At 70.8% G+C, this 201,285-nt stretch carries 173 protein-coding genes and 1 pseudogene (1 of these 174 only partly in view); 73 read left to right on the top strand and 101 right to left on the bottom strand.

The window, feature by feature from the left end:
• Positions 1-89 precede the first annotated feature (89 nt).
• Both ACLQ21_RS06330 and ACLQ21_RS06325 read right to left on the bottom strand, forming a co-directional pair.
• On the bottom strand, positions 90-632 hold the full coding sequence (locus tag ACLQ21_RS06330) for a tripartite tricarboxylate transporter TctB family protein (RefSeq protein WP_425662402.1): 543 nt from the start codon (positions 630-632) through the stop codon (positions 90-92).
• 65 nt (positions 633-697) lie between these two features.
• Positions 698-1,741: a Bug family tripartite tricarboxylate transporter substrate binding protein gene (locus tag ACLQ21_RS06325; protein ID WP_425662401.1), complete on the bottom strand. Its 1,044-nt coding sequence runs from the start codon at positions 1,739-1,741 to the stop codon at positions 698-700.
• Between the two features lie 93 nt (positions 1,742-1,834).
• On the opposite strand from ACLQ21_RS06325, the gene ACLQ21_RS06320 reads away from it, so the two are divergent.
• From ACLQ21_RS06320 to ACLQ21_RS06300, 5 genes are all read left to right on the top strand, one after another.
• Positions 1,835-2,524, top strand: coding sequence for a FadR/GntR family transcriptional regulator (locus ACLQ21_RS06320; RefSeq protein ID WP_425662400.1), 690 nt, complete (start codon positions 1,835-1,837; stop codon positions 2,522-2,524).
• Between the two features lie 161 nt (positions 2,525-2,685).
• Positions 2,686-3,990, top strand: coding sequence for an MFS transporter (locus tag ACLQ21_RS06315; RefSeq protein ID WP_425662399.1), 1,305 nt, complete (start codon positions 2,686-2,688; stop codon positions 3,988-3,990).
• A 56-nt stretch (positions 3,991-4,046) separates the two neighbouring features.
• Complete coding sequence (locus tag ACLQ21_RS06310; protein WP_425662398.1) at positions 4,047-5,297, top strand: alpha-hydroxy acid oxidase; 1,251 nt, start codon at positions 4,047-4,049, stop codon at positions 5,295-5,297.
• A gap of 192 nt (positions 5,298-5,489) precedes the next feature.
• Positions 5,490-6,086, top strand: a complete 597-nt coding sequence (locus ACLQ21_RS06305) for a TetR/AcrR family transcriptional regulator (protein WP_425662397.1) — start codon at positions 5,490-5,492, stop codon at positions 6,084-6,086.
• A 75-nt stretch (positions 6,087-6,161) separates the two neighbouring features.
• Positions 6,162-7,076: an alpha/beta fold hydrolase gene (locus ACLQ21_RS06300; protein ID WP_425662396.1), complete on the top strand. Its 915-nt coding sequence runs from the start codon at positions 6,162-6,164 to the stop codon at positions 7,074-7,076.
• Positions 7,077-7,379: 303 nt separating this feature from the next.
• Here the strand turns inward: ACLQ21_RS06300 and ACLQ21_RS06295 are convergent, their stop codons facing one another.
• From ACLQ21_RS06295 to ACLQ21_RS06285, 3 genes are all read right to left on the bottom strand, one after another.
• Complete coding sequence (locus tag ACLQ21_RS06295) at positions 7,380-8,174, bottom strand: IclR family transcriptional regulator (RefSeq protein WP_425662395.1); 795 nt, start codon at positions 8,172-8,174, stop codon at positions 7,380-7,382.
• Between the two features lie 139 nt (positions 8,175-8,313).
• Complete coding sequence (locus ACLQ21_RS06290) at positions 8,314-9,762, bottom strand: MFS transporter (protein WP_425662394.1); 1,449 nt, start codon at positions 9,760-9,762, stop codon at positions 8,314-8,316.
• On the bottom strand, positions 9,759-10,172 hold the full coding sequence (locus ACLQ21_RS06285; protein ID WP_425662393.1) for a cupin domain-containing protein: 414 nt from the start codon (positions 10,170-10,172) through the stop codon (positions 9,759-9,761). Before ACLQ21_RS06285 ends, ACLQ21_RS06290 begins: the two co-directional genes overlap by 4 nt.
• 180 nt (positions 10,173-10,352) lie before the next feature.
• Here ACLQ21_RS06285 and ACLQ21_RS06280 point away from each other — a divergent pair, with 180 nt between their 5' ends.
• From ACLQ21_RS06280 to ACLQ21_RS06270, 3 genes are all read left to right on the top strand, one after another.
• Positions 10,353-11,288: a DUF6282 family protein gene (locus tag ACLQ21_RS06280; protein WP_425662392.1), complete on the top strand. Its 936-nt coding sequence runs from the start codon at positions 10,353-10,355 to the stop codon at positions 11,286-11,288.
• The gene (locus ACLQ21_RS06275; RefSeq protein ID WP_425662391.1) at positions 11,288-12,040 is read left to right on the top strand and encodes an HpcH/HpaI aldolase family protein; all 753 of its coding nucleotides are present in this window, start codon (positions 11,288-11,290) and stop codon (positions 12,038-12,040) included. Before ACLQ21_RS06280 ends, ACLQ21_RS06275 begins: the two co-directional genes overlap by 1 nt.
• A 163-nt stretch (positions 12,041-12,203) precedes the next feature.
• Complete coding sequence (locus ACLQ21_RS06270) at positions 12,204-12,836, top strand: hypothetical protein (RefSeq protein ID WP_425662390.1); 633 nt, start codon at positions 12,204-12,206, stop codon at positions 12,834-12,836.
• A gap of 126 nt (positions 12,837-12,962) precedes the next feature.
• Here ACLQ21_RS06270 and ACLQ21_RS06265 read toward each other — a convergent pair whose 3' ends face one another.
• From ACLQ21_RS06265 to ACLQ21_RS06250, 4 genes are all read right to left on the bottom strand, one after another.
• Entirely contained in the window at positions 12,963-13,931 is a 969-nt protein-coding gene (locus ACLQ21_RS06265) for an NAD-dependent epimerase/dehydratase family protein (RefSeq protein WP_425662389.1), read from the bottom strand.
• Positions 13,928-16,672 (bottom strand): alpha/beta fold hydrolase, encoded by a 2,745-nt coding sequence (locus ACLQ21_RS06260; RefSeq protein ID WP_425662421.1) that lies wholly within the window; start codon positions 16,670-16,672, stop codon positions 13,928-13,930. Before ACLQ21_RS06260 ends, ACLQ21_RS06265 begins: the two co-directional genes overlap by 4 nt.
• A 5-nt stretch (positions 16,673-16,677) precedes the next feature.
• Positions 16,678-17,736, bottom strand: a complete 1,059-nt coding sequence (locus tag ACLQ21_RS06255; RefSeq protein WP_425662388.1) for a 3-oxoacyl-ACP synthase III — start codon at positions 17,734-17,736, stop codon at positions 16,678-16,680.
• 195 nt (positions 17,737-17,931) lie between these two features.
• On the bottom strand, positions 17,932-18,261 hold the full coding sequence (locus ACLQ21_RS06250; protein WP_425662387.1) for a cupin domain-containing protein: 330 nt from the start codon (positions 18,259-18,261) through the stop codon (positions 17,932-17,934).
• Positions 18,262-18,360: 99 nt separating this feature from the next.
• Between ACLQ21_RS06250 and ACLQ21_RS06245 the strand changes: the two genes are divergently transcribed.
• Positions 18,361-18,711 (top strand): cytoplasmic protein, encoded by a 351-nt coding sequence (locus tag ACLQ21_RS06245; protein WP_425662386.1) that lies wholly within the window; start codon positions 18,361-18,363, stop codon positions 18,709-18,711.
• A gap of 26 nt (positions 18,712-18,737) precedes the next feature.
• On the opposite strand, the gene ACLQ21_RS06240 is transcribed toward ACLQ21_RS06245, so the two are convergent.
• Positions 18,738-19,673, bottom strand: a complete 936-nt coding sequence (locus ACLQ21_RS06240; protein WP_425662385.1) for an SDR family oxidoreductase — start codon at positions 19,671-19,673, stop codon at positions 18,738-18,740.
• A 130-nt stretch (positions 19,674-19,803) separates the two neighbouring features.
• On the opposite strand from ACLQ21_RS06240, the gene ACLQ21_RS06235 reads away from it, so the two are divergent.
• Positions 19,804-20,094, top strand: coding sequence for a hypothetical protein (locus ACLQ21_RS06235; RefSeq protein ID WP_425662384.1), 291 nt, complete (start codon positions 19,804-19,806; stop codon positions 20,092-20,094).
• A 32-nt stretch (positions 20,095-20,126) separates the two neighbouring features.
• On the opposite strand, the gene ACLQ21_RS06230 is transcribed toward ACLQ21_RS06235, so the two are convergent.
• Positions 20,127-21,023, bottom strand: a complete 897-nt coding sequence (locus tag ACLQ21_RS06230) for a LysR family transcriptional regulator (RefSeq protein WP_425662383.1) — start codon at positions 21,021-21,023, stop codon at positions 20,127-20,129.
• 116 nt (positions 21,024-21,139) lie between these two features.
• On the opposite strand from ACLQ21_RS06230, the gene ACLQ21_RS06225 reads away from it, so the two are divergent.
• The 7 genes from ACLQ21_RS06225 (at position 21,140) to ACLQ21_RS06195 (ending at position 27,795) form a co-directional block, all read left to right on the top strand.
• Positions 21,140-22,300, top strand: coding sequence for an iron-containing alcohol dehydrogenase (locus tag ACLQ21_RS06225; protein ID WP_425662382.1), 1,161 nt, complete (start codon positions 21,140-21,142; stop codon positions 22,298-22,300).
• Positions 22,301-22,386: 86 nt separating this feature from the next.
• Positions 22,387-23,901: a CoA-acylating methylmalonate-semialdehyde dehydrogenase gene (locus tag ACLQ21_RS06220; protein WP_425662381.1), complete on the top strand. Its 1,515-nt coding sequence runs from the start codon at positions 22,387-22,389 to the stop codon at positions 23,899-23,901.
• 182 nt (positions 23,902-24,083) lie between these two features.
• Positions 24,084-24,374, top strand: coding sequence for a hypothetical protein (locus ACLQ21_RS06215; protein ID WP_425662380.1), 291 nt, complete (start codon positions 24,084-24,086; stop codon positions 24,372-24,374).
• Between the two features lie 154 nt (positions 24,375-24,528).
• Positions 24,529-24,870 carry a hypothetical protein gene (locus ACLQ21_RS06210; RefSeq protein ID WP_425662379.1) on the top strand — a complete coding sequence of 114 codons (342 nt, stop codon included), beginning with the start codon at positions 24,529-24,531 and terminating at the stop codon, positions 24,868-24,870.
• A gap of 69 nt (positions 24,871-24,939) precedes the next feature.
• Complete coding sequence (locus ACLQ21_RS06205) at positions 24,940-25,485, top strand: NYN domain-containing protein (RefSeq protein ID WP_425662378.1); 546 nt, start codon at positions 24,940-24,942, stop codon at positions 25,483-25,485.
• Between the two features lie 256 nt (positions 25,486-25,741).
• Positions 25,742-26,515, top strand: coding sequence for a hypothetical protein (locus ACLQ21_RS06200; RefSeq protein ID WP_425662377.1), 774 nt, complete (start codon positions 25,742-25,744; stop codon positions 26,513-26,515).
• Between the two features lie 86 nt (positions 26,516-26,601).
• The gene (locus tag ACLQ21_RS06195) at positions 26,602-27,795 is read left to right on the top strand and encodes a cytochrome P450 (protein ID WP_425662376.1); all 1,194 of its coding nucleotides are present in this window, start codon (positions 26,602-26,604) and stop codon (positions 27,793-27,795) included.
• 87 nt (positions 27,796-27,882) lie between these two features.
• Here ACLQ21_RS06195 and ACLQ21_RS06190 read toward each other — a convergent pair whose 3' ends face one another.
• From ACLQ21_RS06190 to ACLQ21_RS06180, 3 genes are read right to left on the bottom strand one after another with little or no spacing between them, the layout of a single operon-like run.
• Positions 27,883-28,503, bottom strand: coding sequence for a cysteine hydrolase family protein (locus ACLQ21_RS06190; RefSeq protein ID WP_425662375.1), 621 nt, complete (start codon positions 28,501-28,503; stop codon positions 27,883-27,885).
• Positions 28,500-29,939: a purine-cytosine permease family protein gene (locus tag ACLQ21_RS06185; protein ID WP_425662374.1), complete on the bottom strand. Its 1,440-nt coding sequence runs from the start codon at positions 29,937-29,939 to the stop codon at positions 28,500-28,502. The genes ACLQ21_RS06190 and ACLQ21_RS06185 overlap by 4 nt, the downstream gene beginning before the upstream one ends.
• 51 nt (positions 29,940-29,990) lie before the next feature.
• Positions 29,991-30,938: a flavin reductase gene (locus ACLQ21_RS06180; protein WP_425662373.1), complete on the bottom strand. Its 948-nt coding sequence runs from the start codon at positions 30,936-30,938 to the stop codon at positions 29,991-29,993.
• Positions 30,939-31,068: 130 nt separating this feature from the next.
• Here ACLQ21_RS06180 and ACLQ21_RS06175 point away from each other — a divergent pair, with 130 nt between their 5' ends.
• The 8 genes from ACLQ21_RS06175 to ACLQ21_RS06140 all read left to right on the top strand — a co-directional run bounded on the left by ACLQ21_RS06175 (position 31,069) and on the right by ACLQ21_RS06140 (position 37,181).
• Complete coding sequence (locus ACLQ21_RS06175) at positions 31,069-31,803, top strand: GntR family transcriptional regulator (protein WP_425662372.1); 735 nt, start codon at positions 31,069-31,071, stop codon at positions 31,801-31,803.
• Positions 31,800-32,480, top strand: coding sequence for an amino acid synthesis family protein (locus ACLQ21_RS06170; RefSeq protein ID WP_425662371.1), 681 nt, complete (start codon positions 31,800-31,802; stop codon positions 32,478-32,480). The genes ACLQ21_RS06175 and ACLQ21_RS06170 overlap by 4 nt, the downstream gene beginning before the upstream one ends.
• Complete coding sequence (locus ACLQ21_RS06165; protein WP_425662370.1) at positions 32,477-33,100, top strand: amino acid synthesis family protein; 624 nt, start codon at positions 32,477-32,479, stop codon at positions 33,098-33,100. Before ACLQ21_RS06170 ends, ACLQ21_RS06165 begins: the two co-directional genes overlap by 4 nt.
• Before the next feature lie 10 nt (positions 33,101-33,110).
• Positions 33,111-33,899 carry an alpha/beta fold hydrolase gene (locus ACLQ21_RS06160; protein WP_425662369.1) on the top strand — a complete coding sequence of 263 codons (789 nt, stop codon included), beginning with the start codon at positions 33,111-33,113 and terminating at the stop codon, positions 33,897-33,899.
• On the top strand, positions 33,896-35,380 hold the full coding sequence (locus tag ACLQ21_RS06155; RefSeq protein ID WP_425662368.1) for an aldehyde dehydrogenase: 1,485 nt from the start codon (positions 33,896-33,898) through the stop codon (positions 35,378-35,380). Before ACLQ21_RS06160 ends, ACLQ21_RS06155 begins: the two co-directional genes overlap by 4 nt.
• Positions 35,381-35,390: 10 nt before the next feature.
• Positions 35,391-35,594, top strand: a complete 204-nt coding sequence (locus ACLQ21_RS06150) for a tautomerase family protein (RefSeq protein WP_425662367.1) — start codon at positions 35,391-35,393, stop codon at positions 35,592-35,594.
• 18 nt (positions 35,595-35,612) lie between these two features.
• Complete coding sequence (locus ACLQ21_RS06145) at positions 35,613-36,662, top strand: LLM class flavin-dependent oxidoreductase (protein WP_425662366.1); 1,050 nt, start codon at positions 35,613-35,615, stop codon at positions 36,660-36,662.
• A gap of 195 nt (positions 36,663-36,857) precedes the next feature.
• A complete protein-coding gene (locus ACLQ21_RS06140) occupies positions 36,858-37,181 on the top strand; it encodes a hypothetical protein (RefSeq protein ID WP_425662365.1) in 324 nt (107 codons plus the stop codon).
• 137 nt (positions 37,182-37,318) lie between these two features.
• On the opposite strand, the gene ACLQ21_RS06135 is transcribed toward ACLQ21_RS06140, so the two are convergent.
• From ACLQ21_RS06135 to ACLQ21_RS06115, 5 genes are all read right to left on the bottom strand, one after another.
• Positions 37,319-38,593, bottom strand: coding sequence for a hypothetical protein (locus ACLQ21_RS06135; RefSeq protein WP_425662364.1), 1,275 nt, complete (start codon positions 38,591-38,593; stop codon positions 37,319-37,321).
• A gap of 232 nt (positions 38,594-38,825) precedes the next feature.
• Positions 38,826-40,667, bottom strand: a complete 1,842-nt coding sequence (locus ACLQ21_RS06130) for a GmrSD restriction endonuclease domain-containing protein (protein WP_425662363.1) — start codon at positions 40,665-40,667, stop codon at positions 38,826-38,828.
• Between the two features lie 259 nt (positions 40,668-40,926).
• Positions 40,927-41,583 (bottom strand): cyclase family protein, encoded by a 657-nt coding sequence (locus ACLQ21_RS06125; RefSeq protein ID WP_425662362.1) that lies wholly within the window; start codon positions 41,581-41,583, stop codon positions 40,927-40,929.
• Entirely contained in the window at positions 41,580-42,983 is a 1,404-nt protein-coding gene (locus ACLQ21_RS06120) for a purine-cytosine permease family protein (protein ID WP_425662361.1), read from the bottom strand. The genes ACLQ21_RS06125 and ACLQ21_RS06120 overlap by 4 nt, the downstream gene beginning before the upstream one ends.
• A gap of 63 nt (positions 42,984-43,046) precedes the next feature.
• Positions 43,047-43,481: a nuclear transport factor 2 family protein gene (locus ACLQ21_RS06115; RefSeq protein ID WP_425662360.1), complete on the bottom strand. Its 435-nt coding sequence runs from the start codon at positions 43,479-43,481 to the stop codon at positions 43,047-43,049.
• 312 nt (positions 43,482-43,793) lie between these two features.
• Between ACLQ21_RS06115 and ACLQ21_RS06110 the strand changes: the two genes are divergently transcribed.
• Positions 43,794-44,741: an HNH endonuclease gene (locus ACLQ21_RS06110; RefSeq protein ID WP_425662359.1), complete on the top strand. Its 948-nt coding sequence runs from the start codon at positions 43,794-43,796 to the stop codon at positions 44,739-44,741.
• A gap of 170 nt (positions 44,742-44,911) precedes the next feature.
• On the opposite strand, the gene ACLQ21_RS06105 is transcribed toward ACLQ21_RS06110, so the two are convergent.
• The 13 genes from ACLQ21_RS06105 to ACLQ21_RS06045 form a co-directional block, all read right to left on the bottom strand.
• Entirely contained in the window at positions 44,912-46,363 is a 1,452-nt protein-coding gene (locus ACLQ21_RS06105) for a 5-methylcytosine restriction system specificity protein McrC (RefSeq protein ID WP_425662358.1), read from the bottom strand.
• A 23-nt stretch (positions 46,364-46,386) separates the two neighbouring features.
• Positions 46,387-48,027, bottom strand: a complete 1,641-nt coding sequence (locus ACLQ21_RS06100; protein WP_425662357.1) for an McrB family protein — start codon at positions 48,025-48,027, stop codon at positions 46,387-46,389.
• 14 nt (positions 48,028-48,041) lie between these two features.
• Complete coding sequence (locus ACLQ21_RS06095; protein WP_425662356.1) at positions 48,042-51,242, bottom strand: Eco57I restriction-modification methylase domain-containing protein; 3,201 nt, start codon at positions 51,240-51,242, stop codon at positions 48,042-48,044.
• Positions 51,243-51,268: 26 nt separating this feature from the next.
• Complete coding sequence (locus ACLQ21_RS06090; protein WP_425662355.1) at positions 51,269-54,595, bottom strand: helicase-related protein; 3,327 nt, start codon at positions 54,593-54,595, stop codon at positions 51,269-51,271.
• A 509-nt stretch (positions 54,596-55,104) separates the two neighbouring features.
• Entirely contained in the window at positions 55,105-55,680 is a 576-nt protein-coding gene (locus ACLQ21_RS06085) for a hypothetical protein (RefSeq protein ID WP_425662354.1), read from the bottom strand.
• Between the two features lie 59 nt (positions 55,681-55,739).
• On the bottom strand, positions 55,740-56,954 hold the full coding sequence (locus ACLQ21_RS06080; RefSeq protein ID WP_425662353.1) for a PLP-dependent aminotransferase family protein: 1,215 nt from the start codon (positions 56,952-56,954) through the stop codon (positions 55,740-55,742).
• 123 nt (positions 56,955-57,077) lie between these two features.
• Positions 57,078-58,637, bottom strand: a complete 1,560-nt coding sequence (locus ACLQ21_RS06075; protein ID WP_425662352.1) for an amidohydrolase — start codon at positions 58,635-58,637, stop codon at positions 57,078-57,080.
• 2 nt (positions 58,638-58,639) lie between these two features.
• Positions 58,640-60,256, bottom strand: coding sequence for a thiamine pyrophosphate-dependent enzyme (locus tag ACLQ21_RS06070; RefSeq protein ID WP_425662351.1), 1,617 nt, complete (start codon positions 60,254-60,256; stop codon positions 58,640-58,642).
• Positions 60,253-62,031 (bottom strand): amidohydrolase, encoded by a 1,779-nt coding sequence (locus ACLQ21_RS06065; RefSeq protein ID WP_425662350.1) that lies wholly within the window; start codon positions 62,029-62,031, stop codon positions 60,253-60,255. The genes ACLQ21_RS06070 and ACLQ21_RS06065 overlap by 4 nt, the downstream gene beginning before the upstream one ends.
• On the bottom strand, positions 62,009-63,070 hold the full coding sequence (locus tag ACLQ21_RS06060; protein ID WP_425662349.1) for a C-terminal binding protein: 1,062 nt from the start codon (positions 63,068-63,070) through the stop codon (positions 62,009-62,011). Before ACLQ21_RS06060 ends, ACLQ21_RS06065 begins: the two co-directional genes overlap by 23 nt.
• Positions 63,060-63,863: an amino acid ABC transporter ATP-binding protein gene (locus tag ACLQ21_RS06055; protein WP_425662348.1), complete on the bottom strand. Its 804-nt coding sequence runs from the start codon at positions 63,861-63,863 to the stop codon at positions 63,060-63,062. Before ACLQ21_RS06055 ends, ACLQ21_RS06060 begins: the two co-directional genes overlap by 11 nt.
• Positions 63,860-64,588: an amino acid ABC transporter permease gene (locus tag ACLQ21_RS06050; protein WP_425662347.1), complete on the bottom strand. Its 729-nt coding sequence runs from the start codon at positions 64,586-64,588 to the stop codon at positions 63,860-63,862. The genes ACLQ21_RS06055 and ACLQ21_RS06050 overlap by 4 nt, the downstream gene beginning before the upstream one ends.
• Before the next feature lie 74 nt (positions 64,589-64,662).
• Positions 64,663-65,514 carry a transporter substrate-binding domain-containing protein gene (locus tag ACLQ21_RS06045; RefSeq protein WP_425662346.1) on the bottom strand — a complete coding sequence of 284 codons (852 nt, stop codon included), beginning with the start codon at positions 65,512-65,514 and terminating at the stop codon, positions 64,663-64,665.
• Between the two features lie 215 nt (positions 65,515-65,729).
• On the opposite strand from ACLQ21_RS06045, the gene ACLQ21_RS06040 reads away from it, so the two are divergent.
• Positions 65,730-66,641, top strand: a complete 912-nt coding sequence (locus ACLQ21_RS06040; protein ID WP_425662345.1) for an Lrp/AsnC family transcriptional regulator — start codon at positions 65,730-65,732, stop codon at positions 66,639-66,641.
• A 19-nt stretch (positions 66,642-66,660) separates the two neighbouring features.
• Here ACLQ21_RS06040 and ACLQ21_RS06035 read toward each other — a convergent pair whose 3' ends face one another.
• The 6 genes from ACLQ21_RS06035 to ACLQ21_RS06010 are packed head-to-tail and all read right to left on the bottom strand — an operon-like array spanning position 66,661 to position 72,774.
• The gene (locus ACLQ21_RS06035; protein ID WP_425662344.1) at positions 66,661-67,518 is read right to left on the bottom strand and encodes a carbohydrate kinase family protein; all 858 of its coding nucleotides are present in this window, start codon (positions 67,516-67,518) and stop codon (positions 66,661-66,663) included.
• Entirely contained in the window at positions 67,515-68,444 is a 930-nt protein-coding gene (locus ACLQ21_RS06030; protein ID WP_425662343.1) for an agmatinase family protein, read from the bottom strand. The genes ACLQ21_RS06035 and ACLQ21_RS06030 overlap by 4 nt, the downstream gene beginning before the upstream one ends.
• A gap of 22 nt (positions 68,445-68,466) precedes the next feature.
• Positions 68,467-69,303 (bottom strand): carbohydrate ABC transporter permease, encoded by an 837-nt coding sequence (locus ACLQ21_RS06025; protein WP_425662342.1) that lies wholly within the window; start codon positions 69,301-69,303, stop codon positions 68,467-68,469.
• A 2-nt stretch (positions 69,304-69,305) separates the two neighbouring features.
• Positions 69,306-70,208 (bottom strand): carbohydrate ABC transporter permease, encoded by a 903-nt coding sequence (locus tag ACLQ21_RS06020; protein ID WP_425662341.1) that lies wholly within the window; start codon positions 70,206-70,208, stop codon positions 69,306-69,308.
• Between the two features lie 58 nt (positions 70,209-70,266).
• Entirely contained in the window at positions 70,267-71,658 is a 1,392-nt protein-coding gene (locus tag ACLQ21_RS06015) for an ABC transporter substrate-binding protein (protein WP_425662340.1), read from the bottom strand.
• Between the two features lie 36 nt (positions 71,659-71,694).
• Positions 71,695-72,774 (bottom strand): ADP-ribosylglycohydrolase family protein, encoded by a 1,080-nt coding sequence (locus ACLQ21_RS06010; RefSeq protein WP_425662339.1) that lies wholly within the window; start codon positions 72,772-72,774, stop codon positions 71,695-71,697.
• A gap of 61 nt (positions 72,775-72,835) precedes the next feature.
• On the opposite strand from ACLQ21_RS06010, the gene ACLQ21_RS06005 reads away from it, so the two are divergent.
• Entirely contained in the window at positions 72,836-73,588 is a 753-nt protein-coding gene (locus ACLQ21_RS06005) for a GntR family transcriptional regulator (RefSeq protein WP_425662338.1), read from the top strand.
• A gap of 12 nt (positions 73,589-73,600) precedes the next feature.
• Here the strand turns inward: ACLQ21_RS06005 and speB are convergent, their stop codons facing one another.
• Both speB and ACLQ21_RS05995 read right to left on the bottom strand, forming a co-directional pair.
• Positions 73,601-74,545: an agmatinase gene (speB, locus tag ACLQ21_RS06000; protein WP_425662337.1), complete on the bottom strand. Its 945-nt coding sequence runs from the start codon at positions 74,543-74,545 to the stop codon at positions 73,601-73,603.
• 34 nt (positions 74,546-74,579) lie between these two features.
• Positions 74,580-75,386: a nitrilase-related carbon-nitrogen hydrolase gene (locus ACLQ21_RS05995; protein WP_425662336.1), complete on the bottom strand. Its 807-nt coding sequence runs from the start codon at positions 75,384-75,386 to the stop codon at positions 74,580-74,582.
• Positions 75,387-75,544: 158 nt separating this feature from the next.
• On the opposite strand from ACLQ21_RS05995, the gene ACLQ21_RS05990 reads away from it, so the two are divergent.
• The 5 genes from ACLQ21_RS05990 (at position 75,545) to ACLQ21_RS05970 (ending at position 80,862) form a co-directional block, all read left to right on the top strand.
• Positions 75,545-75,784, top strand: a complete 240-nt coding sequence (locus ACLQ21_RS05990; protein ID WP_425662335.1) for a hypothetical protein — start codon at positions 75,545-75,547, stop codon at positions 75,782-75,784.
• A complete protein-coding gene (locus tag ACLQ21_RS05985; RefSeq protein WP_425662334.1) occupies positions 75,781-77,208 on the top strand; it encodes a purine-cytosine permease family protein in 1,428 nt (475 codons plus the stop codon). Before ACLQ21_RS05990 ends, ACLQ21_RS05985 begins: the two co-directional genes overlap by 4 nt.
• 1 nt (position 77,209) lies before the next feature.
• Positions 77,210-78,301 (top strand): alcohol dehydrogenase catalytic domain-containing protein, encoded by a 1,092-nt coding sequence (locus tag ACLQ21_RS05980; RefSeq protein ID WP_425662333.1) that lies wholly within the window; start codon positions 77,210-77,212, stop codon positions 78,299-78,301.
• A gap of 25 nt (positions 78,302-78,326) precedes the next feature.
• A complete protein-coding gene (locus ACLQ21_RS05975) occupies positions 78,327-78,962 on the top strand; it encodes a TetR/AcrR family transcriptional regulator (RefSeq protein WP_425662332.1) in 636 nt (211 codons plus the stop codon).
• 376 nt (positions 78,963-79,338) lie between these two features.
• Complete coding sequence (locus ACLQ21_RS05970) at positions 79,339-80,862, top strand: exonuclease domain-containing protein (protein ID WP_425662331.1); 1,524 nt, start codon at positions 79,339-79,341, stop codon at positions 80,860-80,862.
• A 51-nt stretch (positions 80,863-80,913) separates the two neighbouring features.
• Here the strand turns inward: ACLQ21_RS05970 and ACLQ21_RS05965 are convergent, their stop codons facing one another.
• On the bottom strand, positions 80,914-81,225 hold the full coding sequence (locus ACLQ21_RS05965; protein WP_425662330.1) for a putative quinol monooxygenase: 312 nt from the start codon (positions 81,223-81,225) through the stop codon (positions 80,914-80,916).
• Positions 81,226-81,308: 83 nt separating this feature from the next.
• On the opposite strand from ACLQ21_RS05965, the gene ACLQ21_RS05960 reads away from it, so the two are divergent.
• Positions 81,309-84,728, top strand: a complete 3,420-nt coding sequence (locus ACLQ21_RS05960; RefSeq protein WP_425662329.1) for a TM0106 family RecB-like putative nuclease — start codon at positions 81,309-81,311, stop codon at positions 84,726-84,728.
• 43 nt (positions 84,729-84,771) lie between these two features.
• Here ACLQ21_RS05960 and ACLQ21_RS05955 read toward each other — a convergent pair whose 3' ends face one another.
• Positions 84,772-85,845: a LacI family DNA-binding transcriptional regulator gene (locus ACLQ21_RS05955; protein WP_425662328.1), complete on the bottom strand. Its 1,074-nt coding sequence runs from the start codon at positions 85,843-85,845 to the stop codon at positions 84,772-84,774.
• 158 nt (positions 85,846-86,003) lie between these two features.
• On the opposite strand from ACLQ21_RS05955, the gene ACLQ21_RS05950 reads away from it, so the two are divergent.
• The 6 genes from ACLQ21_RS05950 (at position 86,004) to ACLQ21_RS05925 (ending at position 91,331) form a co-directional block, all read left to right on the top strand.
• Entirely contained in the window at positions 86,004-86,855 is an 852-nt protein-coding gene (locus ACLQ21_RS05950; RefSeq protein ID WP_425662327.1) for an ABC transporter substrate-binding protein, read from the top strand.
• A gap of 69 nt (positions 86,856-86,924) precedes the next feature.
• Positions 86,925-87,713, top strand: a complete 789-nt coding sequence (locus ACLQ21_RS05945) for an amino acid ABC transporter permease (protein ID WP_425662326.1) — start codon at positions 86,925-86,927, stop codon at positions 87,711-87,713.
• On the top strand, positions 87,710-88,480 hold the full coding sequence (locus tag ACLQ21_RS05940) for an amino acid ABC transporter ATP-binding protein (protein WP_425662325.1): 771 nt from the start codon (positions 87,710-87,712) through the stop codon (positions 88,478-88,480). The genes ACLQ21_RS05945 and ACLQ21_RS05940 overlap by 4 nt, the downstream gene beginning before the upstream one ends.
• On the top strand, positions 88,480-89,532 hold the full coding sequence (locus ACLQ21_RS05935; RefSeq protein ID WP_425662324.1) for a Gfo/Idh/MocA family protein: 1,053 nt from the start codon (positions 88,480-88,482) through the stop codon (positions 89,530-89,532). Before ACLQ21_RS05940 ends, ACLQ21_RS05935 begins: the two co-directional genes overlap by 1 nt.
• Before the next feature lie 30 nt (positions 89,533-89,562).
• Positions 89,563-90,732, top strand: coding sequence for an NAD(P)/FAD-dependent oxidoreductase (locus tag ACLQ21_RS05930; protein ID WP_425662323.1), 1,170 nt, complete (start codon positions 89,563-89,565; stop codon positions 90,730-90,732).
• Positions 90,733-90,932: 200 nt separating this feature from the next.
• Entirely contained in the window at positions 90,933-91,331 is a 399-nt protein-coding gene (locus ACLQ21_RS05925) for a GlcG/HbpS family heme-binding protein (protein ID WP_425662322.1), read from the top strand.
• A 99-nt stretch (positions 91,332-91,430) separates the two neighbouring features.
• On the opposite strand, the gene ACLQ21_RS05920 is transcribed toward ACLQ21_RS05925, so the two are convergent.
• Both ACLQ21_RS05920 and ACLQ21_RS05915 read right to left on the bottom strand, forming a co-directional pair.
• The gene (locus tag ACLQ21_RS05920) at positions 91,431-92,174 is read right to left on the bottom strand and encodes a pyrimidine reductase family protein (RefSeq protein WP_425662321.1); all 744 of its coding nucleotides are present in this window, start codon (positions 92,172-92,174) and stop codon (positions 91,431-91,433) included.
• Positions 92,175-92,201: 27 nt separating this feature from the next.
• Positions 92,202-93,392, bottom strand: a complete 1,191-nt coding sequence (locus ACLQ21_RS05915; RefSeq protein ID WP_425662320.1) for an NAD(P)/FAD-dependent oxidoreductase — start codon at positions 93,390-93,392, stop codon at positions 92,202-92,204.
• A 150-nt stretch (positions 93,393-93,542) separates the two neighbouring features.
• Here ACLQ21_RS05915 and ACLQ21_RS05910 point away from each other — a divergent pair, with 150 nt between their 5' ends.
• Both ACLQ21_RS05910 and ACLQ21_RS05905 read left to right on the top strand, forming a co-directional pair.
• The gene (locus ACLQ21_RS05910; RefSeq protein WP_425662319.1) at positions 93,543-94,043 is read left to right on the top strand and encodes a hypothetical protein; all 501 of its coding nucleotides are present in this window, start codon (positions 93,543-93,545) and stop codon (positions 94,041-94,043) included.
• Positions 94,044-94,100: 57 nt separating this feature from the next.
• A complete protein-coding gene (locus ACLQ21_RS05905; RefSeq protein ID WP_425662318.1) occupies positions 94,101-94,829 on the top strand; it encodes an HNH endonuclease family protein in 729 nt (242 codons plus the stop codon).
• 43 nt (positions 94,830-94,872) lie between these two features.
• On the opposite strand, the gene ACLQ21_RS05900 is transcribed toward ACLQ21_RS05905, so the two are convergent.
• A complete protein-coding gene (locus tag ACLQ21_RS05900; protein WP_425662317.1) occupies positions 94,873-95,241 on the bottom strand; it encodes a hypothetical protein in 369 nt (122 codons plus the stop codon).
• A gap of 258 nt (positions 95,242-95,499) precedes the next feature.
• On the opposite strand from ACLQ21_RS05900, the gene ACLQ21_RS05895 reads away from it, so the two are divergent.
• From ACLQ21_RS05895 to ACLQ21_RS05885, 3 genes are all read left to right on the top strand, one after another.
• Entirely contained in the window at positions 95,500-95,934 is a 435-nt protein-coding gene (locus tag ACLQ21_RS05895) for a hypothetical protein (protein WP_425662316.1), read from the top strand.
• Between the two features lie 175 nt (positions 95,935-96,109).
• Positions 96,110-97,069, top strand: coding sequence for a hypothetical protein (locus ACLQ21_RS05890; protein ID WP_425662315.1), 960 nt, complete (start codon positions 96,110-96,112; stop codon positions 97,067-97,069).
• Between the two features lie 204 nt (positions 97,070-97,273).
• Complete coding sequence (locus ACLQ21_RS05885; RefSeq protein WP_425662314.1) at positions 97,274-98,704, top strand: phytoene desaturase family protein; 1,431 nt, start codon at positions 97,274-97,276, stop codon at positions 98,702-98,704.
• 499 nt (positions 98,705-99,203) lie between these two features.
• Here ACLQ21_RS05885 and ACLQ21_RS05880 read toward each other — a convergent pair whose 3' ends face one another.
• From ACLQ21_RS05880 to ACLQ21_RS05865, 4 genes are read right to left on the bottom strand one after another with little or no spacing between them, the layout of a single operon-like run.
• Positions 99,204-99,554, bottom strand: a complete 351-nt coding sequence (locus ACLQ21_RS05880; protein WP_425662313.1) for a hypothetical protein — start codon at positions 99,552-99,554, stop codon at positions 99,204-99,206.
• A gap of 15 nt (positions 99,555-99,569) precedes the next feature.
• Positions 99,570-107,432 (bottom strand): SpvB/TcaC N-terminal domain-containing protein, encoded by a 7,863-nt coding sequence (locus ACLQ21_RS05875; RefSeq protein WP_425662312.1) that lies wholly within the window; start codon positions 107,430-107,432, stop codon positions 99,570-99,572.
• Positions 107,429-110,743 (bottom strand): hypothetical protein, encoded by a 3,315-nt coding sequence (locus tag ACLQ21_RS05870; protein ID WP_425662311.1) that lies wholly within the window; start codon positions 110,741-110,743, stop codon positions 107,429-107,431. The genes ACLQ21_RS05875 and ACLQ21_RS05870 overlap by 4 nt, the downstream gene beginning before the upstream one ends.
• Complete coding sequence (locus ACLQ21_RS05865; RefSeq protein WP_425662310.1) at positions 110,740-117,015, bottom strand: neuraminidase-like domain-containing protein; 6,276 nt, start codon at positions 117,013-117,015, stop codon at positions 110,740-110,742. The genes ACLQ21_RS05870 and ACLQ21_RS05865 overlap by 4 nt, the downstream gene beginning before the upstream one ends.
• 326 nt (positions 117,016-117,341) lie before the next feature.
• Here ACLQ21_RS05865 and ACLQ21_RS05860 point away from each other — a divergent pair, with 326 nt between their 5' ends.
• On the top strand, positions 117,342-118,841 hold the full coding sequence (locus ACLQ21_RS05860; protein ID WP_425662309.1) for a lipase maturation factor family protein: 1,500 nt from the start codon (positions 117,342-117,344) through the stop codon (positions 118,839-118,841).
• A gap of 322 nt (positions 118,842-119,163) precedes the next feature.
• A complete protein-coding gene (locus ACLQ21_RS05855; RefSeq protein ID WP_425662308.1) occupies positions 119,164-120,330 on the top strand; it encodes an NINE protein in 1,167 nt (388 codons plus the stop codon).
• A 303-nt stretch (positions 120,331-120,633) separates the two neighbouring features.
• Here the strand turns inward: ACLQ21_RS05855 and ACLQ21_RS05850 are convergent, their stop codons facing one another.
• The 13 genes from ACLQ21_RS05850 to ACLQ21_RS05790 form a co-directional block, all read right to left on the bottom strand.
• Positions 120,634-121,848 carry an FUSC family protein gene (locus tag ACLQ21_RS05850; RefSeq protein WP_425662307.1) on the bottom strand — a complete coding sequence of 405 codons (1,215 nt, stop codon included), beginning with the start codon at positions 121,846-121,848 and terminating at the stop codon, positions 120,634-120,636.
• Positions 121,849-121,948: 100 nt separating this feature from the next.
• Positions 121,949-122,140: a hypothetical protein gene (locus ACLQ21_RS05845; RefSeq protein ID WP_425662306.1), complete on the bottom strand. Its 192-nt coding sequence runs from the start codon at positions 122,138-122,140 to the stop codon at positions 121,949-121,951.
• 469 nt (positions 122,141-122,609) lie between these two features.
• Positions 122,610-123,476, bottom strand: coding sequence for an NAD(P)-dependent oxidoreductase (locus ACLQ21_RS05840; protein WP_425662305.1), 867 nt, complete (start codon positions 123,474-123,476; stop codon positions 122,610-122,612).
• Between the two features lie 40 nt (positions 123,477-123,516).
• Positions 123,517-124,206: a GntR family transcriptional regulator gene (locus ACLQ21_RS05835; RefSeq protein WP_425662304.1), complete on the bottom strand. Its 690-nt coding sequence runs from the start codon at positions 124,204-124,206 to the stop codon at positions 123,517-123,519.
• A gap of 70 nt (positions 124,207-124,276) precedes the next feature.
• Positions 124,277-125,050 (bottom strand): SDR family NAD(P)-dependent oxidoreductase, encoded by a 774-nt coding sequence (locus ACLQ21_RS05830; protein WP_425662303.1) that lies wholly within the window; start codon positions 125,048-125,050, stop codon positions 124,277-124,279.
• Positions 125,047-125,991: a sugar phosphate isomerase/epimerase family protein gene (locus tag ACLQ21_RS05825; RefSeq protein WP_425662302.1), complete on the bottom strand. Its 945-nt coding sequence runs from the start codon at positions 125,989-125,991 to the stop codon at positions 125,047-125,049. The genes ACLQ21_RS05830 and ACLQ21_RS05825 overlap by 4 nt, the downstream gene beginning before the upstream one ends.
• Positions 125,988-126,341 (bottom strand): putative quinol monooxygenase, encoded by a 354-nt coding sequence (locus tag ACLQ21_RS05820; protein WP_425662301.1) that lies wholly within the window; start codon positions 126,339-126,341, stop codon positions 125,988-125,990. The genes ACLQ21_RS05825 and ACLQ21_RS05820 overlap by 4 nt, the downstream gene beginning before the upstream one ends.
• On the bottom strand, positions 126,338-127,243 hold the full coding sequence (locus ACLQ21_RS05815) for an NAD(P)-dependent oxidoreductase (protein ID WP_425662300.1): 906 nt from the start codon (positions 127,241-127,243) through the stop codon (positions 126,338-126,340). Before ACLQ21_RS05815 ends, ACLQ21_RS05820 begins: the two co-directional genes overlap by 4 nt.
• Positions 127,244-127,253: 10 nt before the next feature.
• Positions 127,254-128,597, bottom strand: coding sequence for an NAD(P)H-dependent oxidoreductase (locus ACLQ21_RS05810; RefSeq protein ID WP_425662299.1), 1,344 nt, complete (start codon positions 128,595-128,597; stop codon positions 127,254-127,256).
• 139 nt (positions 128,598-128,736) lie between these two features.
• Positions 128,737-129,765: a TRAP transporter substrate-binding protein gene (locus tag ACLQ21_RS05805; RefSeq protein WP_425662298.1), complete on the bottom strand. Its 1,029-nt coding sequence runs from the start codon at positions 129,763-129,765 to the stop codon at positions 128,737-128,739.
• A gap of 50 nt (positions 129,766-129,815) precedes the next feature.
• Complete coding sequence (locus tag ACLQ21_RS05800; RefSeq protein WP_425662297.1) at positions 129,816-131,138, bottom strand: TRAP transporter large permease; 1,323 nt, start codon at positions 131,136-131,138, stop codon at positions 129,816-129,818.
• Entirely contained in the window at positions 131,138-131,689 is a 552-nt protein-coding gene (locus ACLQ21_RS05795; RefSeq protein WP_425662296.1) for a TRAP transporter small permease, read from the bottom strand. The genes ACLQ21_RS05800 and ACLQ21_RS05795 overlap by 1 nt, the downstream gene beginning before the upstream one ends.
• A gap of 92 nt (positions 131,690-131,781) precedes the next feature.
• Positions 131,782-133,143, bottom strand: coding sequence for an NAD(P)H-dependent oxidoreductase (locus ACLQ21_RS05790; protein ID WP_425662295.1), 1,362 nt, complete (start codon positions 133,141-133,143; stop codon positions 131,782-131,784).
• Between the two features lie 145 nt (positions 133,144-133,288).
• On the opposite strand from ACLQ21_RS05790, the gene ACLQ21_RS05785 reads away from it, so the two are divergent.
• Both ACLQ21_RS05785 and ACLQ21_RS05780 read left to right on the top strand, forming a co-directional pair.
• A complete protein-coding gene (locus tag ACLQ21_RS05785; protein WP_425662294.1) occupies positions 133,289-133,858 on the top strand; it encodes a hypothetical protein in 570 nt (189 codons plus the stop codon).
• Between the two features lie 296 nt (positions 133,859-134,154).
• Positions 134,155-134,640 carry a PKD domain-containing protein gene (locus ACLQ21_RS05780; RefSeq protein WP_425662293.1) on the top strand — a complete coding sequence of 162 codons (486 nt, stop codon included), beginning with the start codon at positions 134,155-134,157 and terminating at the stop codon, positions 134,638-134,640.
• Here the strand turns inward: ACLQ21_RS05780 and ACLQ21_RS05775 are convergent, their stop codons facing one another.
• A complete protein-coding gene (locus ACLQ21_RS05775; protein WP_425662292.1) occupies positions 134,641-134,826 on the bottom strand; it encodes a hypothetical protein in 186 nt (61 codons plus the stop codon).
• Positions 134,827-134,899: 73 nt separating this feature from the next.
• Here ACLQ21_RS05775 and ACLQ21_RS05770 point away from each other — a divergent pair, with 73 nt between their 5' ends.
• Together ACLQ21_RS05770 and ACLQ21_RS05765 are read left to right on the top strand one after the other, a co-directional pair.
• Positions 134,900-135,874 carry a Gfo/Idh/MocA family protein gene (locus ACLQ21_RS05770; RefSeq protein WP_425662291.1) on the top strand — a complete coding sequence of 325 codons (975 nt, stop codon included), beginning with the start codon at positions 134,900-134,902 and terminating at the stop codon, positions 135,872-135,874.
• Between the two features lie 160 nt (positions 135,875-136,034).
• Positions 136,035-136,319 (top strand): DUF2277 domain-containing protein, encoded by a 285-nt coding sequence (locus ACLQ21_RS05765; protein WP_425662290.1) that lies wholly within the window; start codon positions 136,035-136,037, stop codon positions 136,317-136,319.
• Positions 136,320-136,492: 173 nt separating this feature from the next.
• Here the strand turns inward: ACLQ21_RS05765 and ACLQ21_RS05760 are convergent, their stop codons facing one another.
• From ACLQ21_RS05760 to ACLQ21_RS05750, 3 genes are read right to left on the bottom strand one after another with little or no spacing between them, the layout of a single operon-like run.
• A complete protein-coding gene (locus ACLQ21_RS05760; RefSeq protein WP_425662289.1) occupies positions 136,493-137,338 on the bottom strand; it encodes a transglutaminase family protein in 846 nt (281 codons plus the stop codon).
• Positions 137,335-138,264, bottom strand: a complete 930-nt coding sequence (locus tag ACLQ21_RS05755; protein WP_425662420.1) for an alpha-E domain-containing protein — start codon at positions 138,262-138,264, stop codon at positions 137,335-137,337. Before ACLQ21_RS05755 ends, ACLQ21_RS05760 begins: the two co-directional genes overlap by 4 nt.
• Positions 138,264-140,060 (bottom strand): circularly permuted type 2 ATP-grasp protein, encoded by a 1,797-nt coding sequence (locus ACLQ21_RS05750; protein ID WP_425662288.1) that lies wholly within the window; start codon positions 140,058-140,060, stop codon positions 138,264-138,266. The genes ACLQ21_RS05755 and ACLQ21_RS05750 overlap by 1 nt, the downstream gene beginning before the upstream one ends.
• 100 nt (positions 140,061-140,160) lie before the next feature.
• On the opposite strand from ACLQ21_RS05750, the gene ACLQ21_RS05745 reads away from it, so the two are divergent.
• Positions 140,161-140,565 carry a RidA family protein gene (locus ACLQ21_RS05745; protein WP_425662287.1) on the top strand — a complete coding sequence of 135 codons (405 nt, stop codon included), beginning with the start codon at positions 140,161-140,163 and terminating at the stop codon, positions 140,563-140,565.
• A gap of 67 nt (positions 140,566-140,632) precedes the next feature.
• On the opposite strand, the gene ACLQ21_RS05740 is transcribed toward ACLQ21_RS05745, so the two are convergent.
• Complete coding sequence (locus tag ACLQ21_RS05740; protein WP_425662286.1) at positions 140,633-141,349, bottom strand: DUF2652 domain-containing protein; 717 nt, start codon at positions 141,347-141,349, stop codon at positions 140,633-140,635.
• 55 nt (positions 141,350-141,404) lie between these two features.
• Entirely contained in the window at positions 141,405-143,093 is a 1,689-nt protein-coding gene (locus tag ACLQ21_RS05735; protein ID WP_425662285.1) for an MFS transporter, read from the bottom strand.
• A gap of 72 nt (positions 143,094-143,165) precedes the next feature.
• Here ACLQ21_RS05735 and ACLQ21_RS05730 point away from each other — a divergent pair, with 72 nt between their 5' ends.
• Positions 143,166-143,690, top strand: coding sequence for an adenine phosphoribosyltransferase (locus tag ACLQ21_RS05730; protein WP_425662284.1), 525 nt, complete (start codon positions 143,166-143,168; stop codon positions 143,688-143,690).
• A gap of 15 nt (positions 143,691-143,705) precedes the next feature.
• On the opposite strand, the gene ACLQ21_RS05725 is transcribed toward ACLQ21_RS05730, so the two are convergent.
• A complete protein-coding gene (locus ACLQ21_RS05725) occupies positions 143,706-144,176 on the bottom strand; it encodes a DUF4188 domain-containing protein (protein WP_425662283.1) in 471 nt (156 codons plus the stop codon).
• A gap of 78 nt (positions 144,177-144,254) precedes the next feature.
• Between ACLQ21_RS05725 and ACLQ21_RS05720 the strand changes: the two genes are divergently transcribed.
• The gene (locus ACLQ21_RS05720) at positions 144,255-144,854 is read left to right on the top strand and encodes a MerR family transcriptional regulator (protein ID WP_425662282.1); all 600 of its coding nucleotides are present in this window, start codon (positions 144,255-144,257) and stop codon (positions 144,852-144,854) included.
• 76 nt (positions 144,855-144,930) lie between these two features.
• On the opposite strand, the gene ACLQ21_RS05715 is transcribed toward ACLQ21_RS05720, so the two are convergent.
• The 7 genes from ACLQ21_RS05715 to ACLQ21_RS05685 all read right to left on the bottom strand — a co-directional run bounded on the left by ACLQ21_RS05715 (position 144,931) and on the right by ACLQ21_RS05685 (position 152,524).
• On the bottom strand, positions 144,931-145,800 hold the full coding sequence (locus tag ACLQ21_RS05715; RefSeq protein WP_425662281.1) for a sugar phosphate isomerase/epimerase family protein: 870 nt from the start codon (positions 145,798-145,800) through the stop codon (positions 144,931-144,933).
• A 40-nt stretch (positions 145,801-145,840) separates the two neighbouring features.
• Positions 145,841-146,611: a class II aldolase/adducin family protein gene (locus tag ACLQ21_RS05710; protein ID WP_425662280.1), complete on the bottom strand. Its 771-nt coding sequence runs from the start codon at positions 146,609-146,611 to the stop codon at positions 145,841-145,843.
• A 7-nt stretch (positions 146,612-146,618) separates the two neighbouring features.
• Positions 146,619-147,761 carry an ABC transporter permease gene (locus ACLQ21_RS05705; RefSeq protein ID WP_425662279.1) on the bottom strand — a complete coding sequence of 381 codons (1,143 nt, stop codon included), beginning with the start codon at positions 147,759-147,761 and terminating at the stop codon, positions 146,619-146,621.
• Positions 147,758-148,774, bottom strand: a complete 1,017-nt coding sequence (locus ACLQ21_RS05700) for an ABC transporter permease (RefSeq protein ID WP_425662278.1) — start codon at positions 148,772-148,774, stop codon at positions 147,758-147,760. Before ACLQ21_RS05700 ends, ACLQ21_RS05705 begins: the two co-directional genes overlap by 4 nt.
• A complete protein-coding gene (locus ACLQ21_RS05695) occupies positions 148,771-150,417 on the bottom strand; it encodes a sugar ABC transporter ATP-binding protein (RefSeq protein ID WP_425662277.1) in 1,647 nt (548 codons plus the stop codon). The genes ACLQ21_RS05700 and ACLQ21_RS05695 overlap by 4 nt, the downstream gene beginning before the upstream one ends.
• Positions 150,418-150,587: 170 nt before the next feature.
• Positions 150,588-151,649: an autoinducer 2 ABC transporter substrate-binding protein gene (locus ACLQ21_RS05690; RefSeq protein ID WP_425662276.1), complete on the bottom strand. Its 1,062-nt coding sequence runs from the start codon at positions 151,647-151,649 to the stop codon at positions 150,588-150,590.
• Positions 151,646-152,524: a DeoR/GlpR family DNA-binding transcription regulator gene (locus ACLQ21_RS05685; protein WP_425662275.1), complete on the bottom strand. Its 879-nt coding sequence runs from the start codon at positions 152,522-152,524 to the stop codon at positions 151,646-151,648. The genes ACLQ21_RS05690 and ACLQ21_RS05685 overlap by 4 nt, the downstream gene beginning before the upstream one ends.
• 149 nt (positions 152,525-152,673) lie before the next feature.
• Between ACLQ21_RS05685 and ACLQ21_RS05680 the strand changes: the two genes are divergently transcribed.
• From ACLQ21_RS05680 to ACLQ21_RS05665, 4 genes are read left to right on the top strand one after another with little or no spacing between them, the layout of a single operon-like run.
• The gene (locus ACLQ21_RS05680; protein ID WP_425662274.1) at positions 152,674-153,057 is read left to right on the top strand and encodes an L-rhamnose mutarotase; all 384 of its coding nucleotides are present in this window, start codon (positions 152,674-152,676) and stop codon (positions 153,055-153,057) included.
• A 1-nt stretch (position 153,058) separates the two neighbouring features.
• The gene (rhaI, locus tag ACLQ21_RS05675) at positions 153,059-154,219 is read left to right on the top strand and encodes an L-rhamnose isomerase (protein WP_425662273.1); all 1,161 of its coding nucleotides are present in this window, start codon (positions 153,059-153,061) and stop codon (positions 154,217-154,219) included.
• Positions 154,220-154,245: 26 nt separating this feature from the next.
• A complete protein-coding gene (locus ACLQ21_RS05670; RefSeq protein WP_425662419.1) occupies positions 154,246-156,279 on the top strand; it encodes a bifunctional aldolase/short-chain dehydrogenase in 2,034 nt (677 codons plus the stop codon).
• A complete protein-coding gene (locus ACLQ21_RS05665; protein ID WP_425662272.1) occupies positions 156,276-157,682 on the top strand; it encodes a rhamnulokinase in 1,407 nt (468 codons plus the stop codon). The genes ACLQ21_RS05670 and ACLQ21_RS05665 overlap by 4 nt, the downstream gene beginning before the upstream one ends.
• A gap of 75 nt (positions 157,683-157,757) precedes the next feature.
• Here the strand turns inward: ACLQ21_RS05665 and ACLQ21_RS05660 are convergent, their stop codons facing one another.
• Positions 157,758-159,329 (bottom strand): stealth family protein, encoded by a 1,572-nt coding sequence (locus tag ACLQ21_RS05660; RefSeq protein ID WP_425662418.1) that lies wholly within the window; start codon positions 159,327-159,329, stop codon positions 157,758-157,760.
• 304 nt (positions 159,330-159,633) lie between these two features.
• Between ACLQ21_RS05660 and ACLQ21_RS05655 the strand changes: the two genes are divergently transcribed.
• The gene (locus ACLQ21_RS05655; RefSeq protein WP_425662271.1) at positions 159,634-160,542 is read left to right on the top strand and encodes a phosphodiesterase; all 909 of its coding nucleotides are present in this window, start codon (positions 159,634-159,636) and stop codon (positions 160,540-160,542) included.
• Between the two features lie 37 nt (positions 160,543-160,579).
• On the opposite strand, the gene ACLQ21_RS05650 is transcribed toward ACLQ21_RS05655, so the two are convergent.
• Together ACLQ21_RS05650 and ACLQ21_RS05645 are read right to left on the bottom strand one after the other, a co-directional pair.
• Positions 160,580-161,419: a hypothetical protein gene (locus ACLQ21_RS05650; RefSeq protein ID WP_425662270.1), complete on the bottom strand. Its 840-nt coding sequence runs from the start codon at positions 161,417-161,419 to the stop codon at positions 160,580-160,582.
• Between the two features lie 42 nt (positions 161,420-161,461).
• Positions 161,462-161,899: an SRPBCC family protein gene (locus ACLQ21_RS05645; RefSeq protein ID WP_425662269.1), complete on the bottom strand. Its 438-nt coding sequence runs from the start codon at positions 161,897-161,899 to the stop codon at positions 161,462-161,464.
• A gap of 98 nt (positions 161,900-161,997) precedes the next feature.
• Here ACLQ21_RS05645 and ACLQ21_RS05640 point away from each other — a divergent pair, with 98 nt between their 5' ends.
• Positions 161,998-162,462, top strand: a complete 465-nt coding sequence (locus ACLQ21_RS05640; RefSeq protein WP_425662268.1) for a VOC family protein — start codon at positions 161,998-162,000, stop codon at positions 162,460-162,462.
• A gap of 151 nt (positions 162,463-162,613) precedes the next feature.
• On the opposite strand, the gene rocD is transcribed toward ACLQ21_RS05640, so the two are convergent.
• Positions 162,614-163,861: an ornithine--oxo-acid transaminase gene (rocD, locus tag ACLQ21_RS05635; protein ID WP_425662267.1), complete on the bottom strand. Its 1,248-nt coding sequence runs from the start codon at positions 163,859-163,861 to the stop codon at positions 162,614-162,616.
• Complete coding sequence (gene ddaH, locus ACLQ21_RS05630; protein WP_425662266.1) at positions 163,858-164,712, bottom strand: dimethylargininase; 855 nt, start codon at positions 164,710-164,712, stop codon at positions 163,858-163,860. Before ddaH ends, rocD begins: the two co-directional genes overlap by 4 nt.
• A 91-nt stretch (positions 164,713-164,803) precedes the next feature.
• Between ddaH and ACLQ21_RS05625 the strand changes: the two genes are divergently transcribed.
• Both ACLQ21_RS05625 and ACLQ21_RS05620 read left to right on the top strand, forming a co-directional pair.
• A complete protein-coding gene (locus ACLQ21_RS05625) occupies positions 164,804-165,241 on the top strand; it encodes an Lrp/AsnC family transcriptional regulator (protein WP_425662265.1) in 438 nt (145 codons plus the stop codon).
• Positions 165,242-165,267: 26 nt separating this feature from the next.
• Complete coding sequence (locus ACLQ21_RS05620) at positions 165,268-165,687, top strand: NUDIX hydrolase (protein ID WP_425662264.1); 420 nt, start codon at positions 165,268-165,270, stop codon at positions 165,685-165,687.
• Between the two features lie 259 nt (positions 165,688-165,946).
• Here ACLQ21_RS05620 and ACLQ21_RS05615 read toward each other — a convergent pair whose 3' ends face one another.
• Positions 165,947-166,699 (bottom strand): hypothetical protein, encoded by a 753-nt coding sequence (locus ACLQ21_RS05615; protein ID WP_425662263.1) that lies wholly within the window; start codon positions 166,697-166,699, stop codon positions 165,947-165,949.
• A 76-nt stretch (positions 166,700-166,775) separates the two neighbouring features.
• Positions 166,776-168,092: an FAD-dependent monooxygenase gene (locus tag ACLQ21_RS05610; RefSeq protein WP_425662262.1), complete on the bottom strand. Its 1,317-nt coding sequence runs from the start codon at positions 168,090-168,092 to the stop codon at positions 166,776-166,778.
• Between the two features lie 153 nt (positions 168,093-168,245).
• Between ACLQ21_RS05610 and ACLQ21_RS05605 the strand changes: the two genes are divergently transcribed.
• A complete protein-coding gene (locus ACLQ21_RS05605) occupies positions 168,246-169,550 on the top strand; it encodes a hypothetical protein (RefSeq protein ID WP_425662261.1) in 1,305 nt (434 codons plus the stop codon).
• Between the two features lie 8 nt (positions 169,551-169,558).
• Here ACLQ21_RS05605 and ACLQ21_RS05600 read toward each other — a convergent pair whose 3' ends face one another.
• A complete protein-coding gene (locus ACLQ21_RS05600; protein ID WP_425662260.1) occupies positions 169,559-169,909 on the bottom strand; it encodes a pyrophosphatase in 351 nt (116 codons plus the stop codon).
• A 36-nt stretch (positions 169,910-169,945) separates the two neighbouring features.
• On the opposite strand from ACLQ21_RS05600, the gene ACLQ21_RS05595 reads away from it, so the two are divergent.
• The 3 genes from ACLQ21_RS05595 to ACLQ21_RS05585 all read left to right on the top strand — a co-directional run bounded on the left by ACLQ21_RS05595 (position 169,946) and on the right by ACLQ21_RS05585 (position 172,159).
• Complete coding sequence (locus tag ACLQ21_RS05595) at positions 169,946-170,443, top strand: beta-class carbonic anhydrase (protein WP_425662259.1); 498 nt, start codon at positions 169,946-169,948, stop codon at positions 170,441-170,443.
• An 82-nt stretch (positions 170,444-170,525) separates the two neighbouring features.
• Complete coding sequence (locus ACLQ21_RS05590; RefSeq protein WP_425662258.1) at positions 170,526-171,692, top strand: MalY/PatB family protein; 1,167 nt, start codon at positions 170,526-170,528, stop codon at positions 171,690-171,692.
• Entirely contained in the window at positions 171,689-172,159 is a 471-nt protein-coding gene (locus ACLQ21_RS05585; protein ID WP_425662257.1) for a GNAT family N-acetyltransferase, read from the top strand. The genes ACLQ21_RS05590 and ACLQ21_RS05585 overlap by 4 nt, the downstream gene beginning before the upstream one ends.
• 20 nt (positions 172,160-172,179) lie before the next feature.
• Here ACLQ21_RS05585 and ACLQ21_RS05580 read toward each other — a convergent pair whose 3' ends face one another.
• On the bottom strand, positions 172,180-173,124 hold the full coding sequence (locus tag ACLQ21_RS05580; RefSeq protein WP_425662256.1) for a nucleoside hydrolase: 945 nt from the start codon (positions 173,122-173,124) through the stop codon (positions 172,180-172,182).
• Between the two features lie 76 nt (positions 173,125-173,200).
• On the opposite strand from ACLQ21_RS05580, the gene ACLQ21_RS05575 reads away from it, so the two are divergent.
• Entirely contained in the window at positions 173,201-173,899 is a 699-nt protein-coding gene (locus ACLQ21_RS05575; protein ID WP_425662255.1) for a GNAT family N-acetyltransferase, read from the top strand.
• A gap of 4 nt (positions 173,900-173,903) precedes the next feature.
• On the opposite strand, the gene ACLQ21_RS05570 is transcribed toward ACLQ21_RS05575, so the two are convergent.
• Together ACLQ21_RS05570 and ACLQ21_RS05565 are read right to left on the bottom strand one after the other, a co-directional pair.
• A complete protein-coding gene (locus ACLQ21_RS05570) occupies positions 173,904-174,263 on the bottom strand; it encodes a VOC family protein (protein WP_425662254.1) in 360 nt (119 codons plus the stop codon).
• An 82-nt stretch (positions 174,264-174,345) separates the two neighbouring features.
• On the bottom strand, positions 174,346-175,182 hold the full coding sequence (locus ACLQ21_RS05565; RefSeq protein WP_425662417.1) for a CPBP family glutamic-type intramembrane protease: 837 nt from the start codon (positions 175,180-175,182) through the stop codon (positions 174,346-174,348).
• 128 nt (positions 175,183-175,310) lie between these two features.
• On the opposite strand from ACLQ21_RS05565, the gene ACLQ21_RS05560 reads away from it, so the two are divergent.
• Together ACLQ21_RS05560 and ACLQ21_RS05555 are read left to right on the top strand one after the other, a co-directional pair.
• Positions 175,311-176,156 carry an ABC transporter ATP-binding protein gene (locus ACLQ21_RS05560; RefSeq protein ID WP_425662253.1) on the top strand — a complete coding sequence of 282 codons (846 nt, stop codon included), beginning with the start codon at positions 175,311-175,313 and terminating at the stop codon, positions 176,154-176,156.
• Positions 176,153-177,460 carry an FtsX-like permease family protein gene (locus ACLQ21_RS05555; protein WP_425662252.1) on the top strand — a complete coding sequence of 436 codons (1,308 nt, stop codon included), beginning with the start codon at positions 176,153-176,155 and terminating at the stop codon, positions 177,458-177,460. The genes ACLQ21_RS05560 and ACLQ21_RS05555 overlap by 4 nt, the downstream gene beginning before the upstream one ends.
• A gap of 112 nt (positions 177,461-177,572) precedes the next feature.
• Here ACLQ21_RS05555 and fgd read toward each other — a convergent pair whose 3' ends face one another.
• A complete protein-coding gene (gene fgd, locus ACLQ21_RS05550) occupies positions 177,573-178,565 on the bottom strand; it encodes a glucose-6-phosphate dehydrogenase (coenzyme-F420) (protein WP_425662251.1) in 993 nt (330 codons plus the stop codon).
• Between the two features lie 248 nt (positions 178,566-178,813).
• Positions 178,814-183,289, bottom strand: coding sequence for a proline dehydrogenase family protein (locus ACLQ21_RS05545; RefSeq protein ID WP_425662250.1), 4,476 nt, complete (start codon positions 183,287-183,289; stop codon positions 178,814-178,816).
• An 82-nt stretch (positions 183,290-183,371) separates the two neighbouring features.
• Between ACLQ21_RS05545 and ACLQ21_RS05540 the strand changes: the two are divergent.
• Positions 183,372-184,967, top strand: a pseudogene (locus tag ACLQ21_RS05540) (phytoene desaturase family protein); the annotation flags it as partial.
• 51 nt (positions 184,968-185,018) lie between these two features.
• Here the strand turns inward: ACLQ21_RS05540 and ACLQ21_RS05535 are convergent.
• Together ACLQ21_RS05535 and ACLQ21_RS05530 are read right to left on the bottom strand one after the other, a co-directional pair.
• Positions 185,019-186,065, bottom strand: coding sequence for an IS110 family transposase (locus ACLQ21_RS05535; RefSeq protein ID WP_425662249.1), 1,047 nt, complete (start codon positions 186,063-186,065; stop codon positions 185,019-185,021).
• Positions 186,066-186,401: 336 nt separating this feature from the next.
• Positions 186,402-186,971 carry an acyl-CoA thioesterase gene (locus ACLQ21_RS05530; RefSeq protein ID WP_425662416.1) on the bottom strand — a complete coding sequence of 190 codons (570 nt, stop codon included), beginning with the start codon at positions 186,969-186,971 and terminating at the stop codon, positions 186,402-186,404.
• A 111-nt stretch (positions 186,972-187,082) separates the two neighbouring features.
• On the opposite strand from ACLQ21_RS05530, the gene ACLQ21_RS05525 reads away from it, so the two are divergent.
• Positions 187,083-187,946: a rhodanese-related sulfurtransferase gene (locus ACLQ21_RS05525; protein ID WP_425662248.1), complete on the top strand. Its 864-nt coding sequence runs from the start codon at positions 187,083-187,085 to the stop codon at positions 187,944-187,946.
• 33 nt (positions 187,947-187,979) lie between these two features.
• On the top strand, positions 187,980-188,480 hold the full coding sequence (locus ACLQ21_RS05520) for a GNAT family N-acetyltransferase (protein WP_425662247.1): 501 nt from the start codon (positions 187,980-187,982) through the stop codon (positions 188,478-188,480).
• Between the two features lie 9 nt (positions 188,481-188,489).
• On the opposite strand, the gene ACLQ21_RS05515 is transcribed toward ACLQ21_RS05520, so the two are convergent.
• The 10 genes from ACLQ21_RS05515 to ACLQ21_RS05470 all read right to left on the bottom strand — a co-directional run bounded on the left by ACLQ21_RS05515 (position 188,490) and on the right by ACLQ21_RS05470 (position 199,873).
• The gene (locus ACLQ21_RS05515; RefSeq protein ID WP_425662415.1) at positions 188,490-189,179 is read right to left on the bottom strand and encodes a sirohydrochlorin chelatase; all 690 of its coding nucleotides are present in this window, start codon (positions 189,177-189,179) and stop codon (positions 188,490-188,492) included.
• Positions 189,179-190,414, bottom strand: coding sequence for a uroporphyrinogen-III C-methyltransferase (gene cobA, locus ACLQ21_RS05510; protein WP_425662246.1), 1,236 nt, complete (start codon positions 190,412-190,414; stop codon positions 189,179-189,181). Before cobA ends, ACLQ21_RS05515 begins: the two co-directional genes overlap by 1 nt.
• A complete protein-coding gene (nirD, locus tag ACLQ21_RS05505; protein WP_425662245.1) occupies positions 190,411-190,782 on the bottom strand; it encodes a nitrite reductase small subunit NirD in 372 nt (123 codons plus the stop codon). The genes cobA and nirD overlap by 4 nt, the downstream gene beginning before the upstream one ends.
• Positions 190,779-193,373, bottom strand: coding sequence for a nitrite reductase large subunit NirB (nirB, locus tag ACLQ21_RS05500; RefSeq protein ID WP_425662244.1), 2,595 nt, complete (start codon positions 193,371-193,373; stop codon positions 190,779-190,781). Before nirB ends, nirD begins: the two co-directional genes overlap by 4 nt.
• Before the next feature lie 120 nt (positions 193,374-193,493).
• Positions 193,494-194,627 carry a uroporphyrinogen-III synthase gene (locus tag ACLQ21_RS05495; RefSeq protein ID WP_425662243.1) on the bottom strand — a complete coding sequence of 378 codons (1,134 nt, stop codon included), beginning with the start codon at positions 194,625-194,627 and terminating at the stop codon, positions 193,494-193,496.
• A gap of 110 nt (positions 194,628-194,737) precedes the next feature.
• Positions 194,738-195,589, bottom strand: a complete 852-nt coding sequence (locus ACLQ21_RS05490) for a formate/nitrite transporter family protein (RefSeq protein WP_425662242.1) — start codon at positions 195,587-195,589, stop codon at positions 194,738-194,740.
• A gap of 171 nt (positions 195,590-195,760) precedes the next feature.
• Entirely contained in the window at positions 195,761-196,543 is a 783-nt protein-coding gene (locus ACLQ21_RS05485; RefSeq protein WP_425662241.1) for a histidine phosphatase family protein, read from the bottom strand.
• Positions 196,540-198,549: a cytochrome c oxidase assembly protein gene (locus ACLQ21_RS05480; RefSeq protein ID WP_425662240.1), complete on the bottom strand. Its 2,010-nt coding sequence runs from the start codon at positions 198,547-198,549 to the stop codon at positions 196,540-196,542. Before ACLQ21_RS05480 ends, ACLQ21_RS05485 begins: the two co-directional genes overlap by 4 nt.
• A 124-nt stretch (positions 198,550-198,673) precedes the next feature.
• On the bottom strand, positions 198,674-198,958 hold the full coding sequence (locus tag ACLQ21_RS05475; protein ID WP_425662239.1) for an HU family DNA-binding protein: 285 nt from the start codon (positions 198,956-198,958) through the stop codon (positions 198,674-198,676).
• Between the two features lie 174 nt (positions 198,959-199,132).
• Complete coding sequence (locus ACLQ21_RS05470; RefSeq protein WP_425662238.1) at positions 199,133-199,873, bottom strand: YczE/YyaS/YitT family protein; 741 nt, start codon at positions 199,871-199,873, stop codon at positions 199,133-199,135.
• 76 nt (positions 199,874-199,949) lie between these two features.
• Here ACLQ21_RS05470 and ACLQ21_RS05465 point away from each other — a divergent pair, with 76 nt between their 5' ends.
• Positions 199,950-201,285 carry the 5' portion of a PLP-dependent aminotransferase family protein gene (locus ACLQ21_RS05465; RefSeq protein ID WP_425662237.1) on the top strand. The gene runs 71 nt beyond the window's last position, so the window shows 1,336 of its 1,407 coding nt (coding positions 1-1,336); its start codon is at positions 199,950-199,952; its stop codon lies off the right edge, out of view.

The raw sequence follows: 201,285 nt of genomic DNA, 5'->3' as shown, positions 1-201,285 counted from the left end.
TGCCCCGAGAACCCCGGACGAGCCAACGCAACCACCACCCCTCAACCAGGCGTTGCACTAACCCCCTGAAGCCAAGGAAGGCTTCCATGTCAGAATCCCCAGGGTCCGGCGGGCAGCGTGAGCCCGATGATGCGGTCGAAGAGCAGCACGATGGTGCCGGCCAGCAGCGCGGCGGTGATCGCCAGGTGCCAGCCCCGGGGCGCTCCGAGCAGCAGCGCGACCGCGATGTAGAGCAGCGCCGCGGCGAGGAAGAAGCCGACGAGCGGGAGCAGTGCGGCGAAGCCGAGCAGGGCCACGAGCACCAGCACGGTGCTGAGGCCCTTGCCGCGTCGCACGACGCCGCCGCGGCGGACGCGCAGGAGCACGAGCGCGTAGCGGTGGTTCATGACGACGAGCGCGAGCCCGACGATGCCGAGCAGCGAGCCGATGAGGAGCGGGAAGGCCGCCGGGCCGAGCGGGTCGGATGCGGCGGGAAGCCGGGCTGCGTCGACCAGCACGAAGGTGGCGACGATCGCCATGATCGCGCCGACGATCCCGGTCGTGGCACCCGAGAGCACCGCGGGGTAGGCGCCGGCGGCGAAGGCGTCGGGAGGGGGCGGGGCTTGGAACTCCGCCTTCTCCAGCACGCTCATCTCTGTCGTCTGGAGTCCGGGGCGGTTGCGACGCTCCCGGCCGTCTCGCGTGCGTCCGAGCATGATCACTCCACCAATCCGATCGAGCGGAGGACCTGCTCCGTCGTCTGCTGCTCCTCGTCGATGAACTCCTCGAGCTCCGGCCCGGTGAGGTATGCGTCGCCCCAGCCCCGGTCCTCAAGGATCTGGTTCCAGGTCTCCGACGCGTGCATCTCGTCGAGCATCGCGACGAGCGCCTCGCGCTCGTCGGGCTCGAGGCCGCGAGGGCCGGCGATGCCGCGCCAGTTCTGCAGCTCGACGTCGATGCCGGCGTCGCGCAGCGATGGCACACCGGGGAGCGTCGCGAGCTCCTCTGCGCTCGACACCGCGAGCGCCCGCATCGAGCCGTCCGCGATGTACGGCGCGAGCTCGGAGATGCCGGAGATGCCGGCCGTGGAGCTGCCCGAGAGCATCGTCGTGAGCGCCTCACCGCCACCGGAGTGGGCGACGTACGAGACCTGCGCCGGATCGGCGCCGACCGCCTGCGCGATGAGGCCGGCGAGCACCTGCTCGACGCCGCCGGCGGAGCCGCCGGCGATCGAGACCGACCCCACGTCCTCCGCCATCGCCGCGCCCAGCTCCTCCATCGTCTGGATCGGCGAGCTCGCGGGCACCGCCACCACGAGGTACTCGGTGGTGAGGCGGGCGAGCATGTCGACGTCCTCGAGCGTGGCGTCCGACTCGTTCGTGAGGATGGCGCCGACCATGATCGCGCCGGTCACCATGAGCTCGTTCGCCTCGCCCGAGTGGCGGACGAACTGCGGCAGGCCGATCGTGCCGCCCGCGCCGCCGACGTTGTAGACCTCGCTCCGACCGACGATGTCGGCGAGCGACGCCTGCACGGCGCGGGACGTCTGGTCCCAGCCGCCGCCCGGGTTCGCGGGAGCCATGATGCTGAGCTGGCGGCCGCCGAGGGCAGCCTCGTAGGCGTGGGCTGCAGTCGAGCGCTGCTCGAGGCCGGTCACGACGAGCGTGGCGATCATCGCGACGCTGGCGAGCCCGCCGATCGCGAGTCCGACGCCGCGCGGCAAGCGCCGGCGCCGTCCTGGGGGCTGATCTTCGGTCACCATCGATGGTCCTTCGGTCGCGACGTCTCTGTCGGAATGCAACGGTATACATATGAGCGCAATGCGTCAAGCGAGACCGCTGGGATACTCGTCGCGATGAAGGTGCACGAGACGGTCATGGACTGGGTCACGGCGGAGCTGCGCAGCGGCCGGCTCGCGATCGGCGACCACCTGCCGGGCGAGCGCGCGCTGGCCGAGACGCTGCACGTGTCGCGCGGATCGCTTCGCGAGGCCCTGCGGGTGCTCGAGGCGCTGGGCACCATCCGCACGTCGACGGGCTCCGGTCCGCGCTCGGGCACGATCATCACCGCCGCGCCCGAGCAGGCGCTCGCCCTCGCCCTCGACATGCAGCTCGCCACCCGACACGTCGAGCACGAGCACATCTACGAGGTGCGGCTGCTGCTCGAGACCTGGGCGGCAGAGCACGCGGATCGCGAGCGCGGTGACCTCGCCGCGGCCGAGCACCTGCTCGAGCGCATGGATGCGCCCGACCTGCCGGTCGCGGAATTCCTCCAGCTCGACGCCGCGTTCCATGTCGCGCTCTCGCGCTCCGCCGGCAACCCGCTCATCAGCACGCTGATGGATGCGCTTCGCACGTCGATCACCGACCACACACTGACGCGCGCCGAGGCACTGCCCGACTGGCCAGCGACGGCCGCGCGGCTGCGCGCAGAGCACCGAGGCATCTACAAGTGCGTGCAGGCCGAGGACCGCGCTGCCGCTGCCCATCTGCTCCGGCAGCACATCGAGGGCTACTACCTCGAGACCGCTCGCGCCCGCCCCTGAGCCGCTACAGCCGCCGTTGCCGCGACGGGAGGCAGCGCAACTGCCCCGTCGCGACTTGACCGCTAGAGCCGCCTGCCATATCGTCGTGTGGTCCAACCACATGGTTCGACCACACGGTCCAGCATCTGCTCGACGATGACCGATTCTCGAAGGAGAGAACCTTGGCCAGCACGACTCTGAGCGCCGATCCGCAGCAGCAGCAGCGCCTCAACTTCCGCGTCCTCTTCGGCAGCCTGAGCGGCAGCGTCATCGAGTGGTTCGACTTCCTCGTCTACGGCACGGTGGCGGCGCTGGTCTTCAACAAGATCTTCTTCCCCACCGACGACCCGTTCATCTCGACGCTCCTCGCCTACGCGTCGTTCTCGCTCACCTTCTTCTTCCGGCCGATCGGCGGCATCATCTTCGCCCACATCGGCGACCGCATCGGCCGCAAGAAGACGCTCTTCCTCACGCTCATGCTCATGGGCGGCGGCACCGTCGCGATCGGCCTGCTGCCCGACTTCAACGCGATCGGCATGTGGGCGCCGATCCTGCTCCTGCTCTTCCGCGTGCTCCAGGGCATCGGCATCGGCGGCGAGTGGGGCGGCGCGCTGCTGCTCGCCTACGAGTACGCACCCAAGCACCAGCGCGGCCTCTACGGCGCCGTCCCGCAGATGGGCATCAGCCTCGGCCTGCTGCTCGCCTCCGCCGTCGTCGCGCTCCTCACGCTGCTCCCGGAGGACCAGTTCCTCACCTGGGGCTGGCGCGTGCCGTTCGTCGGCAGCATCGTGCTGGTCTTCATCGGCCTGTGGATCCGCAACGGGCTCGACGAGACGCCCGAGTTCAAGCGCATCCGCGACACCGGCGCCCGGCTGCGGCTGCCCATCAAGGAGGTCGTGACCAAGCACTGGGGCGCCGTCCTCGTCGCGATCGGCGCGAAGGCCGCTGAGACCGGCCCGTTCTACATCTTCGGCACCTACGTCATCGCCTACGCCACGAACATCCTGGGCGCCCGCCAGAACACCGTGCTGCTCGCGGTCGCCGCGGCCGCGCTCGTCGCGACTGTCTGGATGCCGTTCTTCGGCCACCTGTCCGACCGCGTCGGGCGCGCCCCGCTCTACCGCTGGTCGGCGATCGCGACCATCGTGCTCGTCGTGCCCTACTACCTCGTGCTCAACACCGGCGAGACGTGGGCGATCTTCGCTGCCACCATCGGCGCCTTCGGCCTGCTGTGGGGCAGCGTCAACGCCATCCTCGGCACCCTCATCGCCGAGAGCTTCAGCCCGGAGGTGCGCTACACGGGCGCCACCCTCGGCTACCAGGTGGGCGCCGCGATCTTCGGCGGCACCGCACCGCTCATCGCCGCGTGGCTGCTCGAGATGAGCGGCGGCCAGTGGTGGCCGATCGCGGTCTACGTCGCCATCTGCGCCGGGATCTCGGTGGTGGCATCCTTCTTCATCAAGCGCGTTGCCCACGTCGAGTCCTGACGCGACCCTCGCTCCGCCACCACCCGCATCCGCACCCATCTGAGAGAGGACCGACCATGAAGCGTCAGCTGCCCAAGGTCCGCGAGCTCGCCGAGCTCATGCAGTTCAAGAAGCCCGAGCTCGATGCCCGGAAGCGGCGTCTTGACGCCGCCCTCACGGTCGGCGACCTGCGCGCGATCGCCAAGCGCCGCACACCGGCCGCGGCCTTCGACTACACCGACGGCGCGGCCGAGGGCGAGCTGTCGCTCACCCGTGCACGGCAGGCGTTCGAGGACGTGGAGTTCCACCCCGACATCCTGCGTCCGGCGACGCACGTCGACACGTCGACCACCGTGCTGGGCGGCCCGAGCGCGATGCCGTTCGGCATCGCCCCCACCGGCTTCACCCGCCTGATGCAGACCGAGGGCGAGACGGCGGGCGCCAGTGCGGCCGCCGCGGCCGGCATCCCCTTCACCCTGTCGACCCTCGGCACCACGACGATCGAGGACGTCAAGGCGACCAACCCGAACGGTCGCAACTGGTTCCAGCTCTACGTGATGCGCGACCGCTCGATCTCGTACGGGCTCGTGGAGCGCGCCGCGGCCGCCGGCTTCGACACCCTCATGTTCACGGTCGACACCCCCGTCGCCGGCGCGCGCCTGCGCGACAAGCGCAACGGCTTCTCGATCCCGCCGGCGCTGACGCTCAAGACCGTCGCCAACGCCATCCCCCGCCCGTGGTGGTGGTTCGACTTCATCACCACCCCGAAGCTCGAGTTCGCATCGCTGTCGACGACCGGCGGCACCGTCGGCGAGCTCATCAACTCGGCGATGGACCCGACCATCTCGTACGACGACCTCGACGTCATCCGCGGCATGTGGCCGGGCAAGCTCGTCGTGAAGGGCGTGCAGAACGTGCCGGATGCGGTGCGGCTCATCGGCCGAGGCGTCGACGGCATCGTGCTCTCGAACCACGGCGGACGTCAGCTCGACCGCGCGCCCGTGCCCTTCCACCTGCTCCCGCACGTCGTGCGCGAGGTGGGCAAGGACGCGACGGTGATGATCGACACGGGCATCATGAACGGCGCCGACATCGTCGCCTCGGTCGCGCTCGGCGCCAAGTTCACGCTCGTCGGCCGCGCCTACCTCTACGGACTGATGGCCGGCGGTCGACAGGGCGTCGACAAGACGATCGCGATCCTGCGCGACGAGATCGTGCGCACCATGGCGCTGCTGGGCGTCTCGTCGCTCGAGGAGCTCGAGCCGCGCCACGTGACGCAGCTGACGCGGCTGCAGCCGGTCGCGCGCAGCCTCTCGATCGTCGAGTAGCAGCGCCGCAGGCGCCGCGTATCGAGGCGACACGCGCCGCCAAGCGGTCGTGGTCTCGATGCGCGGCCGGGCTGCGCCCGGCAGCTACTCGACCAGCGGACGGGACGCGCTCCTCCCCGGTGGTCGAGTAGCTGACGAAGTCCGCGTATCGAGACCATTGACGTTTCCGCACGACCGTGCTTTTCTTGCGTCATGCGGAAGGGCGAGGCGACCAACCAGTCGATCCTGCGCGGCGGCCTGCGCGAGGCGAGCCGCACCGGCCTCTCGCAGGTCACCATCGGCGGCTTGGCCACGTCGATGGACATGTCGAAGAGCGGCCTCTACGCCCACTTCGGCTCGAAGGAGCGGCTGCAGCTCGACATCCTCGACTTCGCCGCCGACTACTTCCGCGACGTCGTCGTGCTGCCCGCCCTGCGCGAACCGGCGGGCCTGCCGCGCATCCGGCGCATCGTCGAGCGATGGATGGGTTGGGACAGCGAGAGCGAGGACGCCCTGCCCGGCGGCTGCATCTTCGTCGCCGCCGCGACCGAGCTCGACGACGCGCCCGACGGGCCGGTGCGTGACCGGCTCGCGGAGCACCACGCCGCCTTCCAGGACGTGCTGCAGCGCATCCATCGCTCCGCCGTGGTGGTCGGCGACCTCCGCGACAACGACAGCGTCGACTTCAGCCACACGCTCTACGCCCTGATGCTCGGCTTCCACTTCTCGCGCCGCATGATGCGCGATCCCCTAGCGCGCGAGCGCACGGAGCGCGCCATCGACCGCCTGCTCGACGACCAGCGAGCCTGAACTCCCCCCTCACCGAAAGGACCATCCGTGTCGACTCAAAAAAGCACGATCGTGCTGAATGTCCGACGAAGCAGCATGCGAGCCGCGTTCTCGGTCCTCGAGCGGGGCGCCCCCGCTGCCGGCGCCGCGCTCGCCGAGCGGCTCTGGTTCACCGTCGGGGCGCGTCCCGCCCGCGAAGTGCGGGAGCGTCGCGGGGTCGCGGGGGGCACGGTGTTCGCCGTGCCCGTCGGCGGCTCGGAGGTGCGCGGCGTCAGCTTCGGCGATCCGAGCGGGCCGACCGCCTATCTCGTGCACGGGTGGGGCGGCTGGTGGCAGCAGCTGAGCTCGTTCGTCCCGGGCCTGCTGGCGCGCGGCTACCGTGTCGTCGCCTTCGATGCCCTCGCCCACGGCGACTCTGGCCCCGGCGCGATCGGCCGGCGCTCGAGCAGCGTCCCCGAGATGGCGGATGCCTACCGCGCGGTCGTCGATCGCTTCGGGGAGCCGGCGCTGACCGTGGCGCACTCGATGGGGAGCCTGTCGGTGCTGTGGGCGCAGCGGCACCACGACGTGGTGCCGGCGCGGCAGGTGCTCGTCGCTCCCGCGACGACGGTCGGGGGCATGCTCGACCTCTTCTCGAGCGAGCTGGCGCTCGGGCCGGCCGTCCGCGCGGGACTGCCGGACCGGTTCCGGCGGCGCATCGGCCGCGAGCTGGAGGACTTCGAGCTGCTGCAGCTGGTCGAGACGGAGCTGCGCCAGGGCCCACTGCCTCCCGCGCTGATCGTGCACGACAGCGACGACGCGGTGACGTCGGCCCAAGACTCGGCGCGGCTCGCGGAGGCGTGGCCCGGCTCGCGACTCCTCGTGACACAGGGCCTCGGCCACTCCCGAGTCCTGCGCGACCCCGCGGTGCTGGCCGAAGCAGAGCGCTTCCTCGACGCGACGGAGCGCGTCTCCCCCTCCACGCTCGTCGAGCCTCGCCCGCTCGTCGAGCCTCTCCCGCTCGTCGAGTAGCACGCCGAAGGCGCGCGTATCGAGACGAGACCCTCTCCGGCGCAGCCCGATCTCGATACGCGGCCGGGCTCCGCCCGGCAGCTACTCGATCAACGGAAGGGGCCCCCGCTCGTCGAGTAGCACGCCGGAGGCGCGCGTATCGAGACGAGATCCGCTCTCCAGCAGCCCGATCTCGATACGCGGCCGGGCTCCGCCCGGCAGCTACTCGATCAACGGAAGGGTCCCCGCTCGTCGAGTAGCACGCGGCCGCGCTTCGCCCGGCAGCTGCTCGATCAACGGACGGGCGGGTGCGGTGCGGCCGGCTCAGCCCGCGACAAAGCCCAGCTGCAGCGACAGGTCGTCCGCCGTCGCCTTCAGCGCCTCGGCGAGGTCGTCGAGCCTGGAGCCTTGGAGCACCTCACTCGCGGCGATGATCGCGATGGTCGCGGCGATCTCGCCCGACCCCTCGTGCACCGGCGCGGCGATCGCGGCCACCCCGGGCAGCACCGTGCCGGAGGTCGCGTAGCCGCGCTGCCGGGCATCCTCGATCAGGCCCGGCAGTCGCATCCGCTCTTCATCGGTTGCGCGCGACATGGCGCGCTGCACGGCGCGCTCGTCGCGCAGGTTGGCGAGGAACGCGACGCCCTGCGCCGAGTCGGCTCGCAGCGGCGCGCCGATGCGCACGGTCATGTTCACGGCCTTGCCGCGCGGCTCCTCGCAGAGCATCGCGACGGCACTCGTGCCCGTCCAGATGCCCAGCACGGTGGTCTCGCCGGTGGACTCCGCGAGCTCCTGCAGCAGCGGCCGGCCCAGGTCGACGACCCGGTTGCTGGCGAGCATCGCCGCACCGAGGCCGGCGAGCAGCGGGCCGAGCCGGTAGGCGCCCGCGTCATCGCCGGAGCGCTGCAGGAAGCCCTCCGCGGCGAGCGACTGCAGGTAGCGGTGGGCGGAGGTGCGGCCGATCGCGAGCTCCTCTGCCACCTCGTTGATGCGCACCTCCGCGTGGTCGGCGTCGAGCATCCGCAGGATCTGCGCGGCGCGCGAGACGACCTGCAGCCCGCCGGCGTCTGGCCGGCCTGCCTCGGAGCGGCCGTTTCCCGGCCTGTCGGTGTCGGTCACACGCCTCACCCTAGTTGCGGTGCGCACGGCACTCCCTGTCTTGTATGGCCCTGTCTCGTGGTGCCCGTCCGAGCGAAGCGTGGTCACGTGCGGCCGCCGGAGCGGGCTCCGCGCAGCCGCACGTGACCGATCGGCGGATTCAGGCGGTCGCGGGCGAGCCGGCGAGCGGCGCCGCCGGCACCCCGGCAGCGGATGCGGCCGCCCCGCCGACGACGTCGTCCGCCGCGACGCCGAGGTCGACATCCTTCGTCTCCGGACCCCACAGCGCGCCGATGATGAGGCAGATGCCGCCGATCGCGAGCAGCACCGTCGGGGCGAGCTCCATCGGCATGATCGCCGACAGCGCGGTCGTGTAGAAGGCGTAGAACGACGGGATGATGAGCGCGAGCGAGTAGCCGACGCCGTAGCCGGTGGCGCGGATCGACACCGGGAAGCGCTCCGACATGTAGGCGCCGATCGCGCCGAACGCGGGCACACCCAGCAGGGCGATGAGCGCGACGACGCCCGTGACCGCCCAGAACGATGTGACGGCGCCGGAGGCGAAGAGCACGTAGAGCGGGATGGCGAGGAACGACGTGACCCCGCACCAGGCGAAGAACGCGCGGCGGCCGATGCGCTGCGAGAGCATGCCGAACAGCGGGTAGGCGACGCAGACGACGAGGAACGCGAGGATCATCGCGAGCGACGTCTCGATGGGCGTGAGCCCCGTGGTGCCCGAGATCGTCGGCGGCAGGATGACGATCGCCGCGTTCGACGAGAACCAGACGCCCGTCATGAGCAGGAACGCCTGCAGCAGCGGCTTGCGGTGCGTGCCGCTCAGCAGCTCCTTGAGCGGGTTGGGCCGCTTCGCCTTCGACTGCTTCGCGAGCGCCGCCGTCTTCTCCCACTCGGGGCTCTCGTGCACGGTGCGCGAGTAGTAGATGGCGAAGGCGATCGAGATGACCGCGCCGATGACGAAGGGGATGCGCCAGCCCCACTGCGAGTAGGGCGCGGACGGGTCACCGGCGGGCGCGAACTGCAGCACCACGAGCGTGAGCGCCGAGATGGCGACGTAGGAGGCGGGGAAGCCGAACGCGATGAGGCCGGCGTTGCGGCCGCGGTGCGCACGGTTCGAGTGCTCCATAGCGAGCGGCACGGCGCCGGTGTACTCGCCGCCGAGGAAGATGCCGTCGATGAAGCGCAGCGCGATGAGCAGCACCACGCCGAGCACGCCCACCTGCTCGTAGCCGGGCAGCAGCGCGATGAGGCCGGTGCCGACGCCCGCGCCCGCCACGGCGATGACGGTCGCCTTCTTGCGGCCGATGCGGTCGCCGAGCCAGCCGAAGATGATCGAGCCGATCGGGCGGGCGATGAGGGTGGATGCGAAGATCAGGCCGGCGAGGATCGCGCGCGTGCCCGCATCCATGTCAGCGGGCATGAAGAACACCATCGCCGGAGCGAGCGCGATCACCGGCAGGTAGATGTCGAACATGTCGATGAAGAAGCCGACGCTCGCGCCGGTGACGGAGCGGCGCTCCTCCTTCGAGGCCTTCTCGTACCGCACGGGACCGGTGTTGCCCGGAGCGCGCGTGACGGCGGCGGCGGTCATGCCGTGACGCCGATCGAGAGCGGCCGTCCGGCCGCGAGGTCGTGCACCCATGTCGTGAGGTGAGCGTAGTCCTCGCGCGGCGGCACGAAGATGTCGATGTTGATGCACGGGCCCTTCGTGACCTCGATGTAGTGCTCCTCGGTGCGGCGCACCAGCAGCAGGTCGCGGGGGCCGACCTTGTGGGCCACGCCGTCGACCCAGTAGTCCGCCTCGCCCTCGAGGATGAAGACCAGCTGGTCGAAGTCGTCGTGCGAGTGCGGGCGCACCTCGAGGCCCTGCTCGACGGTGTTCCAGACGATCATCACCTCGTCGCTCGAGTAAGCCTTGCGCGTGATGCCGCGGCGGGCCACCTCGTCGGGGATGTCGTCGAAGTTCACCACCCGCGAGTAGAGCTGCTCGTTGAGCGCCATGGGATCTCCTTTGATCTGCGATCGGGGGTTCCGGCTATCGGAACGGGTTGTGCGTATTGCGGGATGAGCGTACCATTGTGCGGACAGGGCCTGTCAAGGGCGGATGCGTCCCGCGGCACCGGCACCGCATCCGACCGAGACGCCCCAGACCCGGACCCCGAGAGAGAAGGAGCAGCGACGATGCTGCAGCCCGCCGACCACCAGACCATCGCGATCGACGACCCCGAGGTGGCCGAGCTGCTGCAGGGCGCCGTCGACCTGCACGTGCACCCGAGCCCCTCGCCCTTCCCGCGCCGGCTGCCGATCGCCGAGGCCGCCTGGCAGGCGCACGAGGCCGGCTTCCGCGCGATCCTCACGAAGAGCCACCACCACTCGATGGTCACCGACATCCGCGCGGCCTCGGAGGCGCTCGGCGGCCTGCCCATCCCGGTCTTCTCCGGCGTCGCCCTCAACAACTACGTCGGCGGGCTCAACCCCTACGCGGCCGAGCTCGCACTCGCGCAGGGCGGCCGGATGGTGTGGTTCCCGACCATCTCCTCCCGCGCGCACATCTGCGTGCACGAGGAGGAGGGCGAGAACCTGAAGTTCCCGACCAACAACCTGGGCCTCCGGCACACGACCGAGCTGGGCATCCTCGACGCCGAGGGCAACGTCAAGCCCGAGGTCGACGACATCCTCGAGGTCATCGCGACCCACGACGCGATCATGTCGTGCGGGCACCTCGAGCCCGAGCAGATCGACATCCTCGTGCCGCGCGCCGCCGCCGCGGGCGTCACGCGCATCCTCGTGAACCACCCGAACTTCGTCATCCAGGCCGACCCGGAACGGGCGCGCCGCTGGGTCGAGGCGGGTGCCGTGATCGAGCACTCCATCTGCCAGTACGACGAGCGGTCGTCGTTCTTCCAGCCCGATTGGGGCATCCCGACGCTGCTCCGCTTCATCGAGGCGGCCGGCATCGACAACACGCTGCTGGGCTCCGACCTCGGCCAGAAGAACAACCCCTACCCCGTCGAGGCCTACGCGACCCTCGTGCGTGGCCTGCTCGACGCCGGGCTGCCGGCCGGCGACGTGCGCAAGCTCGTGAACGACAACCCCGCCAACCTGCTGGGGCTGTGATGGCTGCCACTGCCGCACCGTCGCTGCGCTCGATGCTCGAGGCCGGACCGGTCGTCGGCACGTTCCTGAAGATCCCCCGGTTCGAGATCGTCGACCTGCTCTCGCTCGCCGGCTTCGACTTCGTCGTGTGCGACTACGAGCACGCGCAGATGTCGCTCCTCGATGCCACCGACATCGTGCGCGCCGGCGTCGGCCGCGGTCTGCCCGTCGTCGTGCGGGTGCCGGCGCTCGACCGCGGCGAGATCAACCGGCTGCTCGAGGCGGGCGCCGCCGGGATCCAGCTGGCGCGCGGCTCTGGGGATGCCGCGACTGGCCTGCGCACGCTCGTCTCGTACCCGCCGCTCGGCTCGCGCTCGGTGTCGCTCGCGCAGCCGGCCGCCTCGTACGGCATCGGCGTGACGCTCGGCGAGCACTTCGAGCGCTCGAACCGCGAGACGCTCGCCGTCGGGCAGTTCGAGACCGCCGACTACGCCGACGGGATCGACGCGGCGATGGCAGCGCTCGACGTCGCCTTCATCGGGCCGGTCGACCTCTCGGTCGACCTCGGCACGCCGGGCGAGCTGTCGTCCGCGCCGATGCAGGATGCGACCGCCGTGATCGAGGCGGCCGCCGCTCGCGCGGGAGTGCCGATGGGCATCTTCGCCGGCTCGGCGGATGCGGTCGCCTCGGCTCGCGAGAAGGGCTACGGCTACATCGTGGCCGGCAGCGACCTCCCGATGCTGATGGCGGGGGCGCGGGCGATGCTCGGCTGACCCCGCCCGTTGGTCGAGTAGCTGACGAAGTCCGCGTATCGAGACCAACACCGCGCTCGCGCCGCACTATCCACAGGCGCCCCTCCCGTCGCCCACACGTTCCGGCCCGCCGTCGCATCCTCTCCACATGAGAGCGGATGCGACCCACCGGTTCGAATTCGAGGTGGACGGCGGCAAGCGGCCACCCTTCGTGTGCCTGGCGCGGACACGCACCGAGGCCGAGCAGATCGCGCGCAACGCGGGGGCGCCGGTCCGGCTCCGCAGCAAGACTTCGGTGCCGCCCGCGGACGGCGATGCGGCCGCACGGGCCGATCTCGTTCAGCAAGGCCTGCTGCGGCACCCGTGGCGCGACGACGTGCTCGAGATCGTCAGCGTGCTGGATCACGTGCGCTTCAACGGCGGTGCCATGTCGGTCGTGCCGGTCGTCTTCCTCCCTCCGTCGGAGATCCTGGCGCGTGGCCTGAGGTCGTGCGAATGCGGCAGGCACGCGCGGGAGCGGCGGGGCGACGGTCTCCGCGCGGTCGAGGCACCCGCAGCGGTGTCGGCGGAGATGGTCGATGACGGCGGCTGGGAGCTGCATCTGTGGCAGCGCGCCGGGCGGACGCGAGTGATGGCGCTGCCGGACTGGCGCCGCTGCTCGAGCGACCCCGGCGCGCTGGTTCTCGACTTCAAGCCCGCCTGCCCGGTGTGGGTGGTCGCGCACCGGGTGCTCATCACCCTGATGACGGTCGCCGACCTCGGCCCGGGCGAGCTCTCGGCGGTGCCCGTCGGTCGTGGCGAGGCGGCTCCGGCGTGACGCGACGCTCGCGGGCGGCCACCGGCGTTCACCGGAAGCGGTTGAGTCCACCGGATTCGGGGAGGATCGCCTCGCGTGGTGCACGCGGCCCGGAATCGCCGCTATGCGTGAGCCGCGGCGCCCCGCCTAGCGGCCGTAGTGCGCTGCGAGGCGGCGGAGGCCTTCGTCGATGGAGACGGTCGGCTGCCACGCGAGGTCGCGGCGGGTGTCGCGCTGGTCGAACCAGTGGGCGGTGGAGAGCTGCTCCGCGAGGAAGCGCGTCATCGGCGGCTCGTCCGCGCCGGGCCGGATCGCCCACACCCGCTCGACGAGGGAGCCGGCGGCGCGGCCGAGGGCCGCCGGCACGCTGAACCGGGGCGGTGGGACGCCTGCCGCAACGCAGATGCCCGCGAGCAGGTCGCCGACCGGCCGCGGCTCGCCGTTCGTGATGACGTAGGCGTTGCCGTGCGCGACATCCGCCCGGTGCAGCGCCGCGACGATGCCGGTCGCCGCGTTGTCGACGTAGGTCGTGTCGATGAGCGCCGTGCCGCCATCGAGCAGCGGGAGGCGGCCACGACGGGCCCGGTCGACGACGCGCTCGATCAGTTGCGTGTCGCCCGGACCCCAGACGATGTGGGGGCGGACGGCGATGACGCGCATGCGGGCGGAGTCCCGGGCGAGGGCGAGCAGCTCGGCCTCCGCCTTCGTGCGCGCGTAGTCGCCGCGGGCATGCTCGGGCGACGCCGGCTCCGCGCCGACGCCGGTGAGCGAAGCGCCCACGTGCGCGACCGACGGGGACGACACCTGCACGAAGCGCGAGACGCCCGCCTGTTCCGCCGCCTCCAGCAGCGACCGCGTGCCCTCGACGTTCACGGTCCGGAACTCGGCCGGGTCGCCGGCGAGCGAGACCTTCGCGGCGAGGTGGACCACGCCCTCCACCCCGGCGACCGCGTGTGCGACGGCGGCCGGGTCGGTGAGCGAGCCGAGCGCATCCGTGACGCCGGGCACCTGCGACGGGCGGCGCTGCAGCGTGCGCACCTCGTGACCGGCGGCGACCAGCTCTGCGGCGACGGCGCGCCCCAGGAATCCCGAGGCGCCGGTGACGAGCACTTTCACGGCGCGCTCGGCTTCGCGCCGGCGAGGGTGCGCTCGGCCCAGTCCGACAGCCGAGAGCGGTCGATCTTGGAGTTGTGGCGCACGTCGGTCGGCAGCTGCGGCACGACGAGCACGGCGGCGAGGAGCTGCGCGGTGCTCGCGCGCACGGCGGCCGTCAGCTGCGGGTCGGCGAGCGCGGATCGTGCGCTGGCCGGCACGGTCTCGACGACCGCGACCGCCTGCCGCAGCCGGTGCGGGCCGACGCCGACGACGGCGGCGCGGCGCACCGCATCCACCGCCTCGACGGCCTGCTCGGCCTCGACTGGCGCGATCGGCCCGTCGGCGGTGACGATGACGTGCTGGGTGCGTCCCTCGATCCAGACGCGGCCCTGCGCGTCGAGGTGGCCGAGGTCGCCGGTGCGGTGCCACCGGGTGCCAGGGGTGGCGGCTGCGAGCGGCTCCGTCTCGCGCGTCGCCATGCGGTCGGTGACCCACAGGCGGTCGTAGTGGCTCTTGAGGTGCGGCGCCGAGATGACGATCTCGCCGAGCACGCCCGGCTCCGCGCTCGGGGCGCCGGTCGCGCGGCCGTCCGCGTCGAGCGCGCTCACGAGCACGCGGTTCCGGCCGATGGGCGAGCCGACGCAGACGCCGGCGTCGGGCGCATCCGCTGCCGCGAGCACGCCCTCGAGCGTCACGTCGGTGACGAGCAGGCACTCGGTCATGCCGTACGGCGTGTGCGGGGTCGCGTTGGGCATGAGCTTGGCGATCGCGGTGAGCAGGCTCGCGCCGATCGGGGCGCCGGCGGAAAGGAACGCTCGCACGCGCATGAGCGCGGCCTGGTCGGCGGCGGTGAGCGCGTCCGCGGTCGCGACGACGTTGAGGATCGCCGCCGGCGAGAGGAAGACGATCCCGGCGTCGGATGCGCGCACGGCCGCCGCGACGGCGCTGGCCGTGAGGGTGCGCGGCGAGGAGACGTCCATGTCGGGCGTCGCGGAGCGGGTGCCGAGCGCCGGGCCGAGCAGCGCGAAGGGCGCGAAGCCGGTGACGAGGCCGCTGTCGGGCGTGATCTCCAGGTGGGCGGCGAGCACGTCGCGGAGGGCGCTCAGCTGTCCGTGCGTGTAGACGACGCCCTTCGCGGGGCCGGTGGACCCGGAGGTGAAGAGGATCGCGGCCTCGTCGCCGGGGCCCGGTGCAGCGGGGACCGGCTTGCCGGCGCCGAGCGCGGCGACCTCGCTGAGGCTGTGGGAGACGCCGAGGGCTGCGGAGGCCGCGCGCGGGAGGCGCTCGGCCGAGATCCGCACGCCGGGCCAGCGCAGGGCGCGGGCGGCTGCGAGGCCGAGCCGCTCGCCGATGATGAAGTCGGGCCACGAGCCGCGCACGGCGCGGGTGAGCCCCTTGACGCCGAGGCCGGCGTCGGCGACGACGACGATCGCCCCGACGCGCAGGCAGGCGTAGAGGGCCGCGGTGAGGGTGGGGCCGGGCTTGACGAGCAGCGAGACGCGGTCGCCCTTGCGGACCCCGATATCGTGCAGGCCGGCGGCGATGTTGCGCGTCTGCGCTTCGAGCTGCCGCCAGCTGACGCGGCGCTCGCGGCCGGCAGCCATGTCGATGACGGCGACGCCGTCGTCGCCGGCGCGCTGGTCGAGCCCGTGCCAGAGCGGTACGAAGTCCCCATTTCCGCTGGTTGAGCCGGTCCGCGCGCGCAGCGCGCTGACCGTGTCGAAACCATCGCTCGACTCAGGGTCGGTTTCGACACGCTCAGCGCCTTTGGCGCGGAGCGGCTCAACCATCGGAAGGGCATCGCGCCCAGGCGAGTGGCCGTCCAGCCACTCCAGCACCGTCGCGGCGTACGGCCGCTCCTCCGCGACGAGATGGCTCGCGCCCTCGTAGCGGTGCACGGCGGCGTGCGGCAGACGGTCGACGAGATCGTCGAGGTAGCGGTCGGTGAAGACCGGGTCCTCGGGACCCCACTGCAGCAGCGCCGGCACCTCGAGCCGGGCGACGCCCCGACTGATGCGCTGCAGCTCCGCGAAGCTCTCGTGCCGCTCGTCGACCGGGATGTCGGCGACGAACCCGCCGATGCCATGCCGCCGGTCGGCCGACCGGTAGGGAGCGCGGAACGCGTCCTTCACCTCGGGCGAGAGCGCAGGGGTGGCGAGCGTCAGCGTCGTCTCGAGGAAGCCGGTGGTGGCGACCGTCGCGGCCGAGAGCACGCCGCGGGCGCGCGCGAGCCGCAGCGGCGCAGGGATGGGCACGCCCGCCGGGTGGTGCACCGCGGTGTTGAGCAGTGCGACGGCGGCGAGCTGCTCGGGGTGGTCGACCGCCCAGCCGAGCGAGATGACGCCGCCCCAGTCGTGCCCGAGTGTGACGACCGGGCCTTCCAGGCCGAGCGCATCCGTGAACGCGGCGAGGTCGAGCACGCGCTGCGGCAGCGGCCGGTGCAGTCCGGTGCGCTCCGAGAAGCCCATCTCGAGCTGGTCGACCGCGACCACGCGCCACGCGGGCTGCCCCGCCCGAGCGGCGGCGACCGACTCCGCGGCGATCGACCGCCAGAGGTACGACCACGTCGGGTTGCCGTGCACGGCCAGGATCGTGCCCGCCACCGGCGCGCCCACACGGGCGAGCGCATCCGCCGTGTCGAGGCAGTGCCACTCGCGCGTGGTGCCCTCGTCGAGCCCGCGACCGGGCACGGCGACGAGGCGGCTCCAGTGTGGGTCGAGTCCGGGCAGGCCCTCGGGCGGCAGCGACGCGGGCTGCGACACCGCAGTCACCAGGCGAGCTCCATCATGGCCGTGTTCAGGCCAGAGCCGACGCCCATGAGCAGCACGCGGTCGCCGCGGTTGAGCGTCGCCTGCTCCTCGGCGAGGGTGATCGGGATGGATGCCGGCCCGACGTTGCCGTAGCGCGGGAACGTCGTCGGCACGCGCGTCGGGTCGAGCTTCGCGGCCTTGACGATCGCATTGGTGTGCACGGCGGAGACCTGATGGGTGATGTAGCGGTCCATCTGCGACCACTTCCAGTCGGGCGCCGCCTCCTTCCAGGCGGAGACGACCAGCTCGAGGCCGCCCTTGAGCAGTGCCTTCGCGTTCGTGTACATGCCCTCGGCGCTGCCGACGCACAGGTCGTGCCACTGCGTCGCGGCGCGGGTGACGCCGCCCAGGATGCGGTGGCCCTCGGGGTGCTCGTCGGCGCGGCCGAGCACGGCGGCGGCGGAGCCGGAGCCGAGCGTGAGGGTGGCGAACTCGCTGAGGAAATCGTCGCGGTCGATGTCGCTGCCGAGCAGCCGGTCGATGGTGTTGATCTGGATGTCGTCGGCGTCCTCGCCGTTGACGACGATCGCGTAGCGGATCTGACCCGACTCGATCATGCCCGCGGCGAGGCTCATGCCGTTGACGAAGCCGAGGCAGGCGTTGGCGACGTCGAAGTTGATGGCCGAGCTCGGCAGGCCGAGCTCGTGGTGCAGCCGCACGGCGACCGACGGCTCGAGGTGCTTGCGGGTGACGCTCGTGTTGATGAGCAGGCCGACGTCGCGCGGGTCGACCCCGGCTTCCGCGAGCGCACGCTCCCCCGCCTGCACGGTGGCCGTGTCGGCGGACTCCCCGTCGGCCCAGTTGCGGCGCTCCAGCACCCCGGCGACGCGCTTCAGCAGCCCGCCGCGCAGCTTCAGGCGGCGGAGCGCGGACTCGAGCCGCTCCTCGATGTCGACGGAGGTGGTGACCCGGCTCGGCAGTGTGCTCGCGACCGACAGCAGCGCAACGTTGCTGAAGCGCGTGGTGGCATTGCCCGTCGAGGGAACTTCATCGAGAGCCGAGAGCGTTTGACGCATTGCTAGAGCGTAGCGAGGCGACCTATGTCGAGTCTGCTAGTCGGGGTACAACCTTCTGCCCGTTGGTCGAGTGGCTGCCGGCGCAGCCGGCCGCCCACCCCGGTGGTCGAGTAGCTGCCGGTGCAGCCGGCCGCCCCACCCGCTGGTCGAGTAGCTGCCGACGAAGTCGGCCGCGTATCGAGACCCGAGACCCAGCTACCGCATCGCCACCGTCAGCAGCACCGCCGCATCCGTCAACGCATCCACCGCGTGCCGCGCGTTCGGGATGTCGATCACGTCTCCAGCCTGGAGCTCGACCGCCTCGCTCCCCCACCGCAGCCGCACGCGGCCGACGAGCACTTGCAGCGTCGCCTCACCGTTCGCCTCGTGCTCGTCCATGCCGTTGTCCTGCGTGAGCGCGAGCACGGTCTGCCGCAGCGACAGGTCGCGACCGGAGCGGGTCGAGCGCCCGGCGCGCCCGCTGGTGGCTTCGCGGGCGATGCCGAGCAGCTCATCGGCGAGGGCGGGAAGGTGCGCGGTCTCCATGCCCTCAGCATGGCGTGCACCTCTCAGCACGTCGAGAGCCGGAGCGCCGACGAAGTCCGACCTCGCCCCCTCGCGGGTCGCGGGTGTAGGTTCCCGCGCATGGATGACGACGCCGTCTCGACCGATCCTGACTTCTACTCCGTCGTGTTCGAGAACGAGCGCGTGCGCGTGCTCGAGTACCGCGACACCCCTGGCGCGAAGACGAACCGGCACCACCACCCGGACAGCGTGATGATCCCGCTGAGCGCGTTCGAGCGCCGGCTCGAGCATGGCTCGCGAGAGGCCGACATCTCGTTCGAGCCTGGTGCGGTGCGCTGGGTGCCGGAGGAATCGCACGTCGGCGAGAACATCGGCTCGACCGACAGCCACGCGATCCTCGTCGAGCTCAAGGAGCCGAGCCCGGGTGGCCCCTCCCAGGATGCGAGCCCGGGCCCGGCGGTCGGCGGCTGACGCCTTCGGCGTCTGGCACGCCGAGATCACGGCGTCGGCATGCCGCCGTTCACGTTGAGCGTCTCGCCGATCACGTAGCTCGACTCGGGCGAGGCGAGGAACACGTAGGCCGGCGCGAGCTCGGTCGGCTGGCCCGCGCGGCCGAGCGGCGTCGACTGGCCGAACTCGGGCAGCCCCTCCGTCGGCTGCCCGCCGCTCGGCTGCAGCGGGGTCCAGATCGGGCCGGGCGCGACCGCGTTCACGCGGATGCCCTTCGGCGCGAGCTGCTGCCCGAGCCCCTTCGTGAAGTTGTTGATCGCCGCCTTCGTCGACGCGTAGTCGAGCAGCACCGGCGGCGCCATGTAGGCGACGACCGATGTGGTGTTGATGATCGTCGATCCGGGCTTCAGGTGCGCGAGCGCCGCCTTCGTGATGCGGAACATCGCGAGGATGTTGACGTTGAAGGTGTCCACGAGCTGCTCGTCGGGGAGCTCCTCGAGGCTCTCCCGCGCGATCTGCTTGCCGGCGTTGTTCACGAGGATGTCGAGCCCGCCGAGGCCCTCGACCGCATCCGCCACGAGGGTCTCGCAGAAGGATGCGTCGGTGAGGTCGCCCGGAAGCAGCACCGCAGTGCGGCCCTCGCCCTCGATGATGCCCTTGACCCACTGCGCGTCGGACTCCTCTGCGGGCAGGTAGTTGATGGCGACGTCGGCGCCCTCGCGCGCGAAGGCGATGGCGACTGCCGCGCCGATGCCGGAGTCGGCGCCGGTGATGAGCGCCTTGCGGCCCTGCAGGCGGCCGGTGCCGCGGTAGGAGTGCTCGCCGCGGTCGCTCTTCGGCGTCATCTCGGAGTCGAGGCCCGGCTCCTCCTGCTGCTGCTCGGGCGGCTCGATCGCCGGGTAGCGGTCGACCGGGTTCTGGAACGTCAGCTGGTCGGTGGTCTCGCGGTGCGCGTCGTCGGCGTGCGTGCTCTGGTCGGTCATGACAGTGCTCCTTTCGCGTCGGGGTTCAGCACCGTAGACCCGGCGGCTGAGCGCCGCGGTCGGCGCGTGCACAGCGCGCGTGGAGGTCGGCGCTGCCCGCGGTGTCAGCGGTGGCGGCGATGCTCGCTCCATGAGCTTCGATCCCGCCACCACGCTCGCGTTCCAGCAGCGCTCCCGCCTCGCCGAGTTCTTCGGCGGCCCGCTCGACGGCACGGTCTCCGCCGACTGGGAGCCGATGCCCGGCACGGTCGAGGCCGGCGTGCCGTGCGCGCGCATGCCACTCCCCTATCCAATGGGCGACGCGGTCGCGATCATGTACGTCTGCGTCGGCCGCACCGACGACGACGAGCGGTGGCGGATGCACTACGTCGCCCTCGAGGGACCGGACGGCGACCCGCTGGACGTGCGCAGCACGGAGTAGTCTCCGACCGGCTCGATGCCGCCCGGCCGCGGTCAGCGTGGCCGGGCCATCAGGTGCGGGTGCTCCGCGACAAGCTCCCCGATCGCGTCGGTGATGACACGCACGCGCAGCAGCTCCGTCAAGTCGCGCGGCACGACGAGCCAGTAGGTGCGGCTGATGCGCAGCTCCTCGGGCAGCACGCCGACGAGCTGCGGATCGGCCGCTCCGATGTAGGTGGGCAGCAGCGCCACACCCAAGCCGGCGCGTGCCGCGCTGTGCTGGCCGGTGATGTTGTTGGTCTGCAGGCGCGCACTGGCGCGCGGCAGCAGCTCCTCGAGCACGCGCAGCGGTTGCACGTCGAGCAGCGCGTCGACGTACCAGATGAGGTCGTGGTCGCGGCGGAGCTCGTCGACCGAGCGAGGGACGCCGTGGCGGTCGAGGTATTCGCGCGAGGCGTAGCACCGCAGCTCGTAGTCGGTGAGGTGCTGCACGGCCGCCGAGCGCGGTGAGGGCCGCTCGAGCGTCACCGCCACGTCGAAGTCGCGCGCCGTGATCAGGTCGTGGGTCGTTGCAGTGATCACCTCGAGCGAGAGGGCCGGGTGGGCGTCGAGCAGCGGCCGCAGACCGGGCACGAGCACGTTCGCGCCGAAGCCGTCTGGCGCGAGGATGCGGGCGGTGCCGCTCAGGTCGCCGGCGCGCGACACGACCGCCTCCATCGCGCGCGAGACGCTCGACTCGATCGCCTCGGCGTGCGGGATGACGAGCCGCCCCGGCTCCGTGATGCGCCACCCCTGCGGCGTGCGGTCGAACATCCGCACCCCGAGCTCCTGCTCCAGGCGGCTGATGCGGCGGGAGACCGTCGTCTCGTCGACTTGCAGGCGGGCCGCAGCCTCGCGCAGCCGGCCGGTGCGCGCCACCTCCAGCAGGAAGCGCAGGTTCTCGGTGTCCACGCATCCATTCTGCACTTCTGCAGTCATCCCTGCGCGACTGGCCATTGACGACTGCATCCCTGCAACGCAGGCTGGAGCGGTCCAGTCCCCTTCGGACCCGATCACAAAGGCGTGCGGTGAGCATCGATATCAACACCCCTCCCATCCTCCGAATCGGCGCGGGCAGCGTCGACAGCATCGGCGAGCTGCTTGCGAACCTCGGCGCCACCCGGCCGGTCGTCGTCACCGACGGCTTCCTGGTCTCGGTCGGCGTCGCGGCGCGCGTGGCGGATGCGCTGCGCGCTGCCGGCGCGGACGCCGCGGTGTTCGACGGCACCATCCCCGACCCCACGACCGACTCGCTCGAGGCGGGCCTCGACGCCATCCGCGCGCACCGCGCCGACAGCCTCGTCGGCCTCGGCGGTGGCAGCCCCATCGACACCGCCAAGGCGCTCTCGGTGCTCGCCGTGCGTGGCGGCCACATGCGAGAGCTCAAGGCGCCCTTCCAGTTCGTCGGCAAGGCGCTCCCGGTCATCGCTGTGCCGACGACCGCCGGCACCGGCTCGGAGGTGACGCAGTTCACGATCATCACCGACAGCGCGACGAACGAGAAGATGCTCTGCGCCGGCCCCGGCTACCTGCCGAAGGCAGCGGTCATCGACTACGAGCTCACGCTCTCGATGCCGCCGCGCCTCACCGCCGACACCGGGATCGACGCGCTGACGCACGCGATCGAGGCGTACGTGAGCCGCAAGGCGAACCCGATCTCCGATACCTACGCGATCGCCGCCATCACGCGCATCGGCCGGTTCCTGCGCCGCGCCTACCGCGACGGCGACGACCTCGTGGCGCGCGAGGAGATGATGACCGCGGCCACCCTCGCGGGCATGGCGTTCTCCAACGCGAGCGTCGCGCTCGTGCACGGCATGAGCCGGCCCCTCGGGGCGCACTTCCAGATCGCGCACGGCATGGCGAACGCGATGCTGTTCGCCGAGATCACCGCGTTCTCGGTGGGCGACGCCGTCGAGCGCTACGCCGAGTGCGCCCGCGCGCTCGGCGTCGCCGACCGGGCCGACACCGACGCGGCTGCCGCCGATCTGCTCGTCGCCGAGCTGCGCGCGCTCGCCGTCGAGCTCGAGGTGCCCACGCCCGCGACTCGGGGCATCGGCCGCGACACGTGGGACGAGCTCGTGCCCGTCATGGCCCAGCAGGCGCTCGCGTCCGGCTCCCCCAACAACAACCCCCGCGTGCCGACCGCCGAGCAGGTCGAGCAGCTCTACCACGCCGTCTACGCGTGATCCCACCCGCTGGCTGAGCCGCTCCGCGCGCGAAGCGCACCGAGCGTGTCGAAGCCTCACAGACCTCAACGCAACCAGGAGCATCCATGACCATCACCGAGCAGGCCACCGCGACCGCCGTCGTGCACCACTGGATCGACGGCGTCGCCCACGAGAGCGGCAGCGGACGCACCGCGCCCGTCTACGACCCGGCGCTCGGCGTCGTGACGAAGCACGTCTCCCTCGCCGACGAGGCGGATGTGCGGGCTGCGGTCGAGTCCGCGCAGGCGGCCTTCCCCGCCTGGCGCGACCTGTCGATCGCGAAGCGGCAGGCGATCATGTTCCGCTTCCGCGAGCTGCTCAACGAGCGTCGCGGCGAGCTGGCCGAGATCATCACGAGCGAGCACGGCAAGGTGCTCTCGGATGCGGGCGGCGAGATCGCGCGCGGACTCGAGGTCGTCGAGCTCGCGACTGCGTTCCCGAACCTGCTGAAGGGCGCGTACTCCGAGAACGCCTCGACCGGCGTCGACGTCTTCTCCATCAAGCAGGCCCTCGGCGTGGTCGGCATCATCAGTCCGTTCAACTTCCCCGCCATGGTGCCGCTGTGGTTCTTCCCGGTCGCGCTCGCGGCAGGGAACACGGTCATCCTCAAGCCTTCCGAGAAGGACCCCTCCGCCGCCATGTGGATGGCCGAGCTGTGGAAGGAGGCCGGCCTCCCCGACGGCGTCTTCACCGTGCTGCACGGCGACAAGGTCGCGGTCGACGGGCTGCTCACGGCGCCCGAGGTGCAGGCCATCTCGTTCGTCGGCTCGACGCCCATCGCGCAGTACATCTACGAGACCGCCGCCAAGCACGGCAAGCGCGTCCAGGCGCTCGGCGGCGCGAAGAACCACATGCTCGTGCTGCCCGACGCCGACCTCGACCTGGTCGCCGATGCGGCCGTCAACGCGGGGTTCGGCTCCGCGGGCGAGCGGTGCATGGCGATCTCGGTCGTCCTCGCGGTCGACTCGGTGGCGGATGCGCTCATCGAGAAGGTGCGCGAGCGCGTCTCGACCCTGAAGATCGGCGACGGCCGCCGCGGCACCGACATGGGCCCGCTGATCACCGAGCAGCACCGCGACAAGGTGGCCGGCTACATCGCCATCGCCGAGGAGGACGGCGCCGAGGTGGCGATCGACGGCCGCGGCATCGAGGTCGACGGCGAGGCGGACGGGTTCTGGCTCGGCCCGACGCTGCTCGACCGGGTGCCGCTGAGCTCGCGCGCCTACACCGAGGAGATCTTCGGGCCGGTGCTCTCGGTCGTCCGCGTCGAGTCGTACGCCGAGGGCGTCGACATCATCAACTCGGGCGTCTTCGGCAACGGCACCGCGATCTTCACGAACGACGGCGGCGCGGCGCGCAAGTTCCAGAACGAGATCCAGGTCGGCATGGTCGGCATCAACGTGCCCATCCCCGTGCCGGTCGCGTACCACTCGTTCGGCGGCTGGAAGCAGTCGCTGTTCGGCTCCTCGAAGGCCTACGGCGCCGCGGGCTTCGACTTCTTCACCCGCGAGAAGGCCATCACGCAGCGCTGGCTCGACCCGAGCCACGGCGGCCTCAACCTCGGCTTCCCCGAGAACTGAGCGCGCTCGAGGGCCGTCCCGCTGCGGGACGGCCCTTTCGCGTGCTGCGAACCGAGCTCGGCTCATTCGCGTCGGAGCGAGCACGGTAACGAGAGCGGCTGAGCGCGGCGTTCGGCGCGTCCGCAGCGGGCGTGGAGGTCGGCGCCGGGCGCGGTGTCAGCGGTCGCCACGATGCTCGCTCCATGAGCTTCGACCCCGCCACCACGCTTGCCTTCCAGCAGCGCTCGCGCCTCGCCGAGTTCTTCGGCGGCCCGCTCGACGGTACGGTCACCGCCGACTGGGAGCCAATGCCTGGCACGGTCGAGGTCGGCGTGCCGTGCGCGCGCATGCCGCTCCCCCACCCGATGGAGGACGCGGTCGCCATCATGTACGTCTGCGTCGGCCGTACGGACGACGACGAGCGCTGGCGAATGCACTACGTCGCGCTCGAAGGGCCGGACGGTGACCCGCTGGACGTGCGCGGCACGGAGTAGCGGCTGCCGGCCGCGGGCGCTGGCAACAGCGTCGTGATTCTTATCGAATTTCTGCAGCATGAGTGGTCGCTGATTGCGCTCGCGACGCAGATAATGGAATTCCCCAGCTTCGAGGACGCGCGCCCGCGCAGCCATCTCATGCAAGGACGCACCGATGTCGAATCACCAGCAGTACCCGAACGGCTACCCACAGCAACCGCAGCCGCACTACGTCCAGCCGGTTTATGCCCAGCCAGTCGCCTTCGTTCCCGCAGCGGAGCCCAAGGGGCACTCCATCACCTCGATGATCTTCGGGCTCTCGAGCATCCTGCTCGGGTGGACGCTGATCGTCCCAATCCTCGCCATCGTCTTTGGCGTGGTCGGACTGCGCAAGGAGCCCTCAGGCCGCGCATTCGCGATTACCGGCATCGTGTCGGGAACGATCACTGGCTTCTTCTCGTTCGGGTTTGCCGCACTATTCTGGATCGGGATGCTCGGCTCTTCCGCTTCCGCCTAACGCCTAATCGCCCGGCGTCCGCTCAGCGTTGCCAGCCGTGAGGCCGGGTGCGCGCTATAGGCTCGCCTCATGGCCGAGCGCACCACCTACCTCCTCGTCGATGGCGAGAACATCGATGCGACGCTCGGGATCTCGCTGCTCGGCCGGCGACCGGAGCCGCAGGAGCGCCCGCGCTGGAACAAGGTGCTCGCCTTCGCCGAGCAGACCTGGCAGCAGCCGGTCAAGGGCCTGTTCTTCCTCGCCGTCCCGGGTGAGCTGCCCGCCGCCTTCGTGCAGGCGCTCATCGCGATCGGCTACCGGCCGGTGCCGCTTCGCGGTGAGGGCAAGGTCGTCGACATCGCCATCCAGCGCACCGCGCAGGCGCTCGTGGAGCGCGACGCCGACGTCATGCTCGTCAGCCACGACCGCGACTTCGCGCCCGAGATGGAGCGGCTCGCGGCCGGCGATGCCCGCGTCGGCATCCTCGGCTTCGGCGAGTTCATGGCCGGCGGCCTGCGCGACGTCGATGGCATGGAGTTCTTCGACCTCGAGTACGACGTCGCCGCCTTCACGAGCCGGCTGCCGCGCGTGCGCGTCATCCCGATCGACGAGTTCGACCCGCTGGAGTTCATCTAGGCGCACCGACGACGGATCGTCGTCGACGAGAGCAGGCGGATGCTTCCGGCTCGGTCACGTCGTCGGCGAGCGCGACGGGCGCGAGATAGGCCTGGACTCGTGCCCGCAGGACCGCCCGCCGGGGCATTGCCTGCCTTCCAGCCGAGGCATACGCTTTCGACGATCGCGGACAGTGTTTCGCGAGCAGGGGCGGCAGCCGACCTGACTGGCGCAGACACAGACGCCGAGTCAATGCGTCCCACGCCAGGAGCCGAAGATGCTCAAGAGTTCCGTCATCGGCTTGGCCGTCGCACTCGTGCTCGTGGGCTGCGCGCCGGCGGAGGTTTCCGGGCCCGCCTCGTCCGCGCCCGAGCCACAAGCCGCGACGGTGACGCCGGCACCGACGCCTTCAGCGGAGGAGGCTGCAGGGTGCCCCAATCCGCACGGCGGCGCGTGCCTCGGAGCCCTCGAGGCCGGAGAGCACCAGACGAGGGTCTTCCAACCGGCGATCACGTACACGGTGCCCGCCGGCTGGACGAACTACGAGGATCTGCCCGGCAACTTCTGGCTCTTCCAGACTGACGATCTCGCGTCGCAGGACTCGGCGGTCGGCGGCAGCTACCTCGGCATCTACCAGGACGCCGCGGCTGCCGCTCTCGACTGCGCAGAGGCTCCGGAGCAGGGCGTCAACAGGACCCCGGAGGCGCTCGTCGCTTGGTACCAATCGGTGCCGACACTGACGGTCACGCCGCCCGTGCCCGTGACCGTCGGCGGACTCGAAGGCCTGCAGATCGATCTCGTGCTGGTCGACGGAGCTGAAGCCGACATGTGCTCGTACGGCCCCTACGCCGGCGTGCCGCTGATCATCGGCAGCGGCGTCTCGCAACTGCATCACGTGCTCCTCGATGCGCTCGAGGTCCGACTCGTGCTCCTCCGGCGGGGGGAGGGCAACGTGACCCTCGAGATCACGAACGTCGAAGAGCAGCACTCCTCCGAGGAGTTCCGCGCGTCGCTCCAGCCCATCCTGGATTCGCTCGTCTTCGCGGGCTGAAGCGGGCGCGGGCGGAGCCCGACCAGTTCGACCCGCTGGAGTTCATCTGGCGCCTGAGAATGCGGTTGTCTGGCTAGGCTCCGGGCATGAGTGCCCCTCGCTTCCTCGACCTCGCCGATCCGAGCTTCGACGTCACGTCTGACGCCGTCCATGAGGCGCAGGACGAGAGCTGGTTCGCCGAGACCCCCTACGGCTGGGCGATCCTCCGCTACGAGGAAGGCACGGCGCTCCTCAAGGACCGCCGATTCCGTCAGGGCAACGACAAGTGGCCCGACCAGAACGGCATCCACGACGGGCCCTGGCGCGAGTGGTGGCAGGAGACGCTGCTGAGTCTCGACGGCGACGACCACCTTCGGCTGCGGCGGCTGCTCGGTCCGGCGTTCCGCAGCAAGACGATCGAGGCGATGCGCCCGCAGTTCCAGTCGCTCGCGAACGATCTCATCGACGACTTCGCCCAGCGCGGCACGGTCGAGTTCGTGAGCGAGTTCGCCGAGCCCTACTCCTCGCGCATCCTCTGCCTGCTGCTGGGCCTCCCCGACGAGGAGTGGCCGCAGGTCGCGCACCTCGCCGACGACCTCGGCAAGTCCTTCGGCATCAACGTGCGCCGCGACCTGCCGCGCATCGAGGCCGCGCTCGAGGAGCTGACCGCCTACATCGAGCGCGTCATCGTCGACCGGCAGGCGCAGCCGCGCGACGACCTCGTCAGCACCCTCATCGCCGCGCACGAGGCGGGCGACGCGCTCAGCCGCCGCGAACTGAGCGTCGCCCTCGTCTTCCTGGCGTTCGCCGGCATGGAGACAACCCGCAACCAGCTGGGCCTCGCGGTCCAGACGTTCCTCGCGCATCCGGATCAGTGGGCGCTCCTCGCCGAGCGCCCGGAGCTCGGCGCCCGGGCTGTCGAGGAGGTCATGCGCGTCAACCCGACCGTCACCTGGGTCACTCGCGAGGCGATCGAGGACGTCGACCTCCACGGCCTGCGGATCCCCAAGGGCGGCATCGTGCAGGTCCTGTCGCACGCGATCGGCACCGACCCCCGCGCCATGGCCGAGCACGCGCCCTTCGACATCGCCTACGACGACCGGCCGCTCCACAGCGGCTTCGGCGGCGGCGTGCACCACTGCCTCGGCCACTTCGTCGCCCGCACCGACATGAGCGTCGCGCTGCCGCTGCTGGCGCAGCGGATGCCGAATGTCGCTACCGACGGCCCGGGCGAGTGGCTGCCGGTCTCCGGGAACACGGGTCCCGTGCGCTTCCCGCTGCGGTTCACCCCGGAAGGCTGACCGGGCGGGCGCCCGAGCGGCGATCCGGTGCCGACCACGGCCGGGCGACCGACGGAGCGACGCGCCCAGCCGACGCGGAGGTCGACCTCAGGAGCGGGCAGCCGGCTCGCTCTTCCGTGCCGCGGCGCGCGCGACGACGTCGGCGGTTCCCGCCAGCTGCACCATGGGCGACAGCATGCCCATCAGGGCGCACGCCTGCTCATGCGCCTCGTCGGTCGCGCCCGCACATGCATCGGTGACGACCGTGACGAACTTGCCCGCGTCCACGGCGCCGAGGACCGTCGAGAGCACGCAGCAGTCGGTGGCGACGCCGCAGACGACCAGCTCAGGGTGCTCCGCGGTGAGGGCGGCGAGCTCGTCGCCCCACTTCGAGAACGTCGGCAGCGACAGGATCGCGTGCTCGTCGCCCACCGGCATGGTGAGGTCCCACGCGGCCGAGTCAGGCTCCTCGCGGCACTCGTCCCAGCGCTCGTAGTACGCCTGCCAGGCGCCGGATTCGCTCGGATCGCGCACGAAGCGGGTCCAGATGACGGGGCCGTCAGCGGCGTCGACGAGCAGACGAATGCACTCGGCCGCGGCGTCGTAGCCAGGCGTCGCCCACTGGCTCGCAGGGTCACGGAAGACCTGCTGCATGTCGATCACGACGAGGGTGGGCAGCGCCGCCGACGGCCGGGCCTCAGCCCGGCCGCCGTTCGAGGCTTGCGTCACGCCGACACCGTATCGGCCGACGTCGCGTCGATGGCACGCTCCGGCTCGGAGGCGGCCCGACGCGACAGCGGGGGCAGGCGGCGCAGCAGCAGGTACGCGACCGTCGCGCCGATCGCGCCGGCCAGGTACGAGACGTCGCCGAAGGCGCCGAAGACCGCCGCCAGCGGGCCGGTGAACAGGGTCGACTGCCAGAACAGTGCCGAGAAGGCGCAGCCGATGATCCAGGCGACGAAGCCCCACTCGAACGCCCGCCTCTTGTCGAACAGCTCCCTGGTGCCCAGCGCTCCGAGCGGCCGCATGCGCAGGTAGTAGTCGAGCAGCAGGATGGTGCTGAACGGCACCACCAAGTAGGCCAGCACGAGCAGGAAGTCGTAGAAGCTGCCGTAGGGGTTCGTCTGCATGAGCAGCGTGACGCTGAGGCTGATCGCTGCGATCACGATGACGCCGACGATGCGGTTGACGGGGATGTGGATGGTCAGCAGCGACAGCGAGCCGCCGTAGAGGTTCATGGCGCTGACGGGCAGCGTCGAGAGCACGACCGTCGCCATCGCCACGGGGGCCCAGTCGCCGGTCAGCTCCGCCAATGCCGCTATCGCGTCGAGCTCTCCCGCGAAGCTGGAGACCAGCACGCCGATGCCGCCCAGCCACATCATCGCGACGAAGGAGCCGCCGGCGGTGAACAGGGTGACCTTCGTGTGGGAGGTGCTGCGCGGCAGGTAGCGCGAGAAGTCGGAGGCGAAGGGCGTCCAGGTCATCACGTAGGCGAAGAAGAAGCCGGCGAAGGTGAGCCAGCCGGCGAACTCGCCCATGAAGTAGGGAGCGTCGGTGCTGACGACCTGCGAGAACTCGGCGCGCTGCAGCGACAGCACCGTGATGACGGCGAAGAGGATCGCCAGCACGACGGTGGCGATCTTGTTGATCAGGTGGATGAGGTTGTGGCCCCAGATCGCGAACACCGCCTGCACCGCGAAGATCGCGATCGCGGCGCCCCAGAAGGGCACGTCGACCAGCTGCTGGAGCGCGAGCACCGCGAAGACCGTGTTGACGGCCGTCCAGCCGATCGCAGAGACGATCGTCAGCAGCGCGATCGGCAGGAAGTTGCCGAAGTAGCCCATCGGTCCGCGCCCCTGCACCTGCTGCGGCACGCCGAGCTTGGTGCCGATGCCGGCCAGCACGCCCATGACGACGGCGCCGAGCAGCGTGCCGACCGCGACCGCGCTCAGCCCCTGCAGCACGTTCAGGCCGAAGAGCGACGAGAAGAAGCCCGACACGAGCACGGCGAGCACCATATTCGCGGCGAACCACAAGGTGAACTGGTTCCGCGGGTTCCCGTGGCGTTCGGCGACGGGGATCTCCTCGGTCGCGAACGGCTCGGTCCGCGTGAGGGAGCTGCCGTAGGTGGGAGCCGAGTCGGCTCCCGGAGTGTTGTGGGTCATGGCGACGCTGCCTGTTCCTTGAGGTGGGGATGGATCGGTGTCGTGCGGAGTTCAGAGCTCGGCGAGCGAGGCGCCGTCGAAGAACCTGCCGGCCTTGTAGACGATCGGCACGTCGTCGGCGATCTCGGCGTGGATCACGCGCGCGATGAAGACCGTGTGCGTCTTCGCCTGGAAGCGCTCCTTGATCTCGGCCTCGATGGAGGCCGACGAGCCGTCGAGCAGCGGGCTGCCCTTCGGCCCCTCGTGCCACTGCACACTGGCGAACTTGTCGGGATCGCGAGACGAGAACGTCGCGAGCGTGTCGCGCTGCCCGGTGCTGAGGATGTTGATCCCCAGGTGCTGCGAGTGGAACAGCGCCGGGTAGGTCGACGAGGTCTTCTGCACGCAGATGAGCACGAGCGGCGGATCGAGCGAGACCGACGCGTAGGAGTTCGCGGCGAGCCCGCGAGGCTTCCCCTCCGCATCCGTCGTGGTCACGACCGTGACGCCGGTGATGAACTGCCGGTTGAAGCCCTTCAGGGCCTCACGGCTGTAGTCGCCGGAGAGGTCGTCGACCACGAGGTCGTCGGGGAGGGATTCGAACGCCGCGCGCAGCGACGGCACCCCGAGGTCTGCGAGGAGCGACCGCTGATCCCAGGTGACGCGCTCGAAGGCGATGCGTCCGTCGCGGAAGACGCCCTGATTCGATCCGCGGGTGTGCACGGTCGTGCCGGTGGCGGGCACTTCCCCCAGATCGTTGGTGAACGTGCCCGTGGTGCTCCAGAAGATGGCGAAGTCATCGCCGTCGACGATGAGCTTCTCGATCGTGGTGCTGAGGTCGGGGAACGCTGCGCGGATCTCGAGGATCTCGCGCTTGTGGCCGGCGAGGTCGGTGCGGTTGCCGGAGTCGGCGCTCTCGCGGACGAAGTCGACGGTCATCAGTTCGTCGAGCCGGTCGACCTCACCGCGGTCCCACGCCGCCTCCCACGCGGAGAGCACCGCGCTCCTGATGTCTATCATGACAACTCCCTCGACGTCTTGCATGCCAGTGAGCGTAGATGTCCACCAGAGATTCGTCAAGCATGGCCCGCAAAAGCCGAACTAGCCCGCTTTGCTTGCGTCCATGTGGCATGCAAGGTACGTTGCTTGCATGCAAGAGACATCCGAGCGATCCGGCACTGGAGCGGGCGGGGCAGAGACGCCGCTGCTCGACCGGCTGCGCACTCTCGTGCTCAGCGGCGACTACCCGCCGGGCGCCCCGCTGCCCGAGCTCTTCCTCGCGCAGGAGTTCCAGGTGAGCCGCACGCCCATCCGCGAGGCGCTCAAGCAGCTCGAGAACGAGGGGCTGGTCGAGATCCGCCCGCGCGTCGGCACCTTCGTGCGCCAGCCCACCCACCGCGAGATCGTCGAGCTGTTCGAGCTCAAGAGCGGGCTCGAGGCTCTCGCCGCCGGGCTCTTCGCCCGCCGCGGCAGCGTGCCGGAGCTCGACGCGCTGCGCCGCAACCTCGTCGCCTCCGCCGACGCTGTGCGTCGTGGCGACGGCGCCGCCTACGCCGCGCTCGTGCACGAGTTCCACCACGGCCTCATCCACGGCGCCGACAACAGCAAGCTCACCGAGCACTACGAGCGGCTGATGAACCAGCTCGCCTACCACCGCCTGGTGCGCAAGTCCGTCGGTCAGCCCGGCCGTCTGCGCGACTCGCAGCACGAGCACGAGAGCATCGTGCTCGCCATCGAGGCGCGCGACCACATCGGCGCCGAGCTCGCCACGCGCAGGCATGTCGACGCCTCGAGCGAGGCGACCATGCGGGCGCTCGCGACCGAGGAGCATGCGGCCGAGAAGGGGTCCGACGGCACCGACAGCGCGACGGGTGCACGAGCATGACGACGACCACGACCGCGCCCGCGCACGCCTTCGACCTCTCCAGCGTCTCCACGCTGCACGGCTACGAGCCGATCGCCGCGGCCATCGGCCTCCGCAGCATCCGCACCGTCATCGAAGAGCTGCCTGCCGCGGAGGCACAGACTCACGGCGCGCCCATCCTGCGCGCGGCCGCGATCGCCGTGGTCGCGAACCCGTGGGCGGGCACCGCGGTCACGTACGGCCTCGAGCCCGAGACCCAGCGCATCGCGCCAGTGCTCGCGAAGCTGCTCACCGACCGCCTCAACGACGCCCTCGGCGGGCCGGATGCGGTGCAGGCGTTCGGGAAGGCCGCGGTCGTGGGGCTCGACGGTGAGATCGAGCACGCGGGCGCACTGATCCATACCCCCTACTTCGGCAACCTCATGCGGGAGGCGCTCGAGGGTACGTCGATCCTGTGCTTCTCGGACGCGCGCTCCGCCGCCGGCGCGAGCCACCGCGTCCCCCTCTGGCACAAGACGGCGCCCGCGACGCGCGACTTCTACCAATCGCTCGAGGTGCACCTGGCTGATGCGCCGCATCCGGGCGAGATCGCCATCATCGCCGCAGCCGCCACCGGCCCGCGCCCGCACGCCCGCATCGGCGACCGCGCGACCGATCGCGCCATCACATCCGACATCCTGAAGGAGCTCTCACTGTGACCGAGATCAGCACCGTGACCGAGACCAGCACTGCGACCGAGACCACTGGCCCCACCACCGGCGCCGCGCTGCGCGTGCGGAAGATCACCACCCTTGTCGAGGAGATCGCCATCGAGGGCGGCCGCCCGGTCGAGCCGGTCGCTCGCATCGCCGTCGTCGCCGCCGTGATCGACAACCCGTGGCACGGGCAGGGCTTCGTCGACGACCTCAGCGCCGGCATCGACGCCGTCGCGTCCGATCTCGGTGCGCTGCTCGCGCCCCGAGTCGTCGCCGCACTCGGCGCCCCCATCGAGGCCTACGGCAAGGCCGCCATCGTCGGTCTCGAGGGCGAGGTGGAGCACGGGTCGGCGCTCATCCACACCCTGAAGTTCGGCGACCACTTCCGCAACGCCGCGAGCGCCACCACGCTGCTGCCGGCCGTCGAGAAGCGCGCACCCGCGGGTACGACCTTCGACATCCCGCTCAAGCACATCACCGACGCCACCATCCGCTCGCACCACCAGAGCGTGGAGGTGCAGATCGCCGACGCCCCGCATGCCGGCGAGATCCTCGTCGCGCTCGCCGGTGCCGCCCAGGGCCGGCCCCAGCAGCGCCTCGCGGCGCTGGCGACCGAGCAGTAGGCCGCGCGGCATGGACGACCTCGGCACTGCAGCGACGCAGCCGACCGACCCGATGCCCATCGTGCTGCTGCACGGCGTCGGGCTCGACCGGACGATGTGGGATGCGGTGCGCGGCGTCCTCGGTCCCGGCACGGTCGCGCTCGACCTGCCTGGTCACGGCGGGCAGCCGCCGCTGCGCGCGCCGCAGTCGCTCGCCAACCTCGCCGACGACGTGCTCGCGCGGCTGCCCGGCGGCCCCGTGCACCTCGTCGGCTTCTCCCTCGGCGCGCTCATTGCCCAGCACCTCGCGCGCTTCCACCCGGACCGCGTCGCCACGCTCACGTGCGTGAGCTCGGTGTGCAACCGCACGGCCCAAGAGGCCGCCGCCGTCGCGACGAGGCTCGAGGCGGCGCGCCGCGACTTCCGCGGGAGCGTCGCCGCCTCGCTGCAGCGCTGGTTCCCGAAGGGCAGCCGTGTCGGCGCCGAGGCGGTCACCGCGACCGAGCGGGCGCTGCTCGCGAACGACGTCGGCTCCTATTTGCACGCCTACGCGGTCTTCGCGCGCGGCGACCGGGAGATCGCGCCGGAGCTCGGCCGCATCCGCGTGCCGACGCTCGCGATGACGGGCGAGCTCGATCCGGGCTCGACGCCTGCGATGTCGCGCCGGCTGGCCGCCGCCGTACCGGGCGCCCGCGTGCAGATCGTGCCGGGCGTCCGCCACATGCTGCCCGTCGAGGACGCCCCCGCCGTCGCCGCGGCGATCACCGCCTTCACCGAGGAAGCCATGACAGCCGAGAGAGCCGAGGCATTGCGACCATGACGGAACGACTGCACCACTGGATCGGCGGCGCTCACCTCGCCCCCAGCAGCGGCGAGCACTTCACGAGCACGAACCCCGCGACGCTCGAGCCGCTGTACGAGGCCGCGCGCGGCAACGAGGAGGACGTACGCCGAGCGGTCGCTGCCGCGAAGGCGGCCTTCGAGAACCCCAGCTGGAGCCGCCTCAGCGCCACGAAGCGCGGCCGGCTGCTGCGCAACCTGGGTGACCTGATCACCGAGCACGCCGACGAGCTCGCCCGACTCGAGAGCCTCGACAACGGCAAGCTGCTGCGCGAGATGCGCGGGCAGCTCGCGACCCTCCCGGAGTACTACTACTACTACGCCGGGCTCGCCGACAAGGTGCAGGGCGCCCAGATCCCGACCTCGAGCTACGAGATCCTCAACTACACGCAGCGCGAGCCGCTCGGCGTGGTCGGCGCGATCACGCCGTGGAACTCGCCGCTCACGCTCACGACGTCGAAGATTGCGCCCGCGCTCGCAGCCGGCAACACGGTTGTCATCAAGCCCAGCGAGTACACCTCGCGCACGATCCTGCGGGTGGCGGAGCTCGCCACCGAGGCGGGCTTCCCCGACGGCGTCGTGAACGCCGTGACCGGCTACGGCGCGGAGGCTGGCGCGGCCCTGGTCGCTCATCCCGATCTCGCGAAGATCTCGTTCACCGGCTCGACCACCACCGGTGCGCGCATCGCCGCGCAGGCTGCGACCCGCTTCATCGGCTGCACGCTCGAGCTGGGCGGCAAGAGCCCCAACATCGTCTTCGACGACGCGAACGTCGCGAACGCGGCGATGGGCGTGATCGCCGGCATCTACGCCGCCGCTGGCCAGACGTGCATCGCCGGCAGCCGCGTGTTCGCCCAGAGGGCGGTCTACGACGAGCTGCTCGAGCGGGTCTCTGAGCGTGCCCGCTCCATCCGCATCGGCGACCCGCTCGCCGATGCGACGGAGCTCGGCCCGCTGGCGTTCGAGGATCAGCTCAACAAGGTGGCCTCGTACGTCGACCTCGGAGTCACCGAGGGCGCCTCGCTGCACGTCGGCGGCGGCCGCCCGGAGGGCCTGGAGCTGCCCGGCTACTTCTACCAGCCGACCGTGCTCACCGACGTCGACAATTCCATGCGGGTGGTGCGGGAGGAGATCTTCGGACCGGTCGCGGCCATCATGCCGTTCGAGTCCGAGGACGAGCTGGTCGGGCTCGCCAACGACACCGAGTACGGGCTGGCCGCGGGCGTGTGGACCCAGAACCTCGCTCGCGCGCACCGGATGGCCCGACGGCTCGACGCCGGCACCATCTGGGTGAACACCTACCGGGCGATGTCGCCGATGTCTCCGCGGCAGGGCTTCAAGAGCTCGGGCGTCGGCATCGAGCACGGCCTCGAGTCGATCCACGAGTACACGCGGCTGAAGAGCGTCTGGATCAACACCGACGAGGGGCCGGTCGCCGACCCCTTCGTGATGCGGGGCTAGGGCCACTGCCATGCCGCTCATCGACGTCTCCATCGCCCGCGGGCGCTCCCCCGGGCAACTGCGCGCGCTCATGAACGCGCTCCACGACGCCGCCGAGACCACGGTCGGCGCGGCATCCGAGAACATCACGGTCATCGTGCGCGAGGTCGAGCGGGAGCACTGGTCGCGCACCGACACCACCATCGCCGAGCGCGACTCGGCCACCGACAACTAGCACGAGAGAGGAACCGGCATGCGCTTTTCGCTGTTCGTTCACATGGAGCGGTGGGACGACGCCGTCCCGCACCAGGAGTCCTGGGAGGACCTGACCGAGTTGGTGCTGGCCGCCGAGGCCGGCGGCTTCGACAAGGTCTGGATCGGCGAGCACCACGCGATGGAGTACACGGTCTCGCCCAACCCGATGCTGCAACTGGCCTACCTCGCCGCCCGCACCGAGCGCATCCGCCTGGGTGCGGGCACGATCATCGCCCCCTTCTGGAACCCCATCCGGGCGGCGGGCGAGGCGGCCCTGCTCGACGTCATCAGCGGCGGCCGCACCGAGATCGGTCTGGCCCGGGGCGCCTACCAGTTCGAGTTCGACCGCCTGGTGCCCGGTCTCGCCGCGACCGACGGCGGCGCGCACCTGCGCGAGATCGTGCCGGCCATTCGCAAGCTGTGGGCGGGCGACTACGCGCACGACGGCGAGATCTGGCAGTTCCCCACCTCGACGAGCGTGCCCAAGCCAGTGCAAGCCGACCACCCGCCGATGTGGATCGCGGCTCGCGACCCCTCCTCGCACGACTTCGCGGTCGCGAACGGCTGCAACGTGATGGTGACGCCACTCGCGAAGGGCGACGAGGAGGTGGAGAACCTGGTGGACAAGTTCGAGACGGCGATCGCCGCCCACCCCGAGATCGAGCGCCGGCCCGAGATCATGGTGCTGCGCCACACGCACGTGCACGCCGAGAGCGACCCCGAGGGCTGGCGCGCACCCGCCGAGGCGATCAACCGCTACTACCGCACCTTCGACGCCGTGTTCGGCAACAAGGTGCCGGCGGTGAACGGCTTCATCGAGCCCAGCCCCGAGTCGAAGTTCGCGGAGCGGCCGGAGTTCTCTCCCGAGAGCCTCCACCGCACCGCGATGATCGGCACGCCCGCCGAGGTCATCGAGCGGCTGCGGCACTACGAGGCGCTCGGCGTCGACGAGTACAGCTTCTGGATCGACAACAGCATGTCGCACGACGAGAAGGCCGCGTCGCTCAAGCTCTTCATCGAGGAGGTCGTGCCCGCGTTCAGTGCGTAGCTGGCTCGGGTGCGAGCGGCTGTTACTGCATCGGCGGCTCGTCGCCGGAGGGCCGGCAACGAGCGCCTTGGATGAGCGGGATAATGGGCGGTTGGCGCGCCCCACCTGTAGGTGCGCCAACCCTTCACGAATCCAACGGCGGATGCGCCGTGGTCTGCCGCGCGCGCATTCGTCAGCACACGAGAGAGCAGCACCATGAGCGCTACGACCACGACGCCGGTCCACGAGACCGCACCCGCCACAGAGACCGCCGACACGAAGCAGCGGAAGCCTGCGCGCACTACGCGCCGCTGGCCGTGGATCGTCGCGCTCGTCGTGGTCGCCGCCGCTGGCGCGACCGGCACCGGCATCGCGGCCTCCTCGGCCGCCGACGCCCAGGCCGAGCTCGCAGCCGTGCAGGAGGACTACGCCGACCTCGAGACGCGCGAGGGCATTGCGCAGAGCAGCCTCGAGCTCATCCGCGACCACCGCGACCGTCTCGAGCTGCAGCTCGAGGAGATGCAGGCGTCGCAGGGCTAGGCAGTTCCGGCGCGCAGCTGACTTCGCGAACCCGCTGCCCCGTGATCGGAGTTCCCCTCCGACCACGGGGCAGTCGCGTCGGAACCGCCGCACGACCCGTCTCTAGCCTTCGCGGCAAGTACGCCCGAGGAGCCCCGCTACTCCGAGACTTCCCCGGCGTCCAGCGCCCGACGCTCGTCTTGAGACTGTCGCGCCCTCCGGCGCTGCTGTGCGCGCTCAGCGAGGCGGAGGACCGCGTCGTCGCCCCGCTCTTGGATGCCCGTTCCGAGCTCCCTGGCGCGCGTAGCGACGTCATTGCTCGTCGAGTTGACTTGATCAGCGGCCTCACCGATGAGTGCCTTTGCGGCACGCCCCCAGGTCTTCCGGTCGACCTTTTCGACCTGAAGCAAGGTCAGGTCCGCGTGCCGCGCGAACACCGTGATGCTCTCGTTGACACCATTGGCGCGCTCGGTCACCCGCTGGGCGCTGAACGGGTTGGCCACTCTGTCACGATTGGTCAGATTCGAGGATGCGCGAACCGACGCGTTGATCGCCTCGAGACTCTGAGCGATCCGGTCAGTGCGGGAGCGGCGAGCGAGCTTGAGCCCCGCGCGGTGCGCGTCAAGCTGTTCTGGCTCCGTTGCGGCGATGCGAGCAAGTTCGAGCACGTACTGCTTGTCCTGCAGAGCTATCGTGCGAGCGAGGACGCCAAGCCAGAACGAGACCTCGCCGTCCACCTCGGCCAGCACCGCGGCGGACCTATCGGTGTCGAGGGCCCGCTCCCGGACCAGATCCGCGAGGGCTGTCAGCTGCGCGATCGACTCAGCCTGCATCGTCTGAAGAGCGAGCGAATTGGCCTGCACCTTCGACCAGGTCACCCCCGACACCGTGCCAGTGTGCGCGTAGATCGTGTCGGCCTCTTCGATGGCGAGCATCACGCCGCCGAGCTGCCCGAGCGCCTCGATCTTGCGCTGCTTGAGCAGCCGGTCGAGCTTCGCGTCGATCACCTCCAGGTACTCCTGGATGTCGTCGAGCGCCGCCTCCAGCGAGGCCTGCGTCATCATCGACGCAAGCATCATCGGCGCAGCCGGGGTCAGCAATGCCGCGTTCTCGAACCTCAAGTGCTTGACGATCTTGCCAGCCTCACCGCGGACCACTCCGGTCATGAGCTTGTCCGCCTTGCTCAGTGACGGCCCGTGCTCCTTGATGAGCTTCGCCGACTCCTCCGTCAGCTTGACCCAGCGACCGCTGTTCGCCTGCACATGCGCGACGGCTCCGAGCGCCTTGCTAGCGAGCGACAACGATTGCTGCTTGACGCGCCGCGAATCGAGGCTGGCATGCGTTTCGAACTGCGTCAGCGCATCGTCGTCGCCTAGCAGCAGGAAGCCGTCATCGCTCTCGATCACCGCGAGTGACCACTGATCATTGTTCATTGTTCAATTGTGCCTCCGGCGGTGGACATAAGCCGCTTTCGCTAAGTCAACACGCAGGAGCGGCCCATAGCGCGACCATTCCGCTGAGTCTTTGCGGGCGGCTTCCGGATCCTTCGTGAGGCCTTCCTGCTAAGGGTCACAAGGCCCGAAGCAGGGGGCAAGCGCGTTCGACTAGACCCCATGGACGCGCGCCGCGTCCGCGCGCGGCGCCCCAGGCAGCCACTGACGTCACCTAGTCGCCCTGCTCCTCTACTGGCTCGCTCAGCGCAGCCGGTTCGAAGTGCGCCGAGTCCTCGTCAGCGAACCCCTGGTCGATGTCACGCTGCACCGACTTACCGATGGCAGCCTCGACGAGCAAGCAGAGGAGCTCCCTCCTGCGGACGAAGTAGTCGTCGAAGTCGTCACTCCGAAGCGAAGCCGCGGGGATCAGATGGGAGGCAAGCAGCTGGTCGAGGTCTGAGCCGTCGATATCGGCCTTGGCCTCGATGACGTCCAGGTAGATGGACGGAGCCGCTCCACCGATGACGCGGTTCGTTCGAGCGCTGATCGAGGTTTTGTTGACGATGCTCTCCTGCCGCTCCGCCTCAATACCGTGGTCCTCGCACCACTTCTTCGGGAAGACGTGGTGCACGTCCACTTCGGCTGTGACGTACTGGACCTTGTCGAGCGCCTTGTCCTCCATCCAATCGCGAGCACCCTTTGCGAGCACAAGTGCGGCAATGCCCTTGTAGGCAGCTGCGTTCCTCGTGCGAAGAGAGTGGAGCCGAGACTCGGTGAAGGAGGCATCCTGTACGGTGCGCGGCACCGGCCTCGTCTCATCGAGCGCCCATTCGGGGACGCCCTCGATATCACGTGCGAAGCGCGTCTCAATCGTGGATCCATACAGCTCGCCTAACACTCCGCACCAGTACCAGCGGACGAGTCGCTGGCGAACGCCGATCAGGTCTGCATGCTTTCCGAGCGCTACCTTGATCGCCGCAAGTGGTACGAGCTGCTTCGAGTACGGCACATCTCTCGGCGCGAAGATGTGCTGATCAGCCAGGAAGGTCGAACACCAGATGAAGGCCTCCCTCAGCGGGTCGCGCCACTCGAGATAGTCCGCGAGCGTCAGCTTGAGGACGTCTTCGCGCCGCGCTGTGATCGCGGGCGGCCGCCCAGACACGTCTTGCATGGCCCGCTGTCGGCTCACCAGCATGGTGACCGCCTGCAAGAAGTCGGTGTTCTCCACCCGCGCGAGCACCGGATACGCCGACCAGTGCTCCTGCGTCGCGTGCCAGTCGTCGTTCAGCCTGAAGTCCTCGCCGGTCGCGCGATAGTAGTTGGCGTCGCCAGCGAAGACCGCAGTGAGCAGCTCGAACACGTTCAGCGGCAAGCCACCGATATTGACCTTCTCGAAAACCGTGGCAACGGCTGCCTTGTCGGTCTCCTCGTCGAGCACTATAGCCGGGATGTCGTACGTCGCGGCCGGCTTCAAAAAGCGCTCGTGGAATCGCTTGCCCAGGTCGCGATCATCAAGTTCGAGAATCCAGCTCATGTAGTCGCCGTAGATGAGGTGCAGGGGGAAGTAGCCCTGGGAGCGCTGCTTGTCGGCATCACTCAGGTCTAGGGTGATGTCCTTGCCGAAGTTGGTCCGAACCATGCCGTCCACGGGGATGCTGATCACCGCGTCCTCGACGCGGTTCATGTCGCTCAACGCAGTCTCCATGTGCACTAGATATCGGCGATCCAGCAGCTTCCCACGGCTGTCCTTAGTCGCGACGCTGCCATCACCACTGAGCGCCTGTGTCAGCGAGGTCAGTCGCTGTTGGCCGTCCAGCAGCAGGAACTTGGCCTCCTTGTTCGGCGGGAGGGTTACGCCTTCCAGAGCCCGCGGCTTGAAGCGAACTTGCGCGTTGCCACCCTTCAGCAGCATGACGGCACCCATCGGATGTCCGCGGAGCACTGTGACGAGCAGCTGTCGAATGCGCTCGTCTTCCCATTTGTAGCCCCGCTGGAAATCTGGCAGCTGGACGTCGCCGGAACGGGCCCAATCAAGATATTCAGCCAGCTCGTACATCGGCGTAAGGAAGCCCATCGGTCCACTCCTCTGCTTGCTGCGGTGCACCGCTTGACACAATCAATCCTCACGTTAGGTGCTCGCGCGTCGGATGACGGTAGCCACTGACGTGTCGTCGGGAGAAGGCGCCGCCGCCCACGTGGGGTGCGCGCCAGCTAACAGCGGGCCATATCTCGATCGCGGCTCGAGTACGTCGGGGCCGGCACGTCAGCCGTAGGATGCATCCCGGCAGATCCCGACCTGCGCGACCTCTGCCCCGTCACCTCGGTCGAACCAGTCAGCACCGAGCGACTGCGCGGACCGGCGACCCGTCGAGCCCAGCCAGCCGCAACGGCAGCGCGATCAGCTCGCACGCCTCCCCCGGCATGTCGCCGAGCCCGCGCAGGTTCTCGATGATCAGCCCGCCAGCGCCGAGCCACCGCTCGTGCACAGGCAGCGAAGCCGGCTCGTCCCGAGCATCGCCTGAAGCGGTGTCCGAGAGGTCCGGGCTGAGGGTGTCGACGCCGAGGACGTCCACGCCCAGGGCGAGCAGCGCATCCGCCAGCTCGACCGACACCGCCGGGTGCTGCAGCATGCGCACAGTGCCCCAGTGCGCATCCCAGCCGGTGTGCACGAGGGCGATGCGCTCGCCGTCCCAGGCGCGCAGTTGGTCCTCGAGCGCGGCGACGCCGATCATCTCGTCGTCGCCCGCCGAGACCCGAAGGATCCGCGCGCGCCCGATCAGCCGCGCCGGGTCGATCTCGTCGATCGCCGCACCGCCCTCGATCGAGTGGGACGGCGCATCCACGTGCGTGCCCGAGTGCGTGCCGAGCTCGAGCGCCGTGACAGCGAAGCCGTCAGTGGCGATGCTCGTCGCCGGTGCCGTCGCGACCTCCGGGTCGCCCGGGTAGACCGGCATGCCGGTGGCGATGGGATGCGACAGGTCGACGATCACGCGGCATCCGTCGGCCGGTGCGCGTCGACCTCCGCAAGGTGGCGCTGCTCGACCTTGTCACCCGCACCGACCCGGGTCGCGCGCGCCCACACCCAGTAGAGGAGGAACGCGATCGCGAAGGTCGGCAGCGCCGCCCCCACCGGCGAGCCCCACCAGAAGGCGAGCGCCAGATAGGTGAGCGCGCCGATCGCCCAGGAGACGATCGCCGCCCAGTGCACGCCGCCGGTGAACCAGTAGCGGCCGCCGGTGCGGGCGAGGATGTCGGGCGTGTAGGCGCGGCCGCGCACCAGGTAGTAGTCGACGACCATGATGGCGAACACCGGGATGAACAGAGCGCCGATCGTCGACAGGAAGACGGTGAACTGCTCGAGCAGTCCCAGGAACGTCGAGCCGATGATCGCGACGGCACCGACGGCGAGCGCGGTCGGCAGGAACCGGAGCGGCTTGCGGGTGGGCAGCGCGTTCGTGAGCGACAGCGTCATCCCGTACATGACCATCGTGTTGGTCGCCATGACCGACAGGAAGATCGCGATCGCGAGCGGGGCGCCGAACGCCTCGATGATCGTCACCGGGTCGAAGGGGATCGCCTCGCCGCCGGAGAGCAGCACGAAGGCGATCGCGACCGCGCCCAGGGTCATCGTGAGCGTCGTGGAGAGCGTGTAGCCAACGAACGCGCCGACGCCTCCGGCCCGCTGCGTGCGGGCGACGCGGGTGAGGTCGGCGGAGAGCACCGTCCACGAGATTGCGGTGGCGAAGACGATGTCGAACACGAGCGCGCTCGTCATGCCGGCCTCGGGGTCGGGCTCGATGGCGGCGAACTCGGCGGGCGCGTAGGTGGTGAGCGCGACGACGAAGATGTAGGCCATGATCGCGAGGATCACGAGCGCGAAGTAGGGCTCGATGCGCGCGATGCCTTCGTGGCCGAAGATCGCGAGCGCCACCACGATCGCCTGGCAGATCGCCGCCCACATCGCCGGGTTCGAGTAGCCGGTCGCCTGCGCGACGAGCCAATCTATGGAGATGCCGGCGAGCATCGCCTGCACCCACGACCAGCCCATCAGCACGATGACGTTGGCGATCGCGGGGACGATCGAGCCGCGCAGACCGAACGAGCCGCGAGTGAGGGACATCGTCGGCAGTCCGGTGCGCACGCCCATCATGCCGATGAGCGTCAGCACGATCGCGCCGAGCAGCGTACCGGCGATGATCCAGCCGATCGCCTCGCCGATGCTCACGCCGGGCACGAAGAGCGTGCCGGTGAGGAGCGTCGTGACGACGAGGTTGGCGGCGAGCCAGATCAGCAGCACACGCCCGGTGCCGCGGTCGCCGCGGATGGCGCCGAAGCCGCCTGAGCCCTCCTCGATCCGGTCGATGAAGCGGCGGCGGGTGGTGTCGGTCATGGTCGCTCCTCGGTCCTGCGCCGGCGATCGAACGGCAGGCGGAGCCCGCGTACCGAGACCACGTCAGTCCTGGCGCTCGTCGGATGCGTCCGCCTGCGCATCATCGTCGTCCTGCGTGGGGATCGGCGAAAGGTGCTCGTGCACGGCGACGAGCTGCCCGTGCAGGCGGGCGAAGACGATCGACTCTCGCTCGCGGTAGGTCTCGATCGCCCCAGGAGTGCCCGCGGTCGTCTCGACCTCGTGCAGGTAGACGCCGCCGTCGCCGACCGCTTGCACGTGGTCCCACAGCGTGCGGCACTCGATCACGCGCCAGCCGCTCGCCTGCAGTTCCCGCCAGGCGGCGCGCCAGGCGTCGGTGCCGAGCAATGGCTCCGGATCGGTGTGGAAGGCGAAGGAGCAGTCGGCGACGAAGCCGGCGAAGTACGCCTCCTCGTCGTTCTCGCGGAAGGCGCGGACGATCGCCTGCGCGGCGTCGCGGATCTCGTCGTCGAGAGTCATGGCATAGGTCTAGTGCACAACGCTGCCCTTTCGGTAGGACGCGTGGCACCTCCCTCGAGCGAGTCGTCTCACCGAGTGAGGGTTGCCCGTCGACCGGCTCAGGGCCGGTCGCTCACACGGCGAATAAAGCGGTCGCGCATGAACACGGGTGACGTGAGCTGCCAGCGACCTGGTGGCCGGCAAACCGCCGGTTGTGTGCCTGCGTCCCGTTGATGGTGCCGGCCATGCGGTCGACCCCACCCGAGCCGTGGCCGCCGTTCACCTCCATCGCGATCGCTGACAGACCGCTGAGTCGCGGATAGCCTGCGCCATATGACATGGCGCGATGACGTGACAGTTTGGCTTGTGGCCTCCAGAGGTCGAACCTTTGACTCAGACGGCGCCTTCGCCGTACGTGACGAGATCGACTGGAGCGAGACAGGAACTGCCCGAATTGGCGTCGGCGACGTGGTCCTGTTGTACGGCACGCGGCCGGTCAGTGCCCTGACGCATATGTGCCGAGTCGTGGCGACGGGAATCCCGTTCTCAAGTGTCATAGACGACCGTGAGTTCTGGCTTGATCCGGAAGCGCTACGGGCTCGCGAGACGCGGTCGTGGATGCGGCTACGTCTTGAGCGGACCTTCACCGTCGCCGAGCGGCAGGCGCTCTCCCTGCACTCGTTGAGGGAGCACGGCCTCAATGCGGCAGTTCAGGGTCGACGCCGAGCGCCGGCGGGCGTCCTGCAGATCGTCCGCGGCGTCATCGACGCCGCAGCCTCTCGCGTAAACGACGCGCTGGCCGAGACCTCTGACATCGACTTGGCACAAGTCGACGAGTTCCGAAGCGCCATTGCTCGCGGTGACTTTCGAGTGGCCGACAAAGTTGCGCTGTGGAAGACGCGAGGAAGTGCTCAGCGCGCCTTCTCAGAAGCGGTCAAACGCAACTACGGCTATCAATGCGCGTTAACCGGCATCCGCACTCGGGAATTCCTCGTCGCGTCGCACATTGTGCCCTGGGCTGAAGACTGGTCGATCCGGCTTGACCCAAGCAACGGCATCTGCCTGTCGACGCTTGTCGACCGTGCGTTCGATACCGGCTACCTGTCGATCGACCAGAGCAGGCGAGCAATCGTCCACCATGATCGCCTCCGCCATGACCCGCAGTTGTTGAGATCACTAGAAGCGTTCGATGGACAACAGCTGGCCAGTCCGACGACAGATACACCGCGCGTCGAGTACATCGTGCGGCGGCTAGCCTCTCGCGGCGGAACGAGACCATGAGCCGCACTTGATACGACTCTTCCCCGTTGTATGTGCGCGGCGCGCGACGCGCCGGTAGTCGCGCAGGCCTCCGGCGAGCAGGGAAGGCGGTAGCACCGGCGCGAGACGAACGATTGGCCGACATCTGACGGCGAACCACCCCGGTGAGGATTGGGCTGCACCTACAGTCGCTAGCACCGAACCCCCGCGGAGACTTCTCGGCTGCCGCGTATCTTCTCCTCAATCTCCGACCGAAGTCGAACAAGGTAGTCAGCGAACGCCGCCCGGGAGCGCGTCTCACTGCGTCCGGCAAAAGGCAGGCCAACCCTCCAGAGGGGAAATGTTGAGCCAAACGCCCGCCACAAGATCCCGGCCTCATCCTTTGAATCGTCACTCAGCAACGGGTAGAAGATCGCCGCTGCCTGCGGCAAATCGCCGTTGAGTCTCGCCAGGTGACTGTAGGCAAAGAGTTGATACCCGTCGCTCGAGCTGATGTATCCCGTGTCGATCTTGTACTTGGCGTCGACCACTACCACCGCGCCGTCATCAGTACGAACCAAAAAGTCGGCATTGCTCGACAGGCGGGGAATGTTCGGGTCCTTCGCCCAAGGAGCGCTTGTCGGCGCCTGAGGCAACACCTCCCACCCGGCCGGGAACGCCAGCTCGAGCCACTCCTCCCAAACCTTCTCCATTCGGAGAGTGATCGCGAGCGCGCTGTGCGAAACATGGCCGCCGCCCTGCGGGTTCAAGCCAAGTCTTCGAAGCACCGGCTGCGCGAGCCGCAAGACTGGCGACCACGGTTGGTCGAGACTGCTCACCACGATGCTCTCGAGGAGACGCAGCGCGGCGCCAGCGTCGAGCACTGAGGTTCCCTGCAGCAGCTGCAACAGCCGGGCCGCTCGGTGTCTCACATCGCCCACTAGCGCAGCGAAAGCCGCGTCGTGACGATCGGAAGCCGTCAGTCGGAGCGTTGCCGCAACTACCTGGAGGATCGGCGTATTGAGCGTTAGCTCATCGAAGGTGGACGTCACCCTCGGCACCTTGCTCCACTCAGAGAGCAGCAGTCCCCGTTCGTGAATCCGACCTCGGGGGACCGCAAGTTCTTCGGTCCGCTCTTCGTATCGGGGTCGCGCCGTCAAGATTGCCTGCTCGACGGCTAGGACGAACTGACGCTGCTCCAGGATCCGCAATACCGATGATGAATAGCGGCCAACAATCGCTTGATCAAGTCGCGAAGCACGAACGTGTTGGGTCAAGTTCAGGAGGCTGAGTACGGACTCGAAGCTCGGATCAAGGCTAGCCCGACGGGCGGTAGCGCCGGTCACACGCCGCCCCACCTCGAGCAGTCGGCGCTGCACCGGTCCTTCTTCTTCGACGTCGTCAGCCAGCTCGGCGACCGCGAAAGCGAGCGCTTGAGCAGCCCCTGGATCCGTCACGATCTCGAGCACATCCAGTTCGTGCACCACAACGTGGGTCACTCCTCCCGGCTGGTGCTCAACGCAGCGCGCCACACTCGATTCACCCTTTGTCGCCCAAGGCTTAGGAAGCACCGTCACGGTAAGAACGCCGGTGTCGCTGCCGTCGCGAAGCAGCGCGAAGCCAGCGCGCGATCCGTTCGGGCTCGCCTTGACCGCGAGCGTCACGAGGCCCCCGCTCGATGCCATCGCTAGTGGGCTTGCGAGTCTGGTGCGGGCTTGGCATTTGCGGCATCTGCGGTCGCGGCGGAGCCTGCGTCACTTTCGTTGGTCGTGCCCGCCGTCGAACGCGACGGAGTGGCGACGATGTCAGCCGTCGCGTTCGTGACCGATACGCCCCGCGTGAGTCCGCGGCCGTCTTCAACAATCCGCAGACCGAGATCGTTCGCAAAGAAGTTGTCGAGGGTCGCCCAATCGGCCTCGAGCCGGGCCCGTTCCTCCGCAACGAAGGCTGCGTCCGCCAGCCACTTGCTCCGCTTGGCGTCTCCGATGAGCAAGTCAAGTGCATACGCCTGCGTCGTGGTCTCGACCAGCTGCGGGATGATCCCGTAGCGCCACACACGCCAGAGCAGGTCTCGAGGCTTCTCCCGCCCCCGAATCACGCCCCACTCTGCGCCCGCCGACCGCAATGCAGGATCAGACGCCTGCCACATGGCAGCAGCCTGGTCCAGGGGACGCACCGATACGACCACGTGCTTGTTAGCGATCGGTCGGAACACCGCGACACCGTCCTCGAGCTGCCTCACGGGGAGAGCAGTGCCCGCCGATCCGTTCTGCGACAAGCGCACCATTGATGCATTGCGCGTCACAGCCGGTCGGTAGGTGACGCCTTTGAACGTCGCGGCGAGCTCGCTGGCTGCGTTCTGGCTCGTCGGGACGTCGCGGAGGTCTGCGAATCCCAACTCCGGCAGAAGTGCCGATTTCCAAGCCTCGGCCGGAAACTGGAACTGGGTGCCCGTCGAAGCTCGACCCGTTCCGACGGTCCAGAATGTCGATCCAAAGTCGTCGGTGTCGAGGCTGTCAACGAGCTCTCTCGGGTCGACGAACAAGTAGCTGTGACCGAGCCTGGAGTCGGGTCCGAGGCAGGCCACGAGCACGGCATTCAGCGCATCAAGTGCGCGGACGGAGGCACCCCAGATCGTCTCAGCAGCTTCCGCGTCGGTCTTGAATTCTGCCGCGATCGCTGCTTGAAGTAAATCTCCGCTTAACGGGTTCACCCGAACGAACGCGAACCGCCTGCGGAGCGCCGCGTCAAGCGGGGCAATGGACCGGTCCGAAGAGTTCATCGTGCCGAGAAGGTACACGTTGCTCGGCATGTCGAAGCTCGTTCCGGAGTAGGGCAACACTACGGGCGTCCCCCCCTCCCAGTTACCGCTGCGGTACTGCGAACGCTTGCTCGCCTCGACCGTAAGTAGAAGATCACCGAAGACCTTCGGGACGTTGGCACGATTGAGCTCATCGACGAGAACGAGATAGTCGCGATTGGGATCCGCTTTCGCGTGGTCGACGATGAGCCGCATGAAGCCCGGTCGCAGGACGAACCTCTCCACGTCTGGCGAATCGTCGTATCGCAGGCCTTCGACGAACTCCTCGTAGGTGGTCGACGGGTGCAGCGTGATCGAGTACGGGAAAGCTCGCACAGCGCCACCAATGGATACGGTGCCGGCAGTCACAACCTCGCGCCCGGTTCGCCCCTGCCATGCTTCCGCAATGCGATCTCGGCAGTAGGTCTTTCCCGTCCCGGGCGGCCCCTCAAGAACCACGTTCTTGAACAAGAGCAGCGCTTCTGTCGCCTCTGCCGCCACCATGTCATTTTCATCCGATGTGCGCACGCTTGATTCCCTCATCACCACTGCAGCAAGGATGTCAGTTCGGCATCCGTGACGTAGCGCCCCTTCGCGCTATCACCCGATGATCGCATAACTTGCCGGTACAATATGTGGAGATTGCGCCAGTCCTGGTCGTTGCCGCCAAGTGCCTCAATCGCAATCCGATCGAGCTGGTCGGTCACGGGACGCACATTGTTCCAACGTACATTAAAGTACCACTGCTTGTTCAAGCTCACGTATGCAACTCGACGTCCCGCCCGCCGAACATCAGTGACTGCGTTGTCCCAGCCTTCGCTTTCCCGGGCCACGAGCGCCAACGATCGCGGGCCGAGCGTCTCACGGACGTACACGTCGAAGTCATCGCTTATCGCCGTCCACCAGAGGTAGGTCAAGCGCCCACCAAGGATCGCGGTGACGTCGTCTGACCGTTCCTCCGCACTCAGTGGGACAACTCGCAAACGGCTGTCGATGTCCTCGATGACCCTGCCGTCCGCGTCCAAGACCGGTGCTGGACCCAACAATACGGGGAACCAGTACGAGGCCGTGGGACGGAGATACACCACCTCGCCAGAGCGAGTCGTCGGAGGAGCACCGATGTCGCGAAGTTGCTCCAGTACGCTCGTCGCTACACCACCACGGACGGGCCACTCGTCGCCTTGACGCGAACTCGCCGCGTACTCAATCGTAGGAAAGAGCCAATCCCGCTGCTTCGCGGTGTGAATGTGGTGCCGCGTCACGAAGTTCCCTTCGCCTGGCCCAAGAACCACGATCGTGTTTCGGACGCGCACCCCACGGAAAAGCGCTGCCGGAATCTTGCCGTAGGTACTCCACCATTCCGCGCCACCCCGGTTGCTAATCACCTCACGCAAAGGTGCGAACGCGTCCCAGACGCTCAGCGAAGCCATGACGATGAAGGCGTGCCGGCCATGGGGGTGCGTCAGCGTCAGGCTTCGTTCATAGCATGGCGCGTAAAGGTCGGCGCAAGCAGACGTCTTGTAGCCCGCGACTGAGTAGCCCTCAACCTCGTTTCTCTTGACGTAGGGAGGGTTGCCGACGACGACGTCGAACCCGCCCCGGCGGATGATCTCGGGGAACTCGCAAAACCAGTGAAACGGTCGCGCGGTCTCCACCCAGCTGTCGTAGTCATCGGGCGGGATCAACGCGACCTCTGCATAGGTCCGGTTGCAGTCCGGCCGAAGCACGGCTTCACTCTGCCGCAATGCGAGCTTCAGTACATGCTGCTCCGGCGAGTCAGAGAGGACCGCCGATCGAAACCGGTTGTAGAGCGCGATGTGCTCGTCGATCCGCGGCTTAAGCCCGTCGAGGAATGCCGCAGCGACGAAGTCGCTTCCTATACGATTGACATCCTCGGCATCCTTCAAGCCCACGACTAGGTTGCCAACCTTAAGGTTGAAGTCCAGATCTGGAAGAGGCTTGAAGTCGTCGTAGGAGTCTACACAGGCAGCAAGAGCAAGGAAGATACGGAGCTTTGCAGTCTCGATCGCACCGGGCATCAGGTCGGTTCCGTACAGATTGCGGATCGCGATGTGCTTACGGATGAAGTAGCGCTTTCCGCTCGGTCGCAATGCCCACTTTGAGTAGTCGCCGAGCTGACTTGCGATGCCCATCGTGACTGCGAGGTCAATGACATGCGCGTAGATGTCTTCGAGAACTTCGAGCGCGGCGAATAGGAATGCGCCGGATCCGCATGTGGGGTCGAACACGGACAAGTTCGAGAGCCGTGCATGGAGCGCGAGTAGCGTGTCCGCATCCGAGATCTGATCTATGGCGTCAGTCAGTAGCAACTGGCTGTTGAGGTTGTCCGTCACCAGGTCGTTTACGCTTGAGATCTCACCGGCCCGGGCTCTGCTCCGAAGATCGTCGACGCGGTCCCGCCTGTGCAGCACCTCGACCCAGGTCTCCGCGGGCAAGTGCAGGTCACTGGACTCCGCGGCCGCATCAAGGACTCCCCAGTCACCGGGCCCTGAGGCCCAGGCATCAAGAAGCTCCGAGGGAACCGAACGCCATTCGCCCGCCTCGCTGTTCCAACCCTTGAGCATGGAAGGCTGGATGTACCGATCTGGATCTACTCGGAGGAGCTCGAATAACTTGTCGCGGTCCTCGAAATCGTCGAGGATCCTCGGTACGAGCGCCTGCGCAACCATATACGCGGTCACGTCATGCGGCGTGTAGTAAGCACCGTTCTCTTTCTTCCCCGAGGAGGCTGTGTTGATGAACTGCTCGAAGATGTAGCCAATGACCTCTGGATTGATCTCGGTCGAGTTCTGTGTCGGTCGAGTGTCCAGATGCCACTGGAACTCACGGAAGAAGGCGAAAATATCCTCGAAAGCAGTGTCTGGCACGAGCAACGTGTCCGCGTGCGCGAGCTCGATCGGACTCTGCCCGAAGATTCCACCGTTCACATATGGCACCGTTCCCAGGATTCTTCTGATCTCCGGGTCAGCAATATGCCCTTCGCGGTCATTCAGCTTGTCAAAAAAGAGCGGTAAGAGTGCGTCTCGATAGAACGTGTAGTATCGGTCGCTTCCCTGAAACTCACGAACCGCGTAGAGTGTGCTCTCGAGATAGTTCGGGTCACTGTTGAGAAACTCCTTTTTCTGAAGGAAGTAGAGGAACATCAGCCTGTTGAGCAGCGTCGTTGCATACTCGAGCTGGAGACGCTTAGGTAGTCCTTCGATAGCATTCGCCAGGTTGGCCTGCTCATGCGCGAAGCGGTCATAGAAGCGCTTCGTCACCTTGCTCACATCGAAGTTGCCATGCACCCGATCGCGGACTTCTACAAGAGTGACGCCCTTCCGGAGTTCCGCGATGCTGAACTCGAGCCCTACGAGCCGCTGGGCGAGGAACGTAGGCAACGTGTGGGGGAGGGTCTCCTCCGTGTCGAAAGTGGTGGTGCCCGCGTTCGTTCGACGTGGCCAATGCCACACCCACATGTCCGGTGCCTGGAAGATCTCGAGTCGCTCGGGCGCAAGTTCCCCGAGCTTCTGGTCTACTCGGCTCATGGCCGCCCGAGAGGGCCGGCGGTCACAAACGACGGCGTAGATGACGTAGCCTTTCATGCTGGCTATCGCCGATGCGCTGAACTGGTCGTTATCAACTTCGACCGTGACGGTGCCACCAATAGCTAGCGGAGCTTCCCAACCTAGTTCGTTGACGAAGACGCCTCGGAGCCCCTCCTTCCCGAACGACTGAAGCACCGCCTGTACGCGAGTCAACTCGCCCATTACACTTCCCCAGCCGAAGAGGTAGTCGGGTGTAGACCCATCGAGGTCACCAACTGCACTCGGTCCGCACCGAGATCTCGAACGTCAACGAGGAGGTGGTCGCCATGGAGCGCCAGCAGTCTTTCCATTTGTCCGCCGTCATAACCCAGCACACGGACTGAACGCAAGATCGCATTCACCTCGCTCTTTGCGCTCTCACGTAGCGGATTCGACGTGATGGCTTCAATGAGTTGCGCTATCTGCGCGTGCATCAATACCGTCAAGTCGATTCTGCCACTCTGCTTTGCGAGGAAGTCGTACAAGCGCTTCCGAAGCCCGTGGTTAAGCAAGACTGTGTTCTGCCTCACCTGCTCTGTCATCGCGCCGGCCGCTCGATCGACGTGCTCAAGGTGGTCAGGCAGCACTTTCGCCGGTGATTCAGTCGGGTGGCTGGTGCACAACGCAAGCGCCTCCATCGGAGTGAGGAATACGACTTCGTCGCCTGTTGAACGGACGAGCAAGTCGGTTCCCGCGTCCGTGAGGCCATGGGTCACCACGCCCGCTTCGTGGTCCGTTGCCTTGGTGGAGTACACAACCTTCTGCAAATCGAGGGCGATGCGCCGGTCTCGATCGGTTGCTCCTTCCCAGATGCCCAACGCATAGCTCGACGAGTCGACCTCTCCCTCGTCTTCGCTCAGGCGTGCAGTCCCGTCGAAGAGGCCAGCAAGGTCCGATGTGAAGTCGTCGTCGTCAAAGAACCGCTCACCACCCCCAAGGATCTGTTCGGAGTTCTTCAGGCGCTCGAGCAGTCGTGCTCGGAGCTGGATGACGCCTTCCACGCCGGCCTGAGGCAGGAACGACATCACGCGGATCGACTTTGACCTCTGGCCAACCCGGTCGACGCGCCCAGCACGCTGGATGACCTTGATGATCGTCCACGGCAAGTCCCAGTTTACGACGATGGCTGCGTCCTGGAGATTCTGGCCTTCACTCAACACGTCGGTGGTCAGCAGGACGTCCACCTCTGTCTCGCCTTCGGGCAAGCCCCCGAGATGTTCATTCGCCCGAGGCGCGAATCGCCGAGCGACTCGTAGCGCGTCACTGGACTGACCGCTCGCTGTGGCGAGAGAGCGATTGGTCCATCGCGGGAGGTGCTCGGCGAGGTAATCGACCGTGTCCTTATACTCGCTGAAAACAAGAATCTTCTCACCCGTGGGCAGCCCGTCGACGAGTTTTCCGAGTGCCGCGAGCTTCGAGTCGTCCTCAGGACGCCACACTCCAAACGTGTCCAGCAGTTCCTGCAGAACGGTGGAGTCCCGCTGCAAGTCCTCGAGCAATCGCTCAGAATCGAAGAGAAGCGACCGTGCCCAGCGGATGGCCTTGGGTCGCTTCTGCTCCACCTGCTCGTATGCACCCTCCGCGTAGTCGAGCCACTGCTCGCTTGTCCAGCCGACGCCCCACAAGCGCGACGCATGGTCGTTCACCCCGTCGGGCTCGTCGAGGTCACCGTCGTGTTCTTCAAGTGCAAAGTACTGATCTGAAAGGTTTCCAAGCGGAACCGGTCGGCCCTGCGAGACTGCGTATGTCAGCACTGCGTTTCGGGCGATCATGCGCTTGATCGTGAGGAGGAAAGCGTGGGCGGAGGACGAGAGCCGTTTGAGCGCGGTAGTGCGGATGAAACCCGCAGCAGCCGAGATGGCGGTTCGGAGATCGTCAATTAGCTCGGCTTCTTCTTCGTTCGCAGCGATGACGTCCTCGCTGAGGTACAAGCCGAGCTGATACCGGGCGTATGTGAGTCCCGCGACGGCCTGGAACGTCTCAACAGTCGCGAGTCGATCGTTGGGGTCGCTCGGACCACCCGAATACCGCAGTGGCTCCGGAATGCGCTTTGGAAACCGAAATTCGGCGCCATCGGGAAAAGCGAGCGTCGTTTCTCCGGACTCGGGATTGGTAGTGCCGTACGTCGTTTCAAGGAACTTGCGTGTGCGTCGGACGAGGAACTCACTCAAGAGCCGCTGCCAGTCCTCATTGTGCTCAGACCGGTCAAATGCCGAGAGCGTGTCAAGACGACCTCCGGTCTTTCGTGCAACCTCGACGGCACCGACCTCCGAGATCAGTCGTTCAGGGCGAACGCCCAGCGGCTCGTCGGGCTGGAGTTTCAGGCCAAGTTGTCCGCCGATGTCGCGGTGGCGCGCGTTGAACATGGTGGCCGTGAGCAGCACGACCTTGCAGTCGTTGTCGTCAATGTACGTACGAATCGCGTTCCAAGCTTTCCGCTGACGGTTGCGGAGGTTGTGCGACTCGTCGATTAGTACAAGACGAAATCTCCTGAGGTCCGGCAGATCGCGCCGCACCGTGCTGAGGCTGATGACGCGACCGGGAATGTGGAATCGCTCCAGATGCTCCTGCCACATCCTGGTGAGGTTTTTCGGGGCGATGACAAGCACGCTCTCGCCCACCGTTGCAGCGATCGCCGTACCAGTGAGCGTTTTTCCAAGACCCACGACGTCACCGATGATCGCGATCCCTTTCCGCTCAAGCAGCCGGGTGGCCACGCGGACCGCGCTCTCTTGATGAGGCAGGAGAACCCGTCGTACCTCGTTCGGGATATCGAGAGTCAGCCCTGCCCGCGCGTCCCGGGACAGTTCGTACGCCAGGCGGAGGTAAACGTGATAGGGACTCGGCTGTTCGTCCCGGATCCAAGAACTGGCAAGGACGTCGACCAGATCGTCGGTGACGTCGATCGCGAAAGTGTCACCCCAACGGTCTTCGAACCAGCCTGCGAGTTCAGTCGTGAGCTGCTGGTCCGTCTCCTCCAGGCTGAGCTCGCCTTGCTTACTCATGCCAGCCGAAGTGAAGTTGGATGACCCGACTACTGCTTGCGTGAAGCCGGTGGGACCTGAGGGAAGGTGGGCGACATAGAGCTTGGCGTGAAGCGGCTCACGAGCGGCGAACTTCACCCGCACGAGTCCATCTTCCAGGTCCTTCCGAAGCTGCCGCAGGCCCGTCTCGTCGGCTTTCGTCGGCGCGCCCCAGACCAGCTGTTGGGCGAATCCGAGTACCGCTTGCTCAGCACGCCTGACAGCCGTGGGACGATCGACTGTCTGCACGCCACCTTCGAGCATCTGGCGAAGTGCATCATCAGCCGACATTGCCATGCCGACGAGCAGACGAACGGGAGGGCGACTCGCTTCGCTCGGTTGCATCGCACCAATAGCATTGCGAAGAAGCCTCCAGCCGCGCAGGTTGAAATAGCCAACGCAGGCGTCAAAGGCAACGGCGTGCGGAAGCACCTCATTGAGCGCTGCCGACAGCGTCACTGCGCCGTTGTCCACAATCCTGCTCAACACAGTCTCCTACTCACGAACGATCTCAACCACGGCGCCTGCCTTCGACTTCGAGAAATCGCCTACTGCAGGACTCATCCATCCCTATTGTGGCGGTCCGGGCCGACATGCAGGACCACCGCAGGGTCCGGCGAGTCCGCCCGGCTACGCTTCAAGCGCTTCGAGTAGCCGATGCTGACGCCATCGTCGACGGCGGCGTCGGCGAGAAGTCGCGGCTGCTGGTCTCTTTGAATGCGCCGGCCGCGGCCATAGTCCCTCGGGCGAGAAAGTTCTTCCAAATACTCCAGCCGGCTCAGAAGCGACCGCGATCGGGTGTGCACCACTGGAACGTCATGCGCCGACCCGGCCGGGACGGTTGTCGGCCGTCGCCTGGCCGTCGATGACGCTCAACGCCGCAGGATCGTATCCTGCGTCGCCTACGACGCCGAAGACATCTGCCGGAGGCATCCGCCCCTCGGTCGATCCCGGGCGTGCCGCGAAGCATCGGCAGAGTTACTCTGCCGTCAATTTCAGGCCGCGAGCGTGCCGCCGCAGTCTCGGCAAGTCGTCGCGACGGGCACGACCATGAAGCAGTGCGGGCAGGTCCTCTCGCGCATTGCCGCGGCAGGCGCGGCAGGGGCGGGTGCCACGCGGCTGCGGGCCGGCCGGTCGGGACGAGCGGACGCTGGCGCGAGCACCGTCGGAGTGCCGCCGTCAGTCGGCATCGTCGCACCGAAGAAGCGGTAGCACTCAAGGCGGTCCTCCGCGGCAACCCGCTCTCTCGTGCGGGCGTCGGTGCCGGCCGGCACGCCGGGATAGCCCTCGCCGATGAGACGGTCGGGCGTGACGCACACCGACGTGAGCCGAGGTTCGCCGCGTTGCTCCGAACCCGCCGCCACCGCGCCGAGCACGCGGCCGATCCAGTGAGCCACGATTTGATCCGTGGTGATGCCGGTGCTCGCCTGGATGCGATCGCTGAGCTGCTGGCATGTGATCCAGCCGCCGTACTTGCGCGCGGACTCGATGAGCACCTCGCGGGCAGCAGGCGCCCACTGACGGATGGCGTCGGCCTGCGAGACGTACTTGCCGTTCGCGAGATGCGGCACGGATCCTCCTCGAGTGTTGAGATGCCACCGTATCGAGCCGTCGGCCCAGGGAACGCGGGTCAGGCGGCGATGGAAGCCGCCGTCCGCTCGAAGGCGAGGCCAAGGCGGCGCGCGCCCTCTGTGAGCCTGTCGGGCGACTCGAACGAGAACGCCAAGCGCAGCTCGCGCTGCCCTTCACCGGGGGCGCAGAACGAGGCGCCCGGCACGAAGACGACCTTCTCGTAGATGGCCGCATCCAGCAGCTCGGCGGTCGTCCAGCCCTCGGGCAGCGTCACCCAAGAGAAGAAGCCTCCCTGCGGGTGCGTCAGGGTCGACCCCTCAGGCAGCCGGCCCTCGAGGGCGCCGATGAGCGCTGCGGCGCGCTTCGCGTAGACGGCTGTGGCACGGCTGATGATGCTGCGGAAGTCGTGGTGCGCGATGTAGTCGGCCGCGAGCGCCTGGCTCAGCGGCGAAGCGCAGATCACCGTCGACTCCGAGGCGAGCTGCAGCGGGCGGCGCATCCACTCGGGCGCCGTTGCCCAGCCGACCCGTAGCCCGGGCGCGAGCACCTTTGAGAACGAGCCGAGGTAGACGACGTTTTCGGGGTCGAGCTCGTGCAGCGACGTCAGCTGGCGCGGCTCGAACGCGAGCATGCCGTAGGGGTTGTCCTCGACGATCGGGATGCCGGCCGCGCGGCAGATCTCGACGATCTCGGGGCGCCGCGACTCCGCGAGCGTCACGCCGCGCGGGTTCTGAAAGTTCGGGATCGTGTAGAGCATGCGCGGGCGGCGGCCCTGGGCGGCCAGGTGGCGGATGCGCTCGCGCAGCGCCTCGGGAACCAGGCCGTCGGCGTCCATCGGCACGTGCTCCACGCGCAGGCCCGCGCCGCCGAAGATGCCCAGCGCGCCGACGTAGGTCGGGTCCTCGACGAGGATTGTGTCGCCCTGCTCGCAGAGCAGCTTCGTGACGACGTCGAGCGCCATCTGGGAGCCGGCGGTGACCTGGATGCCGGCGACGTCGGCATGGATGTGCTCGGCGGCCATGAGCTCGACGATCGACTCGCGCAGCTCGGTGGTGCCCGTGCCGGAGCTGTACTGGAGGACCTCGTGGCCGCGGTCGCGGATCAGGCGGGACGAGGCGTCGGCGAGCCAGTCGAGCGGGGCGAGGGAGAGGTCGGGGTTTCCGCCTGCCAAGGAGATGACGCCGGGTTGCATCGAGGCCTCCCAGACGTCGCGGACCGGGGAGGGGAGGAAGCCGTGGGAGCGGGTTGTCAGGTAAGGGTGGGGGTGCTGCACCGGGGGCTCCTTTGCCTAAGTCGAGGTCTTCGGTCTCGATACGCGGGCGGCTGCGCCGCCTGCTACTCGACCAACGGAGATTGGGAAGGGGGGCGTCCTCGGCACCGCCCCCTCTTCCGCTCTCTAGGAGTACTCCGGCCAGGGGAGGTCGACGGGGGCTTTGAAGTCGGCGGGGAGCAAGGGGGGCATCGGGTCGGCCGCGACACGCTCGTCGAACTCCGCCTTCGCCGCCGCGAGCTCGTCAGACGAGGTGAGGAGGCGGAGGAAAGTGGCTGCGATCGTCTTGCCTGCCGTGGAGATCGTGGGGTCGATCGTTGCGGGGATGCCGCCCATCGCGTTCATCGTCCACGCCGGGTACGGGGTCGACGCATCCGGCTTCAGGGCCGGGCGCGAGACGTAGAAGCGGACCGTCGGGGCGTAGTGCGTCATCTCGACGTAGTCGTCGCTCGTCCAGTTGCGCTGCCACGCAGGCATCATCTCGCGCAGCTTCGCCTCGGCGTCCTGCGGGGTGATGAGCTGCTCGCACTCGTCGAGGAACGGTCGCTCCATCGGCTTGATGCCGATGCTCCGCTGGATCTCCTGCGCGACCTGCACCGCATCCGCCCCGTATGACGGCGCGCCGACGGCCGACAGCTCCTCGAACAGCGCGGTCGAGAGCACGTGGTTCGTGCGGCCAGGCCGCGAGCGCGCCACCCAGGTCTCCTCCACGGTGCAGTGCGCCATCGTCGCGACGGCCGCAGCGTTGCGATCGAGCGCGGCGAGGATGTGCTCGGCCATCGCGATGTCGGGCGTGCGCCACGAGAACTGGATGCGGGCCGAGCGCGCCGGCAGGTTGTCGGCGGTCGCCTGCCCGTCGGTGAGGATCGCGTCGGTCAGCGACCAGCCGCCCGAGGCGGGAAGGATCGCATCCTGCATCGCCCGCGACGCGGAGTACATCTGGGTCAGCGCGAGGTTCGCGCCGGGCGCCCGCGCGGCCGAGTGCGAGGCGGGGATGGGCGAGTCGCCGTGCCCGAGCTGCCAGGTCTCCGGCTCCTCGCAGAGGAACGTGTAGACCTTCGAGTAGTAGGCGCCGCACTGCGTGTCCCACCGCGCCGTGTTGCAGAGCGGCAGCATGTAGAAGGGGTGGAACGAGACGATCGCGTCGACGCCGTCGTAGTAGCCGCGCAGCCCGTGCACGACCTTCGAGCCGTGCATCTTCTCGGCCGGCTCGCCCGTGTAGCGCAGGGTGCCGGCGATGCCGTGCTGCTCCATCGCGTGCTTCGTGGCGAGCACACCGGCGAGCGTCGAGATGCCGAGCGCCGAGTGCGGGTCGGTGTGGCCGCCGGCGAAGCGGCTGGAGCCGTCCCGCGGCTGCTGGTGCGTGACGGGCGCCTGCGAGTTGCCAGGCACGGCGTCGTACTCGGCGTACGTCAGCAAAGCCGGGCCATCGCCGTTCGACCAGGTGGCCGAGAACGCGGTCGGCATGCCGGCGGACCCCTCCTCCACCTCGAAGCCGTGCTCGCGCAGCTTCGCGACGTACCAGGCGACCGAGCGGTACTCGCGCCAGGCGGGCTCGCCGTAGCCGAAGATCTCGCTGTGCCAGGCGGAGAGCTGGGCCATGTGCTGGTCGATCCAGGCACGGGCGGTGGCCTTCGCCGCCTCCGAGAGCTCGGCGGATGCCTGCTGGGTCGTCGTGTCGGTCATGATCATGCTCCGAAGATGCTCAGGGGGATGTGGAGGAGGCTGACGCCCGGTTCGGCGACCGCGGCCGCGACCGCGCCGGGTACGGCGGATGCGTCGGCCACGCTCGTGCCGGACGCCCCGAACGCGCGCGCCAGCGCGGGCCAGTCCGGCTGGTGCAGGCGCACCCCGATGGGGTCGATGCCGCGGTCGGCCTCGTTCTGCTCGATCTCGCCGTAGCCGCCGTTGTCGACGACGACCACGGCCATGTCGAGGCGCTGCTCGACCGCGGTCGCGAGCTCCTGCACGCTGAACATCAGCGCGCCGTCGCCCGTCACGACGAGCACGGGCGACGCGGGCGTCGCGATCTTCGCGCCGATCGCGGCGGGCAGGCCGTAGCCGAGCGTCGCGTAGGCGGGCATGTACGGCATCGAGGCGGGCGCGTTCTGCCGCACGGCGCTCGTCATGCCGTAGTAGGTGATCTGCGACGAGTCGCCCGTGACGACCGCGGCACCGGGGATGCCCGCCGCGATCGCCTCGGCCGCCGCCATCTCGCGCGGGGCGAACGCGCGGGCCGCGTCGACGAGCGAGGCGCGCACGTCGTCGAGGCCCTGCGGGTCGGCCGGCTCGCGGTGGACGCGGGAGGCGAGTGCCTTGATCACCGTGCGGGCATCGCCCTGCAGCCGGATCGTCGACGCGAGGTTCTTGTCGAGCTGCGCCGCGTCGATGTCGACGCGGATGACGGCACCTGCGGGCGTCAGCTCGTTGCCCCAGAGCTCCGCCTCGCCGAGCTTCGAGCCGACGACGAGCAGCGCATCCGCCGCGTTCACGACCTCGGCGGCCGGCGCGAGCCGCAGCTCGCTGCCGAGCGACAGCGGGTGGGACTCGGGCACGGCGCCCTTGCCGTTGAGCGTCGTGAGCACGACGGCACCGAGCCGCTCGGCCAGCGCGGTGAGCGCCGCCGACGCGCGCACCGCTCCCCCGCCGGCGATGATCACCGGATGCGTCGCGCCCTCGAGCGCGGCCGCAGCAGCGTCGAGCGCAGCCTCGTCGAGCGCCGCGGCCTCGGCGATCTCGCGAGGCGCCAGCAGCGCGTCGTCGATGTCGGTCTCGGCCTCGAGCACGTCGAGCGGCACCTCGATGTGCACCGGGCGGGGCCGGCCAGCGCGGAAGAGCGCGAACGCGTCGTGCACCGCCTCGACGGCCTCCTCGGCCGAGCGCACGCGTCGGCTCCAGAGCAGGATCGCCGCGGCGGCCGCCGACTGGTCCTTCGTCTCGTGCAGCGCGCCGCGGTCGGCGAACTCGTCGCCGATGGCGACGCCCGGCGAGAGCACGATCATGGGCCGCGACTCGGCGAAGGCGGTGCCGCCGGCCGAGAGCGCGTTGAGCAGGCCAGGGCCGCTCGTGGTGATGACGACGCCGGGGAGGACGGGCCCGCGCGCCGAGCGGCGCTGCGCCCACGCATCCGCCGCGTAGCCCGCGCCCTGCTCGTGCCGGGTGGTGACGGCCCGGATGCCGAGCGCGGGCAGGTGCCGGTACAGCTCGAGGTTGTGGGTGCCGGGGATGCCGAAGACGGTGTCGACGCCGTAGCCGGCGATGGTCTGCAGGACGGCCCAGCCGGCGTTCCTGCGGTGCTCGGTCATCGTGCCGTCTCCGGGTTCTGCGGCGCTGCGTCGAGCGCGGATGCCTCGGCCGATGCGCCGCCCGATGCGGCGGATGCGGATGCTGCGGCGCGGTGCGCCTCGACCCCGCCGACCCAGGTTGCGACCACGTCGATGTCGGCGATCTCGCCGACCGGCGTCTCGACCGGGTCGGCGGCGAGCACGGCGAAGTCGGCGGCCTTGCCGACCTCGAGCGAGCCGAGGTCGCGCTCGCGGCCGAGCGCGCGGGCGGCGTTGATCGTGTGCGCGCGGAGCGCCAGCTCGACGTCGATCGCGAGCTCGTCGCCGCCCAGCTGCACGCCGCGCCGCGTGATGCGCGACGCGGCCGCCTGCACCGCCTCGAGCGGCTTCGGGTCGGCGACCGGCGCATCCGACGAGATCACGAGCGGCAGACCCGCCCGCTCGAACTCGCCGAGCGGGTTGAACCGCTCCCCTGGCGTGCCGATGGCGCGCGTGACGCCCTCGCCCCAGTTGAAGTGGTGCTGCGGCTGGTTGACGGGGATGATCCCGGCGACCGCCATGCGCTCGATCTGCCCGGCGGTGGGCAGGCCGCAGTGCTCGATGCGGTGGCGCGCGTCGGCGTCGGGGCGCTCCGCGAGCGCCGCCTCGAGACCGCTGAGCACCATCTCGATCGCGTCGGGCGATTGCGAGTGCGTGGCCGTCTGCAGGCCGACCGCGTGCGCGCGGGAGACGAGCGAGCGGTACTCCTCGGGCTGGTGGTACAGCTGCCCGGTGCGGCAGGGGTCATCGAGGTAGCCCTGCGGGAACCAGGCCGTCTCGCCGCCGAGCGTGCCGTCGGCGTAGAGCTTGATGCCCTGGATGGAGAGCCGCTGATCGCCGAGCGGGCCGTGCAGGCCCAGCTCGAGCGCCGCGTCGAGCAGGTGCGAGAGCAGGTAGGCCGAGACGCGCATCGTGAGGCCGCCGGTCTCGGCGAGCCGCAGGTAGGTGTCGAGCTCGCGCTTGGTGACCTGCGCGTCGCCGATCGCGGTGACGCCGCCGGCGTGGAACTGCGCCTGCGCGCTCTCGAGCTGCCGCACGAGCTCTGCCGGCTCGTCGCCGAGGTGGAAGTTGGGGCCGTGGTGGCCGATCTTCACGCCGTGGAGCCCGGTGAGCACGTTGCACGCGGCATCGGAGAGCTCGCCGGTGAGCTCGCCGTCGGCATCGCGGAAGAACTCGCCGCCCTCGGGGTTCGGAGTGTCGCGGGTGACGCCGTTGCGCTCGAGCGTCCAGGAGTTGACGACCCCGCCGTGGCCGGACGCGTTCATGAGGTAGACCTCGCGGTCGGTCGCCACCTCGTCGAGCTCGAAGCGCGTCGGGTGCCGCAGCTCGGCGAGGTTGCGCTGCTCGTAGCCGTAGCCGCGCACGGGCGCACCGGCGGGCAGCCGCTCGGCGGCGGCGCGCAGCAGCGCGACGATGCCGGGGATGTCGGTCGCGGCGGCGGGACCGCAGTCCACCCACGTGTTCAGCTGGCCGAGCATGAGCGGATGCGCGTGCGCGTCGACGAAGCCGGGCACCACGGTCGCGTCGCCCAGGTCGATGCGCTCGACGTGCTGGTGCTCGAGGGCGGCGCGCTCGACCTCGGCCGTGCCGCCGATCGCGGCGATGCGGCCGTCGACGACGAGCATCGAGGTGGCGACGGCAGCGGCGCCATTGCCGGTGTCGTCGCCGGTCTGGTCGGTCGACATCGTGCGGATGCGCTGGGCGGTGATGAGCAGCGGGTGCTCGTTGCGAGCCTCAAGCGGTGGCAGCGTGCGCATCGGCGGTCTTCCTCGATCTTGTGTGGGTCTGGGCGTTGATCGGGCTTGCGTGCTTCGGTGAGTTCACGGGGGTGGCGGGGCGGCCGGTGGCGAGCCAGGCGAGCGCGTTCTCGGCCTGGAGCCGAACGTAGTCCGCCATCGACGCATCCGAAAGGAACGCCGAGTGCGGGGTGACGATGACCTTCGGATGCGTCACCAGCGGGTCGTCGGGGCCCGGCGGCTCGGTCTCGAGCACGTCGAGCGCGGCGCCGGCGAGGTGGCCGGAATCGAGCGCGTCGACGAGCGCCGCGGCGTCGATGAGGCCGCCGCGGCTGACGTTGACGACGGTCGCACCGCGCGGCATGCGCGCGATGCGCTCGGCGTTCAGGTAGCCGGCCGTCTCGTCGGTGAGCGGCAGGTGCAGCGAGAGCACGTCGGCGGCGGCGAGCACCTCGTCGGCGCTCATCCGCTCGATGCCGGGGGTCTCTGGGGCGTACGGGTCGTAACCGACGACGCGGCCGAAGGTGGCGGATGCGCGCTCGGCGAGCGTGAGTCCGATGCGGCCGAGGCCGACGAGGCCGAGCGTCTGCTGGCTGAGACGCCGCGGCGTCGGCGCCGCTCCAAGGTCCCAGCCGCCGGCGCGGACGGCGGTCGCGTGCGCGACGATGCCGCGGGTGCTTGCGAGCGCGAGGCCGAGCGCGTGCGTCGCGACCTCCTCGGTCGCCGCACCCAGCACGTTCGCGATCCAGATGCCGCGAGCCGTCGCCGCGTCGACGTCGACCATGTCGAAGCCCATCGAGGCCGTCGCGATGACGCCGAGCCGCGGCAGCCGGTCGAGCAGGTCGGCATCGACCCGGCCATAGCCGATCAGCAGCGCCTCCGCCTCGGCGGCCTCGCGGGCGATCGTGTCGGCGTCGTCGGCGCTCAGCCGCACGACGCGGCACCCGGCCGCCTCGAGCATCCGCACGCCCGCCTCGATGTCGAGCTCGTCGAGGTCGCGGCAGACCGCCACGACGCGGCCGGCTGCGGAGCCTGCCCCGGCGTGGAGGTCAGTGGACATGGCTCAGGAACTTCTTCGTGCGCTCGTGCTGCGGGTTGTCGAAGAACTGGTCCGGCGGTGCCTGCTCGACGATCACGCCGCCGTCGAAGAGGGTCACCTCGTCGGCCGCGCGGCGCGCGAAGCGCACCTCGTGCGTGACGACGATCATCGTCATGCCGTCGCGCGCGAGCTGCTCCATCACCTCGAGCACCTCGCCGACGAGCTCCGGGTCGAGCGCGCTGGTGGGCTCGTCGAAGAGCATCACCTTGGGGTTGAGCACGAGCGCACGGGCGATCGCGACGCGCTGCTGCTGCCCGCCCGAAAGCTGGGACGGGTGGTGGTCCGCGCGGTCGGAGAGGCCGACGCGATCGAGCATGGCGTGCGCCCGCTCGAGCGCATCGGCGCGGCCGACCTTCTGCACGGCAGTGAGCGCGAGCGCGACGTTCTTGACGGCGGTGAGGTGCGGGAAGAGGTTGAACTTCTGGAAGACCATGCCCACCTCGCGGCGCTGCACGGCGAGCTGCGCCTCGGGCAGCGCGCGGCCGCTCGCCGTGACACCGATGCGGTCGCCCTCGAGCAGGATCTCGCCCTTGTCGGCGGGCTCGAGCAGCGCCATCAGGCGCAGCATCGTCGACTTGCCCGAGCCCGACGGGCCGAGCACGGCCTTCACCTGGCCCTGCCGCACCTTGAACTCGACGCCCTTGAGCACCTCGTTGCCGTGGTACGCCTTGTGGAGGTTCCGCACCTCGAGGGTGGGGACATCCGTCACCAGCGCACCGGTCGGCGTGAAGTCGGGCTTGGTCTGCTCGTTCATCGTGCGGCTCCCACCAGCTTGAGTGCGCGGCGCTTCTTCGTGGGCAGCGAGGAGGCCCAGTGGAAGCGCTTCTCGATCTGCATCTGGATGACCGTGATGATGCTCACGATCACGAGGTAGTAGATGATCGCCACGGTGTAGTACTCGGCGTAGCGGAAGGTGATGTTGACGCCCACCTGCGCGGTGGTGAGCAGCTCGCGGAGCGAGATGACCGAGGCGAGCGACGAGTACTTGATCAGGCCGATGAACTCGTTGGTCGTCGGCGGCAGGGCGATGCGGATGGCCTGGGGCACGAGGATCTTCGACATCACGGTGCCGGGCTTCATGCCCAGGGCGCGGCCGGCGAGGCCTTGGCCCTCGTCGACCGACGACAGCGCCGAGCGGATGATCTCAGCCATGAACGCCGCCTCGACGAGGCCGAGCCCCACGGATGCGGCGATGAAGGGGTTGTAGCCCCACTCACGCAGGCCCGGGATGAGCTGCGGCACCGCGTTCCACATGATGAGGAGCACGAGCAGCGCCGGGATCGCGCGGAAGAACCAGGTGTAGGTCAGCGCGAGCCACTGCGCGACGCGGTTCTTCGAGCCGCGGCCCATCGCGACGATGAAGCCGATGACGGTCGCGATGATGAGCGACACGACCGCGACGCCGAGCGACAGCATCGCGCCCTGCAGGTAGACCGGGCTGAACAGCTGCCCGATGAAGATCTGGAAGTCGAATCCCACGAAGGGCTCCTCTCGCGTGCCCGGCGGCTCAGCCGCCGGGCACGCTCACTGGTGGAGGGGTCGGACGGTCGGGCTCAGTAGACGTCGACGATGGTCGCGTCGAGGTTGTACTCCTCGGCGATCCCGGCGAGGGTGCCGTCGTCGTGGAGCGCGCGCAGGCCCTCGGCGACCGCCGGGCTCAGCGGGTCGCCCTTGCGGGTGAAGACGCCGAAGGTCGTGTCGGTCGGGAAGACGTCGGCGGCGACCGCGAGGCGGCCCTCGTTCTGCGTCTCCATGTAGGCGGCTGCGACGTTCGTCTCGATCAGCGCGTCGGCGAGGCCGTTGATGACCGCGAGCACGGTCTCGGCCGTCTTCGGGTAGCTCTGGATCGTCATCGGGTTGTCGGAGCAGTCGCCCTCGTTGAGCGCCTGGAGGCTCGCCTCGTTCGAGCTGGCTGCCTGCGCGGCCACGGTGAGGCCGCAGAGGTCGGTCTGCTCGCTGATCGAGTCGACGTTCTCGGGGGTCGTGAGAATCGCCGGACCGGCGTTCATGACGGGGGCTGCGTCGGCGATCGCGAGGCGCTCCTCGCTCATGTACAGGCCGCCGAAGATCATGTCGCACGTGCTCGACTGCAGGCCCGGCATGAGCCCGTCGAAGCTCGTCACGACGAAGTTGGCCTCGACGCCCCAGTGCTCGGCGAGGGCGGTGATGGCGTCGGCGTCGAAGCCGACGATCTTGCCGTCGCTGCCGTTCTCGTAGTACTCGAGCGGCGGGTACTCGGGGTCGATGCACGCCGAGAGCTTGCCCTCGCTGACGAGGCCCTCGGGGGCGGTGCTGGATGCGTCGCCGGCGGCGGGAGCCGACGGGCTGGGCGAGCCCGCGGAGCAGCCCGCGAGCAGGACGACCGCGGCTGCGGCTGCGGCAAGGGCGCCGAGTCGATTGTTCATGCTTCTCTCCATCGGGAAGGGGCACCCGCTACGGCTGCCGTTGCCCCATGGTGACGCCAAACGGGCGGGCTGTCAAACAACTTTGCGGTTCCAGCCCGCTAGGAGGTCAAATCTGACACGTATGGACCGCGACCAGCGTGCCTGACTGCGCTGAAACATCCGTGAAACGGAAAACCTGTAGGAGCATTCAGGTCGTGCCCCATAGGCTGGACTCCATGGACGAGCTCACCGAGGCGGCAGTGCAGCTGCTGCGGCGCGACGGTCGCCTGTCGTTCAGCGAGATCGCGCGGCAGCTGGGCACGACGCGCGCAGCGGTCAGCGCGCGTGTCAGCCCCATGCTCGAGTCGGGCGGGCTGCGCATCCTCGCGGCCGTCCACCCGCGCGTGCTGGGCCTGCACTCCCTCGCCCACCTGTCGTTCCGCGTCGCCGGCCCGACAGGGCCGCTGCTCGAGCGCATGGCGCAGCTCGACTCCCCCGTCTTCATCTCCGAGACGGTCGGCCCGTTCGAGGTCGCCGCCGAGGTGCACACGCGCGACAAGCTCGAGCTGCAGGCGGCCATGCGCACCCTGCGCGGCGCGGAGGGCGTGACGGACATGCAGCTGACCGTCTACCAGCACGTGCTCAACAGCTTCTTCCTCGGCGCGGAGCCCGACACCGAGCAGCACCTCGACGACGCCGACCTCGCGCTGGTCGCGCAGCTGCAGCGCGACGGGCGGATCGGCTACGCCGAGCTCGCGGCCGCGAGCGGCCTGTCGATCAACGGCGCGCGCGGCCGCGTGCAGCGGATGCTCGACCAGGGGATCATGCGCATCGGCGCCGTCCGGCAGCGATCCGACTCGACGCGCAACTTCCTGTTCGGGCTCGGCATCACCCTGCACGACGCTGGCGACCGGGCGATCGAGCTGATCGGCGCCCGACCGGGGCTCGAGTTCTTCGCCCGCACCTACGGCCGCTTCGACCTCGTCGCGACCGTGCCGTTCTCATCCTTCGACGACTTCCACGAGCTGCTCGACACGCTGCGCTCGATGGAGGGCGTGCGCTCGGTCGACGCGTGGCTGCACGCGCGAATCCGGCAGGAGCGCTACCAGTTCGCGCCGCAGTTGCCGCTCGCCGACACTCGGCGCTGACGGCTGCGCGACGTCGGCGTCACGCGCTCGGCAGCGCCGCCGCCTCGGCTTGGCCTGCCTGAGCGCCGATCCGCGTCGTCGCCAGCGCCCCTGCGGTGGACGCCCGGCGGAGCGCGAGGTGCAGGGGGGTGCGGGCCGCGAGCGCGTGGGCGAGCGTGCCGGCGAACGCGTCTCCCGCGCCCGTCGGATCCACGGCCACGACGCGCGGCGGCTCGACCGCCGCGACCTCCTCTCCGCCGCTGAAGGCACGGACCAGTCGGGCGCCGTCCGTCGCGACGACGGTCGCGCGAATACGCGGCAGGTCTCCTGCTGCCTGCAGAGCCCGACGCCCTTCAGCGTTCGTCACGATCCACCGCACGTGAAGCAGTGCCGCGCGGAGCGCGACGTCGCCGACCATCCAGTGCTCCACCCCGACCATGAGGCGATCACCGAGGCCCGCAGCCACCAACCGCGGCACGAGTGCCGGCGCATAGCTCACGACGATCAGGTCGGCCTGCCCGAGATCCGCAGGCCCGACGTCGACCGCGCCCGCCACACCGGGCTCGACGTACACCCGCCGCGGATCATCCAGCACGATCGTCGCCCGCGTCGACGCGCCAGGCAGCGAGCGCACGAGGCGGACACCTACGCCCGCCGCGCGCAGGTGCTGCACGATGATCGATCCCTCGTCGTCGTCGCCGACCGTGCTGGCCAGCTCGACCGCAGCGCCGAGGCGACGCGCCTGCGTTGCGATGTTCGCGCCCGTGCCACCGAGCTCGACACGACTGTTCGTGACGGTCCGCTTCTCGTCTGCCGCCGACGCCGGGTCGATCTCGATCGTTCGGTCGAGCGCCGCATCGCCAATCACGACGATGGCGGGGGCATCCCCCTGCCTCACTTCCCTGCCAGCCCCGACAGCATCTCCATCGCGACGCCGCACGCGAGCCGCTGGCTTATGCCAGAGAGGTCATAGACCGGCGCGATCTCCACGAGGTCCATCGCGATCGGCTTCGCCCGCCCGAGCGCGCGAGCGATCGCGAAGATCTCCCGCGGCAGGAAGCCGCCCGGCTCAGGCGTGCCGGTGCCCGGCATCGCGGATGCGTCCACGGCGTCGAGATCCACGCTCACATACAGCCCGTCCACACCGTCGAGCGCACGCTCGATCGCCTGATCGATGGCGCGCTGCACCCCGAGCTCCTCGATCTCGGTCATGCCGTACCAGCGGATGCCCTTCTCGGTCGCCGCATCCACCTGGTCTTTCGGGTTGAGCCAGCCATGGATGCCGAACACGACGACGTTCGACGGATCCACGTTCTCGATCTCAGCGGCACGCATGGTCGGGCAGCCGCTCGTCAAGGTCTCACCGGCCCAGTCGTAGGCGGTGTCGAGGTGCGCATCGATGCTGAGGTACCCCATGCGCGGAACGTGCTTCGCGGCCCCGCGCGCGGCGCCGATCGCGAGCGAGTGGTTGCCGCCGATCGAGAGCGGGACGACGCCCTGGCCGCAGATCGTCGAGATGCGCTCCTGGATGAGCGCCATGGTCTGCTCGGCGTTCGGCGGCATGACCGGCACGTCACCGACATCGGCGCTGGGGAGTTCCTCCCAGAGGTCGAAGCCGCGCTGCGCGTCGTAGCCGAGGAACCAGCTCGAGGCATCCCGCACGGCGCGCGGACCCATGTTCGCTCCGTTGCGTCCCGCGTTGCCCTCGTCCCAAGGGATGCCGGTCAGTGCGGCGCGGAACCCGCTCAGATCCCCCGCGTCGCGCATGGGCCGGCCGAAGAAGGTGGCCACGCCCGACTGCAGCACTCGCAGCTCGTCGCTCATCGACTGCTCCTCTCTCTTGGGCTCACTTGCCCACACCCATCGTCAGCCCAGCCACGAGGTAGCGCTGGAGGTACACCGCGATGATCATGCCCGGCACCGCCGCGATCATTGCAGCCGCCGCCATCCAGCCCCACCGCACCTGGTCGAATCCGATCGCCTGCAGGATGCCGACTGTGACGGGCCGCGTCATCGGCCCGGAGAGCACGAGGCCCATCAGCAGGTTGTTCCAGCTGAAGACGAAGGCGATGATCGCGGCGCTCGCGATGCCGGGCTTGATGATCGGCACGACGACGGTCGTGAGCGTGCGCCACGGTCCGCAGCCGTCCAGCTGCGCCGCCTCTTCGATCTCGAGCGGGACATCCGCTAGGAACGTGCGCACGATCCAGATCACGAGCGGGATGGTGATGAGTTGGTGCGAGAGGACCAGCCCGATGTAGGAGTCGTACAGACGCAGCTGCTGGAAGATGCCATAGAGCGGCACGATCACGGCGAGCTCCGGCGCGAAGCGAAGCGACAGGAAGGTGAAAGCGAGGTTGTCGCTGCCGGGCACGCGGTTGCGGCTGAGAGCATAGGCGGCCGGCACGCCGACAAACAGCGACAGCAGCACCGCCCCGCACGAGACGACGATCGAGTTCATCAAGTACCCGCGGAACTCGCCCGCGCCGCCCTCGCCCGCTCCGAAGAGCACTTCGGTGTAGTTGTCGAGCGTGGGCTCGAAGATGAAGGTCGGCGGGAACGCGATGACGTCGTCGTAGCTCTTGAAGGACATCAGCAGGATCCACACGATGGGGAACAGGATGTAGACGAGCAGGACGGTGAACGCGATTGCGTAGCCCGTCCGCTTGAGGATCGTGGGCATGCTCACTCCACCGCGTTCACGGATCGGCGCCAGAGCTTCAACAGCAGGAAGCTGGCGATGTAGACGATGAGCCACAGGACGACGATGATCGCCATCGCCATCGCTGGGTTGGAAAACCGGAAGGCCTCCTCGTAGCCCTGAACGTGCAGCAGCCGGGTCGAGTTGAGCGGGCCGCCTCGCGTGACGGGCCAGATGAGGTCGAACTGCTTCAGGGAGTCCGCGACGCGGAATAGCGCGACAAGCACAAGGTACGGCGCCAGCCACGGCAGGCTGATGTGCCGGAACGTGCCCCAGCCGCCGGCGCCGTCCATCATCGCGGCCTCGCGCAGCGACGGCGGCAACGACTGCAGGCCCGCGAGCAGGATCAGCGCGCTGAACGAGGTGAACGCCCAGGTGTCGATCAGCACGATCGACAGCAGTGAGGTTCCCGGGTCGGTCAGCCAGCTGCCGCCCGGGAGGCCGACGAGGCCGAGCAGATAGTTGAGCACACCGGCGCTCGGCTGCATCATCGTCTTCCACATGAGGCCCGCGACGATGGGGGGGATGAGCAGGGGCAGCACGATCACGCCGCGCCCGAGTCGCTGCAGCACGCCCGCCCGCTCCAGTAGCAGTGCGATGCCCAGCGCCAGCGGCAGTTGGATCGCTAGGACGAGCACGACGTAGAGGATCGTGATGCCCATGCCCTGGACGAACGTCGGCGTCTGGAACAGCGCGATGTAGTTGTCGAGCCCCACGAACGACGGGTTCGGCGTGTAAGCGCGCTCGTCGGTGAAGCTCTGCGCGACACCACGGAAGAAGGGGATCATGATGCCGATGACCAGCAGCAGCGCCGGCAGCAGCATGAAGAGATAGGCGCGCGATTGTGCGGCCTTGAGGGGTGAGTGACGCCGCTTCGTTGCGGGCATGGATGTCCTCTCGAGTCTGGATGCGTGGCGGGGGCCGCAGGGCCCCCGCCACGCAGGATCAGGGCTGCAGCATCCGTTCGATCTCAGCGGCGGCCGACTCGAGGTTCGCGCGAGTGTTGCCGTCGAAGTAGCTCTGCTGCAGCGCCTCCGCCCAGCGGTCGAGCGCGCGGGTGAGCTCCGGGTGAGGCGGGAAACCGATGGCGGCGATCTCCGCCGTCTCTTCAAGCACCTCTCGGTATTGACCCGGCTCGGCGCCCCAGGCGTCGACCATTGCAGACAGCTCCTCGTCCTCCCATGCGGATTGACGCACCGGGTTCATGTTGCCAGCGAGGTGCGTCTCGAGCAGCACGTCGGGGCTCGTGAGCCACTGCAGGAACGTCCACGCCGCACCCTTGTTCTGCGAGGTAGCGCTCATGCCCACCTGCCAGATCCAAGCACCGGCGGCTCGCCCCTCGGGGCCTTCGGGGATCATGGCGTACCCGATGTCGTCTGCGATCGCCGACTCGTCCGGGTTCTCATACGTGGCGGCGAAGAGGTCGGCCTCGTTGAAGGCCATGGCGAAGCGGCCGCCCGCCATGCCCTGGAGCACCTCGTACCAGGTGAAGGCGCTCGCATCCTCGGGCGAACCGGCCTTCACGATCTCGAGGAAGAGCTCGGTCGCCTCGACCGACGCGTCGGACGCGATGTCGACGTTGCCCTGCTCATCGATGAGGTTCACGCCGTAGGCCTGCGCCATGCTGCCGTACGTCAGGTACGTGAGATCCCAGTAGCGGTCGAAGCGCGTGACGATCGGGAAGGTTTCGCCCTCGGCTTCTGCCAGCGCCTCGGTGGCCGTCAGTACCTCCTCGTACGTCGTCGGTACTTCGACGCCGGCGGCCTCGAACACGCTGGGTCGATAGGTGAGGTTGTACGCCTCGAAGTTCACCGGGAGTCCCCACAGCGGCCCCTCACCGAGACCTGTCAGCAGCTCCTGGTTCCAGCGGCCCGCCGCGAGCACGCCGGGCGCGAAGTCGTCGACGGCGTAGTCAGGCATCGTGATCGCATCGTTCTCGATGTAGCCGTCGAGCGGCTCTACCCACTGCGCGGCCGAGTACTGCCAGTTGTGCAGCGGGTCGGTCATGAAGACGTCGTAGTTGCCGACCCCGGCCGACAGGTCGGCCTGCAGCTTGTCGAAGCCCTGCTGCTCGTTAAGCACCTCGAGCTCGACGGAGATGCCGGTCTCGTCCTCGAAGCGAGGCAGGAGCGGCCGCAGCGAGTCGACGAAGGGGTGCTCGATCATCAGGAAGCGAAGCGTCGCCCCCTCGAACGCCCGGGGGTCGTAGGCCTCACCGGCGCGCAGATCGCCTCCGGCTCCGCCTTCGGGTGCTGCGGGACCGGCGGTTCCGCAGCCGGCGAGCAGCAGAGTGCTCGCTATTGCTGCCGCCACCAGGCGGCGAGACTTGCTCTGCATCAGTTCCTCCTTGAATGTGCAGGCGTTGCTTACTGGCTAGATGCGCTCGCGCGCCACTCGGGCCACGCGCGCTGCGAGGCCTTCAATGTCGAGATCGTTCTCTTCCACGATCCGGTCGTATGCCCACGCGGGAACGCGGGACATCCCGCTGAACGCGCCGGCGATCGCGCCCGCCATGCAGGCCACGGTGTCGGAGTCGTCGCCAATGTTGGCGGCGGCGACCACGGTGAGCCACGGATCCCCGCCGGCGGCCACGAAGCATCCGATCGCGGCAGGCACGGCTTCGGCCGCATGCAGGCCCGAGCCCACGGTGTCGGCGATCTCGGCGACTGCGCTGTCAAGGCCGTCGCTCGCGATGGCGATGGCGACTGCAGTGCCGATTCGAGCGTAGACGCTCGCTCCGGCGGAGTCACGGCCATCCCTGCCACCGATCTCGGCGCCCCGCAGCGCCCCTTCGCGTGCGGCGCGCACGACGTCGATGATCGTCGCGTCATCGCGAAGCGCGATCGCCACCGCGGCAGCGATCGCGCCGGCGCCGGCGACGCCGACGTTGGTGAAGTGACTCGGGCGGCAGGTGGTGGCCGCGGCCTCGACCGCCTGCTCGATGGATCCGGGGTTCACGAGGCCGGCCGGAGCAACGCGCATCGCGCCTCCGTTGCTCGTGCCCATCGTCGTCTCGCGACCCTCGGCGCCGATCGTCTCCGGGTCCGCGCCTGCGCGAAGCGCTTCGACGGCTCGACGGGTGCTCGGTCCCGCGAAGTGCGGGAAGAACGCCGGGTCGCTGGCCCACGTCACGACCATGTCCGCGACGGCCGCCGCGGTGACCTCGCCCCCGCCCTCGACGAAGCGCTCGGCCAGCATCATCATCTGGCTCGAGTCGTCGGTGATCTGGCCCGCGCGGCGGCCCTTGGCGTAGGGCGAGTCCTGCGGCGGCTCGAAGAAGGTCTCGACGCGCCCGCCGAAGAGCTCCTGTATCTCTCGAATGCTGCGTTGCTCGGTCGGTGCGCCGAGCGCATCGCCGATCGCAGCGGTCGCCAGGGACGCGTGGATGCGATCCTCCAGTGACGCGAATCTCTGCGGCTCTCCGTCGAGCCGCTCAGCAACGGGCTGCTGCATCGTCGCTACCTTTCCCTTGAGCGGTGCCGGGTACATCCCCGCAGTTCGGAAGAGTACATACTTGTACCAACAAGAGCAACACTTGTTGGCACAACCTGGAGGTGGCAGCATGAGCACGGCGTATCAGCGAGTTGCCGACTCCCTGCGTGAACGCATCCGATCCGGCGAGCTCGCGCCAGGGAGCAGGCTTCCGAGCGAGCACGCACTGATGGCGGCGCACGGAGTGTCGCGCAACACGGTGCGTCAAGCGCTCGCCGACCTGCAGCACAGCAACCTTGTCGACCGACAGCAGGGCCGCGGCACGTTCGTCGCGGTCCAGGGGGTCTCGCACGTGCTCGGGGACCTGCGCAGCTTCACGGAAACGCTGCTCGATCTGGGTGTGCGGCCCGGCATCACCGGCATCCGCATCGACGTCGACGAGGAGCCGCCCGCGGAGGCTGCAGAGTTCCTGCCCGGGAGTCGCATCTGGCTGGTCGAACGCATCAGGACGGCCGACGGGCAGCCCTTCTGCCGCATGCAGTCGTGGGTGCCGGACGCGCTGGCGGCCGCCATCACGCCGGCCGCTCTGCAGAAGACGCAGTCCCTCTACGCCGTCATGCGCGAGAGCCTCGGCGCGACGCCCCGGGAGGCGACCGAGATCATCCGAGCAGAGGCAGCCAGCGCCGAGGATGCCCGCCTACTCAACGTCTCGCGCGGCACGCCGCTGCTGTCGATGTACCGCTGGACCCGCGACGCCAGCGGTCGCGCGGTGGAGTACGTGCGAAGCTCGTCACCCGGAGACCGCTACCAGTACGTGATCAAGCTCCAGCAGTAGCGACCGCGCCCGTCAGCTGCCGCGCGGTGCCATCGCCGAGATGAGCTCGTAGATCGCGTGGCTCGCGGCGACCGCCGTCATCTGCGCGTGGTCGTACGCCGGCGCGACCTCGACGACGTCGGCGCCGACGATGTCGAGGTGCGCCATCGCGCGCAGGATGCGCAGCAGCTCGCGGCTCGTGAGGCCGCCGGCCTCGGGCGTCCCCGTGCCGGGCGCGTGCGAGGGGTCGAGCACGTCGATGTCGATCGAGATGTAGACCTTGGCATCGCCGACCCGCTCGAGCAGCCGGTCGATGGCCACCTGGACGCCATGCTCCTCGATCTCGACGGAGGTGATGGGCGTGAACCCGAGGCGCGCGTCGTCGACCAGGTCCTGCTGGTCGTAGAGCGGCCCGCGGATGCCGACGTGCGCGCTCGCGGTGAGGTCGATGAGGCCCTCCTCGCTCGCGCGGCGGAAGGGTGTGCCGTGCGTGATCGGCGCGCCGAAGTAGGTGTCCCAGGTGTCGAGGTGGGCGTCGAAGTGCACGACGGCGACGGGACCGTGGATGGCGTGGGTCGCGCGCAGCAGCGGGAGCGCGATCGTGTGGTCGCCGCCGATCGTGACGAGTCGCGTGCCGCTCTGGGTGAGCGCGCGGGCGTGCGCCTCGATGTCGGCGATGGCCTCGTCGATCGAGAACGGGTTGACGGCCATGTCGCCCGCGTCGACGACCTGCTGGCTGCCGAACGGCGCGACCTGCTGCGCCGGGTTCCAGGGGCGGAGGAGTCGGCTGATCTCGCGCACGTGGCTCGGGCCGAAACGGGCACCCGGTCGGAAGCTGACGCCGCTGTCGAACGGCACGCCCACGATCGCGATGTCGGCGTGCTCGACCTCGTCGATGCGGGGCAGCCGGGCGAAGGTGGCGATGCCCGCGAAGCGGGGCACGCGGCTGGCGTCGACGGGTCCGATGGGATCGGTCATGGGTGGCTCCTTGCCTCGGTCGGATACCTGGTCATCAGCCGCGGGGAAGGTCGGCGACGTAGGTGTTGATCGAGCGCGCTCGCTCGATCGCGGTGACGGGCACGCGCACCACGGCCACGCCGGGCTCGTCCCCGAGCAGCACGGCGTTGTGCCCGAACGGCGTCGCGATGCAGCTGCGGCCCGTGAAGCCCTCGCCGCACTGGTTGGCGTAGGCGATCACCACGCCGTTCTCCAACGCCCGGGCGGGCACCTGCAGCGTCGAGATCTGGGTCGCGGAGTAGTGCCACGCGTCACCGAGCGCCTCGATGCCCTCCTCCGCCGTCGGCACGGCTGTCGGCACCAGCAGGATGTCGGCGCCTGCGATCGAGAGGGAGCGCGCGAACTCAGGGAACTCGACGTCGTAGCAGACGCCCACGCCCCAGCTCGTCTCGCGCCACTCGACCGGCTCGCCGTAGGCCTCGGCCGGCGTCATCCACTGCTGCTCCACGCCGCCGAAGAGGTGGCGCTTGTGGACGCGCGAGAGCTCCTCGCCGTCGGGTGAGAAGAGCGACGCGGCGATGTGATGCGCGTCGCCCACGGAGTCGACAGAGGATGCCGCGAGCGCGATCCGGTGCTCCCGGGCCAGCGCCGCGAGCGCCGCGCGGATCGCCTCGCCATCGTGTCGCCACGCACGGTCCGGCGCGTAGCCGGTCGCGAACAGCTCTGGCGTCACCACGACGTCGGCGCCCTGCTGCGCGGCCTCCGCGACCAGCCCGGTGAGGGTCGCGAGGTTCTGGTCGACGTCGTCGACGACGGCCGCCGCCTGGGCGACCGCGATCGCATGCGTCAGGTCATCGCTCATGCATCCATCCTCATCCACGATCGTGCGACTCGGGCCGCCGGACCTGCTCGATGTTGACGAGCGGGCCCGCTATGCCTCAGTATGACGCTAAACCAAATCCGATTGGGTTTAGCGTCGCGACGTCGGCGCGGTCCCGCTGTACGGCGAAGGAGCCGACGATGACCCCCACTCCCCAGACGCAGACCGGCGGGGCTCCCGCCTCGTCGTTCGAGAGCGAGCTGATCGCCGCCGGCAAGGACCCGGTCGTGGCGGCGGAGCTCGAGCGCCGCATCCAGATCATCGAGCGCGACGAGCTGCACGACGAGTCGCGCCAGCCCTTCTCCGCCCGCGAGATGACCGTCTACGTGGCGGTCTCGGTCGTCGCCGTCGTCATCGGCGCCCTGGTCGTGGTGCTGTGAGCGCCCGTCCGCCCGCCGCGGAGCCGGTGCTCGCCAACGAGCATGTCTTCGGCACCCTCCCGCTGCTGAAGCAGGAGCGCAGCTGGAGCGCCCTCGACTTCACCTGGGTCAACACCGCCCTCGCGATCGCGACCTGGGCCTTCCTCGTCGGAGGGTCGACGGCGCTGCTCGTCGGGTTCGAGGCCGGCGTCGCCGCGATGCTCATCGGCAACGCGATCGGCCTGTGCTTCATGGTGCTCGCCTCAGTCGTCGCCTCCCAGCGCTGGGGCTCGGAGCAGTACATGCTGCTGCGTGGCGCGTTCGGCGTCGTCGGCGTCGGCGCGATCGTCTTCACGGTCATCCTCATCACCGAGATGGGCTGGTCGTCGCTGCTCGCCGTCATGGCCGGCCGCGCGACGAGCCAGGTGGCCTCCACCATGGCGGGCGTCGACCTCGGCCAGTACGGGCCGGTCGTCACGATCGGCGGCCTCGTCGCGATCGCGATCGCCTGGTGGGTGCTCTCGCGCGGTCCCGTCACCATCGGCCGCTTCAACGCGATCATCGCGCCGGGGCTCGCCGTCATCACCGTCGTGATGATGGTGTTCCTCGTGGTGAACACGACGTGGGATGCCCTGCTTACCGCCTCGCCGATCGCGCCCTTCGAGGACGAGACGCTCAACTTCATGGTCGCCGTCGAGTTCAACGTGGGCGTCGGCGTCTCCTGGTACCCGGTGATGGGCTCGCTGGCCCGCATGACCCGCACCCGGAAGGCGGCGGTCTGGCCTGCCTACGGCGGCCTGCTCATCGCCACGCTCATCGCACAGGTCGTCGGCATGGCCGCGGCGCTCACGCTCGGCGACTCCGACCCGACCGTCTGGATGGTGCCCTTCGGCGGCGCAGTGCTCGGCGTCGCGGTGCTCATCTTCATCGCCTTCGCCAACATCACCTCGATGTCGTCGATCGTCTACTCGACGATCCTCGCCCTGCGGCAGTCCTCGGGCGGGCTGCTCGCGAAGGTGCCGTGGAAGGTGCTGACGGCGTCGTTCTTCGTGCTGCCCGCGATCATGACGTTCTTCCCGCAGTTCATGTACGAGCAGTTCATGATCTTCGTGTCGGTCTCCGGGGCCTTCCTCACCGCGCTGTGCGGCGTCGCCCTCGCCGACTACTTCATCGTCCGTCGGCAGCGCATCGACCTGCGCGAGATGCACCTCGCGCAACGGGGCACGCTCTACGCCTACCCGGCTGGCGTCAACTGGGCCGGCATCGTCGCACTGCTGCTGGGCGCCGTGTTCTACCTGTGGCTCTACAACCCGATCACGCTCGAGACGCAGGCGGCGTTCTCGGTGATCACCGCGAGCCTGCCCGCGGCGATCGTCGCCGCGGTCGCGTACCTGCTGCTCACCCGTCTGCTCCACCCGAGGCGCACCTTCCGGAAGGCCGACTGACATGACGACCACCCGAGCAGCCGTCTTCGACGGCAACCCGGCCCTCGACATCCGTGAGGTCACGCTCCGCGACCCGGGCCCCGGTGAGGTGCTGGTGCGCATCGGCGCGTCGGGCGTGTGCGGCTCCGACCGGCACGTGCTCGACGGCGACTGGGAGATGCCCCGGCCCACGATCATGGGCCACGAGGGCGCCGGCGTCGTCGAGGCGGTCGGCGAGGGCGTGCGCAGCCTCGAGCCAGGCGACCACGTGATCATGACCTGGTTCTATCCGTGCGGCGTCTGCACGAGCTGCCGTGAGGGCCGCACCTGGGTGTGCACGGGCTCCGGCTCAGAGGCGTGCGTGCTGCCGGATGGGTCGACGCCGATGACGCTGGACGGCGCGACCGCCTACCCGTACCTCGCGGTCGGCTCGATGAGCGAGCGCGTCGTCGTCGCCGAGCAGGCAGCCATCAAGGTGCCCAAGGAGGTGCCGTTCGACGTGGCGGCGCTCATCGGCTGCTCGATCGCGACCGGGTTCGGCGCGGTCGTGAACGACGCGCAGCTGAAGGCGGGCCGCTCGGCGCTCGTGATCGGCGCCGGCGGCGTGGGCATCAGCATCATCATGGGGCTCGTGCTCGCCGGCGCGAGTCCGATCATCGTCGCGGACGTCACGGATGCGTCGCTCGAGCTGGCGGGCGAGTTCGGCGCGACGCACACGGTGCGGTCGGATGCGTCGCTGCCCGACAAGGTGCGTGAGCTGGTGCCCGAGGGCGTCGACTTCGCCTTCGAGGCGATCGGCCGCCCAGACACGATCGCCATCATGCCTGCGACGCTCAAGCGCGGCGGCACCGCGGTGATCGTCGGGCTGCCGCCCCAGGACCGGCCGGTGCCGATCGACGCGCTCGCGCTCGCCGAGGAGGGCAAGTCGCTGCTCGGATCGAACTACGGCGCGACCGTGCCGGCGCGCGACTTCCCGATGCTCGCGCAGCTCTACCTCGACGGCCGGCTGCCGATCGACCGGCTCATCACCAACCGGGTCTCGCTCGACGAGGTGAACGACGCCTTCGACCTCATGCGGTCGGGCGCCCGCGGGCGAAGCGTCATCATGTTCTGAAGCCCCCGCAACCGAACGGAGCCTCGTGGCCAGGCCGAAGCACAGCATCCTCTCCCCGAAGCTCATCGCGGGGGCTGCGCTTCGGCTGGTCGCGAAGCACGGCGACTTCACGATCCCCGGCGTGGCAGCGGCGCTCGACGTGCACCCGTCGTCGCTGTACCACCACCTGCCGGGCGGACGGCTGGCGATCGTGCATCGCATGCGCGAGGAGCTCTACGCCGACATCGACCTGGGGCCCTCGCTCGACACCACGGCCGCTCCCCTCGATCGACTGCGGCTCTGGATGCGGGCGTACCGCGCAGCGACAGCTCGGGTGCCCGCGGTGGTGCCGGTGCTGGTCGGGGCGCCGGTCGAGGACCTGCGCACGCTCGAGATCTACGAGGCGCTCTTCGTCATCCTGCGGGATGCGGGCGTGCCGGTCGAGCAGCGCGTGGCGTGCTCGGCGATGGTCGACGCGGTCGCGCTTGGGTCGGCGATCGACGCTGGTTCGCCTGTGCCGCTGTGGCGCATCGATGGCTACGAACTGCCGGAGCTGCGCGCGGTGGGCTCCCTCGGCGATGACGAGCAGCGCGCGCCTGCGGGGTTCGAGCTCGGCGTCGAGGCGGTCGTCGCAGCGGTCGCGCGGATCGCGGCTGGCGAGTCGGTCTCCGCGAACCGCTGACCGCGCATCGGCGCATCGACCGCATCCACGGCGGGCGGCGATTCAGCCACTCGGGCAATAGCAGAGGCCGCACGGCGCAGACGCCGGGCGGAAGCCTCTTCCTGAGCGACCTCGCCGATGCCGCTCTGGGCCTGGCACAAGCGAGCGACTGCAGCTGTGTCGATCTCTCCAAGACGCTGCGGGAACGTGAGGCTGTGATCCGCCGGCATTCCCGGGTCAAGCGGCGCATGTCGACGATTGCTGCCAATATGTGAGGATCTGTCGCAGACCAGGGAGGCTTCGCATGGGCCAAAGACGCCGCTCTTTTTGGCAGCGCGTCAGCGATTGGCTGACGGGACCCGGCGCGCCCGCGGGGGTCGAGCGAGACGCGGCCGTCATGCCGTCGCGAGTCGGCGACATCGGTGCGAGCAGCGCTACCAACGGCACGCCCGCCTTCGCTGTCATCGACGTAGAGACCACCGGGCTATCCCCACGGAGTCATCGCATTCTGGAGCTCGCGATCGTTCGTGTCGACCTGCACGGCAGCGTGGTCGACGAGTGGACGCACCGGTTCAATCCGGACGGCCCCGTCGGAGCGACGCACATCCACGGAATCACGGACGCCGACGTACGACACTCGCCGCGATTCCACGAACTTGCGCCGCACATCTTTGATCTGGTGCAGGGCGTCCCTCTCGTGGCGCACAACGCGCGGTTCGACGTCTCATTCCTAGAGGGCGAGTTCGCGAGCGCAGGGCTCGCACTGGCAGCCGCCGACACGATCTGCACGCTCGAGGCGAGCCACCTCCATCTTCCACAGCTCGCCCGACGACGTCTACTCGACTGCTGCGAGGCGGTCGGCGTTCGGCTTGAGAACGCGCACTCCGCGCTCGGTGACGCGCGCGCCACCGCCGGACTCCTTCATCACTACCTCCAGCTTGTCGACGGCGACCATGGTGCGCTCGTGTCCAACCGACCGCGACGCGCAACCTCGGGCCCGAAGTCGCGGGGCGGCACCGCGCGCGAGATCGAGTTCGCTCGCATCCGCGCGGCGCAGCGCAAGCTCCCGCGAGTCCCCCTGCTGAGCCGGATCACTGCACCGAACCTCCTCGAGGTCGTGGAGGAGGGCGCCCCCGCGGGCATGGCGACGTATCTGGAGTCGGTCCTGCGGGCGCTCGAGGACGGCTTGTTGAGCGGCGACGAGCGGGCCGAGCTCGCAGAGGTCGCCGACTTGTTCGACCTCAGCGAAGGAGACCGGGACGCAGCGCACCGAGCGCTCCTGCTCGGGGCCGCACACCGTGCCGTCGAGGACGGCACTGTCTCGCGTGATGAGCGACAGCAGCTGCTCTCGCTCGCAGCTCTTCTCGGACAGCGCGAGCTGCTGGTCGACGGCGTTCTGGACGAAGCACGTGTTGCGCATGAGGACGCGATCACCGCCACCCTCCGACCCTTGCCTCGCGGTTGGAGTCACGGAGACGCCCTGCGGGTCGGGGATCGGATCGCGTTCACCGGATGCGAGGAGCGCTGGCGGGAGCGCATGGAGAGCCGCGCGGCGAAGATGGGCGTTCGCGTGACCTCCGGCGTCTCGCGATTGACGACCATCCTGGTCACGGACGGGTCCGTCGACGGCACGAAAGCGTCGGACGCGCGCGCGCACGGCACACGCATCGTCGATCCTTCGACGTTCGAGCAGCTGTTGGACTGCCTCCAGCCTCGGCTTGAGGCGCCGCGGCAGGACAAGCGCACCGTCACTGCCGCTGCGGCCAGCTCCCCTGAAACCGCGTCGGCATCCGAGACGCTCCTGACGGCCACGGTCGAGCCCTCAGCCGTGCGAGCGTGGGCACGCGCCCAAGGCATCGCCGTGGCAGATCGCGGTCGACTGTCACACGAGCTGACCGAGGCATACAGGCGAGCTCATTGAGGGATACACGCGACCAAGCGCCAGGATCAGACAGGGCCGATTGCGGTCCGCTCAGCCGATGACGCCGTCGCCCTCGTACCCGACGACCTCCCGGCTCTCGAGCATCGGGATGATCTGCATCTTGCCGATGGACAGGAAGTGCGCGCTCTCGCGGTGCGCCGTGAACGCCTCGGCGTCCCTGTACACCTCGACGATCGTGAAGACGTTCGGTCGCTCGAGATCCCGAGCGACCGTGTAGGAGATGTTGCCCTCCTCCTTCCGGCTCTCCTCGGCCAGGTATGGCAACCGCTCGGCGACACGATCGGCGGCTTCGGGTTTGGCGGTGTAGGTCGCGATCGCGACGTAGTGATTGGAAGCGGTCATGGTCTGAGGCTACGCACGCGCACCCTCGGCGTCGCCGTGTCACCCGCCCTCCGTAGGCTCGAGCTGCCGCCAAGGAGACGACGATGATCCTCGAGAACGACAACGTGCTGCTCACCGCCAGCGACCTGACGCGTGCCAGCACGTGCGAGTGGCAGGTGCTCACCGCGCTCGACGCCCGGCTGAAACGACGCGAGCCGGTGCCGCAGGAGACCGACGCGATGCTCGAGCGCACGGCCAGGCTCGGCGATCGTCACGAGGAGGCGCTGCTCGCCGAGCTGCGCACCCGCACCGAGGTCGTCGAGATCCCGAAGCCGTCCCTCGACGCCGAGGCTCGCTCGCTCGCCGTCGCGCGCACGCAGCAGGCGGTCGACGCGCGCGCCGGCGCCATCTTCCAGGCGGCGTTCGAGGGCGAGCGCTTCTTCGGCTACGCCGACTTCATCGAGCTCGACGACGAGGGTCGCTACGTCGTCTCCGACGCGAAGCTGGCGCGCCGCGCCAAGGTGACGGCGCTGCTGCAGCTTGCCGCGTACGCGCGGGCGCTCCGCACGATGGGCGTGCCAGTGGCCGACGAGGTGCGCCTCCTGCTGGGCGACGGCACCGTGAGCGTGCACCAGCTGCGCGACGTCGAGCCGGTGCTACTCGAGCGGCGCGCCCGGCTCGAGCGCATCGTCGACGAGCGGCTCGCCGCCGACAGCGCGCTCGTGTGGGGCGCCGACGGCATCCTCGCGTGCGGCCAGTGCGCGGCATGCGCCGAGCAGATCGCGCTGCATGACGACGTCTTCCAGGTCGCGGGCATGCGCAAGCAGCAGCGCGCCCGGCTGCGTGCGGCGGGCATCGAGACGATGACGCAGCTCGCGGAGGCCCCGCTCGGACCGAAGGGGATGGCGGAGGCAACCTTCGCGGCCCTGCAGCGGCAGGCGAGGGCGCAGCTGCGCTCGCGCGACGCACCCGCCGTGAGCGTCGACGTCGTCGATGACGCCGCCATCCGCGACCTGCCGCCGCCCTCGCCGGGCGACCTGTTCTTCGACTTCGAGGGCGACCCGCTCTGGCAGCACGGCGACACCTGGGGGCTCGACTACCTCTTCGGCGTGCGCGACGCCGAAGGCGAGTTCACGCCCTTCTGGGCGCACACGCTGCAGGAGGAGAAGCAGGCGCTCATCGACTTCCTCGCGTACGTCGATGAGCGTCGACAGCGGCATCCCGACCTGCACATCTACCACTACGCCTCGTACGAGCGCACGCACCTGCTGAGCCTCGCCGCCCGGCACGGCGTCGGCGAGGAGCAGATCGACGACCTGCTGCGCGCGGGCGTGCTCGTCGACCTCTACCCGGTCGTGAAGCGATCGCTCGTGGTCGGCAGCCCGAGCTACTCGCTCAAGAAGCTCGAGCCGCTGTACATGCCCGGCGAGCGGATGGGTGAGGTCACGAACGCGGCCGACTCCATTGTGTGGTTCCAGCAGGCCACCGAGCTGCGCGAGGCCGGCGACGCCGACGAGGCCACGGCGCTCTTCAAGCAGATCGAGGACTACAACGCGTACGACGTCGAGTCGACCCACCGGCTGCGCGACTGGCTGCTCGACCTGGTCCCGGAGCCTGCGGCGGCGCCGACGGGCGACGCCACGCCGCCGGAGGGGCTCTCGCTCGAGCGGGCCGAGGTCATCGCCGCGCGCGAGGCGCTCGTCGAGCGGCTGCTCGCGCCGGCCGGCGACGACCCCGCGCAGCGCTCGCCCGACGAGATGGCGCTCGCGCTCGCGGCGGCCGCCGTCGGCTACCACGCCCGCGAGCGCAAGTCGTTCTGGTGGGAGCACTTCGAGCGGCTCGACAAGCCGCTCGACGACTGGCGCGACCAGAAGGACGTGATCACGGTCGACGAGGTGCTCGAGGTCGGGCCGTGGGAGCAGGCGAAGCAGAGCCTCGTGCGCCGGGTGCGCTTCCGCGGCACCGTCGCGCCCGGCACGCGGCTCTCCGACGAGACGACGCAGCAGTTCGCGGTCTACGAGCCGCCGCATGTCGCGGCCGAGGGTCCACCGGCGTGGCGCTCGACGCATACGAAGACGACGCTGACGCTCGACGAGGATGTGTTCGAGCTGGTCGAGAGCGCCGGTCGGCACGGCACGGCCGTCCCGTGGGACGCGACGCCCATCGCCCTCGCGCCGGCTCAGCCGCCGAATAGCGCGCCGCTCGAGCAGTCGATCGAGCGCTGGGCGGACGCGGTGGCCGCCGCAATCGAAGGCCCGGGTGACCTCGCGGACGCCCTGCCCACCGACGCCTCGCTCGACGTGCTGCGGCGTCGGGCACCGGCGCGGCTCGCGGAAGTCGTCGACGACGGCACGACCGACGCGATCGTGCGCTCGCTCGCCGAGCTCGACGCATCCTTCGTCGCCGTGCAGGGCCCGCCCGGCACCGGGAAGACCTACACGGGCGCCCGCGTCATCGCCGAGCTCGTGCGCACGGGCTGGCGGATCGGGGTGGTCGCGCAGTCTCATGCGACGGTCGAGCACATGCTCGACGGCGTCGTCGAGGCGGGCGTGCCGGCCGATCGGGTGGTGAAGAAGCCGCGCGAGGGCGACACGGGCGAGCATCCGTGGACGGCCGTGAAGGACGCATCCGATGCGCTCGGCGGCGAGCCTGGTGTCTTGGGCGGCACGGCGTGGGCGTTCGCCGGGCATGCGAACAAGGGCTTCCCGCCGCTCGACCTGCTGGTGATCGACGAAGCCGGGCAGTTCTCGCTCGCGAACACCATCGCGGCGGGGCGCGCCGCGCGACGGCTGCTGCTCATCGGTGACCCGCAGCAGCTGCCGCAGGTCAGCCAGGGCACGCACCCGGCGCCGGTCGACGGGTCGGCGCTCGGCTGGCTGTGCGACGGGGCCGCAGTCATCCCGGAGCGCTTCGGCTACTTCCTCGGCACCTCGTGGCGGATGCATCCGGAGCTGTGCGCTGCGGTGTCCGATCTCGCGTACGACGGGCGGCTGGGCGCGCACGACTCCGAACGCCGGCTCGCGGGCATCGAGCCGGGCCTGAAGCCGGTGGAGGTGCAGCACGCGGGCAACACCACGCTGTCGGTCGAAGAGGCGGATGCCGTGGTCGGGATCATGCGCGACCTGGTCGGCCGGGAGTGGCACGACGGCACCGCGCAGGGTCGAATCAAGACGCGGCCGCTCGCACCGGGCGACGTGATCGTCGTCGCGCCCTACAACGCGCAGGTCGGGCTGCTGCACGACCGGCTCGCGGCCGCCGGCTACGGGGCGGCATCGGTCGGCACGGTCGATCGCTTCCAGGGGCGGGAGGCGGCGGTCGTGATCGTCTCGATGGCGGCGTCGAGCGCCGTCGACGTGCCGCGCGGGATCGAGTTCCTGCTGTCGGTCAACCGGCTGAACGTCGCCATCTCGCGGGGGCAGTGGTGCGCGTACCTCGTGCACTCGCCCGGGCTGCGCGGGCACTTGCCGCCGACCCCCGAGGGCGTCGCGCAGCTGAGCGCCTTCCTGCGGCTCGTCGGCGAATGACCCGTGCCACGCCGGCCACGGCGCCGCCCGCGGGCCGACCGCGTCAGCCGGCGGGCGGCGCGACCGACTCCCGCTCGATCAGGTGCTGCTTCAGCACGCGCGTCACCGCCGGCCTGCCGTCCCCTCGGATGCGTCGGATCAGCAGCTCCGCCGCCGCGGCTCCGATCTCGTGGATCGGCTGCGCCATGACCGTGATGCCCGGGGTCGCCACACCGGTCCAGTCGGCGTCATCGAACGCCACGAGAGAGACATCGCGCGGGATCTGCAGCCCGAGCTCGCGGACCGCGCGGTAGACGCCGAGCGCGACGAGACTGTCGGAGGCCACGATCGCGGTCGTCCCGGTCCCACCAGTGATGAGCCGCCGCGTGAGCTGCTCGACGCCCTCGCGGCGGGCGTTCAGGTGCACATGAGCCTCGGGGTCGGGCACACCGACCGCGGCGAGCGCATCGAGGAAGCCCTCGACGCGCTCCGCGACCGACGACGAGGAGATGTCGTCGAGGCGCACGACGCCGCCGGGGTGATCGATCGTCGAGATGAACGCGATACGCCGGTGACCCGCGTCGACGAGGAGTGACGTGAGCTCTCGAGCTCCGCTGCGATTGGCGGCGATGACGGTATCCACCTCGACACCGTGCGCCGCACGGTCGAACAGCACCAGCGGGCGCCCGGCGTCGATCACCGTGCGGAGGTTCGTGGTGTCGACCGAAGACGCGGACGCGACGAGCAGCCCGTCGACTCGCTTCGCGAGCTGCACACCGATGGCCTTCGCCTCGATCTCTGAGTCCTCATCGGAGTTCGACAGGATGAGGTCGAAGCCTGCCGCGTTCGCGACGTCGGCTGCTCCACGCGTCGCCTGCGCGAAGAACGGGTTCTCGATGTCGCCGACGACGATGCCGAGCGTGTTCGAGCGGCCGGTGCTCATGGTTCGAGCCAGGGCATTCGGCCGGTACCCGAGCCGGTCGGAGGCCGCGAGCACCCGGTCCCGGACCGCCTCGCTCACCGCCCCGTAGTCGCCGAGCGCGCGCGCCGCCGTCGCCTTCGAGACCCGCGCCGCTGCAGCCACGTCGCTGACCGTGACCTCGCGCCTGCCGTTCGGCGTCATTGCCGGTTCGCTCACCGCTCCTCCGAAGTTCCGTGTTGACGTCTCGCCGTGTCGTAGCGTACTGTCCCATCAAAACCAGTTGAGACCGGTCTCAACGTACTTGAGTGAGACCGGTCTCAGCAACAGGACATCCGATGCAGCACCGACGGCGTTGCACCATCGAGAGGATCACCATGACGTCCCGCAGCACCATCCGCCGCTCCACGATCACCGCTGTGGCGGCCGCGGCCGCCCTCGCCCTCGCGGCCTGCTCCGGAGGGGCCCCGAGCGGGTCCGAGCCGGCCACCGAGGACAACCCCTACGGCCTCATCACCCCCGGTCAGATCCGCGTGGCGAGCCTCGGCGACGCGCGCCCCTACACGTTCACCGACGAGTCCGGCGAGTTCACCGGCTTCGACGTGGAGCTCTTCACCGACGTCGCCGAGCGCATGGGCATCGAGGACGTCGTGTTCACGGGCCAGGACTTCTCGGGCCTGCTCGCCGCGGTGGCGAACGGCCAGTTCGACGTCGGCGTCGCCGCGATCGGCATCACCGAGGAGCGCCAGCAGACGGTCGACTTCTCCGACGGCTACCTCGCCGGATACCTCACCGTGATGGGGACGGAGGACGCGGGCATCGCCGAGGAGGCCGACCTCGCCGGCAAGCGCCTCGGCGTCGTGCAGGGCACGCTGCAGGAGGCGTACGCGGTCGAGCACTTCACCGAGACCGAGCTGGTGCGCTTCCCTGACAACAACGCCGCCATCTCCGCGGTGAACAGCGGCTCCATCGACGCGCACTTCCTCGACTACGAGGCCGCGAAGGAGTACGCCGAGCAGTACGGGCTCGTGAACTCGATCGACATCCCGTCGTTCGACGCCCCGGCGGGCTTCGCCATCGCGAAGGGCAAGCCCGAGTTCCAGGCCGCGCTCAACGAGGCGCTCGCCGCCGCGATGGAGGACGGCACCTGGAAGGAGCTCTACGAGGAGTGGTTCCCCGGCTCCCCCATGCCGGAGCAGTACCTGCCCTCGAGCGAGCAGACCGAGTAGTCGAACCTTCGATGTCCGGCGCGGCGCGACCGCGCCGCGCCGGACACCCCACACGCAACGGAGCACACCATGGACTGGCTCGACAATCTCATCAAGACCTTCCTCGACTTCGAGGCCATGTGGCTGGTCTTCCCCCAGCTGCTCGGCGTCGGGCTCGTGAACACCCTGGTCATCTCGATCGCGGCGACCGTCATCGGCGTCGCCCTCGGAATGGTCGTGGCGATCATGGGCATCTCGCCGTCGAAGTGGCTGCGGGTGCCCGCCCGCCTCTACACCGACATCTTCCGCGGACTGCCCGCGATCCTCACCATCCTGCTCATCGGGCAGGGCTTCGCCCGGGTGAGCCAGCAGATCTTCGGTCCCTCGCCGTATCCGCTCGGCATCCTCGCCCTCAGCCTGATCGCGAGCGCCTACATCGGCGAGATCTTCCGCGCCGGCATCCAGAGCGTCGACCGCGGCCAGCTGGAAGCCTGCCGCGCGCTCGGCATGAGCTACGGCGCGGCCATGCGCCTGGTCGTGGTGCCGCAGGGCGTGCGCCGCGTACTGCCGGCGCTCGTGAACCAGTTCATCGCGATCGTGAAGGACTCGAGCCTCGTCTACTTCCTCGGACTGCTCGTGACGGAGCGCGAGCTGTTCCGCGTCGGCCAGGACGCGGCGGTGCTGACCGGCAACCTCTCGCCGCTCGTGCTCGCCGGCCTGTTCTACCTCGTGATTACGGTGCCGCTCACGCACCTCGTGAACTACTTCGACGACCGCTTCCGCACCGGCCGCCGCAAGCCCGCACCGCCGAAGAGCGGACTCGACGAGGTCGAGGACCTCACCCCCAACCCGGCCCTCACCTACGGGAGCAACACGTGACCTACACCACCCCCGTCCCCATCACCGGCGGCCCGCTCTACACCGGCTCCAGCCTGGAGCTGCGTGACCTGACCATGGCGTACGGCGACATCGAGGTGCTCCGCGACGTCAGCCTCGAGGTCGCACCCGGCACGACGACGTGCATCATCGGGCCCTCGGGCTCCGGCAAGTCGACGCTGCTGCGCGGCGTGAACCGCCTGCATGAGCCCAAGTCGGGCGACGTGCTGCTCGCCGGCGAGAGCGTGCTGACGCAGAAGCCCGACGCCGTCCGCAAGCGCATCGGCCTGGTCTTCCAGCACTTCAACCTCTTCCCCGACCACACCGCACTCGAGAACGTCGCCCTGGCGGTGCGTCACGTGAAGGGCCTGTCGAAGGCGGAATCACGGCGCATCGCTGAGGAGCGACTGGCCGAGGTCGGCCTCGCCGAGCGCGCGGATCACCGGCCGCGCGACCTCTCCGGCGGCCAGCAGCAGCGCGTCGCGATCGCCCGCGCGCTCGCCATGGAGCCGGAGGTGATGCTCTTCGACGAGGCCACCAGCGCGCTCGACCCGGAGCTCGTCAAGGGCGTGCTCAACCTGATGGCGCAGCTCGCGCAACGGGGCATGACGATGCTCGTCGTCACCCACGAGATGGGCTTCGCCCGCAAGGTCGCCGACCAGGTCGTGTTCATGGACGAGGGCCGGGTCGTCGAGGCAGGCGCCCCCGGCGACCTCTTCGAGCAGCCCAAGAGCCCGCGCCTCCAGCGCTTCCTCTCCGAGGTGCTGTGATGGCGGCCAGCACCGGTGCACCGATCCGCACCGCCATCATCGGCTACGGCACCTCCGGCCGCATCTTCCATGCGCCGTTCCTGGCGGCCGACGGCGACTACTCGCTCGACGTCATCGTGACCGCGAACGAGGCCCGGCAGTCGGCGGCGGCGGCGCAGCATCCGGGTGCGCGCATCCTGCCCTCGACGGATGCGCTCTGGGCGGAGTCCGGCTCGCTCGACCTCGTGGTGATCGGCTCGCCGAGCGGCACCCACGCCGACCTCGCCCATGCCGCCCTGGACGCCGGCCTCGACGTCGTCGTCGACAAGCCCTTCGCGGCCACTGCGGCGGAGGGCGAGGCGCTCGTCGCGAAGGCCGAGCGGCTCGGTCGGCGCATCACCGTCTTCCAGAACCGTCGGTGGGACGGGGACTTCCAGACGCTCCGCGACCTCATCGCGCAGGGTGAGCTCGGCGAGGTGCGGCGCTTCGAGTCGCGCTTCGAGTGGTGGCAGCCGGAGCCCCGCGCCGGCTGGAAGGGCGAAGCGACCGCAGCCGAAGCCGGCGGCATCCTCTACGACCTGGGCACCCACCTCATCGACCAAGCCATGCAGCTCTTCGGGCCGGTCGAGGAGGTGCACGCCGAGGTGTTCCGCCGGCGCGCGGCGTCAGCAGCGGACGACGACGTCTTCCTCGCGCTGCAGCACGAGTCGGGAGTCACGTCGCACCTGTCCATGAACGCTGTGGCGCCGCTGTTCGGGCCGCGCTTCCACGTGCTCGGGTCGCGCGCCGCGTACACGTCGTGGGGCCTCGACGTGCAGGAGCCGTCGCTCATCGCCGGCGCGCTGCCCAGCGACCCTGGCTTCGGCGAGACGCCGGAGTCGCGCTGGGGCGTGCTCGGCACCGATGGCGACACCCGCCGGGTGCCCACTGCACGCGGTGACTACGGCGGCTTCTACCGCAGCCTCGCCGAGGCGCTGCGCACCGGCGGCCCGCTGCCCGTCGACCCTGCCGACGCCGTCTCGGCGCTCCGCATCATCGAGCAGGCGCACGCCGAGTCGGCCGCCCTGCTCTAGTCACTCCCGGACCAGAAAGCGAACCTCAGCATGACCACCACTCCTCCCTCCCACGTCATCGTCCTCGGCGGCGGCGTGCTCGGCGTGTCGACCGCCGCCCATCTCGCTCGTGCCGGCGTGCGGACCACCCTCGTGACCGCCGGCGCGCTCGCCGACGGCGCATCCGGACGCTCGATCGCCTGGCTCAACTCGTCCGGCGACCGCTCGGCCGCCTACCACTACCTCCGCCTCCTCGCGCTGGACCGGTACCGCACCTGGAGCGCCCGCCACCCGGAGAGCCGCTCATACCTGCGCTTCGACGGTGCGCTGAAGTGGGCCGGTCCCGATGAGAGCTTCGATCAGACGTTCGCGTTCGAGCGGTCAGGCGGCTATGACGCGGTGTGGGTCGCCCGCGAGGACGTCGCGGCGCTCGCGCCCGACGTCGACGCGGACGCCGTCGCCGACGAGGGCGCGATCTTCAACCCTGGCGAGGGCTGGGTGAGCCTCCCCGACCTCATCGCGGCGCTCGTCGAGGAGGCGACCGCGAACGGCACGAGCGTCGTCGAGCAGGCCGGCGACGCACGCGTCGACGTGCAGGATGGCGCTGCTGTCGGCGTGATCCTCGGCGACGGGACGCGACTGGCGGCCGACCGCGTCGTGCTCGCCACGGGCGGGTCCGTGCCTGCGCACCTCGGTGCGCTGGGCGTCACGGTGCCGGATGCGACCCCGACGGCCTTCGTGCTGTTCACCGAGCCCGTCGACCTCGAGGTGAGGACCGTGCTGAACACGCCACGCGTGGCCGTGCGGCCGACGCCGGACGGCCGGCTCGTGCTCGACGCCGACTGGGCCGAGCAGTCGATCGTCGTCGGCGACGACGGCTCCATCACGGTGCCCGAGGCGTCGGTGCAGGGCCTGCTCGACGAGGCGTCGAAGGTGCTCGCCGGCAATCCGCGGCTGACCGCGCAGCGCGTCGCCGCCGGGCTGAAGCCGATCCCGGGCGACGGAGAGCCGGTTGCGGGACGCGTGCCCTCGATCGACGGCCTGTACACGCTCTTCACCCACTCGGGCGCGACGCTCGGCCTGGTGCTCGGCGAGCTGCTCGCCGAGGAGATCGTCACGGGCACGCCGTCGCCAGTGCTCGCGCCCTTCACGCTCGACCGGTTCGGTGCTGACGCCGATTCCGAGGCCGTCGGCACCGGTGCCTGGGCTCCGGTCCGGTAGCTCCGAGCAACGGGACCGCAGCTGAGCGCGGCGGTGGGTCGGGCATCTGCCTGGCCCACCGCCGCGCTCGTATGTGCTCTGCGGTCGGCTCGACCTCGGCACGGCATCGGCCCCTCTGTGAGACTCGAGGGGCGCGACGGTGCCTTCGGGGCCGCTGCGCACCGCGGCGCATCCGTGCGCCACCGAGGAGAGGAAGCACCATGACTGTGAAGCTCGAGGACGCCCGCCGCGTGATCGCGGCCGCCGAGGCCAAGGCCGACCAGATCGGCCAGCCCATGAACATCGCCGTCGTCGACGCAGGCGGCAACCTGGTCGCGCACGTGCGACAGGACGGCGCCTGGATCGGCAGCGTCGACATCTCGATCAGCAAGGCGTGGACGTCACGCGCCTTCGACATCACAACGAAGGACCTGAGCGCCAACGCGCAGCCGACGCAGCAGTTCTTCGGCATCCACACCACGAACGACGGCAAGGTCGCGGTCTTCGCCGGCGGCATCCCGCTTTCGCGTGACGGCGTCGTCGTCGGCGCGGTGGGCGTCAGCGGCGGCTCCGGCGAGCAGGACCACTCGGTCGCCGATGCGGGCGCCTCCGCCTTCTGACTCGCGGATGCGCCGGGGCGGGAGTCGAATCGGCTCCCGCCCCGCGCGTCGTCCGGACGCCGACGCAGCGGCCAGCGCCTGCCCCTGCCCCTCCTCCCGCTACGCCGGGCTCCTGACGTAGCGCAGCAGCAGCTCGCTGCCCGCGCGCAGCACCGACGTGAGCGTCATGTCGGTCGGCACGCCGCGAGCGCCGTGCGCGATGCGCGGGGCATCGCCGCCCTCGAGCGCTGGCGCGAGCGTCAGGCAGAGCTCGTCTACGCCGTCGGCGGCGAGGAACGAGCCGAACAGCCGCGGACCGCCCTCCGCATGGATGCGTGTGAGGCCGCGCGCCGCGAGGTCGTCGCGCAGCCGCACGGGGTCGACGTCGACCGAGCCTGCGGTCACCACGTCGGCGACGTTCGCGAGCGCCGCTCGCCGCTCCTGCGGTGCGCTCTCCACCGTGTAGACGATGGGCCGCACGGGCGCGTCGGAGAGCATCGGTGCCGTGGGATCGAGGTCGAGGCTGCGCGAGACGAGCACGAGCACCGGCTGCGGCGGCAGACCCAGGGCGACCCGCCACGCCGACGACCTCGGGCCGACGAGCGTCGCGCGGTAGCCCTGCGCGCGGGCGGTACCGGCCGCAATGAGCACCGCGTGCGCCGGCCGACGCAGCAGGCCGAAGACCCGCCGGTCGGCGTCGTCGCCGAGGAAGCCTGAGCGGCCCTGCCTCGTCGCCGCGCCGTCGAGCGTGCTGATGAAGTTCATCCGCAGCCAGGTGCGGTCCGCTGGGAAGGCGTACGCCGCGAGCAGGGCCTCGTCGTCGAGGTCTGCCGCCGGCTCGGGCCAGAGGCGGTCGATCGGCATGCGCCGAGGGTCGCTCGTCACCGCTCCTCAGCCCTGGAGCACGGACGCCATCGCACTGGATGCCCCGACCGACGCGCCGCTCGGCCGGGACGTGCCGATGCTCGCGCGGATCGCCTTGCTGGCATCCCAGTCGTTCACCTGCGCAGCGGCCACGACGGTGTCGTCCTTCACCCAGAAGGCACGGAACGCGTCGCCCGCCAGCGCATCCCTCGGACCGTCGATGTCGACGCGGTCGTAGCCCTCGGACGGCACGCTGCCGACGTACTCCATCCCCATGTCGTACTGGTCGGTGAAGAAGTACGGCAGCCGCGTGTAGGGCTCCTCGGCGCCGAGCAAGTTGCGGGCAGCCACCTTCGCCTGCTGCTTCGCCGTGTCCCAGTGCTCCACGCGGATGCGCCGACCCAGCGTCGGGTGGTCGTGGTTGGCGATGTCGCCGATCGCGTAGACGTTCGGGTCGGATGCGCGGAGCGTCGCGTCGACGAGGATGCCGTTGTCGACCGCGAGGCCAGCGGACTCGGCGAGCTCGACCGCGGGCGTGACGCCCACGGCAGCGATCAGCACGTCGGCGTCGGCGAGATCCTCGCGCGTCACCTTGGCGTTCAGCCGCAGATCCACGCCGTGACCGCGGTGCAGGTCGGCGATGACCGTCGCGATCTCTCGGCCGAGCACGCGCAGCAGCGGCAGCTCGGCCGTCTCGAAGACCGTGACCTCGGCACCCAACTGGCGGGCTGCCGACGCGACCTCGAGCCCGATCCAGCCCGCGCCGACGATCACGACCCTCGCGCCGGGCTCGAGCGCCTCCCGCAGTCGCGCGCTGTCGTCGACCGTGCGCAGCGTGAGCATCGGACCGGCGCCCATGTCGAGCTGCCGCGGCACGGCTCCGGTCGCCAGCAGCAGTCGTTCGTAGCCGATCTCCTGCGGCTCTCCCCCGCCCGCGGCCCGGTCCAGTCGCACGACGCGGCGGCCGAGGTCGACGCCCGTGGCGCGAGTGCCGAGACGCAGATCGATCTCGTGCTCCGGGTACCAGGGTCGTGGGTGCACCAGCGCGGCCGCGGCGCCCTCCTTGCCCAGCAGGTAGCCCTTCGACAGCGGGGGGCGCTCGTACGGCAGATGGTGCTCGGCGCCGATCAGCGTGATCGGTCCGTCGTAGCCCTGCCTCCGGAGCTCGGTTGCGGCTGTCGCGCCTGCAAGACCGCCGCCGACGATGACGATGCTCATGATGTGTCCCTCCGTCGAGACCCTCTGTTGGCCCGATTGAACACCCGTCCGGTTCTTTCGTCAATCGATCTGTCTGATAGAAGCCGACTTGCCCCGAGGTGGCGCGCGCGCAAGGCTGACGGGACATGCCCATCGACGAGGAGCACTCGAATGAGCGACGACCACCGCAGCGACGCCGACGCCAACCTGGCCGCGTACCTCAACGAGCACCTGCTCGCATCCGAGGGCGGGGTGCAGGCGTTCAAGGCCGCCGCTCGCACGTTCGAGGGCACCAAGCACGAAGCCTCGCTCATGGCCCTCTCCGACGAGATCGCTCGTGACCGCAAGGACCTCGCCCGGATCATCCAGCAGCTCGGCTACCGGCCGAAGGGCTGGAAGCGCCTGCTGACCGTCGTGCTCCGCGCCGGCGGCGGGGTGAACCCGGTCAACCTGCTCCGCCTGCGTCGCAGCTCCATGGCGCAGCTCGAGCTCGACTTCCTGACCGGCGCGGTGCGCGCGAAGCGGTCGATGTGGGATGCGCTGCTCGAGCTCGCGGAGGCGGACCCGCGTCAGGACCGCAAGCTGCTGCTCTCCCTGCAGCTGCGCGCCGATCAGCAGATCGCCGAGATCCAGCGGATCAGCCGCGAGACGGTGCGCGAGCGCTTCGCGTAGCCGGTGTCGTCGCATCAACTGAACGCAACGCATCCCCGTCGGCGCGCTGCCCGCGGCATGGCGCTGGTCGCCGCCGTCGGAGCACTGCTCGTCGGCTGCAGCCCTGCTGGCGCGACGCCGTCCGAGTCGCGCCCTGCGGCGTCCGCGACCGCCATGCCGCAGCGCACGGTGCAGCCTCCGGAGCGCACCGAGGCACCGGCATTCACCGCGGCGCCTACCCCGCACTCCGACATCCACGGAACCGCGCTGGACCTCCCGCTCATCGACGAGTCGGTCCGGACACCGGCGTACCGACGCGACGACTTCGGCGACGGATGGGTCGACGTCGACCGGAACGGCTGCTCGACCCGGCAGGACGTGCTCCAGCGCGACTTGGAGGGCGAGACGCTCGCGGACGACGGGTGCACGGTGCTGACCGGCTCCCTGCCCTCAGACCCCTACACGGGTGCGACGATCGAGTTCGCCCACGACCGGGTCGGCGGCGATAGCCAGGCGGTGCAGGTCGACCACATCATCAGCCTCTCCGCGGCGCACCGTGGCGGGGCGTGGGCATGGGACTACGTGGAGCGGGTCGCGTTCGCCAACGACCCTGCGACGCTGCTCGCCGTCGACGGCCCGACGAACGCCTCGAAGAGCGACCGCGGCCCCGCCGACTGGATGCCCGAGGATCCCGGCTACTGGTGCGAGTACGCGGCGGACTACACAACCATCGCCGCCGACTACGGCCTCGCCGTCTCGACCGCCGACCGGCGGATGCTCGTCGACGTGCTCGCCGCCTGCGCCTGATCGAGCGCTCCCGTGAGCGGCATGTCATTCGACAGCCGGTGAGTCAGGTCGTCCACCGGGCGAATACGCCAACGTCGTCGACGTAGATCTCAGCCGGAATGGTCCTCCCCGACCGTGTTCGCAGCGGCGTCCACTCTCCGTGAGGCAGGTCGACGAGCCGGAACTTCTCGACTCCCTCCGAGCGGTATGGGGTGCCGATCCATACTTCCGCGGTTGCGCCGTAGTAGTTCATCCACCAATACACGTTGAGCGGATGAAACGTCGAAGTCTGTTCGACTTTGAAGACCCCTTGCTGGTTCGGGATGCTGCCGCCATGGAGCGAGAAGATGTTGAACGCCAGCGGCGAGCCCAATGGAGTGCCACTTGGCCCATCGGTCACACGCGGGGCCTGCCGACGTTTCTTTCCGAACACCTGAACCCCCTCGAGGAGGATTGCGGACCGCTTGCCGAGGGACGATCATACGTATGGTAACTGCCGCAGTGAAGGACTGCCATGGATCGCTTCCCTCGGGCACCGCGAGGACCTGCCGATCGAGCGCCAGTGTCACCGAGGACCGGCTCAGAGGCCGTGCCGTCCGGCTCGGTCTCGCCTGCTCCCGGACATGGGCCTTCAGACCGCGTGCCCGTAGCACCGCGCGCCGATTCGGCACCGCCAACAGCCGACCAGATCGTGACTGCCCGACAGCACTTCCCGCAGATGCTCACCGCCGCTCGCAAGGCCGCGGCCGCAGGTAAGCACGCCGAGGTGACCCGGTTGCTGGCGCCGATCACAGACACGTTCCCGACGGCCGCCGCGCACCCACGGGCGCGCACGCCTGAACTCCCGCAGGCGCTCGAACTGGTCGCAGATCTGCAGTTCCGTGCATACCCGGCGGCTGCGGCCGGATCGTACGAGAAAGCCATCGCGATGTGGACCTTGATGGCTCTCGATCTCGAGGCAGCGGGACGCATGGACAACGCTCGGGCCGTGCGGGCGCGGATCGACCACCTGTCGACGAAGCGCGTCGCCGCCTACCGAACCGGTGCACGCAACCAGGCGCACCTGGACCGACTCATCAGCCAAGACAAGCGGGGACCCGGGCTCGGGTCGATCGGACATGCTTAAGAGGTGACCGGCAATGCCCACTGATTCGTATCGGCCGAAGTGCGGTGCGCACATGATCGAACTGCCGTGCTGGGTATGCCAGAGCGAGAGCAGAGCCACCCAGATGCCCAGCCATATCGCGGGAGGGGCGCAATGGGCGCCCGAGGCCCAGTGGACCACCTCAGAGGCAGCAGCGGTGTCGTTCTCCCCCTGGATCGATCCAGCAGGCTCCGACGCGGGTGCTGACGGGCTCGGGGAGCTACCAGCCAACTGGGACTGGGCGGACGACCCTTCCAGCGGGCGCAGTCTCATCGAGCCCCAGACCGAGGTGTCGCGCGACGCCGGTGAGAGCGCTCGCCTCGACCCTCCTCGTGATCCGGTCGACCTCTCCGTCGGTGAGGACGACCCCGGCCCAGTGCCCGACCGTTGGGTCCGTGTGACGGGCGACGAGCCTCCAGCGGTACGGACTCGAACGCTTGGAGACGACCACGTGCCGCCCGCACCTGCGGTAGCCGAGCAGCCCGGTCCGAGAACTCCAGATGCGACGAGACCGGTCGAGCCGCTGCTCGATCGGTGGGATGGCGCCGACGGGCGCACCGCGGAGGAGCTGGAGAACCTTCGGACAGCGGAATCGATGATGCGCGGCTGCGGATGGGACAGCGACGACGAGCGCGCGTGCTTGGTGTGTTCGACGGTCACTCAGATGTCCGGCTACATATGTGCGACCTGTGTCGCCCAGGACCGCGTCCAAGAGGTCCCGTGGAACGTGAGGGACGTGTCGGTAGCGACCGACTACGGGCAAGCGGGAGCGGTCGATCGGATAGGAGATGGTCTGGAAGGCGACGAGTTCTTCATGCACTCGTTCTTGAAGGTGCACGGGATCGTTGAGAAGCGACGTTCGGACTACAACTCCGCTCTCCTGATGCCGAAGCAGGTCCACAGAAAGCTGTCAGCTCTGCAGCAGCGCGGTAGCCGGCTGAACCCGAAGCGACTGAAGGGCATGTCGATCGACGAGTTCTTCAAGGAGAACATGAAGTGCATGCGAGAAGCGGGCGTCCCTCGGGACGCAGCGCGCCAAGTCATCGCGGACGCTCTCGAACAAGTGCCCGCACTCATCGCACACGGCGTACCGCTCTATGCGAAGGATGGTGATTGAGCCCTCTGACGAGGCGGGCGTCAGCTCGCCGACGCCGCCCGGCCGGGTTGCTTCGCCCACCGCGTCGCTCGCTCCAGTTCGCCGTCGCCGAGCGGCCCCTGTAGCCGTGCATGGGTCGGGTTGCGCGCGTAGCCTGCCCGCGGGAGGCTTGCGACGCGACCGACAGGACCGGACGCATCCGCCCGACTCGGACCAGGAGGCCGCATGACCAGCGCTGTCATCGTCGGCGCGGGGCCTAACGGGCTCACCGCCGCCGCCGTCCTCGCCCGCGCGGGGCTCGAGGTCACCGTGCTCGAGCGGCTGCCGTACATCGGTGGCGCGAGCTCGTCGGTCCCCGCCTTCGGCGATCAGGCGATCATCGACCCCGGTGCCTGCGGGCATCCGTTCGGCATCACGAGTCCCGCGTTCCGGGCGCTGGGCCTCGAGCAGCACGGGCTCGAGTGGGTGCACGCGCCGGTGCCGATGGCGCACCCGCTGCCGGGCGGCCGCGCCGCGATCCTCCACCGCGACGCCGAGCAGACCGCCCGCGAGCTGGGCGTCGATGCGCGGGCCTGGCTCGCGCTGCACAAGCCCGCGACCGACGACCCCACGGGCACGGCCGAGGCGATCCTCGGGCCGATGGTGCGCCTCCCGAGCGACCCGGTGCTGCTCGCCCGCTTCGGGCTGCGCGGCGGATGGCCCGCGACCCTGCTCGCCCGCTCCGTCTTCCGCTCGGGCGCGGCGCAGGCGCTCTTCGCCGGCAGCGTCACGCACGCGACGCTGCCGCTCGGATCGCTCCTCACGAGCGCGTTCGGCATCGCCTTCGGCGGCGTCGGCCACAGCGCGGGGTGGCCGTTCGCGAAGGGCGGGTCGCAGTCGATCGCGGATGCGCTGCGTCGCGTCGCCGAGGCCGCCGGCGCCCGCATCGAGACCGGCGTCGACGTCACCGACCTGCGCGATCTGCCGGCTGCCGACCTGATCCTGCTCGACGTCACGCCGCACCAGCTCGTGCGGATGGCGGGCGACCGGCTGACCGGCCGCTACGCGAAGCGGATGCGGTCGTGGAAGTACGGGCCGGCGGTGTCGAAGCTCGACCTGCTGCTCGACGGGCCGATCCCGTGGAAGGATCCGCGCGCGGAAGGCGCCGGCACCGTCCACGTGGGCGGCACGCTCGCCGAGGTCGTCGAGGCGGAGCACGCGGTCGCCGTGGGTCGGATGCCCGACAAGCCGTTCGTGCTGCTCACCCAGCCGACCGCGGCCGATCCCGAGCGGGCGCCCGCCGGGAAGCACCTGGTGTGGGCGTACGCGCATGTGCCGCACGCGTGGCCGGGCGACGCATCCGCCGCCATCGAGGCGCGCATCGAGGAGTACGCGCCCGGCTTCCGTGACCGCGTGCTCGAGCGGCAGTCGATGCCGCCGGCGGCGCTCGAGCTGTGGAACCCGAACCTCGTCGGCGGCTCGATCGGCGGCGGCACGCTCGCCGGCACGCAGCAGGTGCTGCGGCCGGTGCTCGGGAACCCGTACCGGGTGCGGATGCCTGGGCGGGTGTTCCTGTGCTCGTCGTCGACGCCGCCCGGCGGCGGCGTGCACGGCATGAGCGGCTGGCACGCGGCGCACGCGGCGCTGCGCGAGATCGGCGTGCACGAGGAGGCTTGATCTCTGAGCCGGTGCCCCGTCCCGTTCGCGACGTGTGCTGCCTGGAAGCCTCCATTCCGCGTCGCTCTGCTTCGGCTTCTTCGAGTCGAGGGCTTCACTGCCAGCGCAAGGCAGCTCGCCCTGGCAGAGATCGGCGAGGAGACCGATGCCGACGCGCTGCAGGTGCTCGGAACGTGCGAGCGATGGATGCGGCGCTCCGCCTCGCCGATGACCCCGGCGAGCCCAGCATCCTCGAGATGCACCACGCACTCATGCGCGGTCAGCGCCGGCACGCGCCCGGCGTGGTCCGCACGGAACAGGTCTGGATCGGCGGCGGTGCGGTGCCCCGCACCGCTGCACTCGTGCCACCGCTGCACGAACGAGTCCGGGTCGACATGCCGAGCGACATCCGGCCGAGCCTGACCGCTCTGTCGAGATGCGCCGGCTACCGCAGCGTTCGAGCGTCAAGAGCGGCGCGTCGACCGGCCGTTGGCCAGTCGACCCGCGGCGCCCGGAGGCGTCAGTCCAGCACGGACAGGTACTCGTACGCCATCATCATGTTGACGAAGGCGACGTACTCGGCCGAGTACTCGGGACCATCCGCAGCGGGACCCGCCAACCAGTCCTCGAGCTCGCCGCCCCGAGTGCTGAAGATCGACAGCAGGTCGTCCCGCGCCTCCGCGGGTGCCGCCTCGACGAGCTCGTCGCGCTCGACGTCGTCGCCGAGCCCCCAGACCTCGGCGTACGGCACGAGATCCCGCACCGGCTCCGGCACGGGCGCCGGGTCGAGTGGACCGACTCGGACCTCGTAGAAGTCGCCGTACCGCTCTCTCAGCGCGTCGGCCTCGAGGCCGCAGAACTGCTCGCTCATGGATCACTGCTCCTGTCAGTTGGCGATCGACTTCTTGTAGGCGTTCCACTGCTTGTAGTACTCCCTGCGGACCGCTTCCGGAACCTTCGCCGCGTCGAACATCTTCTCCGACAGTGCACGGATCTGGGCCTCGGTCACCTTCTTCCAGTCGAAGACGCCGCCCATCTTCTCGGCCATCGCCTTCTTCCACTGCGGGAAGATGCCGCGGGTCGCATCGTGCGCCTTCGTGGGCATGAGCACGGCAGGCGCGTCACCGGAGCTGTACTTCGAGAAGTGCTTCTTCATCCACGCGCTCATCACGCCGTGGTGCGACTCCGTGCCCGTCGGCCGCGGCTTCGGCATCCCCTTGTGGGGACCCACCTTGTACTTGCCCAGCGTGACGCCCGAGCCCGCCGTCTCCGCCGTCTTCAGGATCTGCGCGGTCTTGGCCGCCGTCACCGGCGGAAGCACGACCTTCGGCATCGTCGCCACCAACGTGCCGCCGCCGGAGCCCATGACCCCGGTGGCCGGTGCCAGCCTGCCGCCGTCGGCGAGCACCTCCATGCCCTCCTTGACGGTCGTCGCGAGCGCCTTCCCGCCCTGCACCACCGACTTGCCGCCGCTGACGACCGCCGACTTCGCGGCCCCCGCCCCGTCGACGAGCGTCACGACATCGGCGATGTTGAGCACGATGTCGAGGGATCGGCTGGCGAGCTTCTCCTTCGCCGCGTCGTCGCCCTCGAAGTAGACCTGGGCGCCGTAGTAGCCCACGTCTCCCGCGGCATCGAGGGTGTCGGTCACGAGGTGCTTGACGCCGGCCCCCATGGAGACGACCAATCCGCCGACCCCGTCCTGCTCGATCTTCTCTTTGATCGCGGCGGGTGCCTTCATCAGTGCTTGTCCGCGCTTGTCGAGGTTGTTGACGATGCCGCGCGCGACCGGCGACTCCTGGACGCGATCGTCGACCCAGAGCGCAGCCCGCTCCGCCCAGTTCAGATCGTCGCGCCAGTCCGCTCCGGCGGCGTCGTGCAGCCGGACCGGGTTGGCGGCCGCGTACACGTACAGGCTGATCCCGGCGTCGACGCCGGCGGGGTCGGTCGAGATCCAGCGACAGAGCCACGAGGCGTAGTAGCGGGTGCCGAAGTGCGACAGGCCGGTGCCGTCATCGCGCTCCTTGCCCGCGAACCGATAGCGCTTCGGGGTGTCGAGCGCTGAGCGCACCGCCTGATAGGTGGTGCTCCCGTACGGCGTGTACTCCTCGTACGACACCAGGCCGCCGGCTTCGTCCAGCTCGAGCGCGACGGAGCCCTGCGCATCCGGCACCGTGAAGCGCACCAGCCTCGCGGGCGCCCGGTCGGCACCCGCCGTGTCTGCAGTCCGGTGCTCGATCAGCACCCGACCGCCGTCGCCTCCCGGCACCGCCAGCGTCCGGCGCTCGAGCAGATCGCCGCCGCGGCGGCGGCGATAGACCTCGACGGCGCCGAGGTGCAGCCGTTCCTCGACCACATCCGGGGAGGTGCGCAGCACGCGCACCCGCGTCCCGTCGGAGTCGTAGTCGTAGGCGGCCTCGCCGCGACCCGGACCCAGCTCCGCGCCCGCCAACCGGTCCTCGGCGTCCCAGCTGAGCGTGCCGACGCCGGGCAGCACGGTGACGTTGCCGTGCTCGTCGTAGGAGAGCCGCTCGGTCACCCCGTCGACTGTGGTGCTGCTCAGCCGGTTGCTCACCCGGCCGCTCTCGAGCCGACTCGCTTCGGCATAGTCGTGGCTCCGTGTCCAGCCGGCGTGCACCGGGTCGGTACCGCGGTGCTGCAGCGCCCGCAGGTTGCCGACCGCGTCATAGACGAATCGTTCGATGTAGCCACCCATCGCCGTGCCGTCGGTGGGCGCGAACCCCGCGCCATCGGTCAGGCCCGTCCGGCCGGCGTCCGTGCTCGAGTGGGGCGTAGGGGATGCCCCAGCCTGGCCCAGGTGCTCGCGACCGGTGGCGGTGAGGAGGCGGTAGATCGCGTCGTACACGTACGCGGATCCCGGCTCGACGCGTCGGTTGCGGAAGAAGATCGCCTGCTGCGCGTCATCCCGCACGCGTGTGATGTTGCCGGCCGGGTCGTACGTCAGGCGGAGGGATTGCACCTCCTTCCCCGGCCACCCTGCCGGTGGCGGATCTGCCGCATCCGCGGGGAAGCTCAAGACATCACGGGTCGTGACCTGCCTCGTCATCATCCGCGCGCTCGGGTCATAGCTGTACGCGGTCGACGTGCGGTTGCCGCGGCCCAAGCGGATGCGCCGGCCGTGAGCGTCGTACTCGACCGAGGTGACGACGTGCACGTCGGCCGTCGCGGGATCGAGCAGGTCCGCCGGCGCGGTCGGGCGGGCGAGCCACGCGTCGACCGTCTCGATGAGGTCCGCCTCGTTGTAGGCGGTTCGCACGACATCCACGGTCGCGCCGGCGGCGTCGGACCATGGCCCGGCGGACTGCAGGACGCGGTCGAGCGCATCCTGCGTGTCCGCCCTCCTCCAGGTCTCCGACTGGAGCTCCGGCTCGGCGGCACCCATGAAGACGACGGAATCGACGAGCCCTTCTCCGATCGCCGTCAGCACCGCCGTCCAATCGGCGGTGGCCGAGCGTCCTGAGCGGAGCCGCAGCGCGACGCTCCGCGCTCGGCCCTTGAAGTCCCGATCGTCGGTCCAGCTCAGGCCCGACGGCTCGAGCTCGAGCCACCCGCTGCCACGCAGGTTGTGCGCCGCCGCGAGGGCGCGGCGCTCCCCGTAGACGGTGAGCTTCGTGAGCCGCTCCCCGGCAGCTCCCGACACCCACTCCTGCGTGACTCGTCGCAATCGGTCGCGCGCCGTGCGGAAGCGATGGCCGCGGCTCGACCAGAGCAGCACCGGCTCGCCGGCGGCATCGCGCAACGACCACCGGCTGCCGGCCTCCATGCTGTCGAGGAGCAGCAGCCGCCCGGCGGCATCGTAGGTGGAGCGCACCACGAGCCGCCCCAACGGGTCGCCTCCACTCGTGTCGGCGTCGCGCCTGGCCAGCACCTGACCCTCGAGATCGAGGACCGATCGTGAGTGCAGCGTGGACTCGGTGCCGTCGAGCGGGTGGTCCGGGCTCACGACGCGGTTGCGCACCGACGTCAGGAACGGGCGTCCGAGCACGTCGAGCACCTCGCGTGACGGCGTGTCGGCGTGCGCCGCCGCCTGCCGAGCCGCCGCCTGCTCATCGGCGCCCATGGCTCCACCGGCTCGCGCGGCGTACCAGCCCTGCCAGGGGTGCGCGGCGAGGTACGCCTCGACGAGCGGGGCGACATCGGCATCCGTCGCGGGGTCACCGGTCTGCAGCCCGCGCGCCGTGCACGTGTCTGCGGCATCGTAGGTCGTGCGCTGCCACGCCTCGAGCACGGTCTTCTGATACGTGCCGTTCGGGAACAGCGTCGCGACGCCGCGACCGAGGGCGTCGTAGAACACGACTGGGCTCACCCCCACCTCGACGGCCGCCTCGAACCGATGCGTGCCGGTGAAGAAGGGCTCGTACTTGCGCACCGGCGCGCCCTTGGCGTTGAGCACCGTCCACCCGGTCGCGACCCACCGGCGCACCGTCGGCCCGCCGGGGAGCAGGGCGCCGGGCTCTGCGGGGACCTTGACCTGCATCTCGCGACCGACGCCGTCGAGGTGGGCGAACCGCAGCGCGATGCGCGTCGACTCGCCCGCGGCCAGCTCGGCGTCGTGCGTCTCGCGCTGCAGCGTCACGACGACGGGCGGATCCGGCGTCTGCCGGTCCCGCGTGCGGAGGAACGCGGTCTCGTCGTGCACGAACCGCGTCGTCGCCCGGCCGAGCAGGGCCACCGCGTGCGCATGCGGTTCGTCGAGGAACGCGCGCAGCACCGCCTCCGGGGGATCCTCGGTGAAGCCCGTGAGCGAGTCACCGGCGCGCTCCCCCGGCTTCCCCCCAACCGCGACGCCCACCAGGCGTCCCAGCACATCGTGCGCGTAGGACGTCTCGTTGCCGTTGGAGTCCGTCACGACCGTGGCCTCGAGCACTCGGTAGTCGTTGACGGCCGAGGTCGTGCTGCCGAGCGGATCGGTGGTGGACACCGGCAGCAGGTCGTCGGCGTCATACCGGACGATGGATGCTGCCCCGAAGGCGTCCTCGATGCGGCACGGCAGCGCGTGGTGGGCGAGCGCGTAGGCACGCTCCTGCAGGGGGGAATGCGCGGGGTCGGGCGACAGGTACGCGCGTCCGGATCGTAGCCACCATGCTCCCGGAGCGTCGGTGATCGGGAATCGGCCCGCGGCCACCTCGCCGTCGCCTGCGACGCAGCCCTGCTGCGGCAGGACGGTGGATGGGTCGAGCGTGGGGTCACGCTGCTGCAGGACCGCGAGCAGGGCCGGCGTGTACGCCAGCCGGTAGCGCTCGCCGGCGAGCGCCAGCGGCTGCTGCTCGCCCAGCGACAGCAGGGCTGACGGCGTGCCCTCCGCCGCGCCGAGGTCGTCTGGCCGGTAGAGCACTCTCGACCGCTCGAGCACCTGTCGGCGAGGTGCGCCGGGTGCCGGCGCCCCGTCGAACGGCACCTCGGCGCCCGTGAAGATCGCCGCGGCGGTCGTGGCCGTCAGCAAGCCCGACGGCAGGCCGGTCACCGCGAAGCTCGTCCGCTCTGCCTCGACGGGGGTCCGGTAGTCGTCCGGGTGCGCGCCGAAGCCCGGCGCGCCGGGATCGGTGTCGATCGAGGTGCGCAGGCCGTCGATCGGGTTGGTGAGCATCGACATCGCCGCGGTCGCCAGCGTGGCGGTCTGGCGTGCACGATCCCAGTCGGTCGGCAGGCCACCATCGGGCACGGCGCGGCCATACGCGACGAGCACCTCCCGAGTGGGCGTGCCGTAGTCGTCGACCGCCACGGTGCAGGCATGCTGCACCCTGGGCTCCGCGCCGCGCTCCACGAAGCAGGTCAGGATCTCGCCCGGATCGACGGCGTAGACCGCCGAGCTTCGCGCTGGTGCCGCGATGACGGCTCCGCGCCTCGACGGCGGCCCGACGCGCGGCTGGATGCGTCGAAGCGCCGGGCGACGCATCTCGACGGTGAAGGGGGTACGGGAGCGGGCGAGGCGGTCGGGCGTCGGATCCACACCGGCGTCCTCGGCATAGATCTCCTGCCGGAGCATCGTCCCCTTCAGCGCGCGCGTCGCGTCACGGAGCTCGTCGCCCCCGACACCGATCGGGAGGGCGGGCGCGTCGAGTGCCGCCACCCCGCCCGGCTGGTAGCACTCCGCCGGTTGCGGGCCGCCGTCGAGCGTGCCGGTGTGGTACCAGGTGCGGGTACGCACCGGCGGTGTCGCGTGGACCGGATCCTCGTTCGCGGCCGGCCGGCGCCCAGCGATCGCGAGCAGCTCCTCAGCATCCCAGTGCTCGACGAGCGCGAACCCTCGGAACTCCCGCTCGAACGGGTCGAAGCAGCCGCGGTGGTAGGCGTAGCTCGTCGTGAAGCGGTTCCCGGCGACCCGGTCGAGCGTCTCGACGCGCTGCACGACCTGGACGGGGAATGCGGGCGGGCTGGGCCACGGGTTGCCGGCGCGCGCGTCGAGCAGCGCGAACCGCGCGGCCGGGACGTAGTCGATCCGAGTCTCGGCGCCCATGTTGTTCATGACGGACACCAGCAGGTGCGGCTTCCCGCCGCACATGAGGTCGATGCACCGCATGGGCCGAGCCGCGTCGCCCGGCATCGCCGACGACCACACGAGGCAAGCTGTGCCGTTGCCGAGCAGATCGACCACCGCGATGCGCGCGGGGTCGTCGACCGGCAGCGGCGGCAGGACGACCGGGGCCGCGAAGGCGTTGCCCGCCTCGTTGCGGTAGATCCGCACGCCGTCAGCGTGGAGGTAGACCAGGTCAGCCGCTCCGGTGCCGTCCACGTCGGCGAAGCGGACGCGGGTCGCCTCGAAGGTGCCGGGCGGATCCGGCCGCGGCGCGGTGTCCATCGTCACCTTGGCTCCGAAGCGACCGTGCCCCAGGTTCGGCCAGTAGCAGACCTCGCCGCGCCTGACCCGGACGAGGTCGAGCAACCCGTCGCCGCTCATGTCGGCCAGGTGCACCGAGACCGAGAGGTCCTGCTCGGCGAGCACGACGCGCGGCCCGCGGTCCTCATCCATCACGCCGGAGACGCGTTGCGCCGCGCCGAACCCGTCGGGTCCGAGGCCCCGGTGCCAGACGAGCACGTCATCCTCGGTCACGAGCAGCTCGGGCTCGCCGTCGCCATCCAGATCGACGAGCCTGGAATGCGGATCGGACAGCCCCCGCGTGAGCCGCGAGCCGAATGCCCGGAACGGGCGCCAGCCGCGCCGCTCGTCGTGCGGGAAGTAGCCGTCGTCCGTGGCGACGTCGGGGCGACCGTCGCCCGTCAGGTCGACGAGCTGGGCCTCCGCGAGCGCGAGCCCCGGTCGGGGCGCGACGAGGACGGGCGCGGCGAGCGAGACGTCCCCGCCGAGCGGCGAGAGATTCTCCCGGTACAGCCACGCGCTGCCCTCCTCCGACAGCACCCCTGCCACGCCGACGCCGTGGAGATCGACGAACCGGTGGCGAGCGCCGTCGACGCCCTCAGGCAGGAGGGCCGCCCGGGTGTCGACGGCCAGCACGTCCGTGTGGATCGCGACCGGCGAGTACCCCAGGTCGAGCGGCGGTCGACTGCCCCGGTCGTACCCTCCCTGCGTGCGGCGGTAGGACGCGCGGGTGATGCTGCGAAGGGCGCTCACCACGCGGTCCTCGGGGCCGTAGTCGAGGTCGAGCGACGCGACGAGGCAGTCCCGGCCGACCGCCGGGTCGTCGGGCACGTGATGGAACATCAGGAGTCGTCGGCACCGCCGCGCGGTGCGCACCTCGAACCCCGCCCTGTACGACGAGAACGCGTCCGGCCGGTGCTCCCACTCCTCACCGCCCGCAGGGTCGGGTGCGTGGTCGTCGTGCCCGCCGTAGTCGAGGACGACCTGGAACATCCAATCCGCCGCCTCGCGCTGCGACTGCGTGAGGAAGACCGGCCGTCGACCGCCGGCGTCGAGCAGTGGTGCGCGGTTCGCGTAGAGCACCGATGTCAGGAGCCGCTCGGCAGAGCGCCGCTGGTCGCGGGCCGGGCCGCGGTTGCGCTGGTGCGCCGCGGCGAGGTCGGCTCCCCGCCCGTCCTCGCCGCGGTAGCGGAACCAAATCATCTCGCCCTGATCGTCGCGCTGCTCGCTCACGAGCCAGCGGAAGATCCGCCTGCGATCCGCCGGATCGAACACGCGCGACTCCTCGTCCAGGCCGAGGACGGTGAGCACGTTGTCGGTGGACCAGGTGCGCCAGTGCACGTCGGCGGCATCAGCGACGTTCGTCCACCGCTCGATGCGGCTGTACGCGCCCTCGATCCGCGGGCGGTAGCGACGGACCCGCCAGCGGCCGCCGGCGATCGTGCGGGGCCGGTCGAAGACCACCGGCTCGCCGTCCTGCAGCACGAGAGCGCCGGCCGCGTCCCTGTCGAGCTCTGGCACGAGGTCCTCCGCGCCCAGCACGAACGTGTCGATGCGCGGATCCGTGGTGTCGGCATCGTCGAGATAGCGGGGCAGACCCTGCTCGGTGCGGCGGCTGACGCTCGGCAGGTCGAGCGACCAGCCGATCCCGAAGGGGCCGTTGCCGGTGGCAGAGTCGTACCGCAGTGCCAGCTCCGGCCCGAAGCCCGAGCGCCCGGGGCTCGTCGGCACCGCGACCTGCAGGCTGACGCTGCCGGTCACGGGATTCGCCGCGAACGTCTCGCCCGTGTCGCGCACCGCACCGCCGCCCGTGGGCCGAGAGACGGCCGGCGCCTGGACGGCGAAAGCGCCCCCGCCCTTCCCACCGGTCGCCCCGGGCTGCGAGGCGACCTGGTGGCCGGTCTCGCTCATGGCTCGAGCGCGTAGCTCACAAGGGCGTGCACCGTCGACGCCCTGTGCTTCTTGAGGAAGGCGAAGACGGGAGAGCCGGAGTCGACGCGGAGCGCCCATCCCGCGTCGGCATCCCCCGTCAGCGGGATGCTCGTGGGCGCGACCGCGAGCTTCCGCTTCTCCAGGTCGACGACCGCGAAGGCGAGCACCAGGTCGTCGACGATGCCCGCGCTGCCGGCCCAGTATGGGAAGTCATCGACGCCCAGCTGCAGCTCGAGCACCCGGACGGCATCCGTCGCGGCCTCGGCGAACCGCTGCCACTCGACAGCGAACGCGCCGGGCAGCTCGAGCAGCTGGACGAGTGCGCCCGGCTGCTCGACGACGTCCTCGCGCAGCGCCGAGACCGCCGGAGCCGCGAGGTGTCCGGCCTCTCGCGCGGTGTAGCGGATCGTGAGCACGACGTCGGAGAGCGTCGACACGTCAAACTGCGGCACGCCGCCAGGGAGCTCCAGTCGCCAGGTGCTGATCGCACCCGCTCCCTCGAAGGGCGCCCTGCGGTCATCGCGGGAGGCAGGATCGAACGTGCCCGTGTCCTCTCGCACGCCGCTCGTGACGACGGACTGGATGGCGCCGCCGTAGTCGCGGAACCGATCGTCCGGGTCGGACCGCGCATACCCGTCACCGAGCAGCGACGACGTGCGCACGCTGCTGCGCAGCAGCGACACCTTGGCGTGCACTCCCGCGTACGGCCCGACGACAGCGGGAAGCGTGACACCGACCGACCGGATGCGTCGCAGGTACTGCCCCGGGGAGTCGAGGTCGTAGACCCACTCGGGGATGTCCACCTCGCACGAGCCGGTCGCCTTGAGCCGCAGCAGGGAGAACGGATCCAGTCGCACCAACGACACGTGCTTCGTGAGCTCGTACTCGCGCCGGTCCTGCTCGAGGTAGGCCAGCTCGAGCCGCTTGAGCTCGAGCGCCAGCCGCTCGCCCGCGAGCAGCCCGCCCCGGCCGGCATCCCAGTGGTTGAACGACACGAACGACTGCGCGTCGAGCTCCGGCCGCATCACCTCGTGCTTCAAGGTCTGCTCGGCCTTGCGCGCCACGTCGACCGCGAAGGAGTAGGCGTCGTGAAAGAGCGTGGAGAGCTCGCCGTGCATCCACGTGTAGAGCTCCTCGGTCGTGAACCGCTGCTCGAGGAACTCCGTGATCGCGGCGTGCTGCTCGACGCTCTTCGACGTCACGTCGTACTCGCTCCTGGCGACCTGCTCGCGCAGCAGCGCCGTCAGGATCTGGCGGCCGTATCCCTCGAGCTCCGCGGTGGCGATGTTCGCCTGCAGCACGTAGTCCTCGGCGCGCCGGTAGTACTGCGCGAGCTTCGCGGCCCTGTCGGCGCTGTCCCGGAACGCCGCCTGGATCTTGCTCGCACCGTCGGAGAGGTAACTGGTGCCCTTCGACAGCTGCACGCCGCCGAAGCCCGCTGCCACGCCGACTCCGATGGGAGTCGCGTGAGCATCGAACTGCGGGATGTAGGCCATAATCGCGCTGACGCCCTTCATGATCAGCGACAGGGTTCCGAAGGTGTCGGCCGTCGGCAGGAAGATGTTGAGCTCGGCGTTCTCGTTCTTGTTCAGCGGCAGCGTGTCGCCGAGCCTCCCGCCCACGAGTGACGTGACGGCCTCACCGGCGAACTCCATGAGCCCGCCGACGGTCGACTCCTTGCGATACGCCTCGCGGGGCAGCGCTCGAACGTAGCCCTGCACGAGTGCGGCGAACGCGGTGTCGAACGTCTCTGCGCTGAGCTCCTCTCGGACGAGCGTCACCACCTTCTGCGCGTCGATGTCGTTCTGACCGACGCCGAGGATCCGCTTGTAGTGGGCATAGCGCTCGAAGACCGTGGCGCGCGCCGTCAGCAGGGCCTCGGTGGCGGCCTCCGCCTCCTTCCACTGCAGGAAGCGCACGTCCTGCGTCAGCCCCGCGATCACGCCTTCGTGCTGATGCCGCAGGGTCGCCAGGTGCTCTGCCTCCCCCCGTTCGATCGCGGCGAGCATGGCCTGTCCGAGGCCTCGCACCTCGGTGGTGATCTCCTGGGCCTTGGCCAGCAGCAGCGGCCCGCGCACGGTGGAGACGGGTTGGTTGAGCCCGGCCGCGACCGCGGCGACATCCAGCCCGGCCGCGGCGGCGCTCACCAGCACGCCCGGATCGATCCGCGGTTCGAAGAGCGGCAGCTGTCGCACGACGCCCTCGATGTTCATGCAGTTGCGGATCTTGAACAGCCGATCGGCGACCTTGTCCCAGTAGCCCAGCAGCTTGTCGTTCGGCGGCACGCAGAAGTAGAGCGACCGGCCGATCCCGAACACCGACTCCGCGTCGGGGCCACCCCCGGGTCCCCCGCCGCCCGCAGCACCGCCCGCGGCGCCCGACGTGGCCGCGTCGAAGGGGAACTCGTTCTCGAGAGCGACGAGGGCGTTGCCGAAGGCGTCGATGCCGGCCGCCTTCAGCTGGGCATAGGTGCGGGGCCGGACGGTGCCTCGAGCCGGCGCCCTGGCTGGCCGAGGCCCGAGCAGGTTGGCGGCCAGGACGTAGAGCTGGGTGGCATCGTTGAGCGTCTCGATGGTGTCCTGGCGGAACAGGCTGTCGCCCCACGCGAGGAGGTTGTCGAGGTACTTCATGATCACGTTGAGCTGGTAGGCCAGGTACCGGCCGCGCGCGATGACGTGCGGTTCGAAGGGCCGGTCGCGCCACTGGTCGATCGCCTCGGTCATCCGGCGCTTGATCTCCGAGTCCTCGGGGGCCGCGAGCTTCTCGAGCAGCTCGACGATGAACTCGGGATCGGTCTCCTGGCGGAACCGCAGGAACTTCCAGAACCGCTGCGGCACCGGTTGGCTCTTGTCCTGCTCCGTGGGGTCGAAGATGAAGTGGAACCAGCGGCGCGCCTCGAGGAAGCGCTGGTTCTTGCTGAGGTGCACTGCCACCGCGAGCGGCGCATGGAAGAAGAGCTCCCAGTTGTAGCCCGCGTACGGACCGTCGTCGCTGACGTCGATCTCGTCGACGGGGAACTCGCCCTGCACCGAGGAGGATGGGGAGTAGCGCCCGGGCACGAGCGACTGCACCAGCGTCTCGAGGTACTGCGGCTGCAGCATCGCCGGGAGCCCGTCGGTGGTGAGCTTCTCGATCAGCTCATCGGTGTACGGGTGGTAGTGGGCGTGCACGGTGTAGCGCTCCGCGCGCTTGTCGGGCTGCTGGAAGACGAAGCCGCTCAGCTCGGCTTGCTCGAGCACCATCGACACGGTGTCGGAGAGGTGATAGCCGACCAGGTGCTTGTCGGTCATTGCGTCCTCCTCGTCTCGGCGATGCCCTCGGCGTCGAGCTCCACTCCTCGATAGGCGACCGTCCGCCGCGTCGCGATGGCCAACGGGAGCGTGTCCGGCGTCTCGTCGAGGGCGAGGCGGAGCACGTCGTCACCCATCACCGCGTCGCGCTGCGGCAGCACGTCGTTCGCGACCTTGATGACCGGGCCGTACTTGTCGGGGAGGACGGACTTCTCGATCAGCAGCGGGACGTCGAGGTCAATGGCGTCCAGGTCGAAGTAGTAGCGATCCTCGCGGAAGGTCGTCGCGTCGACGGTCACCCAGAATGTGGCGTGCTCGTCGTCGTAGAAGAACGGCACCTCGAAGGGGTCCTCCACCGGGTGCAGCAGCGGCCGGACCGAGAACCCCGGGAGCATCGCTCCGGACTTCGTGAACACCACCTGCCCCTTCTCGTCGTTCACCGCGGCGGGCGGCTGGTCGACGACCGTGTCGAGGGTGCGGACCCGGCGGCGCAGCGCATTGCTCACGTACCTGTCGGCCACCGATGCCTCGTTGACTGGCCTGAAGTGCTGCATCGGGTTCTCGGCGAACGCCGGCGTCGAGGCCGAGGCGACGTGGGGGGCGCGGTGCTTGCTGGTGAACGTCACCTTGAAGTGCGTCACCTTGGCCGAGCGATAGTAGACATCGAAGACGAGGCGCTCCGACACCCCTGCCGGCCGCTCGGTGTGCGGGAGGACCACGAGCCTCGAGGCATCGAACTCTTCGAGACCGGTCAGCCTGACCGGCTCGGACAGCTCCGACGACTTCGGCGAGGTCCAGCGCCCCCGGTAGTACTCGCCCCAGCCGAATCCGATCTCAGCGCCGGTCGTGGCGTTGTCACCCCAGGCGGTCTCGCCCATCGCGCTCGGGGTCTGGCTCCGGTCAGCCTCGTCGGGCTTGGGCATGGCCTGGACCCAGAAGATGTACAGCTGCTGCTTCCACACCACCGGCAGCACGATGTCTCCCGAGATGGGCAGGGAGATCTTCTCCCACGGCGTCCAGTACCGGCCTTCGCGGCGCCTGAGGTAATGCTGTCGGCTGCTGCCGTTGGTCCTGCCGACGACGTACAGCACGTCGTCTCCCGGCGCGTTGCGCGTGCGCTGGTCGAGCCAGGCACCGACGATCTCGAGCTTCGCGACGTCGTCGAGCTTCTTGAGATACGAGAGGTAGGCCTCTTCGGCGAGTTCGTCCGTGATGTCGGCCTTGAGCAGGTCGCCCTCGAGCTCCCGGAAGAAGGGCGACTTGTCGGGGCGCAGCTCGGGTTCGAGCCAGTTCTCGGGGTGGAGGAACACTCGGCGGTTGGCCTCCCATACCCGATACCGCTGCATCCAGGACCAGTGCTTCGGATCGATCGACCCGGGGTCGACCCTCGGCTCGAGGCCGAGGAGGCAGCGGGTCACGAACAGCTGCACGCTCGACAGCGCCAGCCGGATCCGCGAGGTGCTGGCGCACGAGCCCATCTGCACGTCCACCAGGAGGTGCTCGTACAGCTGATCTGCCGTGCGCACCGACGCCGTGGGCGGATCGTGATGCAGCACGTGGGCCACGAGTGCGTCGCGCCGCTGCGTGCGCAAGGTGTCGTTGACGTTCGTGAGCGTCTCGCGCCACGCGAGCGGGCCCAGGCGAGCCCGCAGCGACGCGCGGATCCCCGCCGCATCCACGGCCGTCGGTGCCGCGGTCACCCACGCGAACAGGTCTAAGGCCGGCTGCAGCGTCGTGGTCAGCAGGTCGAAGAGCGGTGCGATCCGCTCGAGATTTGCGAGGCTGCCGAGGTCGCCCTGGTTCAGCCCTGCCCTGGTGAGCGCCGCTGGGACGTCGGCGGCGCTCCAGCCGAGCACCTCGGCGAGCACCGGCGTTCCCTGCGGGGTGGCGCGCGCCGGCTCGCGCAGCAAGCCGACGAGCGTGTCGGGATCCGGCTCGTGCTCGGCTCGGAGGGCGACGAACCACGCCAGCGCTCTCACGCGCGCGAGCTGGGCGCGAACGTCGCCGGCAGGAGTCGTTGCGTCGACGGCGAGCGCCGCGAAGACGCTCTTCGTGCTCGGCTCGATGCCGCCCAGATGCCTGATCTCCGCGGGTGTCAGCGCCAGGATCTTCGTCAGCGCGACGGCCTTGGAGACTCGCAGCGCGGCGGTGCGAACCGACTCGAACACCGTCGACGACGCGATCCGGGCGGCGGGCACCGGCTCCCGAGCGGTACCGCGCGTCCGCCACGCGAGCCGCACCGTTCCACCTGCGGGAAGCGCAGCGACGGTGAGGGTGGCAAGCGCCAACCGGCCCGCGGGCATCGCGACAGCCGCGGGCGCGCGGACCTCCCCGGCAGCGCCGACCGTCACCGTCGGCACCGCGACGGTCGCGACACCAGTGCTATCGGCATCCGGGCCGATGGCGAGGGCGACGGTCGTCCCCTCCGGCGCGCTGACCCAGAGCTGCACATCGCCTCCCGACGGCGGATCGAGCAGCACCTCGTGGATGCCGTCGGCGCTCAGGTCGACGGGGCTGCTTGCGTCGAGCAGGTCGTCGAGCACCGGCCTGGACGCATCGCCGAGGGCCGGCATGACGGCCGGATCGTCGATGAGTGCGGCGAGGACCTCCGGGGTGGCTCCAGTGACCGCGCCGAGGGCAGCCCGCACTGCACCGGCCCGCAGCGTTCGGCGCAGCTCGGGCAGGATCGCGGCCATCACGGCCGCGGGCCGCTCCGCTGGCTCGACGGCGGCAGCGAGGGCCAGGGCACCGGCCAGGGCCGGAGCCTCGACGGCGAGTCCGTCGACGTCTGCTTGGCCGTCAGCCACAAGCGCATCCGTCGCGGCCTTCAGCGCGGTCACGAAGGCCTGGAGCGCGGCCGCATCGGGCACCGACGCTGCGTCCACGTCGGCGAGCGTCAGCGCATCGGCCGCTGCCTTGACGTCGGTGGCGACGGCCGGCGGCATGATGCCGACGTGGGCGAGGACGTTGTCGAACGCGTCGATGGCGAGCCCCGGCGCCACCGCCGAGACCGGCGCCGGCAGATCGTCGACCAGCGACACGAGCGGCGCCGTGTAGCGGATGCCGCCGTCGAGCAGCCCGAAGAAGCGCTCGGTCGTGATGGGGTCGTGCAGCTGCCCCACCCGGGTGACGGCGGACGTGAGGTCAGGGTCGGCCGTGGCGACGGCGAGCTCGGCGTCGACGGCGGCGAGAGCGTCGCGGAGGTTCCTGAATCCGGCGCGAGCCGCTGCCTCCGTCGGCACGAGACCGCCGACCTGGTCGTGGTGACGCAGGAGGTAGTCGAGATCGACCAGCTTGAGCCGCGCCGACTTGAGGAGCTTCCACAGCGCGACGAAGCGGAGCAGGGAGGGTGACGGCTGGTCGAGGTCGTCGGCGAACGGGTCCGCGCCGCTCAGCTCGATGAGCGTCGCGACGTCGGCGGAGCCCGCCTTCAGGAGGCGCGCGAGGTGCAACCGGCGCTCCGCCGGCGCCGGAGGGGTCGGCTGGGCGGTCGGGGTCGCGCCGGGCGTGCGCTCGGGCCACAGCGCGAGCCAATCGGCGCGAGCTCGGGCAGAGACCCCGTGCGTCTCGAAGAGCTCCTCGATCGCGCCGGTCGCGCGCAGTGCACGAGTCCAGACGTCGTCGAGGTTCGCGAGTGTGACCGCGCCCGGCGGCACTCCGAAGTGCGTGGTCAGCAGGCGATCGAGCGCCGCCGTCGCATGACCGGTCCGCCGCTGCAATCGGATGAAGCGGTGGATCAGGTGCCACGTGAGCTCGTCGAGCCCGTCGGCGGCCGAGGGGTCGGCGTACCGCAGCCGCAGGTCCCCGAACGCGGCTTCGTTCGGCCCGGCGAGGACGACGAGTCTCAATAGGTGCGGGCCCTGGGCGGTGAGCCAGGCCGGCACATCATTGCCATACGCACTGCGATCGAGACCGGCCGGAAGGGCGGTCTCGACGTCGGCAGCCGTGAGCGAGCCGTCGATGAACTGGCGCAGCTCGGCGAATCCGAGGCCGGTGGCCTCGAAGGCCGCCAGCACGGAGACAGCGGGGTTGACCGTCTCGGTCCTCAGCAGGGCGGTGAGGTCCAGGTAGTCGATGCCGAGCCGCCGTGTGAGCTGCCGGGCCGCCCCGAGGGAGGCGTTGATGGCAGCGGCGTCCGTTCCGACGGGTTCACCCAGGTGCTCCGCGAGGCTGTGGTCGGCGACCGACGTCAACGCGGCCAGATCGCCGGCATTGAGGCCCAGCCGCTCGCGCCGGGAGCCCGCGACATCGCCGACGGCGAGGAGCGCATCCGCGAGCGTCGTGTCCCACGCCTGCAGCAGCAGCCGCAGGCTCGCGAGCGGCATGTCGAAGGGCAGCTCGTAGGGGAACACCGCGCTCGCGGTCGCCGTGTATGCCGCGTCCTCGACGAACTGGGGGTCCGCCAGCAGGTCCGCGGTCTCGGCATCGGGCGCGACGTCGTGACCCGTGTAGGCAGTGAGGCTGCCGTGCACGACCGAGTGCTCGAGGATCTCGTTGACGACATCGATGTACGGCAACGCGACCGTGGTGTTCTCGCAGCTCAGCTGTAGGTGCTGAAGATCGGGACGACGATCCAGCAGCACGGTCAACGGGTTCTCGAGCGCGCGGGCATCGTCGCTGACGTCGAGCAGCTCGAGCAGCTCGACGAGATACGCCGCGGGACCGAGGACCGATCGGCACTCGGAGCAGTCGCAGTACTCGAACGCGCCGAACAGGGCCTCCAGCGTGGCTGCAGGGCTCTCGTCGGCGATCACCATCGCGTTCCCGGTGTCGGACCCCGCACCCATGACCGCGTACACGGGCGGTGTCGTGCGCTGCGTCAGGTAGGTCACCGCGAGGTTGACGGCAGCAGCGTGCACGGTCTGCGCGCGCCGGTGGATCTCGATCGCCTTCTCCTCGCCCCCGAGTCGCTGTGCATGGGCTGCGACGAACTGCGCCGACGTCATGGAGACGATCTCGCGCGCCGAGCCGATGCCGCTGGCCGCGAGCGCGAGGGTCGCCTCGTGCGTCGGAGTGATCTGGTAGAGCCGCTCGAGCCGGAGCACTCCGGCCCTGGCTTCTTCGCCGAGCCCTTCGAATCCCGTCCAGCGCTTGACGGGCGACCGGCCGATGGTGTGCTCGTCAGCCGCAGCGGTGAGGAACCCAGCCACCTCCTCGGTCGCGGGTCCGAGCCGCAGCTCGTCGCGGCGTGCCAGAGCCGCGGCGACATGGGTCGGGTAGCGCAGATCCACCTGGGCGGCCAACGCCTGGAGGTAGGTCTCCTTGGTGAGGCCCGCTGGCACGTCATCGCCGACGAGGTCATCCCAGGCCTTCGGCTCATACAGCCCGGCCACAGCCATGTCAGCGGGGCGCCCGAACCATGGGGACTCCACGAGCCTGCGGACCACAGGAGCGTTCTGCCGAGTGATCCCACCCAGGACGGCATCTGTCTGCAGTGCGGCCACGGTGCGCTCATCGAAGCCCTGCTCGCCCAGACTCCCCCAGAGCCGTTCCGGGTCGCCGCGCACGCCGCGGAAGACCTCCACGAACTGCTGCTTCTGCTGCTCGTCGAGCCGCACCGACAGCATGTCGTCGAGCGACGAGGTCGCGCCGGGCAAAGGAACCCTGAGCAGCTGCGACTCGGCTCGCTGCTTGTGCAGCGCGAGCGTGCGCTTGACCGCGCGCGGATCGGCCTCGACGACCCCGGATGCCTGCGCTTGGTCGAGCGCGCGGAGGACCGCGTCGTCCGAGACGGACGCCAGCAGCTCTGGCGCCGAGGGCAACCCGGCGCGCAGCAGCGCGTACGCCTGCCCCGCCGGGATCCTGGCCTGCCCCTCTATCTCCTCCGCTTGAGCGGCCATGGCGATCAGTCGCGGGTCCCACCCGCTGCGGTGGGCCAGGTACGAGACCGCCTCCGGGTCGAGCCCGGCGAGCTCGCGGTCGCCGAGGATGGGGGCGATCGCGGCGCGCAGCCGCACGTGCTCGGGCAGCGAAGCCAGCGCGGCGGCATCCACCGCGACGTTCAGCTCGACGTCGACGTCGGCCGAGTAGCGCGTCGCGGTCCGAGCCAATGGCTTCTCACCGCCGCGCTGATCGACGACCTGCAGCTCGAGGTCCGCGGCCTGCTTGCCATCGCGGCCGGACAGGTCGTACTCGATGACGAACCGACCATCCGCATCGGTCGTCGCGGAGCCGAGGCGCACGGTGCCGTCGAGGTCGCGGTCGAGCGCCTCGACCTGCAGCCCCGGGCGGGCCACGCCGCGCAGATCGAGGACGAGGCCGCTGACCCTCATGGCGTGCTCGCCGCGGCGAGCCCCGGCGATCGGCGCTCGAGCAGCGCAGACTGAAGGGGATGGTCGGTGTCTTCGGCGGCGACCGTGCGGTCGACCTTCGAGCGTGGTCGCATCTGCGCCGCCCTTGTCCGAGAAGAGGAATCGGCTTCAGCATCCTCGGGCGATTGCAGGTGGTCAACACCCCAAAAGCCTCGATCCCGAGCTCCGCGGCTCGGCGCTTGATCCGAGCAGTCGAACGCGCGACCCTGGCCGTCGGGACCGACGACGGAGGTGGACGGTGATGGACACGGGAACGATGAGCAGGTCGGACCGGCGCGCGGTGTGACATGGATCTGGTCGCGATCATCGGCTGGCTCGAGGCACCGCACGCCGAGCTCGCGCGGCAGGTGCTGCAGCGCGGCACGGCCGCGATCTTCGCGGTCGCGTTCCTCTCGACCTTCATGCAGTTCCCCGCGCTGCTGGGCGAGCGCGGCCTCTCCCCCGCCCCGCGCTACATCGACGCCGGCGGGCTCGAGGGCCAGCCGAGCATCTTCCGGTGGCATTACTCCGACCGCTTCCTGCGCATCCTCTGCCTCGTCTGCATCGCGATCGCGCTCGCGCTCGTCGCGGGGCTGCCGCAGCTCGGCCCGCCGTGGCTGCCGCTGCTCGCCTTCCTGGTGCTGTGGATCGTCTACCTCTCGATCCTGCCGATCGGTCAGGTGTTCTACGGCTTCGGCTGGGAGCTGCTGCTGTGCGAGGCGGGCTTCCTCGTGGCGTTCCTCGGGTCGAATGCGGTCGCTCCCCCGACGCTCGCGCTGCTGCTGATCGTGTGGCTGGTGTTCCGGCTGGAGTTCGGCGCCGGGATGATCAAGATGCGCGGCGGCCGCGAATGGCGCGACCTGACGGCGCTCATGTTCCACCACGAGACGCAGCCGATGCCGAACCCGATCAGCCGCTGGGCGCACCTCGCGCCCGCGTGGTGGCACCGGGCCGAGGTGCTGGGCAACCACTTCGCGCAGCTCGTGGCGCCGTGGGTGCTGCTCGTGAGCGCGATCGGTGCGATCGGCTCGGTCGGCGGTGACGGGGCGGCGGTGACCGCGGTGCTCGGTGTGATCATGACCGTGTCGGCCGCCATCATGATCCTCACGCAGGGCTGGCTCGTGCTGACCGGCAACTTCGCGTGGCTCAACTGGATCACGATCGTGCTGGGATTCGCGGCGGTCGACGACCGGGTGGTGGCGTGGCTGCTGCCGACGTGGCCTGCCGAGCGCGAGTACGCGCCGACGCCCGTGTGGTGGAGCATCCTCATCGGTCTCGTCTTCCTTGCGTACGTCTGGCTCTCGATCCCGTCGGTGCGCAATCTGGCTTCGAAGCGGCAGATGATGAACGCGTCGTTCAACCGGCTGCGGCTTGCGAACGCCTACGGCGCGTTCGGCACGGTCACGAAGCGGCGCGACGAGATCGTGATCGAGGGCACGATGGCGGATGCCCCGGGCGACGACGACTGGGTCGAGTACGGCTTCAAGGGCAAGCCCGGCGACGTGCGGCGGGTGCCGGGCTGGTTCGCCCCGTACCACCTGCGGCTCGACTGGCTGATGTGGTTCCTGGCGCTCGGGCAGTACGGCACGTGGTTCCGGGTGCTGCTCGTGCGGCTGCTCGAGGCGGATGCGCCGACGCTGCGGCTGCTGGGGCACGACCCCTTCGACGGGGAGCGGCCGCGGTGGGTGCGGGCGCGCGTGTACCGGTACCGCTTCGCGACGCGTGCGCAGAAGCGGGAGACGGGCCAGATCTGGATGCGCGAGGACCGCGGGCTGCTCGTCGCCCCGATGGGGCTCGGCGCGGGCTAGAGCCGCTCCGGGTCGACCCTGCACCGATCTGCGGGTGGACGGCGCCTGCACCCGCGAATCGGTACCGGCGGGCAGGCGCGTTGCCGGCGGGCAGGCGCGTTGCCGGCGGGCAGGCGCGTTGCCGGCGGGCATCGCGTCTCCTGCACCGGATGGCGGGTCAGCCGCCGCCGCTCCCGCGGATCGGTACCGGACGTGCTCGGGCGATGGCTGTGTCAGTGGCCCTTCGTACCGTCAGAACAAGGCCGAGAGGATCTCACCTTTTGGCCGGTTCCTCGCCCATGGCTCCCCAGGCCGCCGGGCACTCCATGTACCGAGAGAGACCATGACCAGCATTCCTCCTCCGCAGGGCTTCGGCGCTGCGCCGCAGTCCCTCGACCCACGCTTCGATGCGGCCCCTGGCCACGCCGCCGCGCAGGGCTACGCCCCGGCACCTGGCTACGCCCCGACGCCGGGCTACGCTCCCGCGCCGCAGTTCGGCGGCCAGCCGCCGCTCAAGAGCTTCCTCGTCACGTGGCTGCTCGCGCTGCTCGTCGGCGTCCTCGGCATCGACCGCTTCTACCTCGGCAAGATCGGCACGGGCATCGCGAAGCTGCTGACGCTCGGCGGCTTCGGCATCTGGTGGCTCGTCGATCTCATCATCACGCTCACGGGCAACCAGACCGACAAGCAGCGCCGGCCGCTCGCCTTCTACGACCGGTACAAGAAGATCGCGTGGATCGTCACGGCCGCATGGATCGTGCTGGGCATGATCCTCGGTGCGGTGAACGGCGCGACGGCGGCGAGCCGCGCGCCCGTGGCCGTACCGGCCGCATCCGCACCGGCGACTCCGGTGACGGAGCCCGACGCCGCCGAAGAGTCGCTCGTGGAGCCCGTCGCCGAGCCTGCGGCTGAGGAGCTCGCGACCGAGGAGCCCGCAGCCGAGGCAGCGCCTGCGAACGCGGCCGCCGACTGGGCGGACGACACCTTCGGCACGTTCGAGCCGATCACGCAGGCGGGCGCTGGCGACTCCATCGTCGAGCTGCCCGGCTCTGTCGGGATGGTGACGGCAACGCACAGCGGCGCACGAAACTTCGTCATCCAGGTGCTCGACGCCAACAACGAGTCGACGGGGGACCTGCTGGTCAACACGATCGGCACGTACAGCGGCCAGACCGCGTTCGGCATGAACTCGTTCGGCGAGGGCGTGCGCGTGCAGATCACCGCCGATGGCCCGTGGGAGCTGACCATCGCCCCGCTCTCGGCCGCTCCGGAAGTCGCCCCGACCGGCTCGGGCGACGCCGTCTTCCTCTACAACGGCGACGCCGGAGCGCTCGTTGCCACGCACGCGGGCGAGCGCAACTTCGTGGTCATCGAGGAGACCGCAGAGATGTTCTCGATGGGACTGCTCGTCAACACCATCGGCGCCTACTCCGGCACGGTGCCGCGCAGCTCGGGACCGTCGGTCATCACCGTGACCGCGGATGGCGGCTGGACGCTCGCGGTGCAGTAGTCGCGCTGCACGAGAGCGGGCGTCGGGTGCGTTGCACTCGGCGCCCGCTTCGCGCGTGAGGGGGCCGCTCGGTCTCGACACGCTCAGCGCGCTGCGCGCGCGGAGCGGCTCGACCAACGGGAAGGGGCGCAGCCGCGCCGACCGGCTCGACCCCACCTCCGCGGTTGAGCCGCTCCGCGCCGAAGGCGCTGAGCGTGTCGAAACCAGTTCGACCGCCGCTCGGTCTCGACACGCTCAGCGCGCTGCGCGCGCGGAGCGGCTCGACCAACGGGAAGGAGGCGCAGGCGGCTCGATCAGCGAGGGCTACGCGTGCTCGGCGTTCTCTGCGGCCGCCGCCCAGTCGACCCGCTCGCGCATCGCGCGCAGCGCGAAGACGACCGTCGCGACGCCCGACTCCGGCTCGTCGTGCTCGATCGAGCGCCGGTAGAGCGCGTCGATGGCGTCCTGCGACGCGGTCGACGCCGCATCCATCCCCTCGCGGTCATGCCACGCCTGCAGGTGCGCACCGAGCGCCTCGACCGCGTCGGCGGCGAGCTGCCGCTCGTCGCGCTCGAGCGTGATCGCGATCGGCCGATCCCAAGCGGTGGCGGCGAGCGCGTCGAGCACGTCGTCCATGCGCTGCACCACCGAGCGGAGGGCGCTCACCGCCTGCTCGTCGACGTCGAGGTCGTGACGGTGCCACAGCATCCGCAGGTTGAAGCGCCGCGCGTCGCGCGCCTCGTCGACCTGGCCGTCGAGCGCGGCCACCCGGTCTCGCAGCTCGGGTCCCCAGCTCGCCCAGTCCTCGCGCTCGGGCGGCCAGTCTCCGCGCAAGGTCTCGGCCAGCACCCCGGTGCGCTCGGCCAGGTCGGCGACGGTCTCGTGGATGCGCTGCCGCGTCTCGCGGTCGTAGAGCGGCGGCAGCGCGACGGCGTTGACGAGTACGCCGAGCGCCATGCCGACCACGAACTGCCCGACGTAGCCGATCGCGTACCCCTCGGCGTCGACGCCGCCGAAGATGATCACGAGCACTGCGACGACCGGCACCACCGTCGCCGCCTGACCGAACCGCGGGATGCCTTGCATCAGCACCCCGACACCGGCGATCAGGCCGATCTTGACGAAGCCCGGCCACTCGACCGCGAGCAGGCCCATGCCGACCAGCGCACCGACCGTCATGCCGACCGCCTGCGTGAGCGCCGTGCGCGCGACCGTGAAGATCGTGGTGCCAGTGGCGACGAAGGCGCCGAGCGGTGCGGCGTACGCGTAGTCGGCGAGCTCCGGGCCCAGCTGGTTCGCCACCAACCACGCGCCCATCGCGGCGAGGGCGGCGCGCACCGCGATCGCTATACGAAACAGCGGAAGCGCTCGCGCGACCGAGCGCTTCGCGACCTCCGCCGCAGCCTTCGCGTCGGGGGCGACCGATGCCATCATCGGCAGGCCGCTCTCGCCATCAGCGCGCGCATCCGAGGTCGACGCGCCGTCGCCTTCGACGGCGTCGTCGTGCGCCTGGTCGCGCGGATCGTCGGGGCGGGCCACCGTGCCAAGGTATCCGGCACAGCGGAGGGCCGGTACTGAAGGCGCCACGGCAACGCGAAGCGGGGCCGTTCCGGTGGGAACGGCCCCGCTGGTGATGCCGTCACGACAGCAGGGTGCGAGCGAGTGCATCCATCGAGAAGCGGTCACGAGCGGCGACGGCCTGCTCGTAGGCCGCGGACTCGCGGCGCTGGTGCGCGGAGACGTCGGGCCGCATGGCCCAGCGCTCCAGCAGTCGGGATGCACGCAGCGCGAGCCGGCGAGGAGCCGGCAGCGAGAGCGTCAGCGTTGACATGGTGGTTCTGCTTTCTGGCATGGCGATATCGCCCCTGGAATGGGCATGCGATATCGCTGGAGGAATTGCGTGGAATTAGCGCGATCGAATGCACCGAAATGGTGCGGATGCGCCGGAATGCGACGACCGGGCAGGCTCGGTCGCGATGGACGCGGCCGGCGCAGCGGTCGCTGCTCAGCGTGCGGTGAAGGGAGGCGCAGGGCTCAGATGCCTGCTGTGGCCTGGCCAACGCGGTGCCTGGTGAGGCAGGCCGATGGCCCTTGCGCTCCGCGCTAGCGGATCCCGCCGGGCAGGAGGGCTCCAGTGATCTGGGTCTTGTGAGTCATGAACACGAGCTCCTCCTTTCTCGACGTGCGGGAGTTCGCAGGAGAGAACGTATACCGCGTTCACAGCGGAATGCAAGTGCCATCTTGGAATTCGGCCGAGCAATGCGCGGAGGACACCGGATCTGTCCCCCGAATGCGCGGACTCAGCCCAGGTAGGTCTCGATCACGCGGCTGTCGTCGCGGCGCTCGAGGCCGACGGAGGCGGCGAGCAGGAAGCGCTCGCGCGCCGCGGCGAGCACGGGCACGTCGGCGCCGACGTTCGCGGCCGCCTCGGCGACGAGGCCGGAGTCCTTCACGAAGATGCCGACCGTGCTCAGGACCGGGGCGTCGGTGTCGAGCAGCATGCGGGGGCCGCGGTCGCTGAGCATCCAGCTGCCGGCGGCTCCGCCGCCGACGAGGTCGAGCACGTCGGCCTTGTCGAGCCCGAGCGCCTCGCCGAGCGCGAGGGCCTCGGCGGCGGCGACGATGTGCACCGAGCACAGGTGCTGGTTGACGACCTTGATGGCCTGGCCCTGGCCGAGCTCCTCGCCGACGATGCGCGCGGTGCCGAGCGGGCGCAGTGCGTCGGCGACGGCGGCGAGGTCGGCGGCAGCGCCCGAGGCGAAGATGATCAGCTCACCGGTCGTGGCCCGAGCGACGCCGCCGGTCACCGGGGCGTCGACGACTCGACCACCGGCGGCCGCGAGCTGCTCGCCTGCCCGACGCACGGCATCCGGACCGACGGTCGACATGACGACCCACGTCCGGTCGGCAGCGACGCGCGTCTCGATCGCCTGGGCGACGAGCTCGTCGAGCTGGTCGGGCGTCGCGACCATCACGACGACCGTGCCGTCGGCGGGCGCCTCGGCGATCGACGCGACAGCCGCGATGCCGGCCTCGGCGGCGCGCGCTCGCGCGGCTTCGAAGGGGTCGACGCCGGTGACGGCGAAGCCGGCTGCCGCGATGCGCTGCGACATCGGGGTGCCGATGGCGCCGAGTCCGACGAAGACGACAGTGGGATCGGTGGTCATGGGATGCCTTCCGGTCTGTGCCGAGCGTCGAGTCGCGCGGTCAGCGCGCCAGTGCCGCTTCCATGCGCGCCGCGATGACGTCGCGCGCCGAGGTGTTGTGCGCGCGCAGCACGCCGCGAGCGAGGTCGGCGTCGCCGCTCGCTATCGCGTCGACGATGGGCGCATGGCGCGCGGCCGACATGTTGGCGATCGCGGTCTCCTGCCCTGCGGCGGTGATGACGGCACGTGCGAGCCCGCTCACGCGGCGCCACGACTCGACGAGCGTCTGGTTGCCGCTCGCCATGCAGATCGCCTCGTGGAAGGCGAGGTCGGCCGCGACCTGCTCGGCGATCGTGCCCCGCTCGCTCTCCTCCATGCGCGCGAGCGCCTCGCGCAGCTGCGGCACCACCTCGTCGAGGTCGTCGCGCTGGCAGACCACCTCGGCCGCCGCCGACTCGAGCGCGAACCGCACGTCGAAGATCTCGCGGACCTCTGCCGGCGTGACGACGCGCACCGAGAGCCGGCCGCGCGAATCCTTCGACAGCAGGCCCTCCTCCTCGAGGTGCCGCAGCGCCTCACGAAGCGTGCCCCGCGAGACGCCGAGCGACGCGCTCAGCTCGGTCTCGGCGAGATGGGTGCCGGGCGCGAGCTCGCCCGTGCTGACGGCGGAGCGCAGCCGGTCGAGGATCAGCTCCCGCCGCGTGACGCGCTCGATCGATCCGAGGGATCGGAACTGCGCTTCGATGGCCATGTTGCCCACGGTACCGAGCATTCCTTCCTTCTGTCCCGGCGCACCGGGGGTCGGTGAGCGCGGCTCGCGCTCAGTGGAGGTGGCTTGCGCCGTTGATGTCGATGTTCGTGCCCTGCAGGTAGGCGGCGTCGTCGCTCGAGAGGAACGCGAAGACGGCCGCGATCTCCTCGGTGGTCGCGACGCGGCCGATGGGGATGTCGGCGGCGAGCTTCGCCTCCGACTCCGGCGTCGCGCCGACGCGGATGTTCGTGTCGACGGCGCCCGGCGTGACGGAGTTCACGGTCACGCCCGAGGCGGCGATCTCGCGCGCGAGCGCCTTCGTGAAGCCGAGGATCGCCGCCTTCGCCGCCGAGTACGGCACCTTGCCGAACACGCCGCCGCCGCGCTGCGCGGAGACCGACGACATGTTGACGATGCGCCCCCAGCCGGCGTCGAGCATGCCCGGCAGGAACGCCTTCGTGACGAGGTAGGTGCCCGTCGCGTTGACGGCCATGACCTTGTTCCACAGCTCGAGCGTGGTCTCGAGGAACGGCACCGGCGAGGTGATGCCGGCGATGTTCGCGAGCGCGCCGACGGTCGGCAGGCGGCCGGCGTCGACCTCGGCCTGCACGGCCGTGTGGGCGGCGGCGACGGATGCCTCGTCGGCGACGTTCACGGAGGTGCCGAACGCCGGCACGCCGTGCCGCTCGGCGATCTCGGCGGCGACCTGCGCGGCGCGGTCGCCGTCGAGGTCGAGGATGGCGATCGCCCAGCCGTCGCGGGCGTAGCGGTCGGCGACGGTCATGCCGATGCCGCGCTCGGAGGCGGCGCCGGTGACGACGGCGGTGCGCTCGGTGCTGGTCATGATGCTCCTTGGGTGTTCCGAGACGGATGGGTCGGGTCGGTGGGGTCGCCGAGTCCCGCGACGAGCGGCGCGATGCGGGCCGCGGCGTCGCGGATCGCCTCGACGCGAGCGGCGCGGGCGTCGTCACCCATGGCGCCGGTCGCGCCGTCGACGTAGGCGCGCGAGGGCAGCTCGAGCGCGAAGCCGCCGGCGAAGCCGACCTCGTCGAGCGCACGGAGGGCGGCGGCGAAGTCGACGTCGCCGGAGCCGATCGCGCGGCTGAACTCGCCCGGCACGGCATCCCGCAGGTGCACGTGAGCGATGCCGTCGCGCCAAGCGCGGATGGTGTCGACGAGGTCGTCGTCGGCAGCGACGACGTGCGCGACGTCGAGGATCGGGCGCACACCGCTGCCCTCGAGCCGCGCGTGCAGCGCGTCGGCGCGGGCGCGGTCGAAGCACAGGCGGAGGAAGTGGAGCGACTCCACCCAGAGCTCGACGCCGTGGGCGGAAGCGGTGGCGGCGGCGCGGGCGAGCGCGGTCGCGACCCGGTCGAGGTCGGAGTCGAGGTCGACGATGGGCTCGTGCCCGAGGGAGCCGCACGGCAGCACGAGCGCATCCGCGCCGATCGCTGCAGTGAGCCGCACGAGTCGCTCGACGTGGTCGGCCTGCGCGTCGATGTCGGCACCGGGGTCGTTGAAGTCGCCGACGTCGCCGTTCACGCTGCGCACCCGCAGGTGGCGCGTGGCGAGCGTCGACGCGACCTTCGCGATGGCGGCGTCGTCGAGCTCGAACGGCACGTGGTCGCAGACGCCGGGCAGGGCGCCGAGGTCGATCTCGGTGAAGCCGAGCCGCTCGATCTCGACGAGCGCCTCGTCGAGCGTCAAGTGCTGGAACGAGATCGTCGAGCACCCGAGCCGGCGGGGCAGGGTCGCCGACGGCGCTCCCCCGTGGGGCGAGCTCATGGCAGCACGACACCCTTGCGGGCATCGCCGATGGGGATCGGGGTGTAGCGGGTCACCTCGACGGGGCTCGCGAGCAGGCCCTCGAGCTCGGCGTTGAAGTCGGCGACCGGCTCGGCGGCTCCGTGCGCGTCGAGCAGCTCGGCCGAGTCCCAGTGCTCGATCATCGCGATCGTGCCGTCCTCCGCCTCGTTGATGGCGTAGAGGTTGCAGCCCTCCTCGGCGTGCACGCGCGGGATGACGCGCTGCATCGCGGCGAGCACCTCCTCGCGCTTGCCCTCGACGGGTCGGAAGATCGCGGTGACGACGACGGGCGCGTCAGTGGCGGGTGTGTGAGACTCGGCTGCGCTCATAGTTGCTCCTTCTGTGCTGTGCCAGCGCTGCGGCTGACGGTCCTGTAGATGCCGGAGTGGTCGAGACCGCCGTCGCCCGCGGCGGATGCGGCTTCGAACAGTGCGAGGGCCGTGCGGGCGGCGTCGAGCCGCAGTCCCGCATCGTCGGCGGCCTCGCGCGCGAAGCGCAGGTCCTTCACCTGGTAGTCGATCGTGCCGCCCGGCTCGAACGACTCGGTGATCCAGTGGTGCCGCTTCTGCCGCAGCACCTCGCTCGACGCCAGCCCGGAGCCGAGCGCGTCGGCGAGCGCCTCCGGGTCGATGCCGCTCGCGCGGGCGAGCGCGAAGGCCTCGGACAGCGCGGTGATCGTCTCGGCGACGACCAGCTGGTTGCACAGCTTCGCCATCGCGCCCGTGCCGGTCGCGCCCATCCGCGTCACCCGGGATGCGCACGGGGCGAGCAGCTCGGCGAGCTCCGCGACCTGCGGTTCGGTGCCGCCGACGAAGAAGCTGATGCGGCCCTCGGCCGCGCCGAGCACGCCGCCCGACATCGGGGCGTCGATGACCTCGATGCCCTCGGCGGCGAGCTCGTCGGCGAGCGCCCGCACCGCGACCGGTGAGACGGTGCCGTGCACGACGAGCATGGGGCGCTCGACGTCGGCCGCCCGCCAGCCGGCGAGCAGTCCGTCGTCGCCGACGAGCAGCTCGCGCACCTGGGGCAGGTCGGGGAGCGCCGTGAGCACCACCTCGGTCGCCGCGGCCGCGGGCGTCGCCGCGACCGTCACGTCGAGCCCCTCGTCGCGCAGCGCCTCGGCGCGCGACGCGCTGCGGTTCCAGACCGTCAGCGCGCCGCGCGCCGCGAGCCTGCGCGCCATCGGCAGGCCCATGGCGCCGAGCCCGAGGATGCTCAGCGAGCGGCTCATGGGACTCGGATCACCGCGCGGCGGCTGCCGCGAGCGCCTCGGTCTCGCGGCGCAGCTCGATGGCCTGTGCGAGCGAGTCGTCGATCTCGACGTCGTCCCAGCGCACGCTCTCGCCCTGCTTGACGTCGTTCTTGAGCGGCACGTGGTGCGCGAGCGCGACGGGCAGGTAGCCCTCGGCGACCGAGGTGCGGGCCGAGACGAGCTTGCCGTAGACCGCGAAGCCGCCCTCGCCGTCGAGCGTGTCACCGGCGGCCAGGTCCTTCTTGGCCGTCGCCACCACATCCGCCGTGAACCCGACGGCCGTGCCGGTCGCCACCCCGCGCAGCACCGCGTTCGCGATCGAGACGTTGAGCTCGAGCCCGACGTAGTGGTACGGGCGGTAGAGCGCCGCGTACTGCCCGCTCGGGTCCGGGTGCCACGGGTACTCCTGGAAGCACTCGGAGACGTAGTCGTTGGTCGCCTTCACGACCACGAACACGCCCTCCTGGGTGTTGTGGGGGATCCAGTCGCCCTCGCGGGTGTAGCTCGACATCACGTCGACCGTGCCCTCGTGCGAGAGCACGCCGCCGGCCGACTCGGGGCGGCAGACCGTGGCGATCTCCTCGAGGTTGCCGGGCGTGAAGCTGAGGCCCGCGTCGCCGGGCACGAGCCCCGCGGCGTTGGCGACGGCGGCCATCTCGATCGCGGCCTTCGTACCGTCGCGGAACGACGTGTGCATGTAGGGGTTGAGCTGGCCGGACTGCTTGAGCTCGTCCGAGAACTCCCAGTGGTCCCACACGTTGTCGGGGTTCATCTGGTTGTAGCCGGGCAGGTACTTCGCGCCCTTGCCGGCGCAGACGACGTCGAAGCCGCTCGTGCGGGCCCAGTCGACGAGCTCCCAGATGAGGGCGGGCTGGTCGCCGAACGCCATCGAGTAGACGAGCCCGGCCTCCTTCGCGCGCTTGGCGAGCGCGGGACCGGCGAGCGCGTCGGCCTCGACCGTCACCATCATCACGTGCTTGCCGGCGTCGAAGGCCGCGAGCGCGTGCTTGATGCCGACGATCGGGTTGCCGGTCGCCTCGACGATCACGTCGACGTCGGTGCGGAACAGGTCCATCGCGTTCGCGATCACCGCCGTCTTGCCGTCGGTGAGGTCATCGACCGAGTCGACGATGTCGCCCTCGGGCCAGCCGACGCGGGCGAGGGACTCGCGAGCGCGGGCGGTGTTGATGTCGGCGATCGCGAGCACGCGGACGCCGGGGATGTTGCGGGCCTGCGACAGGTACATCGTGCCGAATCGGCCGGAGCCGATCAGGCCGACACGGATCGGCTGGCCCTGTGCTTCGCGCTCCTTGAGCAGCTCGTGCAGGTTCATGGGGTCTCAACTCCTGAGATGGGGGATGCGTGGGCTGGGCGGGGTGCCGCACCGCCTGGGTGCTCGGTGCGGCCGGGTCGTGGGGTGGCCGGGTGGCCGGGGTGGCGACGGGGCCCCGCGGACGGGGCCCCGCCGTGGATCACATGCCTCGGATCTGCTCGACCCAGGTCTGCACCTGCTCGGGCAGGCCCTCGACGACGGGCTGCGTCGCCTCGACCCATGCGTCGCGGTCGGTCACCTCGGTGAACGTCGCGCCGCCCTCCTCGAGCTGGGCGCGGTAGTCCTCCGACTGGGTGATGGTGGTCTCGGTGTACTCCTCACCCACCTGCTCGGCGGCCGTGCGGATGATCTCCTGCTGCGACTCGGGCAGACCCGTCAGGGCGTCCTCCCACAGGATGAAGTGGTAGTTCGCGTACATGTGGTTGGTCTCGGCGATATACGGGTTCACCTCGTGGATCGAGTTGAACAGGATCGCGTCGACCGGGTTCTCCTGACCGTCGATCACGCCCGACTCGAGCGCCGAGTAGACCTCGTTGAAGGGCAGCGCCTCGGCGCGAGCGCCGATGGCCTCCCATGTCTGGAGCATCGTCGGGGCACTGGGCGTGCGGATCGTCAGGCCCTGCACGTCGTCGATCGAGTCGACCGGCTCGCTCGTGGTGAGCACGCGCGGTCCGCGGTACAGGTTGCCGAGCGGCTCGTAGCCGGACGCCTCGCTGACCGCATCCTTGATCTCGGTGCCGAGCTCGCCTGACCAGACGCTCTCGAACTGCTCGTAGTCCTCGTAGAGGAAGGGCGCCGTCTCGACGCTCGCGAGGTCCGTGTACGACTCGAGCGAGAGGAGGCTCTCGATGACGATGTCGATCGAGCCAAGCTGGAGGCCCTCGATCATCTCCTCCCAGGTGCCGAGCGTCGAGGCGGGGTGCACCTCGACCGTGATGTTGCCGTCGGAGGCCTCCGAGACGAGCTCGGCGAAGCGCTCGGACGCGACCTGGCGGGCGTCCGTGTCGCTGCCCGCGTGGCCGAGGACCAGGGTGAGCGGGGCGGCGGCGGCGTCGCCGCCCTCGCTTCCCGTCGATGCCGGGGCGGAGTCGCTCGGGCGGCAGCCGGTGAGGGCGATGAGTGCGATCGCTCCCACCGCGACGCTGCGGAGGATGGTGCGCTGGTGCATGATGCTCCTTGCTTGATGGATGTGGGGTCGGGTGTTGGGGATGGATCGGCTCACTGCAGCAGCAGGTTCGGGAGCCAGAGCGAGATCTCGGGCACGAACGTGATGAGCAGCAGGAAGAGGAGTCCGGCGAGCAGGAAGGGCACGACGGCCTTCACCGCGCGGACCATCGAGACCTTGCCGATCTCGGCCGCGAGCATCAAGCCGATGCCGACGGGCGGGGTCAGCAGTCCGATGCTGAGGTTGACGACGATGATGATGCCGAGGTGGACCGGGTCGATGCCGGCGGCGGTCGCGACCGGCAGCAGGATCGGCGTGAGGATGATCAGCGCGGCGTTCGCCTCGATGAACATGCCGGTGACGAGCAAGACGGCGTTGATGAGCAGCAGCAGGATGATCGGGTTGCTGGTGATGCCGAAGATCGCTTCGGCGGCCTGCTGCGGCACGAGGCCGAGCGTGAGCGCCCACGAGTAGATCTGCGCGGCGGCGAGCACGAGCATGATGAGGCCGACGATGAGGGCTGAGTCGGCCATCCCGAACAGGAACTTCTTCCACGTCAGCTCGCGGTAGACGAAGATGCCGACGAGCAGCGCGTAGACGACGGCGACGGCCGCGGCCTCCGTGGGCGTGAACCAACCGAAGCGGATGCCGCCGAGGATGATGAGCGGCAGCAGCAGCGCCGGCGTCGCCTTCCAGAGCGACGAGAGGAACGGCGGCCGGTCCTCCTTGGCGATCGTGCCGATCGGCCGGTTCAGCGCCTTCGCGTCGGCAATCGCCTTGTCGGTGAAGCCGAGCCACTTCGATGTGAAGTGCACGACGAGCATGAGGATGGCGACGTAGAGGAATGCGGGCACGATGCCGGCGAAGAAGAGCGCGCCGATCGAGGTGCCGCTCACGACGCCGTAGACGATCATCGTGATCGACGGCGGCATGATGGGGTCGACGACCGGGGCGGCTGCCATGACTGCGGATGCGTAGGCCGGCTTGTACTCGCGCTGCTTCATCGCAGGGATGAGGATGCGGCCGAGGCTCGAGATGCTCGCCACGGCGGAGCCCGAGATGCCGCCGAACAGCAGCGACGAGAGCACGGTGGTCTGCGCGATGCCTGCCCGCATGCCGCCGACGAGCGAGTCGGCCAGGTCGAGCATCCGCTTCGTCATGCCGCCCTCGTTCATGACCGCACCGGCGAGCACGAACAGCGGGATCGCCAGGAGGGGGAACGGCGTCATGCCCGCGACGAGCCGCTGGGCGCCGACCGACAGCGGAGCGTCGGTCGTCAGCCAGATGGCGATGAACGAAGCTGCGGCGAGTGCGAATCCGACCGGCACGCGCAGCAGCATCGCTGCGCCGAAGGTCGACAAGATGGTGGGGCCCATCACACCTCTCCCTTGACGATGATCAGGTCTTCCGGCTGGTAGATGAGCGGTGCGTTGAGCGGGTCCTCGTCCTTGCCGGCGAGGAAGTTCAGCCACCACGCCTCGACCACGAAGATGAATGCGATCGCTGCGCCGACGGGCACCGCGAGCGCCACCCAGCCGGTCGAGATGTCGAGGCCCGGCGCCGTGCGGCTCCACGAGGCGCCGAGGCCCTCGATGCCGAACCAGAACAGCAGCACCAGCACGAAGGCGACGATGAGGGTGGCGACCGTGTCGATGGTGCGTGAGAGCCAACGGCGGTACTTCACGTACTCCCAGATGTCGAGCACCATGTGTCGGCCGCGGCGCACGCCGAGGGCGATCGCCAGCATGGCGAGCCAGACGAAGGCGTAGGAGCCGAGCTCCGCCGTCCAGGCCGATGACTCCTGCGTCACGTAGCGGGCGAGCACCTGCCACATGACCGCGATGATGACGACGGCCAGCAGGGCGACGCACACCACTTGCAAGACGAGGTCCAGGCCGGAGAGCACCCGGCTGATCGCTCTCTTCATCGAGTCGCTCCTTTGCGATGCGGCCGGATCGTCCAGCCTCTGGGATGAGTGAATACTGTTCGCGTTCTACTGTCAACAGTCAAACGTCGGCGTTATGGAACCGTGACGCCGCGCTCGGCGCGGAACTCCGCCTCGAGCTCGCGACGGAACCGCACGGCCGCCAGCGACGCATCCGCATCGACGTCGTTCCAGCTGACGGAGCGGTCCTTCGGGACGTCGCGAATGAGCTTCGCGCCGTGCGCGAGACCGAGCGGGAGCGCCTCCTGCTCGAGCGAGAAGCTGGCGGGACGCAGCTTGCCGAAGACCGTGAAGCCGCCCTCGCCGTCGAGCGTCTCGCCGGCCTTGAGGTCGCGCTTGGCGGTCGTCACGACGTCGCCGCGGAAGCCGGTCGGGGCGCCCGTGGCCTCCCCGCGGAGCACCGCGCTCGCGATCGAGACCCCGAGCTCGAGGCCGATCATGTGGTACGGCCGGTAGAGCGAGCCGTAGCGGCCCGTCTCGTCGGTCTTCACGCCGTACTCGGCGAAGCACTGCACGGCGTAGTCGGTCTTCGCCTCGAAGGTGACGTAGACGCCCCAGCGCAGGTCGCGCTCGACCTCGGAGCCGTCGCGGTGCAGGCTCGAGGCGATCTCGACAGTGCCACGGCGGTCGAGGGAGCCGCCGACGGCGCGCTCGCGGAAGACGTGCGGCAGATCGTCGACGCCAGCCGGCGGGAATGCGAGCCCGTCGAGCTGCGGCTCGAGACCGGTGCCGTTGGCGACCGCTGCCATCTCGATCGCCGACTTGGTGCCGTCGAGGAACGAGTTGAACATCTTCGGGTTGAAGTCGCCCGAGGCCAACTGCTCGTCGGTGAAGCCGTAGTAGTCCCAGACGGTGTCGGGGGTGGAGTAGTGGTACTCGGGCAGGTACTTCGTGCCCTTGCCTGCCGCGACGACGTCGAAGCCGACGGTGCGGCACCAGTCGACGAGCTCGGAGATGAGGGCGGGCTGGTCGCCGTACGCCATCGAGTAGACGACGCCGGCGGCGGCAGCGCGGCGCTGGAGCAGCGGGCCGACCATGCAGTCGGCCTCGACGTTGACCATGATCACGTGCTTGCCGTTGTCGATCGCGGCGACCGCGTGGTCGGTGCCGACGATCGGGTTGCCGGTGATCTCGAGGATGACCTCGACCGCGGGGTGGCGGATGAGCGCCATCGAGTCGTCGATGACCGCGGTCAGTCCTGTGCGGGCCGCCTCGTCGAGGGTGGTGGCGGCGTAGCGATCGGCGCTCCAGCCGGTGCGGTGCAGCGCGTCCTTCGCCTTCGGCACGTTGATGTCGGCGACGCCGACCACATGGAATTCCGGCGTCACGGAGGCCTGCGTGAGGAACATCGACGCGAACTTGCCGGCGCCGATGACGCCGACCCGGATGGGCCCTGCCTCGTCAGCTCGACGTCGCAGCAGCGTGTAGAGGTTCATGTCTGCTCCTTTGCAGTGGGCGGATCCGGATCGCTGTCCTACTGTTGACAGTAGAACGTCGTTATGGTGCTCGTCAAGCGCCGTCGGCGATTCGCCTTGTGGAGAGGGCTGACCGCGGGCGCGCTGCGTGACGTACCCTGCCGCCATGCTCCGGAGGCTCGCACTAGGCGCCGCGCTCGTCGTGGGGGCATCGATGGTGCTGGTCGGGTGCACGCCGCCGGAGCCGACGGAGACGACGCAGCCAACGGCAAGTCAGAGCGTTGTCCCGACTCCCGATGAGTCACAGTTGCTGGCGAGCGCGCGCGCCGCCTGGGACGCATACCGTCAACGTTTGACGGAGTACGGTGCCGAACCCACGTCCGCTACTTCCGAGGGACTTCTGGAGGTGGCGAGCCCTGAGGTCGCCGCCGGCCTGCTTGCGAACTTCGAGGATGCCGCCGAGCGCCGCTTGCACACCGAAGGCGATCGCGTGACGACCGCCTTCGAGGTTTCAGATTTCACCGCAGCCCCCGCGCTTTTGAAGGTCGCAGTGTGTATGGACTTGACAGGCGAGCGTTACGTCGGTGACGAAGGAGTCGACCTCACGCCGCCGGATCGACCTGACGAGCGCGGGTCTGTTGTCGAGCTGGTGCGGAGCGAAAGCGGCTCTGACTACGTCGTTGCCGGCGAGTCCGAGCTTGACGCGAGCGATCCGGTGAACCCGTGCGACTTCTAGCGCTTGCGCTTGCTATGGCGAGCGTCGCACCGCTCGGCCCCTTCGGCGTTGCATCCCCGCCCGACGGCGCAGAGATCGTCTCTGAGTTTGAAGACGCTGCCCTGCAACTGGCCGGTGAGCGGATGGGTTCTGGCGCGCAGGGCGCCTCCGGTGGCGTCCCAATCGATTGGGAAGCCTTGTGGGACGCACACCTACAGTCGCTCTACGAGACGTGCATGGCGGCGGCTGTGCCCGGGCTCGAGCGCTGCGCTGTGCTCTTGGCCTCCGGGCCCGGTGCTGCACCAGTGTCTGCAGCCGTGCCAGCCATCACCATCAACGACCTCGCGCAGTTCCGGCCCATCGTCGGCGAGCTCGTCGTCGAGCCCGACGGCTGGGGCGTGGTCGGCACGCCGACGAACTTCTATGCGACCGCCGAGGCGCACACGATGGCGGGCGAGCTGTTCGACATGCCGATCGAGGTGCGCTGGACGCCGTCGTCCTACGTCTTCGATTACGGCGACGGCACGACCGAGTCGACCGAGGCATCCGGCACCGCCTGGCGCGGCACCGAGGAGTCGTGGACCGAGACCGCCACCAGCCACGTGTACGCCGAGCGGAGCGACGTCACGGCATCCCTCACCGTCGTCTTCACCGCCGAGGTCGACGCGGGCGGCGGCTGGTTCGCCGTGCCCGGCACGCTGCCGGTCGACGCGCCGAGCGTCGGCGTGAAGGTCTTCGAGGTCGACACGGTGCTGACGAACGGCGACTGCATGGCTAATCCGAGCGCGGCCGGCTGCGGCTGACTACTCGGCCGACTCGTCCTCGTCGGCGCGAGAAGCGAAGGCGGCACCGAGCGCCAATCCGAGCGCGATGCCGACGCCCATGAACATCGCGAGGTTGTCGAACGCTGCGCCGAGCGCGGCGCCGATGCCCGCGCCCATGGCGAGTCCGACTCCGATGTACTTGCTGCGGCGCGCATCCTCGGGCATGGGCTCACGCTAGGCGGCGCGGGTATCCAGCGCCTCCGCCGATCGGCGGAGACGGCCAGACTAGAGTCGCCGCATGACGACCACCTCGCCCGGTTGGGGCATCCTCGGGCCCGGCGGCATCGCCGGAGCATTCGCGCGCGACCTCGCCGTCGGCGGCCACCGCTTGGTCGCGGTCGGCAGCCGCGACCAAGGGCGGGCCGACCGGTTCGCCGAGACACACGGCATCCCCAACTCCCATGGCACCTACGAGGCGCTCGTCGCCGACCCCGAGGTGGACATCGTCTACATCGCGACGCCGCACGGGCTGCACCGCGAGCACGCGATGCTGGCGATCGACGCGGGCAAGCACCTGCTGGTCGAGAAGGCCTTCACGACCACGGGCGACGACGCGCAGGCGGTGGTCGACGCCGCCCGGGCGAAGGGCGTGTTCGTGATGGAGGCGATGTGGACACGCTTCCTCCCCACGATGGAAGCGGTGCGCGAGCGCATCGCGGCGGGCGAGCTGGGCGAGCTCGTCAGCGTCACCGCGGACCACTCGCAGATGCTCGACCTCTCCCCCGGCAGCCGCATGATCGAGCCGTCGCTCGGTGGCGGCGCGCTGCTCGACCTCGGCGTCTACTGCGTCTCGCTCGCGCGCGCGATCCTCGGTCCCGTGACGAGCGTCCACGCCGCCGGCGTCGTCGACGCGGCGGGCGTCGACCACCGAGGCGCCGCGATGCTGACCCACGCGGGCGGGCGGATGTCGACCCTCACGTTCTCGATGGAGACCCTCGGCTCCAATCGCGCGACGATCGCCGGCACGCAGGGCGTCATCGAGCTCGACCCAGCCTTTTACACCTGGACCGGGTTCACGCGTCGCAGCGCGACCCTCGAGAAAGAGACCGTCGTGCCCGAGCTCCAGGGGCGCGGCATGCAGTTCCAGGCGGCGGAGGTCGAGCGGCGCATCGCCGCGGGCGAGCTGGAGAGTCCCGTGATGCCGCTGGACGAGACGGTCGCGATCATGCGGGTCATGGACGAGATCACCGCGCAGATGCGCGCCTCCGCCTGAGGCGCTGCCCCGCCGCTCGAGCCGCTCCGCCCGCCCGTCCCGCTGGTTAAGCCGCTCCGCCCCTCCCGCTGGTGGAGCCGGTCCGCGCGCGAAGCGCGCTGACCGTGTCGAAACCACCGACCCCTGGCGGGCCCGCATCCTGCGATCTACCGTGGTCGCCATGTGCAGGAACATCACCGAGCTCCGCGGTCTCGAGCCGGCCGCGAACGACGCCGAGATCGAGGCTGCGGCGCGGCAGTACGTGCGCAAGGTCTCGGGCATCACGCATCCGACCGACCGCACGCGTGACGCGTTCGAGCGTGCCGTCGCCGAAGTCGCGCACATCACTCACCACCTGCTCGAAGAGCTGCCGGAGCGGCGGCAGCCGCCGCAGACCGTGCCGCCGCTGCGGCGCCCCGAGGTGAGGGCGCGTATCGCGGAGCGGGAGGCGGCGGCGGCGCGCTGATCTGCTTGGCTGCGCGACGCTCGGCGGAGCGGGTCGGTTTCGACACGGTCAGCGCGCGTCGCGCGCGGACCGGCTCAACCAGCAGGAAGCGGCGGATCGGCTTAACCAGCGGGGAGGGGGGACCGGCCTAACCAGCGGAAGGGCGCGGACCGGCTCAACCAGCGGAAGGGGCGCTAGGACTCCTTCGTGATCTCCACGCTGACGAAGAGCTGACTCTTGCCGGCGCCCGCGTAGACGCCGCGCAGCGGCGGCACGTCGTTGTAGTCGCGGCCAAGGCCCACCTTGACGTGGCGCTCGCCGATGTCGATGAGGTTCGTCGGGTCCCACGCGTTCCACTCGCCGGTGAACCACTCCACCCACGCGTGCGACTCTCCACGGATCGTCTCACCGATCTGCGCGTTCGGCCGCGGGTGCAGGTAGCCGGAGACGTAGCGCGCCGGGATGCCGACGTGCCGCAGCGCGCCGATCGTGATGTGCGCGATGTCCTGGCAGACGCCCTTGCGATTCGTCCACGCCTCGGAGGCGAGCGTGTGCACGTGCGTCACGCCCGACATGTACTCCATCTGCTCACCGACCATCCGCGAGATGGCCGCGGCTGCGGCGCCCGGCGTGGCCGACGCATCCTTGATCTCCTCTGCCGCGACGATCAAGTCGTCCGTCGGCCGCGTGCGCACCGTCTGTCCGAGCTGCTCGACGTACTGGGTCGCGCGCAGCGACACCTTCTCGAGCTGGTCCCACGACAGGTCGTGCCCGCCGATGAGGCGCGGGCGCACCTCGACGAGGCTCGTCGCGGTGAGCTGCAGCTCGGTGTGCGGGGCCAGCACGTCGAACGAGACGACCTTGGTGCCCCAGTAGTCCTCGTAGGTGTTGATCGACGTGTTGGGGCGGATGTCGAGGTTCGAGTAGATGACGAACTGGCCGTCGGAGGTCGACGGCAGCATGCGCGACTCGTTGTACGAGGCGACGGCCGGCTTCTCGTAGCGGTAGCCGGTGGTGTGACGGATGCGGATGCGGCTCACGATGCCTCCCTGGTCCAGGCGGGCATGTTGTGGGTCGGGAAGTAGCGCTCGCGCACGGCGTGCGACACCTCCGTCGTGGTCGTCTGGACCTTGTCCATGACTGCGGGCAGGTTCTCGATGATCTGCTGGATCGGCGTGAACTCGAGCTCCGCGCGGATCTGTCCCAGCATCCGCTGCGCGGGGTCGATGTAGCCGACTCGATCGTGGCGCGGCTCGATGTCGTGCAGGCAGTCCTCCGCGCCACGGATCGAGAAGAGGATCGAGCGAGGGAACAGCCGGTCGAGCAGCAGGAACTCCGCGGCGTTGGTGCTCGACGGCACCCCGCGGTACGTGCGGAGGTACGCCTCGTACGCGCCGACCGAGCGCAGGATCGTCGTCCACGACGGGCCACTCGCCTCGGTGAGGGCGCGGGTCGCGAGCAGGCGCGCGACCATGTCCGCGCGCTCGATGTTGCGGCCGAGGTTCAGGAAGCTCCACGCGTCATCGCGGCTCGACGTCGTGTCGGCCATGCCGCCGGCGAGCGCCGCGCGCTCGCGGACCCAGCCGAACATCGTGTGCACCTGCTCGGTGTTGACGCGTCGCGGCATGTTCGCGTAGGTGGCGTTGAGCACCTCCCACAGCTCGGTCGAGATGATCTCGCGGGCGCGGCGGGCGTTCTCGCGCGCGGCGTTCACCGAGTAGGCGATCGACGCCGGCTGCGTGCGGTCGGTCGCCAGGGTGTTGACCACGTCGACGCGCGTGAGCTTGCGCTCCGGCGGGGCGTCGTGACCCATGACGCCCAGCAGGGCGCGGCAGGCGGTGTCCTCGTCGACCGCGACGTCCTCGAGCAGCAGCTGCAGGTAGACGTCGAGGATGCGCGCGGTGCCGTCGGCCCGCTCGATGTAGCGGCCGATCCAGAACAGGCTCTCGGCGATGCGGCTGAGCATCATGGCTGCGTGCCTTCCGTGTCGGGTCGGTGTCGTCTCGATACGAGGTCGGCTTCGCCGACTGCTACTCGACGAGCGGAAGTGGAGCGGTCGGCTTCGCCGACGGCTGGTCGACGAGCCGGAGAGGACTGCGACTGCGACTGCGACTGCGACTGCCGGCGCGACCCAGACCGCTGCGACTGGGATTGCTGCTGCTGCTCGCCCTGGCCGCGAGGCGCGTCCTGCGGCGACTGGTCCTGCGGGTGCTCGTGGCCGCTCACGACCGCCATCGGTCTGGTCATCGGCTCACCGGAGGCACCGAACTCGGCGTCGTGGTCGATGAGCGGCAGCTGCTCGCGAGCGCCGGCGATCACCCAGGTGTCCTTCGAGCCTCCACCCTGGGAGGAGTTCACGACGAGCTGGCCCTCGGGGAGCGCGACGCGGGTCAGGCCGCCCGGCAGCACCCACACATCCTTGCCGTCATTGACCGCGAACGGGCGCAGGTCGACGTGCCGCGGACGCATGCCGTCCTCGACGAGCGTCGGGATGGTCGAGAGCTGCACGACCGGCTGCGCGATCCAGCCGCGCGGGTCCTCGAGCAGCCGCTGCTTGAGCGCCTCCAGCTCCTCGGGCGTCGCGTCGGGACCGACGACGAGGCCCTTGCCGCCGGAGCCGTCGACGGGCTTCACGACCAGCTCGTGGAGGCGGTCGATGACCTCCTCGAGCGCGCCCGGGTCCTCGAGTCGCCACGTGTCGACGTTCTTGAGGATCGGCTCCTCCGACAGGTAGTAGCGGATGAGCTCCGGCACGTATGTGTAGACGAGCTTGTCGTCGGCGATGCCGTTGCCGACCGCGTTCGCGATCGTGACGTTGCCGAGGCGAGCGGCGAGCATGAGGCCGGGGCTGCCGAGCATCGAGTCGGCGCGGAACTGCAGCGGGTCGAGGTAGTCGTCGTCGACGCGGCGGTAGATGACGTCGACGCGCGCGGGGCCTTCGGTCGTGCGCATGTAGACGCGGCCGCCGGAGGTGAACAGGTCGCGGCCCTCGACGAGCTCGACGCCCATGAGGCGCGCGAGCAGCGTGTGCTCGAAGTAGGCGGAGTTGTAGACGCCGGGTGTGAGCACGACGACGCGCGGGTCGTCGACGCCGGCGGGCGCTGCCGCGCGCAGCGCGTGCAGCAGCTTGTCGCAGTAGTCACCGACGGGCCGCACGCGCATCGTCGAGAACATCTCGGGCAGCGTCTGCGCGATGATGCGGCGGTTCGAGATCACGTAGCTGACGCCCGAGGGCACGCGCACGTTGTCCTCGAGCACCCGCCACTCGCCCTCCTGGTCACGGATCAGGTCGATGCCCGAGACGTGGATGCGCACACCGTTCGCGCCGACGACGCCGGCGGCCTGGCGGTGGAAGTGGTTGGAGGTGGAGATGAGCTTGGCGGGGACGATGCCGTCCTCGACCGCCCGCTGCGGACCGTACATGTCGGCGAGGAACGCCTCGAGCGCGCGGACGCGCTGCTGCACGCCCGACTCGACGTGCCGCCAGTCCTCGGCGGTGATGATGCGCGGGACCGCGTCGAGCGGGAACGGCCGCTCCTCGCCCGCGAAGTCGAAGGTGACGCCTTGCGCGAGGTACGAGGTGGCGAGCGCGTCGGCGCGAGCCCGCAGATCGTCCTTCGAGAGCTCGGTGAGCGCGTCGTACAGCGGCTTGTACGGGCCCCGCGCCTTGCCCTTGCTCTCGAACATCTCATCCCACGCCGTGCCTTCGCGCTTGCGCGGGTTCGCGAAGGGCTTGTCGTAGTCGTCGAACAGATCGCCCATGCCCGCGAGCCTACTGGCGCGATGTTCCGCGCTTGTTTCAGGCGCCCCCTGATCGAGAAGAGGAGGTGACACCGTGGGCGGCCCGGTGCACGCTGTCGGCATGGATGCGATCACCCGGCTCCGCCCCGACGGCCTCGTCCGCTCCCCCGCCTTCAGCCACGTCGCGGTGGTGCCGCCTGGGGCGACGACGATCTACGTCGGCGGGCAGAACGGCGTCGACGAGAGCGGCGCGGTCGTCTCGAGCGACGCTGCCGAGCAGTCGGCCCGCGCGATCGACAACGCCGCCACCGCGCTCGCCGCTGCCGGTGCGACCCTCGCCGATGTCGTGCAGTGGACGGTGCTGCTCGCCGAGGGCGCGGACCTCGGCGCCGCCTACGGCGCGGTGGCGCAGAAGCTCGCCTCCGACGGCGAGCCGGCGCTCGTCACGGCGGCGATCGTGTCGGCGCTCGGCGTGCCCGGCGCGCTCGTCGAGGTGAGCGCCGTCGCCGCGGTGCTGCCCGGCTGAACCTTCAACGTCGCGGGTGGCAGCTCGCGCGCCATAGCGCGGCGAACGACCACCGGCGACGTTGAGATCAGGGGGCGGCGGGCGTGCGGCCGCGAGACTGCTTCATGCCGAGCATGTAGGGGAGGCCCTGCCCGACGGCCAGGAAGGTGCTGCCCAGCCGCGTCGACCACGACGGCCGCACCGACGCCGGGAGCGGTTCGCCGAGGTCGGCGACGTCGACGAAGAACGCCCGGACTGCGCCGATCCCCTCCAGATCCGACGCGATCTCGCCGACCTGGCCGGGGACCGACGCCTCGTCGGTGCGGTACAGATCCTCGCTGAGGAGCACGTACTCGGGGATCGGGACGGAGTTCTTCAGCAGTCGGTGCGCCAGGATCACGTCGATGCCGACCAGCTTCTTGCGCCCTCGGATGGTCTGGCTCGCGACATCCCCCACGTGCGCCACGAACTTCAGCTTCAGGTCTCGCGCTTGCCGGCATCCGCCGCACGGGCAGAGGTTTGCGACGACGTACTCCCGCTCTCGATGGAATGCCCGATGCATGGCGACGGCCGCGTTCAGGATGTCGCCGATCGCGACCCTGCCGTCGCGCCCGACGCGGCAGGTCAGGAACGCCGCATCACCCTCGATCTCGATGAGCTCGAAGCCGGGGGCCGCGTCGACGATCCGGTCGAGCATCCGTCCGGTGTTGACCTCGGCGTGCGCCAGGGTCATGCGATGCGACCCCATGTAGTCGGTGTAGCCGCCGATGTCGGCGATCAGCAGGGCCGCTCGCTCGGTGGTCATTCCGAAACGATGTCACCGATGGCCGAGCGCCACAATGGCGGATGCGTCGACGCGGTCAGCCCGCGGGCGGCTCGTCGAGCGGTTCCCTCGGGCCGTAGCGGTCGAGCTCGTCGTCGACGCGAGCGAGCGCCGCCTCCGTGCTCGGCGTGTAGCCGAGGACGGCGAGCAGGAACCGCTCCGCATCGAGCGCCCCCAGCAGCAGCGCGGTCTTCGCGCGCACGGTGGCGGTGCGCAGTGTGCGGCGGAGCAGCGCGATCTCGCCGAACCCCTCGCCGACGGAGAGGGAGGCGACGACGCGGCCGTCACCGAGCACATCCGCCTCGCCCGACTGGATGACGTAGAAGCGGTCGCCGATGTCGCCCTCGGTGATCACCGCGCTCCCCGCGGGCACCTCGACCGTCTCGAGGGCGCGCGCCAGCTGCTCGATGGCCGGCAGCGGCAGGGGCGCGAGCATCGGGACCCGCTGGAGCAGCTGGATTGCGCCGTCGAGGTCGCCGACCGTGCGGTCGAGACCGCGCAGCCGTCGCCAGGAGATCACCGCGAGCACCGGGCACAGCAGCCCGATCGCGATCAGCGCCGCCTCGACGCCGAACCACTCCACGAGCGCCGACGCGAGGAGCGCTCCCGCGCCGATCGAGACGGCGACGAGGCTCTCGAGCACGCCGAAGACCCGGGCGAGCACCGCGTCAGGCGCCAGCCGGCCGATCAGCGTGAAGCCGGCGACGTCGATGAGGGCGTTGCCGACGCCGATGAACGCGAGCAGCACGAGCGCGGCCGCCTCGTGCGGGAAGACGCCCACGAGCGCGAGCGGCAGTCCCCAGAGACCGACGCCCACGGCGAACCACCCGCCCAGCGTCCTCGACCCGACGAGGAACGACGAGGCGAGCGAGCCGGCGACCGCGCCCACGCCGACCGCCGCCATCAGCGCTCCCACCCCCGGTTCGCCGGTGCCGAGCAGCTCGACCGCCACGACGACGGAGAACACCGTCAGCGCGCCTCGCGTCAGCGACTGCGCCGCCGCCAGCGCCAGGATGAGTTGCAGGTCGCGACGTCCCGCGACCGCTCGGATCCCCTCCGCCGCCTCCCGGATCAACCCCGAGCCGCGCGTCGCCGCCGATCGAGGCGCGGCGTCGTAGCGGACCCGCAGCAGCAGCAGCGCCGCCCAGAGCGATGCGGCCGCCGCGACCGCGAACACGACCGAGACGTCGGCGAACACGAGCAGGACCGCGGCGAGCAGCGGACCCACGAGCGTCGCGATGGAGTCGAGCATGCCCCGCACGACGTTGGCGCTCGTCAGCTCGTGTCCCGAGCGGCACAGCGTCGGCAGGAGCGCCGAGTGCGCCGGGCGGAAGAGCGTGGCGGCGATCGTGGAGAGCACCGCGAGCGCGTAGACGACCAGCGTGGATCCGCCGACGGCCACCGTGACCGCGGCGGCGCCCGTGGCTGCGCCGCGCAGCGCGGAGACGACGACGAGCACCCGCTCCCGTCGCCCCCGGTCGGCGAAGGGCGACAGCAGCGGAGCCAGGATCGCGGAGGGCACCATGCGGAGCAGGCCCACCAGGCCGACCGAGAGCGCACCGCCGTCGGCGTAGGCGACGATCCCCAGGGCGACGGTGAACGCCCACTCCGCGGTCCACGCGCCGAGGAAGCTCAGCTGCGCGCGGCGGAGGTTGGGGTTGCGCCAGTTGCTGGTGAAGGCGGCGGCGGCCTGCGCGAGTCGGCCCGTGCCCCGCGCCCGTTCCATGCGCGAACTCTACGACCGCGTGCGGCGTGACGCTACGGCCGCTGTGCGCACCGGCCGCACTAGCCTGAAGGGGTGCCGACGCCCACCCCCGCAGCGCTCGCGCGAGCCGAGTCGCTGATCGCGATCACGCCCGACTTCCCGGCTCCGGGCGTGCTGTTCCGCGACATCGGCCCGGTGCTGACCGATGCGGATGCGCTCGCGGTCGTCACGCAGGCACTCGCCGCACCGTTCGAGGGCTCGTTCGACCTCGTGGCAGGCGTCGAGGCGCGCGGCTTCCTGCTGGCCGGGGCGCTCGCCGCGTCCACCCGGACCGGGCTCCTGCCCATCCGCAAGGCCGGCAAGACGCCGCGACCCACCGCCTCCGTCGACTACGCGCTCGAGTACGGGATCGCCACGATCGAGGCGGCCGGCGACCTCACCGGGCGACGCGTGCTGCTCGTCGATGACGTGCTCGCGACCGGCGGCACGCTCGTGGCGGCGATCAGCCTCATCGAGCAGCTCGGCGGCACCGTGGCGGGCGTCGCCGTGGTGCTCGAGCTCGCCGAGCTCGGCGGGCGGCGCCGGCTGCCGCAGGCCCACGCCGTGTTCACCGCGTAGGGCACTCGCAGCCGATCAGGGTGCGGATGCGGGGCGCATGCGGGCGCTGGCCGTGCGGTTGCGTGCAGTGACCGGGATGACGCCGACCGCGCGAGCCAGCCCCGTGGGCGGCATCGCGCCGTAGAACGACTCGGCTCGGGCGACCTCGAGGGTCTCATGCCAGATGCCGACGGCGCCGGGCACCCGCTTGGCTGCGCGGTAGAACGCTGTCCACGCAGGGCGGTGCTCGCGACCGCCGTCGTTCGCGTAGGCGTAGATCGACGCGACGTCGCGCCAGTATTGCACGACCGTCACCCCGCGCTCCCCGAGCAGCAACCGGAAGCCGAGCATGCCTGCGTCGGGGTCCTGCGAGAGCTCGCGCAGCATGCGGGGCATCGCGAGGAAGGCCGGCAGCCAGGCGTCGGGCCGCCACGGCTTGTTGAAGCGCATGCCGATGAGGAAGACGGCGACCTCATCCGTCGGTTGATGCGTGGTGCGTTCGTTCATGATCGGTTCCCGTCGTACGATGGATAGTGGCGCTCTCCAGTATTGGACAGCACCACTATCGAAGTAAAGGGGCGTTCGATGCGGATCTCCGAGCTGTCGGCGCGCACGGGCGTGCCGGTCCCGACGATCAAGTACTACCTGCGCGAGCGCATCCTGCCGCCCGGCGAGCGCACGAGCGCCACGCAGGCGCAGTACGACGAGGCGCACGAGCGGCGGCTCCGGCTCGTGCGAGCGCTCGTCGAGGTGGCTGGGCTCTCGATCGAGCGCGTCCGACGCGTGCTCGCGGCCGTCGACGAGCCGTCGGCGTCGATGACCGAGCTGCTTCACCGAGCCACCGATCCCGGTGCCGTGGGCTCGACCCCGCGTGCGACCGCGTTCGTCCACGCCCTCGGCTGGGAGGTGCCCGAAGGGCTCGGCGCGCTCGCGGAGCTCGAGCGCGGGCTCGGCGGGCTCGAGGCAGCTGGGCTCGACATCCCTCGCGCACAGCTCGTTGCGCTCGCCGACGCCATGGACCGCGTCGCCGAGATCGAGATCGAGGGAGTGCCGACGTCCTCGAGCGAGGCAGCGGTCGCCTACGCGGTGCTCGGCACCGAGCTGGTCGCGCCGATCCTGCTCTCGCTGCGCCGCATCGCGCACGCCCGCCACACGATCGCTCGCTTCGGCGACGAGCACGCCTGACCCTGCATGCTCAACGTCGCGGGTGGTCGCTCGCGACGCATATCGCGCCCAGCAACCACCCGCGACGTTGAGGATCTCAGTGGAGGGCGATCGTCTCGACGCTGCGCAGCTGGTCGCGGATGAAGCGGTTGGCGTGGGCGGCCAGGTCGGCGGAGTCGTCCCACAGGTTGCGCCAGATGCCGAGGGTGTTCGAGAGCGACTCCGAGACGACAGCGCTCGAGAACGACTCGAAGACGATCGGGCCGTCGTAGCCGAGCCTCGCGAGCCCGCGGAAGAAGGAGCCGAAGTCGACCGATCCGGTGCCGAGGTACCCGCGGTGGCTCTCGCCGATGTGCACGTAGCGCAGGCGGTCGCCTGCGTCGAGCACCGGCTCGAGCATCCCCGACTCCTCGATGTTCATGTGGTACGTGTCGAGGTGCAGGTGCACGTTGTCGTGGCCGACCTGCTCGAGGAAGCGCAGCCCGCCACGGGCGGTGTTGGCGATGTTCGTCTCGTAGCGGTTGACGATCTCGAGCGAGAGCGTGACGCCCGCGGCCTGAGCGCGATCGCCGAGCCGCGCGAGCGCCGCCGCGGAGTTCGCGCGGCCTGCCTCGGTCGCCGGTGCCATGTACTTCTGCATCGCCGAGTAGATGACGCCGCACAGGTGCTGCCCGCCCGCCTCGGCGACCACGTCGATCGCGCGCTCGAGCAGCGTCTCGCCCTCGCGGCTCACCGCCGTGTCGTCGCTCGAGAGGTCGTGGGCGGCGTCGAGGCCGAGGCTCGAGCTCATGGCGACGCCGTGGTCGTCGAGCATGCGGCGCACGAGGGCGCCGTCGATCGCGAACGGATCCATGAGCGGCAGCTCGAGCAGGTCGAAGCCCGCCTGCTGGGTGCCGGCGATGGCCGTCTGCAGGCCCGCCTCGTCGAATGTGCCGGTGAAGACGAGGCCGTGGACGCCGATCTGCATGGGGAGCTCCTTCGCTCGGATGGTTCGGGTGGTGGATGGGTCAGCGGGCCGTGTCGAGGATGGCGCGGCGGAGGTGCTCGTCGTCCCGGCCGTCGATGCGGTCGAGCACGGCGTCGGGCAGGAAGCGCGGGGAGCCCGCGGCGAGCGCGCCGAGCAGGATGCGCGCGAACTTGTCGGCCATCTCGGTGATGCGGAGGCACTCGGCCGGGCTCGCGCCGATCGCGAAGATGCCGTGGTTCTCGAGCCACGCGATCTTGGGCAGCGCGCCGTGCCGGTCGGCGAAGGCGCGCAGGTCGTCGCGCATGCGCCGGCCGAGGCCGAGCCCCGGGTCGACGTAGGGCACGAGCAGGCTGCGGGTGCCGAGCACCACCACCTGGTCGGGGAAGAGCGCGCCGGCGACGAGCAGCTCTGCCCGGTCGGAGCACAGCAGGGCGTTCACGGCGACCGGATGCGTGTGGCACGCGGCCGCCGCACCCGACGTGAGCACGACCGCGTGCAGCAGCGCCTCGACGCTGGGCCGCTTCGCCGACGGGTCGACGCGCGACGCCAGCAGCGCCTCGGCGACCCGCGCATCCCCCGAGCCGCCCTCGATCGCCGCCGGGTCGTCGAGCAGCTCCAGGATCGGTGCGAACCGGCACTCGACGAGGTCGTCCGGACCGGCCGACGCGAGCGACGATCCGGTCGCCTTCACGAGCATCCGATCGTCGTCGATCCTCGCCGAGACGTTGCCCTCCGCGAGGACCGCGAGCTCCCGCTGCGGCTCCCCCACCGTGTGGGCGAGCCGCAGCAGCGCGTCGGCGAGCTGGGTCATCGACGGCTCATTGTGGTGCGCCGGGCGACGAGCCGGCCGCCGTGCCCGGTACCGACAGTGGCTTCGCGAGGCCGCCCTGCCGTCGCCGGATGGTGGCGTTCGACAGCAGCGAGGCGCCGAGCAGCACGATGCCGAGCGCGAGCAGCTGCGCCTGCGCGCCCTCGTTGCCGGGCACGACGAGCAGGATCGATGCGTTGAGCCAGACGATGAGCAGCGCGGCGAGCAGGATGCCGCTCAGCCGACCGATGCCGCCGGTGATCGCGACGCCGCCGAGCACCGCGATGGTGATCGCCGGCAGCGCCATGCCGCTGCCGCTCGTGCCCGCGTCGGGCCGGGCGGAGGCGAACTGCGCGACCGTGTAGACGCCGACGAGGCCGGCGATCGCGCCCGCCGTGACGTAGGCCGTCATGCGGGTGCGGCGCGTGTCGATGCCCGCCCACTGCGCCGCGGTGTCGTTCGTGCCGATCGCGTAGAGCTTGCGCCCGTAGGTGGTGCGGTTGAGCACGAACCAGGCGACGACCGCCACCGGCAGCAGGAACGTGAACACGCCGAGCGGCACGAGCGGCAGCCCGCCGCCGATCACGGGCAGCTCGATCGCCTTCGCGGCGTCGTAGAACGCCGAGATCTCCGGGCCCGACACCGGCCGCTGCTCGCTCACGACGAGCGCGATCGAGCGGTAGGCGTAGAAGGTGGCGAGCGTCGTGATGAGCGCCGGGTAGCCGAGGTAGGCGGTGAGATAGCCGTTGATCGCGCCCAGCAGCGCACCGAACAGCACGGCGAGCACGACCGCGACGAGCAGCGGCAGCCCGACCTGCTGGTAGAGCATCGCGAAGACGATGCCCGTGAGCGAGACCATCGAGCCGACCGACAGGTCGATGCCGCCGCGGCCGGAGGTGATGACGAACAGCTCCGCGAGCGCCAGCAGCGCGAGCGGCACGTAGGCGATGAGCGTCGACGCGAGGTAGTCGCTGTTGAAGCGGCCGCTCGTGAGGCCGAGGCCGTCGAGGATCGCCATCGCGATGAGCAGCACGACGATGAGGGCGAGCAGCAGCGTGGCGCGGTCCTTCAGGACGCCGCCCGTGAACCAGTCGCGCATGCGCGACGGTGTGCCGCGGCGCTCTTCGGTCGGGGTGGTGGTGACGGCGGTCATGCGCGCCTCCTCGTTCGCTCGCGGATCAAGTCGGTGCCGACGGCGATCAGGATGAAGATGCCGACGAAGAGGAAGCCGAGCTGGGTGGGCCAGCCGAGCTGCGTGACGCCCGAGACGACCGTCTGGACGAGGATCGCGCCGAGCAGCGTGCCGACGACGCTGCCGCGGCCGCCGAGGATCGAGGTGCCGCCGATGACGACGGCCGCGATCACCTGCAGCTCCTTCCCCGAGCCGACCGACTGGTCGAGGGTCGCGGTGCCGGTCGCGATGACCATGCACGCGGCGAGGCCGGCGAGCGCGCCGGTGACGACGTAGACCCAGACGAGCCGCGGCTGCACCTTGATGCCGGCGAGCCTCGCTGCGTTCTGGTTGCCGCCGATGGCGTAGAGGTTGCGGCCCGCCTTCGCGTAGCGCAGGAACCACCAGGCGGCGGCGACGGCGACGACGGCGATCGCGAAGGAGTGCGGCACTCCGAGCGTCGATCCCGCGCCTCCGCGCCCGAAGAACTCGAGCGTGGAGGGGATGTTGTTGACGGTCGAGGAGTTGAAGATCCGCAGCCCGAGCCACAGGAAGAGGTTGGCGGTGCCGAACGTGATGATGATCGGATGCACGCGGCCGTAGGCGATCAGGAAGCCGTTGACCGCGCCCAGCGCGGCGCCCACGAGGATCGCGACGAGCACGGCGGCGATCGCCGGGATGTCGAAGGCGACGAGCAGCTGCGCCGTCGTGACGGCGGAGACCATGATGATCGCCGCGACCGAGACGTCGATCCCTGCGGTGATGATGACGAAGGTCATGCCCACGCCGATGAGCGCGATCGGCGCGACCTGCACGAGCAGCGGACCGATCGAGCCGGGCGTGAGGAACGCGGGCGTGAAGATGCCGAGCAGCACCCACAGCATCACGAGCACGACCAGGAGCACGATCTCCTGGCCGGTGACGATGGGCGGCAGGATGCGCCGGAGGCTCAGCGGCGCCGGCTTCGGCTGCGCGGCGGTGGTGGTTGTGCTCATCGCGGCTCCTCTCCAGAGGTGGATGGCCCAGAGGTAGATGACCCAGAGGTGGATGGCCCAGAGGCGGACGCAGGTGTGACTGGCTGGCCGGTGACCGACTCCGCGATGTCCGGGTCGTCCACGGCACCGGCCGCGGCGGCGAGCAGCGACGCCTGGCTGGCGGTGGGCGGGAACTCCTGGGCGACGCGACCCGAGCGGAAGACGAGGATCCGGTCGGCGATGCGCTGCACCTCGGCGAGGTCGGTGGTGATGACGAGCACCGCGGTGCCGCGCTCGGCGAGATCGGCGATGATCCGGTGGATCTCCTCCTTCGCCCCGACGTCGACACCCTGCGTCGGCTCGGCGAGCACGAGCAGCTTCGGCTGCTCGACGATCTGCCGGGCGAGCACGACCTTCTGCGCGTTGCCGCCCGACATGGCGCCGATCGGCTGCCGGCCCGAGGGCGTCTTCACCGAGAGCCGGCGGATGAGATCGTCCGAGATGCGGCGCTCGGCCTTCGGCGACACCCAGCCCAGCTTGCCCAGCAGCCCGAGCGAGCCGACGGTGATGTTGAACGCGATGGGCTGGAACGAGAAGGAGCCCTGCGACGAGCGGTTGGCGGGGACCATCCGGATGCCGCGGCGCTTCGCCTCGGACGGCGTGGAGGGGTGCCGGTCGTCGCCCGCGGCGCGCATCCGCCCGGAGGTCGCGTGCCGCATGCCGTACACGACCTCGCCGACCTCTGCGGCGCCGGAGCCGACCAGGCCGTAGAGCCCGATCACCTCGCCCGCGCGCACCGAGAAGGAGACGTCGGCGAACGCGCCGTCGAGCGAGAGGTGCTCGAGCTCGAGCACCTGGTCGCCGTGCTGGCCCTGCTTGTGCACGCCCTCGGCGATGGCACCGCCGACCATGCGCTCGGCGATCTCGCGCACGGTCAGCTCGCCGATCGGCTGCGACGAGACGGTCTGGCCGTCGCGCATGATCGTCACCTCGTCGGCGATGCGGAACAGCTCGTCGAGGCGGTGGCTGATGTAGATGATGGAGACACCGTCGGCGGCGAGCCGGCGGACCACCCCGAAGAGCACCTCGATCTCGGCGTCGGTGAGGATGGCGCTCGGCTCGTCGAGGATGAGGATGCTCGCCTGCTCGAGCAGCGCCTTCGCGATCGAGACCTGCTGCTGCTTCGCGATGGAGAGGGCGCCGAGCGGCTGGGAGGCGAGCGAGCGGTCGAGGCCGACGGTGTCGAGCAGCTCGAGCATGCGCGGGCCCTGCGCGCGCCAGTCGATCGTGGGGCCGCGGGTGATCTCGCGGCCGACGAAGAAGTTCTCGGCGACCGTGAGCTCCGGGAACAGCTGCGGCTCCTGGTAGACGGTCTGCACGCCGAGGGCGATCGCGTCGGTGGTCGCGTGGATCGAGACCTCGTTGCCGTCGATCGTGATCGTGCCGGTGTCGGGGCGCTCGGCGCCCGAGAGGATCTTGATCAGGGTCGACTTGCCGGCGCCGTTCTCGCCGACGAGCGCGTGGACGGTGCCGGGCTGCACCGTGAGGTCGGCGTGGCGGATGGCACGGACGCCGCCGTAGCGCTTGGAGATGTCGCGCATCTCGAGCCTCGGCGTCGAGCCGCGCCCTGGTGCGGGATCGGTCCGTTGGGCGGTGTCGGTCATGGTGCTCCTCGTCGGCGCCGTCGCCGGGTCGGTCGCGGTGGATGCGGTGGCCGCGGGCGGATGCGGCCGCCGCGGATGGATGCTGTCTGGGGGTGCCGGGGCGCGGCGCGAGCCGCGCCCCGGCGTTCGGAGGTCACGATGGCCGTGCCCTCCCGGTCGATCCGGGCCGACTAGTAGTCGTAGTCCCCGGCGTTCTCAGCGGTGAACACCGTCGGCGGCCCGAGGAGCAGCACGCCGCTCGCCTCGTCGTACTCGACCTGCGAGAGCGCCTCGTTGTCGACGCCGCTCAGGTCGCCCAGGTCGCCGTCGTTCGCGAGCTGCACGCCGGCCCAGCCGGTGAGGTAGCCGAGCGCCTCGACGTCCCACAGGATGGAGCCGCTCGACGATCCCGACTCGAGGTAGGGCAGCATCGACTGCGGCGTGCCGAGGCCCACCGTGAAGACCTCGCCGATGCGGCCGGCGTCCTCGACCGCCTGGGCGACGCCCGGTGCGCTCGAGGTGCACTCGCCGACGAGGCCGGTGAGGTCGGGGTTGCTGTTCATGAGGTCGGTCGCCATCTGCGTGGCCATGGCCTGGTCCTCGCCGGCGTAGACGACGTCGACGATCTCGGCGTCGGGGTACTGCGAGGCGGTGTACTCCTCCTGCACCTCGATCCACGCGTTGAGGTTCGCGGCCGTCTCGCCGCACGAGACGATCGCGTACTTGCCCGAGCCACCCATGGCCTCGAGCAGCGTGTCGGTGAGCGCCTGGCCGATGCCCTCGACGGACGCCTGGTTGACGAACACCTCGCGCACGGAGTCGGGCGCGTCGGTGTCGGTCGTGGCGACGTGGATGCCGGCGTCCTGCGCCTCCTGGAGCAGCGGTGCCATCGAGTTGGGGTCGTTGGGTGCCACGAAGAGCACGTCGACGCCCTGCTGGATGAACGAGCGGACGATGTCGGCCTGGGCGGCCGCGTCGGCGGTGGTCGGGCCCTGGTAGAGCCACTCGAAGCCGAGCTCCTCAGCCGCCTGCTGGCCACCGGTGTTCATGGCCTCGAAGTAGGGGATGCCCTGCAGCTTGGGGACGAACGCGATGGTGATGTCCTCCGCGCCAGCGCCTCCGGTGGCGCCGCCGGTGGCGCCCGGCGCGGCGGTCTCGCCGCCGGTCTCGTTGCGCGAGGTGCAGCCGGCGAGCACGACGGCAGCGGCCGCCGAGAGCGCCAGTGCACCCGCGATCTTGCGTGAGATCTTCATCGATGCTCCTTCTGGGTGGGGCGACGGGTGGTTCCCGTCCGCGCCTGGACCGGCGCCGTGCCGGTCGTCTGGGTGTCGGGCATGGGCACGCGCGTGACGGGCACGCCGACCGCCTCCCACTGCTCGACGAAGTCGTCGGATGCGTGCGCATCCGTGATGAGGCTCGTCACCTGGTCGGGGCGAGCGAACGAGTGCAGCGCGAAGCCGCGCGTCTTCGTGGAGTCGAACAGGCCGTGGACGGCGTCGCTCGCGGCGACGAGCGCCTGCTTCGAGACGGCCTCGTCGGTCGCGAGCTCGAGGAGCCCGCGCTCAGGCGAGAGCCCGACGACGCCGACGAACGCCTTGTCGATGCGGCCGCGGCCGACGAGCGCGTCGGTGATGGGGCCGACGAGTCCGCTGCTCTCACGGCGGAGCGTGCCGCCGGGCATGATGACGCGCGCGCTGGAGCGCTCGAGCAGCACCATCGCGGTGGGCAGCGACTGGGTGATGACGACGAGGCCCTGCCGCTGCAGCAGCTCGAGCGCGAGGTGGTGCGCCGTGCTCGAGGTGTCGAGGGCGATCACGTCCCCGTCGGCCACGAGCGCGGCCGCCTCCGCGGCGATGGCGCGCTTCGCGGCGGACTCGCGGTGCAGCCGGTCGCGGAACGCGCCCTCGTCGCCACGGTCGGGGAGCACGGCGCCGCCACGCGTGCGCCGCAGCAGCTGGCGGCGCTCGAGCGCGTCGAGGTCCTTGCGGATGGTGACCTCGGAGACGCCCAGATCGCGGGCGAGGTCGGCGACGAGCACGGAGCCCACGGCCCCGAGCGCATCGAGGATGCTCGCCTCACGACTGATCACAGCGTCTCCCTTGTCGGTGATGCTGGTGACAGTACGCATGCGAAACCCGTTCCGCAAGTGACCGATACCAAATCGCAACCTTGGCGCTTGCGTTCGAAACCGTCAGCGGGCATGCTGGCTCGCAGCAAGCACCGCGCGGCCCTGCCGCCAGCACCGGTGCCGCAACGTCGATGAGGACAGGAGCGACCATGGGCAGCATTGCCGACGCCGCCATGACTCCCGTCTGCTTCCGGCTCCGCGTCCGTCCGGAGCTCGTGCCCGCCTATCGCGAGCGGCACGCCGCGGTCTGGCCCGACATGCTCACCGCGCTCGCCGAGACGGGCTGGCACGACTACCGGATCTTCGTCGCCGACGACGGCACCTGCATCGGCACGTTCCGCACCCGCGACCTGGCCGCATCCCTCGCCGGCATGGCCGCGCGCGACGCGAACACGCGCTGGCAGGCCGAGATGCAGCCGTTCTTCGACGGGCTCGAGCGTCCCGCCGACGAGTCCTTCGAGCTCATCCCCCTCGCCTTCGACCTCGACGCCCAGCTCGCGGTGCTCGAGGCGGCCCCCGACGACAGGAGCTGACATGGCCGTCACCCCCACAACCTCGCAGCTCGACCGGCTGCGCATCGAGGTGCCCAGCTGGGCCTACGGCAACTCGGGCACGCGATTCCGCGTGTTCGGCACGCCGGGCACGCCGCGCGACCCGTTCGAGAAGGTCGCCGACGCAGCCGAGGTGCAGCGGCACACCGGCCTCGCACCCACCGTCGCGCTCCACTACCCGTGGGACAAGGTCGACGACTGGGATGCGCTGCGGCGGCACGCCGAGGACCTCGGAGTCGCGCTCGGCACCATCAACTCGAACACGTTTCAGGACGACGACTTCAAGTTCGGCTCGCTCGCGCACCCGGATGCGCGCATCCGCCGCAAGGCCGTCGACCATCACCTCGAGTGCATCGAGGTGATGCACGCGACGGGCTCGCGCGACCTCAAGGTGTGGCTCGCCGACGGGACGAACTACCCGGGCCAGGACTCGATCCGTGAGCGGCAGGACCGGCTCGCCGAGTCGCTCGCGCAGATCTACGCCGAGATCGACGAGGAGCACCGCATGGTGCTCGAGTACAAGTTCTTCGAGCCGGCGTTCTACCACACCGACATCCCCGACTGGGGGACGAGCTACGTGCACTGCCTCGCCCTCGGCGACCGCGCGAAGGTCGTGCTCGACACCGGCCACCACGCGCCGGGCACGAACATCGAGTTCATCGTCGCCCAGCTGCTGCGGCTCGGGAAGCTCGGCGCGTTCGACTTCAACTCGCGCTTCTACGCCGACGACGACCTGATCGTGGGCGCGGCCGACCCGTTCCAGCTGTTCCGCATCGTCGTCGAGCTCATCGCGGGCGGCGGCTACGGCGACCCCGACGTGCAGCTCGTGCTCGACCAGTGCCACAACATCGAGGCGAAGGTGCCCGGCCAGATCCGCAGCGTGCTCAACGTGCAGGAGGCGGTCGCGAAGGCGCTGTCGCTCGACACGGAGGCGCTCGCCGTCGCCCGCCGCGACTGCGACGTGCTGCTCGCGAACGAGATCATGATGGACGCGTTCGCGACCGACGTGCGCCCGCTACTCGCCGAGCACCGCGCGGCGAAGGGCCTCCCGGAGGACCCGATGCGCGCGTTCCTCGCCTCCGGCTACCTCGAGCGCATCGCCGCGGAGCGGGTCGGCGGCACGCAGGCAGGCTGGGGCGCGTGAGCGCCGCCACGGACGACGGAGACGACATGGACCAGGCAGTCAGCGACCTCATCACGCGCAGCAACCGGCTCGGCGCCGACCCGCGCAACACGAACTACGCGGGCGGCAACACCTCCGCGAAGGGCGTCGACACCGACCCGGCCACCGGGCAGCCCGTCGAGCTCGTGTGGGTGAAGGGCTCCGGCGGCGACCTCGGCACGCTCACGCCAGCGGGCCTGGCGGCGCTGCGGCTCGACCGGGTGCGCGGCCTCGAGGCGGTCTATCCGGGCGTCGAGCGCGAGGACGAGATGGTCGCGGCGTTCGACTACTGCCTGCACGGCAAGGGCGGCGCCGCGCCCTCGATCGACACCGCGATGCACGCGCTCGTCGAGCTGCCGCACGTCGACCACCTGCACCCCGACGCCGGCATCGCGATCGCGACCGCCGCCGACGGCGAGGCGCTCACGCGGCAGATCTTCGGCGACAAGGTGGTCTGGGTGCCGTGGCGCAGGCCCGGCTTCCAGCTCGGCCTCGACATCCGTGAGATCCAGCGTGCCAACCCGGATGCGGTGGGCTGCATCCTGGGCGGCCACGGCATCACCGCGTGGGGCGCGACGAGCGACGAGTGCGAGGAGCGCTCGCTGTGGATCATCCGCACCGCCGAGGCCTACATCGCCGAGCACGGCAAGGCCGAGCCGCTCGGCGCCGAGCTGCCCGGGTTCGGCCCGCTCGAGCCCGGGGCGCGCCGCGCCCGCGCCGCGGAGATCGCGGCGCAGCTGCGCGGCCTCGCGTCGACCGACCGGCCGATGGTCGGCCGCTTCACCGACGACCCGGTCGTGCTCGACTTCCTCTCGCGCAGCGAGCACCCGCGGCTCGCCGCGCTCGGCTCGTCGTGCCCCGACCACTTCCTGCGCACCAAGGTGAAGCCCATGGTGCTCGACCTGCCCGGCGACGCCCCGATCGACGAGGTGCGCGCGCGCCTGACCGAGCTGCACGCCGCGTACCGCGCCGACTACACCGCCTACTACGAGCGCCACGCGAGCGCCGACTCCCCCGCCATCCGCGGCGCCGACCCGGCGATCGTGCTCGTGCCCGGCGTCGGCATGTTCTCGTTCGGCAAGGACTCGCAGACCGCCCGGGTCGCCGGCGAGTTCGCGATCAACGCGATCAACGCGATGCGCGGCGCCGAGGCGCTCTCGCGCTACCAGCCGATCTCCGACGCCGAGAAGTTCCGCATCGAGTACTGGGCGCTCGAGGAGGCGAAGCTGCAGCGGATGCCGAAGCCGCGCTCGCACGCCGGCCGCGTCGCGCTCGTCACGGGTGCGGCATCCGGCATCGGCAAGGCCATCGCCACCCGACTCGTCGCCGACGGCGCGTGCGTCGTGATCGCCGACCTCGACCTCGAGAAGGCGCAGGCGGCCGCTGCCGAGCTCGGCTCGACCGACGTCGCGATCGGCGTGCAGTGCGACGTGACGAAGGCCGAGGAGGTGCAGGCGGCGATCGACGCGACCCTGCTCGCGTTCGGCGGCGTCGACCTCGTCGTGAACAACGCTGGCCTGTCGCTCTCGCGCTCGCTGCTCGAGACGACCGAGGCCGACTGGGACCTGCAGCACGACGTGATGTCGAAGGGCTCGTTCCTCGTCTCCCGCGCCGCCGCGCGGGCGCTCATCGACCAGGGCATGGGCGGCGACATCGTCTACATCTCGTCGAAGAACGCCGTCTTCGCGGGCCCGAACAACATCGCCTACTCGGCGACGAAGGCCGACCAGGCGCACCAGGTGCGGCTGCTCGCGGCCGAGCTCGGCCAGCACGGGGTGCGCGTCAACGGCATCAACCCCGACGGCGTCGTGCGCGGCTCCGGCATCTTCGCGGGCGGCTGGGGCGCGTCGCGCGCCGAGGTCTACGGTGTGAAGGAGGAGGAGCTCGGCAAGTACTACGCCGGCCGCACGCTGCTCGGCCTCGAGGTGCTGCCTGAGCACGTCGCGAACGCGGTGGCCGTGCTGACCGGCCCCGACCTCAGCCACACCACCGGTCTGCACGTGCCGGTCGACTCGGGCGTCGCTGCCGCGTTCCTGCGATGACGGCCACGGTCGCCGCGATCGACCTCGGCGCGACGAGCGGCCGCGTGCTGCGCGCCCACGTCGGCCGCGACACGCTGCGGCTCGACGAGGTGGCCCGCTTCGAGAACCGGCCGGTGCGCATCGGCGACGGCCTGCACTGGAGCGTGCTGGGGCTGTACGACGCCGCGCTGCACGGCGTCGCCGCTGCGTCGAGGGACGTGTCGCTCGCGTCGGTCGCGGTCGACTCGTGGGCGGTCGACTACGGCCTGCTGCGGCGCGGCAGCCTGCTCGGCATCCCGTTCTCGTACCGCGACGACCGCACCGCCCACGGGCTCGAGCTCGTCGACGCCGTCATCGCGCAGCCCGAGCTCTACGCCCGCTGCGGGCTGCAGCGCATGCCGTTCACGACCATCAACCAGCTCATGGTCGACAGGGAACGCGGGCTGCTCGAGGTCGCCGACCGGCTGCTCATGCTGCCCGACCTCTTCGGCTACTGGATGACCGGGCGGATGGTGACGGAGCGCACGAACGCCTCCACCACGGGCCTCATGCGGCTCGACGGCGCGTGGGACGTCGAGCTCATGGAGCGGCTGGGCATCCCGCCGTCGCTGCTCGCCGAGCTCGTGCACCCCGGCGAGCCGATCGGCCCCATCGATGGGGTCACCCGCGCCCACTTCGGCATCGATGGCGCGCCCGACGTGCTCGCCATCGGGTCGCACGACACCGCATCCGCCGTCGTCGCCGTGCCCATGGAGGCCGGCGGCGCCTACATCTCGAGCGGCACGTGGTCGCTCGTGGGCATCGAGACGCCCGCGCCGATCGCGACGCCCGAGGCGCTCGCGGCGTCGTTCACGAACGAGGGCGGCGTCGACGGCCGCACCCGGTTCTTGAAGAACGTCATGGGCCTGTGGATCCTGAGCGAGGCGGTGCGCACGTGGCAGGCGGCCGGCGAGCGGCTCGGCCTGCCGGAGCTGCTCGAGGCGGCCGCGGCCGTCGACTGGCGGGTGCCGGTCTTCGACCCGACCGACGCGATCTTCTACCCGCCCGGCGACATGCCGGAGCGCATCCGCGCCTGGTTCGAGGACCGGGGGCAACGGCCCCCGCGCGGTCGCGCCGAGGTGGTGCGCTCCATCCTCGAGTCGCTCGCCGAGGGCTACGCGGTGACGCTGCGCGACGCGGCGCGCATCAGCGGCCAGCCGATCGAGCGGGTGCACATCGTCGGTGGCGGCTCACGGAACGCGCTGCTGTGCCAGCTGACCGCGAACCGCACGGGCCTGCCGGTCGTCGCCGGCCCGGTCGAGGCGACCGCCATCGGCAACGTGCTCGTGCAGGCGCGCGCGCTCGGCGCGGCACCCGAGTCGCTCGAGGAGCTGCGGGCGCTCGTGCGGGCGACGCAGTCGCTGCAGGAGTACCGCCCCCACTAGCCCCGGGTTCTCAACGTCGCGGGTGGTTGCAGGTCCGCGATATCGCGCCGAACTACCACCCGCGACGTCGAGGATTCAGCTCGCGGTGCCGGCGACCGCAGCCTCGGCGGAGCCGTGCGCGTCCCGCTCCCACGGTGCGGGGATCGGGAAATACGTCTCGAGGAACTCGCGCACCGCGGCGGTGCGCTCCTCGACCGAGATCTCGGGGAAGGAGCCGTCGTTCAGGCAGAACATGTCCTGGTTGCGCTTGCGCAGCAGCCGCCGCATCGCCGGCAGCGCCTCGCGCAGCGTCGTCTCGATGTACTGCACCTTCGCGCCGGTCTGCTGCACCGCCCGCCCGGTCATGAGCGCGTAGTAGTGGTACAGCGAGTTCGTCACCGAGATGTCGGTCGCCGAGCGGAAGCGGGCGGCGGCTGTGCGCCGGAACTCCTCGGGGAACTCCCGCTCCATCTCGGCCATCACGCCTCGCGTCAGCGGTGCGGCGCAGTGCTCGAGGTGGCGGGTCGTGATCGCGCCGAAGCGACGCCGGAGCACCTCGCGGTTCGTGCGGGCGGCGTTGTCGTGGCCCGACCGCTCCGGGGTGGTGTCGCCGAGGCCGATGCGGGTCGTCGCCTCGACGAACTTCGTGATGCCGCCGGGCGAGAAGAACACGTCGGGCTTGAGCGGCCGGCCGAAGAACATGTCGTCGTTCGAGTAGAGGAAGTGCTCGCTGAGGCCCTCGATGCGGTGCAGCTGGCACTCGACGGCGTGCGAGTTGTGCGTCGGGAGGACCGACGTGTCGGCGAACATCGCCTCGGCCGGCACGATCGTCACCTTCGGGTGATCGGCGAGCCAGGCGGGGGCCGGTGAGTCGGTGGCGATGAAGATGCGCCGCACCCAGGGCGCGTGCATGTGCACCGAGCGCAGCGCGTACCGCAGCTCATCGATCTGGCGGAAGCGCGCCTCCGAGTCGTCGCCCTCACCGACGACGTAGGTCTGCATCCGCTTGGCGCGCTCGCGCTGGAACTCGTCGCTCGAGCCGTCGACCCACGAGAAGACCATGTCGATGTCGAAGCTCACGTCGCTCGCGAGCGGCTCCCACATGTCCTGGATCGTCTGCCACTCGCGGCCGTACCGGTGAACGGTGGCGAGGACCGCCTCGTGGCGCGGCATCGTCGCTCGAGTGAGCGCGTTGGGCAGCGGCGCGGTGAGCGACTCCTCGCCGAAGCGCCACAGCTCGAGCTGCACGGCCGTATCGCGCCCGTAGCGCAGCCGGCCCGCGGGCTCGACGCGGGGCCGGTACACGCGCATGACGGATGCCTTGGGATGCCCGGCGAGGCGGCCGTCGGCCAGCAGCACGGGGCCGCGAGCCGCCTTCCTCGGCGCGATCGCCTCGGCGTAGAACGGCTCGCCCTCGAACGCGCTCGCGAGCGCCGCCGCGAGCGCCTTGCGACGCGCGCGGTCGACGGCGATGATCGGCCGGCCGTCGTCGTCGCGCACGAGCAGGCACGGGATGCCCGCCGCGTCGAGCGCCTCGCCGATCGCACGGAGGTCCTCGACCATCGACTCGTGCGGCGTCATGTGGCCGTCGGCGAGCGCGTACAGCCCCTTCCGCACCACCACGTCCCGATCGAACCTCGAGAGCCGACCGTCGACGTGCACGAGCACCAGCTCGGGGGCGGTGGACACCTGCGGGTCGATGGGGTCGTCGGTGGATGCGCGCACGAACGCCGGTGCGTCGGCGGCATGCAGATCGGGGATGCGATTCGTCACGTGGTGTGTGGCTCCTGTCTGACGGGCACCTCCCATGGTAGAGCCGAGGCGGTCGCGGCGGGGCCGAGGCCGCCGATCCCAGCCGATGTTCACCTGGAGTACACGCCGCATGCACGCACGGTTCGCGTGGGTGGGCTGGACTAGATTTCGACCAGCACTCGAAGCAGAGTTCACCCGACGACATCCGGAGGGATGCACCGTGCAGATCCGATCGGCCGAGCACCCGAGGCCGAACCACTTCCTGCTCCACATCTCCGACACCCACCTGCTGGCCGGTGGCCGCAGCCTCTACGACCGCGTGCCGAGCGAGCAGCACCTGCACCGCCTCTTCGACGAGTTCGAGGCATCCGGCGCGCGTCCCGACGCCATCGTCTTCACGGGCGACCTCGCCGATCGGGGCGAGCCCGACGCCTATCGCCGGCTGCGCGGGATCGTCGAGCCCGTCGCCGACGACCTCGGCGCCAAGGTCGTGTGGGTGATGGGCAACCACGACGAGCGCCGGGCGTTCCGCACCGAGCTGCTCGACGAGCCGGCCTCCGACGCTCCGGTCGACGCGGTCGTCGACCTCGACGGCCTGCGCATCGTGACGCTCGACACGACGGTGCCGGGTCGCCACCACGGCGAGGTGAGCCCGGAGCAGCTCGCGTGGCTGCGCGGCGTGCTCGCGACCCCGGCGCCGCACGGGACGATCCTCGCCATGCACCACCCGCCGATGCCGAGTGTGCTCGACCTCGCGGCGAGCGTCGAGCTGCGCGACCAGTCGGCGCTCGCCGCGTCCCTCGTCGGCACCGACGTGCGGTCGATCCTCGCCGGTCATCTGCACTACTCGTCGACCGCGTCGGTCGCGGGGATCCCGGTGTCGGTCGCATCCGCCACCTGCTACACCCAGGACCTCAACGTGCCGGTCGGCGGCACGCGAGGCCGCGACGGCGCGCGGGCCTTCAACCTCGTGCACGTCTACCCGAGCACGGTCGTGCACTCGGTCGTGCCCCTTGGCGAGTTCGCGGCGCTCGACTGGATCGACGCCGACGAGTCGGCGCGGCGCCTCGAGGCGGCCGGCGTGCGGCTCGCGGAGCGGCGACGGCAGGAGGCGCTCGTCTCGGCGTGACGAGGGCCGGCGCCCGTCGGGCGTCGCGCGCCGGCGGCTAGACCAGTCGTGCTTCCACGATCACGTCGTCGGTGACGCGCACCTGCACGTCGGCGAGCCGGATGCCCGCCGGGAGCTCGGATGCGAGGTCGATGCGGCGGCCCTCGTAGCCCTGGATGCGGCCGCGGGTCGCGGCGAGCATCGCGGCGACGAGCGGGTTGCCGCTCTCGAGCTTGATGTCGGTGAGCGTGACGCCCATGCCGTCGTCGATCGCCGCGTGCGCGCTGCCGTGCACCGTGGCGCCGAGCAGCCCCTTGCGCACCTTGCCGTCGACGATGAGCCGGACGCTGCGGGGGCCGGTCGACTCGACGTCGATCTCGAGCTTCGAGACCGTCACGCCCATGTCGAGGAGCGTCGACTCGGCGAGGCCGAGGATCGCGGCGCCGAGCTGGTGCTTCGGCACCGACACGAGCGCCTGCCCGTGCAGCGGGTGCTCGTCGGTCGGCCGGGCGAGCTCCACGGCCAGCTCGCCGTTGTCGGTCTCGATCCAGCGGAACGGCAGGTCGCGCAGCTGCGCGTCGAGCGTGACCTCGGCGCCCGAGACGCGCATCGGCGACGCTCGCACCGTGAGCTGCCGCAGCACGGCCGCTTCGCGCGAGATCGTCGCGCCCTGCGGCTCGAGCCGCGCGCGGTCGCGATCGACCTCGCCGGCGAGGATGAAGTCGGTCAGGTCGAGGTCGAGGCGCGCGATGTCCGCGCCGTCGAGCTCGGCACTGATGATGGAGGTGCAGGCGATGCCTGCCGGCTCCGCAGCGATCACGAGGGTGCGGATGCGCTTCGCAAGCTGGGCCCCGTCAGTGGGCCGGGGTGCGTGCCCGAGGAGGATGCTCTCTGCCACGCCGCGACCATACTCCGCATTCTTGAGGAAGCCCATTCGGCGTCACAGGGCGGCGCGCATCCCGTGCTCGGCCGACCGCATCACGGCGGCGTGCTGGCGCGCGAACAGGCCGTGCAGCAGCGGGCTCGCGGCACGCAGGACCGGGCCGCGCGCCTCCACCTCCTGGGCGAAGTCGATGCGCGATCCGGCCCGCTCGGGAGTGACGCGCCACGAGCTCCAGCCGTCGAGGTCGCCACGGATCACGGCGCGCAGCTCGCCGGGTCGCTGCACCTCCTCCTCGGTGAGCGTGATCCGCAGACGGTAGCCGAGCGGCGCCCGCACCTCGAGGTCGGCAGTGCGGGCAGCGCCCAGCGAGCCGCCCGTGACGCGCACCGCGGGCCACCACGCGCCGTAGCCGCGGACGTCCTCGAGGAGCGCCAGCACCGCATCCGCCCCCGCGTCGACGTGCCAGGAGTGGTCGAAGCGGTAGTGCGTGCGCATCCGGTCATCATGCTCCCTGGCGGCTCGGAGCGTGCCGGCGTACCGTCGCGGGCATCCGCGGCGTCGCGTCGACGCCTCCATCGAGCAAGGGAACCGGGATGAGCAGCCTCGTCGTCCACTTCGAGATCCACGCGAGCGAGCCGCAGCGGCTCATCGACTTCTACTCGCAGCTGCTGGGCTGGCGGTTCGAGCGCTTCGGCGAGTGGCAGTACTGGTCGATCTCGACCGGTGAGGGGTCGATCGGCATGGACTCCCCCGGCATGGGCATCAACGGCGGCCTCGCGCAGCGCGAGGGACCGGCGCCCGAGGCCGGAGCTCCGATCAATGGCAGCACCATCGTCATCTCGGTCGACGACGTCGACGCGTCGTTCGCCCGGGGGCTCGAGCTCGGCGCCGCCGAGGCGGTGCCGCCCGAGGACCTGGAGGGCGTGGGCCGCGTCGGCTACCTGCGCGACCCCGACGGGAACGTGTTCGGCATGATCTCGGAGGTGCTCAGCGACGGCACGGATGTGCGTGCGCAGTCGGTCGCCGTCGACCCGATGCAGGTGACGCCGGAGCCGTAGGGACCTCCCGCTGGTCGAGTAGCACGCCGATTGCGCCCCACCCTCCGCTGGTCGAGTAGCACGCCGAAGGCGCGCGTATCGAGACCCGAGCACCTCCGTCTCGATACGGCCGCTGCGCGGCCTACTCGACGAACGGAAGGGATGCCCGGCGCTACGCGCCGAGCACCTCGCGGAACTCGCTGATCAGCAGCTCGAGGTCCGCCTCCTCGATGACGATGGGCGGCGCGAGCCGCACCGTCTGGCCGTGCGTGTCCTTCGCGAGGATGCCCCGCTCCAGCAGCCGCAGGCACACGTCGCGCGCGGTGCCGAATGCGGGGTCGATGTCGATGCCGGCCCACAGGCCCGCGCCGCGGACGGCGGTGACCCCGTGCCCGACGAGCTCGGCGAGGCCCGCGTGCAGCCTGGCGCCCAGCTCGCGGGCGCGAGCCTGCATGTCGCCCTCGGCGAGCATCCGCACGACTTCGAGACCCACGGCCGCGGCGAGCGGGTTGCCGCCGAACGTCGACCCGTGCGAGCCGGGCGTCAGCACGCCGAGCACGTCGGCGTTCGCGACGACCGCCGAGACGGGCACGACGCCGCCGCCGAGCGCCTTGCCCAGCAGGTAGACGTCGGGCACGACGCCCTCGTTGTCGCACTGGAACGTCGCGCCGGTGCGGCCGAGGCCCGACTGGATCTCGTCGGCGATGAGGAGCACGCGCTCGCGCTCGGTGATCTCGCGCACCCGCTGCAGGTAGCCGGCCGGCGGCACGAGCACGCCCGCCTCGCCCTGGATCGGCTCGAGCAGCACGGCGGCGGTGTTCGGGGTGATCGCGGCGGCGAGCGCGTCGGCGTCGCCGAACGGCACCCGCACGAAGCCGGGCGTGAAGGGTCCGTAGTCGGCCGTCGCTTCCGGGTCGTCCGAGAACGAGACGATCGTGGTGGTGCGGCCGTGGAAGTTGCCCTCCATCACGATGATCTCGGCCTGCCCGGCGGGCACGCCCTTCACCTGATAGGCCCAGCGACGCGCCACCTTGATGCCCGACTCCACAGCCTCGGCGCCCGTGTTCATCGGCAGCACCATGTCCTTGCCCGCGAGCGCCGCGAGCGCCTCGACGAAGGGCCCGAGCGCCGCGGAGTGGAAGGCACGGCTCGTGAGCGTCACGCGGTCGAGCTGCGCGTGGGCGGCTGCGAGCAGCCGCGGGTTGCCGTGCCCGAAGTTGACGGCCGAATAGGCGGCGAGGCAGTCCAGGTAGCGGCGGCCGTCGACATCGGTCACCCAGGCGCCGGAGGCCTCGACGACCACGATCGGCAGCGGGTGGTAGTTGTGCGCGGCACTCGCCTCGACCTGCGCGATGGCGGCCTGCGTGGCGGCGCTCGGCGCCTCGGACCGCGTCGGCTCGTGCACGATCGTGCCGGTCATCGACGCAGCTCCAGCGTGCAGCACTTGATGCCGCCGCCGCCGCGGAGCAGCTCGGAGAGGTCGAGGCCCACGGTCGCGTAGCCGCGCTCGGTGAGCTGCCGGTCGAAGTCGGCGGCGCGGCCGGCGATGACCATCGTGCGGCCGTCGCCGAAGGAGTTGAGGCCGAGCACGGATGCGTCCTCCTCGGTCACGAGCACGGCGTGCGGGTAGCGGCGCTCGAGCTCGGCCCGGCTGGCGTCGTCGAACGCCGTCGGCAGGTAGGCGATGTTGTCGTCGCCGAGGATCGCGATGGCGGTGTCGAGGTGGTAGAACGCCGGGTCGACGAGGCGGAGGCTCACGACCTCGCGGTCGAAGATGCGGCGCACCTCCTCGTGCGACTCGAGCGAGGTGCGGAAGCCGTGGCCCGCGAGGATGGCGCCGTTCGAGAGCAGGAAGTCGCCCTCGCCCTCGTTGATGTGCTCGGGCTCGTGCACCTCGAAGCCGTTGGCGGCGAACCACTCCATGTACGCGGGGCCCTCGGGCACCCGCTGCTCGTACGTGAACTTCGCGCCGTACGCGTGCCCGTCGAGCGTGAAGCCGCCGTTCGCGGCATAGACCATGTCGTCGAGGCCCGCGATCGGGTCGATGAGCTCGACGTCGAAGCCGAGGCTGACGTACGCGTCGTGGAGGGACTGCCACTGCTCGATCGCGACCGAGGTGCTCGTCGGGATCTCCGGATGCATCCAGGGGTTGATGCGGTAGCTGACAGTGAAGTGCTCGGGGCGGCACATCAGCACCGTCTTGTGCACGGCGGAACGGGTCGTGGGGGATGCGGTCTCGGGGCGCGCAATGATGGTCGTCTCAGGCTGCATACGGCCATGCTCGCAAAGAATCGACGCCAGGGTGACCGTCCCAGCGCGGGTTTTTTGCAGGGGACCCCCTCCGGGCCGTAGTTTCGTGCACATGGACCGCATCGACCACGGCATCATCGACCAGCTCCGCCTCAACGCCAGGGCCGGCTACGCCGACATCGGCAACGAGGTGGGGCTCTCGGCGTCCGCGGTCAAGCGACGCATCGACCGGCTCGTCGCCGACGGCGTCATCCGCGGCTTCACGGTGCAGGTCGATCCGGCCGTCGAGGGGCTCGCGACCGAGGCCTACGTCGAGCTCTTCTGTCGCGGCACCGTCTCGCCCAAGGATCTCAAGCGCATCCTCTCTGGCGTTCCCGAGATCGTCGAGGCAGGCACCGTCACCGGCGAGGCGGATGCGTTCGTCATCATGCGCGCGCGCGACGTCATCGCGCTCGAGGACGCGCTCGAGAAGGTGCGCGCAGCCTCGAGCGTCGACCACACGCGCTCGGCCATCGTGCTGTCGAAGCTCATCACGCGCAACGCCGGCTGAGACCGGGCACCGCCTAGCCTGGTCGCATGCGCGTCATCACGGTCTCGGCGATCTGCTTCGAGCGCGAGGACGGCGCCGTGCTGACCGTGCGCAAGCGCGGCACGGCCTCGTGGATGCTGCCCGGCGGCAAGCCCGAGGGCGGCGAGAGCGCCGCCGAGTGCGCGGTGCGCGAGGTGCTCGAGGAGCTGGGCGTCGAGATCGCGCTCGACCGGATCGAGCGGCTGGGCGAGTTCGAGACGCGCGCCGCCAACGAGGCGGGGTTCGCGCTGCACGCGAGCGTCTTCCGCACGCGCGACGCGATCGCGCCGGAGCCGCGCGCCGAGATCGAGGCGCTGCGCTGGATCGACCCGGCGGCCGGCATCGACGACGAGGCGGAGGCGCCGCTCAACCGCGAGCTGGTCTTCCCGATGCTGCTCGCGGAACGGGCGCTGAAGCCCCGGCCGTGAACGAGAAGGGGGCCCGACCGTCGTGGTCGGGCCCCTCTTGCATCAACGGCAGCGTCTCCGCTGCCCGGAGAGCCTCGCTCCATGTTCGAGGATCCCGCTCGCATCCCGGATCGCTCCGAGATCCTGTCTGGCCCGATTCCCCTCGGCCTTTCGGCGTCGGGCCCCAGCCGGGCCGTTGCCCAACGGTAGGCGCCGCTCCTAGCAATGCGCGATGGGGAGAACTACCCATGCCTGAGAACCGGCGCGCCTGCCGCGTCCTTCACCGCTCGGCCGGGTCGCGCAGGAAGGCGGGCGGGTCGACCGTGGGCCGGCGCGGCCGGTAGCGGCGCCACGCGTCGCGGTACCCCAGGTAGCCCAGCCGCATGACGGTGAGCGCGCACACCAGGCCGACGGCGACGCCGACCGCGACCGCCCAGCCGACCGCGCCGGTCGCGGTGACGACGAGCGCGCCGGCGAGCAGCCCGTCGACGCAGCCGTTCACGACGAGGATCAGCACCATCGAGCTCGCGAAGAGGTGATTCGTGGCGCTGCGGCGGGCGATGAACGAGTAGGTCTGATCCATCCCGGCCTCGTCGTCGGTGACGGATGCGAGGAAGTACTGGGCCACCTGCGGGTCGAGATCGACGTAGCCGCCGCGCAGCCGGTTCATCGCGACGACGTACATCATGTCCTCCGCGCCGACGTTCATCACGCGCAGCTGCGTCATGAAGCCGATGACGGCGAGGAACGCGAGGATGCCGAGCATGGCCGGGGAGAACCAGTCCGTGTAGCCGGACGCCTGGCCGAGCAGCCCGATCGTCACGAGGCCCGCGGACACGAGGGTCAGGAAGATCGTGATGCGCGTGAGCACCTCGCTCTGCGCGGTGCTGCGCGCGGCGAGGAGCCCCCAGTGCTCGGTCGCCAGGATCTGGGCGCGCCTCGCCAGCGCGGCGTCCGACTCCGTGCGGGCACCGGCATCCGCTCTGCTGCCGGCGCCCTCCGGTGGAGGGCCGGCGACCGGGTCGTCGGCCATGGCTCATTGTCCGTCTGTTGGCGCGCGGCCACCAGGGCCCGCGTGCCGACGGGGTCCGCGTGCCGGCGGGGTCCGGTCAGTCCGTGTGCCGGGGCGAGCGCCAGCCGAGCATCCAGTCGCCGGCGACCTCGGCGAGCATCGTCGGCATGAGATTGAACGCGCCGTTGCGGGCGGCGACGAGCACGGGGTTGCGCGCCCGCATGGTCGTGCGCGCCAAGCGGAGCGAGCGCTGCTGGAAGCGCTGCGTGCGGCCGACGCGCTCGCGGTCATACCGCCGCAGCGCCTCGTCGAGCGAGTGGTCCTCGAGCAGGATGCCGAGGGTCGCGGCGTCCTCGAGCGTCAGGTTGCCGCCCTGGCCGAGCGTCGGGAGCATCGCGTGGGCGGCGTCGCCGAGCAGCACGACGCCGGGGCGGTGGAAGCTGCGCAGCCGGGTGGCGAGCGACCACAGGTCGCGGCGCACGATCGCGGCCTGCGGGGTCGCGGCGATGTGGTCGCGCACCTCCGGTGCCCAGGTGTCGAAGCGGGCACGAGCGGCCTCTACCTCGTCGCGCGACGTGCTGCCCATGCGCGCGTGCGCCATGCCCCACCAGTAGACGCGGCCCCCGTCGATGGGCTCCATGCCGAACTCGGCGCCGCGGCCGAGGTACTGCCGCACGCCCCCTGGGGAGTCGGCCTCGGCCTGCAGCACGCCGTACCAGCACGTGGCGCCCGAGTAGTCGGTGCGCGCCTTCGGCCACAGCGCCTTGCGCACCGCCGAGTCGATGCCGTCGGCGCCGACGATGAGGTCGGCCTCGATCGACTCGAATCGGGCCTCCTCGACGGCCCGCACCTGCGCTCGGCTCGCGCGCGACTCCGCCCGGCGGTCGATGGGCTCGTCCCCGGGCTCGAGCGCGCGGTGGATGCGTCGGCCCAGCTTGGTCCCGCGCGCCCTGTCGCGGCGGCGCTGCCGCTCGTCGCGCGCGACGGCCGAGTCGGGGTCGGCGGCGCCGTGCTCGATCGTGACGCTCGGGCGGCCCTTGGCGCCGTCCGTGACGCCGACCACGCGCATGCCGGTCTCGACCTCACGGCCGTCGCGCAGCGCATCCAGCAGGGTCGAGCGGTGGATCGCGTGCACGGCGCTCGAGTCGAGCTGGAAGCCGTGGTGGAGCGGCGAGCCCTGATCGGTGAAGACGCCCTCGGGCATCGCGCGGACGGCGCGCTCGCGCACCGCGTCGCCGACGCCGAGCTCGTCGAGCGCGGCGAGGCCGTTCTCCGTGATGCTGATGCCCGCACCGAGGCTGCGCACGGTGGGGGCCGCCTCGAGCACCCGCACCTGCCAGCCGGCGGCCTCGAGGCCACGGGCGGCGGCGAGGCCGCCGAGTCCTGCACCGACGATGATGGCGGTCTGCGTCATGCCCGCAGGCTACCGCCGCGGGCTGAAGGGCGCTGGGGTCGTTCGCGCGGGATCGCGGACGAACATCCGTCTTCCTCTTCCGCTGATCGTCCGGTGGGAGCAGGATCGGTCCACTGGCCCGGCGTGCGCGTGGGCCCCTGGACGGGAGATCTCATGCGAGCAGCGATCAGCGGCGCGGCGATCACGGCGATGGCGGGGGCGGTGCTGCTCGGCGCACCGGCTGCGAGCGCGAGCGGCGTGCCGGTGTGCGAGGTCGTCACGATGGCGCAGCCGTCGAACGGCCAGGGCGGCACCGTCACCGAGCTCGAGTACGTGCTGGGATTCGGCACCGTCTACGCCGGCGGTGTGCACGTGCAGGGCGCCGACGGGTCGGTCAGCCAGCAGCCCGTGGTCTGGCGCGGCATCGACGGGGAGCCGCGCCGCGTCGGCCCGCAGGGCATGGATGGCGTCGTGCACGAGGTTCGGCTCTCGGGCCGGGTCAGCGGGTGGAGCATCGACCCGCAGGGGCGCGAGTACGCGTGGGTGCAGAGTCTGCGCACCGGTCGCCTCAGGATGCTCGATGTGGGGGTCACCGAGCGCTTCTGGGTGCAGCACATCAACGATCGAGGCGCGGCGGCCGGGAGCGTGTGGATCAGCGACACCGAGACCGAGGCGCGCATCTGGGAGCCCGGCGCTCCCGGGTCGGGTCGGGCGCTGCCCCACGACGCGCTCGACGCTCAGGCGTGGGACATCACGAACGACGGCCGGGTCGCCGGCTCCGTCGGGCTCGGCGAGTTCCGGTATCAGGCCGTCACCTGGTCTGCGGATGGCACGCTGACGCGGTTGGCGAGCAACCCCGGGTCGGTCGTCGACACCTCCGCCCGGCTCATCAACGAGCGCGGGGAGGCGGCCGGCCACGCCCTGTGGGGCGATCAGTTCACCGGCCACTACGAAGCCGCCCGTTGGCGCACCCCGACGGAGCTGGAGTCGCTCGGGCTCCTGCCCGACGGCGGCTTCAGCGCCGCGCTGGGGCAGTCGGAGGGCGGTTGGATCGTCGGCGTCGCCGAGCACTGGGACCCGGGCGGCGCCGAACCGGACCTCGGTCCCGGCATCCACGCCGTGCTGTGGACGGACGAGGTAGACCACGTGCGCGTGCTGCCGAGCCCGCACGCGGTCGCGAACGGCATCGACGACTGGCGGCAGTGGCAGAGCTCCGGCGCGTACGCCGTCGACACCCGCCTCGACCAGGTGGGCGGGAGCGCGCAGTCGGCGCTGCCCGGCGACGCGTTCCGCTTCGACCCCGTCGTGTACCTGCACGCGAGCCAGTGCGGGGAGCGGGTGCCCACGACCCACACGGCGCACTGGGAGCAGCCGCCGCCGGGGACGACTGCGGCGCCGACGGGCGCGACACAGGCGGTGTCGCCGCGCCCGGAGGGCTACGACCGGGCGGCGATCGAGGAGCGCGTCAGCGACCGGTGACGCGCGGGTCAGTCCCGGGCCGGCGCATCCGCCTCGCCCGCCCTCTGCGACACCCGTCGGTCCCAGACCAGCCACTTCTCGTCGATCGCCTGCTCGATGTCGACGCCGGTGGCCTCCGCGAGCGCCAGCAGCATGCCGACCGCGTCCGCGAGCTCGAGGGCGAAGCGGCGGTCGATCTCCGCGGGCGAGTGCCCCTTGTCGCGCTGCCGGCCCGTCTTGGCGAGCCAAGCCTGCACGACCTCGCCGACCTCCTCCTGCAGCTTCAGCACGAGCCAGTCGGCATCGCGCTCGAAGCCGTAGACGTCGGCGTACCGGCGCGAGATCGCGTCGATCTGGCGGGCGGTGGCGCGGATGTCCATGCGATCCATGCTGTCAGAGGGCCGTAGATTGTGAGCATGGAATCCCCCTTCGACGACCTCCTCGCACACAACCGGGAGTTCGCCTCCTCTTTCGACCTGCAGGGCTTCGACGGTGTCGCGAAGGCGGGCGTCGCCATGGTGACGTGCATGGACTCGCGGATCGATCCGCTCGGCATGATCGGGCTCGTGCCCGGCGACGCGAAGATCCTCCGCAATCCCGGTGGCCGCGCCACCGAGCGCACGCTGGTCGCGCTCGTGCTGGGGGTCAACCTGCTCAACGTCGACCGCGTGCTGCTCGTGCAGCACACGCGGTGCGCGATGGCCTCCAAGTCGGAGCGCGAGCTGCTCATGGACATCTCCGCGGCGGCGGGCGTCGACGCGTCGTGGCTCGACCTCGGCGCGATCGAGCAGCAGCGGCTCTCGATCATCGAGGACGTGCATCGCGTGCGCTCGCACCCGCTCATCGGCGACCGGGCGCAGGTCGGCGGCTTCCTCTACAACGTCGACTCTGGCCTCCTCGAGCAGGTCGCCTGACCTCTCGACCGGGTCGTCGGTATCGCGAGGTGATCGTGGCCTCGCAGTACCAACGAGCCGGTCGAGACCGCAGTATGGGGACATGAACCCCTTCGAGCAGGTGCCGCTGGCCGAACTCCGCGAGCGGACCAGCATCAAGTGGCGGTTCTTCGAGCCCGACGTGCTGCCGATGTGGGTGGCCGAGATGGACGTGCTGCCCGCCGAGCCCATCACCGAGGCGGTGCACGCGGCGATGCTGCGGGGCGACACCGGCTACCCGCACGGCACCGGCTACGCCGAGGCGTTCGGCCGCTTCGCCGAGGACCGCTGGGGCGCGCGCGTCGACGTCGCCCGCACCGCGCTCGTGAGCGACGTCATGATGGGCGCGTTCGAGCTCATCCGCCTGCTGACACCGCCCGGTGGCTCCGTGATCGTGACGAGCCCCGTGTACCCACCGTTCCACGCCTACTCCGCGCACGCGGAGCGGCACGTGGTCGAGGCGCCGCTCGGCGCCGACCTGCGGCTCGACCTGGCGGCGATCGAGGATGCGTGCACGCGCGTCACGAGCACGGGCGCCGTGCTGCTGCTGTGCAACCCGCACAACCCGACCGGCACCGTGCACACACGCGCGGAGCTCGAGTCGCTCGCCGAGATCGCCGCCCGTCACGGCGTGCGCGTCATCTCCGACGAGGTGCACGCGCCGCTGCTGTTCGACGCGACGTTCACGCCCTACTGGACCGTCGACGCCCGCGGCCTCTCGCTCACGAGCGCCTCGAAGGCGTTCAACCTCGCGGGGCTGCGCACGGCGCTGATCGTCGGGGGCGCCGAGACCGCCGACGACCTCGCGGGCATCGCCGAGGTCGTGAGCCATGGCCCCTCGCACATCGCGTCGATCGCGCACATCGCGGCGTTCGACGACGGCCGGGACTGGCTCGACGCGGTGCTCGGCGGGCTGCGCGAGAACCGCGCGCTGCTCGCGCGGCTGCTCGCGGAGCACGCACCCACGATCCGCTGGCGTCCGGGCGAGGCGACCTTCCTGGCCTGGCTCGACTGCCGCGGCACGCGGGTCGCCGACCCGGGCACGAGCGCCGACGCCGGCTACATCGGCCTCTCGACCGGCCCGGCGAAGGCCTTCCTCGAGCAGGCGCGCGTCGGCCTGAGCGCCGGCGAGGCGTTCGGCACCGGCGGCGAGAACCACGTGCGCTTCAACCTCGGCACGCGCCCCGACGTCGTCGAGGACGCGGTCAGGCGGATGGGCGCGGTCGCGTGACGATCTCGCTCCGGCCGCTCGCCGACGCCGACCTCGACGACGTGCACCGCTGGGAGAGCGATCCCGACGCCACCGCGATGGCCGCCTTCACGCGCGAGGACCCGACGGATCGCGCCGCGTTCGACGCGCACTACCGGCGCGTGCGCGCGGACCCGACGAACCTGCTGCTCGTCATCGAGGACGACGGGCGGCTCGTCGGCACGATCTCGAGCTTCACGATCGACGGCGAGCGCGAGGTGAGCTACTGGATCGACCCGGAGCGCTGGGGTCGCGGCATCGCCTCGGCGGCGCTGCGGCTCTTCCTCGACCGCGAGCTGGAGCGGCCGCTCCACGCGCGGACCGCCGCGCACAACCTCGCCTCGGCTGCCGTGCTGCGCCGGGCAGGCTTCGTGCGGATCGGCACCGAGACCTCGTGGGCGCCGGGCGTCGGCAGGGACGTCGTCGAGCACATCCACCGGCTCGACTGACGCCGCTCGACCGACGCCGCTCAGGCGGAGGCGAGCAGGTCGACCATGCGCTCCTCGAAGCCCGGCTCGACCTCCATCACCACGCGATGGCGCGCGCCCTCGCGATCGGGCCAGGTGCCCCACTCGCCCTCGAGCCGCGTGACCGTCCTGCCGCGCGCGGGGCCGTCGCTGCAGTCGACCGTCACGTCGACGATGGGCGACAGCGTCGTGCGCACGAGGCCGGTCGCGACCGCGAGCGCCAGGGCGTCGTGGTTGCCGGAGGCGCGCTCGCCCGTGTAGCCCTCGTAGTACGCGAGGTAGAAGTCGAGGATCGCCGACGAGAAGCGGCCCACCGCTCCCCCGGCCGCGAGGCGCTCGCGGTGCGCGTCGGTGACGAGCGACGTCATCGTCACGTCGAGCCCCACCATCGTCAGCTCCCACGGCGCGTCGAACACGACCTGAGCGGCCTCCGGGTCGTGCCAGATGTTGGCCTCGGCCGTCTCGCTGACGTTGCCGGGCGCGAGCGCCGCACCGCCCATGATCGTGACCTGGCGGATGCGCTCCGGCAGCGTGGGATCGGCGTCGAGCGCGGCCGCGAGGTTCGTCAACGGCCCGACCGCGACGATCTCGAGCGCGCCGGCGTGCGCGTGGCTGAGCCGCAGCATCAGCTCGACCGCGCTCTCCGGCGCGAGGGTCGGCACGTGGGTCACGTCGGCGCATCCGCCGAGGCCGTCGTCGCCGTGCACTTCGGGCGAGAAGACGGCGGCCGTGCCTCGCCGGGGACCGGCGGCACCGACGGCGACCGGCACGTCGCCGTGGCCCGCGAGCCGCAGCACCTCCGAGGTGTTGCGAGCGCCCTGGTCGACGTCGACGTTGCCCCACGTGATGGTGCAGCCGACGAGATCGATCTCGTTCGAGAGCGCGGCGGTGAAGATGGCGAGGGCGTCGTCGATGCCCGTGTCGACGTCGAGCAGCACGGTGGTCACGCTGTCGAGCCTAGGACCGGCGACCGGTGGCGCGAGCCTCTCGCGTGACGCGGGTGGGAGGACGACACTGGTCGCCATGAGGCGACTGCCGGATCTGCCGCAGCGGGCGCGCATGCAGCTGCGGGCGGCGTGGGCGGAGGCGGTCGGAGTGCCGATCAACGCCTTCGAGGGCGAGGGCATCACGTGGGTGCCGCGCGAGGACCTGGCTTCGGTCGTCGTCGTCGAGCTGGGCACCGCGATGGCCGTCGCGGCGCCGCAGCGCGCGCTCGCGGTGCTCGAGACCCAGCACCGTCCGACGCTGCGGGATGCGTCCGCGATCGCGGCGGCGCTGCCCGGCTCGCTCCCGGTCGGCTCGGCGCACCTGCTCTTCACCGGCATCCGCCCGGCTGCGCCTGTGCACGCGGTCGTGCCGGGTGACGACCGGGACCTCGTGAAGGTGCGCGCGGCGGTCGTGGAGGACGAGTGGTCGGAGGCGGGCGTCGAGCCGATGGAGCGGCACTGGGCGGTGCGCGACGGCCGTGAGCCGCTCGCGGTCGCCGGCTACCAGCGCTGGCACACGACGATCGCGCACATCGGCGTGGTCGCGGCCACCGGGCATCGCGGCCGCGGCTACGCCGCCGCCGCGGCGACCGGCGCGGTGTGCGCCGCGATCGATGCGGGGCTCATCGCGCAGTGGCGCAGCCGCGTCGGCAACGCCGCGTCGCTGCGGCTCGCCGACCGGCTCGGCTTCACGCGCATCGGCACGCAGTCGGCCGTATCGCTGGCGCCGCGCTGACGCCTCAGCTCGAGCAGAGGCAGAACGGGTGGCCCGCCGGGTCGAGGAAGACGCGGAACGTCTCACCCGGCTGGGTGCCGTGCTTCGTCGCGCCGAGCCCGAGGACGGCCCGTTCGCCCTCGTCGAGGTCGTCGACGACCACGTCGAGGTGCATCTGCTGCGGGTGCTCCTGGCCGGGCCAGTCGGGCGCCGAGTACTGCTCGACCTGCTGGAAGCAGATCATCTGGCCGTAATCGGCCTGGATCTCGACCCAGTCGTCGTCGGAGCGGTTGACGGGCCAGTCGAGCAGCGCGCTGTAGAAGCGCGCCAGCGCGTCGGCGTCGGGGCAGTCGATGACGAGCGTCGGAAAGCGTGCGATGGCCATGGCCGCGACGCTACATCCTCAACGTCGCCGGTGGTCGCGCATCCGCCATGCGGTGCTCAGCCACCACCCGCGACGTTGAGGATCAGAAGCCGTGGATGAGGGGGAAGATCGGCAGCGCCTCCTGATGGTGCGCGTGCACGATCACGAGGAACACCACCGCATCGAACAGCAGGTGCACCGTGACGACGTAGAACAGGTTCTTCGTCCACGAGAAGATCGCGCCCTGCACGAGCGCGAAGGGGATCGTCAGCAGCGGTCCCCACGACTGGTAGCCCAGCTCCCACAGGAACGACACGAAGATCGCCGCTTGCAGCAGGTTCGCGAGCCACGGCCGGAAGTGACGCATCAGCAGCGTGTAGACGGTGCAGATGAAGAACAGCTCGTCCCACAGCCCCACCGCGTTCACGCCCATGAAGAGCCGACCGATCATGTCCCACTCGGCGACCGGCGGCCAGTTGCGGTAGACGCCGGAGGTGAGGAAGTAGAACGGCAGGATCAGGTAGGCCGCGAACACCACGACGACCAGGTACGTCCACATGCGCCGCGACCAGCGCCCGCCCTTCCACGGGAAGCGCACCGCGTGGTCGCGGTACACCCAGCGCGAGATCGAGTACGGGATGAGCACCGCGCCGCCGAGCGCGATCGTGAAGCGCAGGATGCCCTCGTTCGAGATGTCGGCGTGCAGCGAGATCATGCTGATCCAGGCGAGCGCGATCGCGATGATCGCGAGGTCCTGGCCGAGCTTCGAGGAGCGGCCGGCGCGATCGGTGAGGATGCCGCCGATGACGCCGGCGATGAGCGGCACGTAGCCCCAGTCGGTCATCGCCCAGAACAGCAGGATCGCGCCGAGCGAGACGAGCGCCGCCGGGATGATGGCGACCGGATGCGTCCGGGTGCCCTCGGCGCTGATGCTCGGCATGGCGATCGTCACGCCACCAGCCTACGGACGACCACCTGTCAGCCCAGCGGATGATCCTGCATCCGCCTGCCGATGCAAAGGCGCCGGAATCGGTCGGATGCGGCGGTCGGCGATGCTCGGATGGTCGCATGCAGACCAACAGACTCGACGCCCAGCGGCTCACGCACACCTACGGACAGGGCGAGGCCGCCGCCCCGGCGCTCGCCGACGTCTCCCTCACGATCGGCGCGGCGGGCCCTGAGGCCGTCGCGATCATGGGCCCCTCCGGGTCCGGCAAGTCGACGCTCCTCCACGTGCTCGCCGGCATCATCGCGCCCGCGGAGGGCACGGTCGTCTGGCGCGGCCGCGACCTCGCGACGATGCGCGACGGGGAGCGCACGAAGCTGCGCCGCAGCGACTTCGGCTTCGTCTTCCAGTCGGGGCAGCTGCTCCCGGAGCTCCCCGCGGTCGAGAACGTGGCGCTGCCGCTCATGCTCGGCGGCGGCTCGCGGTCGGCGGCGGAGGCGCAGGCCGGTGCGCTGCTGCACCGGTTGGGCCTCGGCGGCATGCTGGCTCGCCGCCCCGGCGAGCTCTCGGGTGGCCAGGCGCAGCGCGTCGCCATCGCTCGCGCGCTCGTCGGCTCGCCCGGCATCGTCTTCGCCGACGAGCCCACCGGCGCGCTCGACCGCGGCACGGGCGGCGCGGTCATGAGCCTGCTCATCGGCGCGACCCTCGGCCACGGCGCCTCGCTCGTCGTCGTCACGCACGACCCGGAGGTCGCATCCGCGTGCTCGCGAATCGTCCGCCTGGAGGACGGCCGCATCGTCAGCGACGAGCGTGCGGCGGATGCGGCGGCCCCCGGTGGGGCGGGACCGGATGTGGCGGCAGCGCTCCCCACGGTGCACTCCTATGGCGCGGCGGTCGCCGAGCAGCGGGTCGCGAACCCGATGCCCGGCGCAGCAGCGCAGCAGCCGTGGATCGAGGTCTCGCGATGACCGCCCTGCGGCTGTGGGCGAGGCTCGCCCGCGCGACCGGCCCGCGCGCCACCGACGTGCTGAGCGCGATCGCCTTCGCTTTCGCGACCGCCGCGCTGCTCGCGGTGCTCGGCGGCGTGAACGCGTTCCGCATGCGGCTCGAGACCGGGGCCGTCGACCCCGTGGACGGCGGCATCGTGCTCACGCTCGCGTTCGTCGCGGCGGCGCTGCTGCTGCCGGCGGTGTGGACGCTCGCGCAGGCGGCCGTCCGGCTCGCGGTCGCGCGCCGCGACGACCGGCTCGCCGCGCTCCGCCTCGCGGGGGCGACGCGCGGCCAGGTGACCGCGATGGCCGTGCTCGACGCGCTCGCGCAAGCGATCGTCGGCGTGCTCGTGGGCGCGGGGCTCGCGCTCGCCGTGACGCCCGCCATCGCGCGCATCGAGTTCCAGGGCATGCCGTTCACCGTCGCCGAGCTGCTGCCGCCCGCTTGGGTCTGGCTCGCGGCAGCGGGAGCGGTCATCGCGATCGCGCTGGCGGCGGCGCTCGCCTCGCTGCGCCGCGTGCACGTGACGCCGCTCGGCGTCGCGCAGCGCGTCCGCGGCAAGCGGCTCTCGCTCTGGCGCATCGCCGGCTTCGGCCTCGCTGCCGCCGCCTACGTCGCCGTGGTGGTGCTCGACCTCATCCCGCTCGAGATGACCTTCTCGATCGCGCTGCTGTCGATCGTCGTGCTCTCGTACTCCCTCATCGGACCGCTCGTCATCCAGGGCGTCGCGTGGCTCGTGGCGAAGGGCGCGCGGCGCCCCGCGACCCTGCTCGCCGCCCGGCGCGTCGTCGACGACCCGCGCGGCGCGTTCAACATCGTCGGCGCGATGGCGATCGCCGTGATGGCCGGCGGCTTCGCGTCGCTCGCTCCCGTCATGGCGGCCCCCGGCGACGCGCTGGCCGTCGACATGGCGACGGGCGCGGCGCTCACGATCGCGATCGCGGCGCTGCTGGGTGCCGTGCTCGCCGGCATCGCGCAGTCGGCGAAGGTGCTCGACCAGCGACGCGAGCACCAGGCGATGCACCGGATGGGCGTCGACCTGCCGGTCATGCGGGCAGCGCTCGTGCGGCAGGTCACCATCCCGCTGCTCGTGGGCGTCGGCGGCGCCGCGGCGGTCGCGCTGCTGCTGATCCTGCCGATGTTCATGTTCTGGATCCAGAGCCCCGCCTCGGTGATCACCTGGGTGCTGCTCACGCTCGGCGCCGTCGTGGCGACGCTCGGGGCGACGGCCGCGGCGCTGCCGCTCGTGCGGCGCGTCGCGACGGCCGGCTCCGCTGCCTGAGGCGCCGGGGCATCCGCTCGGGGACCCCTTCCACCGTTCGGGACCTGGTGCACCGGGTCCCGAACGGTGGAAGGGGTCCCCGTGGCGGCGGTGCTGGCGAGCAGCTGAGCGGTCAGCGCGGCGGCAGCAGCGGCAGCACGTCCTCCGAGAACTGCTCGAGGAAGCGCCGCTGGTCGTGGCCCGGGCCGTGGAACACCAGGTGGGTGAAGCCGAGCTCGACGTAGTGGGCGATCGCGCCCGCGACGGCCGACGCATCCGCACCCACGATCCACCGCTTCGCGACCTGCTCGATCGGCAGCTCGTCGGCGAGCCGCTGCATCTCGATGGGGTCGTGCACCGCGTGCTTCTGCTCCTGCGTGAGCGACAGCGCCGCCCAGAAGCGGGTGTTCGCGAGCGCGGCATCGGCGTCGCGGTCGTACGACACCTTGATCTCGATCATCCGGTCGACCTCGGCGGAGTCGCGGCCCTGCTGCGCGAGGCCCTCCTCGAGCGAGGCGACGATCGTGTCGCGGTAGTAGTCGTCGCCCTTGCCGGACGTGCAGATGTGGCCGTCCGCGAAGCGCGCGGCGTACTTGGTGGTGGCGGGCCCGCCGCCGGCGACGTAGATGGGGATGGGCGTGTCGGGTCGGTCGTAGATCGTCGCGCCGGTGGTGCGGTAGTAGTCGCCCTCGAACTCGACGCGCTCCTCTCGCCACAGCTGCTTGATGAGCCGCACCGCCTCGCGGAGGCGCGCGAAGCGCTCCTTGAGCTCGGGGTACTCGACGCCGATGATCTGCTCGTTGAGCGCCTCCCCCGTGCCGATGCCCAGGATGAGGCGACCCGGGTGCACCTGCCCCAGCGTCGCGAACTGCTGCGCGACGACCGCCGGGTGGTAGCGGAGCGTCGGGGTGAGCACCGAGGTGCCGAGCACGATCGACGACGTGCGCTCGAGCGCCATGCCGAGCCACGCGACCGCGTTCGGCGCGTGGCCGCCCTCGTGCCGCCAGGGCTGCAGGTGGTCGGAGATGAACGCGCTGTCGAGCCCGGCCTGCTCGGCGAGCTGCACGAGCTCGAGCAGCTCGGCGGGGGCGAACTGCTCGGCGCTGGCCTTGTATCCGTACCGCATGGGAGCCAGTCAAGCACTCCGGCCGCCACCCCCGCTGGTTGAGCCGGTCCGCGCGCGCAGCGCGCTGAGCGTGTCGAAACCACTGCGCGGGTCGGGTTGGTTTCGACACGCTCAGCGCCTTCGGCGCGGAGCGGCTCAACCAGCGGGTGCGGCGGCGGCGCGGAGCGGCTCAACCAGCGGAAGAGGGCGCGAGTGGCGCAACCAGCGGTGGGCAGAGGCGAGGGGCGGGGGCGGGGCGGGCGGCCGGCTCAGACCCTCAGCGCAAGCATCTGCTCGTCGGGGTTGCCGAAGCGGTGCGCCGTGATCGACACCGACTGCTCGCGCAGGAACGCCAGCAGCTCGATGCGCCCCTCCGTCGTCGCCGGCCCGTCGTAGACCGCGACGCGCGGGTTGCCCGCGAGCACCTCGCGCAGCTGCGGGTCGGTGCCGACGAGGCGGATGCGACGCACCGGCTCGGTCACTCGGGCGAGCCCGAGCGCGTCCTCGTTGTGCACCGGCTCGAGCGCCTCGCCCGACCGGATGCGCTCGTGGAACTCCGCGTCGGACTCGTCGACGATCTCCTCGATGCGCAGGTGCGGGATCGGCAGCCGCGACAGCTTCACGACCCCGGCCGGCAGCTCGAGCGCGGTCGAGACGCGCACGACCGCACGGGTGCGCGCGGCGGCCGCGAGCATCCGCACCGCGTCGCCCATCTCGCCGTCGTCGGCGATGCGGATGAGCACCTCGGCGGGCCGGTAGCGCAGGACGTTGCGCTCGACGCCGAGCTCGGAGACGTCCTTCGACACCCCGAACTCCTCCTCCCACCAGCGCTCGTCGCTGTTCGCGGCCGTGCGCACGCGGTCGAACTCGATGAAGTCGAGCTGCGGCGTCGCGGCCTCGATGACGCCGGCGACGCGCTTGTGCAGCCCGTGCAGGCGCACCGACTTCTTCGGCTCCGCGTGCACCGGCTCCCAGTCGACGAGCGTCGCGAGGTAGTTCGGACCGCCGGCCTTCGCGCCGGCCCCGACCTGCGACAGCTTCCAGCCGCCGAACGGCTGGCGCCGCACGACGGCACCGGTGATGCCGCGGTTCACGGACAGGTTGCCGGCCTGCACCTCGTCGAGCCAGTGCGCGACCTCGTCGGGGTCGAGGGAGTGGATGCCGGCGGACAGGCCGTACTCGGTCGCGTTCTGCGCCTCGATCGCCTCCTCGAGCGTCTCGACCTCGATGAGCGAGAGGTGCGGCCCGGGCAGCTCGGTGAGGTGCGTCTCGGTGCCCGGCAGCACGGCGTCGCGGATGCCGGGCGACCAGAGCCGGCCCGACGCATCCAGCGGCTTCGGCTCGAGCAGCCACTCCTCGCCCTCCTCGAGGCCTGAGAGGGCGCGCAGCAGCGCGCCCTGCGCAGGCTCGATGAGCGGGCCGATGTGGGTGCGGGCGTCGAGCGGCGAGCCGACGCGCAGCGCGGTGGCGGCGTCGATGAGCTGGCGCCGGAAGCGCTCGCTGTCGCCCGCCGTGCCGACCAGGATCGCCACGGATGCCGCCGAGCGCTTCTGGCCGGCGTGCAGGAAGGCGCCGCGCACGATGTCGTCGGCCGCGAGGTCGAAGTCGGCCGAGGGCGTGACGATGATCGAGTTCTTGCCGCCCGTCTCGGCCACGAGCGGCAGGTCGCTGCGCCATGACGTGAACAGCTCGGCGGTCTTCGCCGAACCGGTGAGGATGAGCCTGCCGACCGCCGGGTGCGTGACGAGGCGCTGCGACAGCTCGCCCTCGTCCATGTCGCACAGCACGAGCACGTCGCGGGGCACGCCGGCCTCCCAGAGCGCCTCGAGCATGACGGCGGCCGAGCAGCGCGCCTGCGGGGCGGGCTTGACGATGACCGCCGAGCCGGTCGCGAGCGCCGCCGTCACGCCGCCGCACGCGCTCGCGACCGGGAGGCTCCAGGACGGCGTGACGACGGTGAGCGCGACGGGCTTCGGGGTCGCGCCCTCGACCTGCTCGAGCAGGATCGCCTGCTCCGCGTAGTAGCGGGCGAAGTCGACCGCCTCCGACACCTCGGGGTCGGCCTCGCCGATCGTCGTGCCCGTCTCGGCGATCATCGTCTCGATGAGGCGGCCGCGGTACACGCCCAGCGTCTCGGCCGCGTCGCGCAGGATCTCGGCCCGGCGGCGCGCACCGAGCCCCGCCCATCCGGCACCGGCCTGCGCCGCCCGGTCGATGCGGCGCTCGAGCGTCGGCACGTCCTCGATGCGGTTCATCTCGAGCGTGCGCGTGCCGAGCGTCGACTCGGCGGCGCGCGCGACGATCTGGCGGCCCCAGTCGCGGTTCGGCGCGAGCGAGGGGTCGGTGTCGGGCTCGTTCTCGAAGGCGAGCGGATGCGTGACCGACACCGAGAGGTCGCCCAGCCGGTTCTGGGTGCGGTTCGGCCGCGGCTCGCCCGCGGCGTCCTCTCGGTGCAGCAGCTCGAGCGAGCCGAGGAAGCGGTCGCGCTCGCGCTGCAGCACCACCGGGTCGGCGAGGTCGGCCATGCTCGACATGAAGTTGGAGCCCGCCGCGTTCTCCTCCAGCAGCCGGATCAGATACGCGACGGCGGCGTCGAACTGGCCGGGGGCCACGACGGGCGCGTAGAGGATGAGGCTCGGGAAGACCTCGCGCACCGCGTCGCGGTGGTCGGCGGCCATCCCGAGCAGCATCTCGGCTTCGACGCGCTCATGGGTGCCGTGGTGGCGAGCGAGCTCGGCCGCGTACGCGAGGTCGAAGAGGTTGTGGCTCGCGACGCCGAGCCGCACGGCGGAGGCGTTCTCGGCCAGCAGCGCCTCGCGCAGCAGCCGCTTGAAGTTCGCGTCGGTCGACGCCTTCGACGACGCGACCGCGAGCGGCCAGCCGTGCAGCGCTGCTTCGACGCGCTCCATCGCGAGGTTCGCGCCCTTCACGAGCCGCACCCGGATGCCAGCGCCGCCGTCGGCGCGGCGCTGCTTCGCGAAGGTCGCCAGCCGGCGGTAGGCGCCGAGCGCGTCGGGGAGGTATGCCTGCAGGACGATGCCGGCCTCGAGGCCCGCGAGCTCGGGGCGCAGGAGCAGGCGCTCGAACACCGCGATCGTGAGGTCGAGATCGCGGTACCGCTCGACGTCGAGGTCGATGCGCTTCCGCGGGCTCGACGCGGCGGCGAGCCGGTAGAGCGGCAGCAGCCGCTCGACCACCTGGTCGACCGTCTCGTCGAACGCCCACAGCTGCAGCTGCGGCGCGACCGCCGAGACCTGCACCGAGACATGGTCGACGTCGTCGCGCTCGAGCAGCGCCATCGTGCCCTCGAGCCGGCGCTGCGCCTCTCGCTCCCCCAGCACCGCCTCGCCGAGCAGGGCGAGGTTGAGCCGGGCGCCGCCCTCGCGGAGCTTCGCGAGCGGTCGGGCGAGCCGATTCGGGGATGCGTCGATCACCATGTGCGAGACCAGGTCGCGCATCGCCCGCTTCACGAGCGGGATGATGAGCCGCGGCGTGACGATGCCGAAGCCGCCGCCGACGGTGACGCCGAGCTTGAGGTACCAGTCGAGGAAGCCGGGGATGTCGCGGCTGAGCGCCTCGAAGTTGCGGGCGCTGACGCGCGCGTCCTCGGGGCGGACGACCCTGTCGAGGAAGCCGATGGCGAAGTCGAGGCCGGCGGGATCCTTGAGCAGCCCGGCGAGCCGCTCGGCCGCCTTGTCGGGCTTCGCGTGCGGTCGCGTGGCCCAGTCGCGCACGCGGTCGACGGCAGCGAGGGCGATCGGGTCGTCCGTCTCGGGCTCGGTGAGCTCGACCGGCTCCGCTGCTGGGGCGACGCTCGCCGCCAGCGGGTTGGGCACGAGCTCGGGCGTCGGCCGCGGGGCAGCGGCCTCGGGCTGCGGTGCCGGCTCGGGTTCGGTCTCGGGCTCCTGCTCGGTCTCGGGCTCCTGCTCGGGCTCGGGCTCCTGCTCGGGCTCCGGCGCCGACTCTGGCTCCGGCTCGCGCTCCAACTGGGGCGCCGGGTCGGGCTCGCGCTCCGGCGCTGGCTCGAGCAGCGGCTCACGCTCGACCTCGGGTTCGACCGGCGCCTCGGGAGCCGCTGCGGGGGCCTGCTGCGCGGCAGCCGCGGCTGCCGCCCTCGCGGAGACGGCAGCAGCGAGGCCGCCGATGCGGGGCCGATCCGCAGGAGGCAGGTGCGACGCCTCCACCACGGTCGGCTCCGGCGGAGCCGCTGCATCGTCGCCCCGCTCGGCCGCGGGCGGCTCGGGCACGGCCGCCCGCCGGCCTCGCGGCGACGCGGTGCTCTGGTCGGCCGGCTTGCTCTGGTCGGCCGGCTCACCGGGCGAGACGGCGTGCCGCACGCGCGTCGCGGCATCCCGTGCATCCGTCCCGACGTCCGGGCTCGGGGCGCGCAGCTCCGCCTCCATCGCGACCGCGTCCATCTGCACCGTCGGCACATCGGCGACGTCGCGCGACAGCGACCATCCGCTCGACGGCTGCTCGCGAGCGCGGTCGAGGCCCGGCGTCTCCACCGGCACGTACGGGTTCACCGCTGCCGCGTACGTGACCTCGTCGACCTCGAACGCCGGGAGCGAGCCGGCGCCGCCCGGCGCCGCGAGCGGATCGTCGTCGACGCGCTGCTCCTCGACGACCTCGACGGTCTCATCGGGCAGCTGTGCCGAGGCAGATGCGGTGCCGTGCTCCGCGTCCGCACGGGCGATCGCCTCGGCGATCAGGGCGTCGAAGTCGTCCCTGCGCTGGTCGCTCATGCCGCATATCGTATGCGTGCGGGCTCTCACTGCCCTCTGACGCCGCGCGCCCGCGCGGTCGCGGCCCGATGCATCCGCTTATCGACGAGGAGCCAGCATGCCGAGAATCGCCATCATCGGTGGAGGTCACAACGGGCTCACCGCGGCGGCCTACCTCGCTCGCGCCGGCGTCGACGTGACGGTGTTCGAGCGGCTGCCGCATGTCGGCGGCGCGGCCGTCTCGGCGCAGGCGTTCGACGGGCTCGACGCGCGGCTGTCGCGCTACTCGTACCTCGTGAGCCTCATGCCCCAGCAGATCATCGGCGACCTCGGACTCGACGTGCGGCTCGCTCGCCGCCGCTACTCCTCGTACACGCCCGAGCCGGGCACCGACCGCGGGCTGCTCGTCGACGCGGGCGACGAGGCCGCCACCCGCGCCTCGTTCGCGGCGATCGGGGCGGTCGGCGACGCGGATGGGTTCGCCGGCTTCTACGACCGCACCACCCGGCTCGCCGCCGCGCTCTTCCCGACGCTCACCGGCCCATTGCCGACCAAGGACGCGGCGCGCGCGGCCGCCGGCGGCGCATCCGCCTGGTCGGAGGTCGTCGACGCGCCCATCGCCGACGCCATCGAGCGCGCGGTGGGCCACGACCTCGTGCGCGGCGTGATCGCGACCGACGCGCTCATCGGCACGTTCGCGGCGCTCGACGACCCGGGGCTCGAGCAGAACCGGTGCCTGCTCTACCACGTGATCGGCGGCGGCACCGGCGACTGGGACGTGCCGATCGGCGGCATGGGGCAAATCTCCGGCGAGCTCGAGATCGCCGCTCGGCAGGCGGGGGCGACGATCCTCACCGGCGTCACCGTCGTCCGCGTCACGCCCGACGCGGAGGTCACGTGGAGCGAGCGCATCGGCGGGCTCGTGACCGACGGCGAGGGGGTGCCGACCGGCACCGAGCTCACGGCGCAGTTCGACCTGGTGCTCTCCGCCGTCGCGCCGCACGTGCTCGGGCGGCTGCTCGGCGACGAGGCCGCCGCGCCCCGGCCGGAGGGCGCGCAGGTCAAGGTGAACATGCTGCTCTCGCGCCTGCCGCAGCTGCGAGACGGCGTGGCGCCGGAGGCGGCGTTCGGGGGCACCTTCCACATCAACGAGAGCTACTCGCAGCTGGGCCGCGCCTTCGCCGAGGCCGTCGCCGGCCGCATCCCCGATCCGCTCCCCTGCGAGATCTACTGCCACTCGCTGACCGACCCGTCGATCCTCGGGGGCGACCTGCAGGCATCCGGCGCCCAAACCCTCACCGTCTTCGGGCTGCACGCGCCCGACCGGCTGCTGACGCCGGAGACGAACGAGCGGATGCGTGACGAGCTCGAGCAGGCGGTGATCGTCTCGCTCGACTCGGTGCTCGCCGAGCCCATCGTGCCGCTGCTGCTCGAGGGCGCGGACGGCCCGGCGATCGAGACCAAGACGACGCTCGACATCGAGGAAGCGCTCGCGATGCCCGGCGGCAACATCTTCCACGGCCCGCTGTCATGGCCGTGGCTCGAGCACGAGGCGACCTCGATCGCCGAGGCGTGGGGCGTCGAGACCGCGCACCCGCGCATCCTCATGGCCGGCTCGGGCGCGCGCCGCGGCGGCGCCGTCTCCGGCATCGGCGGGCACAACGCGGCGCACGCGGCGCTGGAGCTGCTGCGGCCGTAGGCCGGCGCCTCGCCCCCGAAGAGCCGGGTCTCGACCCTTCTATGGCTGCTGTCAAGGCGTGAGTGTCTGTTTGAGGGTGCGATAGATGTGGCGGGCGAGGTAGCGGCGGAGGAGTCGGCGGACGTCGCGCTTCGTCTTGCCTTCGGCGATGCGGCGGTCGCGGTAGGCGCGGGTGTCGGGGTCGTGGGCGAGTCGTGAGCGGACGACGGTGTCGAGGGCAGCGTTGAGGCGCCGGTCGCCGTGCCGGTTGAGGCGGTGCCGGTCGGTGTTGCCGCTGGAGGCCGGGATGGGGGCGGCGCCGGCGAGGGATGCGAAGGCCGCCTCCGATCGGATCCGGCCGTGGTGGGAGTAGGCGGCGATGAAGACGGCGCCGGTGATGGGGCCGATGCCCTGCTCGGCGAGCAGGCCGGGTGCGAGCGCGGTGACGTGCTGTCGCAGCTGCGACTGGTTGTCGGCCAGCAGGTCGCCGCGCTGCTGGACCTCGCGCGCCAGTCGGATCGCTTCGGTGCGGGCGACGGACTGCGCGATCGAGTCACCGCCGCGGGGCCGCCAGGTGGCGATCTGCCGCAGCTGGGCGGCGGTCAAGGCGCGGCGGGCGTCGACGCCGAGCTCGACGCCGCGAAGCAGCGCGGTGAGCGCGTTGCGGTCCTGCGTGCGCTGCCGCTCGATCAGCCGGCGCGCGGTCAGCAGCAGCTGCAGCGCCTGCCGGCGCTCGCCCGAGCGGGGCTGCGCGAGCAGCTCGGTCGGCTCCGCCAGCACGGACCGGGCGGCGGCGACCGCGTCGATCTGGTCCGACTTGCCGTGTCCGGCGCGGGCGGCGCGACGCGGGGGCCGCGCCTCGAACACCGTCACGCCGGCCGCCTGCAGCCGCGTCGTGAGCGTCGCCCCGTAGGACGCGGTCCCCTCGACCGCGGCGGCGTAGCCGGGCGCGCGTCGGCTGGCCCAGGCGAGCGCACGGTCCATGCCGGCGGCGGTGACGGGGAACGCGGCGGTCTCCAGCACGCCGCCCGTCGCGGCGTCGACGATCGAGAACGTGTGGGTGCGGGCGTGGGTATCGACGCCCATGACATGCGCGAATCGGTCTGCGACGATGGTCATCGCGGTTCCTCCTCAGGATCGGACCGTGTCGGTGCCGGCCCTGGGAAGTCGCGTCGGAGGCAGATCTCTCAAGAGTCACAACCGTCAGGTTGGACAGCCTTCTATCAAGCCATCGGCGCGGGTGGGCCGGCACCGGCCCCCGACCGACGGGCAGGTCGAGATCAAGTCACCGCCAAGCGGGACAGATACGCGCAGAGCCACGTCCTCGAGAGCTGGTGCCAGCCAGCCAGCCAGCCCCAGGCCAGCCAATGACCATGAGAGATACGCGCGGCCTGCGGCCGTGCTACTCGACCTTGAGCGCTCCGGACGCAACGCTGCGCATTGCGTCCTCCGCGCTCAACGGGGGATGCGGCCGTTCCAGTCGGATGCGTGCGTCGCCCTGGCGGGCGGCAGCGCGTTGAGGCGCGCCCACTCCGCGACCCGCTCGTCGAGCTCGGGCAGGTGCACCTCGATGCCGGCCGCCTCGAGCACCTCGACGACGCGGGCGATCTTCGCCGTGCCGACGCCCTTCTCGATGAACCGCCCCTGCACGACGCCGCGCGCGTGCAGCTCGCCGCCGACGACGAAGCGCTGCTGCAGGTAGATCGCCCGCTCGTCGCCGCCGAGCACCGCGGTCTCGATGTCGAAGCGCTGCCACAGGTCGAGGCTGCGGCGGTAGACCATCGACGACTGCCCGACGACGGCGTAGATGCCGGCCTTCGACAGCGCTTCCGACATGCCCGTGCGGTTCGTCATGTCGACGCGCGCGAGGTCCATGTACGACGGGTAGCGGCCGTTGTTCATGTGGCCGAGCAGGTCGATGTCGGTCGGCAGCACTCGGAACGAGGTCTTCGCGACGTCGTCGATCGCGAGCTCCGGCTTGCCCTTGCTCTTGACGGTCATGGCCATCAGCCACTGCAACCACATGTTCACGAGGAGCCATCCTGCCCGACCCGACGACCGCGACCGGTCACCTTTGGTGCTCTCGCACAACCGCGGCTGGCATCGACCCGGCCGGGCGGCTGGGAAGATCGTCTGATGCACAAGGTGCTGCTCTACTACCGCTTCACGCCGATCGCCGACCCCGAGGCGGTGCGGCTGTGGCAGCACGCGCTCGCGTCGTCGCTCGGCCTGACCGGCCGCATCCTCATCTCCCCGCACGGCATCAACGGCACGGTCGGCGGACCGATGGATGCGTGCAAGCGGTACGCGCGCGCCACGCGCGAGTACTCGGGGTTCAAGGGGATGGACATCAAGTGGTCGACCGGCACGGGCGACGACTTCCCGCGCCTGACGGTGAAGGTGCGCGACGAGATCGTCACCTTCGGCGCGCCCGACGAGCTCGAGGTCGACGCGGGCGGCGTGGTCGGCGGCGGCACCCACCTGCAGCCGGGCGAGCTGCACCGCCTCGTCGAGGAGCGGGACGACGTCGTGCTGCTCGACGGCCGCAATCGCTTCGAGGCCGACATCGGCCGCTTCAAGGGCGCGATCGTGCCCGACGTCGACACCACCCGCGACTTCGTCGAGCTGCTCGACTCCGGCGCGTACGACCACCTCAAGGACAAGCCCGTCGTCACCTACTGCACCGGCGGCGTGCGCTGCGAGGTGCTGTCGTCGCTCATGACGAAGCGCGGCTTCAGTGAGGTGTACCAGCTCGACGGCGGCATCGTCCGCTACGGCGAGACGTTCGGCAACGCCGGGCTCTGGGAGGGTTCGCTCTACGTGTTCGACGAGCGCCGCACGATGGACTTCGGCGCCGGCGCCGCCATCCTCGGCACGTGCACGAGCTGCGGCGCGGCGACGAACGGCATGGGCAACTGCCGGCTCTGGTCGTGCCGCAAGCAGGTGACCACCTGCGAGGCCTGCGAGCCCGCGTGCGGCGCGCACGCATCCGCCGCCTGACGCCTTCGCAGACCCCGCGGCTACGCTGACGGCATGGGCGACGGCGACATGGGTGATGGCGAGATCGGCATCCGGCAGGCGACGACCGCTGACGCCGCCGTGCTGCTGCCGATGTTCGCGGCCCACCGCGGCGCCGACGAGCCCGACGAGAAGGTCGACCGCTACCGCGAGCGACTCGACTCGCTCGTCGAGAACCCCGCCCACCACATCGTCGTCGCCGAGCAGGACGGCCGGGTGATCGGCTACGCCGCGGCGCAGGACTACGGCCCCGCGCCGCACCGCGACTGGTCGATCGCACGCATGCACGACCTGTGGGTGTCGCCGGATGCGCGCGGGCGCGGTGCCGGCACGGCGCTGTTCGAGGCGGTCAGGGAGTGGGCGGAGCTGCACACGCGCGTGCGCGTGCTCGAGTGGCAGTCGCTCGACGTCGCGGCCGACTTCTACCGGAGGCTCGGCCTCGCGGGCGAGCGCGTCGACGAAGCGGACCCGCGCGCGCTCTACGAGCTCGAGGTGCACCTGCCCTCGCGGGAGTGAGCTCCGTGCTCAGGCGGCCGCGCGCAGCTGCAGGGTCGCGGCCAGGTAGCGATCGACGATCACGTCGACGATCCGCGAGTCGATACCGAGGGGCGCCGAGACCCTCTCGGCACCCGCGGCGAGCACGCGCGACTGGAAGAACCCGGGCGCCAGCAAGTAGGAGGCGACCGAGACCGGCGCTGCGTTCGCGCCGCGCACGAGCGCGACCGCGCCCGGCACCGTCGGCTGGACGGCCGATCCGTAGCCGAGCACCGGAGCGGTGCCGGTGAGGGCGGCGAAGCGGTCGCGCACCGCCTCGACGGCCGGCACGGTGGAGGCGCGGCTGGAGCCGGCGACGGCGAGCACGACCGGGTCCAGCGGGGAGGCGCCGAGCGCACGCCAGCGGTCGGCGAGCACGGCAGTGATGCGGTCGTCCGGTCCGAGCGGCGGCGCCGCCACGACGCCGGGTCGCAGGCGGGCGGCGCGGCGGACGTCGATCTCGACGTGGAAGCCGGTCGAGAGGAGCAGCGGCGCGATCACCGCCGGCCGAGGCGCGAGCGACTCGACGACGTCGGGCAGTGCGGGCTCCTGCACGTCGACGAAGGCTTCGACGACATCCACGCCTGGAAGGCGGTCGGCCGTCAGCTCGAGCAGCGCGCGGATCGTCGCTCGCCCCGCGGGATCGGCCGTGCCGTGCGAGCAGCCGATCAGCGCGGGCATCACGAGCGCGCTCCGACCGGTGCCGAGGCCGTCGCCTGCGGGCCGAGGAGTCCGAAGCGCGCGACCTCGCCCACGACGATCACGGCCGGCGAGACGACGCCCGTCTCCTGCGCGATGCGCGCGATCGCGGCGAGCGGACCCCGCACGACCCGCTGCCGAGCCGTCGTGCCCTCCTCGACGATCGCGACCGGGAGCGCGGGATGGGCACCCACCGCGAGCGCCGCGTTGACGATCCGCTCCAGCATCGCCACGCCCATCAGCACGACGACCGTGGCGTCACCGGAGCGCATCTGCTCGAGCACCGAGGGCGCGAGCGCCTCGTGGCCGGTCGCCACGGTGAATGCGCGGGCCACGCCGCGGTGCGTGACCGGGATGCCGGCGGCAGCGGGCACGGCGATGGCGCTCGAGATGCCGGGAACGGTCTCGACCTGCACGCCGGCGGTCGCGCACGCGATGTGCTCCTCGCCGCCGCGACCGAACACGTAGGGGTCGCCGCCCTTGAGCCGCACCACCACCGCACCGGCGCCGGCGCGGTCGACCAGGATCCGGTTGATCTCCTCCTGCGGCACGGGGTGCCGGCCGGGGCGCTTGCCCACCTCGATCACCTCGACGCCGTCGGCGAGCCCGTCGAGCACGCCGCGCGCGCCGAGCCGGTCGACGACGACGACATCGGCCTCCGCGATGGCGCGCCGGCCGCGTACCGTGAGCAGCTCGGGATCGCCGGGACCGCCGCCGACGAGCACGACGCGGCCCTCGCCGCCGCTTCGCCTGCGGCGCAGATCGATGCCGCCCTCGTGCACGATGTCGGCGAGCGCACGGGCGACCTGCCCGGCGCGACGCGGGTCCGCGCCGCCCGTGGACGACACGCCGATGCGGAGCTCGCCGGCGCTGGCGGTCGCGACCGAGCGGGCGCTCCCCTGCGCCCCGCTGCCCGCGTTGACGCACCAGATCCGGCGCTCCTCGGCCCACGCGGCGACCAGCAGGTCCACGTCGGGGTCACCGGTGGCGGTGTGCGCGAGCCAGGCACCGTCGAGGTGGCCGGGGCGGATGCGCTCGGCGCGGTGCCGCACGAGGTCCTGCGCCACCAGAGCGGCGAGGTCGTCGCAGAGCGCGGGCGCGATGACCAGCACATCGGCGCCGTCGTCGGCGTAGGCGCGCGCACGGCGGGCGCTCACGGCGCCGCCGCCGGCCATGACGACGAGCCTGCCCTGCAGGTCGAGCGCGACGAGGCTCATGCCGCCACCTCCACGACGCCGTCGACGACCCGCACCGGGTAGGAGCGGAGGTGCCGCACCTCCTCGCCCTTGGGGTCCAGGCACTCGCCGGTCTCGAGGTCGAAGACGTGCTTGAACATCGGTGAGGCGACGCTCGGGCGGCCGCCGCGCGTACCGACCAGGCCGCGGCTCATGACATTGGCGCCCTCGGCGTACGGGTCCGCCTGCTGCACCGCGCGTACCGAGCCATCGTGCAGCCGGAAGAGGGCGACCTGCTCGCCCCGCACGATGGCCGCGGCGCCCCGCTCGGGGTGCAGCGACGAGATGGGGCAGATGCGCCACCACGACGTGGTGCTGAGGCGGACGGGGGCGTCGGCGATGAGGGTCATGCGTGGATCTCCAGTCCGCTCGTGGCGAGGATCGCACCGCTGGCGCGCTCCTCCGCCGTGGCAGGTCGGTGCTGCCCGCGCTCGGGCACGTAGGCGAGTTCGGGGTCGGCCGCGTCGGGGGCGTTGACGAACGAGACGAAGCGCTGCAGCTTCTCGGGATCCTCGAGCGTCTCCCGCCACTCGTCGCGATAGGTGTCGACGTGCCGGCGCATGGTGGCGTCCAGCTCGTCGCAGATGCCGAGGGCGTCGTCGAAGATGACCCCCCGCAGGCTGTCGATGCCCCCCTCGAGGTCCTCGATCCAGCGAGCGGTGCGCTGCAGCCGGTCGGCGGTGCGGATGTAGTAGACGATGTACCGGTCGATCGCGCGCACGAGAGCCTCGTCGTCCAGATCCTCGGCGAGCAGCTCCGCGTGGCGGGGGGTGAAGCCGCCGTTGCCGCCCACGTACAGGTTCCAACCCTGCTCGGTGGCGATCACACCCACGTCCTTGCCCCGCGCCTCCGCGCACTCGCGCGCGCACCCCGAGACGCCGAACTTGAGCTTGTGCGGCGAGCGAAGACCGCGGAAGCGCAGCTCGAGCAGCACCGCCATGCCGACCGCGTCCTGGACCCCGTAGCGGCACCAGGTGGAGCCGACGCACGACTTCACGTTCCGCAGCGCCTTGCCGTAGGCCTGGCCCGACTCGAAGCCGGCGTCGATCAGCTTCGCCCAGATGCTCGGGAGCTGCTCGATGCGGGCACCGAACATGTCGATCCGCTGCCCGCCGGTGATCTTCGTGTAGAGCCCGAACTCCTTCGCGACGCGGCCGACCGCGATGAGCCCGTCGGGCGTGACCTCGCCGGCCGGCATGCGCGGGACCACCGAGTAGGTGCCGTCCTTCTGCATGTTCGCCATCACGTGGTCGTTCGTGTCCTGCAGGCTGCCTCGTTCGCCGTCGAGCACGTGGCCGGTGCTGACGAAGGCGAGGATCGACGCGATCGCGGGACGGCAGATGTCGCAGCCGCGCCCGCCGGCGCCGTGCCGCTCGAGGATGTCGCTGAAGGTCGCAGCACCGGAGACGCGGACGGCGTCCAGCAGCTCGCGGCGGGAGAGCGCGAAGTGCTCGCACATGGCGCGGCTCACCTCGACGCCCGTCTTCGCGAGCTCGGCGTTGACCAGCTTCGTCGCGAGCGGCACGCACGAGCCGCATGCCGCGCCGGCGCCCGTGCAGGCCTTCGCCTCGCCGAAGGTCGCGCAGCCGTCGACGTGCACGGCGTCGCGCAGCGTCCCTGCCGATACGCCGTTGCAGGAGCAGACGACGGCGTCGTCCGGCAGCCCGTCGCCTGCGATCGGGGTGCCGTCGGTCGGCAGCAGGTAGGCGGCGGGGTCGGCGCCCAGCTCACGGCCGACGAGGGGCCGCAGCCCGGCGTAGGCGCTCGCGTCGCCCACGAGCATCCCGCCGAGCAGCGTGCGGCCGTCATCGGACATGACGAGCTTCTTGTAGACGCCCGCGGTGGGGTCGGCGTAGACCACCTCGACGGCGCCGTCGGTGCGACCGAAGGCGTCGCCGAAGCTGCCGACCTCGACGCCGGCGAGCTTCAGCTTGGCGGATGCGTCGACCGGCCCGAGCGCGCGCTCGCCGCCCAGCAGGCGGTCGACGACCACGTCGGCCTGCTCGTTGCCGGGCGCGATGAGGCCCCAGATCTGGCCATCGAGGGTCGCGACGTCGCCGACCGCCCAGACGCCGTCGACGTTCGTGCGGCAAGCGCCGTCGATGCGGATGCCGCCGCGCGGCCCCAGCTCGATGCCGGCGAGCGCTGCGACCTCGTCGCGCGGCCGGATCCCGGCGGCGATCACGACGATGTCGGCCTCGAGCGTGCCGCCGTCGGGGAACGCGACGGCCGCCACCCTGCCGCTGTCGCTCGCGAGCAGCGCGGCGGCGCGCGAACCGGTGCGGACGTCGACGCCGCCCTGCGCGAGCAACTGCCGCGCGGCCTCGCCGCCGCCCGCGTCGAGCTGCGCGGAGAGGAGGTGACCCGAGGACTGCGCGATGGTCGGGTCGGCGCCGAGGTCGCGCAGCGCGCCGGCGGCCTCGAGGCCCAGCAGCCCACCCCCGAGCACGACCGCGCGCGGCCGCTCGCCCGGGCGGGCGTCGGCGAGCAGGGCCTCGACGTCCCGCTCGATCGCCACGACGTCGTCGAGCGAGCGGTAGACGAACACTCCCGGCAGGTCGGTGCCCGGGATGGGGGGCACGGCCGCGGCGGCGCCCGTGGCGAAGACGAGGTGATCCCAGGCGTGGACGGCGCCGGATGCGCAGCGTGCGGTGCGCTCGTCGAGATCGACCGCGACGACCTCGTCGCCCCTCTCGAGCCGGACGCGCGGGTCGGCCCACAGCAGCGGCCTCCCGAGCTCGAGTCCCGCGGCCGGCGTGCCGGCGAAGTACGAGGTGAGCGCAACCCGGTCATAGGGGCGCCACGGCTCATCGCCGATGACGGTGACCGTGCACGCGCCGTCGCGATCCTGCGCGCGCAGCCGGTCGACCAGTCGGTGCGCCACCATGCCGGCGCCCACCACCAGGACCCGCTGGGGTCGGGACTGCGTCTGTTCGGTCATGGCTCCGACGCTAAGCGCGGGGCGTTTCGTCGAATGCGCGTCCCCGTTACGATCCTGCGACCTCGACGTCACGGCGGCACGGCCGGCGCTGTGAGGACGAGCCGGCTCCGCCGTCGCGGACTAGGAGTGCTGCGGTCCGAGCTCGAGCCGGTATCCGCGCTTGACGACCGTGCGCACGAGATCCTTGCGGCCGAGCGCCTCGCGCAGCCGCGCGATCGCCACCTCGACGGCGTGCGACTCCGTGGAGTCGCCCGGGAGGGCGGCCAGCACCTCCTCGCGGGCGACGACCGAGCCACCCGCCCGCGCCAACAGCCGCAGCACCGTGAGGCCGGACGGAGAGATGGGCAGCACGCGACCGTCGAGGACCGCGACGCGTGCGCGCACGATGAGCGTGCCGGCGACCGTGCCGAGCGCGACCGACTCGATCTGCTCGTAGTGCGTCACGAGCGCGCGCACGAGCGCGCCGAGTCGGCCGCGCTCGGGCATGAGCGGCTCGATCCCGCGGCGCAGCACCGGCTTCGCGGTGACGGGCCCGACCGCCGCGAGCACGAGCTGCCCGTCGCGGCAGCGAGCGGCGACCGCGTCAGCCACACCTTCCGCATCGGCCGTCGCGAGCCACGCCTCCGCGCTCGGTGCGGAGGTGAAGACGACCGCGTCGATCTCCCCCGCGGCCGCCGACCGGGCCGAGGCGCGCACGAGCTCCGGGTCGGGGGCCGGTCCCCAGCGGTAGACCACCAGCTCGGTGACGAGCGCGCCGGCCGCAGCGAGCGCCGCCTCCAGCCCGTCCGCTCCCGCCCCGTGCATCTGGATCGCGATGCGCAGCCCGGCGACGCCCTCGCCGAGCAGCACCTCCGCGACCTCCGCCGAGGTCTCCGACTCCGCGACCCAGTCGGCCTGCAGGCCCGCGGCCTGGATCGCCCCGCGCGCCTTCGGCCCGCGGGCCACGATGCGGGCGCGGCCGAGCACCGCCAGCAGGTCGTCGGCGAGCCCCTGCGCGTCGGCCGCCTCGATCCAGGCGCGGAAGCCGACACCGGTCGTGACCACGAGCACGTCCGGCGGCGCCTGCAGCAGCGCGCGCGTCGCGGCGAGGAGCGCTGGCTCGTCGGCGTTGGGGATCATGCTCAGCGCGGGCGCATGACGGACCGTCGCACCCCGCCGCTCGAGCGCCGCCGCCAACTCGCCTGCGCGGCGGTCGGCGGTGACCAGCACGGTGCATCCGGCCATCACCTGGCGCAACCCTGTGGACTCGGCCATCCGTGTCACCACCCGTCCCGCTCGCGTGCATCCATGATGGCGTGACTCGAGTGCACGCGCCGGGGCGCCGCCGAGCCGCACGGGCCCGGCGACGCCGGCGCAGGCGCACATCACCGGATGGCCGCGCCCGCCTTCGGCAGCCGCACGCCCTCGGCAGGTGTGCGCACCGGTCCGGGGCGTCCGTGCGTGGCGTACATCGTGAGCCCCACGAAGCTGAGCCCGCCGACGATGTTGCCGAGCAGCGTCGGGATCTCGTTCCAGACCAGGTAGTCGCCGAGGGTGAAGGCGCCGCCCATCATGAGGCCGGAGGGGAACAGGTACATGTTGACGATCGAGTGCTCGAAGCCCATGTAGAAGAAGAGCATGATCGGCATCCACATGCCGAGCACCTTGCCGGTGACGGAGTCCGACATCATCGCGGCAGCGACGCCCGTCGACACCATCCAGTTGCAGAGCACCGCTCGCACGAACAGCGTGAGCATCCCGCCGGCTCCGTGCTCGGCGTAGCCGAGCGTGCGGCCCTCGCCGATGTGCCCGATCGCCTGGCCCACCGCATCCGGCGCCTGCGTGAAGCCTTGGGTGAAGTAGATCGCCATCAGCAGCGCGACGACGACGGCGCCCGCGAGGTTGCCGACGAAGACGAGGCCCCAATTGCGCAGCATGCCGCGGAGCGTGACGCCCGCGCGCTTGTCGAGCCAGGCGAGCGGCACGAGCGTGAAGACGCCGGTGAGCAGGTCGAACCCGAGCAGGTAGAGCAGGCAGAAGCCCACGGGGAACAGGATCGCGCCGAGCAGCGGGCTCTCGGTGCGGGTCGACACCGTCACCGCGAACGCCGCGGCGAGCGCGAGGATCGCACCGGCCATGAAGGCGCGGATGAGGGTGTCGCGAGTGGACATGAGGACCTTCGCCTGGCCCGCGTCGATCATGCGGACGACGAGATCGGCTGGCTTCACGTACGACATGCCGTGCCTTTCGAGAGTCGGACGCCCCGCTCCGAATGGTGCGGGACTGCACTGATGACTCTCGCGTGCGGCGGTTTCGCGGCGACGGCCTGCGCGTTACGGTCGCGACGCGACTTGCTCTCAGGCCGACGACGATGAGCGTGAGGCGCTCGCCAGACCGGCCCGCTCGGCTCAGCGCCGGGCGTCGGCCGTCTCGCCCAGTCCGTCGAGCTGCCAGACGAGCGTGCCCGCCGGCAGCGACACGGTCGTGACCGAGCAGTTCGGCATGATCGTGTCGGGCGTGATCTCGGGCACGAGCTGGCGCAGCAGCGACGTGATGAAGCCGCCGTGCGACACCACGAGCACCTGCGCCTCGCCGTCGCCCGGCACGGCGGATGCGGCGCGCACGACGCGCTCGAGCGCCGCGTCGGCGCGCACGACGGTCTCGGCCGCCTGCTCGGCCTGCCCGCTCGCGTCGAGCTGCGCGATCGTGTCGAACAGCCCGCGCCAGCCCACCTGCTCGCCGATCGAGCGCAGCGCGCTCAACTCGCGGTCGACCTCGAAGCCGTGCTGCACGATCACCTCGCGCCACACGTCGGCCGCGGGCCGCTCCTCGTGGCTGCCGAAGTTCCACTCGCGGAGCAGCTCGTCGAACCGGATCGGCGGCCGCGGGTCGAGGCGGGCGAGGATGCCCTCGGCGGTCGTGCGGGTGCGCTGCAGGTCGGAGGAGAAGGCGAGGTCGAAGCGCTCCGTCGACAGCCGCTCGGCGACCGCCTCGATCTGCTCGCGCCCGCGCTCGGTGATCGGCGAGTCCGACCAGCCCTGCATGAGGTGGTTGATGTTGTGCTCGGTCTCGGCGTGCCGCACGATGCGCAGCCGCAGCGCGCGCCCCTCGGCGAAGGCCGCCAGCTCCTCCGGCAGGTGCTGCTCCGCGCGCTCGGCCGAGCCGCGCAGCGTGTCACGTCCGTCGGTCATCGCTTCCCCATCCGCTCGAGCATGTCGTTGTAGGCGTTGAGGTCGGCGTCACCGTCGCGCACCGCGGCCCGGTCGAGCCGCACCTGGTCGCGCCGGTCGCTGCGCGCCCACAGCACGACCGTCGTGATCGCGAGGATCACGGTTGGGATCTCGCCGATCGACCAGGCGATGCCGCCGCCCACCCGCTGGTCCTCGAGCGCGTCGATGCCGTTGCCCATCGCGCCGAACCAGTCGGCGAGCAGCAGCGCGTCGCCCGTCATGAGCGTGATGCCGAAGAAGGCGTGGAACACCATCGCGCCCAGCAGCAGCACGAGCCGCAGCGCGTACGGCGGGCGGGCGGGGCCGGGGTCGATGCCGATGATCGCCTGCACGAAGAGGTAGCCCGAGCCGACGAAGTGCACGACCATCCACACGTGCCCGAGGTGCTCGTCCATCGCCCACTCGAACAGCGGCGTGTAGTAGAAGACCCACAGGCTCGTGACGAACAGCCCGGCCGAGACGAGCGGCGAGCTGAGCACCTCCATGTACTTCGAGTGCACGATCGCGAGCAGCCACTCGCGACCGCCCCGGGAGCCGTCGCCGCGCTTGCGGATCGCGCGCATCGCGAGCGTGATGGGCGCGCCCGGCACGAGCAGCACCGGCACCGCCATGCCCAGCAGCATGTGCACGAGCATGTGGAGCGAGAACTGGAACTCCTGGTACAGGTTGAGCGCGCCGTTCGTGCACCACCACAGCAGCAGGAGGCCGGCGAGCCACGAGACGGTGCGGCCGACCGGCCAGCGGTCGCCGCGGCGGGCGAGCCGCACGACGCCGGCGACGTAGAAGAACCCGAGCATCGCGACGATGACGGTCCAGAGCGGGTCGATCGCCCACTGGTCGACGAGCCGCGCGGGCTCGAACGGCGGCGGAAGCTGCCGGCCGGTGAGGATCTCGGCGGGCGTCGCCTCCGCGCCCGGCGGGATCTCGGGCACCGGCGTCGGCGTGCGCGCGAGGCCGGCGGCGACGCCGGCCGTCACGCCCATGACCGTCAGCTCGAGCGCGAGCAGCAGCGCGATGGCCCTGCCGGGCACGCGCAGGCGCGCCGTCTGCGCGGGGCGCAGCATGCGCATCCGCTGCCATGCGCCGAAGACGCCCAGCACGACCAGCAGCGCAGCCTTAGCGATCGAGAGGATGCCGTACTCGCTGAACCAGTCGCCCTCCATGCGCACCCACGCCGAGACGACGCCCGAGAACGCGACCACCAGGAAGCTGACGAGCGCGAGACTCGAGTAGCGCAGCAGCACGTCGCCGTAGGCGGTGCCGGCGGGCTCGCGGGCGGATGCGACGGCCGGGGCGGATGCGCCCGCCGGTGCGGATGCGTCGCGGCCGCGGGCGAGCAGGCCGACGTGGAGCAGCCCGCCGAGCCAGATCGACACGAACAGCAGGTGCAGCAGCAGCGACGAGACGGCCAGCGTGTGATTGGCGGTGCCGCCGGCGTGGCCGCCGGAGGCGATGAGCCAGAACGGCACGGCCCACAGCGCGACCGTGAAGCCGGCAGCGACGGGGCTGCGCGCGACGAGCAGCAGCACGGTCAGGAGCGCGAGCGAGAGCAGCGTGCCGAGCAGGAGCCTGCCCGTCTCGACCTCGACGAAGAAGAACTGCAGCAGCTCACCGAAGTCGTTCGTCGCGGTGACCGGGTTCGAGACCACCTGGCGGAACGAGCCGAAGGCGACGAAGCCGTGGGCGACCGTCGCGATGCCGGCAGAGGCGGCGGCGAGGTCGAGCGTGCGGTGCCAGTCGCGGCTGCGCGGCACGAGCGCGAAGCAGGCGAGCACGATGCCGCCGAATGCGGCCGCGATCGCGAGGTTGCGGAGCATCGTCGCCATCGGCACGCCGTAGCGCACGGCCGGTCCGGGGTCCTGCAGCGTAGGCGCGGCAGCGCCGCCGCCGAACTCGAGCGCCGCCCACGTCGCTGCCAGGCCGGCGAGGATCGCGAGCGCCGGCGCGAGGAGACGGATGCGCTGCACCCATCCAGGGTAGTCGCCACTGCTCTGCACTGTCCCAGAGCCGGAGGCGCCGCGGCGGCCCCCGGGGAGACAGGAGGGGCCCCGCCGATCGGCGGAGCCCCTCCTGGTGCTGCGGTGGTGGGATCTACTTGACGGCGGCCTTGAGCTTCGAGCCGGCGGTCAGCTTGACGCGGTGGCCGGCTGCGATCTGGATCTCGTCGCCCGTCTGCGGGTTGCGGCCCGTGCGGGCAGCGGTCTCGGTGCGCTCGGCGCTGAAGAAGCCGGGGATCGAGACCTTGTCGCCGGCGGCGACGGCCGCCGAGACCTCGTCGAAGAGCGCGTCGAGCACTGCCGTGACCTTGGCCTGCGAGAGGTCGGTCGTCGCTGCGATCTTCGAAGCGAGGGTCGTCTTGTTGATGGTCTCAGCCATGATGTCCTCCTGATGGTGGCATGTCCGTCCCGCCTGGGGCGGGCATCCGTCGGTGCCCGAAGGGGCTCCGACCACCCCCGAACGTAGCCCCGCGGCCCTGCAAGCGGGGGCAGAAGGCGGCCGACACGCCGCATTTTCCGCGGATTTCCGCGGATCGCGGACCGATCTGGCCGCTCAGCGGCGGTCGGCGGCCGCGCGGGCGGCGCGGAGCCGCGCCACCTTCTCGGCCCGCCGACGCGAGAAGTAGGGCAGGAAGATGCCGATCAGCGGGCCGATGCCGAAGGCGAAGATGACGGTGCCGACGCCCACCGGCCCGCCCAGCAGCCAGCCGAGCAGCAGCACCGTTCCCTCGATGAGCGTGCGCACGATCCACACCCTCCAGCCGGTGATGCGCACGAGTCCGGTCATGAGGCCGTCGCGCGGGCCGGGGCCGAGCTGCGGCGCGATGTAGAGGCCGGTCGCGAAGGCCAGCAGCAGCATGCTGCCGGCCAGCAGCAGGGCCTGCGCCCACAGCCCGTCCACCTCGGGGATGAAGAGCAGCCCGAGGTCGGCGGCCGGGCCGACGAGCAGCGCGTTCAGGAGCGTGCCGATGCCGGGCTTCTGCCGCAGCGGGATCCAGACGAGCAGCACGAGACCCGACACCACGACCGTCGCGGTGCCGTAGCTCATCGGCAGGTGCACGGCGAGGCCGAGCGAGAACACGTCCCACGGGCCGACGCCGAGATCGGCGCGGATGAGCATCGCGAGCGAGATGCCGTAGAGGAACAGCCCGATCATCAGCTGCACGACGCGCGCCGTCGTGTCGGCGGGACCGAGCGCGTCGATCGGCAGCAGCAGCCGGCGGATGCGCGGCGCACGGTTCGTCGCGGAGTCGTGGGTGGAGGGGCCGGTCGTCACCGTCCTATTCCACTGCATCGGCCATGCCTCAGCGCGGGCCACTCGCGCGCAAGTGGCTCGCCTGGTGCAGTCCACTGCAGGGCAGAATGGGCGCATGGCATCCCGGCTCGGCACCCAGCTCGGCGAGTGGCGCGCGACGAGCGCGGTGGCGCAGTCGCTCGCGGACCGCATCCGCATGCTGCTGCTCGACGGCCGCATCACCGTGGGTGAGCGGCTGCCGAGCGAGCGCGCGCTCGCCGCCGAGCTGCACCGCTCCCGCGCGACGATCGCGCGGGCCTACGAGCTGCTGGAGTCGGGCGGCTACGTCGTGCGCACCCACGGCTCCGGCACCCGCGCCGCCCTGCCGGCGCAGCGCATCCAGCGCCCCGCCGCCGTGGGCGACGACGTGATCGACCTCACGATCGCCTCGGTCGGATCGACACCCGGCCTGCACGCGGCGACCGTGCGGGCGCTCGACCGGCTCGCTGGGCTGCTCGGCACGCCCGGCTACTCCCTTGACGGGCTGCTCGAGCTCCGCGAGCGCGTCGCCGAGCGCTACACGGCACGCGGGCTGCCGACCGACCCCGAGCAGATCGTCATCACGAGCGGAGCGATGCACGCGCTCACCGTGGTGCTCGCGGCGTTCGGCGAGCGCGGCCGCGCCGCGGTGGTCGAGCAGCCGAGCTTCCCGCACGCGATGGATGCGCTGCGCCGCACCGGTCACCGGCTCGTGCCGACGCCCGTCACGCCCGACGGCGGCTGGGACGCGAGCCACCTCGTCGAGACACTGCGCTCCCAGCGGCCGGCGCTCGCCTACCTGATCACCGACTTCCACAACCCCACGGGCGCGACCATGCCGGAGCTCGAGCGCGCGAGGCTCGCGGCGGTCGCGCGCGCCACCGGCACGCTCCTCATCGTCGACGAGACGTGCGCCGAGCTCGACATCGACCGCGGCTGGACGCCTCGGCCGTTCGCCGCGCACGGCCCGGCGATCCTGATCGGCTCGATGTCGAAGATCGCGTGGGGCGGGCTGCGGATCGGCTGGATCCGCGCGGGCCGCGAGCAGGTGGCGGCGCTCCTGGGTGCTCGCCCCTCGATCGACCTGGGCACCCCGCTGCTCGAGCAGTGCATCGCGATCGAGCTGCTCGACGACATGGACGCGCTGCTCGCGCGCACGAGCGAGCGGCTGCGCACCGGCCGGGCCGCGGTGGCGGCGGGGCTGGCTGCGCACCTGCCCGGCGTCGCCATGCCGCCGATGCCCGGCGGGCTCGCCGCCTGGGTCGACCTCGGCGGGCCGTGGTCGACGGCACTGTCGCTCGGGGCGCGCGACCGGGGCCTGCTGCTGCCGCCCGGCCCCCGCTTCTCGGCGTCGGGCGTGCTCGACCGCTTCGCGCGCATCCCCATCACGTGGGAGCCCGAGCTCACCACCGAGGCGATGGCCCGGCTCGGCG

It is taken from the genome of Agrococcus sp. DT81.2 (assembly GCF_049844935.1).
GTDB lineage: Bacteria > Actinomycetota > Actinomycetes > Actinomycetales > Microbacteriaceae > Agrococcus.
This window is presented reverse-complemented; position numbering and strand designations above follow the sequence as displayed.

Excerpts from the sequence above, each read along its gene's own strand:
- ACLQ21_RS06150 (WP_425662367.1), top strand. The coding sequence starts at position 35,391 with ATGCCGCTCATCGACGTCTCCATCGCCCGCGGGCGCTCCCCCGGGCAA.
- ACLQ21_RS05555 (WP_425662252.1), top strand. The coding sequence starts at position 176,153 with ATGACCGCCCTGCGGCTGTGGGCGAGGCTCGCCCGCGCGACCGGCCCG.
- ACLQ21_RS06235 (WP_425662384.1), top strand. The coding sequence starts at position 19,804 with ATGAGCTTCGATCCCGCCACCACGCTCGCGTTCCAGCAGCGCTCCCGC.
- ACLQ21_RS05840 (WP_425662305.1), bottom strand. The coding sequence starts at position 123,476 with ATGACCACCGATCCCACTGTCGTCTTCGTCGGACTCGGCGCCATCGGC.
- ACLQ21_RS05495 (WP_425662243.1), bottom strand. The coding sequence starts at position 194,627 with ATGGCCGAGTCCACAGGGTTGCGCCAGGTGATGGCCGGATGCACCGTG.
- ACLQ21_RS05830 (WP_425662303.1), bottom strand. The coding sequence starts at position 125,050 with ATGACCAGCACCGAGCGCACCGCCGTCGTCACCGGCGCCGCCTCCGAG.
- ACLQ21_RS06280 (WP_425662392.1), top strand. The coding sequence starts at position 10,353 with ATGCTGCAGCCCGCCGACCACCAGACCATCGCGATCGACGACCCCGAG.
- ACLQ21_RS05960 (WP_425662329.1), top strand. The coding sequence starts at position 81,309 with ATGATCCTCGAGAACGACAACGTGCTGCTCACCGCCAGCGACCTGACG.
- ACLQ21_RS06060 (WP_425662349.1), bottom strand. The coding sequence starts at position 63,070 with ATGTCCACTGACCTCCACGCCGGGGCAGGCTCCGCAGCCGGCCGCGTC.
- ACLQ21_RS05705 (WP_425662279.1), bottom strand. The coding sequence starts at position 147,761 with ATGACCGCCGTCACCACCACCCCGACCGAAGAGCGCCGCGGCACACCG.
- ACLQ21_RS05790 (WP_425662295.1), bottom strand. The coding sequence starts at position 133,143 with ATGAACCTCTACACGCTGCTGCGACGTCGAGCTGACGAGGCAGGGCCC.
- ACLQ21_RS05775 (WP_425662292.1), bottom strand. The coding sequence starts at position 134,826 with ATGCCCGAGGATGCGCGCCGCAGCAAGTACATCGGAGTCGGACTCGCC.
- ACLQ21_RS06075 (WP_425662352.1), bottom strand. The coding sequence starts at position 58,637 with ATGACCGACACGACGACCCAGCAGGCATCCGCCGAGCTCTCGGAGGCG.
- ACLQ21_RS05590 (WP_425662258.1), top strand. The coding sequence starts at position 170,526 with ATGAACCCCTTCGAGCAGGTGCCGCTGGCCGAACTCCGCGAGCGGACC.
- ACLQ21_RS06255 (WP_425662388.1), bottom strand. The coding sequence starts at position 17,736 with ATGCGTCAAACGCTCTCGGCTCTCGATGAAGTTCCCTCGACGGGCAAT.
- ACLQ21_RS06205 (WP_425662378.1), top strand. The coding sequence starts at position 24,940 with ATGGCCGAGCGCACCACCTACCTCCTCGTCGATGGCGAGAACATCGAT.
- ACLQ21_RS05570 (WP_425662254.1), bottom strand. The coding sequence starts at position 174,263 with ATGGCCATCGCACGCTTTCCGACGCTCGTCATCGACTGCCCCGACGCC.
- ACLQ21_RS06155 (WP_425662368.1), top strand. The coding sequence starts at position 33,896 with ATGACGGAACGACTGCACCACTGGATCGGCGGCGCTCACCTCGCCCCC.
- ddaH (WP_425662266.1), bottom strand. The coding sequence starts at position 164,712 with ATGCAGCCTGAGACGACCATCATTGCGCGCCCCGAGACCGCATCCCCC.
- ACLQ21_RS05595 (WP_425662259.1), top strand. The coding sequence starts at position 169,946 with ATGGAATCCCCCTTCGACGACCTCCTCGCACACAACCGGGAGTTCGCC.
- ACLQ21_RS05490 (WP_425662242.1), bottom strand. The coding sequence starts at position 195,589 with ATGTCGTACGTGAAGCCAGCCGATCTCGTCGTCCGCATGATCGACGCG.
- ACLQ21_RS05750 (WP_425662288.1), bottom strand. The coding sequence starts at position 140,060 with ATGGGCGATCTGTTCGACGACTACGACAAGCCCTTCGCGAACCCGCGC.
- ACLQ21_RS05990 (WP_425662335.1), top strand. The coding sequence starts at position 75,545 with ATGACCCCCACTCCCCAGACGCAGACCGGCGGGGCTCCCGCCTCGTCG.
- ACLQ21_RS05710 (WP_425662280.1), bottom strand. The coding sequence starts at position 146,611 with ATGACCCAGCTCGCCGACGCGCTGCTGCGGCTCGCCCACACGGTGGGG.
- ACLQ21_RS06310 (WP_425662398.1), top strand. The coding sequence starts at position 4,047 with ATGAAGCGTCAGCTGCCCAAGGTCCGCGAGCTCGCCGAGCTCATGCAG.
- ACLQ21_RS05610 (WP_425662262.1), bottom strand. The coding sequence starts at position 168,092 with ATGACGCAGACCGCCATCATCGTCGGTGCAGGACTCGGCGGCCTCGCC.
- ACLQ21_RS05720 (WP_425662282.1), top strand. The coding sequence starts at position 144,255 with ATGCGGATCTCCGAGCTGTCGGCGCGCACGGGCGTGCCGGTCCCGACG.
- ACLQ21_RS05920 (WP_425662321.1), bottom strand. The coding sequence starts at position 92,174 with ATGCCGATCGACCGCCTCTGGCCCGAGCCGGCGGCAGACCTCGACGAC.
- ACLQ21_RS05855 (WP_425662308.1), top strand. The coding sequence starts at position 119,164 with ATGACCAGCATTCCTCCTCCGCAGGGCTTCGGCGCTGCGCCGCAGTCC.
- ACLQ21_RS05835 (WP_425662304.1), bottom strand. The coding sequence starts at position 124,206 with ATGGCCATCGAAGCGCAGTTCCGATCCCTCGGATCGATCGAGCGCGTC.
- rocD (WP_425662267.1), bottom strand. The coding sequence starts at position 163,861 with ATGACCGGCACGATCGTGCACGAGCCGACGCGGTCCGAGGCGCCGAGC.
- ACLQ21_RS05970 (WP_425662331.1), top strand. The coding sequence starts at position 79,339 with ATGCCGTCGCGAGTCGGCGACATCGGTGCGAGCAGCGCTACCAACGGC.
- ACLQ21_RS06210 (WP_425662379.1), top strand. The coding sequence starts at position 24,529 with ATGTCGAATCACCAGCAGTACCCGAACGGCTACCCACAGCAACCGCAG.
- ACLQ21_RS06215 (WP_425662380.1), top strand. The coding sequence starts at position 24,084 with ATGAGCTTCGACCCCGCCACCACGCTTGCCTTCCAGCAGCGCTCGCGC.
- ACLQ21_RS05905 (WP_425662318.1), top strand. The coding sequence starts at position 94,101 with ATGGCGCTGGTCGCCGCCGTCGGAGCACTGCTCGTCGGCTGCAGCCCT.
- ACLQ21_RS06200 (WP_425662377.1), top strand. The coding sequence starts at position 25,742 with ATGCTCAAGAGTTCCGTCATCGGCTTGGCCGTCGCACTCGTGCTCGTG.
- ACLQ21_RS06245 (WP_425662386.1), top strand. The coding sequence starts at position 18,361 with ATGGATGACGACGCCGTCTCGACCGATCCTGACTTCTACTCCGTCGTG.
- ACLQ21_RS05965 (WP_425662330.1), bottom strand. The coding sequence starts at position 81,225 with ATGACCGCTTCCAATCACTACGTCGCGATCGCGACCTACACCGCCAAA.
- ACLQ21_RS06070 (WP_425662351.1), bottom strand. The coding sequence starts at position 60,256 with ATGACCGAGCACCGCAGGAACGCCGGCTGGGCCGTCCTGCAGACCATC.
- ACLQ21_RS05605 (WP_425662261.1), top strand. The coding sequence starts at position 168,246 with ATGCGAGCAGCGATCAGCGGCGCGGCGATCACGGCGATGGCGGGGGCG.
- ACLQ21_RS05845 (WP_425662306.1), bottom strand. The coding sequence starts at position 122,140 with ATGTCAACGCTGACGCTCTCGCTGCCGGCTCCTCGCCGGCTCGCGCTG.
- ACLQ21_RS05805 (WP_425662298.1), bottom strand. The coding sequence starts at position 129,765 with ATGCACCAGCGCACCATCCTCCGCAGCGTCGCGGTGGGAGCGATCGCA.
- ACLQ21_RS06135 (WP_425662364.1), bottom strand. The coding sequence starts at position 38,593 with ATGAACAATGATCAGTGGTCACTCGCGGTGATCGAGAGCGATGACGGC.
- ACLQ21_RS05925 (WP_425662322.1), top strand. The coding sequence starts at position 90,933 with ATGACTGTGAAGCTCGAGGACGCCCGCCGCGTGATCGCGGCCGCCGAG.
- ACLQ21_RS06010 (WP_425662339.1), bottom strand. The coding sequence starts at position 72,774 with ATGCAGCAGCCCGTTGCTGAGCGGCTCGACGGAGAGCCGCAGAGATTC.
- ACLQ21_RS06055 (WP_425662348.1), bottom strand. The coding sequence starts at position 63,863 with ATGAACGAGCAGACCAAGCCCGACTTCACGCCGACCGGTGCGCTGGTG.
- fgd (WP_425662251.1), bottom strand. The coding sequence starts at position 178,565 with ATGCGGTACGGATACAAGGCCAGCGCCGAGCAGTTCGCCCCCGCCGAG.
- ACLQ21_RS06330 (WP_425662402.1), bottom strand. The coding sequence starts at position 632 with ATGAGCGTGCTGGAGAAGGCGGAGTTCCAAGCCCCGCCCCCTCCCGAC.
- ACLQ21_RS06145 (WP_425662366.1), top strand. The coding sequence starts at position 35,613 with ATGCGCTTTTCGCTGTTCGTTCACATGGAGCGGTGGGACGACGCCGTC.
- ACLQ21_RS06020 (WP_425662341.1), bottom strand. The coding sequence starts at position 70,208 with ATGCCCGCAACGAAGCGGCGTCACTCACCCCTCAAGGCCGCACAATCG.
- ACLQ21_RS06185 (WP_425662374.1), bottom strand. The coding sequence starts at position 29,939 with ATGACCCACAACACTCCGGGAGCCGACTCGGCTCCCACCTACGGCAGC.
- ACLQ21_RS05875 (WP_425662312.1), bottom strand. The coding sequence starts at position 107,432 with ATGAGCGAGACCGGCCACCAGGTCGCCTCGCAGCCCGGGGCGACCGGT.
- ACLQ21_RS06240 (WP_425662385.1), bottom strand. The coding sequence starts at position 19,673 with ATGACCGACCAGAGCACGCACGCCGACGACGCGCACCGCGAGACCACC.
- ACLQ21_RS05810 (WP_425662299.1), bottom strand. The coding sequence starts at position 128,597 with ATGAACCTGCACGAGCTGCTCAAGGAGCGCGAAGCACAGGGCCAGCCG.
- ACLQ21_RS05535 (WP_425662249.1), bottom strand. The coding sequence starts at position 186,065 with ATGACCATCGTCGCAGACCGATTCGCGCATGTCATGGGCGTCGATACC.
- ACLQ21_RS05685 (WP_425662275.1), bottom strand. The coding sequence starts at position 152,524 with ATGCGTACTGTCACCAGCATCACCGACAAGGGAGACGCTGTGATCAGT.
- ACLQ21_RS05950 (WP_425662327.1), top strand. The coding sequence starts at position 86,004 with ATGACGTCCCGCAGCACCATCCGCCGCTCCACGATCACCGCTGTGGCG.
- ACLQ21_RS05645 (WP_425662269.1), bottom strand. The coding sequence starts at position 161,899 with ATGCGCACGCACTACCGCTTCGACCACTCCTGGCACGTCGACGCGGGG.
- ACLQ21_RS05880 (WP_425662313.1), bottom strand. The coding sequence starts at position 99,554 with ATGAGCGAGCAGTTCTGCGGCCTCGAGGCCGACGCGCTGAGAGAGCGG.
- speB (WP_425662337.1), bottom strand. The coding sequence starts at position 74,545 with ATGACCGATCCCATCGGACCCGTCGACGCCAGCCGCGTGCCCCGCTTC.
- ACLQ21_RS05795 (WP_425662296.1), bottom strand. The coding sequence starts at position 131,689 with ATGAAGAGAGCGATCAGCCGGGTGCTCTCCGGCCTGGACCTCGTCTTG.
- ACLQ21_RS05665 (WP_425662272.1), top strand. The coding sequence starts at position 156,276 with ATGACGGCCACGGTCGCCGCGATCGACCTCGGCGCGACGAGCGGCCGC.
- ACLQ21_RS06305 (WP_425662397.1), top strand. The coding sequence starts at position 5,490 with ATGCGGAAGGGCGAGGCGACCAACCAGTCGATCCTGCGCGGCGGCCTG.
- ACLQ21_RS05935 (WP_425662324.1), top strand. The coding sequence starts at position 88,480 with ATGGCGGCCAGCACCGGTGCACCGATCCGCACCGCCATCATCGGCTAC.
- ACLQ21_RS06040 (WP_425662345.1), top strand. The coding sequence starts at position 65,730 with ATGGACGAGCTCACCGAGGCGGCAGTGCAGCTGCTGCGGCGCGACGGT.
- rhaI (WP_425662273.1), top strand. The coding sequence starts at position 153,059 with ATGGCCGTCACCCCCACAACCTCGCAGCTCGACCGGCTGCGCATCGAG.
- ACLQ21_RS05745 (WP_425662287.1), top strand. The coding sequence starts at position 140,161 with ATGGATGCGATCACCCGGCTCCGCCCCGACGGCCTCGTCCGCTCCCCC.
- ACLQ21_RS05640 (WP_425662268.1), top strand. The coding sequence starts at position 161,998 with ATGAGCAGCCTCGTCGTCCACTTCGAGATCCACGCGAGCGAGCCGCAG.
- ACLQ21_RS05945 (WP_425662326.1), top strand. The coding sequence starts at position 86,925 with ATGGACTGGCTCGACAATCTCATCAAGACCTTCCTCGACTTCGAGGCC.
- ACLQ21_RS05755 (WP_425662420.1), bottom strand. The coding sequence starts at position 138,264 with ATGCTCAGCCGCATCGCCGAGAGCCTGTTCTGGATCGGCCGCTACATC.
- ACLQ21_RS05565 (WP_425662417.1), bottom strand. The coding sequence starts at position 175,182 with ATGCCGAGCATCAGCGCCGAGGGCACCCGGACGCATCCGGTCGCCATC.
- ACLQ21_RS05800 (WP_425662297.1), bottom strand. The coding sequence starts at position 131,138 with ATGGGCCCCACCATCTTGTCGACCTTCGGCGCAGCGATGCTGCTGCGC.
- ACLQ21_RS05820 (WP_425662301.1), bottom strand. The coding sequence starts at position 126,341 with ATGAGCGCAGCCGAGTCTCACACACCCGCCACTGACGCGCCCGTCGTC.
- ACLQ21_RS05915 (WP_425662320.1), bottom strand. The coding sequence starts at position 93,392 with ATGAGCATCGTCATCGTCGGCGGCGGTCTTGCAGGCGCGACAGCCGCA.
- ACLQ21_RS05485 (WP_425662241.1), bottom strand. The coding sequence starts at position 196,543 with ATGACCGACGGACGTGACACGCTGCGCGGCTCGGCCGAGCGCGCGGAG.
- ACLQ21_RS06250 (WP_425662387.1), bottom strand. The coding sequence starts at position 18,261 with ATGGAGACCGCGCACCTTCCCGCCCTCGCCGATGAGCTGCTCGGCATC.
- ACLQ21_RS05530 (WP_425662416.1), bottom strand. The coding sequence starts at position 186,971 with ATGTGGTTGCAGTGGCTGATGGCCATGACCGTCAAGAGCAAGGGCAAG.
- ACLQ21_RS05770 (WP_425662291.1), top strand. The coding sequence starts at position 134,900 with ATGACGACCACCTCGCCCGGTTGGGGCATCCTCGGGCCCGGCGGCATC.
- ACLQ21_RS05670 (WP_425662419.1), top strand. The coding sequence starts at position 154,246 with ATGGACCAGGCAGTCAGCGACCTCATCACGCGCAGCAACCGGCTCGGC.
- ACLQ21_RS06015 (WP_425662340.1), bottom strand. The coding sequence starts at position 71,658 with ATGCAGAGCAAGTCTCGCCGCCTGGTGGCGGCAGCAATAGCGAGCACT.
- ACLQ21_RS05825 (WP_425662302.1), bottom strand. The coding sequence starts at position 125,991 with ATGAGCTCGCCCCACGGGGGAGCGCCGTCGGCGACCCTGCCCCGCCGG.
- ACLQ21_RS06175 (WP_425662372.1), top strand. The coding sequence starts at position 31,069 with ATGCAAGAGACATCCGAGCGATCCGGCACTGGAGCGGGCGGGGCAGAG.
- nirB (WP_425662244.1), bottom strand. The coding sequence starts at position 193,373 with ATGACCGAACAGACGCAGTCCCGACCCCAGCGGGTCCTGGTGGTGGGC.
- ACLQ21_RS06170 (WP_425662371.1), top strand. The coding sequence starts at position 31,800 with ATGACGACGACCACGACCGCGCCCGCGCACGCCTTCGACCTCTCCAGC.
- ACLQ21_RS05910 (WP_425662319.1), top strand. The coding sequence starts at position 93,543 with ATGAGCGACGACCACCGCAGCGACGCCGACGCCAACCTGGCCGCGTAC.
- cobA (WP_425662246.1), bottom strand. The coding sequence starts at position 190,414 with ATGAGCCTCGTCGCGCTCGACCTGCAGGGCAGGCTCGTCGTCATGGCC.
- ACLQ21_RS05560 (WP_425662253.1), top strand. The coding sequence starts at position 175,311 with ATGCAGACCAACAGACTCGACGCCCAGCGGCTCACGCACACCTACGGA.
- ACLQ21_RS05735 (WP_425662285.1), bottom strand. The coding sequence starts at position 143,093 with ATGGAACGGGCGCGGGGCACGGGCCGACTCGCGCAGGCCGCCGCCGCC.
- ACLQ21_RS06285 (WP_425662393.1), bottom strand. The coding sequence starts at position 10,172 with ATGGCGCTCAACGAGCAGCTCTACTCGCGGGTGGTGAACTTCGACGAC.
- ACLQ21_RS05475 (WP_425662239.1), bottom strand. The coding sequence starts at position 198,958 with ATGGCTGAGACCATCAACAAGACGACCCTCGCTTCGAAGATCGCAGCG.
- ACLQ21_RS06275 (WP_425662391.1), top strand. The coding sequence starts at position 11,288 with ATGGCTGCCACTGCCGCACCGTCGCTGCGCTCGATGCTCGAGGCCGGA.
- ACLQ21_RS05870 (WP_425662311.1), bottom strand. The coding sequence starts at position 110,743 with ATGACCGACAAGCACCTGGTCGGCTATCACCTCTCCGACACCGTGTCG.
- ACLQ21_RS06300 (WP_425662396.1), top strand. The coding sequence starts at position 6,162 with ATGCGAGCCGCGTTCTCGGTCCTCGAGCGGGGCGCCCCCGCTGCCGGC.
- ACLQ21_RS06120 (WP_425662361.1), bottom strand. The coding sequence starts at position 42,983 with ATGACCGACACCACCCGCCGCCGCTTCATCGACCGGATCGAGGAGGGC.
- ACLQ21_RS06160 (WP_425662369.1), top strand. The coding sequence starts at position 33,111 with ATGGACGACCTCGGCACTGCAGCGACGCAGCCGACCGACCCGATGCCC.
- ACLQ21_RS05930 (WP_425662323.1), top strand. The coding sequence starts at position 89,563 with ATGACCACCACTCCTCCCTCCCACGTCATCGTCCTCGGCGGCGGCGTG.
- ACLQ21_RS05815 (WP_425662300.1), bottom strand. The coding sequence starts at position 127,243 with ATGAGCCGCTCGCTGAGCATCCTCGGGCTCGGCGCCATGGGCCTGCCG.
- ACLQ21_RS05520 (WP_425662247.1), top strand. The coding sequence starts at position 187,980 with ATGGGCGACGGCGACATGGGTGATGGCGAGATCGGCATCCGGCAGGCG.
- ACLQ21_RS06195 (WP_425662376.1), top strand. The coding sequence starts at position 26,602 with ATGAGTGCCCCTCGCTTCCTCGACCTCGCCGATCCGAGCTTCGACGTC.
- ACLQ21_RS05470 (WP_425662238.1), bottom strand. The coding sequence starts at position 199,873 with ATGCAGTGGAATAGGACGGTGACGACCGGCCCCTCCACCCACGACTCC.
- ACLQ21_RS05995 (WP_425662336.1), bottom strand. The coding sequence starts at position 75,386 with ATGAGCGATGACCTGACGCATGCGATCGCGGTCGCCCAGGCGGCGGCC.
- ACLQ21_RS05620 (WP_425662264.1), top strand. The coding sequence starts at position 165,268 with ATGCGCGTCATCACGGTCTCGGCGATCTGCTTCGAGCGCGAGGACGGC.
- ACLQ21_RS05680 (WP_425662274.1), top strand. The coding sequence starts at position 152,674 with ATGGGCAGCATTGCCGACGCCGCCATGACTCCCGTCTGCTTCCGGCTC.
- ACLQ21_RS06180 (WP_425662373.1), bottom strand. The coding sequence starts at position 30,938 with ATGATAGACATCAGGAGCGCGGTGCTCTCCGCGTGGGAGGCGGCGTGG.
- ACLQ21_RS06110 (WP_425662359.1), top strand. The coding sequence starts at position 43,794 with ATGACATGGCGCGATGACGTGACAGTTTGGCTTGTGGCCTCCAGAGGT.
- nirD (WP_425662245.1), bottom strand. The coding sequence starts at position 190,782 with ATGACCCTCATCGCCGACGCCCCCGTCCGCCTCAGCACCACGTCGTGG.
- ACLQ21_RS05545 (WP_425662250.1), bottom strand. The coding sequence starts at position 183,289 with ATGAGCGACCAGCGCAGGGACGACTTCGACGCCCTGATCGCCGAGGCG.
- ACLQ21_RS05625 (WP_425662265.1), top strand. The coding sequence starts at position 164,804 with ATGGACCGCATCGACCACGGCATCATCGACCAGCTCCGCCTCAACGCC.
- ACLQ21_RS05765 (WP_425662290.1), top strand. The coding sequence starts at position 136,035 with ATGTGCAGGAACATCACCGAGCTCCGCGGTCTCGAGCCGGCCGCGAAC.
- ACLQ21_RS06320 (WP_425662400.1), top strand. The coding sequence starts at position 1,835 with ATGAAGGTGCACGAGACGGTCATGGACTGGGTCACGGCGGAGCTGCGC.
- ACLQ21_RS06025 (WP_425662342.1), bottom strand. The coding sequence starts at position 69,303 with ATGCCCACGATCCTCAAGCGGACGGGCTACGCAATCGCGTTCACCGTC.
- ACLQ21_RS06140 (WP_425662365.1), top strand. The coding sequence starts at position 36,858 with ATGAGCGCTACGACCACGACGCCGGTCCACGAGACCGCACCCGCCACA.
- ACLQ21_RS05600 (WP_425662260.1), bottom strand. The coding sequence starts at position 169,909 with ATGGACATCCGCGCCACCGCCCGCCAGATCGACGCGATCTCGCGCCGG.
- ACLQ21_RS05865 (WP_425662310.1), bottom strand. The coding sequence starts at position 117,015 with ATGAGGGTCAGCGGCCTCGTCCTCGATCTGCGCGGCGTGGCCCGCCCG.
- ACLQ21_RS06115 (WP_425662360.1), bottom strand. The coding sequence starts at position 43,481 with ATGACTCTCGACGACGAGATCCGCGACGCCGCGCAGGCGATCGTCCGC.
- ACLQ21_RS05690 (WP_425662276.1), bottom strand. The coding sequence starts at position 151,649 with ATGAAGATCTCACGCAAGATCGCGGGTGCACTGGCGCTCTCGGCGGCC.
- ACLQ21_RS05885 (WP_425662314.1), top strand. The coding sequence starts at position 97,274 with ATGACCAGCGCTGTCATCGTCGGCGCGGGGCCTAACGGGCTCACCGCC.
- ACLQ21_RS05980 (WP_425662333.1), top strand. The coding sequence starts at position 77,210 with ATGACGACCACCCGAGCAGCCGTCTTCGACGGCAACCCGGCCCTCGAC.
- ACLQ21_RS05715 (WP_425662281.1), bottom strand. The coding sequence starts at position 145,800 with ATGCAGATCGGCGTCCACGGCCTCGTCTTCACCGGCACATTCGACGAG.
- ACLQ21_RS05695 (WP_425662277.1), bottom strand. The coding sequence starts at position 150,417 with ATGACCGACACCGCCCAACGGACCGATCCCGCACCAGGGCGCGGCTCG.
- ACLQ21_RS06325 (WP_425662401.1), bottom strand. The coding sequence starts at position 1,741 with ATGGTGACCGAAGATCAGCCCCCAGGACGGCGCCGGCGCTTGCCGCGC.
- ACLQ21_RS05860 (WP_425662309.1), top strand. The coding sequence starts at position 117,342 with ATGGATCTGGTCGCGATCATCGGCTGGCTCGAGGCACCGCACGCCGAG.
- ACLQ21_RS05515 (WP_425662415.1), bottom strand. The coding sequence starts at position 189,179 with ATGCCCGCGCTGATCGGCTGCTCGCACGGCACGGCCGATCCCGCGGGG.
- ACLQ21_RS06030 (WP_425662343.1), bottom strand. The coding sequence starts at position 68,444 with ATGAGCGACGAGCTGCGAGTGCTGCAGTCGGGCGTGGCCACCTTCTTC.
- ACLQ21_RS05525 (WP_425662248.1), top strand. The coding sequence starts at position 187,083 with ATGCACAAGGTGCTGCTCTACTACCGCTTCACGCCGATCGCCGACCCC.
- ACLQ21_RS06065 (WP_425662350.1), bottom strand. The coding sequence starts at position 62,031 with ATGCGCACGCTGCCACCGCTTGAGGCTCGCAACGAGCACCCGCTGCTC.
- ACLQ21_RS06220 (WP_425662381.1), top strand. The coding sequence starts at position 22,387 with ATGACCATCACCGAGCAGGCCACCGCGACCGCCGTCGTGCACCACTGG.
- ACLQ21_RS05615 (WP_425662263.1), bottom strand. The coding sequence starts at position 166,699 with ATGGCCGACGACCCGGTCGCCGGCCCTCCACCGGAGGGCGCCGGCAGC.
- ACLQ21_RS05740 (WP_425662286.1), bottom strand. The coding sequence starts at position 141,349 with ATGACCACCGAGCGAGCGGCCCTGCTGATCGCCGACATCGGCGGCTAC.
- ACLQ21_RS05700 (WP_425662278.1), bottom strand. The coding sequence starts at position 148,774 with ATGAGCACAACCACCACCGCCGCGCAGCCGAAGCCGGCGCCGCTGAGC.
- ACLQ21_RS06290 (WP_425662394.1), bottom strand. The coding sequence starts at position 9,762 with ATGACCGCCGCCGCCGTCACGCGCGCTCCGGGCAACACCGGTCCCGTG.
- ACLQ21_RS05575 (WP_425662255.1), top strand. The coding sequence starts at position 173,201 with ATGAGGCGACTGCCGGATCTGCCGCAGCGGGCGCGCATGCAGCTGCGG.
- ACLQ21_RS05725 (WP_425662283.1), bottom strand. The coding sequence starts at position 144,176 with ATGAACGAACGCACCACGCATCAACCGACGGATGAGGTCGCCGTCTTC.
- ACLQ21_RS06045 (WP_425662346.1), bottom strand. The coding sequence starts at position 65,514 with ATGAACAATCGACTCGGCGCCCTTGCCGCAGCCGCAGCCGCGGTCGTC.
- ACLQ21_RS05785 (WP_425662294.1), top strand. The coding sequence starts at position 133,289 with ATGCTCCGGAGGCTCGCACTAGGCGCCGCGCTCGTCGTGGGGGCATCG.
- ACLQ21_RS06130 (WP_425662363.1), bottom strand. The coding sequence starts at position 40,667 with ATGGGCTTCCTTACGCCGATGTACGAGCTGGCTGAATATCTTGATTGG.